Genomic DNA, 229,347 nt, shown 5'->3' with positions numbered 1-229,347 from the left:
GCGGGCCACCTGCGAAGCAATGGCCGGCCCGACGAAACGCTCGATGACGCGGATGGCCTGCAGCAGGTAGGAGGCCGACGCGCCGGCGCAGATCAGCCGCTCGGCCTCGGTGATCACCGAACGCAGTTGCAGATCCACCTGCGGATAGCGGGCGCGGAACGGCTGCTCCAGCCACCAGGTGGTGGTCGCCGCCTTGCCGTCGAGCAGGCCGCTCTGTGCGAGGATGAAGGTGCCGGTGCAGTTGGCGGTCACCCATGCGCCGGCCTGCCACTGGGCCACCAGCCAGGCGCAGGTATCGGCCTGGGCGGCGAGGATCCGCTCGAACGCCTGCCGCCCGCAGTAGTGCAGGCTGGGCACGAAGACGAGGTCGTAGCGCTCACCGGGTTCCAGCCGGCGGATTGCCAGTGACAGCCCGTTGCTGGCCACGACGGGCTGCCCCGTGATCGACACGAACTGCCACTCGAACTGTTCTGCCGCCGCGCCTTGACGGCGCAGCAGGTGAGCGTTGGCGACCTGCAGGATGTCGGCAAAGCCGCCGACGCTGGAGGCGTGGCATTGGTCGAAGGCAAGGATGGCGGCGCGGATCATGGCGTGGCGGATATCGCACAAAAATAGTCAGTTTCGCCACTCTACACATCGGTGCCCGGTTTCTAAACTGAGTCCGTATTCATCACCACCTACCCATCAGAAACGGAGTCCGTTCATGAAAGTGTTCATCGTTCACGCCCACCCCGAGCCGCAGTCCTTCTGCACCGCAATGAAATCGACGGCGGTCGAGGAGTTCCAGCGCCAGGGCCACGAGGTGCAGGTGTCGGACCTGTACGCGATGGGCTTCCAGCCGGTGGCCTCGGCGGCGGACTTCGGCGTGCGCGCGAATCCGGACTACTGCGTCTATGCCCTTGAGCAGCGACACGGAGCGAGTAGTGGCACCCTCAGCGCGGACATCCAGGCTGAGCTCGACAAGCTCTTGTGGTGCGACCTGCTGGTGCTGGTCTTCCCGGTCTTCTGGTTCTCGACGCCAGCGATGCTGAAAGGCTGGATCGACCGGGTCTTCGTGTCGGGCCAGGTCTATGGTGGTAAGCGTGTCTATGATCGCGGCGGGCTGGTCGGCCGTCGTGCCCTCGTCGGCCTCACGCTGGGCGGGCAGGAGCATATGTTCGGGCAGGAAGGCATTCACGGCCCACTGGACGGCATGCTGCGCCACCTGCTTCAGGGCACGCTGGGCTACGCGGGGCTGGATGTGCTGCCGCCTTTCGTCGGCTGGCACATTCCCTATATCAGCGAGGAGGCGCGCAACGGCATCATGGACGACTGGAAGGCTCGCCTCCAGACGATCGAGGGCGACGTGCCGCTGCAGTTTCCGAGCCTCTCCGATTACGACGATCGGCTGCGGCCCCTCGCCACGGCCGCTCAGCGCGCCTCGGCCGGATCGTAGGGCACGACCTTGTCCTGCTCGGCCGGATCGTTGCGGGCGACGATCGCGCGGGCCGGTTCGTCGTTGCTGAGGTTGATGGCCTGATGGGGCACCTCCGGCGGAATGAACAGGAAATCGCCGGCGCTGCTGACCACGCTGTCGCGCAGCCCGGGGCCGTAGCGTGTCTCGACGCGCCCGGCGAGGACGTAGATCGCCGTCTCGTGGCCGTGGTGCAGGTGGGGCGCAGACATGCCGCCCGGCGGAATCACCACCAGATGCATGGACAAGCCGCCACTGCCGGCCGTGGCGCCGGAAATACCGACAAAATAGGGTAGCCGCTGGCTGGTGAGGACTTCACTGTCGGGGCGCACCGCGACGACGGTCGGGGATGGGCTGGGTGATGACATGCCAAGCTCCTTGCGGGGGCACCACGGCGGACGCATGGTGCTGCTGTAAAGCTAGCCAAGCCGGGGGGGAATCGCCAGGCGCTGCGGAAGAATCGTTCGTCGGCCCCGAGTGGGTTATATTGCGACGCGACAAAATCAACCGCCTGGTGCTCCCATGTCTCAAACCCCGCTTTCCTTCCCGCGTCGCATCGCGCTGGCCTGCGGCAGCTTCCTGTCCATACTGACCGATCCCGGTTTTGCCGAACGGATCGTCGGCTTGCGGGACGGCCATGGTCATGCCCCGCAGCCGGCGCCGGTTGCTCCGGTAGAACCGGTTGCGCCCGCCGCGCCGGTGGCCCCTGCGGCCCCCGCCGTGCTGCAACGTGCTCCCCATGAGGCAGCGCAGCAGCTCCTGGGCCTGCTGCAACGGGATGCGCGCCTCATCGACTTCGTGCAGGAGGATATCGCCGCGTATTCCGACGTCGACATCGGCGCCGCCGCGCGGGTCGTGCATGAAGGCTGCCGCAAGGTACTGAACGAACACTTCCGCATCGAGCCAGTGCGCAAGGAGAGCGAGGGCAGCCGCGTCACGCTGGCCGAAGGCTTCGACGCCGCGGCGGTGCGCCTGACCGGCAATGTCGTCGGCAGTGCGCCCTTCACCGGCAGCCTCAGCCACCGGGGCTGGCGGGTCACCGAGAGCCGCCTGCCCAGCCTGGCCGACGGTCACGATACGTCCATCATTGCCCAGGCCGAGGTGGAGCTGTGAGCGCCCGCTACACGATCGGCATCGATCTGGGCACGACCCACTGCGCGCTGTCCTACGTGGACATCGAGGCCAGCGACGGCGAGAAGGCCGTCCAGCAGGTGCTGGCGATTCCGCAGCTCAGCGGCCCCGGCTCCGTGGATGAACGCCCGCTGCTGCCGTCCTTCCTGTATCTGCCCCACGCCGACGAGCTCGCCGACGGCGATCTCCACCTGCCGTGGTCGCGCACCCAGGACTTCGCGGTCGGTGAGTTCGCGCGCAGTCGCGGTGCCGCCACTCCGATCCGTCTGGTGTCGAGTGCGAAGAGCTGGCTGTGCCACGCGGGCGTGGACCGCCGGGCGGCGATCCTGCCGGCCGACGCCTCGGCCGACGTGCCGCGGATCTCGCCGCTCACCGCGTCGATCCGCTACCTGTCCCATCTGCGCGACGCCTGGAGCCTGGCCCACCCGGAGGCGCCCTTCGCCGAGCAGGACGTGACCGTCACGATCCCGGCGTCCTTCGACCCGGCGGCCCGCGAGCTCACCGCCGAGGCAGCCCAGGCGGCCGGCTACGGCCCGATGACGCTCCTCGAGGAACCGCAAGCCGCGCTCTACAGCTGGATTCAGAAGAGTGGCGGGCAATGGCGCAAGGACGTGCGCAAGGGCGATCTGATCCTGGTGGTCGATGTGGGCGGTGGTACCACCGACCTGTCGCTGATCGCGGTGCTGGAACAGGAAGGTAACCTGGCGCTGCACCGGGTGGCGGTTGGCGAGCACATCCTGCTCGGCGGCGACAATATGGACCTGGCGCTGGCCTACGGTGTCGCGCGCAAGCTCGCCGCCCAGGGCTCCCAGCTCGACCCGTGGCAGACGCGGGCGTTGGCCCACGCCTGCCGCGCGGCGAAGGAGACGCTGCTGTCCGATTCCGCGGTGGCAAGCGTGCCCATCGTCGTGCCGAGTCGCGGTTCGAAGCTGATCGGCGGCTCGATCCGCACCGAGCTCACCCGTGACGAACTGACGTCCAGCCTGGTCAACGGTTTCTTCCCGCAGGTCGCGGCCACCGACCGGCCGCAGACGCGGGCGCGTGGCGCACTGACCCAGCTGGGCCTGCCCTATGCGCAGGACGCGGCGATCACGCGCCATCTGGCCGCCTTCCTCGGTCGGCAGCTCGACGCGACGGCGGAACTGGAAGGTTTCGCCGACGTGCCGGCGGCCAACGCGAGCTTCCTGCACCCGACCGCGGTGCTCTTCAATGGCGGCGTGCTCAAGTCCGAGCTCATCGCCGGCCGCGTGCTGGACATTCTCAACGGCTGGCTGGCGGCGGAAGGCGCGGCGCCGGCCCGGCTGCTCGGCGGGGCCGACCTGGATCTGGCCGTGGCGCGCGGCGCCGCCTATTACGGCTATGTTCGGCGCGGGCGTGGCGTGCGTATCCGCGGCGGCACGGCGCGGGCCTATTACGTGGCGGTGGAGTCGGCGATGCCGGCGATCCCCGGCATGGAGCCGCCGGTGCAGGCCCTGTGCCTGGCCCCCTTCGGCATGGAGGAGGGCACCGAGGCGGCGCTGCCGGAGCAGGAGTTCGGTCTGGTCGTCGGCGAGCCGGTGCGCTTCCGCTTCTTCGGCTCGTCCGTGCGCCGCCAGGATCAGGTCGGCAGCACGCTCGACTTCTGGGCGCCGGACGAATTGCAGGAGCTGGAGGAGATCGAGGCCACGCTGCCCGCCGAAGGCCGCGTGCCCGGCGAGGTCGTGCGCGTGAAGCTGCATGCCCGCATCACCGAAACCGGCACGCTGGAGCTCGAGGCGCTGCCGGTCGGCGGCCACGAGCGCTGGAAGGTGCAGTTCGACGTGCGCGGTGAAGGTGGCGCCTGAGCGGGAGGCCGTGAGCCGCTACACCGTCGGCATCGACCTCGGCACCAGCAACACGGTCGTCGCCTACGCGGCGCCGGGCGAGGCCCGCATCGAGTTGCTGGCCATCGAGCAGTTGGTCGGGCGCGGCGAGGTCGCGGCCCGTCCGCTGCTGCCTTCGCTGCGCTATCACCCGGCGCCCGGCGAACTGGATACGGCCTCGCTGAGCCTGCCATGGCAGGCAGCGTCGGAACGGAATGAGGGCCCGCCGGCGATCATCGGCAGTTACGCCCGCGACCTGGGTGCCCAGGTGCCGGGGCGCCTGGTGGCCAGCGCCAAGAGCTGGCTGTCCCATGCCGGCGTCGACCGCAGTGCGCCCATCCTGCCGTGGGGTGCCGGCGATGATGTGCCCCGCGTATCGCCGGTGGCCGCCAGCGCCAGCTATCTCGCCCATGTGCGCGCCGCCTGGGACGCGCGTTTTCCGGATGCGCCGCTGGCGGCCCAGGGCATCGTGCTCACGGTGCCGGCATCCTTCGACGAAGGGGCGCGGGCCTTCACCATGGAGGCCGCGCGGCTGGCCGGCCTGCCGCAACTGCGCCTCGTCGAGGAACCCCAGGCGGCCTTTCACGACTGGCTGTTCCGCCACCGGGAGCAGCTCGCCAGCGAACTCGCCGGGTCGCGCCTGGTGCTGGTCTGCGACGTGGGCGGCGGCACCACCGACCTCACGCTGGTCCAGGTGGAGGCGGGTGAGGGCGGCGTGCCGCGCCTGACCCGCGTCGGGGTCGGCGACCATCTGATGCTCGGCGGCGACAACATGGACATGGCGCTCGCCCATCTTGCCGAGCGCCGCCTGGGAGGCACCGAGCGCCTGTCGGCGGCGCGCTTTGCACAACTGGTGCAGCGCTGTCGGGCAGCCAAGGAGCAGCTGCTGGCGGCCGACGGGCCAGAGCAACTCAGCGTGACCTTGCTCGGCGAGGGCGCCCGGTTGATCGGCGCGGCGCGCTCCGTCGTGCTGACCCGCGCCGAGGTCGAGGCGCTGGTCGTCGATGGCTTCCTGCCCGTCGAGGGCCCCGACCAACAGCCGCAGCGGCGCCGGGCGGCTATCGTCGAGTTCGGCCTGCCGTATCCGGCCGATCCGGCGATCACCCGTCATCTGGCGGCCTTCCTGCAGCGTCATGCGAGTGCGGCCAGAGCGGCCCTGGGGCCTGATGCGCCGTCTGGCGGCGGGCTCGCGGTGCCGGATACCGTACTGCTCAATGGCGGCGTGTTCCGCGCGGATGCGCTGAGCCGGCGGCTGGTGGACGTGCTCACGGCTTGGCGTGGCCGCGCACCGCGCGTGCTGCACAACGATGCCCCCGATGTGGCCGTCGCTCGGGGTGCCGTCGCTTTTGCGCTGGTGCGAGAGGCGCGTACCGGCCTGGGCCCGGCGATCGGCGGCGGCTCGGCACGCAGCTATTTCCTGGTGCTGGAGGAGGACGCGCGGCGGAGCGCGATCTGCGTGCTGCCGCGGGGCACGGAATCTGGCCGCGAAGTGGTATTGCCGGAGCGCCGCTTTACGCTGCAACTGGGCCGGCCGGTGCGTTTCCACCTTGTCTCGACCAGTGGGGACAGTCCCTGGCAGGCCGGCGATCTGGTCGATCCGGACCAGGCGGACTTCATTCATCTGCCGCCCGTCGCCGCGCTGCTGCCGGCGTCTCAGGGCAGTCGCCAGAGCAGCGTGGTCGTGAGCCTGAGCGCCACGATGACCGAGGTCGGCACCCTGGAGATGAACTGCGTCGGCACCGGTGAGGACCGCCCACGCTGGAAGCTGGATTTTGCGTTGCGCGGCGAGGCCGCCGAGGTTCCGTCGCCGGCTGCTCCCGGTCTCGTCGAGGCCATCGCGTTGATCGATGGGGTCTTCGGCAGCCAGGGCAAGGACGCGGACCCAAAAGGCGGGCGCCAGCTGCGGGCCCGTCTCGAACGCTTGCTCGGCCCGCGGGATGAATGGGACACGGCGCTGCTGCGTCCGCTCTTCGACGCCCTTGTCGAGCGCGCCCGGCGTCGGCGCCGTTCTGCGGAGCATGAGCGGATGTGGCTGAACCTGGCCGGTTACTGCCTGCGCCCGGGGCTCGGCGCGGCCCTCGACGAGTGGCGTATCGAGCGGCTGTGGGCGCTGTTTGGCGAGGGTATCCAGTACGTGAACGAGGGCCGCAACTGGAGCGCCTGGTGGACCTTGTGGCGCCGCGTGGCGGGCGGGCTGCCCGAAGCTGCGCAATTGCAGGTGCTGGAAGTGCTGGCCGGCCATCTGGAGCCCGCCGCCGAGGGCCGCGCCCGTGCACCGCTGCAGGCCAGCTATGAGGATATGGTGCGGCTGGCGGCGGTGCTGGAGGGGGTGCCGGTGATGCACCGCATCGAGGTGGGCAAGTGGCTGGTGGAGCGCCTGCCGCGCCCCACAGAAAGGGCGCAGGCGTGCTGGGCGCTCGGCCGCGTCGGCGCGCGGGCGTCGCTATACGGCAGTGCGCACCAGGTAGTGCCCCCCGAGATTGGCGCCGAGTGGCTGGCGGCTATGCTGGCCCTCGACTGGAAGTCCGTGCCGCAGGCCGGTTTTGCGGCCGCGCAGATCGCCCGTCTGACCGGTGACCGCAGCCGCGACCTGCCCGATGCGCTGCGCGAAGAGGTGATCCGCCGCCTCACCGCGATCCGTGCGCCTCAGGGCTGGATCACGATGCTGCGGGAAGTTGTCCAACTCGACGAGGCCGAAAGCCGCCTCAGCTTCGGTGAGGCCTTGCCGGCGGGGCTGCGCTTGATCTAGCTGACGCGTTCCTGAAAGAAGCACCTGCGATGCAGGGCTTCTTTTGTGGATCGATGAAAGATCATGCGTCGTCGGGTGAAAGATCACCTGTCGCCCGACGGCGGACGGTTCAATCCCAGCTCAGCGCACCGCCCGTCTGGTACTCCGTGACACGGGTCTCGAAGAAGTTCTTCTCCTTGCGCAGATTGGCCTGTTCGTCGAGCCATGGGAGCACGCTTTCGGCGCCGGGGAAGGGTTCCGCGAGGCCGACCTGGCGGGCGCGGCGGTTGGCCATGAAGCGGAACTGGGCGGTGTGCAGCTCCGCGTTGTAGCCGAGGATCGGGTCGCGCAGGATGTAGTCGGCGTAGGCGCGCTCGGCGGCCTCGGCCTCGTCCCACAGGGTGCGCAGCGCGGCGGGGTCGAGGGTGAGCTGTTCTTCCTTGAGCAGTTCGCGCACCACGCGGATGCCGAAGGCGCAGTGCAGGACTTCGTCGCGCATGATGTACTGGAGCTGTTCCGCGGCGCCCTTCATGAGGCCACGGCGCTGCAGCGCGAAGATCGGCGAGAAACCGTTGTAGAACCAGCAGCCCTCGAAGATCGCCGCGAAGAAGAAGTAGGACAGCGCGAACTCGTGCAGATTGTCCCGCTCGCGCAGGTCGAAGTCCGGGCGCATCACCCGCTCCAGGCGCCGGTTGGCGAGGGCGATCTTGCCGTGGATGGCCGGCACGACCCGGTAGCGGTTGTAGATCTCCTGCTGGTCGAGGCCGATGGATTCGATGCAGTGCTGGTAGGTCCAGGTGTGCAGGGCCTCCTCGTACACCTGGCGGGCCTGGTAGATCTGCAGCTCGGGGGCGCTCATCTTCTCCATCACCGCCAGGCCGATGTTGCGCATGGCCAGGATGTCGGAGGTGGTGAGGTAGGCCAGCACGTTCTCGAAGACGTGGCGCTCGGCGGACGTGAGCTTGTGGTGGTAGTCGTGCACGTCCTGGGCCATGGAGATTTCCAGCGGCGTCCAGTGGTTGCGGTTGGCCTTGAGGAAGAACTCCCAGGCCCACGGGTACTTGAAGGGCGCGAGCTGGTTGATGTCGGTATGACCGCCGACGATGCGCTTGTCGGCGGCATTCACCGGGGCCAGCGCGGCGGACTGCGGCGCGCCGGCCGGGCGCACGGGGGTGTCCCAGTCGTTGAAGGGGGCGTTCATTGGCAGGCCTCGCATTCCGGGTTGTCGATGGAGCAGAAGCGCGGGGCGTCTTCGCTAGCGGGCGCGGTGTGCTCCCGTTCGCCGGCCTTTTCCATCTGGCTGGCGCCGAGGGTGCGCAGGTAGTAGGTGGTCTTGAGGCCGCGCAGCCAGGCCAGCTTGTAGGTTTCGTCCAGCTTGCGGCCGGACGGGGTGGCGAGGTAGAGGTTGAGGGACTGGGCCTGGTCGATCCACTTCTGGCGGCGGGCCGCCGCTTCGATCAGCCACGCGGGGTCGATCTCGAAGGCGGTGGCGTAGCGGGCCTTGAGTTCGTCCGGCACCCGGTCGATGCGGGCCAGCGAGCCGTCGAAGTACTTGAGGTCGGCGACCATCACTTCGTCCCACAGGTCCAGCGCCTTCAGGTCGCGGACCAGCGCTTCGTTGACCACCGTGAATTCGCCGGACAGGTTGGATTTGACGTAGAGGTTCTGGTAGGCCGGCTCGATGCTGGCCGACACGCCGACGATGTTGGAGATGGTGGCGGTCGGGGCGATGGCGACGCAGTTGGAGTTGCGCATGCCGTGGCGGGCGATGCGCTCGCGCAGCGCGGCCCAGTCCAGGCGGCTGTCCCGGTTCACGTCCAGGTGGCCGGCGCGCGCCTCGGCGAGCAGGTCCAGGCTGTCCAGCGGCAGGATGCCCTTGTCCCACAGGCTGCCGTCGAAGCTGGCGTAGCGGCCGCGCTCGCGGGCCAGCTCGGTGGAGGCCCAGTAGGCCTGGTAGCACACGGCCTCCATGCTGCGGTCGGCAAACTCCACCGCTTCGGCGGAGGCGTAGGGCAGGCCGAGGGCGTACAGGCAGTCGGCAAAGCCCATGATGCCGAGCCCCACCGGACGGTGCTGCAGGTTGGCGCGGCGGGCCTTGGGGGTGGCGTAGAAGTTGATGTCCACCACGTTGTCGAGCATGCGCAGCGCGGTGCGGATGGTCCGGGCCAGCTTGTCGGTGTCGAGCTGGCCGTCCTTGAGGTGGGCGGGCAGGTTGACCGAACCCAGGTTGCAGACGGCGGTTTCGCTGTCGGAAGTGTTGAGGGTGATCTCGGTGCACAGGTTGGAGCTGTGCACGACGCCCACGTGCTGCTGCGGCGAGCGCAGGTTGCAGGCGTCCTTGAAGGTGATCCACGGGTGCCCGGTCTCGAACAGCATGGTGAGCATCTTGCGCCACAGCTGAACGGCCGGCAGGCGCTTGAAGAGGCGCAGCCCGCCGGCGTCGGCGCGGGCCTCGTAGGCGACGTAGGCGGCTTCGAAGTCGGTGCCGTAGCGCTCGTGCAGGTCGGGTACGTCCGACGGGGAGAACAGGGTCCATTCGGCGTTCTCATGCACCCGCTTCATGAACAGGTCGGGAATCCAGTTGGCGGTGTTCATGTCGTGGGTGCGCCGCCGCTCGTCACCGGTGTTCTTGCGCAGGTCGAGGAACTCCTCGATGTCCAGGTGCCAGGTCTCCAGGTAGGCGCACACCGCGCCCTTGCGCTTGCCGCCCTGGTTTACGGCGACGGCGGTGTCGTTGACCACCTTCAGAAAGGGGATCACGCCCTGGCTGTGGCCGTTGGTGCCCTTGATGCGGCTGCCGAGGGCGCGCACTGGGGTCCAGTCGTTGCCGAGGCCGCCGGCGTATTTCTGCAGCAGTGCGTTCTCCTTGACCGCCTGGTAGATGCCTTCCAGGTCGTCCGAGACCGTGGTGAGGTAGCACGAGGACAGCTGGGAATGGCGCGTGCCGCTGTTGAACAGGGTCGGTGTCGAGCACATGAAGTCGAAGCTCGAGATCAGCGCGTAGAACTCGATGGCACGGGCTTCCCGGTCGATCTCGTTGAGGGCGAGGCCCATCGCGACGCGCATGAAGAAGATCTGCGGCAGCTCGATGCGGCGCCCGTCCACGTGCAGGAAGTAGCGGTCGTAGAGGGTCTGCAGGCCGAGGTAGCCGAACTGCAGGTCGCGTTCGGGGCGAAGGGCGGCGGCGAGGCGGGCTAGATCGAAGTCGGCCAGGCGCGGGTCGAGCAGCCCGGCGGCGATCCCGCGGCCGACGAATTCCGGCAGCTGCTCGGCGTACAGCCCGGCCAGCGCATCGAGTTGCACGCCGTGGCCCAGCACTTCCCGCGCCAGGCTGACCAGCAGCAGGCGCGCGGTGGCCTGGTTGTAGCCGGGTTCGCGCTCGATCAGGCCGCGCGCGGCGAGGATCAGCGCCTGGTCCACGTCGGCGAGGGGAACGCCATCGTAGAGGTTGCGGAGGGCGTGGTCGAGGATGGCCTGGGGGCTGACACCATCGCCCAGGCCGGCGCAGGCGGCCCGGCAGTTGGCGAGCAGGCGGGCGGTGTCGAGGGGGATGCGGCGCTCGCCGTCCAGTACGTGGAGGATAGTCGCGGCCGCGCTGTCGACTGGCACGGCGGCCCGTTCCGCTGACCGGCGTTCCCGGTACAGCACGTAGGCGCGGGCCACGTCGTGCTCGCCGGAGCGCATCAGGGCCAGTTCGACCTGGTCCTGGATGTCCTCGATGGAGACCGTGCCGCCGTCGGGCAGGCGGCGGGTGAGGGCGCGCAGTACGGTGTCGGTGAGGCGGCCGACGATCTCGCGGACGCGGGACGAGGCGGCGCTGGCGTTGCCCTCCACGGCGAGGAAGGCCTTGGTCATGGCCACGGCGATCTTGTCGGCGTTGAAGGTGACGACGGCTCCGTTGCGGCGGATGACCTGCAGCGCGGCGACGGCGGTTTCATGGCTGCCGGCGTGGCTCGGCGAGGATTTCAGGATGGCGGTCTGCAAGCGGGTTCTCCGTGTCCGGGGGGGCGGAGAGCCGAGGGAGCAATTGGAGCGCGGCAGCGGGAACCCGGCAGGGCGGCCCGCCGCACGACGGCGGCAAGACTCCTCGTTTCAGGGACACCCCGCCCCAAAAGCGCAAAAGGATTGGGCCATGGCAGGTCTCCTGACTCTCGGGTCCGCGTGTCGTGCCGGCCTTCCCGGAGCGCATCCAGTGGCTGTGGGGGCACGAAACTCGCCGATTACAGTTGCGGGGGCAGTGCCGGCATTGAGACCGTGGTCTCGCACCGGCTTCCCTTTTCATCCCCTGGCGGGGAACCAATGACGGGGCGGAGTTTAGGCGGCGATTGATGGGGATGTCAATCGATGAGGCCGCTATCTAGTTATTTTTACCGCTCCGTAATCAATGGATAGTAGGTTGGCTTGCAGTGCCCCCCTGTGGCGCGGCGCCCCATCCTGGCCAGCTAAGCTGGGAACGCATCACCCGGTACGCGTACCCAGCCTTCCATGAGGATGCGCGCGCTGCGGCTCATGGAGGCGCGGGTGACCACCCAGCCGCTGTCCGTGGCCTGGGCCTCGGCGCCGACGCGCAGCGTGCCGGACGGATGGCCGAAGCGCACGGTGTTGCGCTTGCCACCGCCCGCGGCGAGATTGACCAGGGTGCCGGGGATGGCTGCGGCAGTGCCGATGGCCACCGCCGCCGTGCCCATCATCGCGTGGTGCAGCTTGCCCATCGACAGCGCGCGCACCAGCAGGTCGATGTCCGCGGCGGCGACGGCTTTGCCGCTGGAGGCCACGTAATCGGCCGGCGGGGCAACGAAAGCGATCTTCGGGGTGTGCTGCCGTGTGGCGGCTTCGTCGAGGCTGCGGATCAGCCCCATGCGCAGGGCGCCGTGGGCGCGGATGGCCTCGAAGCGGGCCAGCGCGGCGGCGTCGCCGTTGATGGCGTCCTGCAGTTCGGTGCCCTGGTAGCCCAGATCCGCGGCGTTCACGAAGATTGTCGGGATGCCGGCGTTGATCAGCGTGGCGCGCAGGCGTCCGCCGGCGATGACGGTTTCGGGCAGCTCCAGCTCGTCCACCGAGCGGCCGGTCGGGAAGAGGGCGGCGCTGTCGTTGCCACCCTCGCGGTCACCCTCGTCAGCTGGATCGACGAATTCCAGCGCGACCTCGGCGGCGGGAAAGCTGACGCCATCCAGCTCGAAATCCCCGGTTTCCTGCACTTGCCCATCCCGCAGCGGGACATGGGCGATGATGGTCTTGTCGATGTTGGCCTGCCAGATGCGTACCGTGGCCAGGCCATCAGCCGGCAGGCGGGACGCGTCGACGAGACCGGCGGTGATGGCGAAGGGGCCGACGGCCGCCGACAGGTTGCCGCAGTTGCCGGACCAGTCCACGAAGTCCCCGTCGATGGCGACCTGGCCGAACAGGTAGTCCACGTCGTGATCGGGCCGCGTGCTCTTCGACAGGATCACCACCTTGCTGGTGCTGGAGGTGGCGCCGCCCATGCCGTCGATCTGCTTGCCGTAGGGATCGGGGCTGCCGATCACCCGCTGCAGCAGGCGGTCGCGGGCCGGCCCCGGCGCGCGGCAGGCTTCCGGCAGGTCGTCTACGCGGAAGAACACGCCCTTGCTGGTGCCGCCGCGCATGTAGGTGGCGGGGATGCGGATCTGCGCCGGAAAGGCGGGATGGGTGACGCTGCGGGTCATGTCTGCTTCCTTGCCGGTGCGCGGCGGAGAATCATCAGCGCGGCATTGTAGGCGGGGAAAGGCGCATCCGCGGCCGTGTCGGCGCTTGCATCCATGTACGGATCACTTTATGTTCAAACGACTGTACGAGGACGGAGTATCAGAAGTGGCTGCACCGAAAGCTGGCGAAACCCCCAATGCGGATACCCGCGAACGAATTCTTGATGCGGCCGAGCGCCTTTTCATGGCCAACGGCTACGACGGGACGTCGATGCGCCAGATCACCAGCGGAGCGGCCGTCAACCTGGCGGCGGTCAATTACCACTTCGGCTCCAAAGAATCCTTGATGCAGGAAGTCTTCCGTCGGCGGCTCGACTGGCTGAACGATGAGCGCATGCGCATCCTCGATACGCTGGAACGGGAGTCGGCGGGCAAGCCCCTCAAGCCGTCGCAGATCGTGGATGGCTTTTTCGGGACTTTGCTGCGCCTGGCCGACAACGAGGCCCGCGGCGGCATGACCTTCCTGCGTCTGCTCGGGCGAACCCTCACGGAGCCCACCGAGTTCATCCACACCTTCCTCGCCCGGGAATACCGCACCGTCGTCGAGCGCTACAAGGAGGCGCTGTTCAAGGCGCTGCCGGATGTGCCCAAGTCCGAGATCGTCTGGCGCTTCCACTTCATGCTCGGCGCCACCTCGTTCGCGATTGCCGGCATCGATGCGCTGCGGGTGGTGACCGACTGGCAGATCGAGGATGAAACGGAGATGGACCGCTTCGACCGTCTGCTGCCGCGCCTGATGTCCTTCCTGCTCGGCGGCTTGCGGGCGCCGTTGCCGCAGTTCGAGGGCGCTGCGGACTGACGCGCCGTCCGGCTGGCTCCCCGAGGCTTCGGGCTGCAGGGGCCGGAGCCGGATCTGGAGCGCCGGGACGTGCGCTCCGCCACCTGCATCTGACGATCTGCATCTGACGATCTGCATCTGACGATCTGCATCGCCGGCACGCAAAAAAGACTTGCCGCCGCGATGAAGGCTCCTTAATATAAAACGAACGTTTGAACAGTTCTGATCCAAGAAGCCTTCGGTGTAGCAGGGCTGTTTTTTTGCCTCTCGATTAAAACGAACGTTTGTGCATTTCGGTTTCGATGTTCTTGCTTATTACAAAAGTACAAAAGGAGACGACTTGATGCGAAACATGCTGCAACCCCGCGCTATCCCGCTGCTCATATCGGCGCTGGCCTTTTCCGGTTCGGCAGGCGCCGCCGGCTTCCAGCTCATGGAGCAGAACGGTTCAGGGCTTGGGACGGCCTATGCCGGTCAGGCCGCCGTTGCCGAGGACGCCAGCACGATCTATTTCAATCCGGCCGGGATGACGATGCTGTCGGGCACCCACAGCTTCAGTGCGGTAACGACGGTGATCAACCGCAGCACGCGTTTCACGAACGATGGGACGACGCCCATGCCGGTCATCAATCCGCTGACCGGCGCGCCCACCGGTGCCTTCCATCCGGTCGGTGACTCGGGCGGTAACGGCGGTGGTGCGCACGCGGTACCGGCGATCTATTACGCCTACGCCTTGTCGTCGGACTGGCGGCTCGGTCTTGGAATAGGGCCGACCTTTGCCGACGAGACGGAATACGACAGCACCTTCGTCGGACGCTTCTCCGGCCAGAAGACCCGCATCCGCCACATCAACGTCAATCCGTCCGTCGCCTACCGCGTCAATGAGCGACTGTCGCTTGGCGTCGGCGTCGACTACGTCGTCAGCAAGATCGAATTCACACAAGCCACGCCCTATGTCGGCGCACCGGTCGGGCGCCTCAAGGGCGATGGCCGGGCCTGGGGCTACAACGCCGGCCTGATGTATCAGCTGGACGACGCCACCCGGTTGGGCGTGAGCTACCGCTCTAAGGTAAAGGTCGATCTGGACGGCACGCAGACTGTGCCGGGCCTGATCGATCGGTCGATCACCGCCTCCATCGAGACGCCGGACACCTTGTCCATTGCTCTCCAGCACAAGCTCGACGAGCGCTGGACGCTGCTCGGCGACTACTCCTGGACCGGCTGGAGCAGCCTGCAGACGCTGGCGCCCAAGGTGGCCGCCAACGGTGCGGCTGCCACGGCGCCGCTGCGCTACAACTTCAAGGACACCTGGCGCGTGGGCGTCGGCGCGACCTGGCAGTACAACCAGGACTGGAAACTGCGCGCCGGCACCGCCTACGACAAGAACCCGATTCCCGACGATGCCAGCCGCACGATGACCGTGCCCGACGCGGACCGCATCTGGCTGGCCTTCGGCGCCAAGTGGGCCGTCGCGCCCAATACCAGCCTGGATTTCGGCTACGCCCACCTGTTCCTCAAGGACACCCACACGGCGCGGGTGGTCACGAACACGGCCGAGACGGTGACCCTGCAGACCGTGCGGGGCAAGTTCGAAAACAGCGTCGACCTGCTGTCCGTCCAGCTGAATTACGCCTTCTGATGCATTGCCTGCTGTATTACCTGAATTGCATAATCAATACCCTCAAAGGAGACAAGCCTTGAACAAGCTGATCGTAAGAAAGGCGGCAGTCCTCGGCGCCGGCGTGATGGGCGCGCAGATCGCCGCCCACCTCGCCAATGCCGGTGTGCCTGTCATGCTGTTCGACCTGCCCGCCAAGGGCGGTGACAAGAACGCGGTCGTAAGAAAAGCCCTCGACGGCCTCAAGAAGCTCGACCCGGCGCCGCTGGCGAGCAAGGACACGCTGCGCTTCATCGACGCCGCCAACTACGAAGAGCACCTGCCGCTGCTCGCCGACTGCGACCTGATCATCGAGGCGATTGCCGAGCGCATGGACTGGAAACACGATCTCTACGCGAAGATCAGCCCCTTCCTGGCGCCGGACGCGGTGATCGCGTCGAACACCTCCGGCCTGTCGATGAGCGCGCTGGAGCAGGGCCTGCCGGAGGTGCTGCGCCCGCGCTTCTGCGGTGTGCACTTCTTCAACCCGCCGCGCTACATGCATCTGGTGGAGCTCATCGCCACGCACAGCACCGACGCTGCGCTGCTCGACGCGCTGGAAACCTGGCTCACGTCCCGCCTCGGCAAGGGGGTGATCCGCGCGCTGGATACACCGAACTTCGTGGCCAACCGCATCGGCGTCTTCTCCATCCTGGCGGTGATGCACCATACCCAGGCCTTCGGCCTCGGCTTCGACGAGGTCGATGCGCTGACTGGCCCGAAGATTGGCCGGCCGAAGAGCGCCACCTACCGCACCGCCGACGTGGTCGGTCTGGACACGCTGGCCCACGTCATCAAGACGATGCAGGACACGCTGCCCGACGACCCGTGGCATGCGCACTTCACGACGCCGGCCTGGCTGAAGTTGTTGATCGAGCAGGGCGCCCTTGGGCAGAAGACCCGCTGCGGTATCTTCCGCAAGCAGGGCAAGGAGATCCAGGTGCTCGACCTGGCCGAGCAGGGCTATCGGTCGTCTTCCGGGGAAATTGCCGATGAGGTCGCCGCGATCCTCAAGCTTCGGAATCCGGCCGAGAAGTTCGCCGCACTGCGGGCCTCGCAGTATCCCCATGCGCAATTCCTGTGGGCGATCTTCCGCGACATTTTCCACTACGCCGCCGTGCAACTCGAGAACGTGGCCGATAACGCCCGCGACCTCGACCTGGTCATGCGCTGGGGCTTCGGCTGGGCGCAAGGCCCGTTCGAGACCTGGCAGGCCGCTGGCTGGTCCGCCATTGCCGATGCGGTGGCCGCCGACATCGCGGCCGGCAAGGCGATGAGCGATGTGCCGCTGCCGGCCTGGGCGCTGGAAGCTGGCCGTGCCGGCGTGCATACGCCGGAAGGCTCCTGGTCGGCCCGCCGCAATGCCTACGTGCCGCGTTCAGACCTGCCGGTTTATCGACGCCAACTCTTCCCCGAGCGGGTGCTCGGCGAGAACGCGGCGCCGTCGGAACAGTCCGGCGAGACCCTGTACGAGAACGACGGCGTGCGCCTGTGGCGCTTGCCGGCGGTCGATGCCGGCATCGGCATCGTGTCGATCAAGTCGAAGATGCACACCATCGGCAACGAGGTGCTGGACGGCGTCATCGCCGCGGTCCGCCAGGCGGAAACCACGCTCGACGGCCTCGTCGTCTGGCACGAGGCGCCGTTCGCCGTCGGCGCCAATCTGCAGCAGGTGGCGGAAGCCATCGGCGCCGGCCGCTTCGACGTGCTTGAGGCGACCGTCGAGAAATTCCAGCGTGCCTCGCAGGCGCTGAAGTACGCCCAGGTTCCGGTCGTTGCCGCGGTGCAGGGCATGGCGCTCGGCGGCGGCTGCGAGTTCGTCATGCATGCGGGCAAGCGGGTGCTGGCGCTGGAAAGCTACGTCGGCCTGGTGGAAGCCGGTGTCGGCCTGATCCCGGCCGGTGGTGGCTGCAAGGAATTCGCGGTGCGCGCGGCCGACCTGGCCGCCCAGTCGGCAACGCCGACGGAGGTGTTCAACTTCCTGCAGCCGGTGTTCCAGACGATTGCGATGGCGAAGGTCGCCAAGAGCGCGCAGGAGGCCATCGACTACGGCTTCGCCCGGCCGTCGGACACCGTCCTGTTCAACGCCCACGAGCTGCTGTGGGTCGCCATCCGCGAAGCACGCGCGCTGGCCGATGCCGGCCATGCGCCGCCGCAGTTGGCCCGCGGCATTCCGGTCGCCGGCAAGAACGGCATCGCCACCTTCGAGATGATGCTGGTGAACATGAAGGAAGGCGGGATGATCTCCGCCCACGACTACAAGGTGGCCAAGGCCGCCGCCACCGCCCTGTGCGGCGGCGAGGTGGAAACAGGCAGCCTGGTGGACGAGGAATGGCTGCTCACCGTCGAGCGCCGCCTGTTCGTCGAACTGCTGAAAGATCCCCTCACGCAGGCCCGCATCCAGCACATGCTGGAAACCGGCAAGCCGCTGCGCAACTGATCGGGCCAAGGAGATAAAGACATGAGCAAACAGATTCAAGACGCCTACATCGTCGCCGCGACCCGTCTGCCGGTGGCCAAGCGCAACGGTGCGTTCCGCAATGTCCGCCCGGACGACATGCTGGCGGCGGTCCTCAAATCCGTCGTGGCCCAGGTGCCGGGCATCGACCCGGCGCTGATTGGCGACGTCATCGTCGGCTGCGCGATGCCGGAGGCTGAGCAGGGCATGAACGTCGCGCGCATTGGCCTGCTGCTGGCCGGGTTGCCGACCAGCGTGCCGGGGCTGACGATCAACCGCTTCTGCTCGTCCGGCGTGCAGGCGGTGGCCGATGCGGCCAACCAGATCCGTCTGGGCCTGGCCGACGTGATGATCGCCGCCGGCACCGAGTCGATGAGCGTGATGCCGCAGATGATGGGCAACAAGATGTCGATGAACCCGGCGATCTTCGCCCACGAGGAGAACCTGGGCATCGCCTACGGCATGGGCCTCACTGCCGAAAAGGTCGCCCAGCAATGGAAGATCGGCCGCGATGCCCAGGACCAGTTCGCGCTGGCCTCCAACCAGAAGGCTTGCGCGGCGATCCTGGCTGGCCATTTCAACGCCGAGACGATGGCTTACGGCTTCACCGAGCACGTCCCCGATCTGACGAGCGGGCAGGTTCGCGCCCGTCAGCGCACCGTCGAGGTGGACGAGGGGCCGCGCCAGGATGCTTCGCTGGAGAGGCTTGCCAAACTCAAGCCGGTGTTCAACGTGCGTGGCTCGGTTACCGCTGGCAATTCGTCGCAGATGTCGGATGGCGCCGGGGCGGTGATGCTGGTGTCGGAGAAGATCCTGCGGGAACACAACCTGACGCCACTGGCCCGCTTTGCCGGTTACGCGGTGGCCGGTGTGGCGCCGGACATCATGGGCATCGGCCCGGTGGCGGCGATTCCGAAGGCGCTGGCTCAGGCCGGCATCCGCCAGGATGAGCTGGACTGGATCGAACTGAACGAAGCTTTCGCCGCCCAGTCGCTGGCGGTGATGCAAGAGCTCGGCCTTGATCCGGACAAGGTCAATCCGCTCGGCGGTGCCATCGCCCTTGGCCATCCCCTCGGCGCCACCGGTGCGATCCGCACGGCTACCGTGGTGCACGGCCTGCAGCGTACTGGCGGCCGCTACGGCATGGTGACGATGTGCATCGGCACCGGCATGGGCGCCGCCGGCATCTTCGAGCGCGTGTGACGACGCCTGCCTTGCCCACATTCATGCCCCATCAAAAGAAGAGCAGACCATGAAGCCCGCCTGGCTCGCCAAACTTCCGCCCGCGTGGCGTGCCCGCATGGTGCGCCTGGGCTTCAACCTGCACCCGGCTTTCCGTGGCACGGGCGGACGGGTCGTGCATGTGGGGCGGGACCTGCGCCACATCCGAATAGCGCTGCCCCTGTCGTGGAAGACCCGCAACATCGTCGGTTCGCTGTACGGCGGCTCGCTCTTCGCGATCACCGACGGGGTGCACCCGATGATGCTGATGGCGGCGTTGGGCGAGGGTTACATCGTGTGGGACAAGGCGGCGAGCATCCGCTACCGCAAGCCGGGCTACACGACGCTGTACGCCGACTTCGTGCTGGGTCCGGAAGAGCTGGCCGACATCCGCGCCGCGCTGGCGCAGCAGCCGGAGCTGGAACGGACCTTCCAGGTCGAGCTGAAGGACGCGCACGGCGTCGTGCATACGGTGGTGGAGCGCACCGTCTATATCGCCGAGAAGAATTTCTACCGGAAGAAATCTGCTGGAGGAGAGCAATGAGTCAATTTCATCGTTTTGCCGGGGCTACCTTGCTGGTGGCCCTGCTGGCTTCGCCCGGGCTTCACGCGGCCGAGGTGGCCGGAGTCAGGATCGACGAGCGGGCCCGCGTCGGGAGCAGCGAGCTGGTGCTGAACGGCGCTGGCCTGCGCAGCAAGCTGTTCATCAAACTCTACGTTGCTGCGCTGTACGCGCCGCAGAAGAGCGGCACGGCCGCTGCGCTGATCGACGCCAGCACACCGCGGCGGATGAACCTGCGCCTGTTGCGCGACATCGGCGCCGACACGCTGCACGCGGCGCTGGAGGAGGGGCTGGCCCACAACAACACATCCGCCGAGCTGGAAGCCGTGAAGCCCCAGTCGGAACAGTTCGGTACCCTGATGCGCGGCCTCGGCAAGGTGCACGAAGGCGACAGCGTAGCCCTCGACTTCAGCGGCGACGGCGTGGCGCTGAGCGTCAACGGCGAGCCCCGTGGCAAGGTCGCCGGCGGCGCGTTCGCCAAGGCCCTGCTGAAGGTCTGGCTCGGCGACAAGCCGGCGGATGCCGGGCTCAAGAAAGCGCTGCTCGGCAACTGACCGGCCAGCCGAGGAGACAGACATGGACAGAATCTGGCTGCAAAGCTACCCGGCGGGCATCCCGGCGGACATCGACATCGAACACATCCCGTCGCTGGTCGCGCTGCTCGGGAAGGCTTGCAAGACCTATGCGGACAAGGTCGCCTACATCAGCATGGGCAAGGAGATGACTTATCGCCAGCTCGACGAGGCGTCCCTTGCCTTTGCCGGCTGGCTGCAATCGCGGGGGCTACAGAAAGGCGACCGCGTCGCGCTGATGATGCCGAACCTGCTGCAATACCCGGTAGCCCTGTTCGGCGCCCTGCGGGCCGGCTGCGTGGTGGTCAATTGCAACCCGCTATATACCCCGCGGGAACTGGAACACCAGCTCAAGGACTCCGGTGCTGCGGCCATCGTCATCGTCGAGAACTTTGCCCACACGCTTGAGCAGGTGCTGCCCAGGACGCCAGCGCTGCGCCACGTCATCGTGACGCCGATGGGCGAGATGCTGGGCACGGTGAAGGGGGCGCTGGTCAACCTCGTCGTGCGCCGTATCAAGAAGATGGTGCCCGCCTGGTATATCCCCACGGCAATTGGCTTCAGCGACGCACTCACCGTGGGGCAGCGCCAGCGCTTCAAGCCGGTGCCGCTCGGCCAGCAGGATCTGGCCTTCCTGCAATACACGGGCGGCACGACCGGCGTTTCCAAGGGCGCGATGCTGACCCACGCCAACATCGCGTCGAACGTCACCCAGGCCTACAACTGGATCCGCCCAGCGGTGCGCGAAGGGCAGGAGATCATCGTCACCGCCTTGCCGCTGTACCACGTCTTCGCGCTGACGGCGAACTGTCTGACCTTCCTGATGATCGGCGCAACGAACCTGCTGATCGCCAATCCCCGCGACATTCCGGGTTTCGTGAAGGAATGGGCGAAGTATCCGGTGACGGTGTTCACCGGCGTCAATACGCTGTTCAACGCGCTGCTCAACAACCCGGATTTCGCGAAGCTGGATTTCTCGACGATGCGCGTCACGCTTGGCGGCGGCATGGCGGTGCAGGCGCCGGTGGCCGAGCGCTGGCGCCAGATCACCGGCACGCCGCTGCTGCAGGCCTACGGGCTGACCGAAACCTCGCCGGCGGCAACCATCAATCCCCTCGACATGGACGGCTTCAACGGAGCGATCGGCCTGCCGATCTCGTCCACCGAGATCTCGATCCGCGACGACATCGGGACTGAGGTGCCGCTCAACCAGGTCGGCGAGATCTGCATCCGCGGCCCGCAGGTGATGAAGGGCTACTGGCAGCGCCCGGAGGAGAGCGCCAACGTCTTTCATCCGGACGGTTTCCTGCGCACCGGCGACATGGGCTATGTGGACAAGCAGGGCTTCGTCTTCCTGGTGGACCGCAAGAAGGACATGATCCTGGTGTCCGGCTTCAACGTGTACCCCAACGAGGTCGAGGAGGCGGTGGCGATGCATCCGGGCGTCGGCGATGTTGCGGCAATCGGTGTCGCCGACGAACATTCCGGCGAGGCGGTGAAGATCTTCGTCGTCCGCAAGGATCCGGCACTGACCGAAAAAGCGCTGGTCGAGCATTGCCGCACCGTGCTGACCGGATACAAAGTACCCAAACACGTGGAATTCCGCGACGACCTGCCGCGCACCAACGTCGGCAAGATCCTGCGTCGCGCATTGAAGGAGGCTGCCTGAATGTCGATTCCCGCTTCGTTGAACAAGAACCTCGCGCTGCCGGTGATCTGCGCACCGATGTTCATCGTCTCCAATCCTGACCTGGTCATCGCCCAGTGCCGCAGCGGTGTCATCGGTTCCTTTCCGGCGCTGAATGCGCGCCCGCAGGAGCTGCTCGACGACTGGCTGACGCGTATCAACGCCACGCTGGCGGAGAGCCCGGCGGCTGCGCCCTTCGCGGTGAACCAGATCATCCATCCGTCGAACACGCGGCTGGAGCACGACATGGCCTTGTGCGTGAAGCACGAGGTGCCGCTGATCATCACCAGCCTGTCGGCGCCGACCCTGATCGTGCCGCAGGTCCATGCCTACGGCGGCCTGGTCTTTCATGACGTGATCAGCGTCCGCCATGCGGAAAAGGCGCTGGAAGCTGGTGTGGACGGCTTGATCCTGGTCTGCGCCGGTGCGGGCGGTCACGCCGGCACCCTGAGCCCCTTCGCGCTGGTCGGTGAGATCCGCAAGTTCTACGACGGCCCGATCGCCCTGTCCGGCGCCATCACCAACGGCCAGAGCATCCTGGCCGCGCAGGCGCTGGGGGCCGACTTCGCCTACATCGGCTCGCGCTTCATCGCGACGGAGGAGGCCAACGCCGCCGACGCCTACAAACAGGCGCTGCTCGAGTCTACGGCCCAGGATGTGGTCTACACGCCTTACTTCACCGGCGTGCATGGCAACTATCTCAAGAAGAGCATCCTCGCCGCCGGGCTCAACCCGGAAGATCTGCCGGTTCGGGACAAGAGCGCCATGAGCTTCGGCAAGGACAACGATGCCAAGGCCTGGCGCGACATCTGGGGCGCAGGGCAGGGCGTCGGCACCATCGACGACGTGCTGCCGGCCGCCGACGTCATCGCCCGGATGAAGCACGAATACCTGGCTGCCAAGGCTGACCTGTTGGCCAGATCCTTCTGACCACTATCCCGATTCGCTGAGCCGGCCCTGGAACGGGCGGGCGCCGCGAATCGGGACGCAGCTGATCCCTACGCACTACATGTCTTGTTCCCGACCGCCGCATGGCGGCGCAGGGCTGAACCGATTACGCCTTCAAATTAAAACGAACGATTGACCAAGGAGAACGAAATGAGTGATTACCGCGCCCCGATCAAGGACATGCGCTTCGTCATGGACGAACTGGCCGCCTTCAACGAGATCGCCAGCCTGCCCGGTTGTGAGGAGGCGACGCCGGACCTGGCCGACGCCATTCTCGACGAAGCCGCCAGGTTTGCCGGCGAGGTGCTGGCACCGCTCAACCACGTCGGCGACAGGCAAGGCTGCACGCTCGGCGCCGAGGGCGTGACGACCCCGGCAGGCTGGAAAGCTGCCTATCAGCTGTACCGCGACGCCGGCTGGAATGGCATCACGCTGCCTGCCGAGTTCGGCGGCCAGGGCCTGCCCGACCTGCTCGGCATCGCCGTCAAGGAGATGATCTGCTCGGCGAACATGGCCTTCTCCCTCGGCCCGCTGCTGACCACCGGCGCCGTCGAAGCCTTGCTGACCTGCGCCAGCGATGAACTGAAGACGACCTTTCTGGAGAAAATGGTGTCCGGCGAATGGACCGGCACGATGAACCTCACCGAGCCCCAGGCCGGCTCCGATCTGGCTCTGATCCGCTCGCGGGCCGAACCGCAGGCCGACGGCACGTACCGGGTCTTCGGCCAGAAGATCTTCATCACCTACGGCGACCACGACATGACCGACAACATCGTGCATCTCGTCCTCGCCCGCCTGCCGGACGCGCCGGCCGGGGTGAAGGGCATCTCGATGTTCCTGGTGCCGAAGTTCCTCGTGAATGCCGATGGCGCTCCCGGCGAGCGCAATGACGTCCGTTGCGTATCCATCGAACACAAGCTCGGGATCCATGCCAGCCCGACGTGCGTGATGGCCTTCGGCGATAAGGAAGGCGCCGTCGGCTATCTGCTCGGCGAAGCCAACCGGGGCCTCGAGTACATGTTCATCATGATGAACCAGGCCCGCCTCGGTGTTGGCCTGCAGGGCATCGCCCTCGGCGAACGTGCCTACCAGCAGGCGCTGGCCTACGCCCGTGACCGCAAGCAGGGCCGCGATGCGCTGACCGGCGAGGCGCTGGTGAGCATCGACAAGCACCCGGACATCCGCCGCATGCTGATGCTGATGAAGGCCCGTGTCGAAGCCTGCCGCGCGCTGACTTATTACACCGCCGGGCTGCTCGACATGGCCGACAAGCATCCGGATGGCGAGCAGCGCCGCCAAAGCCTCTACCTGGCCGAGCTGATGATTCCCATCGTCAAGGGCGGCGGCACCGAAATGGGCATCGAGGTGACGTCCCTCGGCGTGCAGATCCACGGCGGCATGGGCTTCATCGAGGAAACCGGCGCCGCCCAGCACTGGCGCGACTCGCGGATCACGACGATCTACGAGGGCACCACCGGCATCCAGGCCAACGACCTGCTGTTCCGCAAGCTGATGCGCGACCAGGGCGCCACGCTCAAGCTCGTCTTCGGCGAGATCCACGCCACCGCCAAGGCGCTGGGTGCCACTGGCCAGCCGGAACTGCAGGCCATCGGCCACAAGCTCGGCAACGCGTTGAAAGCCTGGACGGTCGCCAGCGAATGGCTGGCCGGTAGCGCGAAACACAGCCTCGGCGGCGTGCTGACGGCGGCCGTGCCCTACCTGCACCTGGCCGTCACCGTCAGCGGTGGCTGGATGATGGGCAAGGCGGCGCTCGCCGCTGCCGGCCATCTGGCCCGCGGCGACGGTGACCTGGTTTTCTACCGTAACAAGATCGCCACGGCCCGCTTCTACGCCGACCAGTTGCTGCCCCAGGCGGCTGCGTACGCCGAGACCGTGATGAACGGCGATGCCGCACTTGCGGACGTGGGAGATGAGCTGTTCGCTTAGTCGGCGGATATGGGCAGGCTGTCCGCCATCGCAGACAGCCTGCTTCATCCGAGCGGGACGCGCCGCGTGGCGCTGGATCAGCGGCTGATATCGACGATGACGCGGCCGCGCAGATTGCCGGCGAGGATCGCCGGGGCTTGCTCGATGGCTTCACTCAGGCCGATCTCGTGGGCGATCAGGCCCAGCTTGTCGATGTCCAGGTCGCGGCCGAGACGTTGCCAGGCTTCGAGGCGGCGCTGACGGGGGCACATCACGCTGTCTACGCCGGCCAGGGTCACGCCGCGCAAGATGAAGGGCGCGACGCTGGCTGGCAGATCCATGCCACCGGCCAAGCCGCAGGCTGCGACGGTGCCGCCGTACTTGGTGCTGGCGCATACATTGGCCAGCACGTGGGAGCCGACCACGTCTACCGCGCCGGCCCAGCGCTCCCTGGCGAGGGGCTTGCCGGGCGCGCTGAATTCTTCGCGGGACAGCACTTCGCTGGCGCCGAGCTGGCGTAGGTAAGGCTCTTCCTCCATGCGGCCGGTGACGGCGACGACCCGGTAGCCCAGTTTGGACAGCAGCGCGACCGCGACGCTTCCGACGCCGCCACCCGCACCGGTGACCAGGATATCGCCCTGGTCCGGCGTCACGCCGTGACGCTCCAGGGCCATTACGCACAGCATTGCGGTGTAGCCGGCGGTGCCGATGGCCATCGCCTGGCTCGGCGTGAAGCTGGCCGGCAGCGGAACCAACCAGTCGCCGTTGAGGCGGGCTTTTTCGGCGAGGCCGCCCCAATGCACTTCACCCACGCCCCAGCCGTTCAGTACCACCAGGTCGCCGGCGTGGTAACCCGGATGGCGGCTCTCCTCGACGGTGCCAACCAGGTCGATGCCCGGCACCATCGGAAAGCGTCGCACCACCGGGCCCTTGCCGGTGATCGCCAGCGCGTCCTTGTAGTTGAGCGTGGAGTACTGGACCTGCACCGTTACGTCGCCGTCGGGCAGACCGGCTTCGTCGATGTCGCGCAGCGTGGCGCGGTAACCGGCCTCGTCCTTCTCGATCAGGATTCCCTTGAACATGTTCACCCTCCGTTTAATTAGACTGATCGTCTATTAATAGACAAAAAAACTCACCGGGGCAGCCCGGCGAAGAAAAAATCGGCAAAGACTTCCAGTGCCCGGCTCGATGCTTCCAGCTTGGCACGCAGCACCGCGCCCTCCCAGCCGATCCAGAAGCAGTTGGCCAGGCGCTGGCAATCGGCGTCGGCGGCGATCGCGCCACCGGCCTGCGCTGCTTCCAGGCAAATGGCCACACGGTTTTCCCAGTCGGCAAAGACCGCCGAGAGCTGCAGACGCAGGGCGTCTGGCAGACTGGCGGTTTCCTGGCCCAGATTGCCGACCAGGCAGCCACGGCGGAATTCGAAGCGCGCCATGCCGTCGGCAGCGTCGGTGACGAAATTGCGCAGGCGTTGCAGCGGCGGTTGGCTTTCGTCGAGCAGGAAGCGGTCGAGCTTGCGAACGAAGTAGCCGGCGTAGCGCTCGATCAGCGCACCGCCGAAGGCTTCCTTGCTGGGAAAGAAGTGGTAGAAGGACCCCTTCGGGACGCCCACGCGGGACAGGATCTGGTCGATGCCGGTGGCGGAAAAGCCCCTTTCGGTAAGCACCTCGACGCCGGCGCGCAGCAGCGCCTCGCGGGTTTCGCTGAAGCCGTTGGCGCTTTTCGGCGGACGGCCGCGGCGGCGCGGCGTGGTGGCGGAGGCGGAGGGCTGAAGGTCCATGGAGATAAATTAGACCGATCGTCTCAATAAATCAATCCTCAGCTTGAAAAATGGCTTGCGAACGCCCGCTGGGAAAGGTTCAAAAATTTTTTTGAAATCCTGTCATCCAGCTTACTGACGTTTGCGTTAAGGGAGTACAGGTGAGCGATCACCGGATTTAACAGGAGAAGTCGATGGGCAGTTATTGCAACGAGTCCTACGCAGAGTTTCTGGATTCCCTCAAGGCCGCGGGCGTCGTGATCCGCAACGAAAGCGAAGTTCGCGAGCGTCTGGCAGAGTCCCAGCGCTGGCGTAGTGCCTTCATGACCCTGGCCGCCAATGGTCGTACGATCGGTATCGAGTTTTCGGTGGATAACAACAGTGCACCGACGGCTGTTCAGCGCATCATGGCAGCACATGCTTTCCCGGCCGAAAAGGAAGCTGCGTTCCTCGCCCAGCTCACCGCCGATCGTTAAGTCGTAACGCACCATCTGCACCGCAATCGTCTCGCGGTGCACGGAAAAAGCCTCCTACCCGCGCAGAGCGGGCGGAGGTTTTTTATTGCCTGCAAGTCTTGAGTTTGGACGAAAAAAACGGGGGCGATCTGCTCGCCCCCGTTTGTGGGATTACCGCTTGTACCGGCGTTGTTACTGTGCTCCGGGCTCGGTCACGAAGGCGATCTTGCCGAGGCCCAGGCGGCTGGCCGAGGACAACAGCTGGGCGACGTGATCGTACTCGGCGTGCTTGTCCACCTGCAGATGGAGTTCCGGCTGCGGCTGACGGGCGGCGGCCCCTTCGAGGCGGCTCTGCAGATCGTCGACGGCGACGCTCTCGCCATTCCACGACAGACTGCCGTCGGCCTTGATGGACAGGTTGATCTTGTCCGGCTTCACGTCTTCCTGCTGGCTGCTGGCCTTGGGTAGATCGAGCTTGACCGCGTGGTTGATCACCGGGACGGTGATGATGAAGATGATCAGCAGAACCAGCATCACGTCCACCAGGGGCGTCATGTTGATCTCCGACATCACCTCGCCATCGTCGTCGAACTGGCTGCTGAAGCTCATTGCGCTTCCTTCCGGGTCGGCAGGGGATGGATGCTGGCCGGGTTCTTGCGGACTTTGCCGCCGGTCACCAGGAAGGCGTGGAGGTCATGGGCGAAGTGCTTGAGGCGGGCCAGGATCTCCTTGTTGCCGCGCACCAGGGCGTTGTAGCCCAGCACGGCGGGAATCGCGACGGCCAGGCCACCGGCGGTCATCACAAGGGATTCGCCCACCGGGCCGGCAACCTTGTCGAGGGTGGCCTGACCAGCGGCGCCGATACCCATCAGCGCGTGATAGATGCCCCACACCGTACCGAACAGGCCAATGAACGGAGCCGTGGCACCGACCGAAGCCAGGATGGACAGCCCGCCCTGCATGCGGCCGGTGGAGTCGTCGATGGACTGGCGCATGGTGCTGGTCAGCCAGTCGTTCAGGTTGAGCACGCCGTGCAGTTCGTTCTGGTGCGTGACGTGATGGGCGACGGCTTCGGTGCTGCGGCTGGCCAGATCGTGGAAGGGGTTCTCGGCGGAGTTCGGGGCCAGCGCCGCCATGCCGGCATCCATGCTGGTGGCGTGCCAGAACTGCTTGGCGGCGGTGCTCATGCGGCGCAGGCTGACGAGGCTCCAGGCCTTGACGAGGATCACCGACCAGGAGGCCAGGGACATCAGCGCCAGGATGATGGCGACACCGTGGGAGACACTGTCACCCTGGGCCCAGATATGGCCGAAACTGAAAGTGGATTCGTTCATGGGAATTCCTTCTTAGGACGCGGGGTTGAGTGTGAAATCGATGGGCACCTTGACGGTGCCGGCAACCGTCTGGTCGCCCTGGCGGGCCGGTACGAAGCGCCAGCTGCGCAGGACGGTGTCGCGGGCGCTTTCGTCGAGGCGCGTGAAGCCGCTGCTCTTGAAGATGCTGACGTCGGTCGGGCGTCCGTCGGCGCCGACCTGCACCTTCAGCAGCACCCGTCCTTCTTCGCCCATGCGGCGGGACAGGCGCGGGTATTCAGGCGCGGGATTGGACAGATAGGCGGCGTCGAAGCGCGGCGGAACGATCGCCACCGGCGCCTCCTTGGCTGGGGCCTGGACGGGCGGCGCCGGAGGCGCCGGCTGGGCGGCAGGAGCGGTGGCCTCGACGGCGTTGGTGGCGGTTGCGGCGGAGGTCAGCGTCGGTTTGCTGGGCGCCACGGTCGGCGGGGCAGGGCGCTGCTTGGCAACGGGTTGCTGCTTGCTGACGGCCGGCTGTTGCTGCGGGCGCGGCTGGGGCGGCGTCGGCTTCGGGGTGTCGGGGGACACGAGGCTGACCGTCATGTACGGCTGCGGCGGCGTGATCGGCGGGGGCGAGCTTTCGAACTGGGAGGCGAACAGGCCCAGCAGTGCCAGGTGCAGAACGACCGCGACGCCGGTGCCCACCATGCTGCGACGCACGGGCAGGGGGTTGTCCTGGCGCGAGAGCATCAGGACAGGGGCGGGCAAGGTTTGTTGCGGGTGAGCCGCCAGGGGCATGGCTGCGTTCATGTCAGTCTCCAGTCGGGCTTGCTTCCTGGCTGGCTTGCGACATGCCCTGGGGCAGGTAGCTGGCTGGCTGAGATTTGACGCATCGATGCACTTCAGACGATCGGCGAAATCGCTCGACTCAAAACCCCGAAATGCAAATGCGAACGATTCCTATTATATGGACACCAAATTCCATCGTCAACGCTTTATCCATGCGGTCTTTGCTGTCTTTTCCCGCGCCATCGGGAATTTTTCCCATGGCGCACAGGCGGACCCTTGCGTAACCTGCGCCCAATCATAAAAAGGGAGACAAGCCTCATCATGCAACACGTCCGTCGTCAGCCAGCCCTATCCGCTTCCGTGCTTCGCCATCACCGCCTGCACCCGCTGGCACTCGCCGTCCTGGCCACATTCGCTGCCAGCGCGCAGGCCGACGACGACACCATCGCCCCGACCGTCGTGGTGGTCGGCCAGACGCCGCTCCCCGGGTTGGAGCTCTCGTTGGAGAAGATCGCGGCGCCGGTGCAGACCGCCACCGACAAGGACATCGAGAAGCGGCGCGCCCTCGATGTATCCCAGTTCATGAACCGCCAGCTCAGCGGCGTGCATGTCAATGAGGTGCAGGGCAATCCCTTCCAGGTGGATGTGAACTACCGGGGCTACACTGCGTCGCCGCTGCTCGGAACGCCGCAGGGGCTGTCGGTTTACGTTGATGGTGTGCGCATCAACCAGCCTTTCGGGGATGTGGTCAGCTGGGATCTGATCCCGAAGGCGGCGATTGCCTCGATGAACATGATGCCGGGCTCCAACCCGTTGTTCGGCCTGAATACCCTGGGCGGTGCGCTGGCCATCCAGACCAAGGAAGGGCGCACCCATCCCGGTACGTCGGTGCAGGTGACGGCGGGCTCCTACGGCCGTCGCTCCGTCGAGTTCGAACACGGTGGTTTCAACGACAAGGGGCTGGAGTGGTATGTCACAGCGAACCAGTTCCACGAGAACGGCTGGCGTACCAATTCACCGTCCGACGTGCGCCAGGCCTTCGGCAAGTTCGGCTGGCAGAGCGCCACCAGCGACCTGGACCTGACCGTGTCCTACGCCGATAACCGCCTCACCGGCAACGGCCTGCAGGAGACCCGTTTCCTCGACCAGGACTACAGCAGCGTTTATACCCAGCCGGACATCACCAAGAACCGCTCCCTGTTCTTGAACCTGACCGGCAAGCACAGTCTGGACGACACGACGCTAGTCTCCGGCAATGTGTATTACCGCAAGATCAATACGTCCACTTACAACGGTGACATCAACGAGGGTTCGCTGGATCAATCGATCTACCAGCCCAGCGCATCGGAACGCGCCACGCTGGCGGCCGCCGGCTACTCCGGTTTTCCCACCAGCGGCGCCAACGCCAGCAACACGCCGTTCCCGTCCTGGCGCTGCATCGCCAACGCGCTGGCCAACGAAGAGCCCAACGAGAAGTGCACTGGGCTCATCAACCGGACCCGCAGCGATCAGGAAAACCTTGGCGTCTCGGGCCAGGCTTCCTTCTCATCCGATCTGCTGGGGCGCCGCAATCTGTTCATCGCCGGAGCCGGCTACGATCAGAGCAATGTGAGCTTCCAGCAGGGCGCCCAGTTTGGATACGTGAACCCGGATCGCACGATCACGCCGGTCAATGCCTTTGCCGATGGTACGCAAAACTCCGAGGATGCCTTCGACTCCCGCGTGAGCCTGAACGGCCACACCCGCACGTGGAGCCTGTTCGCCACCGACACCCTGTCCATCAACGACTACTGGCATGCGACGCTTTCCGGCCGCTACAACCGGACGACGGTGAAGAACCGGGACAATCTCAATCCCGGCGGTGGTGCCGACTCGCTGGATGGCAATCACGTCTTCGACCGCTTCAATCCCGCGGTGGGGTTGAGTTTCGCGCCGTCCCGCGCGTGGAACGCCTATGCCGGCTACAGCGAGGGCAGCCGCACGCCCACGGCGATCGAGTTGGGCTGTGCCAACCCGGACAACCCCTGCAAGCTCCCGAATGCGATGGCGGGCGATCCGCCGCTCAAGCAGGTCGTGACCAAGACCTGGGACGTGGGCATGCGCGGCCGGATCGGTTCGGCCAGCCGCTGGAATGTCGGCCTGTTCCGCTCCGACAACCACGATGACATCCTGTTCGTCGCCGACCAGCAGGCGGGTTACGGCTACTTCAAGAATTTTGGCCAGACCCGTCGGCAGGGTGTGGAAGCCGGCGGCAGCACCCGCATCGGGCCGCTCAGCCTGGCCCTCAACTACACTTATCTGGACGCCACCTACCGCACTGCCGAGACCGTCGGCGCCGCCGGCAACAGCACCAACAGCGCCGGCCCGGGCCTTGAAGGCACGGTGGACATCAAGCCGGGCGACCGCATCCCGCTGATTCCGAAGCACATGGTCAAGGCGTCGGCCGATTACGAATTTGGCGAGGCGCTGTCGCTAGGGCTGGACCTGATCGGGGTGTCGGGCTCCTACGCGCGGGGCAACGAGAACAATCAGCACCAGCTGGATGGCGTCTATTACCTGGGCAGCGGCAAGTCCAGCGGCTACACGGTCACCAATCTGACCGCGAACTACAAGGTCAATCGCAAGGTGCAGCTGTTCGGGCAGATCAACAACCTGTTCGACCGGGAATACAGCACTGCGGCCCAACTCGGTGCCACGGGTTTCTCGAGCACTGGCGGTATCGTGGCGCGGCCCTTCCCGGCGGTGGGCGGCGAGTACCCGCTGGTGAGCTCCACCTTCCTGGCTCCCGGTGCACCGCGCACCCTGTGGGTCGGTATCCGCTACAGCCTGTAATCGCCAGCCTCGCGTGCGGCAGATGGGTCGTGAAACGGCTCGTCTGCCGCTTTGCCGTGGCGGAGGGTGTGTCCTTGTATGGCGGCCCAGGGGCTGGCACGCGAAACCACGCTTCCACGAACTCCCCAAAAGCTGGCAGGATTCGGCCGATTCATGCCGCCGTCGGAAGTGCGCTCGTCTGACCGCCGCGGCTGCTGCATTGCAAACCCGGCTGAGTTTTCATCGCATGACCTTCAACGCAATTGCCCCCATCGTCCGGCCCAGCGCGCCGGAAACACCATGAGCGCACGCCTGCGCGTGGTGCTCGCGGACGATCATTCTGTCGTCCGAACCGGCTACCGGCGTCTGCTGGAGCTTGAGACCGACATGGAGGTCGTCGCCGATTTCGGCGATGCGGATTCCGTCTGTCAATGGTTCGCCGACCACTCGGCCGACGTGCTGGTCCTCGATCTGTCGATGCCCGGCCGCGGCGGCCTGGAGACGCTGGCACGGGTCAAGGTACGCCAGCCCGGGCTCAGGGTGCTGATCTTCTCGATGCACGATAGCGCCTCGATGGTCGGCCAGGCCCTGCGTGCTGGCGCGGACGGCTACCTGACCAAGAGCAGCGAGCCGGATGCGCTCATCGAGGCGGTGCGGCGGGTTTCGCGTGGAGAGCAGGCGCTGGCGCCGGAAATCGCCGAGGCGCTGTTGTCGGATGCTCGGCACGCCCCACATCTGGCCCTGTCGCCGCGGGAGTTCGAGATCTTCAGGTTGCTGGCTGCCGGACGTACGGTGGAGGAGATTGCGGTCCGGCTCTTCCTGAGCATCAAGACGGTGGCCAATTACCAGACCGCCATCCGCCAGAAAACCGGGCTGAACACTGCGCTCGACATGTACCGGCACGCCGAGGCCCACAGGCTGCTCGGCGATACGGAATAAAGCGGAAAGAGGGAGGAGAGGCCAGCGGAAGGGCGAGGCCGCCGTCCCGCTGCGACATCAGTGGTGGATGTCTTCCAGGCTGGCGACGGAATCGAACTCGCGCTGGTTGGCTTCGTGGCGGAGCTTTACGAGGTACATGGTTCCCGCCACGAACAGGCCGAAAGCCACGACTACCGTGCTGATCGAGAAGCCGGAGCGGATCAGGAAGGCATACAGCCCGGTCATCACCAGGATGGAGAGGTTCTCGTTGAAGTTCTGCACGGCGATGGAGTGACCCGCGCCCATCAGGATGTGACCGCGATGCTGCAGAAGGGCGTTCATCGGCACCACGAAGAAGCCGGACAGCGCGCCGATCAGGACCATCAGCGCCATGGCCAGGTTCATGTCGGTCACAAAGATCATCACATTGACGATGATGCCCATGATGATGCCGAGCGGGATCACGCGTACCGAGGCCTTCATCGTGATCATCTTGGCCGCCATCACGGCGCCGATCGCCACGCCGACGGCCACGACGCCCTGCAGCATCGATGCCCGTGACAGATCGAGGTGCAGCGCCTGTTCCGCCCACTTGATCACGATGAACTGCAGCGTGGCGCCGGCGCCCCAGAACAGCGTCGTGGTGGCCAGGGAGATCTGCCCCAGCTTGTCGCGCCACAGCAGCTTCAGGCAGTGATTGAAGTCGTGCAGCAGATAGACGGGATTCTTGCGAAGGACCTTGTGGTCCACGCCGGTGTCGGGCACCTTGAGGTTGAACAGCGCGGCGGTCAGGTAGAGCAGGCCGACGATGGTCAACGCCATTTCGGGGACGGTGTCGATGCCGGTGTCCACATAAGGCAGATCAAGGCCCAACAGCGTCTGGGAAATGGCCGGCTTGATCAGCATGCCACCCACCAGGGTGCCAAGAATGATCGCACCGACCGTGAGCCCTTCGATCCAGCCGTTGGCGACCACCAGCAGCCTGTGCGGCAGGTACTCGGTGAGAATCCCGTACTTGGCCGGCGAATAAGCCGCCGCGCCCAGGCCGACGATGGCGTACGCCGCCAGCGGATGCAGGCCGAAGAACATTGACGCGCAGCCGAGTATCTTGATGGTGTTGCTGATCAGCATCACCCGCCACTTGGGCATGGAGTCGGCAAAGGCGCCAACGAAGGCGGCCAGGAGCACGTAGGACAGCGTGAAGAAAAGCTTGAGGAGCGGCTCGTATTCCTGCGGGGCTTGCATCTCCCGAAGTACGTAGATCGAGGCGATCAACAAGGCATTGTCGGCCAGCGCAGAGAAGAACTGCGCCGCCATGATCATGTAGAAACCGAAAGGCATCGCTGGGATACGAGAGCGCGGTGATTTATTTTTTGGACCGCGCTTTATACCACGAAGGTTGTGACCTCTTCTGGCGACTGGATCAATGTTGTGATCCAATAGGGTGTACATAAACCGGATTTATGAGCCATGGCTGATCGTCGACTTCAAGTGTTCCACGCGGTTGCCCGCCACGGATCTTTCACACGCGCTGCAGAAGCGCTGTTCATGACGCAACCGGCCGTCACCTTCCAGATCAAGCAGCTGGAAGAGCAGTTCAATACACGCCTGTTCGACCGCGGGCATGGCCGGGTGCTCCTGACCGCCGCGGGCGAGCTGGTGATGGCCTACGCAGAGCGGATCCTCGGTCTCACCGAGGAGCTGGAGTCACGCGTGTCCGAACTGACCGACGAACTATCGGGGGTGCTCCATCTGGGCACCAGCACGACCATCGCTGGTTACTGGCTGCCTTTTCTGCTTGAAGGCTTCAAGCGGCGCTATCCGCGGGTGATCCCGAGGGTGTCGGTGGGTAATTCCCAGCTCATCGAATCCCGCGTGATGGACCGCAACCTCGACGTGGGCCTCATCGAGATCGTCACCGAGCAATCGACGCTCGATCGGCGCGGTGCCGGGCAGGACGAACTGCAGCTGATCGTCGCGCCGGATCACATGCTGGCGCGGGAACTCAGTGTGCGTGCCGAGCAGATCGCCCCGCATCCGCTGATCCACCGCGAGCCGGGCAATGCAATAAGGGATCTGGTGGACCAGTTCTTCGCATCGGCCGGGATTCCCTATGAGGATCTCAATGTTGCGGCAGAACTCGGCAGCCTTTCGTCAGTCAAGCATCTGGTTGCCCAGGGCTTTGGCGTTGCCATCGCGTCCAAGGCGGCGATCCAGAGCGCAGTGAAGGCCGGGCGGTTGGTTGGCATTCCGCTCGAACCCCGCCTGCACACGCCACTGGAGGTGATCCTGCTGAAGGACAAGTTCCGCTCCCGCCTGGTCAATACCTTTGCCGATTTCGTCACCGAGGAGATCGGCCGCCTCGCATCGTCAAGAAACAACTGAAAAACCACCATGCCCCGTCCGATACGTGCCTCGATCAACCTTGAGGCCTTGCGTCACAACTATCAGCTCGCAAAGAACCGCTCCGGTAACGCCAAGGCGTTTGCTGTCATCAAGGCCAACGCCTACGGGCACGGACTGGCCAACGCGCTTGCCGCCTTCGGCGACATTGCCAATGGGTTCGCCTTGCTGGATATTGAAGAGGCACGCAAGCTGAGGGAGGCGGGGCTGAAGCAGCCGATCGCGCTGCTGGAGGGGTTTTTCGAGCCGGCGGATCTGGCCGACGTGGTGGCGCTTGGGCTGACCCCGGCGATCCACTGCGAGGCCCAGCTCAAGATGCTGGAGCGGGCCAGCCTGGATGCGCCCATCGACGTGCTGCTGAAGATCAATTCCGGCATGAACCGCCTCGGTTTCACCGCCGACAACTTCGCTGCGGCGCTGGCCCGGCTGCAGGCCTTGTCGTGCATCCGCTCCATCACGCCGATGACCCACTTTGCCCGCGCTGATGACGAGGTGGGGATTACCGCCCAACTCGGCGTGTTCCGCGCCCTGACCGGCGGCCTCGACCTGCCGGTCAGCCTGGCCAATTCGGCTGCGCTGCTGCGGTTTCCCGAGGCCGCTGGGCAGATCACCCGCCCGGGCATCATCCTGTATGGCGGTTCGCCGATGCCGGACCTGCAGACCGCCGAGGCCATCGGCCTGCGTCCGGTGATGACGCTGAGCAGCGAGATCATCAGTACGCAGAACATCCAGGCCCGGGACAAGGTCGGCTACGGCGGCACCTTCACGGCGGATGGGCTGATGCGTATCGGCACCGTCGCTTGCGGATACGCTGACGGCTATCCGCGCCATGCTCCGACCGGCACACCGATCCTGGTCGGCGGGCGGCGGACCCGCGTGCTCGGCCGCGTGTCGATGGACATGCTGGCCTGCGACCTGACCCATCTAGAGGAGGCCGGCGTCGGCACGCCGGTCACCCTGTGGGGCGAAGGCCTGGCGGCGGACGAGGTGGCCACGGCCGCCGGAACGATCAGCTACGAGTTGTTCTGTGCATTGGCGCCGCGCGTGCCGGTGCAGGTGAAGGGCCTGGATCGCTGATGGCCAAGGTCAAGACGGTGCACGTGTGCACCGAGTGCGGCGGCAAGTCCCCGCGCTGGCAGGGGCAATGCCCGCATTGCAGTGCGTGGAACACGCTGGTCGAATCCGTCGTCGAGCCGGAGGCGCCGGTCGCCAAGCGCTTCGCCGCGCTGGCCGGGGATTCCGGCCGGCTGCAGACGCTGGCCGACATCCAGCCGAAGGAATCGGCGCGGGTCCCGACCGGCATCGAGGAGTTCGACCGTGTGCTCGGCGGCGGCCTGGTGCCCGGTGGTGTCGTGCTGATCGGCGGCGACCCCGGCATCGGCAAGTCCACCTTGTTGCTGCAGGCTTTGGCCCTGTTGTCGGGCCACCTGCGGGCGCTGTATGTGAGCGGCGAGGAGTCTGCCGAGCAGGTGGCGCTGCGGGCCGCCCGGTTGCAACTCGACGCGCGCGGGCTGCAGCTGCTGCCGGAAATCAATCTCGAACGCATCCTGGGAAGCCTGCGGGACGTCAAGCCCGATGTGGCGGTGATCGACTCGATCCAGACCATCTACTCGGAAACCCTGGGCTCGGCTCCCGGCTCCGTCGCGCAGGTGCGCGAATGCGCGGCCCAGCTGACCCGTTTCGCCAAGCAGGGCGGCGGCACGCTGATCATGGTCGGCCACGTGACCAAGGACGGCACGCTGGCCGGGCCGCGCGTGCTCGAGCACATCGTCGATACCGTGCTGTATTTCGAAGGTGACACCCACTCCAGCTTCCGCCTGGTGCGTGCCTTCAAGAACCGCTTCGGCGCGGTGAATGAGCTGGGCGTATTCGCGATGACCGAGAAGGGGCTGAAAGGGGTGTCCAACCCGTCGGCGATCTTCCTGTCCCAGCACGGGCAGCAGGTGTCGGGCTCCTGCGTGCTGGTCACGCAAGAGGGTACACGGCCGCTGCTGGTGGAGATCCAGGCTCTGGTGGACAGCGCCCACAGCCCCAGCCCGCGGCGCCTGTCTGTCGGTCTGGAGCAGAACCGGCTGGCTATGCTGCTGGCCGTGCTCCATCGTCACGCCGGCGTGGTGTGCTTCGACCAGGATGTGTTCGTCAATGCGGTCGGCGGCGTCAAGATCACCGAGCCTGCGGCGGACCTGGCGGTGCTGCTGGCAATCGTCTCCTCGCTGACCAACCGGCCGCTGCCGGCGCAGCTGGTGGTGTTCGGCGAAGTGGGCCTGGCCGGTGAAATCCGCCCGGCGCCACGGGGTCAGGAGCGCCTGAAGGAGTCGGCCAAGCTCGGCTTCACGATGGCGCTGGTGCCCAAGGCCAACGCGCCGAAGCAGGACATCCCTGGCATGCAGGTGATCGCCGTGGACCGCATCGACGAGGCCCTTGAGCGCCTGAAGGAGCTCGCAGACACCTGACGGCCCGTTTGCAGGCCCCGAAATCTGCTGAAAAGCGCGTAAAACCTTGAGATTCGTGCCACAGGCGGAAAAGAGCAGGGTAAGCTACCGCCCGCGGGTGTGTAGAGCGCTGCAGGCGCGAAGCGTCACCTGTTGCAGCTCCTGTATCCACCCATTTCTTTCACTACAAAAGACGAGCTATGAACAAGACTGAACTGATCGATGCACTGGCTGGCAAGAGTGGTCTCACCAAAGCCGACGCCGGCCGCGCTGTGGACAGCCTCACCGAAATCATCACCGAAACCCTGGCCAAGGGTGAGAGCGTGACCCTCGTCGGTTTCGGCACCTTCGCCGTTGGCGAGCGCGCCGCCCGCGTGGGCCGCAACCCCCAGACCGGCGCGGAGATCCAGATCGCTGCTTCCAAGCAGCCGAAGTTCTCTGCTGGCTCCAAGCTGAAGGACGCGGTCAACAAGTAAGCCGTCCGTCGCGTGCCCGGGCACGCAAGGCAGTACCCAAGTGGCGACTCCGGTGGAGCCGCCACTTTGCGTTTCAGGGGCGTAAAAAAACACCACCCGTGGGTGGTGTTTTTCAATGGACGGATGCGTGATCAGCGGGTCACGATGGGCGAAGCGCCGCTGCGGTTGCGCATGGCAACCTGAGCGCTGCCGGAGAGCAGGTCGACTTCGTCGGCGACGATGCGTGCCGCCTCGTCGAGCAGCAGGTCCTTGACGTCCTTGCGCGCTTTCTCGGCCGCCAGATCGGCCGCCAGACTGCGTTCGCCGGACTGCAGGCCGTCGTCCCGCAGTGCGGCCAGCTTGCCCTTCAGATCGCCTTTTTCGCGCTGCTTGAGGCGGTTCTCCCGAACATCCTTCTCCTTGCGGCGCTCGGCTTCGTTGAGCGAGATCGACTTGCTTTCCCGCTGCCGGCGGACGTCGGCGATATCGTCCAGCAGGCTCTGGAAATCCTTGTCGGCGGCGGTACGTGCCTGATAGCGGGTCTGCAGCGCCGGGATCACGTCCTTCAGGTTGCCCGCCGGCTTGAAGCTGGCGGCGTCGATCTGCACCCAGGGCAGGGCGTTGTCGTAGCTCGACTCACCGTAGTTCTCCGTGTCGGAAGCGGACGGGAAGCGGATGTCTGGCGTCACGCCCTTGAGCTGCGTCGTTCCACCGTTGATGCGGAAGAACTGGGCGACGGTCATCTTCAGCTCACCGAACTTCGGCTTGCTGTTCTTGGCGATCTCGTCGAGGTTGACCAGCGTCTGCACCGTTCCCTTGCCGAAGCTCGGTTCGCCGATGATCGGCGCGCGGCCGTAGTCCTGCAGTGCGGCGGCGAAGATCTCGGAGGCTGACGCCGACGCCCGGTTGATCAGCACGGCCATCGGGCCGTCCCAGGCCGTACCGGCATTCTCGTCGCTCTCGACGCCGATCTTGCCGTCCGTGCGGCGCTGCTGCACGACCGGCCCCTTGTCGATGAACAAGCCGGTGAGCTCCACCGCCTCATGCAGCGAGCCGCCGCCGTTGTTGCGCAGGTCGATCAGCAGGCCGTCCACCTTGTCTTTCTTGAGCTCCTCTATCAGGCGGGTGACGTCGCGGCTGGCGCTGCGGTAGTCCTTGTCGCCCTTGCGGCGGCCTTCGAAGTCCTCATAGAAGGTCGGCAGCGTGATGACGCCGATGCGGCGGGCGTTGGCGCCCTCGCCGGACTTGATCACGCTCTTCTTTGCCGCCTGCTCCTCCAGCTTGATCTTGTCCCGCACCAGCGAAACCAGCTTGTGCTTGCCGTCAGGACCGGCGTCGGCAGGCAGGATGTCCAGCGTGACCTTGGTGTCCTTGGTGCCGCGGATCAGCTTGACCACTTCATCGACCCGCGACCCGACCACATCCGCCGGCGCACTCTCCGCCTGGCCAACACCCACGATGCGGTCGCCGACGGCGAGCTTGCCGGAGCGGGCCGCTGGGCCGCCGGGCACCAGCTCGCGGATCGTGATGTAGTCGTCCCGCTCCTGCAGCACCGCGCCGATCCCCACCAGTGACAGGCGCATGGAGATGTCGAAATCGTCCGATGCGCTGCGCCCCAGGTAATTGGTATGGGGCTCGATGGACATCGCGAAGGCGTTCATGAAGATCTGGAACACGTCGTCGCTCTTGTTCTTCGACGCGCGGGCCAGATAGTTGTCGTAACGCTTGATGAGGGTTTCGCGGATCGACTTGTCGTCCTTGCCGGCCAGCTTGAGGCGCAGCCAGTCGTTCTTGACCCGCTTGCGCCACAGGTCCTGCACCTCGGCTTCGTCCTTTGGCCAGGGCGCCTTGTCGCGCATGTAGGGGTAGCTTTCGTTGACGCTGAAATCGAAGTTCTGGTTAAGCAGCTCGCGAGCCTTCTTCAGGCGCTCGGCGGAGCGTTGTTCGTAGCGCTGGAAGATTGCGAAGGGGATGGCCAGGTTGCCACGCTGGATCGCGTCGTCGAGCAGGTTTCGCGCATCGGAGAAGGAGTCGATGTCAGCTTGGGTGAAATACAGGCGCTCGGGATCCAGGGATTTCAGATAGCGATTGAAGATCTTTTCGGACAGCGCATCGTCGAGGGGCTGCGCCTTGTAGTGATAGCGCCCGAGCAACTGGGCGCTCAGATACGCGGTCTGGGCCTGCTCGGTGGTCGGGACAAGGCGCTGCGCAGCCGGGGCCTCCAGGGCTGTCGCCGGTGCCGAAAGCAGGACTGGCGTGGCGAAGGCGAGGGCCAGCAGGGACCGGATCAGGCGGATTTTCACTGTATTACTCCAGGAATGCGGGTGTTGCGAAAGGGGACAAAGCTACATGCTTCCATAAGCTCCGTCGACAGGAGAAAGCGGAAGATGTTCGTAAAGTTAAGCCAATTTTGGCGAGAATCTGTGTCGCGTGAACTTCTGCGACGCCACGCACTCACTTCGAATGGGTATGCACCGAGGCCCTTAACGATGAAGCCACTCATTTCCCTGGAGGACAGTCCAATGAATCAGGAAAGCTTCTGGAGCAAGCGTTATCAGGACGCCGGCGAAGATTATCTGTTCGGCACCGAACCCAACCGCTTTCTGGCCCGGCGGGCAGAGCGCCTGCAGGATGGCAGCCGTGCGCTGTCGGTTGCCGACGGGGAGGGGCGGAACTCGGTGTGGCTGGCCGAGCAGGGGCTGGACGTGACGGCCATCGAGATCTCCGCTGTCGCTGTTGAAAAGGCCCGCCGCCTGGCCGCGGGCAAAAAGCTGGATGTACGCTTCCTGCAGGCCGACATGCTGGCGCCGGCGTGGTCACCGGCTGAATTCCAGGCGCACTTCGACTGGGTCGTCGGCATCTTCATCCAGTTCGTCGGTCCCGAGTGGCGGGAGCGGCAATTCGAGGTCATGAAACAGATGACCCGGCCCGGCGGGCGGATCCTGCTCCAGGGCTATACACCGAAGCAGCTCGAATACGGTACGGGAGGTCCTTCGGCGGTGGAAAACCTCTACACCGAAGAAGTCCTGCGGGAGGCCTTCAGCGGCTGGGAAATCGAGGAGCTCGTCGAATATGAAGAGGAGATCACCGAAGGCAGCGGGCACAAAGGGCGCTCAGCGCTGATAGGCCTGATCGCTCGCAAGCCTCCCGCAGCAGGCTGAGCAACAACCCAGGATGGGTATTTCACTATGAAGTCGTGAAATACCCTAAGCGAAACGGGTTTAGTATTCAGGTTGATTCATGAACGATAAACGTGGAGCCTGATCGGCCGCTAACGGGTCATACGGCCGCTTTGCCTTGGTGCGACGCGAGCAGGGGTAAGTCATGGATGCTGGCGAGAACGTCGCGACGAACGAGCCCGATTTCCGGCGCCTGTTCCATGCTGCGCCTGGCCTCTATCTGGTGCTCGACCGGACTCTGAAGATCGTCGCGGTCAATGAAGCCTATGCTCGGGCAACGAAGACACGCCGGGACGACATCCTTGGCAGGCATATGTTCGATGTCTTCCCCGACAATCCCGACGACCCCGCAGCCGAAGGGGTGCGCAATCTCAGGGCATCCCTGCAGCGGGTGCTGCAGACTGGTGTTGCGGATGCCATGCCGGTGCAGAAATACGATATCCGGCGCCCGGCGGAGGAGGGGGGCGGGTTTGAGGCGCGCTACTGGAGTCCGCTGAACACTCCGGTAGCGGGTGATGATGGGCTGCTCGCCTACATCATCCATCGGGTCGAGGATGTCACCGAGTTCGTCCTCCTCAAGCAGCAGGGCGTTGAGGGGAGCCGGCTCAATGACAACCTGCGTCAGCAGGCCCTGCGCATGGAGACAGAGATTTTCGCGCGCTCACGTGAGGTGGCCGAAGCCAGTGCGCAGTTGAAGAGCGCAAACGAGGAGCTCGACCGGCTTTATCAGAAGACGCTGGAACTCGACGAACTGAAGACCCAGTTCTTTTCCAACGTCAGCCACGAATTGCGCACACCGCTGACGCTCATTCTTGGGCCGCTGACCAACCTGCTGGAATCTCCCCGCCTCCATGACGACGAGCGGAACAGGCTCGGCGTTGCGCTGCGTAATGCACGCCTGCTGCATCGACAGGTGGACAATCTGCTCGATATCGCGAGGCTCGACGCCGGCCGCATGGTGCTGCGGTATGTGCGCTTCGACCTGGCTGGACTTGTCCGCGTGGTGGCATCTCATTTCGATACGGTGGCGGCCGATCGTCACGTCATCTACCGGGTCGAGACACTTCGGGAACTCGAGGTGGAAGCCGATGTGGAGAAGTGCGAAAGGGTCTTGCTGAACCTGCTGTCGAACGCCTTCAAGTTCACATCGAATGGGGGAACCATCATGGTCAGCCTGACGGTGCAGGACGGTTGGCCGGTGATCGAGGTTGCCGATAGCGGTCCGGGCGTGCCGGAGCCCATGCGCCTGCAGGTCTTTGAACGCTATCGGCAAATTGGAGACAGCTCGGGGCAACATAAAGGCGGCTCCGGTCTCGGCCTTGCGATCTCGAAGGAGTTCGTCCTGCTGCACGGTGGGAGCATAGAGGTGAGCCGCGCGCCCCAGGGTGGAGCCCTGTTCTCGGTGCGGCTTCCGCTGTCTGCACCTTCAGGGGTGATGGTCGTGCCGCAAGGGCCGGATGTCTCGGACCTGGTTGCTGCCTATGTCGACGAGCGTACCCAGGGTGTTCTGTCGGCAGACATTCCGGACGCCGCAGCTACGGCACCCATGATCCTCGTCGTCGAAGACAACCCGGACATGCATGCCTTCATCGTCGGCTCCCTGCGGGAACACTACCGAATTGCCAGCGCCTTCGACGGCAAGGCCGGGCTGGACATGGCCCTGGATCTGCTCCCCGCGCTGATCCTGTCCGACGTGATGATGCCCTGCATGAGCGGTGATCGGATGGTGGAGGCCATCCGGCGCTATCCGCAGTTCGACGACACGCCGATCGTGATGCTGACCGCCAAGGCCGATGACGCGTTGCGCAGCAAATTGCTGCAGCACGGGGTCCAGGATTACATCCACAAGCCGTTCTCCACGAGTGAGCTGCTGGCCCGGGTCGCGGGCCTGATCAGCGAGCGCCAGCGGGTCGGCCTCAGGGTGCGCAGTCTGGAGGAGCGTTTCAGGGCGACTTTCGAACAGGCGGCTGTCGGTATCGCCCACGTGGCACCCGACGGCCAGTGGTTGCGGGTCAATCAGAAGCTCTGCGATATCGTGGCCTACCCGCGGGACGAGTTGTTGCAGTTGAATTTCCAGCGCATCACCCATCCCGATGACCTGGACGGGGACGAGGCGCTGGTACGGCGCGTGCTGGCCGGGGAGATAAACAACTACGATATCGAGAAGCGCTACATCCGCAAGGACGGGCGGCAGGTCTGGGTCCATCTGACCGTCGCGCTGGTTCGCGATACCGCTGGCGAAGCCGAGTACTTCATTGCCGTCATCGAGGATATTGCCGCGCGCAAGGCCACGGAGGCCGCTCTGGTTGAACGGGAAGCAAGGTTGCGCCAGGCGGCAAGCGTGTTCGAAAGCGCCCGCGAAGGGGTGATGATCACCAATGCTGCAGGTGCGCTGGTGGCGGTGAATCGGGCTTTCATCGACATCACGGGTTATGACGAGGCAGAAGTACTCGGCCGGAATCCCAGCCTGCTCCGCTCGGGCCGTCACGGGCCGGAGTTCTTCCAGGCAATGTGGTCGAGCCTTGAGCAGAGCGGGCAGTGGCAGGGCGAACTCTGGAACCGGCGCAAGAACGGCGAGCTTTATCCCTGCTGGATGACAGTGTCGCGGGTCCTCGACGAGCATCGGCAGACCGCCAATTACGTGGCGCTGCTGACCGACATCAGCCAGGTCCGGCGCAGCGAGGAGCAACTCGCGCATCTGGCCCACTACGATCCGCTGACGGAACTGCCCAATCGCCTGCTGCTGCAGTCACGGCTGGAGCATGCGCTGGATCATGCGCGCCGCAACAGCAACCGGGTTGCTGTCCTGTTCATCAACCTCGATCACTTCCAGACCGTCAACGATAGCCTCGGCCACCGGGCGGGCGACCTGCTGCTGCTGGAAACATCCCGACGCCTGCGCACTCGGGTACGCAGCGAAGATACCCTCGGTCGCCTGGGCGGCGACGAGTTCCTGCTGATCCTCGAATCGGTGACGAGCCCCGACACCGCAGCGGAAGCCGCCCAGTTCATCCTGTCCGCGCTGGAGACGCCATTCCGCTTCGGTGGCGAGACGGAGCTGTACATCGCCGCCAGCGTCGGGATCAGCATGTTCCCGGACAACGGTCAGACCGCGAACGAACTGCTGCGGGATGCCGATACGGCGCTGCATCAGGCGAAGGCCCAGGGGCGCAACCGCTTCTGCTTCTATACCGCCGCCATGAACGCCGATGCCATTGCCCGGCTGGAACTGGATGCGGCGTTGCGCAGGGCTGTGGGGCGCAAGGAGTTCAGGCTGTATTACCAGCCCAAGATCGACCTCCAGACCGGGCGGATCACCGGCGCGGAGGCGCTCATTCGCTGGCAGCGGGGCGACCGGGTGGAAGGGCCGGGCAGCTTCATTCCGCTGGCCGAGACGACCGAGCTCATCGTCGCCATCGGAACCTGGGTCATCGATGAAGCCTGCCGGCAACAGCAGGCCTGGGAGGCGCGCTTCGGTGCTTGGGGGCGGGTGGCCGTCAATGTCTCGGCCCGCCAGTTCCGCTCCGGAAAGCTGCCGGACATCGTCGGCGATGCGCTGGCTCTCCGCGGTGTTTCGGCAGGCAGCATTGAACTCGAACTGACCGAGAGCATGCTGATGGACGATCCGCTGCAGACCATAGAGATCCTGCATGCACTGAAAGGGCTCGGCGTCGATCTGTCCCTGGACGACTTCGGGACGGGCTATTCGAGCTTCGGTTACCTGAGTCGCTTCCCTATCGACGCGCTGAAGATCGACCAGTCCTTCGTCCGTGACATCACGACGGACCCCGAGTCGGGCCTGATTGCCGTCTCCATCGTGGACCTGGCCCACCGCATGAAGCTGAAGGTCGTGGCCGAGGGGATTGAAACCGTCGTGCAGCGTGATTACCTCCGGGCCTGCTACTGCGACGAAATGCAGGGCTATCTGTTCTCCAGGCCTTTGCCGGCGGCGGATTTCGAAGCGCTGCTGGCGAACCAGCTTTCGGCGGCACCGTAGTTGCCCGTCCAATGACGCTGCGCATAATGCATCCGGCCTGCACAATAATGAGGCGACACTCCAACACGACAGGGATACCGACCATCATGAGCATGAGCAATCCGCGCCGCCGTTTTCTGCAACTGAGTACCGCCAGCGCCGCCGTCATTCCGCTGGCGCTATTGATTGGCGGCGAAGCCAGGGCGGCCACCAATCAGGCGCTCCGGGCGCAGTACAAATATCAGGACAGTCCGGTAGACGGCAAGAACTGTACGTCGTGTCTGGAGTTCCTCCCCGGCAGTTCCGCCGCGGCGCCGGGCCGCTGCAAGCTCATCCCTGGCGACGATGAGATCTCGCCGAATGGCTACTGCACGCTGTGGAACACGATGTAGGTGATATGGGGCCAGGTGGGTAGATTCTCAGCTGGCTGACTCAGCGGCAGAGCGCCGCGATGAATTCGTCCGCCTGTGGCCAGTCACCGAAACCGGAAGCCGGATTCAGGTGCCCGACCGCACCGATATCGACGAAGCGGCTGCCCCAGTCCCTGGAGAGGGCTTCGACACGGTCGATGCCACCGAGGGGATCGTTGGTGCTCGCCGCGACGATGCTGGGAAAAGGCAGCGGGGTACGTGGTACCGGGAACCAGCCGTTGTCGCGTAGCGCCTCCTGGGTTGGATAGCCGGTCGGGAGGGGCGTGTCGAAATCCGGCGGTGTGGCCAGCAGCGCGCCCTGGATGAGGCGGCGGGGGGATTTCGCCCAGTGGGCGACGATCAGCACGCCGCCGCTGTGGGCCACCAGGATCACCGGGCCGTCGACACTGGTCAGGGTTTCTTCCAGTGCGTCCACTCTGGCCGCGAGGCTCAGCTTGTCTTTTTCCAGTGGCGGTACCGTGCGTACCTTGGGCAGGCGGGCGGCGAGCAGGGTCTGCCAGTGGTCGACTACGTGGTCGCGAAGGCCTGGGACGATGACGATGGTGGGGGTTTGATCGTTCATGACTATGTGCAGGGCTGGGTCAATCGGTTGGAAAGATCAGGCGGCGCCGTTCGGGTGCTTGCCCAGGCGTGCCAGGTCGCCCGCGTAGCTGCGGCGCCCGACGACGAAGGCCAGCGCGGCGAGCAGCGGGATGAAGGGGATCACCTGCAGTGCGAACTGGAGGCCAAAGCGGTCGGCAAGAAAGCCGGTTACGAAGGGGCCGGGCGCCAGGCCGAGCAGGTTGTTGGCCAGCGTCAGCGTCGCAAAGGCGGTGGCATGGATGGCGGTCGGCGTGAGATTGGCCACCATTGCACCGGCCGGACCGGACGTGCCGGCCGCGACGAACATGCCTAGGCCGATGGCGACCAGTTGGGCGGAGCCGACGGGCAGATGGAAGGCTCCGCCGAGCAGCACGCAGGTGCTCACGCTGTAGATGATCGCCATCCACCACTTGCGGGGGGCGACCCGGCGGCTGACGGCGTCCGTCATCATCCCGCAGGCCACCATGCCGACGGCACCGATCAGCACGAAGAGCGCCGAGGTCAGGCCGGCCCGGTCGGGCGGCATGGCGTAGTAGCGGTTGAGATAGCTCGGCATCCACGCCATCACCGACGACATGACGATCAGCTGCAGCCCGCTGCCCACGTAGGCGCAGATCACCGAGCGGGACGAGAACAGGCCGGCCAGCAGCGGCCGCAGACCGCGGGGCGTGCCGCCCGCTTCGCGGCTGGCCGGCCGGACGCTGCCAACCCGTTTGTCGGTGACGGTCAGGAAATACAGCACCACCAGCGCCGCGCCGAACAGGGCCATCGCGCCGAAGGCCCAGCGCCAGCCGAGGCGCGAGGCGATGAAGCCGCCGGTGGCCATGCCCAGCACGGAGCCGAAGGCCCCGCCGGCCATGAAAGCGCCGGTCAGTGTGGAGCGCAGGTGGGGCGGAAAGATGCTGAGGATCAGCGCGATGCCGACGCTGCCATACGCCGCTTCGCCAACCCCGACACAGAAGCGCGCGATGAACATCTCGCCGTAGTTCTCGGCGAGGGCGCAGGCCAGCGTGGCGATGCTCCACAGCGCGGCCATCAAGGTCACGCTACGCACACGCCCCCAGCGGTCGGCGACCACGGAGAGGGGAAAGGTGAGCAGGCCGACCAGCAGCGCGACGATGCTGCTGAGGGAGCCCAGCTGGGTGTCGGACAGGCCCCATTCCGCCTTGAGGAGGGGGAAGACGGCATTGAGGACCTGCCGCGACATGTAATCGGAAAGCAGGAGGCCGAAGGTCAGTGCGAACACGACCCAGGCGTATCGCCGCGAAACGCTCGGCTCGACGGCATCGTCGAAGCTGGCGCTGTCGATGGTATGGATGGCCAAGATTGTCTCCTCTCGCAATCGCCGCCACTACGCCGGGCGCGTGGCGATCGTTCTGATGCTGTCTTGCCGGCGGGGACGCCGGAGCGTCCCCGCGACGGTTGCGTGCCGTGATCAGGCGTGCTGCGTGAAGCCGACCTGGCCGGGCTTGCGGTTCGGTGCGAAGCCGTTGGCGGCGAGGGTCGCATCCGCGCCTTCGTAGAAGGTACCGATGCGGTAGATCTCGCGGGCCTCCTTTGCGTTGGCCACGTCACGGCCGAATTCGTTGGAGATGCGCACCAGTTGCTCGATCTGCTCGACGGTACCCATCTTGCGGTCGCGGCGCTGGGTCCAGATGTTGTCCTCGATGCCGCAACGCACGTGCAGGCCCATGGCGATGGCCATCATGTTGAGCGGCAGCACGTTGAGCATGGAGCTTTCGAGGGTCAGCACCGAGCCGTCCGGGCAGGCGCGCACGAAGTTGGCCAGGTTGTAGATGTTCGGCTGGTCGAAGCCGCCACCGATGGCCACCCAGGTCAGGATCAGCGGCACGTTGCAGACGCCACGCCGCATCATGCGCTCGACGGTCTCCAGCTGGGAGATGTTGGCCAACTGGAAGTGGGTCTGAATGCCCTTGGAGGACAGGCGGCGGATGTGCTCCTCGACCCACTGGGGGCCGGCGGGAATCGTCATCTCGCGGTAGGCGTGGTACATCGCCGGGTCGGCCAGCGTGGTGCCGCGGATGTCGGCCTCGCACATCTGCTCGACCACGTTCATCTGGTTGGTGTTGATGGCGATGGTCACCTGATCCGGCGTCGGAGTCAGCTCGGCGAGCATGTGGCGGGTGTCGTCGGACAGCCACTTGGCGGCTTCGCCTTCGCCTTCCGGCGCGAAGGAGATGGAGCCGCCGACCTGGATGATCATGTCGGGCACACGGGCGCGAATACCGGCGATCAGCTCGTTGAACTTGGACAGGCGCTTGGAGCCCTTGCCGTCCAGTTCGCGCACGTGCAGGTGCAGCACGGTGGCGCCGGCGTTGTAGCAGTCCACGGCTTTCTGGATCTGCTGGTCCATCGTCACCGGGATGTCTTCCGGGAAGTCTTGGGGCATCCACTCGGGCCCGTAGGGGGCGCAGGTGATGACGAGTTTCTGCATGTTCTCGGGGAACAGGGCGCCGTCGAGGAAGTTCATTTGATGTCTCCAGTAAGCGTTATTGGATGAAGGTCGGGGAGGGAGGGAGAGCGGGGCGCCAGCCTTCAGAAGGGCCGGTCGCCGATGATGGCGGCGCGTTCCATCTTGCGATGGCAGGGCGCGTAATCCATGACTGCGTAGTGCTGGGTGGAGCGGTTGTCCCAGATCGCCACGCTGTTGGGTTTCCAGCGCCACCGCACCTGGTATTCCGGGATGTAGGCCTGGCTGATCAGGTACTGCAGCAGGTCGCCGCCGGCCTGGTTGTAGTCCTGCCCGTAGCGCACGCGGGTCTTGTTGTGGAAATTGACGAAGTGGGTGGTGAAGGCATTGACGAACAGCACCTTTTCGCCGGTTTCCGGGTGCGTGCGTACCACCGGGTGCTCGGCATCGGGGTACATGGCCTTCATCTCCAGGCGCTTCTCGAGAGGCATCGCCGCCGCGAAGGAGGCGTTGAAGCTGTGGCTGGCGCGCAGCTCGGCGATCTGTGCCTTGATGTCGTCCGGCAGCTTCTCGTAGGCGAGGACCATGTTGGCCCACATGGTGTCGCCACCGAAGGGCGGGCACTCGACGCAGCGCAGCACGCAGCCCATGGCCGGCGTCTCGCGCCAGGTGCCGTCGCAGTGCCAGGCGTTCTCGTAGCGGTCCATCGGATGGTCCGGTGTCTTGTAGATCTGCACGAGGCCCGGTGCGTCCGGATGGCTGGGGGCCATCGGATGATCTTCCAGCTGACCGAAGCGCGATGCGAAGGCGACGTGTTCCTGGCGCGTGATGTCCTGGTCGCGCAGGAACAGGACCTTGTACTCGAGCAGCAGGGCGTGGATCTCGTCCGCCAGCGCCTTGTCCCGCGCGGCGTCGCCCAGGTTTACGTTGAGCAGTTCGGCGCCGATGCTGGCGGTGAGCGGTTCGAACTTCACCGAGGTATTCAGGACACCGGCCCGCACGATGGCGGGGGCGCCGGGCTTGCCCTGTACGGCCTGATTCATGGTGCTGTCTCCTTTTTTTATGGCTTGTCGTGGTGAATGCGTTGGCGGTGTCAGACGACGAAGATCGACGAGCCGGTGGTCTTGCGCGCTTCCAGATCCCGGTGGGCCTGGACGGCATCCTCGAGGGCGTAGCGCTGGTTGATCTCGATGCGGATGCGGCCGGCGGCCACGTGGCCGAAGATCTCGCCGGCCAGCTCGGCCTTCTCCTGCGGATCGGCGATGTAATCGGCGAGGGCCGGGCGGGTGAGGTAGAGCGAGCCCTTCATCGCCAGCAGTTGCGGGTCGAAGGGCGGAATCGTGCCGGAGGCGGTGCCGACGCAGACCATCAGGCCGCGCCGCTTGAGGGAGTCCAGCGAGGCCATGAAGGTGCTCTTGCCGACGCTGTCGAACACCACGTTCACGCCGACGCCGTCGGTCAGCTCGCGCACCCGTTTTGCCACGTCCTCGTAGCTGTAGTTGATGACGTCGGTGCAGCCATGGGCGCGGGCGACCTCGGCCTTCTCTTCGGTGGACACCGTGCCGATGACGCGCAGGCCGAGCAGGCGCGCCCACTGGGAGACGATCAGGCCGACCCCGCCGGCAGCCGCGTGCAGCAGGATGCTGTCGCCTTCCTTGAAGGCGTGGATACGCCGCATCAGATAGGCCGAGGTCAGGCCGCGCATGGTCATCGCTGCGGCGGTCTGGCAGGAGATGCCGTCCGGCAGCTTGATCAGTGGTGCGGCGGCGATCAGCCGGCGGGTGCTGTAGGCGCCGAGGGTGTTCAGGAAGCCGGTGTAGGTGACGCGGTCGCCGACGGCCACGCTGCTCACGCCGTCGCCGATGGCCTCCACCACACCGGCCGCCTCGACGCCCATGCCGGCCGGCAGCGGCATCGGGTAGGTGCCGTTACGGAAATAAGTATCGGCAAAGTTCAGGCCGACGGCCTCGTGGCGCAGGCGGACTTCGCCCGGTCCGGGTTCGCCGACGTGGACTTCTTCCCAGCGCAGTACTTCCGGGCTGCCGGTCTCATGGAAGCGGATTGCATGGTCCAAGGTGTTCTCCTTTGTCTGTCTTGTTCAGTGTTCCGGGGTTTCTTCGGCTGGGGAATGCGCCAGATTCACGATGCGCGAGAAAAGGCGCTTGTATTCCGCATCCGTGTCGCCGCCAAGGCGCGGGTCGTTGTTGCCGGAGAAGGCCGCGTTGATCTCGCCCCAGTCCTCGTCTTTCAGGAAGCGTTGCGCGGCGGGCAGGATCACGCCCTCCTCACGCCCCATGTGCTCCCACATGAAGCGGGCGTAGTTGCCGACGGCCTGCTCCACGTCATCGAGGGTGGCGGCGCCGTGGGCGTATTCCTCCACCAGATGGGCCAGCGCGTTGAAAAGCTGGTGGTCGCGCACGTGCTGCCGCTCGAGTTCGTCCAGTTCGGCATTGGTGGAGACCGTGCGCTCCCGCAGCTTGCGGAACAGGTAGTCCTGCTCTTTCGGGTGATGCAATCCCTGCGGAAAATCGCGGATGTAGCGGACGATGGCCTGCATGACGGCCTGGTCGGGCTGCGTCCCCTGCCGGCGTGCGCTTTTCAGCAAATGCAGCCAGGCGTGCAGCACGGCGGCCATTGAGCGGTGCTCGTCGCGGATGATGCCGATGGCCTGGACGGCCCGCGAGGGCTCGGCGGTGGCCGACACGAGCACCGGGATCTCAGAGTGGGTGACGACCTTCAGCGTCTGGGAGCCGAGCATCATGCCGAGCTGGCTGCGCCGGCCGTGGGAAGCCATGAAGACCAGGTCGCAATTGGCGCTGCGCGCCGCGGCGAGGATCGCCCGGTAGGGCGTGTCATCCATGGTGCTGAGGGATGCGCAGGGCACGCCGCAAGCCCGGGCCGCCGATTCGGCCTTGGTCAGTAGCTCGCGGGCCCGGCCTTCGTAGGCGTAGCTGTAGTCGGCCGGCGAGGTGAGGCGCACCACTTCGGCGTCGCCGCTAAGGGCGGCGCTGTAGTCGGCCTGGGCGTGGAAGAAGGTGATCCGGGCCCCCAGCGTGCGTGCGAACTCCACCGCCCGGCCGACGGTTTCGATGGAGAGATCCGTGTCATCGAGGGGAACGAGCAGGTGACGGTACATGGCTACGACTCCTAGGTCAGGGTGCCGGAGAGGTCCGTCCCGTGGGCGGGAAGCTCTTCGGCGATTGCATGGGACTCATCCTAGGCGCTTGCCTGTGTCGTCACCCCCCTCGCAAAGGAGGGGGGTGGAGGAGGGAGCGGACTTTGCGGATATATTTGACGCCACGTATTTGATGCCACATTCCGGGACACGTCCCTCCCTACGCGGAGGGGGCCCGCATAACAAGATGTCGCCTCAGCGACACGCGACCCTTGCTGCCACGGCGGACGCGCATCGTCCGCCACTGACCGGGCTTGCTCCATGACCGCTGCCATTGCCGAATCCGGCACCGCCTATTCCGAACTCGTGCTGCGTACGACACCGCCACGCACGCCCCGCAACCTGTTGGTCCGTTCGCGCCTTAGCCTGGACGACGAGCGTTTCCGCGAGCGCCCGGTGATCGTCGTGCAGGCCCCGCCGGGCTTCGGCAAGACTTCCCTGCTGGCTCAATGGCGGCACGAGTGCCTGGCCCGTGGTGCGGCGGTGGCGTGGATTTCGGTGGACGGGCGGGACGATCCGCTGCGCTTCCTGCACAGCCTGGTACTTGCCGTGCGGGTCGGATGTGCGCGGCCGCAGTTCGGCCGCGTGCTGATGGAGGGAGGGCAGGTCTCCCTTGGCGAACTGGACGGCATCACCGCCTGGCTGGCCGAGGTCGCCCAGTCGTCCCTCGATCTGGTGCTTATCATCGACGAGGCGGAGCGCCTGTCGCCGGCGCGGCGTAACGGGCTGAGCTACCTGCTGCACAACGCGCCGGCCAACCTGCGGGTGGTGATCGCGGCACGGGCTGGTTTCGACGCGGAGGTGGAGGACCTGAGCAGCTACGGGCACTGCGAAGTGGTCGGCGTCGAGATGTTGCGTTTCCGGCTGGAGGAAACGCTGTCGCTGGTCGGCAACCGTTTTGGTACCAAGGTGGATGCCGACACCTGTGCGCGCCTGCACGAGGCGACCGAAGGCTGGCCCCTTGGGCTGCAGCTGGCTCTGGCCGCGATGGAGAGGAGTACGGATCCGCGCTCGGCAATCGAGGCGTTGGCTTCCGGCAGCGGCGACCAGCGTCACCGCCTGGTGGATGCCTTGATGTCCCATCTGGCTGCCGCAGACCTGGACTTCCTGACCCGCATCGCGGTGGTGGATCTCCTGCACCCCGACCTGTGCCGGGCCCTGGTGGGAGACGACGCCGAAGAGCGCCTGCAGCGCCTCAGCCGGGATACGCCGATCTTCGTGGTGGGCGACAACAGCGCCTGGTCGCGTCTGCATACCCTGGCGCGTGACGGCCTGCGGGCCCGGCTCGGCGAATTGCCAGTCGACCAGCAGGCCGCTCTGCACCAGCGGGCCATGGGTTGGCTGGCCGGCCACGGCATGATCGAAGAGGCTGCCCGTCACGCGCTGTCAGCCGGGCAGCGTGAAAAAGCCTACGACCTGGCCGAGCAATGCCTCTACGACGCGGTAGTGCAGGGGCACCTCGGGACGGTGCTCGAGTGGCTGGAACTGGTGCCGGACGCGGAGCGTGACAAGCGGCCGCGGCTGCGCCTCGCCGCGGCCTGGGTGCTGGCGGTCAGCGAACGCCACGCGGAGGCCGAGGTGCTGGTCGAGCGCATCCTGTCCCAGCCCGATGTGGATGCGGCCCTGCGTTACGAATGCGCGCTGATCCTGAGCGGTGCCGCCTATTACGCCGATGACCCGGACCAGTGCGCGGCCTTGTTCTCCCCCTGGCGGGACACGCCGCCGGTCCGTGAGCCGCGTCTGTTGCAGATGCATGCCAACCGCCAGTCGGTGCTGGCCATCGTGCAGGGCGACCCGGTCGCCGCGCGCCGCTACCAGCAGGCAGCCCCGCGGGGCGATCACGGCAAGGCGCATGGCTACGCGGTGCGCTGGGGCGAATTTGCCACCGGCCTGAGTTATTTCTGGGAAGGGCAGATGCTGCTCGCCGAAGAAGCCTTGCGACCGACGCTGGCGCGCCTGGATGCCGATCTCGGCCGCCGCCATCCACTGGCCTGCATGGTCGCTTCGCTGCTGGCGTCGGCAGTCTATGAACGTGATCGCCTCGACGAAGCGTCGGCTTTGCTCGCCAACCGGCTCGACGTGCTCGAACGGGGCGGCACGCCGGAGACGGCGTTGTTCGGCTATCGCACCGCGGCCCGGCTGGCCGCCGCACAAGGCGTCGAACATCGCGCGCTGGATCTCCTCGAGGCCTTGTACTCGGTGGGCATGGCACGTCATCTGCCGCGCCTGTGCGTGGCGGCGCTGGCGGAGCAGACCCGCATGCATGCCGGTCGCTTCCGTTCGGAAACCTGCCGCGTGCTGGTCGAGCGCGTCGATCATATCCTCGAAGGGGAGGGGCTGCCCACCGGCGAGCTGTGGTGGCGCGCGGTCCGCCTGCCGCAGCTCCTGACCCACGCCCATGCGGCGATTGCCGAGCAGAACTGGCCGGCAGCCCTGGACGCGCTGACCCGCGCGATGCCGCTGGCCGAAGCCCTCAAGCAGGGCAGGGTACGGATCGAGATCATGGCCTTGCGGGCCTTCGCCCTCGACCGTAACGGCGGCGAAGGTCGCCCGGTGCTGCATGAAGCCCTCAGCCTGGCGCAGACCTACGGCCTGATGCGGACCTTCGCCGATGCCCACCCGGCCATGGCGGACTGGGCCCGGCGCATTGCCGAGGAGGACGATGACGGCGCAGCCGTTGACCGCCCCGTCCCGATTGCCCGCACCGTGAGGCCGGCACCCGATCTCAAGGCCGGCGGCCCGCGGGCGGTACCGAGCATGGTGCTGACGCCGAAGGAGCGGGAGATCCTGGAACTGCTGGCACGCAATCTTTCCAACAAGGAGATTGCCCAGTCCCTGGCGGTGGGCGAAGCCACCGTCAAGTGGCACCTCAAGAACCTCTTCGGCAAGCTCGGTGCCGGCACCCGCCGCCACGTCGTGCGCCGCGCCCAGGTGCTGGGCCTCCTCGAAGGCGTGGAGTAAGCCCCTCCGTCTCACCCCCTCCGTGCCCCCCCGACCCCCAACTTTGTGGGGGGGGTGCGCTTTCTCCAGCTCTGGAAAATGAGCCTCACTGCAGCGGATCGACCCGCTGCGAGATAAGAGGCGCTGCTGGATCAGCAGCATCCACAGGAGGAGGGGCGAGACATGCAATACACAACAGCCAACCGAGAGAAAGCCCGGCGCGCCTGCCCGGCGGCCGTTGGGGCCGCGCTGGCGCTGCTGGCCGGCGGTGCCGAGGCGGTGGAAATCGACACCGGCAACCCGGACGTGCAGCTGCGCTGGGACAACACCGTGCGCTACAACCTGGCCCAGCGCGTCGCCGGCCGGGACAGCAAGATCGGCAACTATTACGCCGCCGACGAAGGCACTTACAGCTTCGACAAAGGTGACCTGGTCACCAAGCGGCTCGATTTGTTGTCCGAGCTGGACATGGTCTGGAAGCGCGACACGGGCTTCCGCATCAGCGCCGCGGCCTGGTACGACCCGGCTTACGGGACGATGGACCATTCCAATCCCGGCAACCCGGCGCTCGCTGCCACGCCCAGCTACATCAACAACCGCTACAGCAGCTATGTGAAGCGCTACTACCGGGGGCCGTCCGGCGAGCTACTGGATGCCTTCGTGTTCGGCGCCTTCGATGCCGGCAACGTGCCGGTCAAGCTGAAGGCCGGCCGGCACACGGTGTTCTGGGGCGAGTCGATGTTCCTCAACGGCGCGCTGCACAGCGTGTCCTACGCCCAGATGCCCCTGGATCTGCAGAAGGGCTTCGCGACGCCCGGCGTTGAGGCCAAGGAGCTGTTCCGCCCGCTCAACCAGATTTCCGGCCAGGCGCAGCTGACCGACACCCTCTCGGTGGCGGGGCAGTACTTCCTGCAATGGGAGGCCTATCGCTATCCGGAAGGCGGCACCTACCTCGGCCCGGTGGACTTCGCCTTCAACGGTCCGGACCGGGTCGTCGCAGGGCAGATTCCCAACAGCGCGGCCTACGGCCCGTACGCCGGTGCGCTGCTCGGCTACACCCGCGGCCATGAAGTCGTGCCCCGCAACAATGGGGAATTCGGCCTGTCGGCCCGCTGGTCGCCGGAGGTCCTGGACGGCACGCTGGGTTTTTACTACCGCCGCTATGCCGACAAGCTGCCCCAGGCCCTGGTCACCCAGCGCAACCTGGTCGCCGGCAAGCCGCTGCTCAATGGCAGCACCTACAACCTGGTGTACGCCGGTGGCATCGACCTGTTCGGCATGAGTTTCGCGAAGAACATCGGCGGCCTGAGCTTTGGCAGTGAAGTGTCCTACCGCCGCAACACCCCGCTGGTCGCCCAGCTGCTCGGCGTATCGCCCACCGGCGTGCCGGATCGCGGCGAGACAAGCGGCCCGCGCGGCGACACCTGGCACGGCCTGGCGAACCTGATGGGCGTGCTGCCAAAGACCAGCCTCTTCGACACCGCCAACTGGGCAGCGGAAATGACCTGGAGCCGCTGGCGCAAGGTCCGCAGCGGGGAAAGCCTGTTCAACGCGGAAGGCTTCGCGCCGTGCGTCGGCAAGGACAAATGGGACGGTTGCGTCACCAAGGACTATGTCGGCGCCGCCGTGGCCTTCACCCCGACCTGGTACCAGGTGCTGCCGGGCATCGATTTGTCCGCACCGGTCTCCTACTCGGTGGGCCTGCACGGCAACGCCGCGACGATGTTCGGCGGCAATGAGGGCAACGGCAACTACAGCATCGGCCTGGGGGCCGACATCCAGCAGAAGTACCGCGTGGACCTGAAATACATCGCTTATTTCGGGCAGTACAAGGACAACGGCACCGCAGTCACGGCCATCAACGGCTTCACCACGCTGTTGCAGGACCGCAACTTCGTCAGCCTGACGTTCAAGACCACATTCTAAGAGGAGACACAGCATGAAAATCCACACCCCCCTGACCGTGGCCGTGCTTGGTGCCCTGGTGGCCGGCACCACCCATGCCGGCGTGAGCGCAGAAGAAGCGAAAAAGCTTGGCACCACGTTGACCGCCGTCGGCGCCGAAAAGGCCGGCAGCGGCGCCATCCCGGACTACACCGGCGGCCTGACCGGCGCCCAGGCGGGTTACAAGGCCGGCAGCGGCCTGCGCCCCGATCCCTTCGCCAATGAAAAGCCCCTCTACTCGGTGGACGCCTCCAGCATGGCCAAGTACGCGGCCAACCTGACCGAAGGCAGCAAGGCGCTGATGAAGAAGTACCCGAGCTACCGCATCGATGTGTACAAGTCCCATCGTACTGCCGCCTTCCCGAAGTTCGTCACCGACAACACCGCAGCCTGTGCGGTGAGCGCCAAGACAAGCGCCGGCGGCCGCTCGATGGAAGGCTGTCATGCCGGCTTCCCGTTCCCGATTCCGAAGAACGGCTTCGAGGCGATGTGGAACCACCTGGTGCGCTTCAACGGCGTCGCCTACGAGGTCAAGTACCGCAACCTGAGCGTCGATGCCGCCGGTCGCCCGGCCCTGTCCACCGAGGGCTCGATCCTGCAGGAGTACCCGTACTGGGACGAGAGCAAGGCGAACTCCGACGTCTATTACAAGCAGCGCATCTCCTACACCGGCCCGGCCCGGCGCGCCGGGGAGGGCATGCTGATCATCGATCCGCTCGACTACACCGACAAAGGGCGTCGCGCCTGGCTGTACCTGCCCGGCCAGCGCCGCGTGAAAGTGGCGCCGGACCTCGCCCACGACACGCCGAACCCCGGCACCTCGGGGGCCACGACCTTCGACGACACCTTCGTCTTCAACGGATCGATGGAGCGTTACGACTTCAAGCTCGTGGGCAAGAAGGAGATGCTGGTCCCGTACAACGCCTACAAGATGGCCTACCACTCCACCCAGGCGGACCTGCTCAAGCCGAACCACCTGAACCCGGATCTGGTGCGCTGGGAAATGCACCGCGTGTGGGTCGTCGAAGCGAGCCTGCGGGACGGCAAGCGCCACGTGTATAGCAAGCGGACCTTCTACCTCGACGAGGACAGCTGGGTTGCCGTCGCCTCCGACGAGTACGACGCCCGCGGCCAGCTGTATCGCGCCGGCTTCGCCTACATCGCCCCGAGCTACGAAGTGCCGGCTCCGTTCGCCGACCTCAACGGCAACTACGACCTGATCGCCGGGAGCTATTCCCTGACCGGCTATTCGGCCGAGAACGGCGGCGTGCGCTACCTCAAGCCGCAGAGCGAGCGCGAGTGGTCGCCCGACGTGCTGGCTGGTGCCGGCGTGCGCTAAGCCCTCTGCAGGGACGGGGCGCGCCACCCGGCGTCCCCGTCCCACCTCAACGCCCGGATCAAGTTTCGTTAGGACGCGCCATGTTCAAGTCCGCTCTTCGCCCCGTAATCACCGCCCTGGCCCTGGCATTGCCCCTGGCGGCGTTCGCCGGCGGCTATTCCGATGTTGCCGCTGTGCCGGCCAAGGCCTCGCCGCTGGCGGCCAAATCCCTGTTGAACGGTCTCGCCCGGGCTGGCGAGCGGATCGTCGCCGTCGGCCAGCGCGGCCACATCGTCCTCTCCGACGACGGTGGCAAGAGCTGGCGCCAGGCCGCCGTGCCGGTCAGCTCGGACCTCGTTGCGGTCTGTTTTCCGAGTGCGAAACAGGGCTGGGCGGTGGGCCACGACGGCGTGGTCCTCCATAGCGCGGACGCTGGCGCGACCTGGACGCTACAGCTGGATGGCCACCGAGCCGGGCAACTGATGCAGGCCCACTACGTCCGCTTGGCCGAAAGAGGTGCCCTCGGCAGCGGAGAGCAGGTTGACCGTCTGCTGGACGACGTCAAGCGCATTGCCGGGCAGGGGGCCGAGAACCCCTTCCTCGACGTGTGGTTCAGCGATGAGCGCAACGGTTTCATCGTCGGTGCCTTCAACCTGATCTTCCGCACCACCGATGGCGGCAAGAGCTGGGAGCCCTGGTTCGACCGTACCGACAACCCGAACCGTCTGCATCTGTATGCGCTGCGCGGCATCGGCAGCGACGTGTATGCGGTGGGCGAGCAGGGCCTGGTGCTCAAGTTCGATGCCCAGGCAAGCCGCTTCCGGGCGCTCGAGACACCGTACAAGGGAACGTATTTCGGTGTCACCGGCAACGACGACAAGGTGCTGGTCTTTGGGCTGCGCGGCAATGCCTACCGCAGCGCGGACGGCGGCCGGAGCTGGGCCAAGGTGGACAGCGGCGTACAGGACGGCCTCACGGGGGCCGCGGCCTTCGGGCCGCGGGGGCTGTTGGTGGTCAGCCAGTCCGGCCAAGTGCTGGTCAGCAAGGACGCCGGCGAGCATTTCTCGCCCCTCAAGCTCATCCAGGCCGCGCCGGCTTCCGCCGTTCTGGCGGTAGGCAGCGACACGGTCGTGATCGCGGGTGCCCGCGGCGTGCGCGCCGAAGCCCTGCGCTAAAAGGAAGGAGAACCCCACCATGGCCGCTTCGAGCCATACTCTGGATCAGGCCCCGGTCGTGCAGTCCCTCGGGGACTTCGACCCACGCTCGGGCAATCCCCTCGAGCGCCTGATCTTCAACAACCGTCTGGCCGTCGTGGTGCTGTGCGGCCTGGCGACGCTGGCGCTGGCCGTCATCGCGTTTTCGAAACTGAGCTTCAACGCCAGCTTCGAGAAGATGATTCCGCAGAGCCATCCCTACATCCAGAACTATCTCGAGAACCGCAAGGAGCTGCGCGGCCTCGGTAACGCGCTGCGGGTGGTCGTCGAAAACCCCAGCGGCGACATCTTCGACGCCAGGTACCAGGAGGCACTCAAGCAGATCAATGACGAGCTGTTCCTGACGCCGGGCGTCGACCGTGCCTGGGTCAAGTCCTTGTGGGCCCCGTCGGTGCGCTGGAACGAGGTGACCGAGGAGGGCTTCCAGGGCGGGCCGGTGATGCCCGAATCCTACGACGGCTCGCCCAAGGCCACCGCGCAGCTGCGTCTGAACATCGCCCGCGCCGGGATCGTTGGCCGCTTCGTCGGCGCCGACTACAAGTCGAGCATGATCTTCGTGCCCTTGCTCGACAAGGACCCGGCGACCGGGCAGGCAATCGACTACCGCGCCCTGTCGCGGACGCTGGAGGACGGCATCCGCGCCAGGTTCGAGAACGCGCCCGGCACACCGGTGCGCATCCACATCATCGGCTTCGCCAAGCTGGTCGGCGATCTCATCGACGGGCTGGCCCAGGTGATGACCTATTTCGCCATCGCCGCGCTGATCGCCATCGTCGTGATCTACGCCTATACCCGTTGCACCCGCAGCACGGCGCTGGTGGTGGCCTGCTCGATGGCGGCGGTCGTCTGGCAGCTGGGCCTGGTGTCGGCCTTCGGCTTCGAGCTTGACCCGTTCTCGGTGCTGGTGCCCTTCCTGATCTTTGCGATCGGGGTTTCCCATGGCGCCCAGAAGATGAACGGCATCATGCAGGACATCGGCCGCGGCACGCACAAGCTGGTGGCGGCGCGCTTCACCTTCCGCCGCCTGTTCCTGGCCGGCATCACCGCGCTGCTGGCCGACGCTGTGGGCTTCGCGGTGCTGGTGGTGATCGACATTCCGGTGATCAAGGACCTGGCCATCACCGCCAGCATCGGCGTGGCGGTGCTGATCTTCACCAATCTGATCCTGCTGCCGGTGCTGCTGTCCTACACCGGCGTCAGCGCCCGTGCCGCCGAGCGCAGCCTGAGCAGCGTCGATGCCGCGGCGGCGCAGCGCGGCGTATGGGGCTGGCTGGGCCACTTCACCGAAAGGCGCTGGGCCTTGCCGACGATCCTCGTCTCCGCCGTGCTGACCGCGGTGGGCTTCGCGGTGAGCCATAACCTGAAGATTGGCGACCTGGAGGCCGGTGCCCCCGAGCTCCGCGCGGACTCCCGCTACAACCGTGACAACGCCTACGTCACGTCCCATTACGCGTTGTCCAGCGATCAGTTCGCGGTGATCGTGAAGACCGCGGCCGAAGGCTGCCTCAAGTACCAGACCCAGGTCGAGGCAGACCGCCTGGCCTGGGAGCTGCGGCAGCTGCCGGGGGTGCAGACCACGGTCTTCCTTGGTGACGCGATCCGCCAGATCACAGCCGGCTCCTACGAAGGCAATCCCAAGTGGCTGACCCTGGCCCGCAACCAGGACGTGCTCAATTACGGTGCCCAGCAGGCCTCGACCAATAACCCGGACCTGTTCAACAACGATTGCTCGGTGATGCCGGTGATCGCCTATCTCACCGACCATCGCGCCGACACCCTCGACCGGATCGCCGCCGCGGCCGACCGCTTTGCCGCCGAACACAGCACGCCTGACCGCCAGTTCCTGCTGGCCGCCGGCAGTGCCGGCATCGAGGCGGCCACCAACAGCGTGGTGCGCGACGCCAACCGCACGATGCTGCTCTACGTGTATGGCGCGGTCAGCGGGCTGTGCCTGATCACCTTCCGCAGCTGGCGCGCGACGGTGGTGGCGATCCTGCCGCTGGCGGTGACCTCCATCCTCTGCGAGGCGCTGATGGTGATGCTGGGCATCGGGGTGAAGGTCGCCACGCTGCCGGTTATCGCCCTTGGGGTGGGCATCGGCGTCGATTACGCCCTCTACCTGCTGAGTATCCAGCTCGCCCAGCAGCGGGCCGGCGCATCGCTGGCAGTGGCTTACCGGCGTGCGCTGCAATTCACCGGCAAGGTCGTCGCGCTGGTCGGCGTCACGCTGGCCGCTGGGGTGGTGACCTGGGCCTGGTCGCCGATCAAGTTCCAGGGCGACATGGGCATCCTGCTGACCTTCATGTTCGTGTGGAACATGGTCGGCGCGCTGGTCCTGATTCCCGCGCTGTCCCACTTCCTGCTGCGCAAGCCGGCCTGAGCCGATCCTCAACACAGTAATCGGAGAATCCGACATGCAAGCACTTTCTTCCCTGCGGATGACGACCTGGCCGGCCTGGGGGCCGGGCCTGCTCACCGCGGCCACCATCGCCATGGCCGCCAGCTTCGTGGCCGAACACCAGGGCGGCCCGCAGCTGCTCTACGCGTTGTTCTTCGGCATGGCCTTCAACTTCGCGGCGGAAGGTCCTAAGGTGAAAGCGGGGATCGACTTCGCATCGCGCAGCGTGTTGCGCTTCGGCGTCGCCCTGCTGGGGGCACGGATCACCCTCGAACAGATCACCGCCCTCGGTTTCGCGCCGGTGGTTCTGGTGGTGTCGGGCGTGGTGGGCACCATCCTGTTCGGCGCCATGCTCGGCCGCCTGCTCAAGCGCCCGGTCGTCGAGGGGCTGCTGACCGGCGGCGCGGTGGCGATCTGCGGCGCGTCCGCCGCCCTGGCCATCGCCGCGGTGCTGCCGCGCAACGATGAGAACCAGCGCTTCACGCTCTTTACCGTCGTCGGTGTGACCACCTTGTCCACGATGGCGATGATCGTCTATCCGAGCGTGGTCAAGATCTGCGGCCTGGATGCCCACGGTGCGGCGATCTTCCTCGGCGGCACCATCCACGACGTGGCCCAGGTGGTGGCCGCGGGCTACCTTATCTCGCCGCAGGTCGGCGACAGCGCGACCTTCGTCAAGCTGCTGCGGGTCGCTACGCTGATGCCGGTCGTAGCCTGCTTCGGGCTGATGTTCCGCGCCCAGGGCGGTGATGCCGGCGCCCGGCCGCCGGTGCTGCCCGGTTTCCTGGTCGGCTTCATGGCGCTGATGGCGCTGAACAGCCTGGGTTGGCTGCCTGCCTCCGTGGCCCACGGGCTGAGCGACCTGTCTCGCTGGTGCCTGGTGGTGGCGATCGCCGCGCTCGGCGTCAAGACGTCCTTTCAACAGCTGGCGCGGCTGGGCTGGCGGCCGGTGTTCATGCTGGTGGCCGAAACCCTGTTCCTGGCCGCGCTGATCCTCGCCGGCGTCACCGTACTGCGCTGAGCCGGCGCCCCAATCGAAAAAACGACAATACCCGAGGAGACCCGACATGTTTGGCCTGATGCAGGACCGTCCATTGCTGATTTCGTCGCTGATCGAACATGCGGCGGCTTTTCACCCCCACGCCGAGATCGTGTCCCGCACGCTCGAGGGGCCGATCCACCGTTGCACCTACGCGGACATCCGCCGCCGCGCGATGCAGGTGGCCAACGCCATGCAGACCTTGGGCGTACAGCCTGGCGACCCGGTCGGCACGCTGGCCTGGAACGGTTACCGGCACATGGAACTGTATTTCGGCGTGTCCGGCACGGGCGCCGTGCTGCACACCATCAACCCGCGCCTGTTCCCGGAGCAGATCGAGTACATCGCCAACCACGCCGAAGACCAGTACATCTTCTTCGACGTGAGCTTCACCGCGCTGATTGAAAAGCTCGCCCCACGCATGAAGAGCGTGAAGGCCTTCATCGCGATGACCGACCGGGCCAACATGCCCACCGCCGACATTCCCGGCCTGATCTGCTACGAAGACCTGATTGGCCGCGAGCCGGCGCAATACCGCTGGCCGGAGTTCGACGAGCGGGAGGCTTCGTCCCTGTGCTACACCTCGGGCACCACCGGCAACCCGAAGGGCGTGCTGTACAGCCATCGCTCGTCGGTGCTGCACGCCTTCCTGGCCTGCAGCGTGGATGGTTTGGGCCTGGCCGCCGCCGAGAGCGCGCTGGTGGTGGTGCCGATGTTCCACGTGAACGCCTGGGGCATGCCCTACGCCGGCGCCATGTGCGGCGCCAAGCTGGTGTTGCCCGGCCCGGCGATGGACGGCAAGAGCCTCTACGAGCTGATCCGCGACGAGGGCGTGACTCTCGCGCTGGGCGTGCCGACGGTCTGGCAGATGCTGTTGCAGCACGCCGAGCGCAACGCCACCGATCCGAAGCGCGAGCTGGTGTTGCGCCGGGTCGTCATCGGCGGCTCGTCGGCGCCGCGCTCCATGTGCGAAGCCTTCGAGACCCTGATGGGTGCCTTCGTGGTGCACGCCTGGGGGATGACCGAGATGTCGCCGATAGGGACCATCTGCAACCTGCTCCCCAAGCACAAACGGGCCAGCCTCGAACAGCGCCTGGACCTGCAGGTGAAGCAGGGGCGGGGCGTGTATGGCGTGGAGCTGAAGCTCACCGACGAGGACGGCAACCGCCTGCCCCACGATGGCACTACGGCCGGCCATCTCAAGGTGCGTGGCCCGTGGATCGCCAATGCCTATTTCCACGACGAGGGTGGCTCGATCCTGGACGACGAGGGCTTCTTCGACACCGGCGACATCGCCACCATCGACCTGGACGGCTACATGCACATCACCGACAGGGCCAAGGACGTGATCAAGTCGGGCGGCGAGTGGATCTCGTCCATCGACCTGGAGAATGCCGCGGTCGGCATGCCCGGCGTGGCCGAAGCGGCGGTGATCGGCATCGCCCATCCCAAGTGGCAGGAGCGGCCGCTGCTGATCATCGTGCGCAAGCCCGATTGCCCGCTGATCAACAAGGACGACGTGCTGCAGTACCTGGAGGGCCAGGTGGCCAAGTGGTGGCTGCCGGACGATGTGGTGTTCATCGAAGAGATGCCCCACACCGCGACCGGCAAGCTGCAGAAGATGGCCCTGCGCCAGATGTTCCGCGACTACCGCTTTCCCGCCTGATCGCCCGAGGAGATCCAAGTTGAACAAGTTGATGGATTGGGACGAGGTCGGCCCTTTATTCCGTGACGGCATGAGCATCATGGTCGGCGGCTTCTTTGCCGTCGGTACCCCCGGCGGCATCGTTTCCCTGCTGGCGAGGCAGGGTATCGGTGAGCTGACCCTGATCGGCAACGACACCGCCTCGCCGACCACAGGCGTGGGGCCGCTGATTTCCAGCGGGCAGGTCAGCAAGGTGATCGTCTCCCACATCGGGACCAACCCCGTCACCGGCCGCAAGATGATGGACGGCGAGATGGAGGTGGAGCTGGTGCCCCAGGGCACCCTGGCCGAGCGCATCCGTTGCGGTGGCTCCGGCCTCGGCGGCGTGCTGACGCCGACCGGTGTTGGCACCGTGGTGGAGGAGGGCAAGACCAAGCTGGCTGTCGGGGGGCGGGAGTATCTCCTCGAACTGCCGCTGCGCGCCGACGTGGCCATTCTCAAGGCAAGCAAGGCCGACCGGGCCGGCAACCTCATCTATGAGCGCGCCGCCCGCAACTTCAATCCGGTGATGGCCTTCGCCGCCGACCTGGTGATTGCCGAAGTGGATGAGCTGGTGGAGACCGGCAGCATCGACCCGGATGACGTGATGACGCCGGCCGCGCTGGTGGACCGGATCGTCGTGAGCCGGAAGGGGGCCTGACATGGATGCAAAGGAACGTATCGCCCGCCGCGTGGCGAAGGAGCTGAAGGAAGGTTATGTGGTGAATCTCGGTATCGGCTTGCCGACGTTGGTGCCGCGCTTCCTGCCGAAGGATGTGCACATCACGCTGCAGTCGGAAAACGGTTTCCTCGGCATGGGCGCCCTGGAAGGCGAGCCGCGTCCGGGCGAAGTGAACGCCGGCGGCCAGCCCTGCGGCCTGGTGCCGGGCGCAGCGGTATTCGACAGCGTGACCTCCTTCGCGCTGATCCGCGGTGGTCACGTGGACGTGACGGTGCTCGGCGGCCTGCAGGTGGACGAGGACGGCAACCTCGCCAACTGGATGGTGCCCGGCAAGATGATCCCCGGTATGGGCGGCGCGATGGACCTGCTGGCCGGCGCAAAGAAGGTCATCGTGGCGATGGAACATTGCACCAAGACCGGCGAACCGCGTCTGCTGGAGCGCTGCGACCTGCCGCTCACCGCCAAGGGGCGCGTGTCCCTGGTGGTGACCGAGTTGGCCGTCTTCGGCATTTCCCACGGGGAATTCGTGCTGCGGGAACTGGCGCCCGGCGTCGATCTGGAGACGGTCCGGCACAAGACCGGCGCGCGCTTCCTGATCTCCGACAGCCTTTGTGAAATGGCCGCGGCGCGCTGAGTCGTCGCGCAACCCCAACTATTTTCAGGAACAGAACATGAATCAATACATTGCCCCGATCCGCGACATGCAGTTCGTGATGCAGGAGCTGGCCGGCCTCGATCAGGTGCTCGCACTGCCGGGCTATGAGGAGGCCGACCGGGATCTGGTGGACGCGATCCTCGAAGAGGCCGGCAAGTTCGCCGGCGAAGTGCTGGCGCCGCTCAACCGCGTCGGCGACACGGAGGGCTGCCGCTGGGAGGCAGGCCAGGTGACGACCGCGCCGGGCTTCAAGGAGGCTTACCGGCAGTTCGTCGAATCGGGCTGGAACGGCGTTGCCTGCGAGCCCGAGTTTGGCGGCCAGGGCCTGCCGCGCCTGCTGTCGAGCGCGGTGCGCGAGATGTGGAAGGCTTCGAACATGGCCTTCTCCCTGTGCCCGATGCTGACCCAGGGCGCCATCGAGGCGCTGGCATTGAACGGCAGCGCGGAGCTGAAAGCCCGTTTTCTGGAGAGGATGGTGTCCGGCGAATGGACCGGCACGATGAACCTGACGGAACCGAACGCGGGGTCGGATCTCGCAGCGGTCCGCACCCGTGCTGAGCCGCAGGCCGACGGCAGCTACCGGATCTTCGGCCAGAAGATCTTCATCACCTACGGCGAGCACGACATGACCGACAACATCGTGCACCTGGTGCTGGCCCGCCTGCCCGACGCGCCACCGGGGGTGAAGGGCATCTCGCTGTTTGTAGTGCCCAAGCTTCTGGTGAATGCGGACGGCAGCCTGGGTGAGCGCAACGACGCCTGGTGTGCCTCCATCGAGCACAAGATGGGCATCCATGGCAGTCCGACGGCGGTGATGATCTTCGGCGAGAACGGCGGTGCGACCGGCTACCTGGTGGGTGAGGCCAACCGCGGCCTCGAATACATGTTCGTGATGATGAACGAGGCCCGCTTCGGCGTCGGGCTGGAAGGGCTGGCCATCGGCGAGCGGGCTTACCAGCAGGCGCTGGCCTACGCCAGTGAGCGGGTGCAGGGCAAGGACATGACGTCCCGCTCGCCAGAGTCGGTGGCGATCATCCGGCATCCGGACGTGCGCCGCATGCTGATGCTGATGAAAGCCAAGATCGAGGCGATGCGGGCGCTGGCCTACGTGGTGGCCGCTTCGCTGGATCACGCCCACCAAGTGTCGGCTGCGGACGAGCGGAACAAGCATCAGGCTTTCGCGGACCTGTTGATCCCGGTGGTCAAGGGCTGGCTCACCGAAACGGCCAATGAGCTGGCCTCGATCGGCGTGCAGGTGCATGGCGGCATGGGTTTCATCGAGGAAACCGGCGCCGCCCAGCATTTCCGTGACGCCCGCATCATCAACATCTACGAGGGCACCACCGGCATCCAGGCGCTGGACCTGATCGGCCGCAAGACCGCGCGTGACTGCGGCGCAGCGGCCAAGGCGCTGGTTGCGGAGATGCTCGCCCTCGACGGCCAGTTGGCCGAGCAGGCTGATGCTGACTTCACGGTGATCCGCCAGGCGCTGGTGGAAGGCGCCGCGGAGATGGACGACTGCGTGGATTACATCGTCGAGAACTTCGCGGCGAACGCTGCCGAGGTGACCGCGGGTTCGGTGCCGTATCTGATGCTGGTCGGCATCGTGGCCGGTGGTTGGCAGATGGCTCGCGCGGCTTTGGCGGCGCGTCGGCGGCTGGATGAAGGCAGCGGCAACGCGGCCTTCTACCGCGCCAAGATCGCGACCGCCCGTTTCTACGCGGAGCACGTGATGACCCAGGTGGCCGGACTGTCGCGTACCGTGCGCGAAGGCGGAAAGTCGGTGCTGATGCTGGGCGACGAGCAGTTCTGATCGCCGAACGCGTTATTGCATTTCCTCCCCTCCCGGTTTGGCTGGGGCGGGGCGGGGCACCGAGGCCAGTTGCGTCACGAGTTCCTGCGTGCGTATTTCGGCGTCCTTTGCCCGCGTGGCTTCACGCGTAACTTGCTGATCAAGCATCTCGATGCGGGCCGCCTGCGCACTGCTCATGGCGGCCTGCTCCTGCAGGCTGAGGTTCATGGTCGCAAGGTCTGCCTTGAGCGCTGAAATATCGCCATCCCGTGCGTTGACTATCGCAGTCAGCTCCCTGGCGTGGGAGGTCTGTGCCGCCGCGCGCTCTTCGGCTTCGTCCGTTTTCTTCCGTTGCGCGACAAGGGCGCTATCCAGCGCCGCTGCGCGTTGCCGCCATTCCTGCACCGCTGCGGCGTGATCCTGGCGCAGCTGGTCGGTCTGTCGCATCAGATGCTCCCGCTCGCCGGCGGCGCGTTCCCGTTCGATACGTAGCTCGTCGATCAGGCGGTTGCGTTCTGCGGCGGCCTGTACGCCGAGTTCCATGACGTGCATCCGGTGTTCGTCACGCAGATTTTCCAGTTGCCGCTGATTCTCAGCGATTGTCGCCACCTGCTGCTCGCGCTGGGCCAGCAGGTCCGCGATCATCGCTTCGCGGGCCAACTCAGCTTCTTTCAGGCTGTCGAGCTCGGTCTGAAGGCGTGCGGTCTCGGCGCGTTCGTTGCGGAGCCGGTCTTGGGCGTCCGCGCTTTCCCGGCGCGCCTGATCCGTGGCCAGCTGAAGTTCTTCGGCCTGCTTGTCGAATCCGGCCTTCAGCGTCTGCTCGGCTTCGGCAGTGCCTTCCGCCGACAGGGCGAGCAGGGCGTCGAAAAGGCTCTTGGCCTTGAGCTGGAGGTTTTCCGGCCAGTTGCCGAAGAACGGGTGACGACTCAACGCCGTGGCTTGGGCTTGATGTTCCCGCCATTCCCGGATGTACGCCGAAACGATGCGCGTGGCGCCCTTGCCCAGTCGCTCGTGGACCTTCAGGTAGGTCGGGTTCTCTCCGGCGGCGGCGAGATCATTGCACACCGCTTCAACCATCTCGTAGCTCACGGCGCTGGCCATCGCTTCATTTCCTTTTGCTTTTGCATGGGGCTGTCGGATCGTCAGCGCCGCATGGGCATGGTTTCATATATTGCGCAATTGCGCAATTTGTACTCCAGCAAAATACAGATAATGTCGAGTTCTGCAATTATCGTTACTATATGCACGTAATCAGCTCCGACGAGCTGCAGGACGTCAGAAGAATCAATAGGCACCCATGATGAGCAAGACCAGACCTCCGCAGGACGGTGAAGCAAGCTTCGATCTCGTGGTGCCAGACGCCGGTCTGCGGGTGGGCGCAAGCTTCCTGGCGCCGAACATCACAAACTCGCTTGGCGTCACCAACGACAGGGACGCCGTGCTGGTGTGGCTCAACACCCGCGCCAAGAACGCCCACACCCGCAAGGCCTACCTCCAGGAGCTTCGTCGTTTTGCCACTTTCCTGGCGTGCCTGCGGGGCGCTTCCCTGGCGCAGGCGACCGTGGCCGATCTGGAAGCTTTCCGCGCGTGGCTGGCAGTGCCGTACCTGCCGGAGCAAGGCTGGCCGGCGGGCTACCTGCCGTTCAGAACCGATGGGGCCGGCAAGCTGATGGGGTTGTCCATCGGCAGCCGCCGGCGGGCCGACATCACGGTTCGCGGCCTGTACCGCTTCCTTCATGAGGGCGGTTACCTGCCCACCAACCCTTTCTTGCAGCTCGGCAAGCTGACTGGAGAGGAAATCTCCATCGACGAGTTGTCGCGCCTTGGCATGTCGCCCCAGCAGTACGCGCGCAAACTGCGTCAGGACGCGATACGGGAAGACAACCTGGCGGCCGACAAGGCCTTCTCCTTCGGACTGTGGCGGTGGTTGCGCGCCTTTCTGGATGCGCCGGAAAACACCTGGAAGATCCCGTCGGCGGACGGCCCGTTTGAGCAGGGGCCCGATACCATCGAGCCGTGGTCACTGGAGCGACAAGCCCGCCTGCGCTGCATCCTGCTGTTCAGTTATGCAGCCGCGAGCCGGCGCGCCGAGCTGGCGGAGGCGACGATGAGCGCGGTCGTCAAGAGCGGCACGCGGTGGGTCTGGAAGGTCGTCGGAAAAGGCCGCACGGCTGCGGAAGGGCCAGATCGGGTGACGCTGGACGAGGATGCCGTCGAGGCTTTGCGGTATTACCGTCTGAAACGCGGTCTCGGCAGCTACCCGGACAGCGCCGAATACGACATCCCGCTGATCGCCAAGCTGAGTCCCAAACGCGTACGCCGGGTCGAACTCAAGACCGGCGAGGGCGTCAGTCCCGGCTACCTGAACTCGGAGCTACGCCGTTTCTTCAATTTCGCAGCGCCTTTTGCCGCTCAGATCGAGCCCCACTGGGAAGTCGATCTGCGCAACGCCGCATCCCATTGGCTGCGCCATACCCGTGGCAGCCATTTCGCGCTGGGGCACGTGTCCTTGGCGAGGACCGCCGAGCAGCTCAGGCACAAGGACCCGCGCACCACCAGCCGCTACTACGTCCATATGAAGGACGAGGAGCGCGGCGAGGCGGTGGATGCGGTGTCCAGGCTGTTGAAGGGTGCCTAGCCTCTCCGGACGGATGGTGCAACCGCCGTTCAGTCCCGGTTCGCGCGGCTGAGGAAGGCTTGATCGAGTTTCATGCTGCCAGCCCCCGTTCGCGGGCCATCGTGATGGCCGTGTCTTCGATCATGTCCTCCTGCCCGCCGACCATGCCGCGGCGGCCCAGTTCGACCAGGATGTCGCGGGCCGGCACGCCGTACTTCTTGGAGGCGCGCTTGGCGAACAGCAGGAAGGAGCCGTACACACCGGCGTAGCCGAGGGTCAGCGCATCCCGGTCGATGCGGATCGGGAAGTCCATGATCGGCACCACCAGGTCTTCGGCGACGTCGGTGATCTTCGCCACGTCCACACCGGTCTCGATGCCCATCAGGCTGCACACCGCGATCAGCACTTCCATCGGCGTGTTGCCGGCCCCGGCGCCCAGGCCGGCGGCGGCCGCGTCGATGCGCGTGGCGCCCACTTCGATGGCGGCGATGCTGTTGGCCACGCCCATCGCCAGGTTGTGGTGGCCGTGGAAGCCCAGTTCGGTCTCCGGCTTCAGCGCTTCACGCACGGCGCTGAGGCGGGCCTTGACGGTGTCGGGCAGCAGGTGGCCGGCCGAGTCGGTCACGTAGATGCAGTTGGCGCCGTAGCTCTCCATCAGCTTGGCCTGCTTGACCAGCCCTTCGGGGCTGTTCATGTGGGCCATCATCAGGAAGCCGACGGTGTCCAGGTCGAGCTTCCTGGCCATCGTGATGTGCTGTTCGGACACATCGGCCTCGGTGCAGTGGGTGGCGACGCGGATCGTCGACACGCCGAGCTCCTTGGCCATCTTCAGGTGATCGACGGTGCCGATGCCCGGCAAGAGCAGCGCCGAGACCTTGGCCTGCTTCATCAGCGGGATGACGGTGGACAGGTACTCCTCGTCGGTGTGGGCCGGAAAGCCGTAGTTCACCGAGCTGCCGCCCAGGCCGTCGCCGTGGGTGACTTCGATCAGCGGCACGCCGGCGGCGTCGAGGCCGGTGGCGATGCTCTTCATCTGCTCCAGGCTCATCAGGTGACGCTTGGGGTGCATGCCGTCCCGCAGGGTCATGTCATGCACAGTGACGGCCCCTCGGCTGCCGGTTACGGCCGCCGATCCCCCGAGGGGATCTCGCCCGCCTTCGGGCGGCCGTGCGGTGGGCTCGTGCGGGATTTTTGTGCCTTTGAGTTCCATGGTGCTTTCCTTAGGCGGTGACGGGTTGGAGGGTCAGGCTGCCCTTGATGATCTCTTCGGCGAACATCTCGGCCGTGCGCGCAGCGGCGGCGGTCATGATGTCGAGGTTGCCGGCGTACTTGGGCAGGTAGTCGCCGAGGCCTTCGACTTCGAGATAGACGGAGACGCGGTTGCCGTCGAAAACCGGGCCGTTCACCAGGCGGTAGCCGGGTACGTACTTCTGGACTTCCTGAATCATCGCAGCGATGGATTCGCGGATCGCGTCCTGCTGCGGTTCGCCTTCGACCAGGCAATGCACGGTGTCGCGCATCATCAGCGGGGGTTCGGCCGGGTTGATGATGATGATGGCCTTGCCCTTCCTGGCGCCGCCGACCTTCTCGACCGCGCCGGCGGTGGTGCGGGTGAATTCGTCGATGTTCTTGCGGGTGCCGGGGCCGGCGCTCTTGGAGGAGACGGTGGCGATGATTTCGCCGTATTCCACCGGCTGCACGCGGGAGATCGCAGCAACCATCGGGATCGTCGCCTGGCCGCCACAGGTGACCATGTTGACGTTCATTTCCCGTTGGCCGACGTGCTGCTTCAGATTGACCGGCGGCACGCAGTAGGGGCCGATAGCGGCCGGGGTCAGGTCGACCATCAGCACGCCGAGCTCGTTGAGCTTGCGGCTGTTCTCGGCATGCACGTAGGCGGAGGTGGCGTCGAAGGCGATCTGCACGCCGTCGGCGAGCACGTGGGGCAGGAGGCCGTCCACGCCGTCGGCGGTGGTCTTGAGGCCCATCTCACGGGCGCGCTTGAGGCCATCCGATTCCGGGTCGATGCCGACCATCCACACCGGCTCCAGCACGGGGCTGCGCTGCAGCTTGGCCAGCAGGTCCGTGCCGATGTTGCCCGGGCCGATCAGGGCGCATTTGATTTTCTTCATGGCGAATCCTTGTGGGGGCTTGGGGTGCAGGACGCGCGGCGGGGCAGGGGAGGGAGACGGGCCGAAGGCCCGGGGGTTGGGAGCCAACCCCGCCGCGCGGCTGCAAGCGGAAAATCAGCGGAAGCGGACCGAGCAGCCGCCCAGCCCGTCGATGTTCAACGTGAAATGGTCGCCGGCACGCACCGGAACCAGCGGCGCCAGCGCGCCGGACAGGATCAGCTCGCCCTTGTGGAACGGGATGCCGAAGCGGCCGAGGGTGTTGGCCAGCCAGGCGACGGCCTCGGCGGGGTGGCCCTGGACTGCGGCGCCGGTGCCGCTGCCGGCGGGCTCGCCGTTGCGCTGCATCTCCATGCGTACCGCCGCGAGGTCGAGGCTGCGCGGATCGGTATGGCGTTGCCCAAGGACGAACACGCCGCAGGAGGCGTTGTCCGCGACGGTGTCCTGGATGCGGATCTTCCAGTCGTGGATGCGGCTGTCGACGATTTCGAAGCACGGTGCCACCCAGGCCGTGGCGGCGAGCACGTCGCCACGGGTGATGCCCGGTCCGTGCAGATCGTCCTTCAGCATGAAGGCGATCTCGCCTTCGGCGCGGGGCTGGATCAGACCGGCGCGGGCGATGTCGATGTCGGCGCCGTCCGGGTAGTGCATCGCATCGGTGAGGAAACCGAAGTCGGGCTGATGCACGTTCAGCATGTCCTGGACCGGTTTGCTGGTGACGCCGATCTTCTTGCCGATCAGCTTTTCGCCGGCTTCCTGCCGCAAGCGCAGCAGGTGGAGGGAGATGCGATAGGCGTCGTCGATGCTGATGTCGGGGTGGCTGTCGGTGAGCGGCGCGATGGTGCGCCTCTCCCGCAGGGCGGTGTGAAGGGTGTCGCCGAGGCTGGCGATCAGGCTGTCGTTCATGGCGGGGCTCCGTCGCTCAACCGGGCCAGACGCTGGATTCGGCGCCGCCATCCACCTCGATGATCTTGCCGGTCACCCACGCGGAGGCGGGAGAAGCGAGATAGAGCGCTGCGGCGGCGATGTCCTCGGGTTGGCCGAGGCACTGGAGCGGCGTGTTGCGGATCATGCCGTCGCGCATGTCGGCGGGCAGCGCGCGGTCCAGCGCCGCGGTGAGGATGGGGCCGGGGGCGATGGCGTTTACACGCACCTGCGGCGCGAAATCCTGGGCCAGCAGGCGCGTCAGCTGGGTCAGCGCGGCCTTGGCGGAACCATAGGCGCTGAAGTGGGGTTGGGCGTAGCGGGCCGCGCCGGAGGTGATGTTCACGATGTTGCCGCCGCCGGCTTCGCGCATGTGAGGCACGCACAGTTGCGTCAGCGCGTAGGCGGAGCTGACGTTGAAACGCAGCACTTCCTCGAAGCGGGCCGCTGACATCTTCAGTGGATCGTTGGGGCCGGCACCGCCGGCGTTGTTGACCAGATGGGTCAGACGGCCAAAGGCCTCGAGGGCGGCGCTGACGGCTGTGCCCCGCTGGTCAGCGTCGTTCACGTCGCAGCTGACCGCTACTGCCCGGCGGCCGAGGGCGCGCACTTCGTCGGCGACGGCCTCCACGTCGGCCAGCGTGCGTGCAGCACAGACGATGTCGGCGCCCGCCTCTGCGTAGGCCAGGGCGATGGCGCGTCCGATGCCGCGGCCGGCGCCAGTGACCAGCGCAACCTGGTTGGTGAGGGAAAAGCGTTCGAGCAGGGGCATGCGAGTTCCTTTATGGGGAAAAGGTGTCTGTCAGTGCAGGATCAAGCCGCGGCGGCCGGTTGGCTCGTCGGCGCCCACAGGTCGGGCAGGCCGGGGTCGGTGTTGGCGATAAGGTGCTTGAGCAGCATCTTCAGGGCCATGATCTCGCCGGCGCCGAGCTTGTCGGCGAGGTCCTCTTCCAGCGCTTTGGCGTGGGCGATGTGGCGCAGGGACGCCTCCCGCCCGTCGGCGGTGAGGACGTAACGGGCCTTGCCTGCGTGGAATTCGCGGGCAATGAAGCGCTGGCCCTCGAGGGCCTTCATTTGTGCCTCGCTGGCCAGCATGCCGGTGTAGCCGATGATGCCGTTGAGCTCCTCGAGGCTCAGGCGGTCCCGCACGGCGAGGGTGGACAGGATGAAGAAGGTCGCCTCGTCGAGGGCCTGGCTGGCCAGCATCTGGCGTACCGAATGCAGCATCTGGTAATGGGCGCGGCCCAGCAGATAGCCCAGCAGGTCTTCCGTATAGCTGCATTCGGGCGGCGGGTTGGCGCCGAGGCGCACTTCCTGGCGCGGCTTGCGCGCGGCGATGGCGTACTGGCCGGACTGGAAGACCAGCGGCGGATGCTCGCAGCGGTCGTAGGCCAGCACCTCACCGACGAAGATCAGGTGATCGCCGCCTTCGTAGCTGAAGGCCGTGCGGCACTGAAAGCGGGCGGTGCAGGCCGGGATCAGTGGCGCGTCGGAGATTCCCTCGTCCAGTACGATGTCGGCGAACTTGTCGGCGCCCTGGGATGCGAAGCGGCCGGACAAGGCTTCCTGGTCGGCGGACAGCACGTGCACGTTCCAGTGCCGGCTGCTTTCGAATACAGGCCGGCTGCGGGCGGATTTCGCCAGGCTCCACAGCACCAGCGGCGGGTTGAGGGAGACGGAGTTGAAGCTGTTGGCGGTGATGCCGATCGCCGTGCCGTCCTCGGCGCGGGCGGTGATGATGGTGACCCCGGTCGTGAAGGTGCCGAGAGCGGCGCGGAAAGCCTGGGGATCAAAGCTCGCTTGGGTCATGGGAAGCCTCACTGGGGCGTTGGTCTGTGGAGCCAGTATCGACACGGCTCCGGCGCGCAACATCGTCCCAACGGACTAACGGCGGATCGATTGAGAAAACGCGGCCGCAGGGCCTCATCCAATCGGACGATGGGCGGCGCTGCGAGGCTTGCTAGTGTGCGCATCCATCCGGGCTTCCCATGTATGCAACGCCATGTTCGAGAAGATCACCATTGCCCAGCGCTTGTGGCTGTGGGCCCTGCTGTCGACTGCGCTGTTCCTGGCCGCCGTGGCCTTCGGCTGGTATGGCCTGTTCGAGGCCCGCGAGACCTTGCGTGTCGTCCATGAGGAGCGGCTGGCGGCGCTGGGCCGTTTCGAAACCATCCAGCAGAAGCTGCAGGCCAACCGGCGCCTGGTGCTGCTGGCTTTCCAGCTCGATCCGGAAGGAGGCTTTGCCCGCGCCCACAGCCGGCCCTTGAGCCATTACCTGGACGAGATCGAACGCAACAACGGGCAGATCGATGCGCTGTGGAAACAGTACGCAACGACGCCTCATCGCGCCGAAGAGGCCCGCCTCGAAAAGGCCTACGTCGAAGCCTACCGGCGCTGGCGCGGCGAACTCGACGAAGTGCTGGCGCCGCTGCGGATGGAGAGCTTCCGCCTCAACAACATGACCGCCTTCGTGCAGGGCGGCGAGCCCGCCGGCGAGGCGGCATCGGCCGCATTGGGCGCGCTCCACGACTACCAGTCGGCCATTACCGCCCAGGACTACAAGGCGGCCGGCGAACGTTACGACTCGACAGTGCTGGCCTACATCACGCTGGCCGTCATCGGCGCGCTGGCCGGTTCGCTGATGGCCTTCGGCACCCTGCGCCGGATGCGCACTGCCTTCGGCGTGGCGTCCGGCGTGGCGCGGGCGATTGCCGACGGTGACCTGGCCCGGCCGGTTCCGGTCCTGGGTAAGGACGAATTCGGCGTGTTGCTCACCGACGTCGGGCAGATGCGCGACAACCTGCATCGCCTGGTGGACGAAATGCGCGGCCAGGTCGAGCAGCTGGGCGTCGAGGCACAGCAGATGGCCGGCACGGCGACCGATGCGTCCGCCCACGCCACGGCGCAGGCCGAGGCAGTGAACAGCATCTCGGTCGCGGCATCCCAGCTGGCCCGCTCCATCGAACAGGTCGAAGCCCATGCCGACGCGTCCCTGCGCATGAGCCGGGAGTCCTTCGGCCGCTCGGAGGAGAGCGAGCGCTACATCCAGCGCATGGCCGAGGAAATGGGCGGCGTCGCCCAGGTGGTGACGCAGACTGCCAGCCATGTGCGCGAACTCGACAACCTGTCCGACCAGATCAGCGGCGTCGTGCGGGTGATCCTCGAAGTGGCCGACCAGACCAATCTGCTGGCCCTCAACGCGGCCATCGAAGCAGCCCGTGCCGGCGAGCAGGGGCGTGGCTTTGCGGTGGTGGCGGACGAAGTGCGCAAGCTGGCCGAGCGCACGTCCTCGTCCACCGCCGAGATCTCGGCGACGATCGCCGACATCCAGCGGCGCACCCGCAGCGTGTGCGCGACGATGGAGTCTGCCGTCGAGCGGGTGCGCAGCGGCGCGGAGCTGGCTGCCCAGGCCGGCGAGTCGGTGGTTGGCATCCGCGCCGGCAGCGGCCAGGTGATTGCCGCGGTGGATGGCATCGGCGATGTGCTCAAGGAGCAGGCCGCCGCCACCCGCGAGATCGTCCGCCGTGTGCAGAGCGTTTCCGACGGCACCACGGCCCTGTCCACCAGCGCCGCGCGGAGCGCAGAATCGGCGGCGGGCCTGGACCGGCTGGCCCGGACGCTGGAGCGCCTCTCCGCCCGTTTCCGCCTGGCTTGAGTTTTTTCCGAGCAATTCCTGACAGCCCGATCGTTCGCGGCCGTTCCACCAACCCTGAGGTGAATCGAAGACCATGAGCACTCCCAACAGTACTCCGGCCCTTGCCAATATCCTGTCCGCCCAGCAGGCAGCCTTTGCGGCCGCCGGCGCCGTCGATGCGGACACGCGCCGGCGCCGCCTGCAGACGGCCATCGACCTGCTGGTGAAGTACCACAAGCCGCTGGCGGCGGCGATGGACGCCGACTTCGGCGGCCGCCATCCGGGCTTCTCCTTGATGAACGATGTGCTCGGTTCGCTGGCGTCCCTCAAGCATGCCCGCGATCACTTCGAGCCGTGGATGGCACCGGACAAGCGGGCACCCTTTGCGCCCTATGACCAACTTGGTGCGGAAGCCTGGGTAATGGTCCAGCCCAAGGGCTCGGTGGGCATCGTCGGCACCTGGAACGCACCGCTGTTTACCCTGTTCGCACCGTTGGCCTATGTGCTCGCGGCGGGCAACCGGGCCATCCTGAAGCCGTCCGAGGTCGTGCCACGCACGGCGGCGCTGGTGGCGGAGGCGGTCACCGACATGTTCGATCCCCTCGAAGTGGGCGTCGTGACCGGCGGCCCGGACGTGGGCGCGGCTTTTGCGGCGCAGCCCTTCGACCACTTGGTATTCACCGGCAGCACGGCGGTCGGCAAGGCCGTGATGCGGGCCGCCGCCGACAACCTGGTACCGGTGACGCTGGAGCTCGGCGGCAAGTCGCCGACGATCATCGGCCGCAGCGCCGACCTGGCGACCGCAGCTTTCCGCATCGCGGCGGGCAAGGGGGCGAACGGCGGCCAGCTGTGCGTCAATCCGGACGTGGTCTACGTGGCACGCGAGCAGCTGGAATCCTTCGTCGCCAGCCTGAAGACGGCCTTCGCCAGCCTGTTTCCGACGGCGGCCGGCAACCCGGACCTGACGGCGGTCGTCAATGAGCGCCACCTGACCCGCATCGACGGCTATGTGGAGCAGGCGGCCGCCGTCGGCGCCCGCGTCGAGACCTGTCCCGATGGGGTGATCTCCGGCGACGGTGAGCGTCGTCGCCCGCTGCGCATCGTCATCGACCCGCCGGCCGACTCGGCGATCATGCGCGAGGAGATCTTCGGGCCGGCGGTCGTCGTGCTCGGCTACGACGACATCGACGCGGTGATTGCCGACATCAACGGGCGCAGCCGTCCGCTGGCCCTGTATTACTTTGGTGAGGATGCGGCCGAACAGCAAAAGGTGTTGACGCACACCCTGTCCGGCGGCGTGAGCATCAACGAGGTGATGTTCCACGCGGCGATGCACGACGCGCCTTTCGGTGGCGTCGGTGCCTCCGGCATGGGGCGCTACCACGGCCGCGAAGGCTTCCTTGAATTCAGCCATCTGCGCACCGTGTTCAAGGCGCCGGCCTACGATCCGCGCCGGGAGTGGGGCATGCTGCCACCCTACGGCGAACATTTCCTGGCGGCGATGGAAGCGCAGGTCACACCGTGAGCGCCTTCGCCATTCCCACCGATGAGCAGCGCGCGCTGCGGGAAACCGCGATGGCCTTCCTGGCGGGGCACGCCAATGCGCGCAGCGGCCGCGACGGCGACGCTGCCTTGTGGCAGACCATGGCCGAACTGGGCTGGCCGGCTGTGCTGGTGCCAGAGGAGTTCGGCGGCCTGGGCCTCGGCATCGCGGAGGCCGTCGTCTTGCTGGAGGAAATGGGGCGCAGCCTGACGCGCTCGCCGTTCTTCGCCACGGTGGCGCTGGCTCAGCCGCTGTTGCTGCATGCGGCCTCCGAAGAGGCCTGCCAGCGCTGGCTGCCGGGGCTGGCGGAAGGTTCGGCGACAGCGACGGTCATCGCGGCCGCCGGCCTGCCGCCGGCGTTTCGCCCCGACGAGCTGGCGATCCGTGCCTGCCGCCGCGGTGACCGCTGGGAGCTGCAGGGCTGTGCGGAGCAGGTTCTTGATGGCGACGGCGCCGACATGGCCTTCATCGTTGCCGCGCTGGAGGACGGCGCCTGCGGGCTGTTCCACGTTTCCGCCGACACGCCGGGCCTGCAGCGCAGCGCGCTGGAAAGCTGGGACTCGACCCGCCCGCAAGGCCGCTGGCGTTTCGACGCGGTGCCGCTGCCGCTGGACGCGCGCATCGACCGGCCGGCTGGTTTCGTGGCCGGTGTTGTCCATGCGCTGCAACTCGCTGCGCTGATGCTGGCGGCGGAGCAGGTCAGCGGCGCGGCCCGTTGCCTGGAGCTGACCGTTGCCTATACCGGCGAACGTCGCCAGTTCGGCCGGGCCATCGCCGGCTTCCAGGCCGTCAAGCACCGTTGCGCGCAGATGATGGTGAAGCTGGAGACGGCCCGCTCGGCGCTGCAAGGTGCGTTGGTGGCGCTGGAACTTGATGAACAGGCCGTGGCAAGCGAGATCGCCGTGGCGCGGGTGCTGGCCACCGAGGCCTACCGCTTCTGCGCGGCCGAGGCCATCCAGCTGCACGGCGGTGTCGGTTTCACCTGGGAATACGATCCCCAACTGCATTTCAAGCGCGCCCAATGGGCTTCCCACTGGTTCGGCGATGCAGACGCATGGCGCGACGCGGTAGCCGACTGTGTGCTGGGTGGCGTGACGGAGAGATATCAATGAACAAGGCGATGCCCGACGAACAGCAATTCCGGGCCGAAGTGGCCGACTGGATGGAGCGCCATCTGTGTGGCTGCTTCGCGCCGCTGCGCCACCGGGGCGGCCCGGGGGACGAGATGGCCTATCCCGAACTGCGCCGCGAGTGGGAAGCTGAGATGGCCGCCGGCGGCTGGATCGGTCTCGGCTGGCCGCAGGCCCACGGCGGCCGCGATCTGCCGCTGGCGCTGCAGGTCGCTTTCCACGAGGAATACGCCCGCGCCGGCGGACCCGGCCGCATGGGGCACATCGGCGAGACGCTGCTGGCACCGACCCTCATCGCTCATGGCACGCCGGAGCAGCAGGCGCGCTTCCTGCCCGGCATCCGCGCCGGGCGGGTGTTCTGGTGCCAGGGTTACTCCGAGCCGGGCGCCGGCTCCGACCTGGCTGCCATTTCCACCCGCTGCTGGCTGGAGGACGGCGAATGGCGGCTGCGCGGCCAGAAGTTGTGGACCTCGCTGGCCCACGAATCCGAGTGGATCTTCGTGCTGGCCCGTAGCACGCCCGGCAGCGTCGGACGGGAAGGGCTGAGCTTCCTGCTGGTGCCCCTCGACCAGCCGGGCGTGGAGATCCGCCCGATCCGTCAGATGACCGGCGAGGCGGAGTTCAACGAAGTCTTCTTCGACGACGCCCGCACGGCCGCCGACTGCATCGTCGGCAAGCCTGGCGACGGCTGGCGCATCGCGATGGCGCTGCTCGGCTTCGAGCGCGGCTTGTCCACGCTGGGCCAGCAGATGCACTTCACTCACGAGTTGCAGTTGCTGGTGGAGGCGGCCCGCAGCTGCGGTGCCGACCGGGACGTGGGTGTGCGCCGGCGTATCGCCGATGCGTGGATCGGCCTGCGGGCACTCCGCGCCAACGCACTGCGCATCTTCGCGCGCGGCGAAAACGCCACCGGACCGGAGGCGCTGGTCTACAAATACGCTTGGTCGAACTGGCACCGGGATCTGGGCCAGCTGGCGATGGACGTGATGGGAATCGCGGGGGATGTGCCGGCCAGCGAAGACCCGTGGCGCCGGCTGCAGCAGGTGTTCTTCTTCTCCCGCGCCGACACGATCTACGCCGGGACCAACGAGATCCAGCTCAACATCATCGCCGAGCGCGGGCTGGGGATGCCCAAGGCCTGAGCGGAGCGGACTTCGGCCTGCTTGGCTTCAAAGCCCACTCGCCGCCAGCCGTGTCGTAAGCGGCTGGCGGCGTTTCCATTTCAGCGCTGGGCGGCCGAGCGTCCGGCCTGACGGCCGAAGAAGGTCGAATCGCCGAGGGACAGGCCTGAGCTGTAGCCCTCGCCCCAGCGCGGCAGGCCACAGGCGGTACGCCCTGCGGCGAACAGGCCGGCGATCGGACGGCCGTCCGCGTCGAGCACCTCGCCACCCGGCAGGGTGTGGAGGCCGCCGAGGGTGAAGGCATGGGCTTCCAGATCCTCGCTGCAATAGCTGAGGGCGGCAAAGGGCGGCACGCTCAGCGGCCGCAGCCACGGCGCGGCCTTGTGGAAGTAGGGGTCCTGGCCTTCGGCGGCGCGCGCGTTGAATTCCTCCACCGTGTGCTGCAGCGCGCCGGCGGGAATGCCCAGCTCCTGCTCGATCTCCGCCCACGTCTCGCCAACCGCGGCGATGTCGACATCGGGCTTGATGACCGGCCGGCCGAAGATTTCGTTGTCCACCAGCAGCCAGGCACGGCCACCCGGCTGGCGCAGCACGTAGTGGCCGACACGGCCGTGGTAAGCGTCCTCGTTGATGAAGCGCTCGCCGCGCTCGTTGACGAAGATCCCCTTCACCAGCGACTCGGGCGGAAAGAAGGGTACCGTCGCAAAGAACTGGTCCATGTGGATCGCCGCGGCGCCGACCGCCATGCCCATGCGGATGCCCGAGCCGTCGTCGTTGCCGCCGCTCACTTCCTTCACGCAGGCCAGCGCGGCCGGGGCGAAGCGGGCCACCATGTCCCGATTGACGATGAAGCCACCGGCCGACAGCACCACGCCCTTCAGGGCACGGACGAAGCGCACTTCACCGTCGATGCGCGCCACCACGCCAGCCACGCCGCCGTCGCGATCCACCACCAGCGTCAGCGCACGGGCGTTGTAGTGGATGTCGGCACCGGCGGCTGCGGCCTGGGCGCACAGGTGCTCCATCAGCACCTTGCCGCCGCCCCAGCCCTTGAACTGCACCGTATGCCCGCGCGGCGCCGGTTTGGCGGTGGCGCTGAAGGGCCAGGCCAGTTCGTTGCCGGACCACAGCAGGGTGTCGTCGGTGGTGGGCTCGATCCATTTGCCGGGCAGGTAGCTGCCCTTGAAGGGCACGCCGAGTTCCTGCAGCCAGCGGAAGTGGGCCTCGGCGCCGTCCGCATAGACGCGCACGCGCTCGCCATCGGCGCCGGGGCCGCCGCTCAGGGTCAGGTAGGCGGCCAGGTCCTCGGTGCTGTCCTCGAAGCCGTTAGCGCGCTGGACGGAGGTGCCGCCGCTGCCGCCCACATACACTTCGCCGCCCGACAGTGCGGCACTGCCGCCGCCGGCCGAGGCGACTTCCAGCACGCACACACGGGCGCCGGCCCGGCGGGCCTCGATGGCTGCACAGCTGCCGGCGGCGCCGAAGCCGACGACGAGCACGTCGGTCTCGATGTCCCAGGCCGGGACGTCCTCGACGCGGCAGGGACGGGAAGGGGTGTAGATGGCGTTCTGCATGGGGCTTGGCTCTCCGTTCTGATGGGTAGGGTTGTCTCCAGCGTGATCGTGGCGGCAGCGCGGGAGGCGCCGCATCGCCCGATTGAACGATGGCACGCCCCCGTCGATGGATGCCCGGTTCGGCCTAGTCCGCCTTGACGATGGCCGGCCGCCGGGCAAGCGGGAACATCCGCTGCGGCCAACCATTTCCGAGGACCCCAGCGTGAGTGCACAAGAACAGAACCAGACCGCCTTCGATGTCATCGTCGTCGGCTCCGGCGCCGGCGCAATGACGTCCGCCGTGATCGCCGCCGACCACGGCCTGTCGGTGCTGGTGGTGGAGAAGAGCGACAAGTTCGGCGGCACGTCCGCCATTTCCGGCGGCGGCATCTGGATTCCCAACAATCCGCACTTCAAGCGCATCGGCGGCAAGGACAGTTACGACAAGGCGCTGCAGTACGTGCGTGCGGCGACAGCCGGCCGGGTGGACGAGAGCCGCCTGCGGGCCTACCTCGATAACGCGCCGAAGATGATCACCCACCTGGAGACCAAGGGCCGCCTGCGCTATGCGGTGGCCGACAAGTATCCCGACTACTACCAGCATCTGCCGGGCGCCTTGCCGGGCGGACGCACGCTGGACCCGGAACTGTTCGACACCAGCCTGCTCGGCGATGAGTTGCGCCATCTGCGCACGCCGTCGCCGTCCACGCTGTTGATGGGGCGCATCGCATGGACGGCCCGCGACGCCCACAAGGCGATGGCCAAGGAGCGCGGCTGGCGCCTGAAAGTGATGGGCCTGATGCTGCGTTACCAGCTGGACCTGCGCTGGCGGCGCAAGACCCGCAACGACCGCCGTGCCGCCCTCGGCAGCGCGCTGGTCTGCGCGCTGCGCCGCACCCTGATGGATCGCCAGGTGCCCCTGTGGCTCAACACCGATTTCCAGGACCTGATTCGCGACGGCGAGCGGGTGACCGGCATCCGCGTCAAGCGGGATGGCCGGGAGCTGCATCTGCAGGCCCGCCGCGGCGTGATCCTCGGCGCCGGCGGCTTCGAGCAGAACCAGGCCCTGCGCGACAAGTACCTGCCCAAGCCGACCCGCACCGGCTGGAGCGCCACGCCGCCCGGCAACAACACCGGCGCGGCGCTGGAAGCCGGGCTGGCGGCCGGTGCGGCCACCGACCTGCTCAACTGGTCCTGGTGGGCGCCGACCATCGCGGTGCCTAAGGAAGAGAAACCCCGCGGCGTTTTCGCCGAGCGGGCCTTCCCGGGCGCCATCGTCGTCAATGGCCTGGGCCGGCGCTTCGTCAACGAGGCCACGCCCTACCTGGAGTTCGTCGACGCCATGTACCGCGACAACGGCGCCAGCGGCGGCAAGTCGATCCCGGCGTGGGTGATCTTCGATGCCCACTTCCGCTTCCACTATGCGATGGGCCCGCTGATGCCGGCCCAGGTGATGCCGGACGGCCGCCTGCGCAAGGAATGGCTCAACACCGTGTACTGGAAGGCTGACACCCTGACCGATCTGGCGCGCCAGATCGGCGTCGATGCGGCCGGCCTGGAATCCACCGTGCGGACCATGAACGACTACGCCCGGACCGGCGTGGACAAGGATTTCGCCCGCGGCGGCAACGTCTTCGACCGCTACTACGGCGACGTGAACGTGAAACCCAACCCGTGCCTGGCGCCGATTGCCAAGGGGCCGTTCTACGCCATGCGGCTGGACGCCGGCGACATCGGCACCAAGGGTGGCCTGCTCACCAACGAGCATGCCCAGGTCGTCCGTCCGGATGGGGCGCCGATCAGCGGGCTGTACGCCATCGGCAACACCTCGGCGTCGGTGATGGGCACCAGCTACCCCGGCGCCGGCGCGACCCTCGGCCCGGCGATGACCTTCGGCTACATCGCGGCCAACCATATTGCGGCGGGCAACTGAACGCGCAACCCATAAGAAAAGACCGAAAAAAGGAGACGCAGCATGGCAGGACGTATGCAGGACAAGGTGGCGCTGGTCACCGGCGGGGCGAGCGGCGTGGGGCAGGCCACCGCGCGGCTGCTGGCCGCCGAGGGCGCCCGCGTGGTGATCACCGACATCAACGAAGCTGCCGGCCGCGTGCTGGCCGACGAGCTGGGGCCCGAGGCGCTGTTCCTGCGCCACGACGCCGCTTCCGAGGCCGACTGGCGCACCGTCGAGGACACCGTGCGGGAACGCATCGGTGGCCTCGACGTGCTGGTGAACAACGCCGGCATCCTCATCAAGGGCAGCATCGAGGAAGCCAGCCTGGACGACTGGCAGCGCCTGATGCGCGTGAATGCGGACAGCGTCTTCCTCGGCTGCAAGGCCGGTGTCGCGCTGATGAAGGCGCGCGGTGGCGGTTCCATCGTCAACATGTCATCAATTGCCGGCATCGCCGGCAAGGACGACTACGCGGCCTACTGTGGCTCAAAAGGTGCCATCGCCGCGCTGACCCGTGCCGTCGCCGCCCATTGCCGGCGCAGCAAGTACCGCATCCGCTGCAACTCGGTGCACCCGGACGGCATCCTGACCCCGATGAGCACCGCCGCGTATCCGCCGGGCATCGACCCGGCACGCCTGACCATCGACGTCGACCCGATGTTCCGGGCCTGCCTGCCGGAAGACGTGGGCAACGCCATCCTGTTCCTCGCGTCCGACGAGTCCCGCGCGGTCAATGGCATCGAGCTGCGCGTGGACAGCGGCCAGTTCGTGATGAGCATCTAAGCCGTCGTCCGCAACTTTCAAATCCATTCCGCCATGCCAGCCTCCATGCCCGACCTGCCGATCCCGGCCATCGCGCCGACCATTCCCGCGCTGCTGTTTTCCGCCGCCCGTCACCACGCGTCCCGTGTCGCCATCGAGGAGAACGGCCAGCGCATTGCCTACGCCGAGCTGCCCGACCGGGCGCTGGCCGTGGCGCGGGCGCTGATCGCCAGTGGCGTCGAACCCGGCGACAAGGTGGCGATCTGGGCGCCGAACTGCAGCGAGTGGGTGCTGGCGGCCCTCGGCGTGCACTGCGCCGGCGCGGTGCTGGTGCCGATCAATACCCGCATGAAGGGCCAGGAGGCCGCCGACATCCTGGCTCGCAGCTACGCGCGGGTGCTGATCTGCATCGGCGAATTCCTCGGCGCCGACTATCCGGCGATGCTGGCACCGCACCGGCCCGCGACGCTGGAGCGGGTCGTGGTGCTAGGTGACGGGCATCCCACCGGGGAAGGCGTGCAGACTTGGGCGGACTTCCTGGCCGGCGGCGCGCAGGTGGCCGGATCGCTCGCCCGCGCCCGTGCGGAGGCGGTGGACACGCGGGACACCGCCGACCTGATGTTCACCTCCGGCACTACCGGCAAGCCGAAGGGCGTCATGCACGCCCACGGGCCGACCTTGCGGGCCTTCGCGGAATACGTGCGGATCATCGGGCTGCGCCCCGGCGACCGCTACCTGATCGTCAATCCCTTCTTCCACACCTTCGGCTACAAGGCCGGCTGGGTGACCTGCCTGATCGCCGGGGCGACCATCCTGCCGCACCCGGTGTTCGACGCGGAAGCGGTGTTCCAGCGCATCGAGGCCGACCGCGTTACGGTGCTGCCCGGCCCGCCGACCCTCTACCTGTCGATGCTGGCCCATCCGCGGCTGGCCGAGGCGGACCTGTCCAGCCTGCGCATCGCCGTCACCGGCGCCGCGACCATTCCGCCGGTGCTCGTCGAGCGCATGCGCAGCGAGCTGGGCTTCGAGGTGGTGACCACCGCCTACGGCCTCACCGAATGCGGCGGGCTGGCGACGATCTGTGACCCGGCCGACGACGCTGCGACCATCGCCGGCACCAGCGGCAAGGCCATCCCCGGCACCGAGCTGCGCATCGTCAACAGCCATAACCAGCCCTTGCCGGCGGGCGAGGCGGGTGAAATCTGCCTGCGCGGTTTCCACGTGATGCAGGGCTACTTCGAGAATCCCGAAGCAACCGCCGAGACCATCGACGCCGACGGCTGGCTGCACACCGGCGACATCGGCACGCTGGACGCACGAGGCTACCTCCGTATCACCGACCGCCTGAAGGACATGTTCATCGTCGGCGGCTTCAACTGCTACCCTGCCGAGATCGAGGCGGCGCTGACGGAACACCCGGCCATCGCCCAGGTGGCGGTGATCGGCGTGCCGGACGAGCGGATGGGGGAGGTGGGCTGCGCCTGCGTCGTGCTGCGCGTTGGCGCTGCGCTGGATGAAGCCGGCCTCATCGCGTGGTCGCGCAATCGTATGGCCAACTACAAGGTGCCGCGCCTGGTGCGCTTCTTCGACGCGCTGCCGGTGAATGCGTCCAACAAGGTCGCCAAGAACGAGCTGCGCAGCCGGGTCGCGGCCTGAGCCGGTTCCCATCCTGCCCCGATCCGATTTCTACGCGAAAGGCCCACGATGGCTGCCGATACGCTTTTCGAGTCGTTCCGGCTCGGTCCGATCACGCTGCGCAACCGCTTCATTCGTGCCGGTGCCAACGAAGGCATGGTCGTCGAAGGGGCGCCGAGCCGGGCTCTGGTCAAGCACCACCAGGATCTCGCTGCCGGTGGCGTCGGCCTGACGACCGTGGCCTACGGCGCGGTCAGCGACGTGGGGCGCACGCTGCCGAACCAGGTCTGGCTGCGTCCCGAGATCCTGCCGGACCTGCGCGCGCTGGCCGACGCTGTGCACCGGGAAGGCGGCGCGATTTCCTACCAGCTGACCCACGGCGGCTCCTTTGTCACGTCGCGCCGCGTGGATGGCCCGACGATGAGCGCCTCCAGCGGCTTCAACAAGGCCGGCTTCCTGCGTGGCAACTTCTGGCATCGGGCGATGAACCGGGCCGACATGGAGCAGGTGGCGCGGGAGTTCGTGGACGCGGCCCTGCTGTGCCGGGATGCCGGTTTCGACGCCGTCGAGCTGCACATGGGCCACGGCTATTTGCTCAACCAGTTCATCTCGCCCCTGTCGAACCGCCGCACCGATGTTTTCGGCGGCCGCGCGTTGAATCGCGTGCGCTTTCCGGCCGCCGTGCTGGCGCGGGTCAAGGATGCGGTTGGCAGCCGCATGGCGGTGCTCGCCAAGATCAACGTGGCCGACGGTGTGCCCGGCGGGGCGACGGTGGAGGACGGCATCGTCACCGCCCAGGCGCTGGAAGCGGCGGGCGCCGACCTGCTGGTGCTGTCGGGCGGGCGCAACGTCGAGTCTGGCTGGTTCATGTTCGGCAGCAACTTTGCAATGGACGAGATGCAGAAGGTGCTCAAGGGCAGCTGGATCACCGGCCTGATGCTCAAGGCCGCTCAGGCCCGCGCGCCGCGGGTGGACTTCCGCGAGATGTACTTCCTCGACTATTCGCGACGGATCCGCGCCGCGGTGAAAGTACCGCTCGGCTACCTGGGCGGCGTCAGCAGCCTGCACAACGCACGCCAGGCCATGGCCGAGGGTTTCGACGCGGTGGCCATGGCGCGCCCGCTGATCCACGATCCGACGCTGGTTGCCAAATGGCGGGACGGCACACAGGACGCGTCGGGCTGCACCCACTGCAATCGCTGCGTGCCCTACATCTACCACCCGGCCGGGACGTGGTGCGTGATGAATCCGGCCAACGACCCGCAGCTGAACCGCGTGCGCGCGTCGATGTAAGGCGGGGCGCATCGGCAAAATGAAAGGGCGGCCTCGCGGTCGCCCTTGTTTTTTGGGGATTCGGGGCCGGTTTCAGCGCCCCTCGAAGCGGGGCGGGCGCTTTTCGATGAAGGCCTGCATGCCTTCCTTCTGATCTTGGGACGCGAAGAGCAGGGCGTTGGCGCGCCGCTCCAGTGCCAGCGCGGTGTCGAGGGACGCGTCCACGCCGGCCAGGATCACTTCCTTGATCTGCTCGGCGGCCAGCGGCGGCATGGCGGCGATGCGCCGGGCCAGCGTGAGGGCCGTGTTGAGCACTTCGGTGTCCGGCACCACGTCGCTGACGAGGCCGGCCACCCACGCCTCGTGGGCGCCGATCGGTTCGCCGGTCAGCGCCATGCGCATCGCCTTGACCTTGCCGACGGCCCGCACCAGGCGCTGGGTGCCGCCGATGCCGGGCATGATGCCGATGCGGATCTCCGGCTGGCAGAAGCGCGCCCCTTCGCCGGCGACGATCAGGTCGGCCAGCATCGCCAGCTCGCAACCACCGCCGTAGGCATAGCCGCAGACTGCGGCGATCACCGGCTTCGGGCAGTGCTGTATCGGCGCCCACACCCGCTCGGTGTGGCGGCGCAGGATATCGATGGCGCCAACGCCGGCCATGCTCTTGATGTCGCCGCCTGCCGCAAAGACCTTGTCGCCGCCGGTCAGCACGATGCAGCGCACGCTGTCGTCGTCGGCCAGTTCGGCAAAGTGACGGGCGAGGAGAGCCTGGAGCTCCAGGCTGAGGGCGTTGGTGGCATCCGGGCGGTTGAGGCGCAGCACGGCGACGCCGTCTTCCGGACGTTCGAGGAGGACCGGTGGTGCAGTGGCAAGGTCTGCGCTGGAAGCGTGGGACATTGGATTTCCTTAGAGGACAGTCGTTGGGTTCATGCTGCCGCGGCAGTCAGGCTGCGCTGCAGGCGGAAACGCGGAATGGCCATCAGCAGGCACAGCACCGTCACGCCGTAGAGGCTGACGATCGCCGCCAGCGCGTAGCGCAGCGCGTCCGCGCCGAGACCCGGCGTCAGCAGGTCGCTGAGGCCGCCGGCGAGGATCGGGCCGAGGCCGACGCCGAGCAGCGTCATCGACATCACGAACAGGGACGTGGCCTGGGCCAGGCGCTGGGGCGGAAAGAGGTGGCTCATGGCGCCGAAGCAGGGCACCGACCACCAGGTCGCCGTGAAGCTGAAGGCCAGATAGAACAGGAACGCCTGCGGCACCGGCAGGCTGCCCACGTGAAAGGCAACGCCCGCCGGCCACAGGTAGAAGGCCACGCCCAGCGGCACGCTGAGGCTGCAGGCGATGGCCGCAACACCGAGCTGCCAGCCCCGGTCGCGCTTGACGAGGCGGTCGGTGACGGCGCCGCAGGTGAGGGTGCCGACAGTGGACATCAGCCCGCCGCCGAGGCCGACCAGCAGGCCCGCCTGCTTCACATCGAGGCCGTGGCTGCGGATCAGGAAGCTGGGGTTCCAGGTGCCCATCGCGTAGCCGGTGACGGCGGCCGCTGTGCCGGCGGCAATCACCCACAGGAAGGACGGCGTGCGCAGCAGTGTGGCGAGGGTGGTGGTCCACGCTTCGCCGTCGTCGGCTTGGCGTCGAGCGGCCGGGCGGGGCGCCCGCACCGTCAGTGCCAGCAGGGCGCCGAGCAGCACGCCCGGTGCGCCGATGGCGATGAAGGCGATGCGCCAGCCGTAGGTCTGGGCGATCCAGCCGCCCAGGCCGAGGCCGATCACCGCGCCGAGGCTGGGGCCCATCATGAACACCGCCAGCGCCGTGGAGCGGCGCCGTTCCGGATACAGCTCCGACACCATCGCCACCGACGGCGCCGTGCCGCCGGCTTCACCCACCGCCACGCCGATGCGGCACAGGAGCAGCAGCGCGAAGCTGGTGGCCAGCCCGCACAGCATGGTGGTGGCGCTCCAGGCGATGCAGGCCAGCGCCACCACCGGCTTGCGCCCGATGCGGTCGGACAGGCGGCCGAGGGGAAAGCCGAACAGCGTGTAGAAGATCGCGAAGGCGACGCCGGACAAGAGCCCGATCTGGGTGTCGGAGATCGCGAACTCGGCCTTGATCGGCTCGACGAGGATCGAGATCACCAGCCGGTCGATGTAGTTGAACACGTAGATGGTGGCGAGCACCGCCAGCGCGTAGTGGGTGCGCCAGGTGACGGGCGGGTGGGTGAGGTCTGGCTTCAAGGCTGCGCTCCGACGGGAAGAGTGCCCATGCTGTGGCGCCCGGCGCCGGCCGGCATCGTCCGTTCAGACCAGCTGCCGGCCTAGTCTCCTCGGACGATGTTGGGGCATGGCCCGGCGGGGAATGATCGGTGCCGTCAGGGCGCTGCGGCTATTCGTCGGGCGCCCCTTCCGACCCCACCACATTCGCTGAAGGAGATCCGCATGAAGTTCGACAACAAGGTGGTATTCGTCACCGGCGCCGCCCAGGGCATGGGCCTCGCCATCGTTCGCCGTTTTGCCGCCGAAGGCGCCTCGGTGGTCGCCGCCGACATCAACGCCGAAGCCGCTGCCCGTGCGGTTGCCGACCTGGGCGAGCGCGGTCTCGCGGTGGCCTGCAACGTGGCCGACAGCGCCTCCGTGGCGGAAGCCTTCCAGGCTGTGGAAAGCCGCTTTGGCCGCGTGGACGTGGTGGTCAACAGTGCAGGCATCGGCTCGATGGACAGCTTTGTGGACACCCCCGACGAAGCCTGGGCGCGTGTCCTCGGCGTCAACCTCACCGGCACCTTCCTGTGCAGCCGAGAGGGTGCCCGCCTGATGCAGAAGTGCGGCGCCAAGGGGGCGATCATCAACGTGTCGAGCACCGCCGCGATGTCCGGCGAAGGCCCGGCCCACTACTGCGCGTCGAAGGCTGCCGTGATGGGCCTGACCCGCAGCGCGGCCCGGGAGCTGGCGCCGAGCGGCATCCGCGTGAACACCATCGTCCCCGGCCCGACCAACACGCCGATGATGGCCGGCATCCCCGACGAATGGACTCAGGCGATGATCCGCGCGATTCCCCTCGGCCGCATGGGCGAGCCGGAGGAGATTGCTGGCGTGGCGGTCTTCCTGGCCGGCGACGACGCCGGCTTCGTCACCGGCCAGAACATTGCCGTCAATGGCGGCATGGCCTTCATCTGAGGCATTGCCACAATGACCGACAACGCACTCCTGGCGCGGCTGGACCGCCTCGAATCCATCGAGGAGATCCGCCAGCTCGCCGGCAAGTATTCCCTGTCCCTCGACATGCGCGACCTGGATGCGCATGTAAACCTGTTTGCGCCGGACATCCGCGTCGGACGTCGCGGCACCGGCCGCGCGGTGCTCAAGGGCTGGGTGGACGAGACCCTGCGCGAGCAGTTCTCCGGCACCTCCCACCACGTGGGCCAGCACATCATCGAGTTCACCGACCCTGACCACGCGGTCGGAGTGGTGTATTCCAAGAACGAGCATGAGACCGGCCCCGAGTGGGTGATCATGCAGATGCTCTACTGGGACGACTACGAACGCATCGACGGGCGCTGGTACTTCCGCCGCCGCCTGCCGTGCTACTGGTACGCGGTGGATCTCAACAAGCCGCCGATTGGCGAGCGCAAGATGCGCTGGCCCGGCCGCGAGGCCTACGACGGCAGCTTCCATGCGCTGTTCCCGTCCTGGCAGGCCTTCTGGGCCCAGCGCCCGGACAAGGACAGCCTGCCGGAAGTGGCGCCGGCCGCGCCGCTGGAAGGCTTCCTCGCCACCCTGCGGCGCGACGCGCCCGATCCGCGCATCCGGGTCCGCTGATGAGCTGGAAGATGATCTACCTCGCCAGGCGCAACCCCGCCCTGGCGGCGGAGGACTTTCCTCAGGCCTGGCGGGAGCACTCGGCCCTCGGCAGCCGGTGCACCAATGTGCGCGACAAGGTGCTGAGCGTTACCCAGTGCTCCCGCATCCTCGACCGGCCGGCTGCGCTGGCCGGCGCGTCGGCGGACTACGACGGTGTGAACCTGCTCGGCCTGCGCGACCGCCAGGCCGCCGACGACATCTGGAACGACGAGGAAACCCTGCGCATCCTGCGGCCGGACGAGCCGCGGGTGTTCTCCACCTATGTGCGCGATTTCACCCTCGTCGCCCACGACTCGCTGCTGCACTGCGGGCCGGTCAGCGGCACCTGCGTCATCGGCTTCCTGCGCCTGCGCAGCGGCGTGAACTGCGGCGACTTCGCCCGCGCCGCCCATGCCAGCACGCCGTCCCTGTGGCGCGCATCGCCGGTGCTGGCCCGCGCCAGCCGGCTGGTCTTCAACAAGGTGCACGGCGTGCCGCCGCCCGGTTATGAATACGCCGCGGTGCTCGAAGCCTGGTTCGCCTCGCCGGACGAGATTGCCGAAGTCTTCGACGGCACGACCCTGTGGCAGGCCCTGCCGGCGCCCATCGCCGCCTGCCTCGACCTGGCCGGGTCGGTATGCATGCTCACCAGGGTTACGCACAAGCGGCCGTGAGTCGGCGCGGCTACCAACGCAGGACCGAATTTCCGAGCACGGCCCCGATGCCGGCTGGAATGAGCGCCCCTAACAGATACCAGAAGCCAATGAACGGTGCGCCCATTTCCGGACAGTGCAGGCAATAAACCACCGCGGCAACGGACCCCGAAAGCAGGCCGGCGGCGAAACCGGCCAGCCGCGGCCGGGTCGGAGCCAGATCCTTCATGGTGTGCAGTACCGCGGCGAACACCGGCACCGAGAGCATGGCGATCAGCAGGGGGCAGGATTTCCAGGTGTCGCCAAAGAAGAGCTTGGCGCGCTCCATCGGCTCCGCGTCGATCAGCGTGAAGGCGGCGATGGCCCAGATGGCCAGCACGGGAAGGCCGAGCGCAACCGGCACCCGGTCGATCACCGCGCCCGGCCGCGACAGGCGGAGCGCGGCAAACAGGCTCGCCGAGGCCAGACTGGCGACGAATCCGACCTTGACCCAGAACATCGGCAGCAGCAAGGCTTGCGCGAGATCGTGTCGCACCTGCAGGACAAGGAGCATCAGCAGGCTGGCGCCGGCAGCGCCCCAGCCGATGGCAAGCGCGTAGCGCTGTGCGGCGGCTGGTGTCTCGACGGCCCCGGCGCCGGTGGCCAGCATGGTGATCAGATCATCCGTTTTCATAATGCACCTCGAATCTTCGCGGCGAGCGCTTTCAAGCCGCGATGGACGCCGATCTTGATCGCCGATTCCGACATCCCGCTCACATCGGCCGCTTCCTTGACGGACAGGCCCTCGAGCTTGGTATGTACGATCGGCAGGCGGAACCGGTCGGGCAGATCCGCCAGCAGCTTGTTCAGATCCCGACGCGCCTCGGTAGCATCGGAATCCGCCGTGCTGAACAGTTCCATTTCCTCATCCAGCGGATCGTTCAACATCTCATGCGCCGCCCGCCGCCGGAGCAGATCGACCAGCTTGTAGCGGGCGATGGCCTGCACCCACGCCGACAAGGGCTGATCCGCCTCATAGGTGTGACGCAGGTTATGGATGGCAAGCAGGGATTCCTGCACCAGATCCTCGACCTCGTCCGGCAAGCGGGTCAGGCGTCGTCGCAGGAAGGCACGCAGATGCGCACTCAATTCCGTCAGGAACACCCGATAGGCGGCATCATCGCCGGCAAGACCTCGCGTCAGCAGATCCCGCAGGCGCTCTTCCCTCGAGCGAAATCCTGCTTCCCTATTCATTCGTTGCACCGGTGCGTTTGGTTACAGCGGCCAGGGGAAATTCTTGCCGATGCCTTGGCAGAAAAAAATTCTGCCTGAGCTTGTAACCATTTGCCACCCGCCAGCGAATTAACTTTCACGCAGCACAACAAGCGGGCACCCGTTGGAAAGGGGCACCATGGTCAGCGATACCGGTCTCATTCATCCGCGCTGGGTTCGCATCACCCATTGGGTCAACGCGGTTGCGGTCATCACACTGGCCACGAGCGGCTGGCGTATTTACGATGCCTCGCCGTTCTTCCCCTTTGCCATTCCCACGCAATTCACCTTGGGGGGCTGGTTGGGCGGCGCCATTCAGTGGCACTTCGCGGCCATGTGGGTGCTGGCCGGCAACGGCGTGATCTACCTGGCGAGCAACCTCATCAGCGGGCGCCTGCGGAGCAAGTTCTTCCCTTGGTCGCCGCGCGCCTTTCTGGCGGATGTGCTGGCGGCACTCAAAGGCAAGCTGTCGCACGACGATCTGAGCCACTACAACATGGTGCAGAGGGCGGCCTATCTTTTCGTGATGTTCGATTGCGTGCTGCTCGTCCTGTCTGGCCTGGTGCTCTGGAAATCCGTGCAGTTTCCGTTGTTGCGCACGCTGCTCGGCGGCTACGAAGCGGCGCGGCGGGAGCATTTCCTGGCCATGGCGGCGCTGGTAGCCTTCGTCGGCGTCCATCTGCTCATGGTGGCCCTGGTTCCCCGTACGCTGCTGGCCATGATCCGCGGCCGCTAGCAGGCTGATGCAGAACCCAGTGAACGATCCGGCCACCCACCTGTCCTAGCCGTATCCTTCAAACCCCAGGCACAGCACCGATGCGCGGCGAAGTCGATCCCCAGTCCTCGATGTTCCACTATTTCTCGGTCGAGTCCCGGATTCCGGCCGATCATCCGCTGCGTCCGGTGAAGAAACTGGCCGACTCGGCACTCTCGGCGATTTCCGCGGAACTCGATGGGCTTTACGCCAAGGGCGGCCGACCGTCGATTCCGCCGGAGCGGTTGCTCAAGGCGCAGTTGCTGATCGCGTTTTACTCGGTGCGCTCGGATCGGCAGTTCTGTGAGCAACTCGATTACAACCTGCTGTTTCGCTGGTTTCTCGATCTGGACCTGGAGTCGGGTGGATTGGATCAATCCAATTTCAGCCGCCTGCGCGAGCGATTGGTGGAAACGGACATCGCCCGTCGTTTCTTTGACGAAGTGGTGCGTCTGGCCCGCAAGGACAAGCTGCTGTCGTCCGATCACTTCACCGTGGATGGCACCTTGATCGACGCTTGGGCATCCTTCAAGAGCTTCAAGCGCAAGGACGACGACGAGCCCCCCAAGCCCGGCGGTGACGGCACCGGCATGGTGGACTTCAAAGGCGAGAAGCGTTCCAACGCCACCCACCGGAGCACGACCGATCCCGACGCGAAGCTCATGAGGAAAGGCAACGGCCAACCGGCCAAGCTCAGTTACGGCGGCCATGCGCTCATGGAGAACCGCAGCGGCCTGTGTATCGATCTGCTCATCACCGATGCGACGATGGCCGAACACAAAGCGGCTCGCCAACTGCTCACCCGCGCCCGGCGCCGCAGGATTCATCCCAAGACGCTGGGGGCCGACAAGGGCTACCACGTGAAGGACTTTGTCCAGCATTTGCGCGAGCACAAGATCAAACCTCATATCGCCCGAATTGAAGGACGCAAGACACCGGGCCTCGATGGACGGACGACCTGCACCGAAGGCTACAAGGTCAGCCAGCGCAAGAGAAAGCGGGTTGAAGAGATCTTCGGGTGGTTGAAGACGGTGGGTGGAATGAGAAAGACCCGTTTCATCGGAGAAGCCCGAACCCAGATCGCCGCCTATTTGTCGGCAGCGGCGTACAACCTGCTGCGGATTGCGAAATTGCAGACGATGGGGAGTGCGGCATGAAGCGGCACTTGGAATCGGGTGAAAACCCATTTCCCTGCCCAGTCTATGGGCATAAAAATGGGATTGAGAATCCAATTTCGGGAATGAAGTCATGAGAGATCAAACAACGGGCTTCAGGCTGGACGTGGAGTCTGAGCTTTTTGCATCGGCCTGCTAGGGAGTGAGAGACATGATCAAGAACGCTTCCCGTCAGCTCATCGTCAATGGTGAGCGCCTGCTCAAGGACGCACTGAAGGACATGGGGCGCCATCTCGAACAACCGACCCGGCGTGCATTCCTGCAACGCGGCCTGAGCCTGGGCGGGCTGTCGCTGCTCAGCGGCTGTTCGATTGTCGATGAGAGCAGCGTCGAAGAGGCGCTGATGAAAGTGTCCCGCTTCAACGACAAGGCCCAGGCTTGGCTGTTCGACCCCCACCGGCTGGCACCGACCTATCCGGATTCGATGATCACCCGGCCTTTTCCCTTCAATGCCTACTACGACGAGGACGAGATCCGGGAAGTTGACGAAGCGGCTTATCGCCTGGAAGTCAGCGGCCTCGTGGCCGACAAGCATGCCTGGACGCTGGCCGAACTGCGGGCCATGCCGCAGGCCGACCAGATCACCCGCCATATCTGCGTCGAAGGCTGGAGCGCCATCGGCAAATGGGGTGGGGTACCGTTTGCCAGCTTCCTGCGCCGGATCGGTGCGGACCTCAGTGCCAAATACGTCGGTTTCAAATGCGTCGATGACTACTATACAAGTATCGACATGCCGACCGCGCTGCACCCGCAAACGCTGCTGACCTTGACCTATGACGGCCAGCCGCTGCCGCCGCGCTACGGTTTTCCGATGAAGCTGCGCATGCCAACCAAGCTCGGCTACAAGAACCCGAAATACATCCAGGCCATTTTCGTCACCAACACCTACCCCGGAGGCTATTGGGAAGATCAGGGGTACAACTGGTTCGGCGGCAGTTGAGCGATCCCGTTCAATTGCCCTGAATACCCGGCACTTCTGCCGTTCATTCACCACCTAAATGGAGTCCGCCATGAAAACGATCATCTCCAGCATTTTCGCCGCATGTTTGATGCTCGCCGGCAGCACCGTTTTTGCCGACGACATGATGAAGAAGGACGCAATGGCCACCGACAGCATGGCCAAGGACGGTATGAAAAAGGAAATGAAGGCCAAGGACCACATGGCCAAGGACCATATGGCGAAGGAGGGCATGAAAAAGGATGCAATGGCCAAGGACGGCATGAAGAAGGACGCCATGAAGAAAGAGGGCATGGCCAAGGACGCAATGGGCAAGGACGAAATGAAGAAGTAGGTTTGGAAGGCGGTGGGGCCGGCTCCTTTTGCCCGTTGTTATTGCAGATGGCTGACCCCACCAACGCGCTGTGCCACGGCTTGCTACACTGTGCAGTTATCGACGCATCGCCCTGTCGGCATCGGTCATGCGCAGCGCATCGACAACCAGCGCGAACGCGGGTGAGGGCTGGCGGCGGCTCGGGTAGTAGAGGTGATGCCCACCGAAGGGTGCGCACCAATCCTCCAGCACCCGTATGAGCCGGCCCGCCTCGATGTGCGGCATCACTTCATCCTCCGGCAGCAGCGAGATGCCCAGCCCGGCCAGCGCCCCGTCCACCTGGGGCTGCGTGGTATTCACGATCAGCTGCCCGTCCACCCGCACATTGACCTTACGGCCCCGGCGCTCGAAGTCCCATACGTAGAGTCCGCCCGAGGTCTGCATACGCTGGTTGATGCACTGGTGTGCCACCAGGTCTTGCGGCTCCCTGGGAATCGGGTTGGCTTCAAAGTAGCCGGGCGATGCCACCACCGCCAGGCGCAGCGGCGGGCCGATGGGCACGGCGATCATGTCCTTGTCGATGGTATTTCCCAGGCGTACGCCGGCATCGAAACGATCCGCGACGATGTCGCGGAAACCGTAGTTCACATCGAACTCCAGCTTGATGTCCGGATACGCGCGCAGCAAGGGCGTGAGCTTGGGCAGCAGGATGCTGTGCAAGGGGAAATCCCCACAGGTGATGCGCACCGTGCCGGCGGGCTTGTCCCGCAATTCCGTCAGCGCATCCAGTTCCACCTCGATCTCGTCGAAGCGATGCCCGATTGCTTTCAACAGGCGCTCGCCGGCCGTCGTCGGTGAAACGCTCCGCGTGGTGCGCGTGAGCAGGCGGATCTGCAGCCGTGCTTCCAGACCGCTGATGGACTGGCTGAGCGCCGATTGCGTTACACCCAGCAATGCAGCAGCGCGCGTGAAGCTGCCCTCGCGGGCCACCGTGACGAAATAAAGGAGATCGTTGAGATTGCGTCTGGCCATGCCGACAGTCTCCCACAAAGACTGATTAGCGAGCCTGATAGACCCTTTAAGAATTCATTAGATAGTCAGGGAGATGCGCCATCTCCAAGATAGAGCGGACTGCAACTCGCACCCCGACACATCATTCATGACCGCTCACGCTTCCACCGTCTCAACGAACGCCCCCGACACCCCGAGTGAAACCCAGGCCGCGTCCTGGAGTGGCGTCCTTGCCATGTCGATCTGCGCCTTCGCGCTGGTGGCTTCGGAATTCATGCCTGTCAGCCTGCTGACGCCGATGGCCGGCGATCTCCATGTCACCGAAGGCATGGCGGGGCAGGGCATCGCCATCTCGGGCGCATTCGCCGTGCTCACGAGCCTGTTCATCTCGGCCCTGGCCGGCAGCATCAACCGCAAGACACTGCTGCTTGGGCTGACGGCTGCGATGGGCGTGTCCGGTGCAGTCATCGCGCTGGCGCCGGACTATTTCACCTACATGCTGGGCCGGGCCCTCATCGGCGTGGTGGTGGGGGGCTTCTGGTCCATGTCGGTGGCGACGGTCATCCGGCTCGTACCCGGTTCCCAGCTACCGCGTGCGCTGGCCATCCTCAACGGCGGCAACGCGCTGGCCACCGTGGTGGCTGCGCCGCTGGGCGCCTATCTGGGCACCGTCATCGGCTGGCGCGGCGCCTTCCTCTGCCTGGTGCCGGTGGCGCTGGTCACGCTGCTATGGCAATGGCTCGCGCTGCCTGCCATGCGGGCGGAGCGGCGCGCGGCTGGCGCCAATCATGTCTTCAAGGTGTTCACGCTGTTCAGGCGGCGTAATGTCGCGCTCGGCATGGCGGCCAGCAGCCTGTTCTTCATGGGGCAATTCGCGCTGTTCACCTACGTGCGGCCATTCCTCGAGACGGTGACCGCCGTGCAGGTGCCCACGCTCTCCTTCATCCTGCTGGTGATCGGTATCGCCGGCCTCGTCGGCACCTTGTTCATTGGCAACGCGTTGCAGCGGGGTTTCTATCAGACGCTGATCGCCATCCCGGTGACGATGGCCGTGATCGCCGTTGCCTTGATCGCCTTCGGCGGGTGGCAGGCGTTCGTCGTCGCGCTGCTGGCGCTGTGGGGGCTGACCGCCACCGCGGCCCCCGTGGGCTGGTGGGCATGGATCGCCAGAACCTTCCCGCATGACGCCGAAGCCGGCGGCGGCCTGTTCGTGGCTGTCGTTCAACTGGCGATTGGCCTGGGCTCCACCGTCGGCGGCGTCCTCTTCGACCGCGGAGGCTACCAGAGCACCTTCGCGGCGAGCGCAGCATTGCTGCTCACCTCCGCCGTACTCACGGCCATGACCTCAATTCATCCGCAGGAAAGGGAAACCCGATGACGGGTTGAAGTCTGTGGCGCTTCAGCCTTGCCGCATCCTTTTCCTCAGGTGTTCAGCCTGATCATGAAGTGCTGCAGCCTGGATTGGGATCAAGTCACCCGCCCAATCCGCGCCCTGCCATTTCAACGGTGCGAATCTCGAAGGGGAGTGACAGCATAGCAACTCCAGTTTCTTGCTACCGGCGTAGAAAACCGAAAGTCATATTCGACCGTGCAAGTACTGATGTTCTTGCTGAGGGGTTTTGCCACTACGGCACTTGTGCCTGCGTATTCACAAGAGACCCAATAGTCGGTTTCTGATTTCGGGAAGATCCACGTTGAGGTAGTGTTCTTGCCCTTCTTTCTTTCATGTGAAGGGGCAAGTAAGGCTTTTTGATCGGGAGGTCCGTACGAGAAGGATACGCCTATGAACGGATGTTCATCCTGTGTCCCATAATCGGACCAGCCTTCATGAGGCTCGCTGTCGACGGTTTGGATCACCATGATTTTTGGAGGGCATGTATTCTTTTCTTCCGGTTCAGCTCGAGAAGAGAAGGGGGTAGATGCCAAGAGTGTTGCGGTGAGGATTGCGGTAGGGCGTAATCTCATGGCTACTCAACGACCGAGAATGCGTCACCGTTGTTGCTTGGCGTTATAAGGTTCCCATTCTTGTCTTTGCCAAGAAATGGAAGTCGTCTTTTCCTGATCGTGCCACTTGCCGACCACTGATCAACAACAATGATCCCCGCAGCATCTTGACCGATATAAAAGGCGGCGTGGTTACCGGTTCCATGGTTTGGATATTTACCGTTCACGAAGGTAGCTATCGCGGTTCCCTTTTTGAGAAATAGATTTCCTTTTACCGTTCCTCCCTCCTTCCATAGCGATGAAGGGGGCGCCTTTGTGTATTGTTTAATCAATGCAACGCACTGTCTTGTCCCAACAGTCGGGAGTTTTTCTAATGATTCAGCGCTTTCGTAGATGTAGGACACAGTGCTTTCCTTGTGTTTTCTGACGTAGAAGGTAACCGGCACCGGAGCGCCAGCGGACGGCTTCCAATCTCTGCCGCAGTTGCGTTCAATCAAGGTTCTGGGCCCGTTGTCGGAGCGCTTGCGGTATCAGCACTACAGCTTACGGATAGAACAAAAATATGTCTATAGAATATTTTTGTGTGTATCCATGATATTGCGCGTTCGACCCTTACGAATACCTGTGCGCAGTGTCCACACGACTGCCTATCCGCACGGCCGTCCGTCGCATCTCGGAATTACTGCCCACAGCTAGACATGCGTACACGCGGGGGAGCGCAAGAGAAATCAAGTGGAGAGCCTTCGCAACCTCCAGGCCGTCACGAACACCCAAAGCGTCAGCACTCCCGAAGCCAGCCGTTCATAAAGGCCTGTGTGGCTCCGTGTCGCCTCGCTTGCCGACATCAGCGCCAGAAATGCCAGGCCAGCGCAGCCGGAAGCAAGGGAATACGCGCTGAGCGGCCGCAAGCTTGCGTTGCGGCGAAAGAGGAGGGCGCCGAGCAAAGCGGCTGCTGCCAGTGCCAGGAACGCAATCGTCGCGGACAGGCTGTGCAGTCTTTGGCTGAGCACATCCGGCGTGGCGCAGCCGGGTTCGCAGGAGAAGATTCCCGCACCGACGCGGCCAATGCCGTCCACCGCGACGAGCATGGCGACAAGCAGAGTGAGGTGGCGACGATCGGTCATGCGGGTCACCGTCGCGTAAAATGCCGCCGCATAGCCGACGATCAGCACGCCGCTGCCAACGAAGCCACCGAAGCGCATCAACATCGCGGTTGAGCTGCCACGTTCGCCGAGTTCGCTGATGTACTGGCTGACATGATCGAAACCGGGACGCAACTCGCCGGCAAGGATGATCACGGCCGCCCACAGCAAGGGCGCCACAAGGCCGCAGAGCAGGCCGGCCCGGATCATCGGTGGTGGCGACGGATGCGTGGCATGGAAGGCTCACCGCGTGCGTTCGAGCCACCTGAGAAGGGTCTCGAAAAGCAGATCGGGATCTACCGGCTTCGTAATGAAGTCGTTCATGCCGGCTTCAAAGCACTGCGCCTTGTCCTCGGCAAAGGCATTGGCCGTCATGGCGAGGATGGGCACCGTCGCGCCGCAAGACGATTGCCGGATCGTCCGCGTTGCTTCCAGACCATCCATTCGCGGCATCTGCACGTCCATCAGGATCAGGCTGTATTCGTTTCCTGTAGCCAATTGCACCGCCTCGACGCCATCCACCGCAATGCTCACTTCTTGCCCGATGTCGTTCAGCAGTTCCAGCATCACCTCACGGTTCACCAGGTCATCCTCAACAAGCAGGATGCGGCAAGCAGGGTGGTACTTCAGCAGCCTTGCTTTGGCGGCACCGGCCTGGGGCGCAGGGGTCGGTTCTTCGGCATGCACTCCCTTTTTGAGTCTTGCGGTGAACCAGAAGGTGCTACCACGGCCAAGCGTACTGACTGCGCCGGCATCGCCACCCATCAATTGGGCAAGTTTGCGGGTGATGGCCAAGCCGAGGCCGGTGCCACCGTATTTGCGGGTGATGGAGTTGTCGGCCTGCTCGAAGCTGGAGAAAAGTCTTGAAAGGGAGGCCTCCGGAATGCCGATACCCGTGTCCTCGACCTCGAAATGCACAAGGACGTCATCGGCAGTCTCTTCCTCCAGCCTCACGCGCAAGATAACCGCACCGCTTTCGGTGAACTTGATCGCATTGCTGGCGTAGTTGAGCAGGGCCTGCTGCAAGCGGGTCGAGTCGCCCAAAAGCCGGTGGGTCGAAGACTCGACTTCGACGGTCAGCGCGATCCTGCTGGTTTGCGCCTCTTCCTGCAGGAGGGAGGCGACGTTCGCGGCGATGGCGCCGATGTCCACCGGGCTTTCTTCGAGGACAAGCTTGCCGGCTTCGATCTTCGACAAGTCGAGCGTCGCATTGATGATCGCCAGAAGATGCTGACCGGCGGAATCGATCTTCGCCAGTCGTTCAACCTGGTCCGGCGGCAATCCGGTGCGCCGCATCACGTGCACCATGCCGGTGATGGCGTTGAGCGGGGTGCGGATCTCGTGGCTCGTGTTGGCCAGAAACGCACTCTTGGCAATGTTTGCCGCTTCGGCGGCTTCCTTGGCGCGGGACAACTCGAGGGTGCGCTCATTGACCACTTCTTCCAGATGGTCCTGGTAGCGCTTCAACTCCGCTTCGTGCTTCTTCATTTCGGTAATGTCATGCACGGTGCCAATCAACTGGGTGCAGATTCCATTGCCGTCAAATACGGGTACCACGGTGACTTCTCCGACTTTCAAGCCGGCGGGGTAGGCGGTCGTTTCTTCCCAATGGACCGTCTTGCGTTCGTGTATTGCCTCCAGGTATTTGCCAACCACCATGGAGTACGATGATTCGGGAATGACCTCATGAACCATTTTCCCGACAATATGCTCCTCGGGCACATTGGTCGTTTCGACAAAACGCTTGTTGACCGAGACAAAGCGAAACTGAAGATCCTTTTCCACGGCAATCACGAAAATCACATCGTGCACATTGTCATAAATGGCAGCCAATTGATTTTCACGTGCGCGCGCCCGGGCTTCTGCCTGCTTGCGCAGGGTGATGTCCTTGCTGATAACGACAAAGAGCTTGCGATCCCCGACGCGCGCCAGGCGAACGCTGACATCCACCGGCAAGGCTACGCCGTCGGCCCGCCGGTTCTCCCATTCGAAATGGGCAACTTCTCCGGCCCGAGCCCTGGCGAATATCTCCGCAGCCATAACGGCACTCGGCTGTCCGTTCGGCTGAAACTCCGGCGACCAGTCTGCCGGCGAAGTGCCGATGATCTGTTCTTTGGCACAGCCGAACAGCTTCAGCGTGGCCGGATTGCACTGAATCGCCAAGCCTTGCTCCGAACAGGCGATGATCGAGTCACCCGCCGCGTCGAAAAGCGCATGGAACAAATGCGGGTCGATGCTTGAAGGATCCGTACAGTCTGTCAAATTGCGGGCTCCAGTGCAGAAACGACTGCCATTGTCCGGGACGTGGACGAATCATCCACTAAATAGAAAAAATGATATGCGCAGCTCGGCGTCTTTCCTGCGCTGGATTATTATAGAGTTCAATCATTTCTCCCGTACTTTTTAGCGAACGAGACATCATGAAAATGAAACTATTGATAGCGTTCGTCGCCACATGCACCTTGTTAAGCGGCTGCATCATCGCAGACCCCTACTATGGAGGCCCTGGCCGAGAGGAGCGCGGTGGCTACGGGCATCCACATGGTGACCGTCGAGATGACGACGGCGGGCGCTACGGAAATGACCACCGGCATGATCATGACGACGGTCGCGACAGAGACCGGGACCGGGACCGGGACTACCGCAGGGACTAAACGCAAACGCACCTTGTGCAACACAATGGACTCAAGCTGCGTGCAAACTTCCGGCGTCAACGCGGTGGATTTCCGCACGTTAAGCCATTGAGGCAACCGGCCTCTTAGACATCGGAGTGGAACGTATGAACAAGATTATCGCTGGTCTCGTTGCGGGTCTGTTTTCTGTTGGTATGGCTTACGCTCAAGCTCCCGCTCAACCGGCTGCAGCCGCCAAGCCGGCCGTAGCCGCACCGGCTCAACCGACCGCAGGCGCCGCTGCAACACCTGCCGCCTCGGGCTGTGAGGCCAAGGCCGTCAGCAAGACTGGCAAACCCCTCACCGGCGCAGCCAAGGCTGCCTTCATCAAGAAGTGCGAGGGTGGCGCTACTGCCAAAGCACCTTCATCCTGTGCGGACAAGGCGGTCGGCAAGAACGGCAAGCCTCTGGCAGGCGCGGCCAAGACCGCATTCATGAAGAAGTGTGAAGCTGACGCAAAGTAATCCCGCAGTAACTGAACAACGAGAAGCCGGCGTTGTGCCGGCTTCTTCGTTTGTGAGCTGCGTCGCCACGGACTTTGCCGGAACACACCATGAAAGAATCGTGGGGTGTGTCGCTCTGGGGGGCTGGATGCTGCTGCTTTCAACCCGAAGCCATCACTTACCATGGAGGTAAGCGGAATCGACCGCGCGTCACTGGCAGGGCTGTGTGCCCGCCGCAAATAGACCTGGCCCGGCCGCACGCCTTGCGCCGCCGGGCCAGTGCTTCCCTACACGCGTTCGCGTTCCCGCCGGTCGTCGGCGCCGGCAAAACTGCGCCCCTCAACCAGCCTCATCAAGTCCCGGGCCTCGTCCGCGATCATTCCGCAGGCCCACAGGTAGTGCTCCTGGTACTCCGCATCCATGCGCCGGAACATCTCGCCGGCGTTGCTGCGCGTCATCGCGAGCATGGCCTGCAGCTGCGCGAGGCGGGCGCTGAGCTGATCGACGAGGGTGAGGGTATCCACGTTGTTCGCCAGCACATAGAGCGGCGCAGCGGGGGCAGGGAAGTTCAAGGGTGTATTCATGCCGTCGCCCTCCGTGTGCTGTATATCGAACGGGAAGAGAGGCAAGCAGGGAAACCAGATGCAATCGGCACGCGCGGACGCGCACGCCTTTGGACTTGAATGGTCATGGTCGAAGATCCTTCGTTGCGGTTTGAATTTCCACCACCCATTTCTCACGATGGGCGGCGGAACCGTGCGGGGGTGAGAATACCGGAACGAAGGCACCGGCCAGCCTTGCGGCTGCCCCGCACGGACCGCCATTGAACAGGCGTGACCATGCAGCCGAAATGAGAAAGCTGCGTTTCCGCGGCCTCATCGGCCTTCGTTCTATACGGGTTCTCACGCCCGGTCACTACTGTTTAAGTGACGGCGGCGAGTATCAGCCCCGCATCAAGGGGGCGTCAAGCGAGGGATTCCGCAATTCGGGCGGGTAGGGGGGCGATCACAGGCAACCGTTGGTGATGAACTTCATCACCGGGTAGACACGGCTCTTCCGCTGATGTGCATGCACTAGTCCGCCCGCGTGCGGTTGGTCACGACAGCGAATTACTTATGTTTAAGCGTTTGTGTTAGACGCATTTTCAATTTCTGCCAACTTATTCCGGACTCTCTTTGCAACTAGCACGACCCGAGCATCCCTCCCGATAAACCATGCAAAAAGAAAGAAAAAAATAATTAGGCCAAGGGCTGTTATGTGGGAAATGGCGGATAGATTTATTAATAGCTGAAAGAGCAAAGCCGCAATGAGAAAACCCATGGCAATTACAAGGCCAATAGAAGTCCAGAGTATCGTATGTGCTCCCCAGCCTAAGTCGACGACAAGGGTTTTGTCCTTAATATTAAGGTATATCGATGAAAGCCGAAGCTCAGACAAAGAGAATCTTCCAGTTTCGTAGGCGCGCGTTAGAGCACTTATAAACTGCGGCGACCCTGTTCTCCCAAACACGTTCCGAATAACCTCTTCGTCTCTAGCCGTCTCGACCAGTCGGTGCAGCGACTCGTTTTTCTCACACTCTTTCGCAAGGAAGGCAAGTTTCTTTAGCTGACGCTTCTGTAGATGTTCGTTATTGAACTCGAACAACGACTTGAGCATCTTCATCACGGTCCCTAGGAATGCTAGAGCAGCAACAGCAACTGCCGACCAAGATCTTAAGATCTCGATAATTTCTGTCATACGCAACTCCATGCGGTGGAGCGTAGCTCAAACCGATTTCCCCCATTACAGTGCTAGCGGTGTCAAGGGGGAGTGTTGGTCGATATGAATAAGACCGTCGCTCGATGTCCGCTTCCGACCCACAGCAGAAGTTAGCTGCTTGGGAAAGCGGACGTTCAATGTTCGCCATAACCGGCAGCAAGAGCGGTGCGACGAAGAAGCGCCACAATTACTACCAGTCAGGACATTGTTATACCCATTGTTTTTTCAAGGGCGAGTTGCCAGATGTTCGTATCCAAGCAGCGATGCGGGATTGAGTTCACTGAACCCCCAACTCGGCAATTTACGGGTTCCTTCCTGATAGCGCTTGAGTAGCGGCTCAAGGTCTTTTGGTGCATCAACGGACAGCAACACTTTAGATTTATTGAAGTAGGTCTTTGAAACAGACCTAGCAAATATTTCAAGTGGACTATTGAAATGACCAAGATAGAGCAGCGTTTCAGGCCACCAGCGCTTGTAATAGTCCTGTGTCTCAATTTCTGCACGCATAAATGCAACAAAGTCCGCCTGTAGTAAATGGCGGAAGTCGATCCCGGTTCCAGAGCACCGCTCCTTCAATAAGTCCGCTCTAAGGGAAAGCCGCCGAAGATCTAGTCGACTGTTCCTGTTCTCCAATGAACGCATGTGCACCCGAAAAACGATGAAGCTGACCATTGTATCTCGGCCATAGTCTGAATTTCCTGGTAGATAATACTGCTGCTGGAGAAGGTAATTTGCTTGCTCTATCCGATCGTGTTTTAGAAGAATCGCCAGTGCATATAAAAATAATTCGTGAACTATGAATTTGTAATTATCAAAATCACATTCGTTCCATTGAGAAACGTTTTGAGGCCTGCTCATGTAGGGAATCATACTTTCAAAAAATCGATGTAGCCTCCGTATAAATTGCTCCTCAGGTGAGTACTGCGCAACCGCAATAAACAGCTGGATTGCTTCATTGCGAAATGGAAGAAATTCCTCAATGTTCTTAATTAAAGCGTCGTCAAACTCGCCGTCTGGGCTTGATATGCGAAATTTCTCGAGATTTTCCGCAAAAGCAGTGCAGTACTCGTCGAAAGCTCCAGCAGCATGTGCCTTATGGTTTTTTATTGCGTCAACGCACCTCTTGAAGATTGCCGTTGTACCCAGTGAGATATGCTCGCCCTCTGACAAAAATGAAGGCTTATGGCCGATTTCTGGTTTGACATAGAGCGGCTTATCGAAAATCCATCGCAGTAGACGCTCGAAATTATCCGTGTACCTATCTGCTTCACTCAGGTCAATATAAATTCGAGATTTATAGTACGTGGGGAGACACGCTTTTCCGCTCGCGTCCTTTTCGCATACAACCGCAACAAACTTCTCTTGGGCTTGGTTCTCATAAACCTCCCTTGAGATAATCTGCGTTTCTGTCCCTACGCCACCTGCTCGCCCATCGGCTTTGGCGGCGTATTTTTCGTCGCAGATGATGGCCACTTTCTTGATTTCTGGATCAGTGACCATCTTCTCCATGAAGGCGACCGCATCGTGCCCCTCTTTGAGATCCCATTTATCTAAAATAACGTCGACACCAGATTCACGCAGTTCCGTTGCGAGATCTATGACCCACTGTTCGTGCTCAGGATTTGACCAACTGTATGAGATGAAGAGTTTGGGGGTAGTCATTTATCAAGGCTCAAGGGATTGGAAAGCGAACGTTCAACGCAGAAGCGCTGAGGGTACCCAAAAGCGCAGCTTTTGGGCTGTCCCTCTCGACTGCCGAGTTATGCCTTCTCACAAGTTTCCGACTTGTTTGCGCTAGGAACAGTAGTAGAGCCCTTGAGCGCGAACGTGCCACTGAGCTTGTTGCATGAATCACACATAGGAACTATCCGCTCCCCGGTTACTGCGGAATTAATGACATGGGCACCAAGCGTCGGGGCGCTTGAGCAATTTTCTACCGAGCAGGTAGTAGGCCATGATTTTTTTGCGAACTTGATCCAGTGGTCTTTCCATGTGCCGCACTTGCATCCTCGATCGGTAGTGCCAGCCTTATTTTTCCAACCAGTTGCAGAAATGCTCATGTCTTTCTCCTATGGTAAGTAATAAGATCTTGAAGGTATAACGTTTAACTTGTGGGCGGTCCCTCTGTTAGCACTCACCCCGTCGTCCGCAACAGCTTTGTGAGTTGGTTGTCACCTGTAGTCTCAATCTGCTCATCGAGTTCCACCTTGACCTCGGATGCTTCGAGTTGTTGGATATACGAGATGTAGCTTTGCTTTGATTCCTCGGCGGTGGTGAGGAAAAACTTATCGTTGCCCGACGCGACGCACATTGCTGCGACCGCGTCATGGATGTTCCGGCCGTTTGCCAATAGGTGGTAGAAGGTGGAAAACGCTACAGCAGTCTCTGGCCACGTTGGTTTCGCGCAGTTTCCGACAATGGCGAGGAAGGGATGTTCAGTGCTGTCCGGAACCATTGCCATGCGCTGCCCAGAATAGCCCTCGCACGTGGACATGCAGATGACCAAATTTCCGTTGAAAGCCCTATTGACGGGTATTAGCAGATCGCGCAATTGATGCCATTCAAGGATTTCGCCGGATGATAATTGAATTCCGTTGGCGTAGCCATGTGCACTGATGTGAAGGATTGGAATGCTGTTGGGCGTGCCTTGCATGGCCTCCGATAAGCCAATGCTGAGGGCTGCCTGAAATGCTTCAAGGTTGATGGCGAGTCTCAGCGTGCAGGAAATCACGTTGAGGTTGACCGCCTGGCGAAGCAAGTCGCCTTCACCCCTGCGATGGTAGAGGTCCACCGAAGAAGGGGATTCGACGATATAAACAAAGAAGCCAGGGCCGTGCCCTTGTTGATTCGCTACGTCATTCATGTGAGTGCTAACTAGGTATATGGAATGCTCGCCCCAAGCATTTCATCCCAATGTGGGTACTCGCTATGAATTTCGTCACTTCTGCATAGGCGGCGTGTGAGCTGATTTACCACAGCGTCGAAACACCTTGTCCGTTCAACACCGTCCTCCATAACACTTGCATCTCACGCTCCTCCGCTGCACGTCTCTTCGCACGAGCCAGCCAAGGCCATCACCACCCGAAACCTCTTCGCACACCGGTGCACGAAGAACTTCACCCCGTGCACGAAGAACTCACACCCGTGCACGCTCAACGTGCACGGGTGAACATTGAGCGTGCACCGCTGTTACCTCTTCGTGCACGCGTGTGAGATCAACTCTCACGCGTGCACGTTGATCTCTCACGCCTGAAAGTTCTTCTCACACGCGCCAATGTTGATCTCACAGCCGTGTACGTTGATCTCACACGCGCTGTATCTCTTGTTCACGCCGCCATACATCAACTTCGCGGCGCTGAAGCACACCCCTAGTCCCATCGGACGATGGTTGCGCCGTCCATCCCTAATAGGCTGCGTCTCGCAGGCTGGGCCGGGGTGGGCTGGGCTTGTGCCGTCCGGGCGCGGCTTGAACTTCCAATTACGCACCGTCCGTCGTCCGGGGCGGGTGGGCTGGTTCAGGAGACAGACAATGGCTTTTCGCTTGCAGGACAAGGTCGCTTTCGTGACGGGGGGTGGTACGGGCATTGGCGCGGCTACCGCGATCCGTTTTGCGCAGGAGGGGGCGACGGTGGTGATCTGTGGCCGCCGCCGCGAGCCGCTGGATGCGGTGGTGGCGTCCATCGTCGCAGCCGGCGGCAAGGCCGAGGCGGTGGTGGCGGACGTGAGCGACGAGGCGGGCTTTACCGCTGCGCTGGCCGATTGCGCGGCGCGCCACGGGCGGTTCGACATCCTGGTGAACAATGCGATGGCCTACACCTGGGGCTCCATCGAGGAGACGTCCACTGCCGATTGGCATGCCAATTTCAGCACCTCGGTGGACGGCACTTTCTGGGGCACCCGCAGCGCGATGAAGCTGATGAAGGGGAAGGGCGGTTCCATCGTCAATCTGTCGTCCATCTGCGGCACGCTGGGTACGCCGTGGATGTCCGGTTATTCGGCGGCCAAGGCGGCGGTGATCAATTTCTCCCGTGCGGCGGCGGCTGAAGGCGCGCCCCACGGCATTCGCGTGAACGTGGTGATTCCAGCGGTGGTCGAGACGCCCGCCACGGCCGGCATGCTGGCCGACGCGGCTTCGCGCAAGAACACCGAAAAGCTGATTCCCATGGGCCGCGTCGGGCAGCCGGACGAGCTGGCCAATGCGATCCTCTTCCTGGCCAGCGATGAGGCGTCCTACATCACCGGTGCGGCCTTGCCGGTGGATGGCGGGCGTTCGTCGGTGCTGGTGACGGTGCTGTAAACGGGGAGCTTGCAGATGGAACGTGCCAGCCTTGCCGCGCTCGCCGTGGCGCCCTTGTTCGAGCCCGTGCAGCTGGGCGAGCTGCGTCTCGCCAACCGCATCGTGATGGCGCCGATGACCCGCAACCGCGCGGATGCGGACGGTGTGCCCGGCGATCTGATGGTCGAGCACTACGCGGCCCGCGCCGCGTCGGGCTTGATCGTTGCCGAAGGCTGCTGGCCGAGCGTGACCGGCCAGGCCTATTGCCGGCAGCCGGGTATCGAGACGGCCGCCCAGGTGGCCGGCTGGCGGCGCGTGACGGATGCCGTGCATGCCCGCGGCGGCCGTATCGTGCTGCAGCTGATGCACGCTGGCCGCATCGGCAGCCGACACATCAAGCCGGCGGGGGTCGAGACGGTGGCCCCGTCGGCCGTGCAGGCGGCCGGCGAGATCTACACCGACAGCGCCGGCATGCAGCCCTTCGACCTGCCGCGCGCGCTGGCGACCGACGAGGTGGCCGCAGTGGTGGAGGAATTCCGCCGCGCCGCGTCGAACGCCATCGAGGCGGGCTTCGACGGTGTGGAGCTGCACTGCACCAGCGGCTACCTGCCGATGCAGTTCATGTGCTCGGGCACCAATACCCGCACGGACCAATATGGCGGCAGCGCCGCCAACCGGGTGCGCTTCGCGGTGGAGTGCCTGCAGGCCATGGCGGCGGCGGTGGGCGCCGGGCGGGTGGGTTTCCGCATCAATCCGGGCAACACCTACAACGACGCCCGCGACGCGGATTCCGCCGCCACCCACGCGGAGCTGCTGCGCCAGGCCAATCCCCTGGGGCTGGCCTACGCTCACGTGATGCGCGCGCCGGCGGACGTGCCGGGTCTGGACGCCTTCGCGCTGGCGCGGGCGAATTTCGACGGGCCGCTGATCCTCAACGACGGTTTCGACGCGCCGTCCGCCGCTGCGGCGCTGGAGGCCGGCGCCGGCGAGGCGGTGTCCTTCGCGCGGCATTTCATCGCCAATCCGGATCTGGTGGCGCGCCTGCGCGACGGGCTGGATCTGGCCCGTTTCGACCGGCGCACGCTGTACACCGCCGGCGCGGCGGGCTACAACGACTATCCGGCCGTGGCCTGACGGCAGCGGAAGGTTTGCGATGCCAATCACGGAGACGCAGGGATGGCGACGATAGACCTTGACGTGGTGGACTACGACCGGCTGGTGGCGGCCCTGTATGCGGCGGCGCTGGACAGCAAGCGCTGGGGGCCGGCGCTGCGCCAGTTCCAGCAGATTTTCGGGGCCAACTATGTGACGCTGATCCTGCGCATGCCGGAGTATTCCGACACGGGGCTGATGATCGCCGTCGGCGAGGCGGAGGGCGTGAACAGCGGGGAGCTGAGTTACATGGCCTACCCGTATGCGTCCACGCCCTTTGTGGACATGCCCGCCGACCGGGTGTTTACGGTGGACGACGTGATGCGCGAGCCGGAGTGGCGCGGAAGTGCCTACTACCGGGACTGGTGCATGAACCATGACGTGTTCCATGTGATGGGTGCCGACATCTCCACGCCGGACGCGGGGCGCCTGCGCTTCCGCATCACCCGGCCGGAGAGCGCGCCGCGTTTCTCGGCGGCAGAAAAGGCGCGTTGCGAGGCCTTGCTGCCGCATCTGCGCCAGGCGCTGCTGATCAACAACAAGCTCGGCCGCCGCGAGCACATCGGCGCGCTCTACGCGCGGGCCATGGGCCGGCTGGCGGTGGGCACGGTGGTGCTCGACGAGAGCGGCCAGATCATTGAGCAGAACCTGGCCGCCCGCGAGGTGCTGGCCCGCGCCGATGGCCTGAAGGTGGTGGGCAACCGCTTGGAGGCGTCCTACCCGAGCATCAACCGGGAGCTGCAGCAGCTGATCCGCAAGGTGCTCACCCACCGGGGCGCGGCCGGCGCGAGCCTTGCCGAGGCGATGTCGGTGTCGCGCCCGTCGGGCCAGCACAGCCTGGGGCTGGTGGTGGAGTCGGTGGTGTCGGCGGAGTGGGCCGAAGGGCGCGGCCAGCCGGCGGCGGTGGTGTACATCCGCGACGCGGCGGGCAAGTCGATGACCAGCGTCACCGCCGCCAAGCAGTTGTTCAACCTCACGCCGTCCGAAACCGCGCTGGCGATGGAGCTGGCCAATGGCTTATCGCTGGAAGAGGCGGCGGAGGCCCTCGACATCCGCCGCAACACGGCCCGCGCCCACCTGCGTTCGATCTTCTCCAAGACCGGGGTGCGCCGGCAGACGGAGCTGGTGCGCATCATGCTCAACAGCGTGGCGGCGCTGAGCGGGCGCTGACGTTTCTTTGCGTTGGGGATGGGATTGCGCGGCACCGGGAAGCCTTCCGGTGCCGCGTTGTCGTTTCAGGCGGCGCTGGCGGCGGGTTCCGCGCTGCGCCAGTCGGCCACGATGCTGTGTTCCAGTGCGAAGGGCTGGGCGTGGATGGTGCGTTTCTGGAAGCGCGGGGCCTCCGCTGCGGTGGCGAGCCACAGCATCACGGCGGCGGGCACCTCGGGCGGCGCGGCGCCGTTGCGCAGGGCCAGCACGCCCTTGTCGCCGATGGTGGCCTTGAGCGCCTCGGTGGTGACGACGCCCGGATTGACGGTGTAGGCCTGGATGCCCTCGTCACCCAGCTCGGTAGCGAGGATGCCGGACAGGCGCGACACGGCGGCCTTGCCGGCGCCGTAGGCATAGCCCCAACCGCCGCGGCCGGCGGCCACCGGCGGATCGCTCTCGCCGGCGCCGGAGGTGACGTTGATGACCACGCCGCCGCCCTGGGCCTGCATGCCGGCGACGATGGCGCGGGTGAGCAGGAAGGGGGCCATCACATAGCCCTGGAAGACGCGCTTGAGGGTGGCGGGCTCCAGCTCCATGAAGGGCAGGTTGAGGTCGCTGCCCTGGTAGATGGCGTTGTTCACCAGCACGTCTACCCGCCCGAAGGCGCGCAGCACCACGTCGGCGGCGGACAGCACCGAGGTGTCGTCGAGCAGGTCCATGCGCACTTCGCGCACCTGGCGGCCGAGGGCGCGGATCTCTGCGGCGACAGATTCGAGGCTGCCGGGCAGGGCACTGCCGTCCGGGCGGCGCAGCGCGTGAGCATGGGCTTCGCCTTCGCGCAGGGTGCGCGCGCTGATGGCCACGTCGTAGCCGGCGCGGGCGAAGGCGAGGGCCGTCTCGCGGCCGATGCCGCGGCTGGCACCGGTGATGAAAGCCACTTTGTTCATGGGGTTCTCCTGAATGGAATGGGCGCTGCCAGTCTAGGGAGGGGGCGCGGTGCGCCCATCGTCCGTACGGACGACGAGGGCCGCGCGGGCTCTCCCTAGACTGCGTTCCAAGATCAAACGCAGGAGAACGATGATGGCGGGTCCCGTAGCGCCGCAGGCGGCATTCGATTACCGGGGCAAGGTGGTGCTGGTGACCGGCGGCACCAAGGGCGTCGGCGCGGGCATTGCCCGCTCCTTCCTGGCGGCTGGCGCCCAGGTGGTGGTGTGCGGGCGCAACGCGCCGGAGAGCCTGCCCACGGTGGGCGACGCAGTGGCGGAGTTCATCCCGGCGGACGTGCGCGCGGCGGAATCCCTCGACGCGCTGTTCGCGGCGATCCGTGAGCGCCACGGCCGCCTCGACGTGCTCATCAACAATGCCGGCGGCGCGCCCTTCGCGCTGGCCGACAAGGCTTCGCCACGTTTCCACGAGGGAATCATCCGCCTCAACCTGATCGCGCCCCTCAACGTGGCCCAGCAGGCCAACGCCCTGATGCAGGACGGGGAGGGCGGCACCATCGTCTTCATCGGCAGCATCAGCGCGCTGCGTGCCTCGCCGGGTACGGCGGCCTACGGCGCGGCCAAGGCGGGCGTGCTGTCCCTGGCCAAGTCGCTGGCGGTGGAATGGGCGCCGAAGGTGCGGGTGGTGGCGATCAGCCCCGGCCTGGTGCACACCGAGCAGTCGCACCTGCACTACGGGGACGACGCCGGCATTGCCGCCGTGGCGGCGACGATTCCGGCCGGTCGCCTGGCCAGCCCGGAAGACATCGGTAACGCCTGCCTCTTCATCGCGTCGCCGCTGGCCAGCTACGCGGGCGGCAGCAACCTGCTGCTCGACGGCGGCGGCGAGCGGCCGGCCTTCCTCGCGGCGACGGCCGCCCATAACTGAATTCGCCGGATGTTGCGTCCTTCGCCCTCGGGCGCGGACGCGCCGGCACACCCTCAACACGAGCAGGAGACGAACTTGGCTGAACAGGAATGGATGTCCGAAGTGCGTGCCAAGGTGGGTCGCGAGTACGGTCGCGTCTACGCCTGGGACGAAGTCAATGCGCCGATGATCCGGCAATGGTGCGAGGTGATGGGGGTCGATAACCCCCTCTACACCGACCCGGCTTTCGCCGCGACCACGGAACACGGCGGCATCGTGGCGCCGCCGGCGATGCTGCAGGCCTGGTGCCTCGAAGGCCTGCACATGAACAACTACCCGCCGGGCTCCACCAGCGAGAACCCCTACGAGGTGCTCAAACTGATGGAGGCTCATGGCTATGGCTCGGTGGTGGCGGTCAATTCCGACCTGAGCTTCGAGCGCTACGTGAAGCCGGGCGAGCGCCTGTACTACACCACCCGCCTCGACGCGGTGGGCGAGGAGAAGACCACCGCGCTGGGCACCGGCTACTTCGTGACCCTGGTGATGAGCTTCTTCTCCGAGAAGCCGGCGGGCGACGAAAAGGTCGGCTCGCTGCTGTTCCGGGTCTTCAAGTTCCGGCCGGCCAACCCGGTCAAGCCGGCGAAGGAGGGCGACGCTGCGCCGGCCGTGCCGAAGTACAAGCGCGCCAAGCCCGGCATCAGCGACGACACCCGTTTCTTCTGGGACGGCTGCAAGGCCGGCAAGCTGCTGATCCAGCGCTGCACCGGCTGCGGCACCCTGCGCCATCCGCCGGGGCCGGTGTGCGTGAAGTGCCATTCCTTCGAGTGGAACAGCGTGGAGGCGGCCGGCACCGGCACGATCCATTCCTTCGTGGTGATGCACTACCCGGAGGTGCCGCCCTTCGACTACCCGAACCCCATCGGCCTCATCGACCTGGACGAGGGCGTGCGTCTGGTGGCCGGCCTGGTTGGCGTGAAGCGCGACGAGATCCGCATCGGCCAGCGGGTGAAGGTGGAGTTCAACAGCTTCGACGACGGGGAGCTGACGCTGCTCCAGTTCCGTCCCGTCGAGCCCTGAGGAGCCGCCATGGACTTTCAACTGAACGAGGACCAGCGCGCCATCGCCGATATGGCCGGCGGACTGTTCGCCGACTTCTGCACCGACGAGCGGATGCGCGCCTTCGACACTGCCGGCCAGCCTTTCATGGCCGACCTGTGGGGCCAGTGCGTGGAGACCGGCCTGCATGGGCTGGCGATTCCCGAAGAAGCCGGCGGACTTGGCCTCGGCATGACCGAGCTGATGCTGGTGCTGGAAGCCCAGGGCCGTGCGCTGGCGCCGGTGCCCCTGTGGCGCCACCAGCTGGCCGCGGCCACGCTGGCGCGCTTTGGCGGCGCGGCGGGTGTCGAAACGGCCCAGGCGGCGGCTTCCAATAGTCTGCTGATCACGCTGGCGCTGGACGGCTTGGCGCCGTCCCGCCCGGTGGGCTTGCGGCTGGCTCGCAGCGGTGACGGTTTCCGCCTCGACGGGGTGGCCAGCGCGGTGCCGCTGGGCGCCGAAGTCTGCCGTGCGCTGCTCTTGGCGCAGGGCGAGGCGGGCGTGTGCCTGGTGAGCGTGGATCTGCGCGCATCGGCCGGCATCGACAAGGTTTTGGGCGTGTTCACCCACGGCGAGCCGGTGGCCGATCTGCGCTTCGACGGCTTTGAAGTCGGGACCGACGCGGTGTTGCCGCCGGCTGCGCTGGCCTGGCTGGAGCCGCGTGCCATCGCCGCGCTGGCGGCGCTGCAGCTGGGCGTCAGCGCCGAGCAGGTGCACCGCACGGTGGGTTACGTGAGCGAGCGGCGCCAGTTCGACCGGGCCATCGGCAGTTTCCAGGCGGTGCAGATGAGCCTTGCCGATGCGCACATCGCCATCGAGGCGCTGCGTTCGGCCCTGTGGCAGCTCGTCTATCGCCTCGACGCTGGCTTGCCGACAGCGCCGGAAGCCCTGGCCACGCGCTACCTCGCCTGCGAGACCGGCCATTCGGTCGGCCACAAGGCGCAGCACGTGCATGGGGGCATCGGCGTCGACCTGACCTACCCGATCCACCGCTACCTGTACTGGAGCCGCGCGCTGGGCCTGGCCCTCGGCGGCCCGGCCGCGACCCTCGAACGCCTTGGCGACTGGCTCGCCGACAACGACACGCTGGGATGGAAATATGACCTCGAAGAAAACCCGACGCTTTGACGAAGTGCGCCCCGGCGAAAGCCTGCCGGACCTGGCGATCCCGATCACCGTGGCGCTGGTGGCCTCCGGCGCCATCGCGACCCGCGACTACTTTCCCGGCCACCACGACCTGCAGGCCGCCCGCGAGCTGGGCTCGCCGCACATCTTCATGAACATCCTGACCACCAGCGGCCTCGCGCAGCGCTATGTGGAAGCGTGGGCCGGCCCGCTGGCCTGCTTCAAGGACCTGAAGATCAAGCTCGGCGCGCCCAACTATCCGGGCGACACGATGACCTTCAGTGGCGAGGTGCTGGCCACCGATCCGGCGCGCCGCACGGTGGACGTGGCGCTGAAGGGCAAGAACTCCATGGGCAACCACGTGACCGGCACGGCCACGCTGGTGCTGCCCTGATCCGCGGGAGCACAGCAGATGAACGATATGTCGATTTCCGGCCGCGCCGCCATCGTTGGCCTGGGCGCCACCGAATTCTCCAAGAACTCCGGCCGCACCGAGCTGCGCCTGGCCATGGAGGCCACGCTGGCGGCCCTCGCCGACGCGGGCATCGAGCCCTCGGAGGTGGATGGCTTCAGCTCCTACACCATGGACAAGGTGCCCGATTACGAGATCGCGCGCCTCCTGGGCAGCAAGAATGTGCGCTTCTTCTCGCAGATTCCCCATGGCGGCGGCGCGGCCTGCGCGCCGGTGGTGCATGCGGCGATGGCGGTGGCCACCGGCCTCGCCAAGACGGTGGTGGTGTGGCGCGCGATGAACGAGCGCTCCTGGTACCGCTTTGGCGCGCCCCATGACTTCGGCGGGGCGCCGGTGTTCGATGCGGTGAACTATGGCTGGTACATGCCCCACGGCTTCCACACGCCGGCGGCGTGGGTGGGCATGTTTGCGCAGCGTTACATGCACACCTACGGCGCCACGTCGGAGGACTTCGGCCGGGTGGCGGTGGCGGTGCGGGACTTCGCGGCGACGAACCCGGCTGCCTTCTTCTACGGCAAGCCGATCACGCTGGAAGAGCACCAGGCCTCGCGCTGGATTGCCGAGCCGCTGCACCTGCTGGACTGCTGCCAGGAATCCGACGGCGCGGTGGCGATGGTGATCACCTCCGCCGAGCGCGCGAAGGATCTGCGCCAGAAGCCGGTGATCGTGAAAGCCGGCTCCCAGGGCATCACCGAGGGCCAGCAGAGCATGACCTCCTTTTACCGCGACGACATCACCGGCCTGCCGGAGATGGGCGTGGTGGCGAAGGAGCTGTACGCCCAGTCCGGCCTCGGCCCGGATGCCTTCCAGACGGCGGTGATCTACGACCACTTCACGCCCTTCGTGCTGCCGCAGCTGGAGGAGTTCGGCTTCTGCAAGCGCGGCGAGGCGAAGGAGTTCATCCGCGCCGGCCAGCACGCCCGCGGCGGCAGGCTGCCGATCAACACCCACGGCGGCCAGCTCGGCGAGGCCTACATCCACGGCATGAACGGCGTGGCGGAGGCCGTACGCCAGGTGCGCGGCACCGCGGTGAACCAGGTGGCGGACGTGGACAACGTGCTGGTGACTGCCGGCACCGGCGTGCCGACCAGCGGCCTGATTCTCGGCACGGCCTGAGGAGGAAGCACGATGTTCGTCGATCTGACCCCCGAACAGCAGGCCCTGCGCCTCAAGGTGCGGGACTATTTCCAGAACCTCATGACGCCGGAACTGCGCGCCAGCCTGCGCGGCAAGGAAGGCGGCGACGAGTACCGCGCCACCATCCGCCGGATGGGGCGTGATGGCTGGCTGGCGGTGGGCTGGCCCAAGGCCCACGGCGGCCAGGGCTATGCGGCCACCGAGCAGCTGATCTTCTTCGAGGAAGCCAACATCGCCGGGGCGCCGCTGCCCTTCGTGACGATCAGCACTGTCGGCCCGGCGTTGATGGAATACGGCACCGAGTTGCAGAAGGCCAAGTTTCTGCCGGGCATCGCCGCCGGCGAGATCATCTTCGCGATCGGTTACTCCGAGCCGGGCGCCGGCAGCGACCTGGCGGCGCTCAAGACGACCGCACGGCCCGAGGGCGATCACTTCGTGGTGAACGGCAACAAGCTGTGGACCTCCGGCGCCGAGGCGGCGGACTTCATCTGGCTGGCCGCCCGTACCGATGCGGACTTGCCGCGCCACAAGGGCGTGTCGATCCTGATCCTCGACACCACGCTGCCGGGCTTCTCCCATACGGTGATTCCGACCTGCAGCAATCCCACCGCCGCCACCTATTACGATAACGTGCGCGTGCCGGCCGACATGCTGGTGGGCGAGCTGAACGGCGGCTGGAAGCTGATCACCGCCCAGCTCAACCACGAGCGCCTGGGCCTGGGTTCATGGTCCGACAAGGTGGCCGGGCTGTTCCGCCGGGTGTACCTGTGGGCGCGCAGCCAGGATGAGGCGGGCGCCCGCGCGGCGGACAAGCCCTGGGTGCGCAGCCTGCTCGCCGAGTGCTACGCACGCCTGGAGGCGATGCGCCTGATCAACTTCCGCATCGCGGCGGACCTGGAGCGCGGCCAGATGGACGTGGCGCTGGCGTCCACGACCAAGGTCTATGGCTCGGAGTCGTCCATCGAGATCCTGCGCAAGCTGTCGGAAGTGGTCGGCAACAGCGGCCTGGTGCGTGCGGGTTCGGCCGCCGCGGCGCTGCTCGGCGAGCTGGAATATGAACTGCGTGCATCGGTGACGCTGACCTTCGGCGGCGGCACCAATGAGATCCAGCGCGGGCTGATTGCCCAGTTCGGTCTCGGCATGCCCCGCGCCCTGTGATGGCGCGGCGGATGAGAGGAGAGAGCGATGAGTGAGATGGACGCGTTCCGCACGGAAACCCGCGCCTGGCTGGATGCCAACTGCCCGCCGTCCATGCGCACCCCGACGCCGGACGGCGGGCTGGTGTGGGGTGGCCGTCAGGTGGATTTCCAGTCGGAAGAGCAGCGCCTGTGGTTCGAGCGCATGCGCGACAAGGGCTGGTTCTGCCCGGACTGGCCGGAAGCCTACGGCGGCGGGGGCCTGAGCCCGGAGCAAAACGCCATTCTGGAGGCCGAGATGCGGCGCATGCGTTGCCGGCCGCCGCAGATCAACCTGGGCATCTGGATGCTCGGGCCGGTGCTGCTGGAGTACGGCAGCGAGGAACAGAAGCAGCGCTTCCTGACGCCGATGGCGCGCGGCGAGATCCGCTGGTGCCAGGGCTTCTCGGAGCCCAACGCCGGCTCGGACCTGGCCAGCCTGAAGACCACCGCCCGCGACGCCGGCGACCATTACGTGATCGACGGCAGCAAGATCTGGACGTCTTACGGCGACAAGTCGGACTGGATGTACGCGCTGGTGCGCACCGATCCGAACGCGCCGAAGCACCTGGGCATCAGCCTGATCGTGCTCGACATGCGTTCGCCGGGCGTCAGCGTGGCGCCGATCGACCTGATCAGCGGCAAGTCGGCCTTCTGCCAGGTGTTCTTCGACGGCGTGAAGGTGCCCAAGGACCAGCTGATCGGCCCCCTCAACGGCGGCTGGACGCTGGCCAAGCGGCTGCTGCAGCACGAGCGCAAGGCGATGTCCAAGTTCGGCGAGATCAGCCTTCCGACGCATTTCCACCTGCTGCCGTTGATCGAGCGCTATGTGCCGGCGTCCACGCGCCCGGCCGACGTGGCCCTGCGCGCCCGCGCCAGCGCGGTGGCGATGGACGAGCACGCCTACACGCTCACCGTGCAGCGCATGGGCGAGGAGGCCCGCGCTGGCCGCGACGTGTCGGGCCTGATGGCGATCATGAAGCTGGTGCACACCGAGCAGGAGCGCGACAAGTTCGAGGTGCTGCTCGATGCCCTCGGCCACCGCGCGCTGGGCTGGGAGGGTGACAAGTCCAGCGATGAGTTCACTGAACAGGAAAAGGCCATCACCAAGGGCTGGCTGGGCAGCTTCGCGCTGACGATTTCCGGCGGCGCCTCCGAAATCCAGCTCAACGTCATCGCCAAGCGGGTGCTCGGATTGCCCGATGGCAAACAGGGAGACAAGCAGTCATGAGTCTGATCCTCAACGAAGAGCAGCGCCTGCTCGCCGACACCGCGCGGGAGTTCCTCTCCGCGCGCAGCCCGGTGACGGCCCAACGCCGCCTGCGCGACGAGCGCGTGGCGGAGGGCTTTGACGCCAAGCTGTGGCAGGACATCGCCGGCCTCGGGTGGACCGGCATTCCGTTTGGCGAGGAGTCCGGCGGCCTGGCTTTCGGCTACCAGGGCCTCGGCCCGGTGTTCGAAGAGATCGGCCGCAACCTGAGCGCGACGCCGCTGCTGTCGTCGGTGGTGCTGGCCGGCTCGGTGCTGGAACAGGCGGGATCGAAGGCCCAGCGCGACGCCTGGTTGCCGGCGCTCATCGCCGGTGACAAGCGCCTGGCGCTGGCGGTGGACGAGCAGGTTCGCCACGACCCGTCGGCCATCGCCTTGACGGCCGTGGCCGACGGCGATGGCCTGCGGCTGGACGGCGAGAAGGTCTTCGTGGTCGATGGCGTGGGTGCGGATGGCTGGCTGGTGGTGGCTCGCGAAGCTGCGGATCTCGGTCTGTTCCTGGTGGAAGCCGGTACGCCGGGTGTCACCGTGATGCCGACGGGCCTGGTGGACTCGCGCAACCATGCGCGCCTGCGTCTGGACAGCGTGCGCCTGCCGGCGTCGGCGCGGATCGGCACGGCGGGCGAAGCGGCGGCGGTGCTCGACGCAGCCCTCGACCGTGGCCGCTTGTGCCTCGCGGCGGAGCTGCTCGGTGCGTCGACAAAGCTGTTCGAGTTGACGGTGGAGTACCTGAAGACCCGCGTGCAGTTCGACGCGCCCATCGGCTCCTTCCAGGCCCTGCAGCATCGGGCGGCCTGGTGCCATGTGCACCTGGAACTGGCGCGCAGCACGGTGATGGCCGGCTTCGCGGCCCTCGACGACGCCAAATGCGGTGCGGAGGAGCGGGCGCGGCTGGCCAGCCTGGCCAAGTGGAAGGCCGGCGAGACGGCGCATCGGGTCAGCAACGAGGCGGTGCAGATGCACGGCGGCATCGGCGTCACCGACGAGCTGGATGTGGGCCTGTACTTGAAGCGCATCCGCGTCGCCCAGGCCTGCCTGGGGGATGGGGACTTCCACAGCCAGCGCTACGCGGCGCTCACCGGCGAGGGCTGAGATGAACGGGCGCGGCGCAGCAGTGACAGCGACAAGGAGCAGACCATGAGCCGGTTCGCAGCCGCGCTGCTGCCGCCCGCGCCGAGCCGGGATGCGCTGCTGGAGCGCCACGGCGAGCGCTACAAGTGGTGGGCGCTGGCGGTGGTGGCTTGCGGCATCGTCGCGGCGGTGTTCTCCACCACCAGCTTCAGCGTGGCGGTGCCGGCGATGGGGGCCTACTTCGGCATGGGCCAGGACCGGGTCCAGTGGGTCATCACCGGCTACATGGCGGCGATGACCGTCGCCATGCTGCCGACGCCGTGGCTGCTCGACCGCTACGGCTTCCGGCAGGTCTTTCTGGGCACGGTGCTGTTCCTGGCGGTGAGCAGCGTGGCGGGCTTTCTGGCCACGGACTTCGCGACGACGGTGACGATCCGCATCGTGCAGGGCGCGGCGGCGGGCATTCAGCAGCCGCTGGCGATGATCGTGGTGATGCGCCTGTTTCCGCCCGGCAGCCAGGGGCGCGCGTCGGGGCTGCTGAGCTTCGGCATCGTGCTGGCGCCGGCGGTGGCGCCGACCCTGGCCGGCATGCTGCTGGACCGCTACGGCTGGCAGGCGATCTTCCTGCTCAACGTGCCGTTCTGCCTGATCGCCGGTGTGCTGGCCCTGCACCTGCTGGCCCGTGCCGACGAAACCCTGCGGCGGCCGTTCGACTGGTACGGGGTGGTGCTGCTGTGCGTGCTGACGCTGGTGCTGATCGAATGGGTGGCCGGGTTGCGCGAGGCGGGCCCGCTGGCTGCCTCGAGTCTTGTCGAAGCCGCCGTGGTAGCCCTGAGCGGCACGCTGTTCGTGCGCCACGCGGCGCGGGCCAGGGCGCCAATCTTCGCGCTGAGCCTGTTCCATGAGCGCTCGTTTGCGATGGGCATCGTGGTGTCCTTCGCCTATGGCGTCGGCGTGTATGCGTCCACCTACCTGATCCCGGTGTTCCTGCAGAACGCGCTGGGCTACCAGGCGACGCCGGCGGGTCTGGCGCTGATGCCGTCCGGCTTTGCGCTGGCGGTGACGATCCCGCTGGCCGGCATCCTCGCCGACCGCCATTCGCCGCGCTGGATCACCGTCGGCGGCCTGCTGCTGTTCGGCCTGTCCTTCCTGTTCTTCGCGATGCGCGGCAAGGCCATCAGCTACGGCGAGCTGCTTTGGGTGACGGTGGCCGGGCGTATCGGCCTGGGGCTGATCATCCCGGCGCTGACGCTGGCCACGCTGCGCCACCTGCAGCCGCGCCAGCTCGGCGAGGCGTCGATGGTCAACAACTACATCCGCCAGCTCGGCGGCGTGCTGGGTATCGCCATCGTCGCCGTGTTCGTCGAATGGCGGCTGGCCGTGCATGGACGCAGCCCGGCGGGCGTGGATGCGGCGTATTCGGAGGCCTTCCTGTTCCTCACCGTGACTTTCCTGGTGGCGACGGTGGCCGCCTTGCGCATGAAGCCGCGCGAGACCTGAGGCTTGCGTCGATAGCCAGCCGGATGGACGGCGGGGCCTTGGCGGGAGATGGAATTCCCGGCAAGGCCCCGCTGGTCGTTTACGCGGTGAGCGTTTATGCGGTGATTCGTCCGCGTGGCGGACAGTCCTTAGAGAGATGTCGTTGAAACGCCAATGGGGCGTGGACGCGCGTCCACGCCCCATTGAATGGCTCAGACCGCGTTGCCGGCCTGGAAGCCCGAGGTGAGGGCGCCTTCGATGTAGCCGATGGCGGCACCGTCGCCGATGGCGGTGACCGGGATGCCGGTCTCTTCCAGCGCGCGGGCCAGCCGGTCGTCCGGGCGGGCGCCAACGGCGAGCACCACCGATTCGGCGGCCAGGCTGTGCTCGGCGCCGTCCGCGTCGGTGTAGCGCAGGGCCTTGCGGTCGATGGTATTCACCTTGGCGTTGGTGAGCAGCTCGGCGCCGTGCTGGCGCAGGCCGTCGAGCACGCGCCAGCGGCGCACGATGGACAGCTCGCGGCCCAGGTTCGGGCCTTCTTCCAGCACCGTCACGCGGCGGCCCCGATCCACCAGGAACTCGGCGAGCTCCAGCCCGACCAGCCCGCCGCCGATGATGGCCACGTTCTTGCCGAGGGGCATCCACAGCCGCGACAGGTTCTGGATGGCGTCGCTGCTGTCGGTGACGCCGGCCAGGCTGCCGGCCTTCATCAGCGCGCGTTGGGCGAAGGACAGCTTGCGCTTGGCGATCTCGTCGGCGCGGTCGTTGGTCATCAGGCGGCGCAGCTCGTCGCCGGACCACACGTGGTCCTGCGCGGCGCCGGGGATATCCGGCGCGTTGCGCTCGGCGCCGGCGGCGACGATCACCGCGTCAGCCTTCAGACTGCGCAGCAGATCAGGCGTAGCAGCGGTGCTGAGGCGGACCTCGATGGGCAGCCGGCGCACCTGTTCGACCAGGTAGTCGAGCAGCACGCCGTTTTCGGCGTAGGCCAGGCCGGCGAAGAACAGCGTGCCGCCGAGGCGTGCGCTGCGTTCGACGAGGGTGACCCGGTGCCCGCGCAGCGCGGCGACGCGTGCGGCCTCCATGCCGGCCGGGCCGCCGCCCACTACCACCACATGGCGGGCTGTGGCAGCGGGTTCGATACGGGTCTCGAACTCATGGCCGGTGAGGGGATTGACCGCGCATTTGACGCGCTGGTTGATGAAGATCTGGCTGACGCAGGCGTAGCAGTAGATGCACGGGCGGATGTCTTGCGGCCGGCCGGCGACCAGCTTGTTGGGCAGCTCGGGGTCGGCCAGCAGCTTGCGCGCCATGGCGACGAAGTCGCACTGGCCGGCGCCGATGGCGGTGTCGGCCACCTCTGGCTCCAGGCGCCCGACGGCGATCACCGGGATGCGCAGTTCGGCCTTGATCTCGGCGGTCCAGTGCAGGAAGCCGGCTTTCTGCTGGACCAGCGGTGCCTCGGTGAAGGCCACGCCGGTGCTGGTGTGGGCGTAGGCCGACACGCTGACCGCGTCCACGCCGACGGCCTCGGCGAGGCGGGCTACGGCCTTGGCGTCTTCCAGCGTGATGCCGCCCGGCGTGCGCATCTCCTCGGCGTCGAGGCGTAGCCACACCGGGAAGTCGGCGCCGACGCGGGCGCGCACTGCGGCGATCACCTCCAGCAGCAGGCGCGCGCGGTTTTCCAGCGGGCCACCGTAGTCGTCATCGCGGCGGTTGTAATAGGGCGACAGGAAGCCGGCGAGGATGTAGCCGTGGCCCGCGTGGAGTTCGACGCCGTCCATGCCGGCGCGCTTGGCCCGTTCGGCGGCGGCAGCGAACCATTCCACCATCTGGGCGATGTCGGCGCGGTCCATCACGCGGATCTTCACGCCGCCGGATTCGCGGCTCTTGCTGGAGCTGATGAAGGCGCCGAGCTCCTCGCGGGTGAGGGCGTTCATCATGTCGGTCTTGAAGGCCGGCGGGATGGACGGCACCCACAGTTCGCGCCCTTCGGCCATGTCGCGCACCGAGGTCTTGCCGGCGTGCTGCAGCTGCATGGCGATCTTGGCGCCGTGGCGGTGCGCCCGCTCGGCGAGGGCGGCCAGGCCGGGAATGAACTTGTCGTCGGAGACGCCGACCTGGAAGGGCTCGGCGGTGCCGGCCGGGTAGGCGATGGCGCAGACGCCCATGATCAGCAGGCCGGCGCCGCCGGCGGCGCGGGCTTCGTAGTAGGCCTGGATGCGCTCGCCGCAGAAGCCGCCGGGCTCGGCGAAGTTGGAGCCCATCGGCGCCATCACGATGCGGTTGCGCAGCGTCAGCCCGCCGATGCGGCCGGGTTGCAGCAGGTTGTCGAAATCAGCCATGGCGGATCAGCCCTTGTTCAGGAAGTCGAGGCAGCTGCGGTTGAACAGCCCGGTGTGCTCCACCTGCACCCAGTGGCCGCAGCGGTTCAGCATGATGATGCGGGCGTTCGGCGCGTGGGCGAGGATCTTCAGCGCGCCGGAGGCCGGGTTGAAGTTGTCGTCGGTGCCCCAGAAGCCGAACACCGAGCAGCGCAATTCGTGCAGGCGCTCGGTCATGTTGGGCACCATCATCGTCGAGAACAGATTAGCTGGCTGGGTCACCGCCACGGCGGCCCGTTCGGCGAGCATGGCTTCGTCCAGCTGGCTGACGTCGTAGAGCTGCAGGCTCATCACATGGCGCATCTCCTCGACGCCCATCGGGCCCGCATTGTAGGTCTCCACCATGCGCAGGATGCCGGGCATGCGGAAATAGGTCTCACGTTCCTCGACGCCACCGGGGGCCATCAGGATCAGCTTTTCCACGCGCTCGGGGTGGGCCAGCGCCGCGCCGAGGGCGATGGCGCCGCCGAGGGAGTTGCCGAGCAACGTGCAGCGGTCGATGCCGAGGGCGTCGAGGAAGCCGCGCAGGCAGGACACGAAGAAGTCCAGGTCGTAGCGGACGTCCGACGGCTTGTCGGAGCGGCCGAAGCCCGGCAGGTCCAGCACCAGGTTGCGGAATCCCGCTTCCGCGAAGGCCGGGTAGTTCCCCTTGAAGTTGCTGTAGCCGCTGGCGCCGGGGCCGCTGCCGTGCAGCCATACGACGACCGGGCCGTGGCCGATGTCCAGGTAGTGCAGGCGCAGGCCGCCGGGGAGCTCGGCGAAGCGGTCGAGGGGAAGCGGAAGGTCTTGGGATGTCATCGGTGTGGGTCTCCTGTGGGCGCCGCCGATGGGCCGGACTGCGGCCCTGGGCGGAGATCTGCGCGGATGCTGCGCCCGCCGCGCGGGGCGGGCATCGTCCGTTCAGACCAGCCGCAGCGACGGGGCCGGACAGGGGGGTGATTAGTCTTTCCGGACGATGTTCGCGGCATGGGGCGCGGGAATGATGGGCACCGATGGAGCGGGCCAAGATACCGCTCCCGCATCAAGACCAACCACACCAAGCTCGACTTGACCGGGGAGACCGTGCATGAACGCTTCCGATGCACACCACAACAGCGCTGACCCGCGGGGAACCCTCGTTTCCCGGGATGTCACGCAGGCCAAGCTCGATCGTCGCGCCGCCGCCGGCGCCCTGATCAAGCCCCGCGACCTGTACACCATCGCCGACCGCCTGGAGGAACAGGCAGACCGCCACGGCGAGCGGCCCTTCATCATCTACGGCGGCCAGCGCTTCAGCTACGCGGAGGTGGACGCCCGCAGCAACCAGGTGGCCCATGCGGCGTACGCCCATGGCCTGCGTGCCGGCGACGTGTGTGCGCTGGCACTGGAGAACCGGCCTGAGTTCTTCTTCAACTGGTTCGGCCTGGTCAAGCTCGGCGTGGTCGTGGCCTTCATCAACACCCAGGTGAGCGGACGGCCGCTGGTGCATGCGCTGGAAAGCACCGGCGCCAGGGCGGCGCTGGTCGGCGACGAGTGCCTGGCCAATTTCGTCGCCACCGAGGGGCTGCCGGACCTGCTGTTGTGGCGCGTGCCGGATGCCGAGAAGCCGTTTGTGGGCGAGGGCGGCGGGATCGCCGACGCGGGCTTTGCGGAATCCGTGGCGGCTGCGCCCCGCGCGCGCTTCGAGCGCAGCCAGCGGGCGGCGACCACGGCCGAGACGCCGACGCTGCTGATCTTCACGTCCGGCACCACCGGCCTGCCGAAGGCGGCGCGCTACAGCCACATGCGCTGGATGTCCTCCGGTGATGTGATGGTGGTGACCATCGAGGCGACGCCTGACGACGTCTTCTACTGCTGCCTGCCGCTCTACCACGGGGCGGCGGCCACTTCGGTGACGTCCACGGCGCTGAAGGCCGGCGCGGCTATCGTGGTGCGCCGCAAGTTCAGTGTGCGGGAGTTCTGGCTCGATGTGCAGCGCAACGGGATCACCGTCTGCCAGTACATCGGAGAGATCTGCCGTTACCTCATCAACCAGCCGCCCAGCGCCGCCGAGCGCGACAACAGCGTGCGCTGCATGATGGGTGCCGGGCTGACGCCGGAGATCTGGCAGCGCTGGGTGGAGCGTTTCGGCCCCGTGCACATCTTCGAGGGCTGGGGCTCCACCGAGGCCAACACCGCGCTGATCAATCTGGACGACCGTCTGGGTTCCTGCGGCCGCGTGCCCTACTGGGAGAAGACCAATTTCCGGCTGGTGCGCTACGACGTGGAGCGCGACGCCCACCCCCGCGACGACCGGGGTTTCTACATGCTGTGCCAACCGGGCGAGGTGGGCGAGGGCATCGGCTTCATCGTGGATCACCCGGACATCGGTGGCGGGCGCTTCGAGGGCTATACGGCCCCGGAGGCCACCGAGAAGAAGATCCTCCGCGACGTGTTCACCAAGGGCGATGCCTACTGGAGTTCCGGCGACCTGCTGCGCTACGACGAGGATGGCTATTTCTACTTCGTGGACCGCATCGGCGACACCTTCCGCTGGAAGAGCGAGAACGTGTCCACCCAGGAGGTGGCCGACGCGCTGTCCGACTATCCCGGCGCGGAGCTGATCAACATCTACGGCGTGCAGGTGCCCGAGCATGAAGGACGGGCCGGGATGGCGGCGATCCTGATGCAGGACGGCCAGGCCTTCGATGCGGACGCCTTCTACGCGCTGACCGAAGAGCGCCTGCCGCGCTACGCCGCGCCGCAGTTCGTGCGCGTGGCGCAGACCGCCGACCTGACCGCGTCCTTCAAGCTGCGCAAGGTGGACCTGCAGCGCCAGGGCTACGACCCGACCGCCTTCGACGATCCGCTCTACGTGCGCGACGAAGGCCAGCGCACCTATCGACCCTATTCGCCCGAAGCCCTGGCGAGCGCCGGCTTTCCTCCCTTCCGCTGATCGGCTTTCGGCGGTGCTCTTCGGAACGCCTCTCCTGGGGGCGTTCCGTTTTTTCATTTAGTCCGTTTGGACGATGTGAGCGCTGAAAGCCTGGCGCAAGGTGTATTCCATCGAGCCCGGAGGAGACCAGCCGGCGAGTGACGCACAGGGATGCGTTGCCGTGACGACTGTCCGGTTCGAACAGGCAGTTCCACATCAGGACAAGCCCTTCGCGGGCTGGAGGAGAAGACTATGATCACCAAACTCTGCGTGTTGAGCCTGATCTGCGGCGCCCTGGGCGCACTCGGCAGCGTGTTCGGCGACCGCGGCAGCGTCGGCGAGGCGCAGGCCGACGCGTGCCCCGGCCCGTCGGGCAATTGCCCGCAGCAGATCGCCATGGCCGGCATGTCGGCCGGCCAGTTCTTTGCGATGCTGGCGCACCGCTGAGGCTGTCGCATCGTCCGGGGCTGCAGGCGGCCCCGGGGCAGGGGACTACTTTTCCGCCTTGCCGTGCATGACCATGATGGTCTGCTGCATCAGCGCACAGAGGGTTTCCTTGCCGTCCTTCACGGCAAAGACTTCGGCCTTGGTGACGATCAGCGTCCTGCCGGGCCGGACGACCTGGCCTCGGGCAACCAGCTTCTCGCCATCCGCCGGTGCGAGCAGGTTCATTTTGTACTCGACCGTCAGCACCGAGGCGCTGGGCGGCACCATGCTCATCGCCGCGTAGCCGGCGGCGGAGTCGGCGATCATGCCGACCACGCCGCCGTGCACGAAGCCGTGCTGCTGCTCGATGCCGCTCCAGTGCGGCACGTGGATCTCCGTCAGGCCATGTTCGACGACGGGCAGGCTCGCTTTCACCAGATGCATGGCGTTCTGCTTGTCGAAGCTGGCGCGCACGCGTTCGGCGAAGTGCGGGTCGGAAATAGGGGGCATTGGCTGTCTCCAGTGATTGTCGGGCTGTGGCGATCCGGTTTTTTCTATCCTGCCGTCACATGCTCCATGCTCATGTTGGTCTGATGGCTGATTTGCTGGTTCGGCCATTAGAATGCAGCAATACGGCGCGTTCAAATGAGTTTTTCGGCGCCCTGCATGAGGAAATGGAATGTCAGTCAGCCTGTCGAGGATTCCGTCGGTCGATCTGCTGCGGGGCTTTGTCGCCGTGGGGCGGCGGATGAGCATCACCCTGGCGGCGGGCGACCTGTTCCTCACCCAGTCGGCGGTCAGCCGCCAGATCCATGCGCTGGAGGCGGCCCTCGGCGTCAAGCTGTTCGAACGGGGCCACCGCTCCATCCGCTTCACGGCGGAAGGCGAGCAACTGTTTCTGGCCGCGGACAGCGCCATGCAGACCCTGCAGGACGCGCTGGGCGTGCTGCAGGACAGCCTGCGCCGCCGTCCGGTGACGATCACCGCCAGCATCGGTTTCGTCAGCCTGTGGCTGCTGCCGCGACTGCGGGAGTTCCAGAGCCTGCACCCCGACGTGGAGGTGCGCCTGTCGGCGAACAACGAGGTGGTGGACCTGCGCCAGGACGGGCTCGACATCGCGATCCGCTATTGCGCTGAATCCGCGATGCCGGCGGGTTCGAGCCGCCTGTTCGGCGAGACGCTTTTTCCGGTGGCCCACTCCAGCCTCGGGCTGGCTCGCCTCGATAGCCCCGCGCTGATCGAAGGCGCCACGCTGCTGGAATTCGAGGGCGATCCGTCGCCCTGGTGGCAGTGGAGCCGCTGGCTGGAATCCCAAGGCTGGGCCGGGGTGAAGCCGAAGGGTGTGCTGCGCTTCAACCTCTACGACCAGGTCATCCACGCCGCCGTCGCCGGCCAGGGCATCGCGCTGGGCCGGGGGCAGCTGATCGCGCCGATGCTGGCCGACGGCCGCTTGGTTGCGCTGGCGACCCCGCTGCCGGGGCCGCAGTCCGACAAGGCCCACTACCTGATCCAGCGGGACGCCGAGCCGAGCAAGCAGGTGCAGGCGCTGATCGACTGGATCCGTGCCGAGGCGCGCCTTACCGACGCGGCTCCAGCCTGATCTGCCGGTAGGGCAGGTCGTCCGTCAGCGCGCCATCGCGCAGCCAGTCCAGCGGGATGCGCCACAGGGAGTCGGTGAAACGGGCGTTGAAGAAGGCGAAGTGCCCGATCGACTCGAGCCCGAGGGCCTGTGGCTCGATGCGCAGGTGGGTGGACGGGCTGCGTTCGTAATAGCGGAGCAGCCGGTGAATGGCCGGCACGGTGCCGAACTCGTCGTCGCTGGTCGATAGCGCCAGCGTGGGCGCGGTGACGCGGGCAAAGGATTCGACCAGTTGCGTGCGCGCTTCGGCCGACAGCGTCTGCGGGCCGGAGCGGTAGATGTCCTCGAAGCGGGCGTGGGGCGCAACCCAGTCGCGCACCACGCCCCGCGGCGTGTCCTCCAGCCAGCCGAGCCGCTTGCCCGGAAAGTAGCCGAACAGGGCGGTCAGGGCCGGCATCAGCACATGCCAGCGCAGGTACATCGCCAGCCGTTTGTGCTCGGCGTAGTCCCGCCAGTAGGCAAACTGCGAGCCCATCGTGAAGACGCGCTCGATCAGGCGGTTCGACGGCGCCATGCCGACCAGGAAACCGCCGACGCTGTGGGCCACGACGTGGACGGGATGTCCCGCGAAGCGCTGGCTGGCGAAGCGGAGCACGCCCTCGAAGTCCTTGCTGCCCCAGTCCAGCCAGCTGGCCTCGAAGCCGCGCATCCTGTCCGGCCGCGAGCCGCCGATGCCGCGGTAATCGTAGGTGATGACGTTGAATCCCCAGCCATGCAGAAAATCCGCAAAGCGGCTGTAGTAGCGGCTATGAACGGAGGTTGCCGGGTTGATGACGACGACCGGCGCGGGACCGTGGCCATCGTTGGGGCTGCGCGCCCAGACGTGGGCCTGGAGAGGGAAGCCATCCACCGCGGGGATGCGCACCTTTTCGGGAGTTATGGGTGTTGCTTGCATGATTGGGGCAGGGGGTATCGGGATGGCCTTGAGCCTACGACCGCCGATGCGTAGGCTCAACCGAGTTTTTGGTCAGCATGCATTCCTCTCCGGAATGCTGGACCGCCGCCCGCCGCGCCGGTCCAGCATCCGTCATTGCCAGCCGAAGCGCCGGCTGTAGAAGCTCTTCATGGCCTGGGTCAGCACCATGTAGCCGGCCAGGATCGCCGCCAGGATGGGGAAGTAGGACCACGGCAGCGCCTGCAGCTTGAAGTAGTGGGCGACCGGCCCCATCGGGATGAGGATGCCGACGGCCATGATCAGGCCGGTGGCGACCATCAGCAGGCCGCCCGGACGGCTCTGCACGAAGGGGATCTTGCGGGTGCGGATCATGTGCACCACCAGGGTCTGGGTCATCAAGCCCTCGACGAACCAGCCGGACTGGAACAGGGTCTGGTGTTCCGGTGTGTTGGCGCCGAAGACGAACCACATGACCAGATAGGTGGTGATGTCGAACACCGAGCTGACCGGCCCGAAGAACAGCATGAAGCGGCCGATGTCGGCCGGGTTCCAGCGCTGGGGATCGCGCACCAGCTCCTCATCCACGTTGTCGAAGGGAATCGCTACCTGCGAGAAGTCGTAGAGGAGGTTCTGCACCAGCAGGTGCATCGGCAGCATCGGCAGGAAGGGGATGAAGGCGCTCGCCACGAGCACCGAGAAGACGTTGCCGAAGTTGGAGCTGGCCGTCATCTTGATGTACTTGAGCATGTTGGCGAAGGTCTTGCGTCCTTCGACGACGCCTTCCTCCAGCACCATCAGGCTCTTTTCGAGCAGGATGATGTCGGCGGCCTCCTTGGCGATGTCCACCGCGGTGTCCACCGAGATGCCGATGTCGGCAGTGCGCAGGGCCGGCGCGTCGTTGATGCCGTCGCCCATGAAGCCGACCACGTGGCCGTTGCCCTTGAGCACGCGGACCACCCGTTCCTTGTGGGCGGGGGTGAGCTTGGCGAAGATGTCGTGGGTTTCCACGGCTTCTGCGAGCTGGGCGTCGTCCATGCGTTCCAGGTCGGAGCCGAGCAGCAGCTGCTGGGTCGGCAGGCCGACCTCGCGGCAGATCTTGGCGGTGACCAGCTCGTTGTCGCCGGTCAGTACCTTGACCTTCACGCCGTGGGCGAACAGGGCGTTGAGGGCCGGCTCGGTGGATTCCTTGGGCGGATCGAGGAAGGCTACGTAGCCGATCAGGGTCAGGCCGGCCTCGTCGGCGACGCCGTAGGACTCCTTGCTGGGCGGCAGCTCCCGCGCGGCGACGGCCACCACGCGCAGGCCGTCCTCGTTGAGGTCGGCGGTCACCTCGCGTACGCGGGCCAGCAGCTCGGGCGTCAGCGCCTCGTCGACCTCGCCATGGCGGACCCGCTCGCACACCGCCAGGATCTCCTCGACGGCGCCCTTGCAGATCAGCAGGTGATGATCTTCATGCTCGGCAACGACCACCGACATGCGGCGGCGCTGGAAGTCGAAAGGGATCTCGTCCACCTTGCGGAAGTTGCTGGCCGGGTTGAGTTCCCGGTGCACCTCGGTGTGCTCCAGCACGGCCACGTCGAGGAGGTTCTTGAGGCCGGTCTGGTAGTAGCTGTTGAGATAGGCCGCTTCCAGCACGTCGTCCGACTCCTCGCCCCACACGTCGGTGTGGCGGGCCAGGAAGATCTTGTCCTGGGTCAGGGTGCCGGTCTTGTCGGTGCACAGCACATCCATCGCGCCGAAGTTCTGGATCGCGTCCAGGCGCTTCACGATGACCTTCTGGCGGGACAGGATCACCGCGCCCTTGGCGAGGGTCGAGGTGACGATCATCGGCAGCATTTCCGGGGTCAGGCCGACGGCGATGGACATGGCGAACAGGAAGGCTTCGGTCCAGTCGCCCTTGGTGAAGCCGTTGATGAACAGCACCAGCGGCGACATCACGAACATGAAGCGGATCAGCAGCCAGGCCACCTTGTTGACGCCGGCCTGGAACTGGGTCGGCGCCCGGTCGGTGGCGGTCACCCGCTGGGCGAGGGCGCCGAAGTAGGTGCGCGCGCCGGTGCCGACGACCACCGCGGTGGCCGAGCCGGACACCACGTTGGTGCCCATGAAAACGATGTTGTCCAGCTCCAGCGGATTGGTCGCCGACAGGTCGCGCAGGCGCGCGAACTTCTCCACCGGCAGGGATTCGCCGGTCATCGCGGCCTGGGCGACGAACAGGTCCTTGGCCGCCAGCACGCGGCAGTCGCCGGGAATCATGTCGCCGGCCGACAGGGCCACCAGGTCGCCGGGCACCAGCTGGGCAATCGGCACTTCCTCCCGGTGGGCCGGATGGACGTGCAGCTGGATGTCGAAGTAGCGGCGGGCGTCTTCGGCCGCATCCTCGCTGAGGTCGCGGCGGATCACCGTGGCGGTGTTGCTGACCATCGCCTTCAGCTTGTCTGCGGCGATGTTCGACTTGCGCTCCTGCCAGAAGCGGATCGCCACCGACAGCACGACCATGGTGCCGATCACCAGGGTGGCCTTCATGTCCTCGGTGACGTAGGAAATGACTGCCAGCAGCGTCAGGAGCAGGTCGAAGGGCGTCTTGTAGCAGTGCCACAGGTGCAGCCACCAGGGCAGCGGTTTTTCCTGCTCGACCTCGTTGAGGCCGACTTGTGCACGGATCAGCTCGGCCTGGGCAGCGCTGAGGCCGTCCGGATGGCTGTCGAGCTGCTTGAGCAGCACGTCGGGCGTGCTGCGGGCCGCCGCCGCCAGGGTCTGGGCGAGGGACGGCGGGACTTCGCGGCTGACCGTGGTACGCGACAGGCTGTCGAGCAGCGCGAGACGACGGAAGTGACGGCCGAAGCCGCGGCTGCGGACGAAGGCCGCAAAGAGTTCCTTGAGAAACGTGAGACGCATGAAAACCTCCCGCTCCGCGCGCCTTCCTTGCGGGCACGCGGAATGGCAACACGCCTGCCGGCGACGGGCATGGCGTGGTACTGACGACTGGGAAGCGGTGGGGAAAGGCCGAGAACCGGCTTTCCGGCGCCACTACCCGCCTTGTTCAGGCAAGGTAGTGGCAGGGCGTGACGCTGCGGTTACCTTGCCGGTTCGTTCAAGCTGATGGACGACGGGCTGCTTGGGCTGTCCACAGGGACACTCCTGAAATGAAGACGAGCGAATCTTGCGCCGATGGATGCGGCGCCGCAACGTGAGGATGTAACGAAATGAAGGCGATTTCCGGCCGGGTGCAATGCCTGATCACCTCTGCCTGGCCTTGGTAGCGCGGAGGTGGTACCCGGCCCGCCTAGTCGATTTGAACGATTGCCGCGCCGGGGCCGTGTGGCATCTTGCGTCCATGGCCGCCGCGTGGCGCGCCCAATCATCGGAGCCGAGAGAACACATGGGACTGAAAGGAAACGCTGCAATCGTGGGCGCGGCCCAGTACAGGCCGGAGAAGTACACGACGGCCCCGCGCATGTTCCACCTGGAGCAGGTGGCCGACCTGGCGGCGCAGGCGCTGGCGGATGCCGGCCTCAAGGCCACGGACATCGACGGGCTGGTGATCAACGGCCCGCAGTTTCACGAGGCATCGGTGTTCGTGCCGGCGATGGCCGCCGAATACCTGGGGTTGAGCGTCAATTTCGCCGAGGTCGTGGACCTGGGCGGCTGTACCTCGGTGGGCATGGTGTGGCGGGCCGCCGCCGCCATCGAGCTGGGCCTGTGCCAGGCGGTGCTGTGTGTGCTGCCGGCGCGCATGGCGCCCTTTGGCCCTGACGAAGATCCGTCGTGGATGGCCCGCGCGATGCGCTTCGGCGGCCACAGCACGGCCTTCGGCGCACCGGAGGCGGAGTTCGACCTGCCTTACGGCCATATGGGCCAGAACACCGGCTACGCGATGATCGCCCAGCGCTACGCGGCCCAGTACGGCTACGACCCGCTGGCGATGGCCAAGATCGCGGTGGACCAGCGCACCAACGCGCTGACCAATCCGGATGCAATGTTCTTCGGCAAGCCGCTGACCGCCGACGAGGTGCTGGCGAGCAAGATGGTTGCCGATCCGCTGCACGTGCTGGAGATCGTCATGCCGGTGGCCGGCGGCGCGGCGGTGATCGTCGCCTCGCCGGAAGTGGCGGCCAGGGCGCGCAACCGCGGCGCCCGCATCACCGGCTTCGGCGAGCATCTGGCCTTCAAGTCGCCGACCTACGCGGCGGACATGACCCGCACGCCCATCGGGCCGGCGGCGGCGCGCGCCTTCGCGATGGCCGGCTTGAAGCCGTCTGACATGGATGCGGCGCAGATCTACGACTGCTACACCATCACCGTGCTGTTGACCCTTGAAGACGCGGGCTTCGCACCGAAGGGCGAGGGCATGCGCTGGGTGCGCGAGCACGACCTGACCTGGCGCGGCAACTTCCCGATGAACACCCACGGCGGCCAGCTCAGCTTTGGTCAGTCCGGCTCGGCCGGCGGGATGTCGCAGGTCATCGAGGCCTTCGCGCAGATTTCCGGCCGTGCCGGCGACCGCCAGCTGAAGCGCTGCGACACGGTCTTCGTGTCCGGCACCGGCGGCGTGATGAGCGAGCAGGGCGCACTGATTCTCCAGGGAGCATGACGAGCATGTCCACCAACAAACCGATGCCCGTGCCGACCGAGATTTCGGCACCTTTCTGGGACGGCCTGAAGGCTGGCCGGCTCAGCCTGCAGCACTGCAACAGCTGTGGTCACTGGATCTTCTTTCCGCGCCGGCACTGCGACAAGTGCTGGTCCCACGACGTGGAATGGCGCGAGGTGACCGGTAGCGGCACGCTGTACACCTACACGCTGACGCGCATCCCGACGCTGCCGGATTTTGCCGACGAGATGCCGCAGAAGATGGCGGTGGTCGAACTGGACGAGGGCGTGCGCATCAACACCACGCTGGTCGGCCTGGACGAAGACGAGATCCGCGTCGGCATGCGCGTCAAGCCGGTGTTCGACAAGGTGAAGTCTGACGGCACGACGCTGCTGCGTTTCACCGGCCTCGACAAGACCGTGGCGCCGCGCAGCTTCGACGAGCCGGAAGCCGCCGCGGTGCCGGACGAAGCGGCCGTGCCGCCGCGCCAGATCCCGGTCGGCGACGAGGCGGCGCTGCAGGCCCTGGTCAGCGATGAATTCACGGCGTGGAGCAACCAGATCGTCGTGGACCAGGCGCTGATCGACGAATTCGCCCGCCTGTCCGGCGACGACTACTGGATCCACACCGACCCCGAGAAGGCCCGCAAGCAGGGGCCCTTCGGCGGCACCATCGCCCACGGGGCGCTGGTCCAGGTGCTGCAGTCGCGGCTGAAGATCCCCCTCGGCTTCGAGGTCACCGGCTTCACCAACATGGTGAACTACGGCTCCGACCGCCTGCGCTTCCCGTCGCCGGTTCCGGCCGGCGCGCGCATCCATGCGCGGGCGCGGGTCAAGCGGATGGAAAAGGTACGCAGCGGCACCCAACTGACGCTGGAGGTGAACATCCACGTGGTTGGCGCCGAGCGTCCGTCGGTGATCAACGACCTCGTGATCCTCTACATGTGATTGTCCCGCCGGGGCGCGTTGCCCCGGTCAGCTTTACCCCTCCTTGTCTCCACTTGGTTAGCCAACCCTCGCGGGTTGGCTTTTTTTCCATTGGGGCGATGGAGCCAGGCTGCTGGAGGTTTGCTGTCAGCAGCGGACTGTCACGCCTGCTGGCCAAGATTGCGCAGCAGGCGGGTATCGGTCTGCAGTGACTGGGGCTCGCCCACCGTGATACGGCTGAAATCCGGATGGCGGGGGTTGAGCAGGTAGTTACGCTCGGCCGGAAGCACCGCGCTGGGAACGCTCAGAACCGCGCTTTGCATGCTCTGCAGCCATGCCTGCCCCAGGGCTTGCAGGACGTCGCGGGCGCCGATGGTGCGCCAGTCGTCCGGCAACTGTGCGACGTCGATGCGGGTTTCGGGCAGATCCGCAGGCAGGTTAGCGGGGATCAACACGTAATGGGCGCGCAGCGGGCCGTCCTGCACCATCAGCTCGAGCAAGGCCAGGGATTGGGATTCGGCGGTGTAGACCACCTCCCAGCCTTTCGGATTCCAGCGCCCGCCGTAGAGCCGGGCGCCTTCGCCGCTGAATGCCGTCTGCGCAAACCGGCCGGTGGTTATGCGCCAGACGGTCCGGGTCAAGCAAACACTCCGTGCTCGATGCGTCCGAGGGTGTCCATGACGCTGTCGGCGCCGATGTCGGTGTCCAGCAGCGACAGCGGGGTGACGCCGCCCAGCGACGCATTGGGGCTCTGGAGCCAGTCCAGCGCGCTGTCGGCATCCTCGAAGACGACCTCGGCGCGCTCGACCACGCGGGCAAAGCGCACAAGCTTCGCCGACTCTTCGGGGGACAGGGCGCCTTCGCGTTTGCGCCTGGCCAGCGTGCGTTCGGGGATGGCCAGGGCACGGGCCAGATCGCTCTGCGTGATGCGCGTGATGCGCACTACCGCGTCCACACAGGCCGACGGCAGGCCCCGGCGCACCAGAGGAATCCAGTCCATGATGACCCGGGGCCGGGCGTGCAGCACGCCTTCGCCGCCGAGCAGCGTGACGGCTGAAACGGGAGAGACATTCAGGCTGGCGGTCGTCATCGGTGGCTCCTGTGGCGTAAGCGCCATTTGGCAGTCATTCTGGTCAAAATTGACCGCAAAGTCCACGCAACCCTGTTTCATCCAGGTCCATCGCCCGCCGCGCCCCTGACAAGTGCTTAGTCTCAACGGACGATGAACGCCGTCCGCGCTGTTCGCACAATGCTCCCGACACATCAGGATTCTTCAAAGGGGAGCAGACATGATCGACATTCGCGGTTTGGGCTATTTCGTTACCGAGACCCCCGACCTCGCCGAGTGGCAGCGCTACGCCGAAGACGTGCTCGGCATGATGACTTCGAGCGCGCCCGGCGGCGGCCTTTACGTAAAGATGGACGAGCGGCCGTTCCGCGTGCTGGTGGTGCAGGGCGAGCAGCGCCGCTACGTCGCTTCCGGCTGGGAGCTGGCGGGCGAGGGCGCCTTCAAGGATGCGCTCGTTACGCTGGAAAAGGCCGGCGTCGGCTACGAGCTGGCCCCGCAGGCCCTGTGCGATCAGCGCGGCATGCAGGCCATCGCGCTCGTCACCGACCCCTCCGGCAACCGCCATGAGCTTGGCTGGGGACATCGTTCCGACTGCCAGCCCTTCGTGTCTCCGCAGGGCGTGCCGCGCTTCCTGACCGGCGAGATGGGCCTTGGCCACACCGTGCTGCCGTCGCCGAACTTCGACGCGTCGGTGGCCTTCTTCCGCGACGTGCTCGGCTTCGGTCTGTCGGACATCTTCAACTTCCGTCCCGACCCCAACGGCCCGGCGATCCGCATCCACTTCATGCACTGCGGCAACGCGCGCCACCACAGCCTGGCCATCGCCGAGTACCCGGTGCCCAGCGGATGCGTGCACGTGATGGTGGAGGTCGATTCGATGACCGAAGTCGGCCGCGCCCACGACCGCATGGTGGCCCACAAGGTGCCCCTGTCGGCAACCCTCGGCCAGCACCTCAACGACCGCATGACCTCCTTCTACATGAAGACGCCGTCGGGCTTCGACCTGGAGTACGGCTACGGCGGCCTGCAGGTGGACTGGGAGCATCACAACATCTTCGAATTCACCCGCGTGAGCCTGTGGGGCCACGACTTCAGCGCTGGCCAGAAGGCCGCCTGATCCGCCGGAGAGAGCCATCCATGAACAAGCAGATGACGGCGGCGGAAGTCGTCGCCCAGCTCCGTGACGGCATGACCGTGGGCTTTGGCGGCTGGGGCCCGCGGCGCAAGCCGATGGCCCTGGTCCGCGAGATCCTGCGCTCGGACCTGAAGGACCTCACCGTGGTCGCCTACGGTGGCCCGGAGGTCGGCATGCTGTGCGCGGCCGGCAAGGTGAAGAAGCTCGTCTTCGGCTTCGCCACCCTCGACGCGATGCCCCTTGAGCCCTGGTATCGCAAGGTGCGGGAGAGCGGGGCGCTGGAGCTGATGGAACTGGATGAGGGCATGTTGCAGTGGGGCCTGCGCGCCGCCGGCATGCGCCTGCCTTTCCTGCCGACCCGCTGCGGGCTGGCTACCGACATCGTCAAGCTCAATCCCGAGCTGCAGACGGTGCGCTCCCCGTACGCCGACGGCGAAGTGCTGCTGGCGATGCCGGCCCTCAAGCTGGACGCGGCGCTGCTGCACGTGAATGTCGCCGACCGCCTCGGCAACACCCTGGTCACCGGCCCCGACCCTTATTTCGACCACCTGTTCGCCCGCGCCGCCGAGCGCTGCTTCGTGTCCGCCGAGCGGATCGAGCCGCGGCTGGAGCTGGACGCCCAGCAGGCGCGCTTCAACACCTTCGAGCGCTACCTGGTGAGCGGCGTGGTGGATGCGCCCTGCGGCGCCCATCCCACGTCCTGCCCGTCCGACTACGGCTGGGACATGACCCACTTCAAGCGCTACGCGGCGAGCGCCGCCGAGGACGGCGGCTGGCAGGCCTACATGGATGAATTCGTGCTGCCTGGCGAAGCCGCCTACCAGGACCGCAACGGCGGCACCGCCCGCATGGGCAGCCTGCCCCTGCCGGTGTTCTGACGAGAGGCTGAGGAAACATGGCAATGAGCGACAAACCCGATTTCACCCTGGCCGAGCTGATGATCGTCGCGGCCTCGGAAGCCTGGCGCGGCAACGGCGAGGTGCTGGCCTCCGGCCTCGGCATCATCCCGCGCCTGGGCGCCAGCCTGGCCAAGCTGACCCACAGCCCCGAGCTGCTGATGACCGACAGCGAGGCTTTCCTCGTCGAGGAGCCGATCCCCGTTGGTCCGCGTGGCGACTACGTGCCGCGCTACGCCGGCTACATGTCCTTCGAGCGGGTCTTCGAGTGCGTGTGGGGCGGCCGCCGCCACGCGATGATCGGCCCGACTCAGATCGACCGCTGGGCGCAGACCAACCTGTCCGTTATTGGCGACTACCGCAAGCCGAAGTCGGCCATCCTCGGCGTGCGCGGCCTGCCGGGCAACAGCATCAACCACATCAACTCCTTCTTCGTGCCCAGCCACAGCCCGCGCGTCTTCGTGGCCGGCGAGGTGGACATGGTGTCCGGCGTCGGCTTCAAGCCCGAGCGCTGGGACGACGGCGTGCGCCGCGACCTGATGGAGGTGCGCATCGTCCTCACCGACCTGTGCGTGATGGACTTCGGGGGCCCCGGCCGTGCGGCCCGCGTGCGCTCGCTGCATCCCGGCGTGAGCTTCGAGGAGGTGCAGGAGAAGACCGGCTTCCCGCTGCTGAAGGCCGAAGACATGGGCGAGACCCCGCATCCCACCGCCGCCCAGCTGGACATCATCCGCCGCCTCGATCCCCACGACCTGCGCGCCGCGCAGCTCAAGGGCAACCCGCCCGGCATCCGTGCCGCCTGACCGACCAGGGAGCCCACCATGACCGCCCCGATCAGCGATCCGCATTTCGTCAGCCGGCCCGACGGTGCGGTGTACGAAACCGACGAACCGGTGACCTACAGCGTGGCCGACGGCATCGCCAGCGTGACGATGAACCGGCCGAGCTTCAACAATGCGCAGAACTCCCAGATGACCTACGCCCTCGACGCCGCCTTCCGCCGCGCGGTGGACGACGACGCGGTGAAGGTGATCGTACTGCGCGGCGAAGGCCGGCATTTCTCCGCCGGGCACGACATCGGCACGCCGGGGCGCGACATCAACAAGCCCTTCGAGCGGAACCAGCTGTGGTGGGACCACACCAACAAGCCCGGCGGCGAGTTCCTGTACGCCCGCGAGCAGGAGGTGTACCTGGGCATGTGCCGGCGCTGGCGTGATCTGCCCAAGCCGACCATCGCCATGGTGCAGGGCGCCTGCGTGGCCGGCGGCCTGATGCTGGCCTGGGTGTGCGACCTGATCGTCGCCAGCGACGACGCCTTCTTCCAGGACCCGGTGGTGCGCATGGGTATTCCCGGCGTCGAGTACTTCGCCCATCCCTACGAGCTGAATCCGCGCATTGCCAAGGAATTTTTGTTTACCGGTGAGCGCATGGGGGCCGAGCGGGCCTGGCAGCTCGGCATGGTGAACCGCGTCGTGGCGCGGGACGCGCTGGAGAGCGCCACCTACGCACTGGCGGCGCGCATCGCCAGCCAGCCGCGCATGGGCCTGGCCCTCACCAAGCAGGCCATCAACCATGTGGAGGATCTGCAGGGCAAGCGCAGCGCGATGGACGCCGCCTTCGCCTGGCACCACTTCGCCCACGCCCACAACGAACTGCTATCCGGCGACCGCCTGGGCGGCTTCGACGGACGCGCGATGGCCGAGGCCAACAAGCGCGCCGCGGCGGGAGAGCAGGCATGAGCCGCGACACCTCCGCGCTGCTGCGCACGCCGCTCACCGAGAGACTCGGCTGCCGCTACCCGATCGTGCAGACCGCGATGGGCTGGGTGGCCGACGCCAACCTGGTCATCGCCACCACCCGCGCCGGCGGCTTCGGCTTCCTGGCCGGTGCGACCATCGCCGCCGAGCGGCTGGAAGGCGAGATCCAGAAGGTGATCGCGGCCACCGGCGGCAGCAACTTCGGCCTCAACTTCCACATGTTCCAGGACAACGCCGCCCAGTGCGTGGACCTGGCCATCCAGTACCGCCTGAAGGCCGTCAGCTACGGCCGCGGGCCAGACAAGAAGACCATCGCCCGCTTCAAGGCCGCCGGCGTGCTGTGCATCCCGACCGTCGGCGCGCTGAAGCATGCGGTGAAGGCCGTCGAGCTGGGCGCCGACATGCTCACCATCCAGGGCGGGGAGGGCGGCGGCCACACCGGCGGCGTGCCCACCACCATCCTGCTGCCCCAGGTGCTCGACGCGGTGAAGGTGCCGGTGATCGCCGCCGGCGGCTACTCCACCGGGCGCGGGCTGGCTGCCGCGCTGGCCGCCGGTGCGGCCGGCATTGCGATGGGCACCCGCTTCATGATGACCACCGATTCGCCCACGCCGCCGGCCACGCTGCAGCGCTACGTGGCGGTGGACGACCCGCAGAAGATCCGCGTGACCCTGGCGGTGGACGGCATGCGCCACCGCATGATCGACAACCCCTTCATCCGCCGCCTGGAAGCCGCCAGCCCCTTCGGCCGCCTGGCCATCGCGCTGAAGAGCGCCTGGCACTGGAAGCGCCAGACCGGCATGAGCGCCGGCCACATGCTCGGCGTGCTGCGCCGGGCCATCAAGGAAGACCCATCCACGGTCTCCCAGACCGTGATGTCGGCCAACCAGCCGGTGCTGCTGCAACGCTCGATGGTCGAGGGCTTCCCCGACGAGGGCATCCTGCCCAGCGGCCAGGTGGCTGCGGCCATCGGCGAGTTGCAGAGCTGCCGGCAGGTCATCGAGGGCATCGCCCGCGAGGCCGAGGCCTGCCTCGCCGCGCTGCTGGCGCGTGTCGATGGCGCCCCGCTGGACGGCGAAGCGGACAAGCCCTTCACGCGCTGGCCGGACGTGGTGTCCGCCGCATCCACCCCCAATCCCCTTCCTCTGGAGACTGCCCCGTGACGCAGGCTTTTCGTACCCTCATCGACGCCGGCATCGCCGAGCTGATCATCGACAAACCGCCGGTCAACGCCCTCGACAGCGAGGAATGGCTGGCCCTGGCCCGTCGCCTGGAAGAACTGGGTGACGACCCGCAGGTGCGCGTCATCGTCGTCCGTGCCGAGGGGCGCGGCTTCTGCGCCGGCGTGGACATCAAGGAGCTGGACGCCCACCCGGAGCGCATCGTGGCGGTGAACGCCGGCAACTACGCCACCTTCAAGGCGGTGCACCGCAACCCGGTGCCGGTCGTCGTCGCGGTGCACGGCTTCGTGCTCGGCGGCGGCATCGGCATCACCGGCGCGGCGGATGTCGTCGTCGCCTCCGAGTGCGCGACCTTCGCGCTGCCCGAGGTGGATCGCGGCGCGATGGGCGGCGGCGCCCACCTGCAGCGCCTGTTCCCGGTGCAGAAGGTGCGCTACCTGTTCTTCACCGGCGAGAAGATCGGCGCCCGCGAGGCGGAGCGCTACGGCTTCATCGAACGCGTCGTGCCAAAGGCGGAGCTGCGCGATGCGGCGCTGGAGATCGCCCGCAAGATCGCCGCCAAGAGCCCGGCGATGATCCGCATCGCCAAGGAAGCCCTGAACGGCATCGAGGACGGCAACCTGGAAGACAAGTACCGCTGGGAGCAGGGCTTCACGCTGCAGGCCTACACCAGCCCCGATTCCGCCGAAACCCGCCGCGCCTTCGTCGAGAAGCGCGACGCCCAGTTCTGAGGACGCCATGGACCTTGCCTACACCCCCAAGCAGAAAGCCTTCCGCGCCGAGGTGCGGGACTGGCTGGCGCGCAACCTGCCGCGCCAGCCGCTGGCCAGCTACGATACCCGCGAGGGCTTCGAGCAGCACCGCGACTGGGAACGCCGCCTTTTCGAGAGCCGCCTGTCGATGGTCATGTGGCCGGAAGAGCTGGGCGGCCGCGGCTGCGACCTCATCGAGTGGCTGATCTTCGAGGAGGAGTACTACGGCGCCGGTGCCCCGATGCGCGTCAACCAGAATGGTCAGCTGCTGCTCGGCCCGACGTTGATGGAGTTCGGCACCGAGGCGCAGAAGCGCCGCTTCCTGCCGCGCATGGCGGCCAGCGACGACATGTGGGCGCAGGGCTGGTCCGAGCCCAACGCCGGCTCCGACATGGCGGCCATCACCAGCCGCGCGATCCTGTCGGACGACGGCAGCCACTACGTGCTCAACGGCCAGAAGACCTGGTCCACCCGCGCCATCTTCGCCGACTGGCTGTTCGGCCTGTTCCGCTCCGAGCCGGGTTCGACGCGCCACCACGGCCTGTCTTATCTGCTGGTGCCCCTGAACGCGCCGGGCGTAACGATCCGCCCGATCCTGGCCCTCAACGGCAAGCAGGCCTTCGCCGAGATCTTCCTCGACGACGTGAAGGTGCCGGTGGACAACCGCATCGGCGACGAAGGGCAGGGCTGGCACGTGGCGATGGCCACCGCCGGCTTCGAGCGCGGCCTGCTGCTGCGCTCCCCGGCCCGTTTCCAGGCCACCGCGCGGAAGCTGGTGGCGCTCTACAAGGCCAACCGGGCCAGCGCCGACCGCGACCCCGGCCTGCGCGAAGCGGTCTGCGAAGCCTGGATGGGCGCCGAAGCCTACGCGCTGTCGGCCTACCACACGGTCGGGCGGCTGGCGAAGGGCGCGCGCATCGGCGCCGAGGCCAGCACCAACAAGATCGTGTGGTCCGAGCTGGACCTGAAGATGCACGAGACCGCGATGCGCATCCTCGGTGCCCGCGGCGAACTCCTGGCCGACGCACCGGACGCCGGCAGCGACGCCGCCGGTTGGCTGGACGGCTTCCTGTTCGCCCAGGCCGGGCCGATCTACGCCGGCACCAACGAGATCCAGCGCAACATCATCGCCGAGCGGATGCTCGGTTTGCCCAAATCCTGAGGCCGGCCATGGACTTCACCTTTACCGACGACCAACTCAGCTTCCGGGAGGCGGTGAGCCGCTTCCTGATGACCGAAGCGGCCCCCGAAATGCTCCGCGAGATCTGGGAGACCGATCCCGGCCGCTCGCCGGCCCTGCGTGGCAAGCTCGCCGCCCAGGGGCTCACCGCCCTGTCGGTGCCCGAGGACTGCGGCGGGCTCGGCATGGACGACGTGGCCTGGGCGCTGATGAGCCAGGAGCTGGGCTACTACGCGATCCCCGACTCCCTTGCCGACAGCGCTTACGTGGCGGCCGGCCTGATCGCCAGCCTGCCGGCGGGCTGTGCCGGGCGCGAGGACTGGCTGGCGCGCATCGCCGACGGCAGCGCCCGCGTGGCGGTGGGGCATGCCGTCAATCCGCTGGTGGCCGATGCCCAGTCCGCCGACCTGCTGCTGCTGCCCCACGGCGACGAGGTGCACCTGGTGCCGCGGGCACTGGTGGATGTGATCGCCAACCCGAGCATCGACCTGTCCCGCCGCCTCAGCCGCGTGATGTGGGAGCCCAGCTCGGCCACCATCGCCGCGAGCGGTGAGGCCGGGCGCCGCCTGTGGGCGGACACCCTCAACCGCGGCGTGCTGGCGGTGGCCGGGCAGCTCCTCGGCCTGGCCCAGCGCATGCTCGACCTGTCGGTGGACTACGCCGCCCAGCGCAAGCAGTTCGGCAAGCCCATCGGCAGCTTCCAGGCCGTCAAGCACCACCTGGCCGACGTGGCCACCCGCATCGAGTTCGCCAAGCCGGTGCTGTATCGGGCCGCCCACGCGCTGGCTCACGGCCGGGCCGACGCGGACGTCCATGCTTCCCACGCCAAGCTGGCCTGCGGCGAAGCCGCCTGGCTGGCGGCGCGCCACGGCATCCAGGTGCACGGCGCCATGGGCTACACCTGGGAGGTGGATCTGCAGATGTTCATGAAGCGGACCTGGGCTCTCGATGCGGCCTGGGGCGACCGCGGTTTCCACAAATCCCGCGTGGCCGACGCCGTCCTCGCCGACGGCGCCGAACTCGGCCCCGGCCACACCTTCAAGGAGTAAGCATGGCCCAGGCCTATATCGTGGACGCCCTGCGCAGCCCCACCGGCAAGCGCAAGGGCGGCCTGTCCCACGTCCACGCCATCGACCTCGGCGCCCATGCGCTGAAGGCGCTGGTGGAACGCAACGCCATCCCCGCCGAGGACTACGACGACGTGATCTTCGGCTGCGTCGACACCATCGGCTCCCAGGCCGGCGACATCGCCCGCACCGCCTGGCTGGCCGCCGGCCTGCCGCTCAACGTGCCCGGCACGACGGTGGACCGCCAGTGCGGATCGAGCCAGCAGGCCATCCACTTCGCCGCCCAGGCGGTGATGAGTGGCACCCAGGACGTGGTGGCGGTCGGCGGCGTGCAGACGATGACGCAGATCCCCATCTCGTCGGCGATGCTGGCCGGCCAGCCGCTGGGCTTTCCCGACCCGTTCTCGGGCAGCAAGGGCTGGCAGGCGCGCTTCGGCGGCCAGCCGGTGAACCAGTTCTACGCCGCCCAGCGCATCGCCGACCACTGGCAGATCAGCCGCACCGACATGGAGGCCTACGCGCTGGAGAGCCATCGCCGGGCGCTGGCGGCCAGCGAGGCCGGCCGCTTCGAGCGGGAGATCGTGCCGCTCGAAGGCGTGCTCCGCGACGAGACGCCGCGCCAGACCACGCTGCAGAAGATGGCCGAGCTGGAGCCGGTGGCGCCGGAGTTCCCGGCCATCACCGCCGCCGTGTCGAGCCAGACCTGCGACGCCTCGGCGGCCCTGCTGGTGGTGTCGGAAGCGGCGCTGAAGCGCTACGGCCTCACGCCGCGGGCGCGCATCCATCACCTCAGCGTGCTCGGTGACGACCCGATCTGGCACCTCACCGCACCGATCCCGGCCACCCAGGCGGCCCTGCGCAAGACCGGCATGAGCCTGTCCGACATCGACTGCGTGGAGATCAACGAAGCTTTCGCCTCGGTGGTGATGGCCTGGCTCAAGGAGACCGGCTACGACCCGGCCCGTACCAACCCCAACGGCGGCGCCATCGCCCTCGGCCATCCGCTGGGCGCCACTGGCGCGCGCCTGATGACCGGGCTGCTGCACGAGCTGGAACGCACGGGCGGCCGCTTCGGGCTGCAGACCATGTGCGAAGGCGGTGGGCAGGCCAACGTTACGATTATTGAACGGTTGTGAGGCGGCGGCGCATCGCCACCTGCACCACCGCGAACCATAGAGAAGAATATTCTGGAGACAGCAATGGGTATTTGTGAGGGACGTACAGTCATCATCACTGGCGCCGGTGGCGGCCTTGGGCGGGCCTACGCTCAGGCCTTCGCGGCCGAGGGAGCCAACGTGGTGGTGAACGACATCCGCCTGGCGGCGGCCGAGGCGGTGGTGGACCAGATCGTCACCGGCGGCGGCAAGGCCATCGCCAGCGCGGACGACATCACCCGCAGCGAGTCGGCGCAGCGCATCGTGGACGCGGCGCTGGCGGCCTTCGGTGAGGTGCATGTGGTGGTGAACAACGCCGGCATCCTGCGCGACCGCATGTTCATCAGCCTCGGCGAAGAGGACTGGGACGAGGTGATGCGGGTGCATCTGAAGGGGCATTTCTGCCTCGCCAACATCCTGGGCCGGCGCTGGCGCGATCAGGCCAAGGCCGGTAACAAGGTCGATGCGCGGATCATCAACACCAGCTCCGGCGCAGGCCTGCAGGGTTCGGTCGGGCAGTCCAACTACTCGGCGGCGAAGGGCGGCATCGCCGCGCTGACCCTGGTGCAGGCGGCGGAGCTGGCCCGTTATGGCGTCACCGCCAACGCGCTGGCGCCGGCGGCCCGCACGGCGATGACCGAGAGCGCGATGCCCGACGTGGTGAAGGCGCCGGAGAGCGGCTTCGACGCCTGGGCGGCGGAGAACGTCGCGCCGCTGGTGGTGTGGCTGGGCAGCCCGCTGTCCGCCCACGTGAGCGGACAGGTCTTCGAGAGCCAGGGCGGGCGCATCTCCGTCTGCGACGGCTGGCGTACCGGCCCGCAGCGGGACAAGGGCGCCCGCTGGCTGCCCGCCGAGATCGGCGCGGTGGTGGACGAGCTGATGGGCCAGGCCGTGCCGGCCCAGAAGGTGTGGGGGAGCTGACATGGAACAGGTACCCGACAAACCGGGCCGGCGCCGCTTCGTGCAGGGCGGCCTGGCCCTCGGTGCCGCGGCGCTGATCGGCCGCGCGCAGGCGGAGGCCAACGTGACGGCTCAGGTGGCAACCAAAGCGCTGCCGCTGCCCGAATACGAGGGCTTCGACGCCCACGACCTGGCGGCCCACATCCGCGACGGCCGGCTGACGCCGCTGGAGGTGGTGGACGCCGCCATCGCCCGCGCCGAGGCGCGCAGCGCGCTCAACGCGGTGGTGCTGCGCCACTACGAGCTGGCCCGCGAAAGTGCCGCCGCCCTCGGCCGAGCGGGGCGTGCCGAGCGGCAGGCGAGGGCGGCCAAGGCGCCGCTGGCCGGCGTCCCCTTCGCGCTGAAGGACCTCAACGTCGCGCTGAAGGACACCATCACCACCAACGGCTGCGCCTTCTTCAAGGACGCGGTCGCCGACCACGATTCCACGCTGGTCCAGCGCTACCAGGCGGCCGGTCTCAACATCTTCGCCAAGCTCGCTTCGCCGGAGTTCGGCCAGACCGGCACCACCGAATCCCGCCTGTGGGGGCAGACCCATAACCCCTGGAACGCCGCCCACAGCGCCGGTGGTTCGTCGGGCGGTTCGGCCGCGGCGGTGGCGGCGGGCATCCTGCCGGCGGCCCACGCCAGCGACGGCGGCGGCTCGATCCGCATCCCGTCGTCCCACTGCGGGGTGTTCGGCCTCAAACCCAGCCGCGGCCGCGTGCCGGCCGGGCCGAAGGCCCTGGAAGGCTGGATGGGGCTGTCGATCAACAACGTGATCACCCGCAGCGTGCGGGACTCGGCGCTGCTGCTGCAGCTCACCCAGGGGCCGGAAGCCGGCTCCCGCGTCGGGCCACCACCGGCCGACCTGATGGCCGCGCTGCGCCAGCCGCCGAAGGGGCTGCGCATCGCGCTGATGGACGTCAATCCCTTCGGGATGGGCGTCCACGCCGACTGCCTGAATGCAGTGAAGAAGGCCGCCCGTCTGTGCACCGACCTCGGCCACAAGGTGGAGGTCGCCGCGCCGCAGCTGCCGATCCAGGAGATGTTCGCCGGCATGGGCGTGGTCACCGCCACCGGCATGCTGACGAGCGTGCAGGCCCGAGAGAAGCTGCTCGGCCGGGCGGTGCGCGAGGATGAGATGGAGCCGATCAACTGGCGCAGCCTGCAGCTCGCCAAGGGCTACAGCGCCGAGCAGGTGTTCCGTGCCCGCGCCGCGTTCGACCAGGCAGGCCGCATCCTCGACGAGTTCTTCGCACGCTACGACCTGATCCTGTCGCCGGTCACCGCCGCGCCGCCGCCGCTGCTCGGCGCGCTGTCCCTCGACCAGCCCTACGAGGATTTCGTGAAGAACGCGATGCTGGCTTCGCCCTTCACCGCGATGTTCAACATGAGCGGCCAGCCGGCCATGTCGGTGCCGCTGCACTGGAACGCCGCCGGCCTGCCGATCGGCGTGCAGTTCGCCGGCCCCTTCGGCGGCGAAGCCCGCCTGCTGGCCCTGGCTGCTCAGCTGGAACAGGCCGCACCGTGGAAACACCGCCGGCCGCCGCTGTAAGCGCCCGACGACGACAAGAACGACTGGAGACCCCATGAGCAAGATCCCCGAATACGTGCCCGGGCACGGCCTGCTGAAGGGCAAGTCCGTGCTGATCACCGCCGCCGCTGGCGCCGGCATCGGCTTTTCCGCCGCCCGCCGCTGCGTGGAGGAGGGCTGCCGCGCGCTGATGATTTCCGACATCCACCCGCGCCGGCTCGAAGAAGCCGTCGCCACGCTGAAGGCCGACAGCGGCCTCACCGAGGTGTATGGCCAGCTGTGCAACGTGACTGTCGAGGAGGAGGTCCGCGCGCTGGTGTCCGCCGCCGAGGAACGCCTGGGCGGCGTGGACGTGTTGATCAACAACGCCGGCCTCGGCGGCCAGAAGCGCGTCACCGAGATGAGCGACGAAGAGTGGAACCGGGTGCTGGACATCACGCTGACCGGCACCTTCCGCATGACCCGCGCGATGCTGCCGTACATGGAAGCGCGCGGCCGCGGCGCCATCGTCAACAACGCCTCGGTGCTCGGCTGGCGCGCCCAGAAGGAGCAGGCCCACTACGCCGCGGCCAAGGCCGGCGTGATGGCGCTGACCCGCTGCGCGGCCCTCGAAGCCGCCGAGCACGGTGTGCGCATCAACGCGGTGTCGCCGTCCATCGCGCTGCACGACTTCCTCAAGAAGGCCTCCAGCGAGGAACTCCTCGCCCAGCTGGCCAGCCGCGAAGCCTTCGGCCGCGCCGCCGAGGTGTGGGAAGTGGCCAACGTGATGGTCTTCCTGGCCAGCGACTACGCGTCCTACATGACCGGCGAAGTGCTGTCGGTCAGCTCCCAGCACGCCTGAGCGGAGCCGTCGATGAGCACCACCACTACCACGACTTTCTCCAGCGCCGACGCGCTGCTGGCCGCCGCCGGCCGTGACTTGGGCACCACCGACTGGCTGGAGATCACCCAGGAGCGGGTGAACCGGTTCGCCGACGCGACCGGCGACCACCAGTGGATCCACGTGGACCCGGAGCGGGCCAAGGACGGGCCGTTCGGCGGCTGCATCGCCCACGGCTACCTGACCCTGTCCCTCGCCAACTTCTTTCTGCCGCAGCTGATCCACATCGACAACATGAAGATGGGCGTCAACGTCGGCGCCGACCGGGTGCGCTTTCCGGCGCCGGTCCGCGTCGGCGCGCGCATCCGTGGGCGCGGCGAGATCCTCAAGGTGGAGGCCGTCGGCGAGGCGGTGCAATCCACCGTCCGCGTCAGCATCGAGATCGAGGGCGAAACGCGCCCCGGCTGCGTGATCGACACCATCAGCCGCTACACCTTCCATTCCGCCGCCGAGGCGATTTCCTGAGAGATGCCCGTCATGACCGAAGCCGTCATCGTTTCCACCGCGCGTACCGCGCTGACCAAATCCTTCCGCGGCGCCTTCAATGACACCGAGGCGCCGGTGCTCGGCGGCCACGTGGTGCGTGCCGTCGTCGAACGGGCCGGCATCGAGCCGGCCGCCGTCGAGGATGTGATCATGGGTGCCGCCGTGCAGCAGGGCACCCAGGGCTACAACATCGGGCGCCTGTGCGCCTACACCGGCGGCCTGCCGCAGAGCGTGGCGGGCATGGCGGTGGACCGCATGTGCGCGTCCGGCCTGATGAGCATCGGCATCGCCGCCAAGAACATCCTGGCCGGCGAGATGAAGATCGCCATCGCCGGCGGCGTCGAGTCCCTGTCGCTGACCCAGACCAAGCACAAGAACAGCTACCGGGCCCAGTCGGAAGCCGCCATCGCGGCGATGCCCAGCGCCTACATCCCGATGATCGAGACCGCCGAGATCGTCTCCCGGCGTTACGGCATCAGCCGTGCGGCGCAGGACGCCTATGCGCTGCAAAGCCAGCAACGCACCGCCGCCGCGCAGGAAGCCGGCCTCTTCGACGACGAGATCGTGCCGCTGGCGGCGCGCCGCCTGCTGCTCGACAAGGAAGGCAAGCCGCTCGGCCACGAGGACGTGGTGGCCCGCAAGGACGAATGCAACCGGCCGTCCACCACGCTGGACGACCTGACCGCGCTGAAGCCGGTGTGGAAGGACGGCAAGTGGGTGCAGCAGGGCGAGTTCGTCACCGCCGGCAATGCCTCGCAGTTCTCCGATGGGGCCGCCGCCGCGTTGCTGATGAGCCGCGCCGAAGCCGAACGCCGCGGGCTGGCGCCGCTGGGCATCTACCGCGGCATCGCGGTGGCCGGCTGCGCGCCGGACGAGATGGGCATCGGCCCGGTCTTCGCCATCCCGAAGCTGCTGGAGCGTTTCGGCCTCAGCGTCGGCGACGTGGGCCTGTGGGAGATCAACGAGGCCTTCGCCTGCCAGGTCATCCACTGCCGCGACACGCTGGGCATCCCCAACGAGCGCCTCAACGTGAATGGCGGCGCGATCTCCATCGGCCACCCCTTCGGCATGTCGGGCGCCCGCATGGTCGGCCACGCGCTGGCCGAAGGCCGCCGCCGCGGCGTGCGCTACGTGGTGGTGTCGATGTGCATCGGCGGTGGCATGGGCGCCGCGGGGTTGTTCGAGGTGGTCTGAGCGCCCGCTAGCCCGATCCGGCCGGGTCGGGCTTCTGTAGCCACTGCAGAAGCTTGGCGTAGAACAGCTCCGGCACCACCGGCTTCGACAGGAAGTCGTTCATGCCGGCGTCGAGACAGTTGGTCCGGTCTTCGCTGAAGGCATTGGCGGTCATCGCCAGGATGGGGACGTCCTGCCATCCGGGGATCCGGCGGATGCGGAGGGTTGCCGCAATACCGTCCATGCGGGGCATCTGCATATCCATCAGGACCAGGTCGTAGGCTTTCATTTCTGCCTTCTCGACAGCCTGCTGTCCGTCGTCTGCGGTCTCCACTATCAGTCCGGTCGTGGCGAGGAGGTCGACGACCACCAGCCGGTTGATCGGCTCGTCCTCCACCAGTAGCACGGTCTTGCCTTTGCAAGTTTCGGCCAGCCGGGCCTCGACCTCGCCGGGGGCCAGCCTAGGCTGGGCGGTATCCGGCTGGGTGCTCTTCTCCAGCCGGGCGGTGAACCAGAAGGTGCTGCCGTCCCCGGGGCTGCTCGTCACGCCGACCTCGCCCCCCATCAACTCCGCCAGGTGTCTGGTGATGGCCAGGCCCAGACCGGTGCCTCCATATTGACGGGTGGTCGAACTGTCGGCCTGTTCGAAGGCGACGAAAAGGCGCGCACAGGCCTCCGGTGCAATGCCCACCCCTGTGTCCTGAACGTCGAAGCGCAGGAGCACCGATTCCGCATCCTCTTCGACCAGGCTGGTACGTATCGTGATGCTGCCGGCCGTCGTGAATTTGAGGGCGTTGTTGGCGTAATTGAGCAGCGCCTGGGTCAGCCGGGTTGGGTCTCCGAGCAGGTATTTGGGGAGGTTCTCGGTGTCCAGCCGGAACCTCAGCCCCTTGGCCTGCACCCGTGGCGCGATGATGGACGCGATATTGCCCAGCAGGGCCTCGATCATGACGTCGGTTCTTTCCAGCGTCAGCTTGCCGGCCTCGATCTTGGACAGGTCGAGAATGTCGTTGATGACACTCAGCAGGTGATCCGCCGCCGCGTTGATCGTCTTCAGGCGGTTGCCCTGTTTTTCGGTGACACCTTCCCGCATCAGCAGATGCCCCATTCCCAGGATGGCGTTGAGCGGGGTCCGGATTTCGTGACTCATGTTGGCCAGGAAGGCACTCTTGGCATGGGTCGCGGCGTTGGCCGAATCCCTTTCCCTCTGGGTGCGGAGACTATGGATGCCGAATGCCAGGTTCCGGGCGACTTCTTCGAGCAGCGCCACTTCCTGTGCGGCAAAAGCGTTGGGGGCGGCGGAATAGAGTGCCAGCGCACCAATGATCTTCTGCTGGCAGACCAGGGGGAGCGCAATCACGGACTGGTAGCCGCGTTTCAGCACGGCCTCACGCCAGGGCGCCAGGGCCGGATTGACCTCGGCATTCTGCACGACCTGCGTCAGCCCCGTCCGGATGGCTAGGCCGGTGGGGCCCTGAAACGGGCTTGCGTCATCCCAGGAAATGTAGAGACCGTCCAGGTAGCCATTTTCATGGCCGGACACGGCGACGGGCCGGACCGACTTGCCTTCGTCCTGTTCCGCGAATCCGACCCAGGCCATCATGTAGCCGCCGGTGGCGACCATCAGCTGGCAGATCGCGTCGAGCAGGGTCGGTTCGTCGGCCGTGTGGGCCAGCAGCAGATTGCAGTCGCTCAGCAGGCGCAGGGAGCGATTGAGGCGCCGCTGCTCCCGCTCCGCCTGCTTGCGTTCGGTAATGTCACGCGAAGAAGCGTAGAGCAGTTCGACCCCGTCGATCAGCAGCGGCTGGGTGCTCACTTCCACATCGACACAGACACCATCCTTGCGCCGGTACTCCATCTCGAAGGCCATGGGCGCCTGGTGAAGGAAGAGCGCGTCGATCCGCCTTTGCGCACCGTCTTCGGCATGGACATCCCATCGCGCGATGCTCATGCCGGGCATTTCCTCGGGGGTGTACCCGAGTAGCCTGCAGAAAGAGTCGCTGGCCTCGAGCACGCAGCCATGGCGGTTCAGGATATGCACGCCGTCGCTGGCGTTCCTCAGCAGCACCTTGGCACGCAGCCCTTCGCGCTGGGACTCGGTGAGCATGCGCTGGGAAAACAGCGTGAAGAAGGTTGTAACGCAGGCAAAGGCGATCAGCGCAGCGAGCATCTGCCATACCTGCTGATGCCAGCCTTGCAGGTAATCGTCGTGGGCCATGCCGACGATCAGATGGAAGGGGCCGGACGACATGCGACGGTAGGTGATCAGGCGTTCGACGCTGTCGGCCGTCTTGTCCGTGTGGTAGGTGACGGGGCTTTTTCCGGAGGCAATCGCCGCCATCAGGGTCTTGTTGTAGATGGGCGCACCGAGCCGTCCGATGGGGGCGTCGAGCACGGGATAGCGGGTGATCAGGTCGAGGCGCGCATCGCGCAGCACGGCAAGCCCGTGGGCACCGTAGTCGATCTTGCTCAACTGCTCGTAGAAATACTGGACCGGAATGGCAATCGCCACCACGCCGGCAAAGCGGCCGCCCGGATGGTTGTAGCGCAATACCACAGGGATCACCGGCATCCCGGCAACCCGCCCGATGACCGGATTGCCGATGAGGACACCCGCGTCCGGCGTCTTGCGGAAGAGGGAGAAGAAATCCCGATCCGCCCAGGAAACCTCCTTCGGCCTGACCTGGTCGCCCAGGATGACATTGCCGGCTTCATCGCTGATGCGGATCTTCGCGCCTGACTCGAGCCGGGCCTCCAGCCGTTTGAGAAAGCGATTGATTTCCTGGGGCTCGAGTTTTCCGTGGACCCGCAAATCGTCTTCCAGCTTGTCCACCACGGTGCTCAGGCTGAGCCGGATGCCGCCGATGCTTACGGCCAGACTCTCGTCGAGGGCTTTGGCGATGTTCTCGTTGATGATTTCGGCGCGCTTGTCGTACTGCTCGCGACTTTGATGGAGGACGCCCGCCGTAACGAGCACGGCGACCGCATTCAGTCCGAGCCAGAAGGCCAGGAGACTCCGTCCGACCCTCGAATTGCCGCTGATCGGAAGTACACGTAACAACCCCGGCAAGGTCATGATTGTGTGCAGGTTCTCCAGCGCGTATGCGACCAACTATACGCCGAAACAAAAGAACGCCGATCAACCGGCGGCAGGCCGGGCCGGCAGCTGCATGTGTCCGCCTTATCTGAGGGGAGGCGGCCGTCCGGCTCCTGGCCACGGCGCGTCTAATCCTAATAGACGATGCCGCCCCTTTCGCGCCTCACGCACCATCGTCATACACCAACACAATAGGCGAGGAAATGCGATGGGCAACAACAATCAACGCTTGTTCGATCTGACCGGCCGGGTCGCCGTGGTGACCGGTTCGGGGCAGGCCCACGAGGTGGGCGCGGCGGTAAGCTACCTCGTTTCCGACGAGGCCTCCTGGATGTGCGGACAGACGCTGCCGCTCAATGGCGGCTCCTTCACCATCTGAGCGGACGAGGGCAGGCTGATGAACTTCGATTTTTCCGACGACCAGAAGCTGCTGCGCGACGAGTTGCGCAAGTTCCTGGTCAATGAGTCCCCGCTGGGCGAGGCCCGCCGCGTGATGGACCAGGGCCTCAGCCACAGCGCGGCGGTCTGGTCAGGGCTGGGCGGCATGGCGGTCAATACGCTGATGCTGCCGGAGCGCTGCGGCGGGCACGGGCTAGGGGCGCTGGAGCTGTGCGTGGTGGCGGAAGAGGCCGGGCGCCAGCTGGCGCCGGTGCCGCTGGCCTCGACGCTGTACCTGGCGGTGCAGGCCCTGCTGCTCGGCGCCGGCGAGGCCCAGCAGCAGCGCTGGCTGCCGCGCGTCGCCGACGGGCAGATTGCCACGCTGGCGGCGCCGCTGGACGGCAGTTCGATGGCGCGCCCGCGCTTCGACGGCACGGCCCTGCACGGCACCGCACCGCTGGTGATGGATGGCGAGGCCGCCCATTTCGCGGTGGTGCTGGCCGACGGCCCCGACGGCCGGCCGCTGCTGTTGGTCGCGGAGCTGGGCGCCAGCGTGGCGCGCAGCCGCCTGGCCACCATCGACCCGAGCCGCGGTTTTGCGGCGCTGGCCTTCGATGCCACGCCGGCCGAGGCGCTGGACGCGGTGGACGACGCAGAGACGCTGCTCGACACGCTGCGCAACCGGGCGGCGATCCTGCTCGCCTTCGAGCAGCTCGGCGGCGCCGACAGCGCGCTGGCGATGGCCGCCAGCTACGCCCGCGAGCGCAAGGCCTTCGGGCGGGCCATCGGCGCCTACCAGGGTATCAAGCACAAGCTGGCCGACATCTACACCCGCAACGAGATGGCCCGCGCCCATTGCTACTACGGCGCCTGGGCCCTGTCCTGCGACGCGCCGGAGCTGGCGCTGGCGGCGGCCGGTGCGCGCATCGCCGCCACCGACGCCTTCGGCTACGCCGCCCAGGAGAACATCCAGACCCACGGCGGCATGGGCTACACGTGGGAGATGGACTGCCACCTCTACTACCGCCGCGCCCGCCAGCTGGCGGTGGCGCTGGGCAGCCGCCACGCCTGGAACGAACGCCTGGTGCGCGAACTGGAAAAGGAGTAATCGCATGGATTTCAAGGACTCTCCCGACGAAGCCGCCTTCCGCGCCGAATGCCGCGCCTGGCTGGAGGCCAACGCCACGCGCAAGACGCGCCCGGACCAGGTCTATGGCCGTGGCCTCAACGCCGAGCAGCTGATGGCCGCCTCGCGGGAATGGCAGGGCCGCAAGGCGGCCGCCGGCTACGGCGCGATCACCTGGCCGGCGGCCTTTGGCGGGCGTGGCGGCACGCCGATGCAGGAAGTCATCTACCGGGAGGAAGAAGGGCAGTTCGAGGTGCCGCCCAACGCCTTCGCGGTGAGCCTCGGCATGGTCATCCCGTCCCTCTTCGTGCATGCCAGCGACGAGGTGCGGGCGCGCTACGTGGGTCCGGCGCTGCATGGCAAGGAGCTGTGGTGCCAGCTGCTGTCCGAGCCGGGCGCCGGCTCCGACCTGGGCATGGTGCGAACCCGCGCCGAGCGCTGCACCGACGGGCGCGACGGCTGGATCCTCAACGGCCAGAAGGTGTGGACCACCTACGCCCAGTTCGCCCAGTTCGGCATGGTGCTGGCACGCACCGACCCGAACGTGCCGAAGTTCGACGGCCTGACCAGCTTCTTCATCAACATGCAGGCAGAAGGCGTCGAGGTGCGGCCGATCCGCCAGGCCAGCGGCGAGGCGGAATTCAACGAGGTGTTCTTCAACGAGGTCTTCGTTCCCGACGCGCAGCGGGTCGGCGCGGTGGGCGCCGGCTGGAAGGTGACCGTGACGGCGCTGATGAACGAGCGCTTGTCCATCGGCGGCGTGATGCCGCCGGGCCTGTGGAAGACCGCCGCCGGCATGATGCGCGAAGCGAGCCTCAACGGCGCCAGCGCGCTGGCCGACGGCCGCATGCGCGAACGCCTGGCCGACCTCTACCTCAACGCCCACGGCCTGTGGCTGCTGCAGGCCCGTGGCCTGACCGCCCTCGGCAAGGGCCGCGAGCCGGGGCCGGAGCTGTCCATCGCCAAGATCGTCGGCGCCCGCACGCTGCAGGACTTCGGCTACCTGGCCATCGACTTGCAGGGCGAACGCGGCGTGCTCGCCGCCGAGGAGCAGGGCGAGGCCTGGCGCCTGGTGGAGCAGCTGTGGTTCGGCGCGGCCGGCATGCGCATTGCCGGCGGCACCGACGAGATCGTCAAGAACAGCGTCGGTGAACGGGTGCTGGGCCTGCCGCCGGAACCGCGCACGGACAAGGGCGTGCCGTTCAGCCAGTTGCCCGTTTGACGCGCCGGCCGGGGCCCGAGTCGGGTTTTTCGGACTCGGTTCTGGATAATCGGATGGTTGCCTTCCAGTAACGGAATGCAATCATCCGTTTTTCGGTGATCGAGCTCGAAGTTTCGGGGTCAGTCGTCGAAACTTCGAGCTTTCGATCCGAAGTTTCGACCTCGACGGTCGAAGTTTCGGACTCCAGGCTCGAAGTTTCGGGTTCAAAGCTCGAAACTTCGAGCTCAGCGTCCGAAACTTCGGGGTGCGGAGCCGAAACTTCGAGCCCGGATCTCGAAAAGTGGAAAGCAAGTATCCGTCTGTGGCGCGGTGCTGACGAAGTGGAGTGCTTCGGCTCTGGCCAGGAGGCGGCGAAGATGGCGCGGCGTCATCCGATTTCAGCCCGTCGAGACGGGAAAAGCGTGATGTCTGGCCGACCACGCAACCAGCAGCGTGGCCAGCAGCAGCGTCAGCAGGGCAGGGGAGAAAGCCCCGACGCCGAGGCGGTCCAGCAGCACGCCACCCACGATGCCGCCACCGGCAATGGCCGTGTTCCAGGCCGTGACCAGCATCGACTGTGCGACATCCGCAGCATTGCCGGCGGTCTTGGCCAGTGCGGTCTTGGCCAGTGCGGTCTGGAACAAGGTCGCGGCACCGCCAAAAGCCAGCCCCCAGGCCCCGACCGCTGCATAGACGGCGATCGCCTCGTGGCCTGCGATGCCCAGCACCAAGGCCGACAGTCCGAACAAGCCGGTGCTCGCGAGGGTCAGTGTGCGCAGGTGCCGGTCGATCAGCATGCCGATGATCCAGATGCCCAGCAGCGACGTGATGCCGAAAACCAGCAGCACCCGATCCGTGCGCTCCACCATGCCGGCCATTGCCAGAAACGGCGCGATGTAGGTGTAGAGGATGTTGTGCGCGAGGACGAAGGCCAGCACCACGAACAACACCGGGCGAATACCCGGCAGGGTGAAGACTTGCCGCAACGACAGGCGTTTGTTTGCAGCCTGCCCCGCGAAGTCCGGCACTTTCAGGTAGATCCAGACCATCAGGGCCAGCGCCAGCAGGCTCATGGCGCCGAAGCACATGCGCCACCCCATCGCGGTGCCGAGGAAGGTGCCGGCCGGCACCCCCAGGGACAGGGCCAGCGGCGTGCCCGCCATGGCAATGGCGATGGCACGGCCCTGCTGGTGTTCGGGCACCATCCGCGCCGCGTAGCCCGCCAGTAGCGCCCACAGCAATCCCGCCGAGACGCCTGCCAGGAAGCGCGCCAGCATGGTCAGCGCGAAGTTGGCGGACAGCGTCGTCACCGTGTTGGCGATGGCGAAGCCGGCCATGGCGGCCAGCAGCAATGGCCGGCGCCGCATCCCCTGGGTGGCGGCCGTCAACGGAATGGCGGCGACCAGGGAGCCAATGGCGTAGAGGGTGACGGTCTGGCCGGCCCATGCTTCGGATACGGCCAGGCCTTGCGCCATCCGGGGCAGCAGGCAGGCCGGCAGCGCTTCGGTCAGGATGGTGATGAAAGCCGCCATGGCAAGGGCCAGCAGCGCTCCGACAGGCATGCGCGCCTGCTCCGCCGGGCTCATCGCCCGGCCTCCGGGGCGCCGTAGACCGCATCGCGCAGATCGGTGACAAAACGCCCCGACATGCCTTCGTACAAGGTGTTGGTGAATGCGACGACGCTGAGTCCCTGCGCCCGATCCACGAACCAGGCATGGCCGTAAGCGCCGCCCCACCGCCAGGTGCCTTCCGACTCGGGGGAAGCGGCCAGGGCCGGGTCGCGCAGGACCGAGAATCCCAACCCGAAGCCGAAGCCCGGTGCATTGGGCAGTTCCCGGCCGCCCGTCTGATCCCGCGCCATCTCGGCGATCAGCTCGTCGGGCAGTAGCGCGCCGCCACCCTGGCGCAAGGCTTCCAGCAGGCGCAGGAAGTCTCCGGCCGTTCCCGCCATGCCCGCACCGCCAGAAGGAAAGGCCTGGGGGTCGAAGATGCGCGCGGGGCTGTAGGGGATGCCGATGGCCCCTTCGAAGGGTGAAACGGTTTCGCCTTCCGCCAGGGGGTGCGGAGGGGCGTCATTCACATAGGCGGTCGCCACGCGTTGCGCGTCCAGCGCGACGAAGCCGGTATCGGCCATGCCCAGCGGAGCGGTCACGAGTTGGCGTACGGCGGCGTCCAGGGGCTCGCCGTGCACCTGTTCGATCACGGCGCTCAGCACGTCGGTTGCCAGCGAGTAGCCCCAGGCCGTGCCCGGCTCGTACAGCAGCGGCACGCTGGCGATGCGGCGCAGGTTCTCTGCCAGGCTGATAGCGGACGCATCCATGCCGTCGGAGACACCGGCCCGCGCATAAGGACCGTCCGCCTCCGCCTCGAAGAAGCGGTAGCCCAGCCCCGCCGTGTGGCTGAGCAGTTGCCGCACGGTGATCCGTGCCGGCCGGCCATCGGCCAGTCGTGGCCGGAACCCGGGCAACCAGCGATCGATAACGTCGTCCAGATCGAGCCGGCCTTGCGCCACCAGCACCAGCGCCGCCGTCGACACGATGGGCTTGCTGACCGATGCCAGGCGGAAGATTGCGTCCGTGGTCATTTTCCGATGGCTTTCGCGGTCGGCCCAGCCGGCAGCCTGGCGGTGGATCAATACGCCGTCGCGGGCCACCAGGACCACGGCACCGACCAGACGCTGTTCGTCCAGCGCCCGCTGAACCGTCGCCTGAACCTGGGGGCACAGATTTGCGGGCGGTGCGCTTGTGCGCAGCGGCAATGCAAGAGTTGTCACGGGTAATTCCTTTCGTCAATGAACATGCCCGTCACGATAGAAAACCGGCGATTGAAGAAAAAGCGGGGTACAGTTCCTTTTTAAGCGGAACAATTTGTCCGCAATGGGGGCGTGGTGGACAGCCTGAACGGCTTCATGGTGTTTGTGCAGGTCGCCGAGACCCGCAGCTTCGTTGCGGCAGGCCGCTTGCTGGGCGTATCGGCCTCCGCCGTCAGCAAGAGCGTGGTGCGGCTGGAAGAAAAGCTCGGTGTGCGCCTGTTCCATCGCAGCACGCGCAGTGTCTCGCTGACGGCCGAAGGCACGCTGTTCCTGGAGCGCAGCCGCCGCATCCTGGCCGAGATCGAGGCGGCAGAACTGGAGCTGTCGCAGGCGACGTCGGCGCCGCGCGGCCGGCTGCGGGTCAGCCTGCCGCTGGTCAGTTCGCTGGTGCTGCCGGTGCTCGGCGAGTTCATGCGCGACTACCCGGCCATCGAGCTGGACCTGGACTTCACCGACCGGCTGGTCGATGTGATCGAGGAAGGTTTCGATGCCGTCGTCAGGACCGGCGACCCGGCGGACTCGCGTCTGTCGGCGCGCCGGCTGGGGGCTTTCCGCTCGTTGGTGGTCGCCTCGCCCGACTACCTGGCGCGGCGGGGCACGCCGCAGGTGCCTGCCGACCTGCTGCAGCACGCCTGCCTGCACTACCGCTTTCCCAACAGCGGCAAGCTGGAAACATGGGCGCTGCGACAGGCGCCCGGCGAGCCCGAGCTGCCATTGCCGACCTCGATGATCTGCAACAACATCGAGACGCGCGTGTGCTTCGCACTCCAGGGATTGGGGATCGCGTACCTGCCGGAATTTTCGATCAGGGAACCGCTGGCGGATGGCCGCTTGCGTGCTGTTCTGACGGAGCACGTGGAGCGCACCGGCGTCTTCCATGTGCTCTGGCCGGCCAGCAAACATCCGTCGCCCAAGGTTCGCGCCCTGGTCGATTTCCTGTGTGCCCGGGTGTTTCCATCTTCCTGAATCGTGCCGCCGCCCCTGGCCGGCGGTGAGGCTGCGGCTCGTCCCGGCGTTCTCCATGTCGACGCCTAACCAGTATTCCATCGCGGGGCGCGCGGCCGCTCATGGCCGTACGGGCCGGGAGGATGGCGACGGCTGCCGAAAGCACCTCGGCGGCCGTCGCCCGGGATGGCTCAGAGCCCCGCGCGGCGCGCGGCTTCCGGCCCGAAGTCGCGCTCGCTGAACTTGCCCTCGTTGAGCTTGTAGGCGCCGGGCTGCTCGTTGATGAGGTTGAAGGCCAGGTAGGTGCCGGCATTCAGGTCATGGTAGAGGCCCACCCCGGCCTGCCAGGTGTTCATCTCGTAGGCGTAGAAGTAGTTGAGCATGGAAGTGCGCCACAGCTCGCCGCGGGTGTCGTAGTTGTCGGCCATCACCATGAACCAGGTGTCCTCGTCCAGGTACATCACGCGCTTGCCGTACAGGTGGCGGAAGCCGGGCTTGAGCTCGGCTTCGAGCACCCACACCCGGTGCAGCTCGTAGCGCATGTGCTCGGGGTTCACGTGGCCGGGGCGGATGATGTCGCTGTATTTCAGCTTGCCGGAGTGGAAGCGATAGGCGTTGTAGGGGATGTACAACTCCTTCTTGCCGACGATCTTCCAGTTGAAGCGCTCCGGTGAGCCGTTGAAGAGGCGCACCTCATCCACGGTGATGGAGCCGCCGGTGCCGGGGAAGGCCATGTCGTAGCCGTAGCCGGGCGATTGCCGGACGCGCCGGGTGCCCGGATCGTAGCGCCAGCTCTGGCGCGGCTCCTTGGCGAAGTTCCAGTACTCGGTACCGGTGTTCACCTCGCCCTTGTCGCGCTCGGGCAGCAGGGTCTCGTTCATGTAGAAGGACGAATGGCCGAGGGTCTTGCCGCGCTTGCCCGGCTCGCTGGGCGGCGCGAAGTTGCGCGACTTGACGCGGCCCCAGTTCACCTTGCCGTCGGCCAGCACGTAGGCGTTGTCGGAGACCAGTTCCTCGGTCCATGCCCGGTAGGGGGCGTTGGCGTTCCACAGCAGCTCGAGGCCGGACTTGGGCAGCGGGAACAGCGGGCCGCCGCCGGTGCCGGCAACGCCTTCGCCGCCTTCGATCAGCTCGGCGTTGGTGGCATTGTCGAGGGCGGTCTTGCAGACGCCGTCGGGGAAGCGGAAATCCCGGTGGGACGGATACACCGGCATGCGGAAGGTGGACGGGTAGCGGGCGAACAGCGCCTTCTGGCCCGGCGACAGGCGGTTGGCGTACTGGGCCAGGTTGGCGGAGGTGATGACGAACAGCGGCTTTTCGTTGGGGTAGGGGTCCACCGGGTGGTGGCCGGTGCCCTTGAAGTCCACACCCGGCGGTACGCCGAGCCATTTGCCGCTGAAGGCGGGAATGCTGCCGTCGGCGTTGGCGGCCTTTTCGGCGCCGACGCAGGTGAGGTCCTTGCCGAGGCGGGCGATCTCGTCGGGGGCCGCCTTGGCCAGCGCGGCGGAGGCCGGCAGCAGGGCCACGGCGGCGCCGAGGACGAAGCCGGTGATCTTCTTGCTCATGGTGTCTTCCTGGTTAGCGGGCATCAGAAGGTGTACTTGGCGTTGAAGGAGAGGTAGTCGCGGTCGGCAAGCTGGCGGCCGTCGCGCAGGCTCGGCGAGCCGATGTAGCCGACGTAGGTGAGGCCCAGCTGCAGGTTGCCGAGGTACTTGAAGTCGGCGCCGAGGGTCAGGCGCCGCTCGTCGCGGCCCATGCCGGAGAAGCTGCTGCCGGCCAGGTTCTGGGTCCAGATCACCTTGGTGCTGAGGTCCCAGCCGCTGAACAGGTTGGGGTAGTCGAAGATGGCGCCGAAGCCGCCGACGGTGGTGCTGCGGGTCTGGCCGTCATAGACGAAGCGGTTGAAGTCGCCGTTCTGGGTGGGCAGGCCGCCGCTGATGGTCAGCGTGTCGGCGCCGGCGATGCGCTGGTGGGCCACTTCGCCCATCAGCGTGGTCTGGTGGGCGATGGCGCTGGGGCCAAGCATATAGACGAAGTTGCCGTTGCCCTGCACGTAGCGGCCGCGGGTCGGGGCACCGTTGTCCAGGTAGACCGGGGCGCCGTCCCGGTAGCTGAGGTCGCCGCCGAGCTGCACGGAGTCGCCGATCTTGGTGCTCAGGCTGAGGCCGGTGAGCTTGATGTCCTCGAAGTAGGCGAGTTGGAAGTAGGGCGCACTGCCCCCCAGGCCGCCGAAGCGCGGCACCGACGAATAACGGGTGCTGCCGGTGAAGTCGAACAGCAGCGCGCCGACGCGGTCGTGGTAGCGGTAGTGGAACAGGCCCAGCTCGGTGGTGTCGCTGAGCTGGTAGCGGGTGCCGAGGCCCCACTGGCCGGAGTCGCGGGCGCTCAGCTCACCGGCGAAATTGGCGGCGGTGAAGCTGTGGTCGGGCAGGCTGGACACCGTGCCGGCCGCCAGCCGGAAGAACTGGGCGCCGGGGCCGAAGTAGTCGCTGCCGAAGTAGTCGCCGACCGGGTTGAGGCGGCTCTTCTCCCACTTGTACTGGTAATAGCCGGTCACCGTGAGGGCGTCGGTCAGGCCGAGGCTGGCGGACAGCTGGCCGACCGGCAGGTAGGCTTCCTTGGCTTCGGTGCCGGGCACGTTGAACTTGGTGGCATCCACCGGCACCTGGCCCTGGCTGATGTTGGGCCAGAACATGCTCTCGCCCCACACCACCGCATGGCGGCCGAGCTTGACCGACAGCGGATGCTCGCCGCCGAGCAGCCAGTTGCCGTACACAAAGGCTTCGAGCAGGCGGGAGTTCTGGCCGCTGAGGCGGCGGGTGTCATGGACGAACTCGTCGGCCGGCCCGGTCTTGTTGACGGTGGCGGGCGAGTCGTTGTCGTTGCTGCCCCGGTAGACGCTGTCGTAGAAGGCGCTGCCGCGCAGCATGCCGCCCAGGTTGTCGTGCTTGAACTTGACCTCTCCGAGCAGGTTTGCCCGGTTGTTGATGAGGCCGTAGCGCTTGAAGTTGCGCGTGCCGTCGTCGTTGTTGAGGTCGGCCAGGTATTCGCTCGCCGGTTTGGCGGTGCGCATCGAGCTGGTGTACGACAGGGTCAGGGACGTATCGACGGTGGTGGCGTCGTCCAGCGTGAAGCTGGGGCCGGCCCAGGCGGGGCCGCAGGCCAGGGCGACCAGCAGGGCGAGCCGGCGCGGTCGCGGACGGAGCGCGCGGACATGGGGCGGACGGATGTCCAGGTGGGGCATGGGTCTTCCTCGAATGGTGGGTCTGTCGGTCTTGTTGTGTTCGCCGTGAAGCACATGGCCGGCCCATGGTGCCGACGGACGCGGCGCGGCCGCATCACCCATACGGGTGATAGGGGTATGGAAAATGGGGGGCTTCGGTGGAGGCCTCAGCCCAGCGGGGCGACGCTGCGCAGGATCAGCCGTACCAGCTCGGTCTGGCGGGTGACGCCGGTCTTGGCGAAGATGCTGCGCAACTGGCTGCGCACGGTGTGGCGGCTGCTGCCGAGGCGGGCGGCGGCCTCTTCCAGTGTGATGCCGTCGGCGAGCAGCAGGGCCAGGCCGGCTTCGGCCGGCGTGAGGTTGAACAGCGCGCGGATCACCGCCGGCGAGGCGCCGACCTGGTGCCCCGGGTCGCTGATGTGCAGCACGGCGACCGGCCGCGCGCCGTAGACAAGGCCGTCCGCCGGGCGCAGCGGGCGGACCAGCACGCCGTAGGGGCTGCGCCCGGAGGGTCGGCTGAGGGTCATCCCGGCGACCAGCCCCGGTTGGCCGGCTTCGCCACGGGCCGCCTGGGCGACGAGTTCGGCCAGGGCCTGGCGTTCCTGTCGCAGCCGGGGGCGCAGTTCGTCGTTGACCAGTTGCAGGCCGTCGTCGCCGGCGAGGATGTCCCGCGCGATGCGGTTGGCGGCCAGCACCTTGCCGCGTCCGTCGAGGAGCAGGGTGCCGACGGCGAGGCGCTCGACGGTGCCGCAGTGGAGCTGGCGTTCGGTCTCCAGCGCCTCGACGGTGGAATGGATGCGCACCGCGCGGCGCAGGTGGGGCAGCAGCAGCGTGCACAGCGCACGCTCGGCTGGGCCGAAGCGGCCGTCGCCCGCGCCGCGGCTGACCCGGAAGCGGCACACGCGGCCGTCCGCCAGCGCCAGGTCGGCGCCGATGAGGTAACGCACGCCGAGAGGCGCCAGGTAGGACTGGTAGACCGCGCTGGCCAGCCAGTCCGGTTCGTCGATGAGCTCCTCGACGGCCATGATGCGGTCGCGGGGCAGGTTTACGAAGGGGTCGAGCGCGTGCAGCGAGCCGGTGTAGCGGGCAGTCAGGTCCGGCTCGGCGCGGCCGGCGAAGAGCGCCGACCAGCCGCCGTCGGACAGGGCTGGCGGCAGCAGCAGCGACACGTAGCTGGCGCCGAGGCGCAGGCGCATGGCGTCAAGCCAGCCCTGCCATGGCTGAGGTTCGAAGGGGCCGTCCTGCAGCAGCGCGAGGAGCGCGTCGAAGTCGGCGAAGGCGATGTCCGCCTGGCGGAACAGCGTGTCCGCGTCGTTGGTTGGGAAAGGGGGCCGAGTCTCGCTGCCAGGGGAAGAAGGACTGACGGAAGCGGCGATGGGGCTGGCGAAGGGCGTCACGGTCCGGGGCGCGAAGTGGCGTTGCGCCTAGGGTTCCATGCCGCGGGATCGGCAGGCATCGTCCGGGCGGACGAGGCGCGGTGCTTTCGAAAGGGCCGTGCTCCGTCCCTGTCGTCGGAAATAAAAAAACGGCCTGCCACCCACCGGGCGACAGGCCGGCCAGAAAGGGGTGAGCGGGATCAGGCCGTCACGGGCTCGCTATACGCCACCGCGCCCTTGGGCACATAGACGCCCTCGCACTGGTCGAGGAACTCCTGCTTCATCGCGCGTGGGTTGTAGAACTGCTTGTACCAGATGCGGGCCTTCATGAAGGGGCCGTCACTGGGAATGAACAGGCCGTTCAGGCACGGGCCCTTGTTGGTCCACACCTCGAAGTCCTGGGCGAAGGCGAGGCGGCTGGATTCCTGGAACTGGCGCGCGGCGACCGTATCGGCAACGGTGACCGTGTCGTTGTCGCCCGGCGACTTGACCAGCAGGGAATGCCAGACCTTGACGCTGCCGTCGTCCACCGGGGTGTGGGTGATCATCAGCACCGATTCGTAGAGGCCGGTCAGCTCGGACAGCAGCAGGCCGGGGCCGTGATAGGTGGTCAGCGTGTGCAGGATCGGGCTGATGCCGTCGGCGCCCACCAGGGTGCGGTGCGGGCCGCATTGGCGCTGGGTGGCGGTGTGGCCAACGAATTCGTTCTCGTACTTCTGCACGGTGGAGCCGTGGATGGGGCTCAGGTGGCCGTAGTCGCAGATGTTGTCGATGACTTCCTGCGGGTGCTGGTTGAGGACGCCCAGGTGGTCGAACTTCCAGCGCACCCAGGACGGGTCGTCCCACTGGGGCAGGCTGGGGTGGGACCATTCCGGCTCACCGCCTTCCGGGTCGTGCCACACCCAGATGGCGCCGAGGCTCTCGACGACGGTCCACGACTTGACGCAGGCCGACGCCGGGATGGGGCCGCTGTGGTACGGGATGTCGTCGCACTTGCCGTTGGCGTCGAAGCGCCAGGCGTGGTACGGGCAGCGGATGCCGTCGCCTTCCACGTTGCTGCCGCCGCCGTCGAGCACCACGTAGGAGGTGTTGTTGGGCGCCGCCAGGTGGGTCTTCATGTGCGGGCAGTAGGCGTCCAGCAGGACCACCTTGCCGCTGGCGCGGCCGCGGTAGAGCGCGAAGTCCATGCCGAAGAAGCGTACCGCCAGCGGCTTGTGGGTGTTCAGTTCTTCCGCGTCGGCGATCATGAACCAGCCGCGGGGGAAGGTGTATTCGCCCAGCCGGTAATCCTTGGATGTGGCCATGTGTCCTCCTTGTATTGGTGTGTGTGGGTGTCCCCAACGATTGTGTGGATTTGCTTCCGGCGCCGCATACCCTGTTCGGACGATGGGCGCCGATGCTCTCCCGCTTTCTTCAACTGGCGGCGGTGGCGAGGGCGCCGAGGCGCGCCTCGTAGGGCCGCACGGCACGCCAGAACAGCAGCAGCGTGGCGAGCATCACCAGCAAGGTGGCGACCAGCGCGTAGCGCAGGCCGGCCGCGCCGAGGCTGGCGGTGAACAGATCGCTGAGGGCGCCGGACAGCAGCGGGCCGAAGCCGGCGCCGAAGAGGGTCAGGAACAGGTTGAGGATGGCCGCGCCCATGGCCCGCTGGTGCGCCGCCATCATGTGGCTGGTGGCGGCGTAGGACAGCGGCGGCCACCAGCTGTTGAAGAAGCCGAAGCCGGCGGCGAACAGCATCGCGTGGGGAACATGCAGGGCGCCGACGGCCCATTGCCCCTCCGCCGGCCACAGCAGGAAGGCGATGCCCATCGGCAGGCTGGCGGCGACGCCGCCGAGGGGCAGCAGGATCTGCCAGCGCACGTGGCGGCGGGTCAGGCGGTCGCAGTACCAGCCGCTGAAGATCGCCCCGGCTGCGGCGCCCAGACCACTGGCGAGGCCGAACAGCAGGCCGGCCTGGGCCAGCGGCAGGCCGTGGCTGCGCACCAGGAAGGTCGGTACCCAGATCCCGTAGCCGTAGCCGGCCACACCAGCCAGCCCACAGCCCAGGCACACGTAGCGGAAGGCCGGGATGGCGAGCAGCGTGCGCACCTGGGCCAGCAGCGAGCCGCTGTCCGGTGTGGGCGCAGCCTTTGCGCCGGTGCCGTCGAAGGCACCGCGGCGGGGCTCGCGGACCAGCAACCACAGCAGGCTGGCGAGCAGCAGGCCCGGCGCGCCGAAGGTCAGGAAGGTGGCGCGCCAGCCGTACTGCTGGGCGATCCAGCCGCCGAAGGCCATGGCCAGGATCAGGCCGACATGGGGCCCGACCATGAACAGGCTGATGGCCAGCGAGCGGCGCTCCTTCGGGTAGAGGTCGGAGACCATCGAGATCGCCGGGGCCATGCCGCCGGCCTCGCCGACGGCGACGCCCATGCGGGCCAGCATCAGCTGCCAGAACTGGCCGACCAGCCCGCAGGCCATCGTGGCGCAGCTCCACAGGCCGCAGCACACGGCCACCAGGTTGCGCCGGTTGGCGCCGCGGTCGGTGTAGCGGCCGAGGGGAACGCCCATCACCGCGTAGAGCACGCCAAAGGCGAGGCCGGTGAGCAGGCCCATTGCGGTGTCGGAGGCGCCGAACTCGCGCTTGATCGGCTCGATCAGCACCGCGATGACGGTGCGGTCGATATAGGAGAAGACATAGACCAGGGCCAGCAGCAACAGGCTCAGGTGGGTGCGCCAGGTGACACTGGGCGGAGTGGCGGCGTTCATGGAGGGTCCTCGGGCGATTGGCGGGCGATTGGCGGGCGCGCTGGCCCATGGCGGGGCATGCTGGGCTCGTGGAGGAGGGCGGGCATCGTCCTTTTGGACGTTTTGCATGAATAGGCATGGCGCCTAGATTCGGGTACCCCAACAAGGAGGGCCTATGGCTGACTTCGCCCGAGATTCCGACACACCGGCGGCTGCAGCCGCCGCCCCGCTGGCTTTTCCCTTCGACCCGCCCACGCCGGACGGCGCGGTGGTGGAACTGGCGCCGGGCATCCTGTGGGCGCGCATGCCCATGCCGATGCAACTGGACCACATCAACGTCTACCTGCTGCGCGACGACGACGGCTGGTACATCGTCGATACCGGCCTCAACACCGAAACCTGCCAGGCCCTGTGGGAGCAGATCGCCGCCACCCGGCTGGACGGGCTGCCGTTCAAGGGCCTGCTGTGCACGCACTTCCACTACGACCACGCCGGGCTGGCCGACTGGCTGATGCGGCGCTTCCGCATTCCGCTATGGATGACCCACGGGGAGTTCTACATGATGCGGGCGCTGGCGGTGCCGCTGCCCGAGCCGGAGCCCGATGGGCTGCGTCATTTCCATGCCCGCGCCGGCATGCCGGCTGAGCGCATCGATGCGATGATCCGCGGCCTGCGTCGGGATCCCTTCCTGCCGCCGCAGCCGGAGAGCTTCCAGCGCCTGCGTGCCGGACAGACCCTGTGCATCGGCGGGCGGAGCTGGCAGGTGGTGGTGGGCGAGGGGCATTCGCCCGAGCATGCCTGCCTGTACTGCGCCGCCGACCGCATCCTGATCGCCGGCGACCAGTTGCTGCCGCGCATCACGTCGAACGTGCTGGTGTCGAGCATCGAGCCGGAGGGCAACCCGCTGCAGCTGTGGCTGGAATCCCTCGACCGGCTCGAGAAGCTGGCGCCGGATACGCTGGTGCTGCCATCCCACGAGAAGGTGTTCACCGGCCTGCCGGCCCGCGTCGTCGGCCTGCGCGATCATCACCACACCCAGTTCGCACTGGTGCTGGCGGCGCTCGCCGATGCCGGCGCGGCGACCGCCTTCGAGGTGATGGGGCAACTCTTCCCGCGCCGTTTGAGCTCGGTGGAGGAGATGATGGCCCTCGGCGAAACCGTCGCCCACCTGTCCTGGCTGCGCTACGACGGCCAGGTGGTGCGGGTGCTCGACGAGGACGGGGTTTACCGTTTCAGCGTGGCTGCCTGAGACTGGCGGCCGCGAGCCACGATAACAACACGACACCAAAACAACGCCCGGCCCGCCCGACGGCGGCCGGCGAGGAGACCACGATGACCCATTCCCTGGACCTGGCCCGACAGTGCCGGGCGCAACTGCTTGCGCCCGGCGGACCGTTCGAGCTCGTCGACTGCGAAGTCGGCGGCTACACGCAGCGTCGCTATCGCAACGCCTTCCCGACCCTGCCGGCGCTCGTCGAAGCGAGCCGCGGCCATGGCGACAAGCCCTTCATCGTCTATAGGGACGAGCACTGGAGCTTCACCCGTTTCTTTGCCGACGTGGATGCCGTCGCCGCACGCCTGCACGGGCTGGGCGTGGCCGAGGGCGAGCGGGTGGCGATCGCCATGCGCAACCGGCCGGAGTGGGCGGTGGCCTTCGCCGCGGCGGCGCTGATCGGTGCGGTGCCGGTGCCGCTCAACAGCTTCGGGCTGGCTGAGGAGCTGCTCGCCGCGCTGGCTGACGTGAGCCCACGCGCGCTGTTCTGCGACCCGGAACGCCACGCACGGCTTGCCGGGGTACTGCCGGCTGGCCTGGAGGTCGTCGTCACCGACGACGGCGCGGCGGGCGCCCACGCCTACCGGGCGCTGGCCGCCCAACCGGCGCCACCGCGGCCCGAGGTGACGGTGACGCCGGACGATGCGGCGCTGATCCTGTTCACCTCCGGCGCAACCAGTCGTGCCAAGGGCGTGTTGTCCACCCAGCGGGCGGTGTGCCAGGCCTTGTTCAACATCGACTTCATCGCGGCGGTGTCGGCGATGAGCTCGCCGGAAGCCGTGCAGGCCATCATGGCCCGCGGCCTGGCGCCGACGACGCTGACGGCGGTGCCGCTGTTCCACGTCAGCGGCCTCCACGCCCAGTTGCTCAACGCGCTGCGCAACGGCCGGCGGCTGGTGTTCACCCACCGCTGGGACCCGGCCGCGGCCCTGGAGCTGATCGCGCGGGAGAAGGTGACCCAGTTCAATGGTGCGCCGTCGATGGTCATGCAGCTGCTGGCCGAACCGGGCTTCAACGATCCAGCGATCACGGCCAGCCTCGGCGGCCTCGGCTTCGGCGGCGCCGGCCTGCCGCAGCGGGCCATCGACGAGGTTTTGCGCAGCCCCCAGGGACAGATGTCGGGCATCGGCTTCGGGCTGACGGAGAGCAACGGCGTCGGCGCGGCGGTGTCCGGCTCGGTGTTCCGCTACCAGCCGAAATCGTCCGGGCTGGTCTCGCCGATCATCGACGTGCGCATCGTCGATCCTGGTGGCACGCCGTTGCCGGAAGGGCAGGTCGGCGAGATCTGGCTGCGCGGCGTGACGGTGATGGAGGGCTACTGGAACGCGCCTGAGGCCACCGCCGCGGCGCTGCAGGACGGCTGGTTCCATACCGGCGACGTGGGCTATGTGAGCGAGGAGGGGCTGCTGTTCGTCGTGGACCGCATCAAGGACGTGATCAACCGCTGCGGCGAGAAGATCGCCGCAGCGGAGGTCGAATCCTGTCTGCTGCAGCTGCCAGCGGTACGCGAGGCGGCAGTCTTTGCAATGCCCGACGAGGAGACCGGCGAGGCGGTTGCCGCCGCGGTGGTGGTGGACGAGGGCAGCCCGCTGCAGGCGGACGATCTGCTTGCCCACGTGGCCGCCCATCTGGCCGCCTACAAGGTGCCGGAGCACATCTTCGTGCGCTCCGTTGCGCTGCCGCGCAATCCGGCCGGCAAGCTCCTCAAGGCAGACCTGAAGCGGGAGTACCTGCCCGCCTGAGCAGCAAACCGGACCTGGGCGGGAGGTCCGGTTTGCTTAGTCCTCTCGGACGATGTTGCGGTGTCGCCTTCGCCGAAGAATGGTCCCGGATGAATAGCGGCAACCCCGGTTGCCTGGCTGGACATCCACACCTCTGACCATTCAGACCAGGAGGCCGCCAGGCCTCCGGAGGAGACACAAAATGAAAAGAACCCCGTCATGGCTGCCCGTGATGAGCACCCTGGCCCTGTCCATCGCCGCGGCGAACGTCAGCGCCAAGGTTCCCGAAACAGAGGCCGCCAAGCTCGGCAAGGAGCTCACCTGCATGGGGGCCGAAGCCGGCGCCAGCAAGGACGGCAGCATTCCGGCCTTTTCCGGCAAATGGCTGGGTACGCCGCCGGGCGTGAAGTACACCCCGCACGTGGGCCAGCATCCGGTGGACCCCTACGCCAGCGAGAAGCCGCTGTTCACGATCACCGCCGCCAACATGGCCCAGTACGCATCGCGCCTCAGCGATGGCCAGAAGGCGATGCTGACCCGCTACCCGGACAGCTTCCGCATTCCGGTCTACCCCGGCCACCGGGATTTCCGCTACCCGGACAAGATCTGCGAACTGGCCAAGAAGAACGCCCGCGAGGCGGAGCTGATCGACAACGGCCTCGGCTTCACCGGCGTGATGGGGCCGGTGCCTTTCCCGATCCCGAAGTCGGCAATGGAAGTGCTGGCCAACCATAACTTCCCGTACCGGGCCTACACCGAGAACAACCTGGGCCGGGACATCGCCGATGTGAACTCCAAGGGCAACATCACCTGGGGTCGCCAGATCAACCGCAACTACAACGTGGTGACCCAGCCCGACAACCTCGGCAAGCCGATGGAAGGCACCATGGCCTACACCATCACCGGCACGCTGCTGCCCGAGCGCGACAAGGGCACGATGACCACCTCCACCGAGCCGGTCAATTTCGCCCGCGCCAAGCGCCTGGCCTGGAACTACGACCCGGGCACCCGCCGCGTCCGCCAGCTGCCCCAGTACGGCTACGACACGCCGATGGCCGGTACCGGCGGCAAGCTCACCATCGACTCCGACCGCCTGATGAACGGCGCGCCGGACCGCTACGAGTGGAAGCTGCTCGGCAAGCGCGAGATGTACATCCCGGCCAACGCCTACAAGATCCACGGCAAGAACGTGAAGTACACGGACCTCCTCAAGCCCGGCCACGAGAACCCGGACTACATGCGCTATGAACTGCGCCGCGTGTGGGTGCTGGAGGGCGATCTGAAGGAAGGCTATCGCCACGTCTTTGGCAAGCGCGTGATGTTCATCGACGAGGACAACTGGCATGCGGTGATGGGCGATTACTACGACACCCGCGGGCAGCTGTGGCAGCACGCCTACATCAACTACTACTACGCCTTCGATCTCAACGCCTGGCACGCCGGCTCGAGCTTCTACCACGACCTCAACTCGGGCAGCTACATGGCCTACAACCTGTTCCAGGAGCGCGACATCGGCCCGATCCTCAACAAGGGCGACCTGAGCCCCGAGCAATTCACGCCGGCCGCGCTGCGTTCGGCCGGCAACTGATTCTTGCGCTGGGGAGACACACAGATGAGAAAACACAACACCCTGCGCCCGGTAGCGCTGGCCCTGATCGGCGTCGGCCTGGCCGCACCGGCCCTGGCGGGCGAAAGCATCGTCTTCGACAACGGTTACAAGCTCGACTGGCGGGTGAATAGCACCTACACCCTGTCCACCCGCCTGCAGGAACAGGACAAGCGCCTCGCCGCCAATGCGGGCGGCAACGACGGCGAGAACAACTTCAACAAGGGGAGCCTGACCGCCAACCGCCTGAGCCTGCTGTTCGATGCCACGGTGTCGAAGGGTGACTCGGGCTTCGTGATGTCGGCGAGCACCTTCTACGACGACGTCTATCACCACAGCAACGACAACGCCGGGCCGATCAACCAGCCCGGCCCGGTGGACGAGTTTGCCCGGCCGACGGTGTTCTACCACGGCGGCTACACCCGCATGCTGGACGCCTACGGCTACACCAGCTTCGACCTGCCAGGTTCGAGCCGCGCCACCGTGCGCCTGGGCCGCCACGTGGTGTCGTGGGGCGAGGCGCTGTTCTTCCCGAGCATCTCCCTGGCCCAGGGGCCGGCGGATGGCACCAAGACCGGCATCGTCGGCACCGAGACCAAGGACCAGCTGCTGCCGGAAGACCAGATTTCCGGCCAGATCGAGGTGACACCGCGCTGGTCGCTGCTCGGCCAGCTGCAGTTCGGCTTCCACCCGACCCTGGCGCCGGCACCGGGCTCGTTCCTCAACACCAGCGACTCGGTTGGGCCGGGCGCCAGCTGCCTGGGGCCGTACACGCGGATCCCAAGCGTCGGCAGCCTGTTCGCCGGCTATTCCGGCTGCAGCTTCGGCAAGCGCGGCGACAACATCAATCCGGGCAATACGCCGCAATGGGGCATCGGTACGCGCTACCGGGTCAGCGACGAAACGGAAGTGGGGCTGTACTACCTGAACTACCACGACCGTACGCCGGTTCCGGTGATCAACGCTTTCACGCCGGGGGTCGGCATCCCGACCGCGCTGCAGAGCGCTTTTGGCGGCATCACGCAGATCGGCAACGGCTCCTACCGGATCCGCTACTTCGACAACATCAGCCTGGTCGGCGCGACCTTCAGCACCATCGTCGGTATCGCCTCCATCGCCGGTGAGCTGTCCTACAAGCATGGGGCGCCGACGCTGGTCAGCACGGTGGTCAATCCGTCGTCCGGAGCGGTGATGCCGACGCCGACCCGGGCCGACATCGTGCAGGCCAACCTGAACGCGATCTTCAACTTCGAGCGCACCATCCTCGCCGACACGACCACGCTGACGACTGAAATCGCCTACGTGGGGGTGTCCAACATCGAGAAGATCAAGGCGCCCGGCGTGGATGGCCTGGGGGCGATGGCGGCCTTCTTCCCGACCTCCGACAAGCCCTTCTTCAACACCAACCACGGCCTGGCGGTGTCCGGCACGCTGGCCCTGAGCTACCCCGGCATCTTCGAGGGCTGGGACCTGTCGGTGCCGATCAGCCTGTCGCGCCAGCTGCAGGGCCGCACGCTGACCGGTGGTGTGGGCGGGGAAGGGGATACCCGTGGCAGCATCGGCGCCAACTTCACCTACAACCGCAACTTCCAGATCGGCCTGACCTACCTGGGCTACTTCGGCAAGGCGGAGACGGTGGACCAGAAGAAGATCAACCTGCTCACCGATCGGGACCAGCTGTCCCTGGTCATGAAGTACTCCTTCTGATCCTGCTGTCGCAGTTCGAGTAAGGCGTGAAGCCCGCCCGACGCAAGCCGGGCGGGCTTCGTGCATTGCGGAGCGCGGCGTCAGGCGCGGGTGGCCCAGTGCTTCTGCAGGACTTCGAAGAGCTCCCTTTCCTCGAAGCGGACATGGTCTGCGAGCATGCGCCCCAGGCTCGTCAGTGCCGCCGGATCCTGGTCGCGCGTCATCAGGTCTTCCATGTCCCGGTGCTCCTTCACGAGCCGTTCGGCCAGCGCGGCTTCGCCGAAATCGACCAACTGCGGAAGCAGATCCCGCTCTTCATCGCCGAAATGGCGCAGCAGCGTAGGCTTTTCCTGGCGCAGGAAGCTCGTGACGGCAGGCAGGCTGTCCGCGGCGGCCGCGGTGGCGAGGCGCTTGGCTAGGCGCAACGCGATATGGTGTTCACGGGACAGCACGATGAGGCGGGGATCGCGCAACATGGTTCGGCTCCAGCGTTAGGGTGAATGACGGGCCCCGGCGCCGGATGATGACGACGCGGCCGCGCAGCTTGCCGACCGTTCTACCTGAAAAGCACGGCGCGCTGCTACTGCGCTTCAATATCGGTCTGTATCATGTGCAGAATTCTGCACTAACAATGGCGAGGCCAGCCCATGCCCATTTCCGCCCGTGACGTCATCCCTTTCTCGCAAGCCCGCGCCAACCTCTCCGAGCTGGCCGATCAGGTCAAGGCGGGCGCCGAGAAGATCATCACCAAGAATGGCGAGAGCTACGTGGCACTGATCGACTCGGATCGGCTTGACTACTATCACCAGCTGGAGCGCGAGCGTATCCATCTGCTGCTCATCGATGAAGCCAGCACGGGGCTGGACGATATTGCGGCGGGGCGCAGCACCGATGCACGTGCGGCGCTGCAAACCATCAGGCAGCGTCGCAAAGGCACGGCCTGATCGTGGAGCGTCGGGAGACTCCGAAGTTCACTGTCCAGCTCACGGCCAATTTCGAGCGCAAGGTCGAAGAGATCGATCGTTTCCTCGTCGAAGCAGGGGTGCCTCAGGCTTTCGATGCGCTGCTCGATGAACTGACCGACATCGTCATTCCCAATCTCGAACGTTTCCCGGCCATGGGGCGCTCGTTCCTGCGTCACCCCATCCGCTCAGTCGAGGCCCGCAACGGCGTCGACAGGCTCGGGGAAAAGCTCGCCCAGCTCGGCGAAGGCGCGGAGATCCGCGAATACATCCTGCAGCATTACCTGGTGCTGTACGTCATTGCTGGAACGGCGATTCATTTGCTATCAATCCGGCACCACAAGCAGCTGTCCTTCGATTTCCAGCACCTCTGGTCAGCTGCTTAGTTCCAGTGTGGCCAGCTCGCCCAACAAGAAGAAAATCATCGCATTCGGATATGTCCCAGGAAACAAACAACCTAGCCGCCTATATTTGGTCACTCGCCGATCTGCTTCGCGGTGACTTCAAGCAAAGTCAGTACGGCCGCATCATCCTGCCCTTCACGCTGCTGCGTCGCCTCGAATGCGTGCTGGAAGCCAGCAAGGAAGCCGTGCTCAAGCAGGTCGACGTTGTCGAGAAGATGAACCTGCCGGAAGAGGGGCAGGAGAAACTGCTGCGGCGCGCCACCAAGGGCTTGTCCTTCTTCAACACCTCGCCGATGGATCTGGGCACCCTCGGCGAAGCCGGCATCAAGGCCAACCTTGAGCGCTACATCCAGTGTTTTTCCAAAGACGCCCGCGAGATTTTCGATCACTTCAAGTTTTCGGAATTCATCGGCCTGCTGGATGACGCCAACCTGCTCTACAAGATCGTGCAGAAAGTCAGGGCCACCGACCTCAGTCCTGCCGCTGTTTCCAATTACGAAATGGGCCTGGTGTTCGAGGAGCTGATCCGCCGCTTTGCCGAAAGCTCGAACGAGACGGCCGGCGAGCACTTTACGCCTCGCGACATCGTACGCCTCACCACCTCGCTGGTGTTCATGGAAGATGACGAGGCGCTGACCAAGCCCGGGATCATCCGGACTATCTACGATCCCACTGCTGGCACCGGCGGCTTCCTGTCCGCTGGCATGGAATACGTGCACGAACTCAACCCGCAGGCCGTGATGCGCGCCTACGGCCAGGAGCTCAACCCCGAGAGCTACGCCATCTGCAAGGCAGACATGCTCATCAAGGGGCAGGAGGTGGGCAACATCAAGCTCGGCAACACCCTCTCCAACGATCACCTTTACGCCGACAAGTTCGACTACATGCTCTCCAACCCGCCCTTCGGCGTGGACTGGAAGAAGATCGAAGGCGACATCACCGACGAACACACCCTCAAAGGCTACGACGGCCGCTTCGGCCCTGGCCTGCCTCGGGTTTCCGATGGCTCGCTGCTGTTCCTGCTGCACCTCATCAGCAAGCTGCGTGACTCGAAGGACGGTGGCTCGCGTATCGGCATCATCCTCAACGGCTCACCGCTGTTCACCGGTGGCGCCGGTTCCGGCGAATCGGAGATCCGCCGCTACATACTGGAGGCCGACCTGCTCGAAGCCATCGTCGCACTGCCCACCGACATGTTCTACAACACCGGCATCGCGACCTATGTGTGGGTGCTGTCCAACAAGAAAGCCAGCGAACGCAAGGGCAAGGTTCAGCTCATCAACGGCGTGAACCTGTGCGGCAAGATGCGTAAATCCCTGGGCAGCAAGCGCAACGTGATGGACGACGGGGACATAGCGACCATCACCCGCTGCTTCGGCCGCTTTGAAGTGGTCGAAGCCCGTGCAGTCGACAAACCCGCCGAGCAGAAGAGCAGTCGTGGCCGCCAGTCCGCCAACCCCAAGGCGGAAGCCCCCAAGACCTTCGCCAGCAAGATTTTCGCGGCACATGAATTCGGCTACCGCCGCATCACCATCGAACGCCCGCTGCGCCTCTCCTGGCAGTTCAGCGATGAACGTATCGCTACGCTGCGATTCCCGTCCGGCGCACTCAACTCCGCCATGCAATGGATCTACGCCGAATACGGCCGGGAGCATTGGCAAGACGGGCCGGACTGTCAGCACTACGGTGACCTGAGCGCCTACACCGACGAAATCCGCGCCCACCTCAAGCGCCACTTTGCCGACCTGAAGGAAAAGCAGGTCAAGGACCTTCTCGACGCCGACACCTGGCTCGCCCAGAAACGCGTCCTGCTCAAGGCCCGGCAACTGCAGCAAGCCATCGGCACGTCCCGGTCCGACGACTTCAACGCCTGGGACGACGTGCTGAAGGCCGCCAGCAAGAAGGCCGGCATCACCCTCGACGCCAAGGAGAAGAAGCAGATCGCCGATGCGGTGAGTTGGAAGAACCCGGCCGCCGAGAAGGTGATCAAGAAGCAGCACAAGGGCAAGGCTGCCCCGCTGTACGGCCTCTTCTCTGTCGGCAAGGAGATCATCGAATACCAGGCCGACAGCGATCTGCGGGATTTCGAGAACATTGCCCTCGACCCGGGCCGCCCGGTGAATGAAGTCAATGAAGCCTACTTCCTCAAGGAAGTGCAGCCGCACGTGCCGGACGCCTGGGTCGACGCCAGCAAGTGCGACGCCAAGGATGGCGAGATCGGCATCGTCGGCTATGAGATCCCCTTCAACCGCCACTTCTACCAATACCAGCCACCGCGCCCGCTGGAGGAGATCGATGCCGATCTGGACGTGGTGAGTGCCGAGATCATGGCCCTGCTGCGCGAGGTGCATTCATGAGCGCCTTGACGCCGAACCCGGACTTTTCCGAAATCACCCAGCTGATCGCCGGCGCCCGCCAGCGCGCCTACCAGGCCGTCAACACCGCGCTGATCGAGCTCTACTGGCAGGTCGGCGCTTACCTCAGCGGCAAGATCAAGGCCGCCGAATGGGGCGAGGGGGTCACCGAGCAACTGGCGCAGCATCTCGCCAGCACGCAGCCAGGGCTGAAAGGCTTCACCCGCCGTAATCTGTTCCGCATGCGGCAGTTTTACGAGGCTTACCCAGAGCCGCAATTAGTGACAGCACTGCTGACACAATTGCCGTGGACCCACAATCTGATCATCCTGAGCCGGAGCAAGCGCCCGGAAGAGCGCGAGTTTTACTTGAAAATGGCCGCACAGGAGAAATGGTCCAGCCGGGAGCTGGAACGACAATACGACGCCGCCCTCTTCGAGCGGGCCATCCTTACTCCGGCAAAAGTGTCACCACTGGTGACACAAATCCACCCCGATGCGGGCAGCGTGTTCAAGGACAGCTACCTCGTCGAGTTTCTCGACCTGCCCGCTGCGCACCTCGAAAGCGACCTGCATCGCGGCCTGCTCGCCCAGCTCAAGCAATTCCTGCTCGAACTCGGCCGGGACTTCTGTTTCGTCGGTAGCGAATACCCGCTGCAAGTCGGCAAGCAGGATTTCGCCCTCGACCTGTTGTTCTTCCACCGCGGCCTCAACTGCCTAGTCGCCATCGAACTGAAGACCACCCGCTTCTCGCCCGAACACCTCGGGCAGCTCAATTTCTACCTCGAAGCCCTCGACCGCGATCACAAAAAGCCCCACGAAAACCCGGCCATCGGCCTGCTGCTCTGCGCTAGCAAGGACGACGAAGTCGTCGAATACGCCTTGAGCCGCTCGCTGTCGCCGGCGCTGGTCGCGCAATACCAGACCCAGTTGCCGGACAAGAAACTGCTGCAGGCGAAATTGCATGAGTTTTATGCGGCGAATGCCGGCGAGGGAGGCAAGGCGTGAGTCGGTACAAGGCTTATCCGGAGTACAGGGATTCTGGGGTGGAGTGGCTTGGCAAAATCCCCTCTAGCTGGGATGCAAAAAGGCTTGGGTGCTTTTTTGAAGAGCGGCGCGAGAAGGTTAGCGACGAGGACTATCCGGCTCTATCCGTCACGATGCAGGGCATCGTTCCTCAGCTTGAAACCGCTGCGAAAACCGATGCTGGCGATAACCGCAAGCTGGTTCTCAAGGACGATTTCGTTATCAATAGCCGTTCTGACCGGAAAGGCTCTTCGGGTGTTTCCTGCTACGACGGTTCGGTTTCGTTAATCAGCATCGTCATGACCCCGAGAGGAATTCATCCTCCTTTTGCTCATCATTTGCTCAGAAGCTATCCATTTCAAGAAGAGTTTTATCGTTACGGAAAAGGCATCGTTGCCGATCTGTGGAGCACGAACGCTTCGGAGATGAAAAATATCCTGATTCCTGATGCTCCATCATCAGAGCAGGAAAAGATTGCTGCCTTCCTCGACCACGAAACCGCGAAAATCGACTCGCTGATCGAGAAGCAGCAGCGGCTGATTGAACTGCTCAAGGAAAAGCGCCAAGCGGTCATCAGCCATGCCGTGACCAAAGGCCTCAACCCCAACGCCCCGATGAAGGATTCCGGGGGGGAATGGCTCGGCGAGGTGCCGGCGCATTGGTTTATCACGCAACCAAGGCATGTTTGTTCTTTCGCAGGAGGAGGCACCCCTTCAAAAGACAAACCAGAGTTCTGGGAAGGTGATATTCCTTGGGTGTCTCCGAAAGACATGAAGGTTGACTTCATTTACTCGGCTCAAGACTGTATTTCACATGCGGCTGTTGAAAACTCCTCCGTTAAGCTGATTGGCCCAGGCGCGTTATTGATTGTTGTTCGGGGAATGATTTTGGATCATTCGGTTCCTGTTGCGATTGCCAAGGTCAATCTCACAATAAATCAGGATATGAAGGCGTTGATTCCCCAAGGCCAACTGAATGGGGAGTATTTGCTTTTTTGCTTGAAAGGTTTGAGGGATAACATCCTTGATTTAGTGGAGAGTTCTGCACATGGCACAAAATGTCTAAGAACAGAGCAGTTTGACAGAATGCCCCTGCCGCTACCTCCTTTTTCGGAGCAACTGGCTATCGTGAATCAGCTGAACAACGAACTACGCATCATTGATGATTTGGTATTGAAGACAGAAGCAATGATTGAGTTAGAAGCCCTAACAAAAAGACCCATTTCCCCCTGTTCACGATGGTCGAATTTCGTTAACCTCGGCCTTGTTTCTTTGAATAGAGGACATGGCCAAAGCACTTCTCGACGACGATCTGTGGGCCTTGATCGGACCGTTGCTACCTCCCGCCAAGCCCCGTCGGAACAAGTATCCGGGGCGCAAGCCGCTCGATGATCGAGCGGTTCTGACCGGCATCCTGTTCGTCCTGCAAAGCGGCATCCCTTGGGAGATGCTGCCCCAGGAAATGGGCTGCGGCTCGGGCATGAGTTGCTGGCGGCGCCTGCGTGCCTGGCAGGAAGCGGGTGTCTGGGACAGGCTGCATGAGGTACTGCTGGCTCGCTTACGCACGGCCGACAGGATCGATTGGTCCCGTTGCATCGTCGATTCTTCCTCCATTCGTGCTGTGGGTGCGGGTCAAAAACAGGACCCAATCCCACCGATCGCGCACGCCCCGGCTCCAAGCACCACCTGATCACCGAAGCGCAGGGCATTCCGTTGGCGGTCATCCTGACCGGCGCCAATCGCAACGACGTAACCCAACTTTTGCCCTTGGTCGAAGCCATTCCACCTATTCGTGGCAAGCGGGGGCGCCCACTCTCCAAGCCCCGCATCATCCAGGCCGACCGTGGCTACGATCACGACAAGTACCGCCGGCCCCTTCACGCTCAAGGCATCAAGACCGAGATCGCCCGGCGCAACACGCCGCACGGCAGCGGCTTGGGCAAAACCCGCTGGGTGGTCGAGCGAACCATCGGCTGGCTCCACAATTACCGACGCCTGCGGGTCCGATTCGAGCGATTGGCCGTCATTCACGAAGCCTTTATCAAGATCGCCTGCAGCCTTATTTGCTGGCGAAAACTGAACTGCGCGGAAAACTCATTTTGTTAGCAGGCTGATGCAGAACCCAGTGAACGATCCGGCCACCCACCTGTCCTAGCCGTATCCTTCAAACCCCAGGCACAGCACCGATGCGCGGCGAAGTCGATCCCCAGTCCTCGATGTTCCACTATTTCTCGGTCGAGTCCCGGATTCCGGCCGATCATCCGCTGCGTCCGGTGAAGAAACTGGCCGACTCGGCACTCTCGGCGATTTCCGCGGAACTCGATGGGCTTTACGCCAAGGGCGGCCGACCGTCGATTCCGCCGGAGCGGTTGCTCAAGGCGCAGTTGCTGATCGCGTTTTACTCGGTGCGCTCGGATCGGCAGTTCTGTGAGCAACTCGATTACAACCTGCTGTTTCGCTGGTTTCTCGATCTGGACCTGGAGTCGGGTGGATTGGATCAATCCAATTTCAGCCGCCTGCGCGAGCGATTGGTGGAAACGGACATCGCCCGTCGTTTCTTTGACGAAGTGGTGCGTCTGGCCCGCAAGGACAAGCTGCTGTCGTCCGATCACTTCACCGTGGATGGCACCTTGATCGACGCTTGGGCATCCTTCAAGAGCTTCAAGCGCAAGGACGACGACGAGCCCCCCAAGCCCGGCGGTGACGGCACCGGCATGGTGGACTTCAAAGGCGAGAAGCGTTCCAACGCCACCCACCGGAGCACGACCGATCCCGACGCGAAGCTCATGAGGAAAGGCAACGGCCAACCGGCCAAGCTCAGTTACGGCGGCCATGCGCTCATGGAGAACCGCAGCGGCCTGTGTATCGATCTGCTCATCACCGATGCGACGATGGCCGAACACAAAGCGGCTCGCCAACTGCTCACCCGCGCCCGGCGCCGCAGGATTCATCCCAAGACGCTGGGGGCCGACAAGGGCTACCACGTGAAGGACTTTGTCCAGCATTTGCGCGAGCACAAGATCAAACCTCATATCGCCCGAATTGAAGGACGCAAGACACCGGGCCTCGATGGACGGACGACCTGCACCGAAGGCTACAAGGTCAGCCAGCGCAAGAGAAAGCGGGTTGAAGAGATCTTCGGGTGGTTGAAGACGGTGGGTGGAATGAGAAAGACCCGTTTCATCGGAGAAGCCCGAACCCAGATCGCCGCCTATTTGTCGGCAGCGGCGTACAACCTGCTGCGGATTGCGAAATTGCAGACGATGGGGAGTGCGGCATGAAGCGGCACTTGGAATCGGGTGAAAACCCATTTCCCTGCCCAGTCTATGGGCATAAAAATGGGATTGAGAATCCAATTTCGGGAATGAAGTCATGAGAGATCAAACAACGGGCTTCAGGCTGGACGTGGAGTCTGAGCTTTTTGCATCGGCCTGTTAGAGCTTCTTAGTCAGAGAACGCCGCACCGCCCTGATTTCCGCCGCCGTCACCGGCAAGATCGACGTCCGCGACTGGCAGCCCGCCGCTGCCTGATTTTCAACCTGTCCACCGCCCCGACCCCAGCCATGAGTGACCAAGCCAGCGAACGCATCTTCCAGGACGACATCCTCCGGCAATTGCAGGCCCACGGCTGGTTGCTCGGCTCTTCGGACCATTACAACCGCGAGCTGGCGCTGTATCCGGAGGATGCACTGGCCTTCGTTCAGGAGACACAGCCGGCGCAGTGGCAGCGTTTCTGCATGAATCATCCGAAGGACAGCGAACAGAAATTTCTCGAACTGGTCGCCGGCCAGTTGGCCAAGGCCGATCCGAATGCGACCAACGCCGACAGCCGCCGCTTCGGTACCCTGGGCGTGTTGCGTCACGAGCTGCGCGACCGCAATGCGCGCCTCTCCTTGTGCCAGTTCAAGCCCGAGCACGATCTCAACCCGGATACCCTGGCCCGCTACGCGAAGAACCGCCTGCGCGTGGTGCCGGAGCTGGTCTATAGCCCGTGGGCGTCGGCGGCGCAGTTGGCGGAGGGGGATAACCGCGGCGGCGGCAAGGCCAAGGCCTGGCGCATCGACCTTGTGCTGTTCGTCAATGGCCTGCCGGTGGCGACGCTGGAACTGAAATCCGAGTTCAAGCAGTCGGTGGATCGGGCAATCCGCCAGTACAAGACGACGCGCCTGCCCGTCGATCCTGTTGCGAAGAAGGCGGAGCCGCTGCTCAACTTCAAGCGCGGTGCGCTGGTGCACTTTGCGGTGAGTCAGTACGAGGTGTACATGGCAACCCGGCTGGAAGGCGAGAACACCTTCTTTCTGCCCTTCAACAAGGGCACGGCCGACGGCGGTGCCGGCAACGACGTGCCGGAGGACGTGAATCGCTACGCCACCGACTACCTGTGGAACGAGGTGCTGCTGCCGGACAACCTGCTCAACATCCTTGCTCGCTACGTGCACCTGCAGATCGAGGACAAGGAAGACTGGGAAGGCCGCAAGTACAAGAAGGAAAGCCTGATCTTCCCGCGCTATCACCAGTGGGACGTGGTGAACAAGCTGCTCGACGCCGCCCGCAACGAGGGGCCGGGGCAGAAATACCTGATCCAGCACAGCGCCGGGTCGGGCAAGTCCAACTCGATTGCCTGGGTGGCGCACCAGCTCTCGTCGCTGTACAAGGCCGACGGCAGCAAGCAGTTCCATTCGGTAATCGTCGTCACCGACCGCACGGTGCTGGACGACCAGTTGCAGGACACGATCTACCAGTTCGAGCACGCCGACGGCGTGGTGGGGCGCATCAACAACAAGGAAGGCGAGGGCTCCAAATCCGAGAAGCTTGCCACTGCGCTGGAGGGCGCGCAGCCGATCATCATCGTCACCATCCAGACCTTTCCTTTCGTGCTGAAGGCCATCGAGAACAGCGTGAGCCTGAAGGAGCGTTGCTACGCGATCATCGCCGACGAGGCGCATTCCTCGCAGAGCGGCTCGACGGCGCGGCAGTTGAAGGAAGTGCTGATGAAGGATGCGGGCGAAGACCCGGAAGTGGAGCTGGACAGCGACGACATCATCGCCGCTACCGTCGCCTCGCGTCCCGGTTCCGGCAACCTGAGCTTCTTCGCCTTTACCGCCACGCCGAAGCCGAAAACGCTGGAGCTGTTCGGTCGTCGGCCCCGTCCGGACGAGGTGGCATCCAGCACCAACAAGCCGGCGGCCTTCCACGTTTACAGCATGCGCCAGGCCATTGAGGAGGGATTCATTCTCGATGTGCTGCGCAACTACACCAACTACAAGGTGGCGTACAAGCTGGCGCTGAAGATCCAGGAGGCGGACCAGGAGGTCGACAGCAAGCGCGCCCGCGTCAAGCTCAACCAGTGGGTGCGGCTGCACGATCACAACATCGCGCAGAAGGTGAAACTGATCGTCGAACACTTCCGGGACAACGTGCTAGGCCTGCTCGGTGGACAGGCCAAGGCAATGGTGGTGACCAGCTCGCGCAAGGAGGCGGTGCGCTACAAGCAGTGCTTCGACGGCTACATTGCGGACAAGGGCTACCAGAAGATCCACGCCATAGTCGCTTTCTCGGGCGAGGTGGCCTTTAACGACAAGGACCCGAACGCCACAGAGCTGATCGGCAGGCAATTCACCGAAGGCAACATGAACGCGAACCTGAAGGGCCGCGACATGCGCAAGGCCTTCGATTCGGACGACTACCAGGTGATGATCGTCGCCAACAAATTCCAGACCGGCTTCGACCAGCCCAAGCTGTGCGCGATGTACGTGGACAAGAAGCTGGCCGGCGTGGAATGCGTGCAGACGCTGTCGCGCCTGAACCGCACCTACCCGAACAAGGCCGAGACCGGCACCTACGTGCTCGATTTCTTCAACGAGCCGGAAGACATCCTCGGTGCGTTCCAGCCCTATTACCAGACGGCGGAACTGGCCGATGTCTCCGACCCCAATCTGATCTTCACCTTGCACGACAAGCTGCGGACGGCGGGTATCTTCACCTGGCAGGAAGTGGAGCAGTTCTGCGCGGCGTTCTACGTGAAGAACAAGAGCAACGCGGCCATCGCCAATATCTGCAAACCGGCGGTGCAACGCTGGCAACAGCGTTACAAATCAGCCGTCGAGGCCTTCAAGGACGCGAAGACGATGTTCGAGCGTACCAAGAAGACCGGCGACACGGTGCTGATCACCAACGCCGAGAATTGCCTGAAGGAGTGCCAGAAGGAAAAGGATGCCCTGGAAATCTTCAAGAAGGACCTGGGCACCTTCGTGCGCTTCTATGAATTCATGTCGCAGATCGTCGATTACGACGACACGGCCCTGGAAAAGCTCAGCCTGTACGCCCGCAACCTGCGGCACATGCTGCGTGAAACCCTGATCGAGGAGGACGAGGTCGACCTCGACAACGTGGTGCTCAGCCACTATCGCGTCGCCAGGATCCGCCAGCAGGATCTGGTGCTCAAGGAGAACACGGGTGAGTACAAGCTGGAGCCGGGTGAGGGCCTGGGTACGGCCAAGCCCCGCGACAGGAAGGAAGAGTTTCTGTCGCAGATCATCACCCGCCTGAACGAGATCTTTGTGGCCGACCAGCTGACGGACAGGGATATGGTGAATTACGCCTACACCATTCGCGACAAGGTCGGTGAAAACGAGATCGTGATGAAGCAGATCGAAAACAACTCCACGGAACAAGCCTTGCTGGGCGACTTTTCCAGGGCTGTTGACGACGCGATCATGGACAGCGGCGCCGCTCATCAGAATCAGATGATGCAGCTATTGGCTGACCCGAAGAAGGCGGTGGGTTTTGCGCGGATCGTGTTTGATTTGTTGATTGCCGGAAAGGCGAATCCGGCCAAGTAAGCGACATGCGGCGCGGACCGGAACAGGCTCCGCGCCGCGTGTCACTTCAGCTTACGGCGCCACCAGCGCCGCCGCCCGCCGCTGGCGCGTCTCACCCACCCCCAGCCACACGGCTAGGGCCGGCAGCAGGAAGATCGCGCCGAGCACGTTCACCAGGAACATGAAGGCCAGCAGGATGCCCATGTCGGCCTGGAACTTGAGTGCCGAGAAGGCCCAGGTGCCGACGCCGATGGACATCGTTACCGCGGTGAATACGGCGGCCGTGCCGCGCTGGCGCATGGCCTCGTAGAAGGCTTCGCGCAGGTCACAGCCGCGGTCGGCCATCTCGTGCTGCAGGCGCTCGTAGATGTAGATGCCGTAGTCCACGCCGACGCCAACGCCCAGTGCGATCACCGGCAGCGTGGCCACCTTGAGGCCGATGCCGAGCACGGCCATCAGCGCGTTGCACATGATGGTCACCAGCACCAGCGGCACGATCACGCACAACACGGCGCGCCAGGAGCGGAAGGTGATCCAGCACAGCAGCGTGATGGCGCCGAAGATCGACACCAGCATCTGCACCTCGGCCTGTTCCACCGCTTCGTTGGTGGCGGCGGCGACGCCGGCATTGCCGCCGGCAAGGCGGAAATGCACGCCCGGCGTGGTCTCGGCATCGATGAAGCGGCGCACTTCCTTCACCACGTGGGCGAGGGTCGGGCCCTGGTGGTCCTTCAGGTACACCAGCAGGTTGATGGTCTTGCAGCCGGGCGAGTTGAGGCCGAATTCCGGGTTGGCGGCGCGGGCGGCGCCGGTGCGCAGGGCCGCCTCGGTGCGCTGCAGGCCGGCCCAGCGCGGGTTGGCCTCGTTGTTGCCGGCGGCGTAGAGCTTGGCCATCCCGGCTACGGTGCTCACCGACTGCACGCCTTCGACGCCGCGCATATGGAAGTCGAAGCGTTCCACGGCGTTCATCACCTTCCAGTCGAGACAGGCTTCGGTGAGGTTCTCGGTATCCACGTACACCGACAGCACGTCCATGCCGATGGAGTAGTCGCGGATGATCTGGGCGTTGTCCCGGTTGTAGCGGGAGTCCGGGCGCAGTTCGGGCACGCCGCTGCCCACGTCGCCGGTCTGCAGGTGGCGGGATTCCCAGGTGGCGCCGGCCAGCAGCACCAGCATCACCGCGAAGGTGGCGAGCGCCGGGCGCGGTAGCGACAGGGCCGACAGCTTCCACCACAGGCCGTGGCGGCCACCCGGCTCGGTGGGCGCGCCGAGGGCCATGCGCTCCAGGCGCAGGTGGCTCAGCACGATGGGCATGAACATCTTGTTGGTCATGATCATGATGCCCACGCCGAGGCAGGCAGTGATGCCCAGCTCCCGCACGATGGGGATGTCGATCAGCATGATCACCAGGAAGCCCAGCGCATTGGCCAGCAGGGCCATGGTGCCGGGGATGGCGAGCTTGCGGAAGGCGCCCTCGGCGGCGTCCATGGCGGTCTGGCCGTCGAGCACGTCCTGCTTCCAGGCGTTGGTCATCTGCACCGCGTGGGACACGCCGATGGAGAAGATCAGGAAGGGCACCAGCACCGACATCGGGTCGATGCCGTAGCCGATCAGCGGCAGCACGCCGAGCAGCCAGATCACCGGCAGCAGGGCCACGGTGATGGCCAGCAGGGTCAGGCGGATCGAGCGGGAGTACAGCCACAGCAGCAGCGTGGTCACCGCGAAGGCGATGGCGAAGAAGGCCACCACGGTGCTCAGGCCGGCCATCACGTCGCCCATTACCTTGGCGAAGCCGACGATCTGGATGTCGATGTTCTTGCCGGCGTGGTGCGCGCGGATGGCTTCGAGCTTTTCGGCGACGCTGGCGTAGTCGAGCTTCTGGCCGGTCTGGGGGTTGATCTCCAGCAGGTCGGCCTGGACCAGCGCCGATTTCAGATCGTTGGCCACCAGGCGGCCGATCTGGCCAGACTTGGCCACGTTGGCGCGCACCTGGGCGAGGCCGGCGGCGTCGGCCTCGAAATGGGAGGGGATTACCACGTCGCCGGTGAAGCCGTCCTCGGTGACTTCGATGTAGCGCACGTTCGGGGTGTACAGGGAGCGCACCTCGCCCCGGTTGATGCCGGGGGTGAAGAAGACCTCGTCGGTCACCTTGTGCAGGGCCTGCATGAACTCCGGGTTGTAGATGTCGCCTTCACCCTTCCAGCGCACGCTGAGCATGATCCGGTTGGCCCCGGAGAAGACGCCCGAGTACTCCAGGAAGGCCTTCATGTAAGGGTGGGACATCGGGATCAGTTTGTTGAAGCCCGGGTCCAGCCGGGTATGCGTGGCCGAGAAGCCGAGGCCGACGGTGATCAGCAGGAAGAGGATGCCGAGCGGCCTGCGCCATGTGATCAGCATTCGGGCCAGGAAGGCCACCAGGGCATCGGTGCGGGTCATGCTTGCGCTCATGAGGAGGCTCCGGAAATCGAGGGCCGGGTGGCGGCGGCCGCATGGGTTGTGGGTCGGTAGCGCTGCAGGCCGCCGTCGCTGCTGATCAGCCAGCTGCCATCGCCGAGGGCCTGCAGGCCGGTGAGGCTGGCACGGCCTTCCTTGCGCACGATGTTGAAGCTGCGTCCGCCGTCGTGGCTGGCGAGGACCATGCCGCCCTGGCCGGCCAGCAGCAGGCTGCCGTCGGCACCGACCGCATGGCTGTAGGTGGAGATCGGGCCGGGCAGGCTGGAGGCCTGCCAGTTGCGTCCGCCGTCCTCGCTGTGGAAGACCTTGCCGCGCATGCCGTAGGCCACCCAGCGGCCGTCGCCGAGATCGGCGGTGCCGTAGATGGAGCCGTTGTAGAAGGGTGGCACCACGCTCCAGCTGCGGCCGCCATCGTCGGAGCGGAGCAGGGTGCCGGCCTCCCCGGCGATCAGCCACTGCTGGCCGTCGGCAGAGCCGGCGATGCTGTTCAGGTGCCAGTCGCTGAGGCCGGGGATCTCATACGGCAGCCAGCTGTGGCCGTCGTCGGTGGAGCGCAGCACGCGGCCGAAGGCGCCGACCGCGAGCCATTCGCCGGACGGCAGGCGGGCTGCGCTCATCAACGGTTCGCCATTCGACTGGGTGAAGGCGCTCTCCTGCCAGCTGCGCCCTCCATCGGTGCTGCGCAGGATCCAGCCCTCGTGGCCGAGGGCCAGGCCGGTGCCGTTGGCGGCGAACACCATGCGGGTGATCACGGCCTGGCGGTCCTGCGGGACGTGGGCCGCCTGCCAGCTGCGGCCCTCGTCGCGGGAGACCAGGATCATGCCCAGCTCACCGGCGGTGACGAGGCCGGCCTGGGTGCGCACGAGGCTGTTGAGCTGCATCTTGTCCACCGGTAGATCGGTCGGGCGGAACGGGGGCGTGCTGCGCGGGGAAAAGGCAAATATGCCGGCGGCCGCGACGACCGCGGTCAATGCCATGCCAACGTGGGTTCGCACGGGTGTCTCCTTTCGGGCTGGGGGCCAGGGGCCTCGGATGACGCGACTCTCTTCGTCGAGTGGCTGAATTATTGGCGCCCCCATTTCCGCGGCATCGTCCAAAAGGCTTAGTGCGGATGGGCGCCGCGCATGCCGGTTCCTGCCCAATTCCTTCCCGTCACGCCCGGCGGCCTTCCGCGGCCGCAGGCGTTAGTCCGTTCAGACGATGAATCGCCACTCCCCGCTGTGGAACGCTTGGCGCCATCGAAGTGTTTGACTGGCCACAGCATTTCCGCTGTCCGCCTTGACCGACGAGGGAAGACCATGAACGCAGTGACGAAGGAGCAGGAGATGGATGTGCATGCAGACGACTACATGAGCCCGGAGGCGGTCGAGTTGATCGCCCGGGCGAAGGCCCTGGCGCCGAGGCTGGCCGAGCGGGCCCGCGACGCCGAGAGCAAGGGCATCGTGCCGGCCGAGTCTGTGCGCGAGATGGCCGAAGCCGGGCTGTTCCGCGTGCTCCAGCCCCGTCGCTGGGGCGGCTACGAGCTGGACCCGCGGGTCTTCTACCGGGTGCAGATGGCGCTGGCCGAAGGCTGCATGTCCACCGCCTGGATCTACGGCGTGATCGGCGTGCACAACTGGCAGCTGCCGCTGTTCCCCGAGCAGGCCCAGAAGGATGTGTGGGGCAAGGACAACGGCACGCTGATCGCCTCCACCTACATGCCGGTCGGCAAGGCCGAGAAGGTCGAGGGCGGCTACCGCTTCTCCGGTCGCTGGGGTTTCTCGAGCGGCGTCGAGCACTGCGAGTGGATCTTCCTCGGCGGTCTGCTGCCGCGCCGGGACGGTGGCGAGGGCTTCGAGCACACCACTTTCCTGCTGCCGAAGTCGGATTTCCGTGTCGAGCACAACTGGGACGTGCTGGGCCTGCGCGCCACCGGCAGCCACGACATCGTCGTCGAAAACGCCTTCGTGCCCGAGCACCGCACCCAGCGCACCAATGACCACAGCGATGCGGGCTGCCCCGGTCGTGACACCAATCCGGGCTGGCTGTACCGCATCCCGTTCACGCAGGTTTTCCAGCGTGCGGTGTCGTCGGCCTGTCTCGGCGCCCTTGAGGGTGCGATCGCCCATTTCCGCGAGCGTGCTGCAGCCCACGTGGGCAAGCACGGCGCCAAGACCGCCGAGGACGTGAATGCCCAGATGGCGGTCTGCGAGGCGATGATGACCGCCGACCAGCTCAAGCTGGTGCTGTTCCGCAACTACGCCCGCATCGTCGATTGCGCCAAGACCGGCGAGCGCATGCCGGTGGAGGAGCGCCTGATGCAGCGCGCCCAGGCCTCCCAGGTGCCCAAGCTGTGCGCGGCGGCAGCCAGCGAGCTGATGCGTGCCTGTGCGGCGTCCGGCACCTACCGCAGCAATCCGGTCGAGCGGGTCTTCCGCGACATCCACCAAGCCCGCGCCCACATCGCCAACAACTCGGACGCCTATGCCCGCGCCCACGGTGCGGTGATGCTCGGCCTGCCGAACATGGACGCCTTCGTCTGAGCGGCAACGACAAGGCAGGATGAGATGAACGCCGCCCGCTACCACCGCCTCACCGTCGCCGAGGTGAGCGACGAAACCGCCGACGCCCGCTCCTTCAGCTTCGACGTACCGCCGGACCTGGCCGAGCAGTTCCGCTACCGGCCGGGGCAGTTCCTCACCCTGCGCCTGCCGGTGGGCGGGCGGCACCTGCCGCGCTGCTACTCCATGTCCAGCACGCCGGGGCTGGACGCGCGCCTGCGGGTCACCGTCAAGCGGGTGGCCGGCGGGCGGGGTTCCAACTGGCTGTGTGACCGGATCAAGCCGGGCGACAGCCTTGAAGTGATGGCGCCGGCCGGGGTGTTTACCCCCAAGATGCTGGATGGTGACTTCCTGCTGTGCGCCGGCGGCAGTGGCATCACGCCGGTCTTCTCGATCCTGCGCGCGGTGCTGGCGAACGGGCAGGGCAGGGTGCGCCTGTTCTACGCCAACCGGGACGAGGTTTCGGTGATCTTCCGCGATGCGCTGAAGGCCCTGGCCACGGCGCATCCGGAGCGCTTGCAGGTGATTCACTGGCTGGATTCCGTGCAGGGCACGCCGTCGGTGGCGCAGCTGGCGGCCTTCGGGCGTGATCTTCCGGATGCCCAGGCCTTCATCTGCGGCCCGGGCCCGTTCATGGACGCGATGGCGACGGCACTCGTCCACGCCGGACTGCCGGAGGAACGCATTCACGTGGAGCGTTTCCTGTCGCTGCCGGACGAGGAGGACGGCGCTGCGCTGGCGGCCGACGTGGAAGCCGGCCCGCCGGCGGTCGAGCGTGCCGAGCTGGAAGTGCTGCTGGACGGCGTGACGCACACCATCGACTGCGGTGCCAGCGAAACCCTGCTCGACGCCGCGCTGCGGGCCGGTCTGCCGGCGCCTCATTCCTGCCGGGCCGGCCTGTGCGCGTCGTGCATGTGCCAGGTGCAGGAGGGCGAAGTGCACCTGCGCCACAACGAGGTGCTCGACGACAAGGATCTGGCCCGCTCATGGACCCTGAGCTGCCAGGCCGTTCCGCTGAGCGGCAAGCTCCGCGTCCGCTTCCCCGGCTGATGCGTCTGGCGCCCGTAGTCCTGTCGGACGATGGCGCGCCATCACGCGCTCCGTAAGCTGGGTTCCGGGGAGAGGCCCGCGCCTGCTCCCGGGCAAACCCAGCAAGGAGAAGCGACGTGAAGATATTGGTCCCCGTCAAACGGGTAGTGGATTACAACGTGAAGGTCCGCGTCCGCGGCGACGGCTCGGGCGTGGAACTGGCCGGCGTGAAGATGGCCATCAACCCCTTCGACGAGATCGCCGTGGAAGAGGCCGTGCGCCTGCGCGAGGCCAATATGGCTACCGAAGTCGTCGCCGTGAGCTGCGGCCCGACCGCCTGCCAGGAAACCCTGCGCACCGCGCTGGCGATGGGCGCCGACCGGGCGATCCTCGTGGAGACTGACGCCGAACTGCAGCCGCTGGCGGTCGCCAAGCTGCTCAAGGCTGTGGCCGACAAGGAGCAGCCGGACCTGGTGATCTGCGGCAAGCAGGCCATCGACGACGACGCCAACCAGACCGGCCAGATCCTCGCCGCGCTGATGGGGCGCGGCCAGGCCACCTTTGCGTCGAAGCTGGTGGTGAGCGGCCGGACACTCGAAGTCACCCGCGAAGTGGACGGCGGCCTGGAGACCCTGGCGCTGGAGCTGCCGGCGGTCGTCACCGCCGATCTGCGCCTCAACGAGCCGCGCTACGCGACGCTCCCCAACATCATGAAAGCCAAGAAGAAGCCGCTGGAGGTGCTGCCTGCCGGCGCGCTGGGCGTGGACGTCGTGCCGCGCCTGCGCCATACCCGCCACGCCGAACCCGAGGCCCGCAAGGCCGGTATCCGCGTGGCCGACGTGGCCGAGCTGGTCTCCCGCCTGAAGAACGAAGCCAAGGTGATCTGAACATGAAGACTCTGGTTATTGCCGAACACGACAGTGCCGCGCTGGCGCCGGCCACCCTCAATATCCTGGCTGCCGCCGCAAGGCTCGGTGGCGAGGTGGATCTGCTGGTTGCCGGGCAGGACTGCCGCGCTGTGGCCGATGGGGCTGCGGCTGTCGCGGGCGTGGCCCGCGTGATCCTCGTCGATGCGCCGGCCTACAAGGATCAGTTGGCCGAGAACCTGGCCGCGCTGGTGGTCGCACAAGTACGTACAAAGTCATACGGCGCGGTGCTTGCGGCGGCATCGGCTTTTGGGAAGAATCTCGCTCCCCGCGTGGCGGCGCTGCTGGATGTGGCGCCGGTGTCCGACGTGGTGTCGATTGCCGCGGTCGGCCGTTATGTACGGCCGATCTACGCCGGCAACGTGCTGGTGTCGGTGGAGTCCGACGAGCCCGTGCAGGTGCTGACCGTGCGGCCGACGTCCTTCGACGCGGTGGCCGCAACGGGCGGTGCCGCAGCGGTGGAAGAAGGCCAGGCCGAGGCCGACCTGGGTCTGTCGCGCCTGGTGGGCCGGGCGCTCAGCAAATCGGAGCGCCCCGAACTGGGTTCTGCTGCTATCGTGGTGTCGGGCGGGCGCGGGCTGGGCAATGGCGACAACTACCAGCAGGTGCTGGCGCCGCTGGCCGACCGGCTCGGCGCGGCGTTGGGGGCTTCGCGGGCGGCGGTGGACGCGGGCTACGTGCCCAACGACTACCAGGTCGGCCAGACCGGCAAGATCGTCGCGCCGGGGCTGTACCTGGCGGTCGGCATCTCCGGCGCCATCCAGCACCTGGCCGGCATGAAGGATTCGAAGGTGATCGTCGCGATCAACAAGGATCCGGATGCGCCGATCTTCCAGGTGGCCGACTACGGTCTGGTCGGCGACCTGTTTGAAGCAGTACCGCAACTGACTGCCAGCCTCGCCAGCTGAGCGTCCCCAGGGCCGGGCTGTACCCAGCCGGCCCCCGCGGGATGCCAGGAAGAAAGAGCGAAGCGGCAGAACAAACATATAAAACAAAAGCATGACCGGAGGAGAGGTGACGTGGCAGAGATTGAACTGGACATGGCGGTGTACGACCGCATCGTGGGGGGACTCTACGATGCGGCCCTCGACAGCCGGCGTTGGGGAACCGCGCTGGAAGCCCTGCGGGAGCTGTTCGCCGCCAATTTCGTGACACTGATCCTCCGGGTGCCCGACGTCACCGATGTGGGCTTGATGATCTCGGTCGGCGAACTGCCGGGCGGTATCGGCGGCAAGGTGGTCTATCACACCTACCAGCACACCACGACGCCCTTCGTGAACCAGCCGGCCGACAAGGTGTTCACCGTCGAAGACCTGATGAGCGAGTCCGAGTGGCGGCAGAGCGCCTATTACCAGCACTGGTGCGAACCCCACGGCGTCTTCCACGTGATGGGGGCCGATATCGCCACGCCGGAGGCCGGCAAGCTGCGCTTCCGACTGACCCGGCCCGAAGGCGCGCCGCCGTTCAACGAGCACGAGCGGCGCCTGTGCCAGACGCTCATCCCGCACCTGCGGCGGGCCCTGCAGGTGCATAACCTGCTCGACCGCAGCGAATCCCTCGGCACCCTGTATTCCAAGGCCATCGGCCGCCTGTCGGTGGCCACGATCGTCCTCGACGAGACCGGCAAGGTGCTCGACCAGAACCTGATCGCCCAGGAAATCCTCGATAGCGGCGATGGCCTCAAGCTGGTCGGCGGCAGGCTGGAGGCCACCTATCCGAGCGACAACCGCGGCCTGCAGCAGCTCATCCGCAGCGCCTTCTCGCGGCAAGGGGGCGAGCGCCTGGTGCCCGCCGAGGCGATCTCGATCTCCCGCCCGTCCGGGCAGGTGAACCTTGGCGTGGTGGTGGAGGCGGTGCCGTCCAGCGAATGGGCGGAAGGCAAGGGCCAGCCGGCGGCCATCGTCTATATCCGCGATGCGGCGGGCAAGTCCCTGGCCAGCACCACGGTGGCCAAGCAGCTCTTCAACCTCACCCCGGCGGAAACCGCGCTGGCGATGGAGCTGGCCAACGGCCTGTCGCTGGAAGAGGCGGCGGAAGCCCTCAACATCCGGCGCAATACCGCCCGCGCCCATCTGCGTTCGATCTTCTCGAAAACCGGTGTGCGCCGGCAGACCGAGCTGGTGCGCATCATGCTCAACAGCGTGGCACCCCTCAGCCACCGCTGATCGCAAGCCCTTCAGCCCGGCCGCACATGGCCTGGGCCTTCTGTCGTTCCGCCATCGATCCCCGCCGCACCCCTTCGGGTGCCGCGGGGTTTTGTCACGCCTGCTGTACGGCGTCCGGCCAGCGTGGACGGCGCCCCGTCCGATCTTAGGGGTTGGCCAGGCGCCGACCCTAGTCCGGGCGGACGATGTTTGTGCAATTCCCTCGTTGGGATACTGAATCGTCGCCGCTCAAGGGCGGATTCTCTGGGGATAACACTCAATGACCGATGTCTTCATCTACGACCACGTGCGCACGCCCCGCGGCAAGGGCAAGCCGGATGGCGCGCTGCACGAGGTCACGCCCGTCAACCTGGCCAGCCAGGTGCTGCAGGCCCTGCGTGCGCGCAGCGGTTTCGACAGTGCGCTGGTGGAGGATGTGATCCTGGGCTGCGTGGTGCCGGTGGGCGAGCAGGGCGGCAACATCGCCCGCATCGCCGCACTGAATGCGGATTTCGCGCAGAGCGTGCCGGGCGTGCAACTCAACCGCTACTGCGGCTCGGGCCTGGAGGCGGTCAATTTCGCGACCGCCAAGGTCGGCGCCGGCCAGATCGACCTGGCCATCGGCGGCGGTGTTGAGAGCATGTCCCGCGTGCCGATGGGGGCCGACGGCGGCGCCTGGGCAACCGACCCGCAGGTGGCCTTCAAGACCTATTTCGTGATGCAGGGCATCAGCGCCGATCTGCTGGCGAGCAAGTACGGCTTCAGCCGCCAGGACTGCGACGCCTACGCGGTGGAGAGCCAGCGCCGCGCCGCCCAGGCGTGGGCGGAAGGGCGCTTCGACCGCTCGGTGGTGGCAGTGAAGGACATTCTCGGTCTGCCGCTGCTGGCGCGCGACGAGATCGTCCGCGGCGATACGACGCTGGAAGCCCTCGGCGCCCTCAAGCCGGCCTTTGCCGAGATGGGCGCCAAGGCCGGCTTTGATGGCATCGCGCTGCAGCGCTACCCGCAGTTCGAGCGCATCGAGCACGTCCATCACGCCGGCAACAGCTCCGGCATCGTTGATGGCGCCGCGGCAGTACTGGTGGGCAACCGGGAAGTCGGCGAGCGCCTGGGCCTCAAGCCCCGCGCCCGCATCCGCGCTGCGGTGACGGTGGGCTCCGAGCCAACCCTGATGCTTGACGGGCCGGCTGCTGCCGCCCGCCTGGCGCTGCGCAAGGCGCGCATGGCAACGGGCGACGTGGGCCTGTGGGAGCTCAACGAGGCTTTCTCCTCGGTGGTGCTGGCCTTCCTGGCCGAGATGGGCGTCGCCCACGAACGGATCAACGTCAATGGTGGGGCCATCGCGATGGGCCATCCCCTCGGCGCCACCGGCGCCATGATCCTCGGCACGCTGCTCGACGAGATGGAGCGGCAGGACGTGGCCACCGGCCTCGTCAGCCTGTGCGAAGCGGCCGGCATGGCCTCGGCGACCCTCATCGAACGCGTGTGAGCACGGAACGGAAATCATGATCGACTACTTCAAGTACACCGTCGACGCGGACGGCATCTGCACGCTGACCATCGACCAGCCCGGCTCCGCCGCCAACGTGATGGACCGCAACTTCATCGCCAGCTTCCGCGCCAATCTGGAAAAGGCCGTGGCCGACGACGCGGTGAAGGGCATCGTCCTGACCTCCGGCAAGAGCTCCTTCGTGGCCGGCGCCGACCTAAAGTCCATGGAAGCCGCGCTGACGACCAAGCAGGACGCGGCGACCCTGTTCGAGCAGTGCTGGGACTTCTCCAGTCTGCTGCGCCGCATGGAGACCTGCGGCAAGCCGGTGGCGGCAGCCATCAACGGCGCGGCCCTCGGCGGCGGCTTCGAGATCTGCCTGGCCTGCCATTACCGGGTGGCATCCGACGCGCGCGGTATCGTCGTCGGCCTGCCGGAAGTCGGCGTGGGTCTTTTGCCGGGCGCCGGCGGCACCCAGCGCTACCTGCGTCTGATCGGCGTGGCCAAGGCCTTGCCTTTGCTGCTGCAGGGCAGCCAGCTGAAGGCCGAAAAGGCCCGCGAGGCCGGGCTGATCCACGCCGTGGTGCCGGCTGCCGAGCTGCTGGCGGAAGCGAAGCGCTGGCTGCGTGAGGCTGCCGACCCCGTCCAGCCCTGGGACAAGAAAGGCTTTCGCATCCCCGGCGGCAACAGCCCGCTGCAGCCCGAACTGGCCCAGCTCTTCATGGGCACCGCGGCCAACCTGCAGGCCGGTACCTTCCACAACCTGCCGGCGCCGCTGGCAATCACGTCCTGCCTGTATGAAGGCATGCAGCTGCCGATGGACAAGGCGCTGCGGGTCGAGTGCAAGTACTTCGTCAAGCTCAACCTGGATCCCGTGGCCGGCAACATGGTGCGCACGGTGTTCATCAACAAGGGCGAGGCGGACAAGCTGGTGCGTCGCCCGGCCGGCGTGCCGACCCGCCGCCATGAGCGGATTGGCGTACTCGGCGCTGGCCTCATGGGCGCCGGGGTGGCCTACGTCGCCGCCCAGGCGGGCATCGACGTGGTGCTGATCGACCGGGATCAGGCCAGCGCCGACAAAGGCAAGGCTTACAGCGAGACGCGCCTGCGGAAGGACCTGGAAAAGGGCCGTGTGAGCGCCGACAAGCTTGAGGCCATCCTCGCACGCATCCACCCGACCACGGACTATGCGGCCTTGCGGGACGTCAGCCTCGTCGTCGAGGCCGTGTTCGAGGATCGCGCCGTGAAGGCCGAGGTGTTCGCCCGCGCGGAGGCGGCGATGCCGGCTGATGCCGTGCTGGCCAGCAACACGTCTGCACTGCCGATCACCGGCCTCGCGGAAACCACACGGCGGTCCAACAAGATGGTGGGCCTGCATTTCTTCTCGCCGGTGGAGCGCATGCCGCTGGTGGAGGTGATCCGCGGCCGCCAGACCGACGACGCGGCCCTCGCCGAAGCGCTGGACTTCGTCGCCCAGCTGCGCAAGACGCCGATCCTGGTAAACGACAGCCGCGGCTTCTTCACCAGCCGCTTCATCGGCGCCTTCATCAACGAGGGTGTGACGATGGTCGCCGAAGGCATCAACCCGGCGCTGATCGAGAACGCCGCGCGCATGGCCGGCTACCCGGTAGGCGCGCTCAGCATCTCCGACGAGATCGGGCTCGACCTCGCGTACAAGGGCGCCCAGCAGCAGGCCAATGACCTCGGGCCGGACTACGTGCCGGGCTCGTCGGTGGACATCATCACGACGCTGGTGGCCGGCCATGAGCGCCACGGTCGCAAGAACGGCAAGGGCTTCTACGACTACGCCGCCGACGGCAGCAAGCGCCTGTGGCCGGGCCTCGCCGACATCTGGCCGAGGATGCCGGAGGCCGAGCAGCCGACGGTGGACGAGGTCCGGACGCGAATGCTGTTCGCCCAGTTTGCCGACGCGGCCCGCTGCATGGCCGATGGCGTGCTCGTCGATCCGGCCGACGGGGATATCGGCGCCTGTTTCGGCGTGGGTTTCCCGATCTACCTGGGTGGGCCCTTTGCGGCGATGGACACCCTCGGTATCGCCCACGTGGTGGCGGAATGCGACCGCCTGGCGGCCACCTATGCCGCCGACCGCTACGCGATTCCACAGCTGTTGCGGGACATGGCGGCAGAAGGGCGGACCTTCTACGGGCCGAACCGCATCGTGCCGCCGGCGGCCCGCTGAGATGGCGATCCCAGAAGCCTTCGCCGGCCGGCTGACGCTACCGCTGATCGGCTCGCCGATGTTCCTCGCCAGCGGCCCCCAGCTGGTGCTGGCCCAGTGCAAGGCCGGCGTGATCGGCACTTTTCCGACGCTCAATGCACGGCCCGCCGAGGCCCTCGACGAATGGCTGACGCGTATCCGCCAGGATCTGGAGGACTGGGACGCCACGCACCCCGAACGACCGTCGGCGCCCTTCGGCGTCAACCTGATCCTGCACCGCTCCAACCCGCGCCAGCAGGAAGACCTGGCCCGTGTGGTGGCGCACCGGGTGCCGCTGGTGATCACCTCGGTGGGGCGTCCGGACGCGGTGGTGCAGGCGGTCCACCGCTACGGCGGGCTGGTCTTCCACGACGTGATCAGCGTGGCCCACGCCAGGAAGGCCGTCGTTTGCGGCGTGGATGGGCTGATCCTGGTCTGTGCCGGCGCCGGCGGGCACGCGGGCGACAGGTCGCCCTTTGCGCTGCTGGCCGAGGTGCGCGAGTTCTGGGATGGGCCCATCGCGCTGGCCGGTGCGCTGTCGGACGGCCGCGCGCTGCGCGCGGCGGAGGTGATGGGGGCCGACCTGGGCTACATGGGCACCCGCTTCATCGCCACCCGCGAATGCGCCGCCGAGGCCGGCCACAAGGCCCTGGTGGTGCGGGATTCGGGCGACGACATCGTCTACACGCCGGTCTTCAGCGGCATCCGCGCCAACTACTTGAAGGCCAGCGTCCGCGGAGCCGGCATCGACCCTGACCAGCTGGAGGGCGTACAGACCGGCGGCAAGGACGACCTCTTCGCCGCTATCGGCAGCCAGCCCAAAGCGTGGAAGGACGTGTGGTCGGCGGGGCAGGGGATAGGGACCATCCACGACATCCCGAGCGTCGCCGAGCTGGTGGCGCGGATGCGCCGGGAGTACGCGGACGCTGCCGCCACGCCGGCCCGCTTTGCCTGAAGTCTTATGGCCCAGGGCAATAACAGACATAACGAACAAGGAGGAGACATGACTCAAGCCAAACCCCTCGCCGGGGTGCGCGTGCTCGACCTGACCCAGTTGCTTCCCGGCCCCATGTGCACGCTGCACCTGGCCGATATGGGCGCCGAGGTCATCAAGATCGAGCCGCCCCGCGGCGGCGACCCGACCCGCGGACTCGACGGCGAGCAGTTCAACGGGATGTTCCTGATGCTCAACCGCAACAAGCGTTCACTGGCCCTCGACCTGCGCTCGGAGGAGGGCGTTGCCGTGCTGCATCGGCTGGCCGAGCGGGCCGACGTGCTGGTGGAGGGCTTCCGCCCCGGCGTCGCTGCGCGCCTGGGCATCGGCTACGCCCGGCTCGCGGAGATCAACCCGCGCCTGGTGTATTGCTCGATCACCGGTTACGGGCAGGACGGCCCGCTGGCTCAGGCCGCCGGACATGACATCAACTACGAGTCCCTTGCCGGCGTGCTGGAGCAGACTGGCGTGGCCGGTGGCCCTCCGGCTCAAGGCAATTTCCCGGTGGCCGACCTGGCCGGCGGCGCGCTGTCTGCGGCAATGGGCATCCTCGCCGCGCTGCTGGGGGCCCGCAGCACAGGGCGTGGCAGCCACGTCGATGTGGCGATGACCGACTGCCTGATGGTGCACAACATCATGAGCACGGTGTCCTGGCAGCGTGCCGGCCAGGCGGTGCCGCGCGGCGCCGATTACCTGTCCGGCGGCATCGCCTGCTACGGCGTGTACGAGACCGCGGACGGCCGCCACCTGGCCGTTGGCGCCATCGAGCCGAAGTTCTGGACTGTCTTCTGCGACGCCATCGAACGGCCCGAGCTGTACGCCCGTGGGCATGTGGGCGGTTCCAAGGGCGCCGAGGCGCGGGAGGAGGTCGCTGCCGTCATCCGCTCGCAGACGCTCGCCCACTGGCAGGCCGTGTTCGCCGATGTGGATGCCTGTGTAACGCCGGTGCTGCGGGTGGATGAGGCGGTTTCTCATCCTCACGCGCAGGCCCGCGGGCTGCTGCGCGAGGACGTCCATCCGCTGGCCGGTAGTCATTCGAGCTACGCCTTTCCGATCCGCATGAGCGGCTACCGCCTCGACGAGGCGCACCCCGCACCGGCCCTCGGGGCCGACAACGCCGCGATCTACGCGGAACTCGGCCTCGCCCCCCAGGCTGCCTGAACGCCGGCCCCGGCAAAGGAGACACGATTGATGCAACGTACTTTCAACCTGGCCGACCTGTTCGAGATCGTCGCCGCACAGGTGCCCGAACGCACCGCCGTCGTCTGCGGCGCCCAGCGCCTCAGCTACGCGGAACTCGACGCGCGGGCCAACCGCCTGGCGGCGCTGCTGCAACAGCGTGGCGTTGGCCCCGGCGATACGGTCGGCCTGCAGCTCTACAACGGCCCTGAATATCTCGAAGGCTTTCTGGCCGCCTGCAAGCTGCGGGCGCTGGCGGTGAACATCAACTACCGCTACGTGGCGGACGAGCTGCATTACCTGTACGCCGACGCACAACTCAAGGCGCTGATCTATTCGGCACCGCTGGCTGCGGTAGTCGAACCGGTGCTGCCGGATTTCCCCGGCATCGCACTGGCGCTGCGCAGCGGCGCCGACTACGAGGCCGCGCTGGCCGCGTCGCCCACTAGCTACGCGCTTCCCCAGCGCAGCGACGAGGACATCATGCTGCTGTACACCGGTGGCACCACCGGCATGCCGAAGGGCGTCATGTGGCCGCACCGGGCGCTGTTCTTCGGTGCCCTAGGTGGTGGTGGCTTCTACCGCCGGGAAGGGCCGGTCAGCCGGCCGGAGGAGCTGGGTGACGTAGCCCGCGACAGCTTCCCGTTGCGCTTCTTCCCGGTTGCCCCGCTGATCCACGGCGCCGCCCAGTGGGCCACGCTGGCTTCGCTGTTCGCCGGACACACCGTGCTGATCCGCGACGAGGTCGAGTTCAGCGCCGACAAGGTGTGGGACCTGGCCGCCCGCGAGCAGGCCAACATCATGTCCATCGTCGGCGACGCGATGGCGATGCCACTGCTCAACGCGCTGAAGGCCCATCCAGGCCGCTGGGATCTGTCCAAGCTGATGAACTTCGGCTCCGGCGGCGGGCTGTTCTCGGCCCACGTGCAGGCCGAACTGCGCGAGCGGCTGGGCGGCGCGGCGGTGAACGACAGCATGGGTTCATCGGAAGGCGGCGTGCTGGGTGGCGGAAGCCGGCCGACGGAAGGGGAAGGCTTCATCCGCTTGGCGCCGCGCCGTGACATCGCGGTGATCGCCGAGGACCGTAGCCGCCTCGTCGGCCCCGGCGAGCACGGCCTGCTGGTGCGCGTCGGCCACGTACCGGTGGGCTATTTCGGCGATCCGGAGAAGTCGGCGCAGACCTTCTTCGCCTTCGAGGGTCGGCGCTATGTGAACACGGGCGACATGGCCCGCGTCGATGCGGACGGCTCCATCGTCGTGCTCGGGCGCGGCTCCCAATGCATAAATACCGGCGGTGAAAAGGTCCATCCGGAGGAGGTGGAGGAGGTGCTGCATCGCTATCCTGGCGTCGAGGATGCGCTGGTCGTGGGCATTCCCGACCCGGTCTGGGGGCAGCGCGTGTCGGCGGCCATCAGCCTGCGGGACGGGGTCGCACCGGACGCAGAAGCGGTACGTGCGTTCTGCCACCAGCATCTGGCGGGCTACAAGGTGCCCAAGTCGCTGATGTTCGTGGACCGCATCGTCCGCTCGCCGGCCGGCAAGGCCGATTACCGTTGGGCGCGCCAGCAGCTGGAGGCCGGGCTCGAAGCCATTTCACGCGCCGTTCAGGAAAATTGATGATCAACCAGAAAGAGGAAACAAGCATGCCAACAACCATCGTTACCGGCTCTGCGTCAGGCATCGGAGCTGCCGTCTGCCGTGCGCTGCAAGCGGCAGGCCAGCGGGTGATCGGGATCGACCGCCAGAACGCCGAGATCATCGCCGACTTGTCCACGCCCGCGGGCCGTCGTGCTGCCATCGACGCCGCGCTGGCCGCCTGTGATGGCGTCCTCGACGGACTGGTCTGTTGTGCCGGCCTTGGCGTCACCGCGCCGTCGAGCAGCCTCATCGTTGCCGTCAATTATTTCGGCATGAGCGAGCTGGTGGATGGCTTTGCCGACGCGCTGGCCAAGGGCGCGCAACCCGTGGCGCTGTTGATCGGCTCCGTGGCCTCCGTGCAGCCGGGCGCCGACAAGGCCCCGATGGTGGAAGCCATGCTCGGCGGCAACGAGGCGGAGGCACTGGCCGCCGCCGATGCCCTCGGCCGGCCGGAGGTGGCCTACGCGTCTTCGAAGTATGCGGTGAGCGTCTTCGCCCGCCGCAAGGCGGTGGAGTGGGGCAAGCGCGGCATTCGCCTCAATGTGGTCGCACCGGGCGCCGTCGAGACGCCGCTGCACAAGGCGTCGCTGGACGACCCGCGCTTCGGCCAGGCGGTGAAGAACTTCGTCGCGCCCATCGGCCGCGCCGGCACGCCCGACGAGATCGCCCACGTGGTGGCTTTCCTGCAGTCGCCACAGGCCAGCTTTGTCCATGGCGCGGTGATCTTCGCCGACGGCGGCATGGACGCGATGGTGCGCTCCGCGCGTTTCTGAGCGCCTGATCCTGCAGTGTCGATGGCCGGCCGATGAGGTCGGCCATTTTTCATTCGGGGCCGGGAGGAGGGCGGACTAGTTCAAGCAAGGGATGGCAGGGGCTGCTGCGACGCCGACAATGCACGCAGATAACCCAAGGCGAGACAACTTGAAGCCGCAGGGGCCGAAACGGAAGAGCGCATACGCGCTGTGTACTGAAGCAGGTGGACGGAGATGACTGGCGAACGCGATTCCATGGAATTCGACGTCCTGATCGTAGGCGGCGGCCCGGCAGGCTTGTCGGCGGCGATCAGGCTCAAGCAACTGGCCGCTGAAAAAGGCCAGGATTTTTCGGTGTGCCTGATCGAGAAGGCCGCCGAGATCGGCGCCCACATCCTGTCCGGCGCGGTCATCGATCCGCGCGCGCTCAACGAACTCTTCCCCGACTGGAAGGCGATGGGCGCGCCGCTCAACACGCCGGTCTCGGAAGACCGGGTGATCTTCCTGTCGGAAAACGGCGGACGCCAGATCCCCAACGGCCTGCTGCCGGAGGCCTTCCACAACGAAGGCAACTACATCGTGCGTCTGGGCAATCTGGCCAAGTGGCTCGGTGAGCAGGCCGAGGCGCTGGGCGTCGAGGTCTATCCGGGCTTTGCCGGCGCCGAGTTGCTGCTCGACGACAACGGTGCCGTCGCTGGCGTGATCACCGGCGACATGGGCGTGCTCAAGGACGGTAGCCAGGGCCCGAACTTCCAGCCCGGCATGGAGCTGCGCGCCAAGTACACCCTCTTCGCCGAAGGCTGCCGCGGCCACCTGGGCAAGCAGCTCGAAGCGAAGTTCTCGCTGCGCGACGGCGTCGACCCGCAGACTTACGGCATCGGCCTCAAGGAGCTGTGGGAGATCCCCGCCGGCCAGCACGTGCCGGGCCTCGTCGTGCATACGGCCGGCTGGCCGATGGATACGGCCACCTACGGCGGCGGCTTCTGCTACCACCTGGAAGGCAACCTGGTGTCGGTCGGCTACGTGGTCGGCCTCAACTACACCAACCCCTATCTGTCGCCTTTCGAGGAGTTCCAGCGCTACAAGACGCACCCGGAGATCCGCCAGTTCCTCGAAGGCGGCAAGCGCCTGGCTTACGGCGCGCGCGCGATTGCTGCCGGCGGCCTGCAGAGCCAACCCAAGCTGGTCTTCCCCGGCGGCGCGCTGATCGGCGACGACGCGGGCTTCCTCAACGCGGCGCGCATCAAGGGCAGCCATGCGGCCATGAAGTCCGGCATGCTGGCCGCCGAGGCTGCCTTCGAGGCCCTTGCCGCCGGCCGCACCCAGGACGAACTGAGCGCCTTCCCGGAGCGCTTCAAGGCCAGCTGGCTGCACGCGGAGCTGCACAAGACCCGCAACTTCAAGCCCTACATGAAGAAGGGCCTGTGGCTCGGCTCCTTCCTGTTCGGCGCCGAGCAGAAGCTCTTTGGCGGCAACGTGCCGTGGACGCTGCACAACCACGCCGACCACACGACGCTGCGTCCGGCCGCCGAGTGCCAGCCGATCGCCTACCCGAAGCCGGATGGCAAACTGACTTTCGACCGCCTCTCGTCGGTGTTCCTGTCCAACACCAACCACGAGGAAGACGAGCCCTGCCACCTGCAGCTGAAGGACGCCTCGGTGCCGATCGCCATCAACCTGGCCAAGTACGACGCTCCCGAGCAGCGTTACTGTCCGGCCGGCGTGTATGAGATCGTGCGCAGCGAAGAAGGCGACAACCCACGCCTGCAGATCAACGCCCAGAACTGCGTCCACTGCAAGACCTGCGATATCAAGGACCCCACCCAGAACATCAACTGGGTCGTTCCTCAAGGCGGCGAGGGGCCGATCTACCAAGGGATGTAGCAGCACGAACCATTTTTCGGGGAATGCCGGTCAAGCAGGGACGGGGGAAATTGCCTCCCTCTCCTCAAAAGACTTCCCGTCTCTGTGGCATTCCCCATTTTTACGTGCCGAGAATGGGCAAGAGTCGCGGAGCAGAAGGTTGCTTGGTCCAGTGCTGCGATGTGGACGGCGGTAACAAGTAGAGCGGTGCCGGTTACGCGAAACCGTATGGATGCAGGCCACATGTATATGCTTGTGCAGCCGATCAATGAGAAAATTAGCCCGCAATAAATACTTCTGAAAATTACTGTTTTCAGAAGTATGAGGTGTGGCCTAGTTCAGAAAACGGTGTCTGCGCGCCTCTGTGCATGCCCTGTTGACATCTGCATGGCCTTTGCTGAAAATATTTCTCCACTTTCCTGCCACCTCTTTTCAAAGGAGACATCAATGCCTGCTGCAGCCAACTTGAAGGAAACAACGCGCTGAGACCGTAGGCATTGTGCTGCCCGGAACTCGCGCAAGGCGAATCCGGGCTGGGAGAAAACGAAACCCCTGGCCGTTGCCGGGGTTTTTGTTTTGGGCTTCCCTTTCCGTCCCGGATTCCATGAAGAGCGGCAAAGCAAAGCCGCTGCAAGAAATTCAGGAATCACCATGGGCATACAAATTGAGTTGAACAAAGGTCGCGTGCCGGTCAAGGTCTGGACGCGCGACATCGAGCCGGAAGCAATCCGGCAACTGCTGAACGTCGCGTCATTGCCGATCGTGCATGGCCATGTGGCTGCCATGCCGGACGTACATGCAGGCATCGGCGCCACCGTCGGTAGCGTTATTCCGACACTGCGCGCCATCATCCCCGCCGCAGTCGGCGTCGACATCGGCTGCGGCATGAACGCCGTGCGTACGTCGCTTACCGCCAATGCACTCCCGGACAACCTGCGCGGTCTGCGGCTGGGCATCGAAAGCGCTGTGCCGGTCGGTTTCAACCAGCACGCGGCCAGCCGCATGCGAGGCAGCGCCCTGCAGCGTGTCGGGCGGACGCTGAACGACCGGCTGGACGTGGTCGTCGGCAAGCATCCGGGACTGATGAAGATGCAGCGCCGCTTCAACGAGACCTGGCTCCGCCAGATCGGCACGCTGGGTGGCGGCAATCACTTCATCGAGTTGTGCCTCGACGAGGCGGACCGGGTGTGGATCATGCTGCACTCGGGCTCGCGCGGCATCGGCAACGTGCTGGGGCGCTATTTCATCGCCGCGGCACAGAAGGACATGCGGCGGCATCAGATTCACCTGCCCGACCAGGACCTCGCCTATTTTTCCGAAGGCTCGGACCTGTTCGACGACTACGTCGAGGCGGTTGAATGGGCACAGGACTATGCGTTCCTGAACCGCAGCCGGATGATGGCGGCGGTCACCGAGGCCCTGAAGCCGCTTTTGCCACCTTTCAGGCTTGAAGACGAAGCGATCAACTGCCACCACAACTACGTGGCGCGGGAGGAACACCTCGGGGAGCGCCTTTTCATCACCCGCAAGGGCGCCATCTCGGCTCAGGCGGGAGAATTGGGAATCATCCCCGGCAGCATGGGCACGAGGTCCTACATCGTCCGTGGGCTGGGCAATGCCGAGTCATTCTGCTCCTGCTCCCATGGGGCGGGACGACGGATGAGTCGCAGCGCAGCCAAGCGCCGGTTCAGCCGCTTCGACCTCGAGGCGCAGACCGCCGGTATCGAGTGCCGCAAGGATGGCGGCGTGGTCGATGAGATTCCGGCCGCGTACAAGGATATCGATCAGGTGATGGACAACCAGCGTGATCTGGTGGAAGTCGTCCATAGCCTGAAACAGATCCTTTGCGTGAAGGGGTAAATGATGGCGGCCAAGAAGACTCTCCTCGTCCTGCCCCAGACCAAGCCGCGCAATCCCTTGCTGGTACCGGGCCTGACGCGCCGCGCTGGCCCGCACGGCAAGACACGCAAAGCCGTTCGCCAACAGATGCGGCAACGTACCCAGCAGGCCATCACGGCCCTGTTGAACGGTGACAAAACGGAATTCGAAATCGACTGACCCCGCCCGCTCCGCCGCGGAGCGGCCCTTTTTCAAGGAGAAAACCATGAAACCACCGATTGCCCGAACTTTTGCGCATGCAAGCACGAACGCTTACCAATTAATGGAAACCCGACTTGGATCACCACACTATCGACGAAATCCTCGCTTGCCTTCGAGGTGAGCGCACCGTCTATCCTTACTACCGGGAGCGCCACAGCATCGGGCTGCTGCACCAGTTGAGCCGTCACGGCCGGCGAAGCGAGCCGCTCAGCGTCGCATCCCTCAAGAAGTCCCCGTACGCGCCGCTCCTGCAGAAGCCGCGGATCAAATCCGCCCTGGCCAAGCTCGGTCACGACCGGATCGACGATCTGTTCCTCGCTGCACACGACCACGACCCGGGCCAGGAGTATTTCGACACCTGGGGAAGTGAACGACGCGCCGGGTGGCAGCGCCGACAGACCTCACGGCCTGGTCTGAATCTCGTCCTGCAACTCAATTTCAGCAACGACCACGATCGCCGCTACCAGCGACTGGGCGGCCGGCATTCACTGTTCAACTACAACGGCCATTCTGTTTCGAGCAGCCGTAATACTTTGGCGTGTGGGCACGCATCGACCTTGATTAGGGTAGCAATTGCGCCCTGATCGAAGAAATCCAGTCCGACTGGATACGCAGTGTTGCCTGGCTGGCGGGGCGGGTGGAAAGAAAACGCCTGTCCAGCTGTCCCGCAACTGGGACCATCCTCTATCAACTCCGAGCCGGTCAGCCGCCCGCGATTGACTTAGTGTCCTGACGGATACGCGTTTTGCTTCTTGAGCTGGCCGATTTCGGCCAGCGCTTCGGCCAGCAGGGTTTCGGCACGCTGGGCGCGTGCGGTTTCAGCAAGGCGTACTTCCTCGACGACACGCGCCCGGGTTTCGGCGGCAGCTACCGCCGACTCCTTGCCATGCGCAGCTTCGGTCGCCACCTTGAGCTGGGCCTGCAGACGGTCAATCCGGCCCTCTGCCGCGGCCAGGGAAGTCTCGATCTGGCGCGTCTTGGACAAGGCTTCGCGAAGCGCTGCCTTGGCCTCTTCGGTCTGTTCCCGCAGTTTGCTTTCGCGCTCTTCCCGGTTGGCAAGTTGCTGACGCATAGCCATAATGTCGCCGAGCTTCTCCTGACGGACCTGATCGATCTGTTTGACCAGCAGTTCGCGCTCGAGGGCGCTGCGATCCTGCTCATCTTTCAAGGATGCGGTGTAGCGATCACGATCGGTCTGCAGCATCTTGGTCAGCCGCTCGGATTCCGCAGCGAACTTCTGCTCGCGGACTTCGGCTGCATCCTCGAGCTGCTTGATCCGGCCATCCTGCACGTCCTTCTGGCGCTGGAATTCCTGCGCCTGCTGCCGCAGTTCCGCAATCGTGGCATCGCGGACGCGCTGCGCGTCGTTCAGGGCTTCGAGTTGTGCGGCGGCCTGCACCGCGGCGGCATCCTGTTGCTCGATCCGTTGCTCTGCGGCCTGCAGGCGTACACGGTACGCGTCCTGCTCCTGCTCCAGCGCCTGGCGCTGGTCGGCAAAGAGTTGTTCCGCATGATTGAGCGCCAGGGACCAGATGCGGGACATGAAGCCGTCCGCGGACGAAACCAGTTCATCCGGCATGCCTGGGACGCTGCGCTTCCGGAAAAAAGTCGCGCCGGTCTCACGACGCCACTGGTCGATATAGCGCTGAACAACCTCGCTGGACCCCTTGTTGCCGAGCTCCGCATAGACCAGGTTGAATGACGGGTTTTCGCCTTGGGCGAGCAATTGAAAGCAGATTTGCTCGACGGCTTCGAAATTGACGCTGCTGCTGCGTGCCATGGACTGTTCCCCTCCGCACAAATACGACTAAATATTGAACAGTCTGAAAGATAACATACGTTTAAATCCGGTTACCGTTATATTTATAACGGTATGACTGTGCAGAATTAATGTTCCAGCTGGTATGCAATCCACTGCGAGTGTTCGCCGCCGTACGCTGTCGTGTCTTTGCTAATGCCTCGCTGCGGAGCAGGATGTGGTTGGCGCCTATATTACCAAGTCATAGAGCGCTTGGCCCGTCTCTTGCCTGCTTGTGGGGTAAATCCTCATCCAGGCATGCCATGAATCAGACCACGCCCGCGCCCTCCTCCCACTCCCGGCACCCCGTCCCCGATGGTGCCGACGGAGCTTCGCCCCATATCTTTCGACTGGAGCCTTATCACTTCACGCGAAATCTCCCTCCGGAGGTTCGCGACAAACTGAAGGATATCTTTGCCAACTGGTCCGACGACGCTTATACGGAAGCGCGCGTTAAGGAAATCATCGAGCAGGCGCCGGACTCCCTCGGCATCCGGATCGTGGCCTATCGCTTCTATTTCTATCGCCGTCGTTCTGGCGATGCAGCGCGATGGGCGCTGGCCTGTCTCGGCTGGTTGTCGACGCGCCTGGAATTGCCCGTGGACTGGCGCCATGTCACGCCGGACATGGCCGATTTCAACGAATGGCATGCGTTTCCGCGCCTGTGGTTGCAGTCTCTGACTGCCTACGCCTACAACCTTGCGCGCCTGCAGCGTATGGATGAATCCCTGATTGCCTTGGCCAAGGTCGAGGAACTGGATCCTAGCGGCCGCCTCGGCGCCGCCAGTCTGCGCGAAGTCTTCATCGCCCCCGATTCAAGCGCAGGCATGGTATTTCCGAAGCCCTTCGAGGCGTGATCGTCCGCAAGGCCCGGGGCCCGGCAGCGCCACAACGCTGAACCGGGCTCCGGGCTGAGGCGGGTACGGAGCGGACCGCCGAGGCTTAGCGGAAATCCTTGTGGTTCAGCTTGTACTTGCTCAGGCGCAATCCGAGTATCCGACGGGTCAAACCCAGCTGGATGGCAGCTTCCGTCGTGTTGCCGTGACTGGCTTTCAGTGCGTCCACGATCATCTCGTACTCGATCGCATTGAGCTTGGCGTCCAGGGAGCCGAGCTCCGAGGATTCGGAAACCACCGGCGTCTGCAGCGACGGCGGCAGGTTGTAGCCATGGATCACGCCATCCTCGGCGAGGATGATCGCCCGCTCGACGACGTTTTCCAGTTCACGTACGTTGCCTGGCCAGTGGTAGCTCAGCAACATGTTGATCGCCGGAGTCGAAATGCGCTGGATGTCGACTCCCATTTCGCGGGAGAACTTGGATACGAAATAGTCGGCCAGGGCGACCACGTCGTTGCCCCGTTCGCGCAGTGGCGGAATGGTGATCGGGAAAACGTTGAGCCGGTAATACAGGTCCTCGCGAAATGTGCCCTTCGTGACCATCTCGACGAGATCCCGGTTGGTGGCTGCCAGAATCCGGATGTCCACGCTGATCGGCACGTTGCCGCCGACCCGCTCGAAGGTCTTTTCCTGCAGGACCCGCAGCAGCTTGGCCTGCATCGGCAAGGAGAGTTCGCCGACTTCGTCCAGGAAGATCGTGCCGCCGTCGGCCTCCTCGAAGCGCCCTTTGCGCTGGTTCGCCGCGCCGGTGAACGAGCCTTTCTCGTGGCCGAACAGTTCGCTCTCGATGACGCTTTCGGGCAGCGCCGCGCAATTGAACTTGATGAAGGGGCCGGATGAGTTCGGGCTGTTGTAATGGATCGCGCTGGCCACCAACTCCTTGCCGACTCCGCTTTCCCCGAGAATCAGGACAGTGGTCTTGGAGCGCGTGATGCGCTCGATCATCCGGTAGACCTCTTCCATCGGCTTGGAATTGCCAATGATGTTGGCCGGCTTGAATTTCTCCTTGAGGGCAGTGCGGAGCCGCTGGTTCTCATCCTCGAGCGCCACTTTCTTGACGTTCTCGAGCAGGTACAGTTCTACAGCCTGGGCCGTGGTGGCGGCCAGGATGGACAGGACTTCCACATCCAGTTTCAACAGCCGGCGGTTGTCGTAGATCCGCTCCGCGCTGATCGTGCCCATGACCTTCCTGCCGCGCAGGATCGGCACGCACAGGAAAGACAGGCGGGTGTCACCAATGTTGCTGCGGCTGCCAGTACGGTTCAGGAAATTCGGTTCGTCGCTGATCTTCGGGACCACGATGGGCTGGCCGGTCTCCACCACCCGTCCGGTGATCCCTTCCCCGAGGCGATAGATCCCCCTCGCCTCCTCTTCCTCCGTCAAGCCGAAGCTCTCGTGGATGAAGATCTTGCCGGAGTCCGTGTCGTAGAGGCTCACCATGCCGCGGATCACCTTCATGTGGCGCTTCATCAACTGCAGCAGGATGTTGAGGATCTGCGAGAGATTGCCCGTTTCGGTGACGATCCGGCTGATCTCGTACAACAGCGGCAACAGGTCGGTACGGCATTCCCCGAGGTTGCATTCACACAGATGGGGCAGCACGTCCCGTTCCGCAAAATCCGGCATGCCGGGCGACTGCTTTGCCGTGCTGCCGGCCGGCTTCACTTCGGCCCCGCGGCCGAATTCTTTGTCGACCACACGATCACTCATTTCCATGCTCCTTCACTATCCGCTCGTGAACAGGACGAAAATGCCATCGCAACATTGGGTGCTTGGGCATTACGGGCCACCGGGTGGAATCAAAATATATACAAGTATATAGCGGTGGCCGTTCATCATTCATAGATAACCATTATCACGGTATGGCTTTCAGTCGATGGGGACAGGCACGATACGGACCGGTTCGTTCAGGGCCGCCATCAGTTCACGCCGAACCCCACCCAGGGTCTGGCCGGCCAGTGTGCAACTAACACAGGCGCCGGACAGGCGGACGCGGACGAACAGGCCGTCCACCGCAATCAGTTCGATGTCGCCGCCGTCCTTCTGCAGGCGAGGGCGAACGCTCTGGATGGTCTCGGCAATCAGTTTCAGGCGCGCTTCGTCGCTGGCAACAGCAGAAGGCTCATCCGTGGAAAATTCAGTATTCATGGCGGCGGTGTCTGGAATGTGGTGCCTTCCGTGGCAGCAAGCCGCGTGCCGGAAGCTGATCCTGGCGCCCTCGGACCGCTGCGCTACGGCCTGAACGCACGTCGTTTTCCCTGCTGCCGGCTGTATCCGATCAGGACAAGGGGCAGGAATGCGTACCGTGACGTACGCGACTGATCTTGCATTGCACGGGAAGGAACGGTCGTCCCCTTCGCGAATGGCTTGCCGGATGGCGTCGAAACGTCCCTTTCCGTTCATCCAGCCCGGAACGTACTTTCTGGAACCGCACCGGCACGCCCCCCGGCCACAGTCCGTTTTCCCGCCTCATCCGGCGTGCTGCAAGGCCTGCGGGCCTGCGGCAACCGCGATTCCGGGTAGGCCACCGCAACGTGGCGCCTGGTCGGCCGCTTCCTTGGCATAGCGCTTGCCATTTCCTCCCCGTACGGCAGCAGCACTGTGCTGGCTGTCGAGCCCAGCGGGAGCTACCCATGACCAGTCTTGTTCTCGGATCCGCCTTCGTCTCGCGCCTGTGTTCGGCGCTGTCCCCACGGCGCGAGCGCCTCTTTCCCTCCCCCTCCCGCGCCGCGGTTGCCGACGGGGCCATTGTGGGGGGACTGTGCCTGGAGCGCGTCACCGTCCAGCGTGGGCAGCGGCAAATCCTCACCGACGTTTCCATGCCGATCCGGGAAGGCGGCGTGACCGCCATCGTTGGCCCCTCCGGCGCCGGCAAGACGACCCTGCTCGGTGTGCTCAACGGCCTCATTCGGCCGGCTTCCGGGCAGGTCATGCTGAACGGCGTGGGCTGCCTGTCGTCGCCGGAAACACTGCAGATCCATAGGCGGCGGACTGCCACGGTGTTCCAGGAACACGCCCTGATCGATCGCCTCAGCGCGCTGGACAACGTATTGCTCGGCCTGGCCGATCGCCGTCATCCCCTCAGCCCCCTGCCCTGGCATGCCGAGCTTCAGGAACAGGCCGCCGCCGCACTAAGGGAAGTCGGCTTGCTGCGCCACGCCCATGCCCGTGTGGCGAATCTCAGCGGCGGCGAGCGCCAGCGAGTCGGCATCGCCCGTGCAATGGTGCGGCAGCCGTGCCTGCTGCTCGGCGACGAACCCTTTTCGGCACTGGATCCCGGGCTTGCAGCATCGCTCGGCAGCCTGCTCAAGGGCTATGCGCAGGCATCGGGCGTCACCGTCGTGCTCGTCCTGCACCATCTGGACATGGTCCGCCGCCTGGCTGATCGCATCGTTGGGCTGAAGGACGGCCGGATCTGCTTCGACGGCCCGGTGACGGACTTCGACCTTGCAGAGCAACAACGCCTCTTTGCAACCACGCCATCTCTTTCCGGAGAACCGACATGATCAAGCTCATTCAAGGGGCACGCCTTCTGTGCACCTTCATCCTCCTGTGCATCGGCATTTCCGCCGGTGCTGCCGATAACGCCGCGCGCCCCGACAAGCTGGTGCTCGGCCTGCTGCCGGGGGAGTCCGCGCCCACGGTGATGCGCCTGAACGAAGCCCTGCGGGCCCATCTTGAAAAGCGCCTGGGCCTGCCCGTGGAGCTGATGGTCGGTGCGAGCTACGCCGCCACCGGCGAAGCCCTGCGTTTCGGGCGCATCGACATCGCCTATCTCGGGCCCGTCACCTACATCCTGCAAAGCCGGCGGGCCAAGCTGGAGCCCTTTGCCCGGCCCTCCCATCCACAGGTGGGCCCGTCCTTCCAGGCCGTGATCATCGTCCCGCAGGACAGCCCCGCGCACACGCTCGCCGACCTCAAGGGCAAGGACGTCGCCTTCGGCGACCCGGCCTCGACCTCGGGAACCTGGGTACCCCGCTACCAGCTGCTTGACGCCGGCCTGGTGGCCGGCCGCGATTACACGCTGCGCGTCCTTGGCGCCCACGATGCGGTCGCGCTGGCGGTGGCCAACAAGCAGCTTGCCGCCGGCGGCCTGTCCCTGCCGATCTATCAGCGCTTGCTGAAGGAAGGGCGTATCGACGCCGGACGCGTGCGCATTCTGGCGGAGTCACCTGCGATCCCCGAATACATGTGGACCTTCCGCGAAGGCCTCTCCCCGGCGCTGAAGGACGAGATCCGCCAGGCCTTCCTCGACATGCGGGATGGCGCGGCCCTGGCGGTGTTCCGCGCCGAGGCTTTCGTACCGGCCGTCGACGGAGATGTGGACAAGGTCCGTGGCTGGATTGAGGCGATCCGGAAAAGCTCCCCCGACGCCGTTCCGTCCGCCCGCTGACATCATGCAAGCCCATCGCCCAATCCCGCTCCGGGATGTCGACCCGGTTATCGACGCGGTGCTGAACTGCGGCTGTCAGCAACGCCGGCACAGGCTGGCCCTTGCCAGCCTGCTGGGTTGCGTTGTCGTGGCACTCACGGCGTTCGGAGGCGCCTTCGACCTACCCCGTTACCGTCACACGCTGCCCACCATCGTTCAGCTGCTGGGGGATGCCTGCCCGCCGGATTTCAGCCGCTGGCCCCACTGGGGACGACCGCTGCTGGACACCCTGAGCATGAGTGTCGCCGGCACCTGCTTCGGGCTGATTGCGGCCATCCCGCTAGGCGCGCTGGCCGCCCGCAACATCGCGCCGGGCTGGCTTGGCGGCCCCGTACGCATCGCACTCAACGCCATTCGCTCCATCCCCGGGTTGGTGTGGGGAATCATGTTCGTCGCCGCGGTGGGCTTCGGCCCGCTGCCCGGCATCCTGGCCCTCGCCAGCCACTCCACGGGCATGCTCGGCAAGTTCTGCGCAGAGATCCTCGAACACGTGGATGCCGCACCGGGCAATGCACTGCGCGCCCAGGGCGTCTCGCCGCTGGGCGTGCTGCGTTTTTCGGTGCTGCCGCAGATCCTGCCACGCCTGGTGGACGTCACCCTGTACCGCTGGGAGCACAACCTTCGCGCCGCCACGACCCTGGGTGTCGTCGGCGCCGGCGGGATCGGGCTGGAGATCGTCACCGCCTTCCATCTCTTCGAATACCGGGAGGCCAGCGCGCTGATCCTGCTGTTGCTCGGCCTGGTTTCGGTGATCAACGTGCTCGGTGGCCGCCTGCGCCGCCATTTCGTCGACGGGCTCGAACAGCCATGAGCACGCCCTTGCGCTGCGGCCTGCTGCCGGGCGAGTCGCCCCCCGTCGTACTGGCGCGCAATGCGCCATTGCAAGCCTATCTCGAGGAACAGCTGGCGATGCCGGTCGAGCTGATCGTCGGCGAAACCTATGCCGCCACCGGTGAGGCACTACGCGCCGGCCGGCTCGACATCGCCTACCTGGGGCCCGTCACTTACATCCTGCAGAGCCGCAAGGCCGAGCTGGAGCCGTTTGCGCGGCCGACGCACGCCGGCAGTAGCGGCCCCACCTTCCAGGCCGTCATCGTCGTCCCCCATGCCAGCCCCGCCACCAGCCTCCACGACCTGCGGGGCAAGGAGATCGCGCTGGGCGACCTGGCGTCCACGTCGGGTAGCTGGGTGCCCCGCCATCTGATGCTGGAAGCTGGGCTGGTCGCGGAGCGGGACTACCGCCGGCGGCACCTCGGCAGCCACGATCAGGTGGCCAGTGCCGTGGCGGAAATGCGTGTTCCGGCCGGTGGCATGAGCAAGGAGGTTTATAAGCGACTGCTCGGCGAGGGGGGCATTGCGCCGGACAGCTTGCGGGTGCTGGCCACATCCCGGCCGATCCCCGAATACATGTGGACCTTCCGCGCCGGGCTCGACCCTTATCTGAAGGAAGACCTGCGCCAGGCCTTCGTCCGTCTGCGCCTGCCCGCACCTTTACGCGCCTATCGTGCCGACGCCTTCATCCCGGCCGTAGATGCGGACGTGGACCGGGTTCGCCAGTGGATGGAGGACATCCTCCAGGCGCGCCTGATCCCCGGCGGCGTGCCGCTGGCCATCGGCGAGCCCGCTCTCGACGTGCGGGCCTCCTCCCCTTTTGTCCGTCCCTTCAGCATCGTTTCACAACCGGAGATCCATCCATGTCCGTAGATTCCGCCCTGTCCTATATCCGCCGCATGCGTTCCGACGCCGACTTCCGCGAGGCAGTGCAAGCCCTGTCCGAGGACGAGCCGGCCTCCTGGGCTTTCCTCAAGGAAAGCGGCTACACCTTCTCGATGGACGAGTTCCGCCTCGCCCAGGACGAGATCTACAAGGAGTACGGCATCACGCCGATGTAGCCACCGTCCCTGCGCCCACGCCGGGCGCAGCAAAGAGAAGGGCCCGCCCCGAGAGGAACGGGCCCTTCTCTTACTGGACTTCGCCGGAAGAGCCAGCGGATGTCAGCGTGGAGGCGTGCCGAACAGGGTCACTTCCAGTTCCAGCACCGCCTTCACTACTTCGCCATGGCGTTCGTCCGAGGTCGAGGCATCGCCCAGGCCGGCACGCTCCATCCATACGCGCGCCTGCTCCAGGGTTTGCCGCGCCTCCCTTTCCGCCTGGGCCAGCAGCGTCATGCTGCCGAACTTGCGGGCACCCTTCAGCCGATTGATCGCATTCTGCAGACCACGGGTCTTCATCGTCGTCTCCTCAGCAGGTTTCGGCGTATTCGGCCGGAGCCTCCACGCCCAGAGCGCGACGCATCCACAAGGGCGGACGCTCCAGCATGCGCTGCACGTATTCGACGACCTCGGTGATGTCCCGGCTGTTCTCCATCTTCACCGGATAGACGCCCATGTTCTTGACCGTCACCGCGTGCAGATCGGACAAGCCCTTGCTGAACAGGATCGCGCAGCCGCGCACCGCCTCGATGCGAGCCGTCATGTGCTCCGTGCTGGCGCCGCCGCTCGGGTCACCCATCGAACAGCCCATGCCGCCACCGGGCCCCTTGCTGCCATTGCCCTTGCCGGCAGCCGCGCCGCGGAACTGAATGCTGTCTACGAATTCGCTGCGCTGCAGGCCGACTTCGTAGATGACGAGCTGGCGTGCGGCGGCGAAGTTGGCGTTGACCTGCAGCAGGTCGTTGGTGGCGATGGCGATCCTGAGCAAACCGTTCTTTTCCATGATGAGCTCCTAGAAGTTGGGGAGGATGTGGGGTTGGGTCAGGTCATCGGCAGGCCGACGACGTTTACTTCGCGTCCGAAGCGGGCCCGGAAGCGTTCCGGCAGATGCACGCCGCCCACCGTGCGGGTGCGCCACAGGGGTAGCCGGTTCAGCGCCAGCCGACCTTCCTTGAGCGCCTCGACGGGGATGATGTGCAGCACGTTGTCGAAGACGAGGTAAAAATCCACCGGGTAGCGCGCCGGGTCGGCAAAGCGCTTGCCGAACTCGATGCACAGCAGCTCCCCGTCGATGCGGACGGCCGGGTTGTCGTTGTCGAAGCGGAAATGCCGGTTCATCGGCAGCGTCTGGTTGAACTGGTAGAGGATGCGGTCCTCGTCGTTGAAACCCTTGATCTCCTCGACGATGTCGGTGAAGTACTGGACCAGCATGGCCTCGACGTAGGCCTGCCCATGGGGCTGGTTGAAGGAGTCGAGGTAGAACAGCACGAAGGATTCGAGCAGCTCCAGCCCCATCGTGGACAGGGTGATGAACTGGGCGCAGCGTCCGTGCACGCAGCGGATGCGCACCAAGCCGTCGTCCAGTTCGATATGGCCGTCCGGCAAGGCCCAGGCCAGGTGGCAGATACGCAGGATGCGATAGACCTCCGCCACGACCTTCTCCAGCGCGCTGTGCCTGGGCAAGGCCTGGTATTTCTTCCAGCTGGGCAGGTCCTCGATGTGCGGATGGGCCGAGGTCAGCAGCCCTTCGAGCAGGGAAAAGGCCATTTCCGTGGCCAGCAGCCCTGGCAGCTGCGGGTGGATGTCGGCCTCCGTCGTACCGAAGGACAGTTTCTTCTTCTTGCTGCAGAACTCCACCTGGCGATACTCGGGCAGGTGGTGGCGGCGGCCGAAACAGGCGGCGAAGTCCTTCGCCAGATCGTCGTGCGAGAGCATCGGGGCTTCTCCGCGGTGGGTTGAGGGCGAAAACGGGGCCGGGCCCCGTTCCGTTCAAGCCGATTCCGCCTGCGCGGAACCGGCATCTGGCATGGTCGTGGCCGGATTACCAGGTGTTCAGGATCCACTCGCGATCCCTGGTGTACTCCATGTGCGCGAACATCGCGTTGGCGATGGACTCCGCCAGCTCCATCGCGCCCTTGTAGCCCACCGTGGGCTTGCGGTAGAGGCCCGCCCGGTCGAAGGTCGGGAAGCCGACCCGGACCATCGGAATGTTGGCGTCGATGGCGATGTAGCGGCCCTTCGAGTGCCCCATGATCAGGTCGAGCTTCACCTCGTCCTTGGCGATCTTCTTCTCCAGGTCCCACAGGTCGGCGTTATGGATGATCTCCATGTCGAAGTGGGCGGAGGCCTTGAGCTCGGCGATGCGCGGGTCCTTCTTGTACTTGCTGCCCTGGTCGTCGCCGATCAGCAGCAGCACCGGCTCCAGCTCCACTTCCATGCAGAACTGGGCGAGGCCCAGCACCAGGTCGGGGTGGCCAAAGATGGCTACCTTCTTGTTGGCGAAGAACATGTGGGCCAGGTCGGCCAGCGCATCGAGGGCGATGCCACGCTCCCGCACCAACGACTCCGGGATATCCTTGCCGGTGATCTCGCTGATCTTGCGCAGCATGTCATCGGTGTTCTTGATGCCGTAGGGCGTGTTCACCAGGTTGTGCGGGACCTCGAAGGCATCCTTCAGGTATTCGCCGGTGGTCGCGCCTTCGTAACGGGCCAGGGACACCGTCGCAACGGCATTGGCGCTTTCCTGGATGTCCTCGACGGTGGTGCGGCCGTGGGTGTCGATGACCTTGTTCGGCATCATCGGCGAATCGAAGTCTTCGGTATCCACCAGCATGTTGGCGTCGACGCCCATCTCCTTCATGTAGTACTTGAGGAGCGTGATGTCGCCCGGATTGACCCAGCCGGGGATCAGGTTGAGCTTGCCGTTCGGCGTGCCCTTGGTCTTGGCGATGGTCTTCACCATAGACTTCAGGCACTCCGCGTAACCGCTCACGTGGCTGCCCTTGAAGCTGGGCGTATGCACTGGCGCCAGGTAGATCTGGCGATCCGGGAACTCGGCCTTGAGGGCCCGGTTGCAGTTGTTGATGGTGCCTTCGATGTCGTCGCCGATCACTTCCGTCGAGCAGGTGGTGATGATCGGGATGACGCGCAGGTTCGGGTAGCGCTTGGCCAGCACCATCACGCCCTCCTCCACCCGCTTGGTGCCGCCGAACACCGCCGACTCCTCGTGCAGGGAGGTGGAGGCGATGTCGAAGTTTTCCTTGAAATGCTGGGCGAACAGCAGGCGCACGAACATCGTGCAGCCCTGGCCGCCATGGACCAGCGGGATGCAGTCCTTGACGCCGATCCCGGCGAACTGGGCGCCGGCCGGCTGGCAGTCGTACATCGGGTTGATGATGCCGCCCCGGTCCTTCGGGACGAGTTTCACTTCGGCCGGCTTCACGGCGGCCGTATCACATGCACTCATGAGAATTCCCCTTGGCTGCGGGCAGGTGCCGAGGCCCCGCCCGGTGGTGCTCAATAAAGGTGGTGATTGAGTTCGCGGTTGGTGGAGCGGGCGATCGTGGTGTCGAGCAGGCGGGCCTTGAGGCTCTCCATCACCTGGGTGATCTCGGCCTCGCCGGCTTCGCGCACCCACGGATAGCGCTCCCGCAGGTCGTCGGCCATGATCCGGCCGTCGGCGTAGTGCAGGCGCTCCATCGGCGTATCGCGCTTGGGCGGTTTGCCGGTGAGCAGGGCCGTGGCCTGATCGACGACGCCGTGGATGTTTTCGGTGCGGTCCCAGGTACGGGAGAAGAACTGCCACAGGCAGCGTTCCTCCGTGTAGCTGAAGACGTCCTCGAGCTTGTCGTCCAGCATCACGCAGCCTCCCGCAGGATGACCGGCGTGCTCTGGGCCTTGTCGCGGATATCGACGGCGGCCAGGTGGCGCAGGGGGTTGTAGACCGCGTTGTAGGTGTCGCGGGCCAGATTTACGAAGCCTTCGAAGCCCATGTAGGGCCCGTTGTGGTAGCCGTGGCCATTCACGTACGGGATGTGCAGCTTCTTGACCAGCTCGCCAACCCGCGGACCCGTGAAGATCACGTCCGGCTTGACCAGGTCGATGATCTCGAAGAATTCCAGCTCGTTGCCATCGTCGATGTAATAGGTGCCTTCGCGGCCGCGGGCGATGACCTTCTCGAAATCCTCCTCATGGCCGAACTTGGACGACATGGCCACCACCTGGATGCCCAGGTCGTCCTCCACCGATTTGGTCCAGTGCCACAGGCGCGGGCCGCCGGTCCAGATCGCCATCTTCTTGCCCTGCAGGCGCTCTTTGTACCAGTCGAGCTTGGGCTTCCACTTGGCCTCCTCCTCGGCGATCAGCGCCTCACCGCGCTCCTCGATGCCGAAGAAGGCGCAGATCTTGCGGATGCCCTCGGCCATGTAGCTGAAGCCCCAGGAGTCTATGTCGAGGCGCGGAATGCCGTAGCGCTTCTTCAGCTCGTTGGCGATGTAGCCGGACGAGCGGGCGCAGTTCACAACGTTGAGCTTGGCCTGGTGCATGCAGCGCAGGTCGTCGTAGGTGCCGTTGCCGGTGAAGTGGGCAACCACCTGGATGCCGAGCTTGTCCCAGTAGGTCTGCAGCAGCTGGGTGTCGCCCTGGATGTTGAAGTCGCCGATGAAGTTCATCGTGTACTCGCTGGTGATCTCCTTCTCCAGCGTCTCGACCTTCTCGTTGATCCAGCCGATGTTGAGCACATGGTGGCCCTTGGACTGGGACACGCCCGAGAAACCCGGACATTCGACGGTGAAGATGTCCACGTCCGGCCGTTCCTTCATGACTTTCTTGGCCACCGCCTTGATGTCGTCGCCGATCAGCGCCGTTGGGCAGGTGGTGTAGACGATCATCCGCTTGATGTCCGGCATCTCGTCGAAGGCCTCGTTCATGCTCTGTTCGAGGCGCTTTTCGCCGCCGAACACGATGTGGCTTTCCTTCATGTCGGTGGACCACACGTACTTCATGTTGAAGTGGCCGTTGTCCGTCGGGTAGCGCTTGGTGTGCCAGGTGTCGTAGGCGCAGCCGAGCGGGCCGTGGATCATCTGGATGGTGTCCTTCAGCACACCGCCGATCACCAGCTTGGCGCCGCAGAAGGCGCAACCGCGCTCGGACAGGGTGCCGGGAATCGTCGCCGCGTTGGCAATCGGCAGGTATTCACGGGTGTCCTCGTCGGGCGCCTTGAGGTAGATGTGTTTCTGGCGCTCGGGAATGTCCTTGTCGCATTCGAGCAGGACCATGGGCATGGCATTTCTCCTTGCAATTGATTCCGGATTGACCGGAGTGGAAACGAAAAGAGCTTTTCGATCGGGAAGGCAGTTTTAATTAGCATTGAGCGTGCCACGCCATTGAAATAAATTGATTTTAATTAAATTTTCATTTAAATCAGAGTATTGGCCTTTCAATTTTCAGAATTAAATTCCGCTCGTCGATCTCCAGGGTATGTTTCTCGTTCGCCTGCGTACCAAGCACAATTCGGTGTTCGCGATTGTGCGCAGGAGGCTCAGACCAAGAATAGAAAAGACCCGTCGCGCCAATTCCGGCGGGACGGGTCGATATGGGCTATCGGATAAATGCTATTGCAGGCTTGATCCACGATGGACGGGAAATGGTCGCGGCCTCTCGAGTCGTCCGGCCTTCACGAGCCAGGGTGGCGGCGTGCCCTGCAGAACTTCCTGGATCCGATCCATGGCCCAGGGCGCAGCCATCGGGCTGCCGTAACCCAGCGGATGAACGCCGAGGCGCATGAGGCGCGCCACATTGGATGTGCCCACGCCGACGGTCAGCAGCAAGTGGCAATCGGCAATGCACTCCGCCCGCCATCGATTCCCATCGTCGGCCGCCTTGGCCGCCGCTGTGCCGCGCACGTCGATCAGCCGGATTTCCATCGCGCTCAGCTGGAAGACAAGGAAGCGCAGACAGGTATTGAAGAAGCCGTCCAGTTGCAGCCCCGAATCGGACGCAATGGCGATGCGGACGGAGCCCGGCATGTCGCCGTCCTCATAACGCTGGATCGGCGGGATCGTGGTGTCGATGATGTTCACGGTCGCCCGGTCTGTCAGGAACGCGAGGGCTTCCCGCAACTGCGGGCGCGGCACCTGCAGCAGCACGCCACCGGGCGCGGCCCTCAATTGCGCCACCGTCAGTGAGCGGAGCTTGCGGTCTGTCAGCGGAAGCCCCAGCAGCGCGATCAGGGCCTGGACCACGTCGGCCACCGCCACGCCGGATAGCACCCTTGCAGCCAGGCCGATACGCAGCGCGAGGTCCGCCGAAAGTCTGGACGTCATGCTGCGGTCCCTACACCGGAGTGATGGCGCCGGACGCGCATTCGGCAAGACAGGCTGGATCGCCATCGCATTCGGTGCAGGTTTCGGGGTTGATGGAATAGATGCCGCTCTTCTTCAGTACCGAGCGGGTTGGACAGACCGGCTTGCAGTCGCCGCACAGGCTGCACGCATCCGGATCGATCATCATGGCCATGGCGAACTCCAGGCGGAGGTCCGGCAGGTGTCGGGGCCGAAAGGCCGCGCACCCGCCGGACCCGGTGAATGAAACGTCGTCGTCAGGCGACGGCCAGTTCGGCGGCGGTCTTGCCGACGATGGACTCGTCCTCCTGCTCCATGATGCCGAACTCCATCAGCAACTCTTCGAGGCCATCCATTTCCAGCGGCGTCGGGATTACCAGCTTGGTGTTGTCGATCACCTTGCGGGCCAGCGCGCGGTACTCGTCGGCCTGCTTCGCGCTCGGGTCGTACTCGATGACGGTCATGCGGCGGATTTCGGCGTGCTGCACAACGTTGTCGCGCGGCACGAAGTGGATCATCTGGGTGCCCAAGCGCTCGGCCAGGGCCATGATCAGCTCGTCTTCGCGGTCGGTCTTGCGGCTGTTGCAGATCAGGCCGCCCAGGCGCACGCTGCCGGAGTTGGCATATTTCACGATGCCCTTGGCGATGTTGTTGGCGGCGTACATGGCCATCATTTCGCCGGAGCAGACGATGTAGATTTCCTGGGCCTTGTTCTCGCGGATGGGCATGGCGAAGCCGCCGCACACCACATCGCCGAGCACGTCGTAGAACACGAAATCCAGGTCCTCGTCGTAGGCGCCTTCTTCTTCCAGGAAGTTGATGGCGGTGATGACGCCACGGCCAGCGCAACCGACGCCGGGTTCCGGGCCGCCGGATTCGACGCACTTCACGTCACCGAAGCCGGTCTGCAGCACGTCTTCGAGTTCCAGGTCCTCGACCGAGCCGGCCTCGGCGGCCAGGTGCATGACCGTCGTCTGGGCCTTGCTGTGCAGGATCAGGCGGGTCGAGTCGGCCTTCGGATCGCAGCCGACGATCAGCACACGCTTGCCGGCCTCGGCAAGCGCCGCGACCAGGTTCTGGGTGGTGGTGGATTTGCCGATACCGCCTTTGCCGTAAATGGCGCATTGACGCAGTTTCTTGCTCATTTCTATTACCCCGTTTGATTGAATGAAGACTGGCGAAAATTGATCAGCAAGGGGCATGCCATTATTATTTTTCTACCGTTTTCCTTTTGTTTTCGCCCCTTTCTGAATTGGAAATTCAATTTCCGCAAATCAAGCCGTTCGTTTGAGTACGAAGCCATCCGGCCCGCGTTCGCCTCTGTGCGAGCGGCGCAAAAAGCATCAAACCCTGAAATGAAAAAGGCCGGATAAATGGACAACCCAAGAGTCCATTTATCCGGCAAGGCTCCGAGCGCTCCCCGGTTGCGGCAGATGGCACGTCCCCGCGGGAAGACCGGTCAGGCTAAATCGTCCATCGAGGTAATCAGTTGATGGATCACGGTGGGATTCAGGGCGGTCGATTCCGCGTCCCAATCCCCTTCCGCAAGAGTGTCGAAACGGTCGGGCGATTTCTCCAGCCTCGCCACGGCGCGGTCCACCCAGGCCAGTCCGCCGTAGTGCAGCGCAAAGCTCACTTCGTTCAGCAAGTCCATGATCTCGTGGCCGTTATCCACGATGATCGGTTGCACGTCGAGGGCCATCAGGCGGCGGATCGACGATGCACCGATGGACGCGGCATAGACCGCCGCACAGCCCTTCAGGAAGTCCAGCTTGGCGATCACCTTGTCTTCCGGTGGTTTGTCCGGCGGAGGCAACACGTCTTCAGGTGCGGGGGCGTAGGGCTGCGACGGCAGAAGGGCCATGCCCTGCAATTCCCGCGGCAGCCCCTTGTCCTTGTTGCTGCCCTTCATTTCCACCTTGATGAACTCTCCGACGCCGATGAGGCTGGCCCGCCCGGGCTCCACGTCGAACAGGACCAGGCGATCGGCCGCACCGAAATGCAGGTCGACCTTTTGCTGGTCCGTTGAGGCAAATGCAATACGTAACATGGGATCTCCTTCAGCCGAGAAGTGTTGATGCGCCGGACACGGCGGCGGGTGCGCTCCTGTCCATTTCCGGGGGGCGCTCCTTTCCGTAGAAGGAGCGATACGGCGCGATTTCCGGGCGGGCCGTGCTGGCGAGATTAGCCAGATCGAATAGCGCCTGGCGGCTCCCGTCGTAGCCAACCCATTTGCGGGCCGCGCCGCCGAAGATGTCGTACAGCGGAAAGCCGGCCCGCAGCAGCGGAACGCGCAGCCTCTCCGCGAGGTCCGCGCCATGGGAGTTGGCGATCAACACCTGGGCTTTGCCCGCCTGGGCCTGCGCCTCCAGGTCTTCCAGATCACCGACGACAACCGCTTCGACCGGCAGGTCCACCAGCCCTTCCGCACGGCTCGAAGCCACCGCGGCGACCACGTGGATGCCGACGCCCGTCAGGAAGTGCGCCAGCATGCCCAGATGGTCGGGATCGGCGGCCACGCCAAGGCGCAAGGCACCGAGCACGAAATGGGTATCGACCATCGCATCGAGCAGTTGCTCGCGCAGCCTGTCGATCCTGTCGGGTACGGAGCGCCCGGAAAGCCCGGCCAGCACCTCGGTGAAGGCATCGCATGGCGCCAGCCCCATCAGCCCGTCGAAGCGGTGATCCGGCACGCCGGTGCGGGCTTTCAGCCGATCCGCAGCGGTGAAGACGGACGGACCGACGGCCAGCGTGGCGATGGATTTGCCCATCGTCGCCACGTCGATGCGCGACACGCCGCCGCGCGACAGGGTAGAGAAGCCCGCCGGGTCGAAATGCCCGTCCAGGCTGCCGCCCAGGTCCGGCAGCATCACCGGCCGCAGGCCGAAAGCCTCGACCCAGGCCCGCACGGCTTCGGCGTCGCCCGGCGTCAGCATCGACGACAGCAGCACGTTCACCTGCCGGGGCCGGTAGCCGGCTACCCGGCCCTCCGGCACCAGGTGCTCGATGACGGCTTCCAGCGCCCGTGCGTAGCCGCTTTCCAGGCTGCCGAGCGTATCCGGTGTGTTGATCGGAATCACGCTGATGTCCATGAATTCCGGACTGCTGCGCTGGAACTCCTTGACCGTCCGTGCGATGTCGGCGCCCTGGGTCTCGGTCAAGCCGGTGGTCATCAGGCCGATGACTTCCGGGTTGTTGAGTTCGGCGACCGTCCGCAGGGCTTCGATCACACTGTTGTCGGCGCCCATCACCGTCACCACCTGGTCCATCGCGGTGGTCTGCAGCGGTACGGGTTCGCGGAAGTGGCGGGTGAAGAACACCTTGCTGAAGGCGGTACAGCCCTGGGCGCCGTGCTGCAGTGGCACCGCCTGGTCCAACCCCAGCATGGCCAGGGTTGCGCCCATCGGCTGGCTGACCTTGAGCGGATTGACGGTCAGCGGCTTGTTCGAGATATGCACCATTGCCATGTCGGCCTCCGTCAGGCGCAAGCCAGGGCCATGGCGCGCCGCTGGCGCCACGCTGGCTTGCGAACGAGCTGCGCCCAGATCGGGTTGTCGATCACGTCGGCGATGTGCTGCGCCAGTTCGACGATGCCGTCGTAGCCGGCATAGCCGAAGTCCCGCTCGTGATTGATGTCGAGGAAAGGGATGCCGGACTTGAGCGCCGGATATAGGTAGCGGCCGCCGGCGAAGAGGATGTCGACACCGTAGTCGCGGCAGGTCTCCATCAGCGCGCCCTGGTCGTTGTTGCCGATCATGCGGGCTTCGGGGCCCATCAGGGCGCGGATGCGGGCGCGGTCCTCCTCGGTGGACTTCTCGGTGCCGGTCGCCACGACGTCCATGCCCAGGTCCTGCAAGGCCGATACGATCGACCAGGATTTGACGCCGCCCGAGAAGATCAGCGCCCGCCGTCCGGCCAGGCGCTCGCGGAACGGCGCCAGGCGCTGGGCCACCCGGCCCTCCTCTCGGCCGATCACGATCTCGGTACGCACACGGAAGTCCGCGTCGCCAACAAGCCCGGCGAGATCCCGCAGGGCCTGGGAGGTGTCCTCGACACCGTAGAAACTGCCTTCGAAGAACGGAGTGCCGTAATCCTGCTGCAGCTTGCGCGCCACGTTGAGCATGGCCTTGGAGCAAACCACCATGTTGGCCTTCGCCCGGTGCATGGTCTGCACTTCATGAAAGCGCGCATCGCCGGACAGCGTGCATAGGATGCGCAGCCCCAGCTCGTCGAACAGGGGCGCGACGCGCCAGAACTCGCCGACGATGTTGTATTCGCCGATCAGATTGATGTCGTGGGTCGACAGGCCGTCCGGGCGCGGCCGGGCCGGTCCGGGCTCGCGGGAGCCGATCACGTGGCGATACAGCGTTTCGCCGGCAATCCGGTTGCCGAGGCTCTTGCTGCCGTAGAAGCCGGCACAGTCCACCGGAACCACCGGGATCTGCCAGCGCTCGGCCGCAACCTTCGCCACCGCGGCTACGTCGTCGCCATGCAGCGCCGGTACGCAGGTGGTGTAGACGAAGACCGCCGCGGGACGGTAGTGGGAAACCGCCTGGCCGATGGCGTGGAACAGCTTCTTCTCGCCGCGCCCCATCACCACGTCGATATCCGAAAGATCGGTGGTCATCCCCAGCCGATAGGTGTCGGGGCCCGACGAGCGTGTTCCGCGCGCATCCCACGAGCTGCCGGCACAGCCGATGGGGCCGTGGACGATGTGGGCCGCATCGGCGATCGGCAGCAGCGCGATCTGGGCGCCATCGAAGGCGCAGCCGCCCTGGGTCGCGCCCGGTTTCGACTTGGCACAGCCAGTCTTGCCCTTGTTGTTGTGCGCGCAGGCGGGCTCATCGAGCAGGGCCTGGATTTCATCTGCGTTCATGGTCGTATCCCTTCAGCCATTCAGAGCCGGTTGGTCGATATCAGTCGTGGTCCTTGAAATCAGGGTCCGCCGCGCGCAGGGCAAGCTGGCGGGCGTGCTCCTTTTCCTGCTCAGTGAGCAAGGAATCCCGAACCCGATTGAAAAAAGGGTTCAAATAGGCGTCCAGCCAATTGAACAGCGCGGAGCGTTCCTTGATGGCATTCTTCCTGAATCGCAAGCAGCGGTAGCACATCGGGGAGCGCGCCGGATGATCCTCGGCACGGATCGCGTAGGCGAAAGCAAATAGCCGGATGCCGGTGGCAAGCACTTCCCGGAAGACGCGAAACCACCAGGCGCGCCGATAACACAATTGCTCGAGGCGAATTGTGCAGATGCGGCACGACGCGGTGCTTTGCGCCTGAAATACGGGTAGTGCATCGGATTGCATTTCAAGCTCCCGGATGGATCGGCTTATTGCGACAAATGCAATTCAGCAAGCTCCGGGCCACCCGAGGGCAATCGGGGGAAATGAACCTGAAATTGAAATGCAGAACGCCGCAAATCCGCGCCAATAGGCGGATTGCGGCGTGAGGCGGAATGACTCCCCAAGGCGCGCAGCAGGAAAGTGCGCTATGAGTCCGGGTACATTCCGGAACGCTTCAAAGGACGGACGCACATCCGCGTGCCGCCCGGAAATACCGCCGGACTATTTCTTTCCGGCCCAGGGCAAACGCTGCTTCTGTGCCTCGTCGTGCCAGCGCTCTTCTTCCTCGTGGATGTATCGCTGCGTCGTGCGGGCGTCCGTATGGCGGGCGTCCTTCTGCACGAAGCGTTCGTTGATGCCGCTGTCGAGCTTGGCGGTGATGCCGGTGTGGCGCCCCCAGTGGGCCGACGCGGCGCGCAGCTTTTCCTTCTTGTGCTCGGCGTCGGGCGGCAGCTGTTCCGCCGCGGCACTGAAGATCTGCTTGAGGATCTGGTTCAGGCGGCGGGCGGTGATCGGGCTGCCATCCTTCACAGACACCAGCAGCGGCGTGCTGTCGTCCCGGCGCGGCACGGCGGTGAGCCCCAGGTGCTTGCGGTAGCGGATCAGCGCCTGCAGCATGTCGTCCGCCACCGGCACCTTGGCCTTCTTGCCGCCCTTCCCCACCACGTGCCACCACCACAGCCCGCGCTCCTCGCGGAAGCTGTTCATGCGGTGGGACTCCAGTTCGCCGGCACGGGGCGCCAGCATGTACAGGATGGCGGCGATGAAGCGCGCCCGTTCGTATTCGTCGCGGCCCCGCTCGGCATCCCGTGGCATCGCCTCGATGGCGGACGTCACCGCATCCCACATCTGTTGGTCGAGAAAGCGCTCGACCTTTTCCATCTCCTCGGTCTGCGCGACGGCCCGCAGCGGGCCAGTGACCTCGCCGGACATCT

The 229,347-nt window shown here is 65.9% G+C and carries 194 protein-coding genes and 1 riboswitch (2 of these 195 running past the window's edge); of the genes, 120 read left to right on the top strand and 74 right to left on the bottom strand.

Going from position 1 to position 229,347, the window contains the following annotated elements:
- Positions 1-588: the 5' portion of a GlxA family transcriptional regulator gene (locus tag AC3QL2_RS24185; protein ID WP_493234884.1), read on the bottom strand. Its footprint begins 405 nt before the window's first position; only the first 588 of its 993 coding nucleotides appear in the window; its start codon is at positions 586-588; the stop codon falls past the left edge of the window.
- A 115-nt stretch (positions 589-703) separates the two neighbouring features.
- Here AC3QL2_RS24185 and AC3QL2_RS24180 point away from each other — a divergent pair, with 115 nt between their 5' ends.
- The gene (locus AC3QL2_RS24180; protein ID WP_493234885.1) at positions 704-1,435 is read left to right on the top strand and encodes an NAD(P)H-dependent oxidoreductase; all 732 of its coding nucleotides are present in this window, start codon (positions 704-706) and stop codon (positions 1,433-1,435) included.
- On the opposite strand, the gene AC3QL2_RS24175 is transcribed toward AC3QL2_RS24180, so the two are convergent.
- On the bottom strand, positions 1,411-1,821 hold the full coding sequence (locus tag AC3QL2_RS24175; RefSeq protein ID WP_493234886.1) for a cupin domain-containing protein: 411 nt from the start codon (positions 1,819-1,821) through the stop codon (positions 1,411-1,413). The two genes, AC3QL2_RS24180 and AC3QL2_RS24175, sit on opposite strands and share 25 nt — an antisense overlap.
- A 154-nt stretch (positions 1,822-1,975) precedes the next feature.
- Here AC3QL2_RS24175 and AC3QL2_RS24170 point away from each other — a divergent pair, with 154 nt between their 5' ends.
- The 3 genes from AC3QL2_RS24170 to AC3QL2_RS24160 are packed head-to-tail and all read left to right on the top strand — an operon-like array spanning position 1,976 to position 7,174.
- Positions 1,976-2,566, top strand: coding sequence for a DUF2760 domain-containing protein (locus AC3QL2_RS24170; protein WP_493234887.1), 591 nt, complete (start codon positions 1,976-1,978; stop codon positions 2,564-2,566).
- Positions 2,563-4,407, top strand: a complete 1,845-nt coding sequence (locus AC3QL2_RS24165) for an Hsp70 family protein (protein ID WP_493234888.1) — start codon at positions 2,563-2,565, stop codon at positions 4,405-4,407. The genes AC3QL2_RS24170 and AC3QL2_RS24165 overlap by 4 nt, the downstream gene beginning before the upstream one ends.
- Positions 4,408-4,417: 10 nt before the next feature.
- Positions 4,418-7,174, top strand: coding sequence for an Hsp70 family protein (locus tag AC3QL2_RS24160; RefSeq protein WP_493234889.1), 2,757 nt, complete (start codon positions 4,418-4,420; stop codon positions 7,172-7,174).
- 109 nt (positions 7,175-7,283) lie between these two features.
- Here the strand turns inward: AC3QL2_RS24160 and AC3QL2_RS24155 are convergent, their stop codons facing one another.
- The 3 genes from AC3QL2_RS24155 to prpF all read right to left on the bottom strand — a co-directional run bounded on the left by AC3QL2_RS24155 (position 7,284) and on the right by prpF (position 12,837).
- Positions 7,284-8,354 carry a ribonucleotide-diphosphate reductase subunit beta gene (locus AC3QL2_RS24155; RefSeq protein WP_493234890.1) on the bottom strand — a complete coding sequence of 357 codons (1,071 nt, stop codon included), beginning with the start codon at positions 8,352-8,354 and terminating at the stop codon, positions 7,284-7,286.
- On the bottom strand, positions 8,351-11,137 hold the full coding sequence (locus tag AC3QL2_RS24150; RefSeq protein ID WP_493234891.1) for a ribonucleoside-diphosphate reductase subunit alpha: 2,787 nt from the start codon (positions 11,135-11,137) through the stop codon (positions 8,351-8,353). The genes AC3QL2_RS24155 and AC3QL2_RS24150 overlap by 4 nt, the downstream gene beginning before the upstream one ends.
- 133 nt (positions 11,138-11,270) lie before the next feature.
- A riboswitch (cobalamin riboswitch) is annotated at positions 11,271-11,470 on the bottom strand.
- A gap of 125 nt (positions 11,471-11,595) precedes the next feature.
- Positions 11,596-12,837: a 2-methylaconitate cis-trans isomerase PrpF gene (prpF, locus tag AC3QL2_RS24145; protein WP_493234892.1), complete on the bottom strand. Its 1,242-nt coding sequence runs from the start codon at positions 12,835-12,837 to the stop codon at positions 11,596-11,598.
- 145 nt (positions 12,838-12,982) lie between these two features.
- Here prpF and AC3QL2_RS24140 point away from each other — a divergent pair, with 145 nt between their 5' ends.
- The 9 genes from AC3QL2_RS24140 (at position 12,983) to AC3QL2_RS24100 (ending at position 24,706) form a co-directional block, all read left to right on the top strand.
- Positions 12,983-13,675, top strand: a complete 693-nt coding sequence (locus AC3QL2_RS24140; protein ID WP_493234894.1) for a TetR/AcrR family transcriptional regulator — start codon at positions 12,983-12,985, stop codon at positions 13,673-13,675.
- A gap of 322 nt (positions 13,676-13,997) precedes the next feature.
- Entirely contained in the window at positions 13,998-15,293 is a 1,296-nt protein-coding gene (locus tag AC3QL2_RS24135; protein ID WP_493234896.1) for an OmpP1/FadL family transporter, read from the top strand.
- 58 nt (positions 15,294-15,351) lie between these two features.
- Positions 15,352-17,751 carry a 3-hydroxyacyl-CoA dehydrogenase/enoyl-CoA hydratase family protein gene (locus AC3QL2_RS24130; protein WP_493234897.1) on the top strand — a complete coding sequence of 800 codons (2,400 nt, stop codon included), beginning with the start codon at positions 15,352-15,354 and terminating at the stop codon, positions 17,749-17,751.
- Between the two features lie 21 nt (positions 17,752-17,772).
- Positions 17,773-18,972, top strand: a complete 1,200-nt coding sequence (locus AC3QL2_RS24125) for an acetyl-CoA C-acyltransferase (RefSeq protein ID WP_493234899.1) — start codon at positions 17,773-17,775, stop codon at positions 18,970-18,972.
- Positions 18,973-19,021: 49 nt separating this feature from the next.
- Entirely contained in the window at positions 19,022-19,534 is a 513-nt protein-coding gene (locus AC3QL2_RS24120; RefSeq protein WP_493234900.1) for a DUF4442 domain-containing protein, read from the top strand.
- A complete protein-coding gene (locus tag AC3QL2_RS24115) occupies positions 19,531-20,106 on the top strand; it encodes a chalcone isomerase family protein (protein ID WP_493234902.1) in 576 nt (191 codons plus the stop codon). Before AC3QL2_RS24120 ends, AC3QL2_RS24115 begins: the two co-directional genes overlap by 4 nt.
- 22 nt (positions 20,107-20,128) lie before the next feature.
- Positions 20,129-21,793, top strand: coding sequence for a long-chain-fatty-acid--CoA ligase (locus AC3QL2_RS24110; protein WP_493234904.1), 1,665 nt, complete (start codon positions 20,129-20,131; stop codon positions 21,791-21,793).
- Positions 21,794-22,741 carry an NAD(P)H-dependent flavin oxidoreductase gene (locus AC3QL2_RS24105; RefSeq protein WP_493234905.1) on the top strand — a complete coding sequence of 316 codons (948 nt, stop codon included), beginning with the start codon at positions 21,794-21,796 and terminating at the stop codon, positions 22,739-22,741.
- A gap of 168 nt (positions 22,742-22,909) precedes the next feature.
- A complete protein-coding gene (locus tag AC3QL2_RS24100; protein WP_493234906.1) occupies positions 22,910-24,706 on the top strand; it encodes an acyl-CoA dehydrogenase in 1,797 nt (598 codons plus the stop codon).
- A gap of 77 nt (positions 24,707-24,783) precedes the next feature.
- Here AC3QL2_RS24100 and acuI read toward each other — a convergent pair whose 3' ends face one another.
- Together acuI and acuR are read right to left on the bottom strand one after the other, a co-directional pair.
- Complete coding sequence (gene acuI, locus AC3QL2_RS24095) at positions 24,784-25,767, bottom strand: acrylyl-CoA reductase (NADPH) (RefSeq protein WP_493234907.1); 984 nt, start codon at positions 25,765-25,767, stop codon at positions 24,784-24,786.
- A 50-nt stretch (positions 25,768-25,817) separates the two neighbouring features.
- Positions 25,818-26,465 (bottom strand): acrylate utilization transcriptional regulator AcuR, encoded by a 648-nt coding sequence (acuR, locus tag AC3QL2_RS24090; RefSeq protein ID WP_493234909.1) that lies wholly within the window; start codon positions 26,463-26,465, stop codon positions 25,818-25,820.
- Positions 26,466-26,638: 173 nt separating this feature from the next.
- On the opposite strand from acuR, the gene AC3QL2_RS24085 reads away from it, so the two are divergent.
- Positions 26,639-26,920: a hypothetical protein gene (locus AC3QL2_RS24085; protein ID WP_481114046.1), complete on the top strand. Its 282-nt coding sequence runs from the start codon at positions 26,639-26,641 to the stop codon at positions 26,918-26,920.
- 171 nt (positions 26,921-27,091) lie between these two features.
- Here AC3QL2_RS24085 and AC3QL2_RS24080 read toward each other — a convergent pair whose 3' ends face one another.
- From AC3QL2_RS24080 to AC3QL2_RS24070, 3 genes are read right to left on the bottom strand one after another with little or no spacing between them, the layout of a single operon-like run.
- Positions 27,092-27,508, bottom strand: a complete 417-nt coding sequence (locus tag AC3QL2_RS24080; RefSeq protein WP_493234910.1) for an ExbD/TolR family protein — start codon at positions 27,506-27,508, stop codon at positions 27,092-27,094.
- Entirely contained in the window at positions 27,505-28,233 is a 729-nt protein-coding gene (locus AC3QL2_RS24075) for a MotA/TolQ/ExbB proton channel family protein (protein ID WP_493234912.1), read from the bottom strand. The genes AC3QL2_RS24080 and AC3QL2_RS24075 overlap by 4 nt, the downstream gene beginning before the upstream one ends.
- A 12-nt stretch (positions 28,234-28,245) precedes the next feature.
- Positions 28,246-29,001, bottom strand: a complete 756-nt coding sequence (locus AC3QL2_RS24070; protein ID WP_493234914.1) for an energy transducer TonB — start codon at positions 28,999-29,001, stop codon at positions 28,246-28,248.
- A 300-nt stretch (positions 29,002-29,301) separates the two neighbouring features.
- Between AC3QL2_RS24070 and AC3QL2_RS24065 the strand changes: the two genes are divergently transcribed.
- Entirely contained in the window at positions 29,302-31,812 is a 2,511-nt protein-coding gene (locus tag AC3QL2_RS24065) for a TonB-dependent receptor (protein WP_493234916.1), read from the top strand.
- 279 nt (positions 31,813-32,091) lie between these two features.
- A complete protein-coding gene (locus tag AC3QL2_RS24060) occupies positions 32,092-32,730 on the top strand; it encodes a response regulator (RefSeq protein WP_493234917.1) in 639 nt (212 codons plus the stop codon).
- Between the two features lie 57 nt (positions 32,731-32,787).
- Here AC3QL2_RS24060 and lplT read toward each other — a convergent pair whose 3' ends face one another.
- Entirely contained in the window at positions 32,788-34,050 is a 1,263-nt protein-coding gene (gene lplT, locus AC3QL2_RS24055) for a lysophospholipid transporter LplT (protein ID WP_493234919.1), read from the bottom strand.
- A 129-nt stretch (positions 34,051-34,179) separates the two neighbouring features.
- On the opposite strand from lplT, the gene AC3QL2_RS24050 reads away from it, so the two are divergent.
- The 4 genes from AC3QL2_RS24050 (at position 34,180) to AC3QL2_RS24035 (ending at position 38,020) form a co-directional block, all read left to right on the top strand.
- Entirely contained in the window at positions 34,180-35,094 is a 915-nt protein-coding gene (locus tag AC3QL2_RS24050; RefSeq protein ID WP_493234920.1) for a LysR family transcriptional regulator, read from the top strand.
- A 9-nt stretch (positions 35,095-35,103) separates the two neighbouring features.
- A complete protein-coding gene (gene alr / locus AC3QL2_RS24045) occupies positions 35,104-36,189 on the top strand; it encodes an alanine racemase (RefSeq protein ID WP_493234922.1) in 1,086 nt (361 codons plus the stop codon).
- Complete coding sequence (gene radA, locus AC3QL2_RS24040; protein WP_493234924.1) at positions 36,189-37,565, top strand: DNA repair protein RadA; 1,377 nt, start codon at positions 36,189-36,191, stop codon at positions 37,563-37,565. The genes alr and radA overlap by 1 nt, the downstream gene beginning before the upstream one ends.
- Positions 37,566-37,744: 179 nt before the next feature.
- Entirely contained in the window at positions 37,745-38,020 is a 276-nt protein-coding gene (locus tag AC3QL2_RS24035) for an HU family DNA-binding protein (protein ID WP_079433745.1), read from the top strand.
- A 131-nt stretch (positions 38,021-38,151) separates the two neighbouring features.
- Here AC3QL2_RS24035 and AC3QL2_RS24030 read toward each other — a convergent pair whose 3' ends face one another.
- A complete protein-coding gene (locus AC3QL2_RS24030) occupies positions 38,152-40,302 on the bottom strand; it encodes a carboxy terminal-processing peptidase (protein WP_493234926.1) in 2,151 nt (716 codons plus the stop codon).
- Positions 40,303-40,521: 219 nt separating this feature from the next.
- On the opposite strand from AC3QL2_RS24030, the gene AC3QL2_RS24025 reads away from it, so the two are divergent.
- From AC3QL2_RS24025 to AC3QL2_RS24015, 3 genes are all read left to right on the top strand, one after another.
- A complete protein-coding gene (locus tag AC3QL2_RS24025; protein WP_493234927.1) occupies positions 40,522-41,160 on the top strand; it encodes an SAM-dependent methyltransferase in 639 nt (212 codons plus the stop codon).
- Between the two features lie 163 nt (positions 41,161-41,323).
- A complete protein-coding gene (locus AC3QL2_RS24020; RefSeq protein ID WP_493234929.1) occupies positions 41,324-45,175 on the top strand; it encodes an EAL domain-containing protein in 3,852 nt (1,283 codons plus the stop codon).
- Between the two features lie 86 nt (positions 45,176-45,261).
- The gene (locus AC3QL2_RS24015; protein ID WP_493234930.1) at positions 45,262-45,546 is read left to right on the top strand and encodes a high-potential iron-sulfur protein; all 285 of its coding nucleotides are present in this window, start codon (positions 45,262-45,264) and stop codon (positions 45,544-45,546) included.
- 40 nt (positions 45,547-45,586) lie between these two features.
- Here the strand turns inward: AC3QL2_RS24015 and AC3QL2_RS24010 are convergent, their stop codons facing one another.
- From AC3QL2_RS24010 to AC3QL2_RS23985, 6 genes are all read right to left on the bottom strand, one after another.
- Entirely contained in the window at positions 45,587-46,147 is a 561-nt protein-coding gene (locus tag AC3QL2_RS24010) for an RBBP9/YdeN family alpha/beta hydrolase (protein WP_493234932.1), read from the bottom strand.
- Between the two features lie 36 nt (positions 46,148-46,183).
- On the bottom strand, positions 46,184-47,491 hold the full coding sequence (locus AC3QL2_RS24005) for an MFS transporter (RefSeq protein WP_493234934.1): 1,308 nt from the start codon (positions 47,489-47,491) through the stop codon (positions 46,184-46,186).
- 111 nt (positions 47,492-47,602) lie between these two features.
- Positions 47,603-48,658 (bottom strand): beta-keto acid cleavage family enzyme, encoded by a 1,056-nt coding sequence (locus tag AC3QL2_RS24000; protein ID WP_493234936.1) that lies wholly within the window; start codon positions 48,656-48,658, stop codon positions 47,603-47,605.
- 65 nt (positions 48,659-48,723) lie between these two features.
- Positions 48,724-49,641 (bottom strand): TauD/TfdA dioxygenase family protein, encoded by a 918-nt coding sequence (locus AC3QL2_RS23995; protein WP_493234938.1) that lies wholly within the window; start codon positions 49,639-49,641, stop codon positions 48,724-48,726.
- A 50-nt stretch (positions 49,642-49,691) separates the two neighbouring features.
- Positions 49,692-50,672, bottom strand: coding sequence for a quinone oxidoreductase family protein (locus AC3QL2_RS23990; protein ID WP_493234940.1), 981 nt, complete (start codon positions 50,670-50,672; stop codon positions 49,692-49,694).
- Between the two features lie 24 nt (positions 50,673-50,696).
- Positions 50,697-51,734, bottom strand: coding sequence for a universal stress protein (locus tag AC3QL2_RS23985; protein WP_493234941.1), 1,038 nt, complete (start codon positions 51,732-51,734; stop codon positions 50,697-50,699).
- A 300-nt stretch (positions 51,735-52,034) separates the two neighbouring features.
- Between AC3QL2_RS23985 and AC3QL2_RS23980 the strand changes: the two genes are divergently transcribed.
- From AC3QL2_RS23980 to AC3QL2_RS23935, 10 genes are all read left to right on the top strand, one after another.
- Positions 52,035-54,734 carry a LuxR C-terminal-related transcriptional regulator gene (locus tag AC3QL2_RS23980; RefSeq protein ID WP_493234943.1) on the top strand — a complete coding sequence of 900 codons (2,700 nt, stop codon included), beginning with the start codon at positions 52,035-52,037 and terminating at the stop codon, positions 54,732-54,734.
- 162 nt (positions 54,735-54,896) lie between these two features.
- Positions 54,897-56,639: a DUF1302 domain-containing protein gene (locus AC3QL2_RS23975; RefSeq protein WP_493234944.1), complete on the top strand. Its 1,743-nt coding sequence runs from the start codon at positions 54,897-54,899 to the stop codon at positions 56,637-56,639.
- A 13-nt stretch (positions 56,640-56,652) separates the two neighbouring features.
- Complete coding sequence (locus tag AC3QL2_RS23970) at positions 56,653-57,996, top strand: DUF1329 domain-containing protein (protein WP_493234946.1); 1,344 nt, start codon at positions 56,653-56,655, stop codon at positions 57,994-57,996.
- 80 nt (positions 57,997-58,076) lie between these two features.
- A complete protein-coding gene (locus AC3QL2_RS23965) occupies positions 58,077-59,150 on the top strand; it encodes a WD40/YVTN/BNR-like repeat-containing protein (protein WP_493234947.1) in 1,074 nt (357 codons plus the stop codon).
- A gap of 19 nt (positions 59,151-59,169) precedes the next feature.
- Complete coding sequence (locus tag AC3QL2_RS23960) at positions 59,170-61,569, top strand: efflux RND transporter permease subunit (protein WP_493234949.1); 2,400 nt, start codon at positions 59,170-59,172, stop codon at positions 61,567-61,569.
- 34 nt (positions 61,570-61,603) lie between these two features.
- Positions 61,604-62,608, top strand: coding sequence for a YeiH family protein (locus AC3QL2_RS23955; protein WP_493234950.1), 1,005 nt, complete (start codon positions 61,604-61,606; stop codon positions 62,606-62,608).
- A gap of 46 nt (positions 62,609-62,654) precedes the next feature.
- On the top strand, positions 62,655-64,292 hold the full coding sequence (locus tag AC3QL2_RS23950; RefSeq protein ID WP_493234951.1) for a 3-(methylthio)propionyl-CoA ligase: 1,638 nt from the start codon (positions 62,655-62,657) through the stop codon (positions 64,290-64,292).
- Between the two features lie 19 nt (positions 64,293-64,311).
- Positions 64,312-64,971 carry an acetate CoA-transferase subunit alpha gene (gene atoD / locus AC3QL2_RS23945; protein ID WP_493234952.1) on the top strand — a complete coding sequence of 220 codons (660 nt, stop codon included), beginning with the start codon at positions 64,312-64,314 and terminating at the stop codon, positions 64,969-64,971.
- A 1-nt stretch (position 64,972) separates the two neighbouring features.
- The gene (locus AC3QL2_RS23940) at positions 64,973-65,626 is read left to right on the top strand and encodes a 3-oxoacid CoA-transferase subunit B (RefSeq protein ID WP_493234954.1); all 654 of its coding nucleotides are present in this window, start codon (positions 64,973-64,975) and stop codon (positions 65,624-65,626) included.
- A 37-nt stretch (positions 65,627-65,663) separates the two neighbouring features.
- Positions 65,664-67,460, top strand: coding sequence for an acyl-CoA dehydrogenase (locus tag AC3QL2_RS23935; RefSeq protein WP_493234955.1), 1,797 nt, complete (start codon positions 65,664-65,666; stop codon positions 67,458-67,460).
- A gap of 12 nt (positions 67,461-67,472) precedes the next feature.
- Here the strand turns inward: AC3QL2_RS23935 and AC3QL2_RS23930 are convergent, their stop codons facing one another.
- The gene (locus tag AC3QL2_RS23930; RefSeq protein WP_493234957.1) at positions 67,473-68,540 is read right to left on the bottom strand and encodes a DNA-binding protein; all 1,068 of its coding nucleotides are present in this window, start codon (positions 68,538-68,540) and stop codon (positions 67,473-67,475) included.
- Between the two features lie 199 nt (positions 68,541-68,739).
- Here AC3QL2_RS23930 and AC3QL2_RS23925 point away from each other — a divergent pair, with 199 nt between their 5' ends.
- A complete protein-coding gene (locus AC3QL2_RS23925; RefSeq protein ID WP_493234959.1) occupies positions 68,740-70,077 on the top strand; it encodes a tyrosine-type recombinase/integrase in 1,338 nt (445 codons plus the stop codon).
- A gap of 70 nt (positions 70,078-70,147) precedes the next feature.
- On the opposite strand, the gene dmpG is transcribed toward AC3QL2_RS23925, so the two are convergent.
- The 5 genes from dmpG to AC3QL2_RS23900 form a co-directional block, all read right to left on the bottom strand.
- Positions 70,148-71,143 carry a 4-hydroxy-2-oxovalerate aldolase gene (dmpG, locus tag AC3QL2_RS23920; RefSeq protein ID WP_493240420.1) on the bottom strand — a complete coding sequence of 332 codons (996 nt, stop codon included), beginning with the start codon at positions 71,141-71,143 and terminating at the stop codon, positions 70,148-70,150.
- A gap of 133 nt (positions 71,144-71,276) precedes the next feature.
- Positions 71,277-72,188 (bottom strand): acetaldehyde dehydrogenase (acetylating), encoded by a 912-nt coding sequence (locus AC3QL2_RS23915; protein ID WP_493234962.1) that lies wholly within the window; start codon positions 72,186-72,188, stop codon positions 71,277-71,279.
- A gap of 114 nt (positions 72,189-72,302) precedes the next feature.
- Positions 72,303-73,091 (bottom strand): fumarylacetoacetate hydrolase family protein, encoded by a 789-nt coding sequence (locus tag AC3QL2_RS23910; protein WP_493234964.1) that lies wholly within the window; start codon positions 73,089-73,091, stop codon positions 72,303-72,305.
- Between the two features lie 16 nt (positions 73,092-73,107).
- Positions 73,108-73,881, bottom strand: coding sequence for a glucose 1-dehydrogenase (locus AC3QL2_RS23905; protein WP_493234965.1), 774 nt, complete (start codon positions 73,879-73,881; stop codon positions 73,108-73,110).
- A 41-nt stretch (positions 73,882-73,922) separates the two neighbouring features.
- On the bottom strand, positions 73,923-74,918 hold the full coding sequence (locus AC3QL2_RS23900; protein ID WP_493234967.1) for a flavin reductase: 996 nt from the start codon (positions 74,916-74,918) through the stop codon (positions 73,923-73,925).
- A 193-nt stretch (positions 74,919-75,111) separates the two neighbouring features.
- On the opposite strand from AC3QL2_RS23900, the gene AC3QL2_RS23895 reads away from it, so the two are divergent.
- The 4 genes from AC3QL2_RS23895 to AC3QL2_RS23880 all read left to right on the top strand — a co-directional run bounded on the left by AC3QL2_RS23895 (position 75,112) and on the right by AC3QL2_RS23880 (position 80,558).
- On the top strand, positions 75,112-76,764 hold the full coding sequence (locus tag AC3QL2_RS23895; protein ID WP_493234969.1) for a methyl-accepting chemotaxis protein: 1,653 nt from the start codon (positions 75,112-75,114) through the stop codon (positions 76,762-76,764).
- Positions 76,765-76,837: 73 nt separating this feature from the next.
- Entirely contained in the window at positions 76,838-78,268 is a 1,431-nt protein-coding gene (locus AC3QL2_RS23890; protein ID WP_493234970.1) for a coniferyl aldehyde dehydrogenase, read from the top strand.
- Positions 78,265-79,398 (top strand): acyl-CoA dehydrogenase family protein, encoded by a 1,134-nt coding sequence (locus AC3QL2_RS23885; RefSeq protein ID WP_493234972.1) that lies wholly within the window; start codon positions 78,265-78,267, stop codon positions 79,396-79,398. The genes AC3QL2_RS23890 and AC3QL2_RS23885 overlap by 4 nt, the downstream gene beginning before the upstream one ends.
- Positions 79,395-80,558: an acyl-CoA dehydrogenase family protein gene (locus tag AC3QL2_RS23880; RefSeq protein WP_493234974.1), complete on the top strand. Its 1,164-nt coding sequence runs from the start codon at positions 79,395-79,397 to the stop codon at positions 80,556-80,558. The genes AC3QL2_RS23885 and AC3QL2_RS23880 overlap by 4 nt, the downstream gene beginning before the upstream one ends.
- Positions 80,559-80,638: 80 nt before the next feature.
- On the opposite strand, the gene AC3QL2_RS23875 is transcribed toward AC3QL2_RS23880, so the two are convergent.
- Complete coding sequence (locus AC3QL2_RS23875; protein WP_493234976.1) at positions 80,639-82,111, bottom strand: FAD-dependent oxidoreductase; 1,473 nt, start codon at positions 82,109-82,111, stop codon at positions 80,639-80,641.
- A 202-nt stretch (positions 82,112-82,313) separates the two neighbouring features.
- Between AC3QL2_RS23875 and AC3QL2_RS23870 the strand changes: the two genes are divergently transcribed.
- From AC3QL2_RS23870 to AC3QL2_RS23855, 4 genes are read left to right on the top strand one after another with little or no spacing between them, the layout of a single operon-like run.
- Positions 82,314-84,023 carry an FAD-binding protein gene (locus tag AC3QL2_RS23870; protein ID WP_493234978.1) on the top strand — a complete coding sequence of 570 codons (1,710 nt, stop codon included), beginning with the start codon at positions 82,314-82,316 and terminating at the stop codon, positions 84,021-84,023.
- 42 nt (positions 84,024-84,065) lie between these two features.
- Positions 84,066-84,827: a glucose 1-dehydrogenase gene (locus AC3QL2_RS23865; RefSeq protein WP_493234979.1), complete on the top strand. Its 762-nt coding sequence runs from the start codon at positions 84,066-84,068 to the stop codon at positions 84,825-84,827.
- Positions 84,828-84,860: 33 nt separating this feature from the next.
- Positions 84,861-86,462, top strand: a complete 1,602-nt coding sequence (locus AC3QL2_RS23860; protein WP_493234980.1) for a FadD3 family acyl-CoA ligase — start codon at positions 84,861-84,863, stop codon at positions 86,460-86,462.
- 48 nt (positions 86,463-86,510) lie between these two features.
- On the top strand, positions 86,511-87,734 hold the full coding sequence (locus AC3QL2_RS23855; protein ID WP_493234982.1) for an NADH:flavin oxidoreductase: 1,224 nt from the start codon (positions 86,511-86,513) through the stop codon (positions 87,732-87,734).
- A 72-nt stretch (positions 87,735-87,806) separates the two neighbouring features.
- On the opposite strand, the gene AC3QL2_RS23850 is transcribed toward AC3QL2_RS23855, so the two are convergent.
- Positions 87,807-88,610, bottom strand: a complete 804-nt coding sequence (locus AC3QL2_RS23850; RefSeq protein ID WP_493234984.1) for an enoyl-CoA hydratase — start codon at positions 88,608-88,610, stop codon at positions 87,807-87,809.
- Between the two features lie 29 nt (positions 88,611-88,639).
- On the bottom strand, positions 88,640-89,947 hold the full coding sequence (locus AC3QL2_RS23845; RefSeq protein WP_493234986.1) for a spinster family MFS transporter: 1,308 nt from the start codon (positions 89,945-89,947) through the stop codon (positions 88,640-88,642).
- A 201-nt stretch (positions 89,948-90,148) separates the two neighbouring features.
- Here AC3QL2_RS23845 and AC3QL2_RS23840 point away from each other — a divergent pair, with 201 nt between their 5' ends.
- The 3 genes from AC3QL2_RS23840 to AC3QL2_RS23830 are packed head-to-tail and all read left to right on the top strand — an operon-like array spanning position 90,149 to position 92,220.
- Positions 90,149-90,883, top strand: coding sequence for an SDR family NAD(P)-dependent oxidoreductase (locus tag AC3QL2_RS23840; protein ID WP_493234988.1), 735 nt, complete (start codon positions 90,149-90,151; stop codon positions 90,881-90,883).
- A 12-nt stretch (positions 90,884-90,895) separates the two neighbouring features.
- Positions 90,896-91,525 carry a nuclear transport factor 2 family protein gene (locus AC3QL2_RS23835; protein WP_493234990.1) on the top strand — a complete coding sequence of 210 codons (630 nt, stop codon included), beginning with the start codon at positions 90,896-90,898 and terminating at the stop codon, positions 91,523-91,525.
- Positions 91,525-92,220: an EthD domain-containing protein gene (locus AC3QL2_RS23830; RefSeq protein WP_493234992.1), complete on the top strand. Its 696-nt coding sequence runs from the start codon at positions 91,525-91,527 to the stop codon at positions 92,218-92,220. Before AC3QL2_RS23835 ends, AC3QL2_RS23830 begins: the two co-directional genes overlap by 1 nt.
- A 10-nt stretch (positions 92,221-92,230) precedes the next feature.
- Here the strand turns inward: AC3QL2_RS23830 and AC3QL2_RS23825 are convergent, their stop codons facing one another.
- Entirely contained in the window at positions 92,231-92,872 is a 642-nt protein-coding gene (locus tag AC3QL2_RS23825; RefSeq protein ID WP_493234993.1) for an NrsF family protein, read from the bottom strand.
- The gene (locus AC3QL2_RS23820) at positions 92,869-93,432 is read right to left on the bottom strand and encodes a sigma-70 family RNA polymerase sigma factor (RefSeq protein ID WP_493234994.1); all 564 of its coding nucleotides are present in this window, start codon (positions 93,430-93,432) and stop codon (positions 92,869-92,871) included. The genes AC3QL2_RS23825 and AC3QL2_RS23820 overlap by 4 nt, the downstream gene beginning before the upstream one ends.
- A gap of 157 nt (positions 93,433-93,589) precedes the next feature.
- On the opposite strand from AC3QL2_RS23820, the gene AC3QL2_RS23815 reads away from it, so the two are divergent.
- The 4 genes from AC3QL2_RS23815 (at position 93,590) to AC3QL2_RS23800 (ending at position 96,671) form a co-directional block, all read left to right on the top strand.
- Positions 93,590-94,186, top strand: coding sequence for a cytochrome b/b6 domain-containing protein (locus AC3QL2_RS23815; RefSeq protein ID WP_493234995.1), 597 nt, complete (start codon positions 93,590-93,592; stop codon positions 94,184-94,186).
- Positions 94,187-94,266: 80 nt separating this feature from the next.
- Positions 94,267-95,361 (top strand): IS5 family transposase, encoded by a 1,095-nt coding sequence (locus tag AC3QL2_RS23810; protein WP_493240271.1) that lies wholly within the window; start codon positions 94,267-94,269, stop codon positions 95,359-95,361.
- 169 nt (positions 95,362-95,530) lie between these two features.
- Complete coding sequence (locus AC3QL2_RS23805) at positions 95,531-96,319, top strand: molybdopterin-binding protein (protein ID WP_493235780.1); 789 nt, start codon at positions 95,531-95,533, stop codon at positions 96,317-96,319.
- Between the two features lie 70 nt (positions 96,320-96,389).
- Positions 96,390-96,671: a pentapeptide MXKDX repeat protein gene (locus AC3QL2_RS23800; RefSeq protein ID WP_493235779.1), complete on the top strand. Its 282-nt coding sequence runs from the start codon at positions 96,390-96,392 to the stop codon at positions 96,669-96,671.
- Between the two features lie 96 nt (positions 96,672-96,767).
- Here the strand turns inward: AC3QL2_RS23800 and AC3QL2_RS23795 are convergent, their stop codons facing one another.
- Positions 96,768-97,682 (bottom strand): LysR family transcriptional regulator, encoded by a 915-nt coding sequence (locus AC3QL2_RS23795; RefSeq protein WP_493235777.1) that lies wholly within the window; start codon positions 97,680-97,682, stop codon positions 96,768-96,770.
- A 214-nt stretch (positions 97,683-97,896) separates the two neighbouring features.
- Here AC3QL2_RS23795 and AC3QL2_RS23790 point away from each other — a divergent pair, with 214 nt between their 5' ends.
- Positions 97,897-99,039 (top strand): MFS transporter, encoded by a 1,143-nt coding sequence (locus tag AC3QL2_RS23790; RefSeq protein WP_493235776.1) that lies wholly within the window; start codon positions 97,897-97,899, stop codon positions 99,037-99,039.
- 122 nt (positions 99,040-99,161) lie between these two features.
- On the opposite strand, the gene AC3QL2_RS23785 is transcribed toward AC3QL2_RS23790, so the two are convergent.
- The 4 genes from AC3QL2_RS23785 to AC3QL2_RS23770 form a co-directional block, all read right to left on the bottom strand.
- Entirely contained in the window at positions 99,162-99,626 is a 465-nt protein-coding gene (locus AC3QL2_RS23785) for an STY0301 family protein (RefSeq protein WP_493235774.1), read from the bottom strand.
- A 2-nt stretch (positions 99,627-99,628) separates the two neighbouring features.
- Positions 99,629-100,009: a BPSL0067 family protein gene (locus tag AC3QL2_RS23780; RefSeq protein ID WP_493235772.1), complete on the bottom strand. Its 381-nt coding sequence runs from the start codon at positions 100,007-100,009 to the stop codon at positions 99,629-99,631.
- 324 nt (positions 100,010-100,333) lie between these two features.
- Positions 100,334-100,957 carry a DUF998 domain-containing protein gene (locus tag AC3QL2_RS23775; protein ID WP_493235771.1) on the bottom strand — a complete coding sequence of 208 codons (624 nt, stop codon included), beginning with the start codon at positions 100,955-100,957 and terminating at the stop codon, positions 100,334-100,336.
- 33 nt (positions 100,958-100,990) lie between these two features.
- Positions 100,991-103,009, bottom strand: a complete 2,019-nt coding sequence (locus AC3QL2_RS23770; protein ID WP_493235770.1) for a PAS domain S-box protein — start codon at positions 103,007-103,009, stop codon at positions 100,991-100,993.
- Positions 103,010-103,243: 234 nt separating this feature from the next.
- Between AC3QL2_RS23770 and AC3QL2_RS23765 the strand changes: the two genes are divergently transcribed.
- Positions 103,244-103,492: a hypothetical protein gene (locus AC3QL2_RS23765; RefSeq protein WP_493235769.1), complete on the top strand. Its 249-nt coding sequence runs from the start codon at positions 103,244-103,246 to the stop codon at positions 103,490-103,492.
- A 34-nt stretch (positions 103,493-103,526) separates the two neighbouring features.
- The gene (locus AC3QL2_RS23760) at positions 103,527-103,883 is read left to right on the top strand and encodes a hypothetical protein (protein WP_493235768.1); all 357 of its coding nucleotides are present in this window, start codon (positions 103,527-103,529) and stop codon (positions 103,881-103,883) included.
- Between the two features lie 266 nt (positions 103,884-104,149).
- On the opposite strand, the gene AC3QL2_RS23755 is transcribed toward AC3QL2_RS23760, so the two are convergent.
- The 4 genes from AC3QL2_RS23755 to AC3QL2_RS23740 form a co-directional block, all read right to left on the bottom strand.
- A complete protein-coding gene (locus AC3QL2_RS23755) occupies positions 104,150-104,446 on the bottom strand; it encodes a hypothetical protein (protein ID WP_493235767.1) in 297 nt (98 codons plus the stop codon).
- 535 nt (positions 104,447-104,981) lie between these two features.
- Positions 104,982-105,599, bottom strand: a complete 618-nt coding sequence (locus tag AC3QL2_RS23750) for a hypothetical protein (RefSeq protein ID WP_493235766.1) — start codon at positions 105,597-105,599, stop codon at positions 104,982-104,984.
- Positions 105,600-105,845: 246 nt separating this feature from the next.
- On the bottom strand, positions 105,846-107,282 hold the full coding sequence (locus tag AC3QL2_RS23745; RefSeq protein ID WP_493235765.1) for an SEFIR domain-containing protein: 1,437 nt from the start codon (positions 107,280-107,282) through the stop codon (positions 105,846-105,848).
- A gap of 472 nt (positions 107,283-107,754) precedes the next feature.
- On the bottom strand, positions 107,755-108,483 hold the full coding sequence (locus AC3QL2_RS23740) for a hypothetical protein (RefSeq protein WP_493235764.1): 729 nt from the start codon (positions 108,481-108,483) through the stop codon (positions 107,755-107,757).
- A 666-nt stretch (positions 108,484-109,149) separates the two neighbouring features.
- Here AC3QL2_RS23740 and AC3QL2_RS23735 point away from each other — a divergent pair.
- The 3 genes from AC3QL2_RS23735 to AC3QL2_RS23725 are packed head-to-tail and all read left to right on the top strand — an operon-like array spanning position 109,150 to position 112,218.
- Positions 109,150-109,917 carry an SDR family NAD(P)-dependent oxidoreductase gene (locus tag AC3QL2_RS23735; protein ID WP_493235762.1) on the top strand — a complete coding sequence of 256 codons (768 nt, stop codon included), beginning with the start codon at positions 109,150-109,152 and terminating at the stop codon, positions 109,915-109,917.
- Between the two features lie 15 nt (positions 109,918-109,932).
- Positions 109,933-111,030, top strand: coding sequence for an alkene reductase (locus AC3QL2_RS23730; RefSeq protein WP_493235761.1), 1,098 nt, complete (start codon positions 109,933-109,935; stop codon positions 111,028-111,030).
- Positions 111,031-111,072: 42 nt separating this feature from the next.
- Positions 111,073-112,218, top strand: coding sequence for a helix-turn-helix transcriptional regulator (locus AC3QL2_RS23725; RefSeq protein WP_493235760.1), 1,146 nt, complete (start codon positions 111,073-111,075; stop codon positions 112,216-112,218).
- Positions 112,219-112,283: 65 nt separating this feature from the next.
- Here the strand turns inward: AC3QL2_RS23725 and AC3QL2_RS23720 are convergent, their stop codons facing one another.
- On the bottom strand, positions 112,284-113,144 hold the full coding sequence (locus AC3QL2_RS23720; RefSeq protein ID WP_493235759.1) for an SDR family NAD(P)-dependent oxidoreductase: 861 nt from the start codon (positions 113,142-113,144) through the stop codon (positions 112,284-112,286).
- A gap of 133 nt (positions 113,145-113,277) precedes the next feature.
- On the opposite strand from AC3QL2_RS23720, the gene AC3QL2_RS23715 reads away from it, so the two are divergent.
- From AC3QL2_RS23715 to AC3QL2_RS23675, 9 genes are all read left to right on the top strand, one after another.
- The gene (locus tag AC3QL2_RS23715; protein WP_493235758.1) at positions 113,278-114,069 is read left to right on the top strand and encodes an SDR family oxidoreductase; all 792 of its coding nucleotides are present in this window, start codon (positions 113,278-113,280) and stop codon (positions 114,067-114,069) included.
- 75 nt (positions 114,070-114,144) lie between these two features.
- Positions 114,145-115,125, top strand: coding sequence for a bifunctional MaoC family dehydratase N-terminal/OB-fold nucleic acid binding domain-containing protein (locus AC3QL2_RS23710; RefSeq protein ID WP_493235757.1), 981 nt, complete (start codon positions 114,145-114,147; stop codon positions 115,123-115,125).
- 9 nt (positions 115,126-115,134) lie between these two features.
- Positions 115,135-116,271 (top strand): acyl-CoA dehydrogenase family protein, encoded by a 1,137-nt coding sequence (locus tag AC3QL2_RS23705; protein ID WP_493235756.1) that lies wholly within the window; start codon positions 115,135-115,137, stop codon positions 116,269-116,271.
- Positions 116,243-116,662, top strand: a complete 420-nt coding sequence (locus tag AC3QL2_RS23700; protein ID WP_374482456.1) for a MaoC family dehydratase — start codon at positions 116,243-116,245, stop codon at positions 116,660-116,662. Before AC3QL2_RS23705 ends, AC3QL2_RS23700 begins: the two co-directional genes overlap by 29 nt.
- Before the next feature lie 18 nt (positions 116,663-116,680).
- Positions 116,681-117,856, top strand: a complete 1,176-nt coding sequence (locus tag AC3QL2_RS23695) for a lipid-transfer protein (RefSeq protein WP_493235755.1) — start codon at positions 116,681-116,683, stop codon at positions 117,854-117,856.
- 12 nt (positions 117,857-117,868) lie between these two features.
- A complete protein-coding gene (locus tag AC3QL2_RS23690) occupies positions 117,869-119,035 on the top strand; it encodes an acyl-CoA dehydrogenase family protein (RefSeq protein ID WP_493235753.1) in 1,167 nt (388 codons plus the stop codon).
- Positions 119,036-119,062: 27 nt separating this feature from the next.
- Entirely contained in the window at positions 119,063-120,283 is a 1,221-nt protein-coding gene (locus AC3QL2_RS23685; protein ID WP_493235751.1) for an acyl-CoA dehydrogenase family protein, read from the top strand.
- A complete protein-coding gene (locus AC3QL2_RS23680; protein ID WP_493235749.1) occupies positions 120,280-121,413 on the top strand; it encodes an acyl-CoA dehydrogenase family protein in 1,134 nt (377 codons plus the stop codon). Before AC3QL2_RS23685 ends, AC3QL2_RS23680 begins: the two co-directional genes overlap by 4 nt.
- 45 nt (positions 121,414-121,458) lie before the next feature.
- Complete coding sequence (locus AC3QL2_RS23675; protein ID WP_493235747.1) at positions 121,459-122,892, top strand: DHA2 family efflux MFS transporter permease subunit; 1,434 nt, start codon at positions 121,459-121,461, stop codon at positions 122,890-122,892.
- Positions 122,893-123,083: 191 nt separating this feature from the next.
- Here the strand turns inward: AC3QL2_RS23675 and AC3QL2_RS23670 are convergent, their stop codons facing one another.
- Positions 123,084-125,216, bottom strand: coding sequence for an oxidoreductase (locus AC3QL2_RS23670; protein WP_493235745.1), 2,133 nt, complete (start codon positions 125,214-125,216; stop codon positions 123,084-123,086).
- Between the two features lie 6 nt (positions 125,217-125,222).
- Entirely contained in the window at positions 125,223-126,053 is an 831-nt protein-coding gene (locus tag AC3QL2_RS23665) for an alpha/beta fold hydrolase (RefSeq protein ID WP_493235743.1), read from the bottom strand.
- A gap of 268 nt (positions 126,054-126,321) precedes the next feature.
- Between AC3QL2_RS23665 and AC3QL2_RS23660 the strand changes: the two genes are divergently transcribed.
- Both AC3QL2_RS23660 and AC3QL2_RS23655 read left to right on the top strand, forming a co-directional pair.
- Positions 126,322-128,169, top strand: coding sequence for a long-chain-acyl-CoA synthetase (locus AC3QL2_RS23660; protein ID WP_493235742.1), 1,848 nt, complete (start codon positions 126,322-126,324; stop codon positions 128,167-128,169).
- 231 nt (positions 128,170-128,400) lie between these two features.
- Complete coding sequence (locus AC3QL2_RS23655; protein WP_493235741.1) at positions 128,401-128,595, top strand: hypothetical protein; 195 nt, start codon at positions 128,401-128,403, stop codon at positions 128,593-128,595.
- 45 nt (positions 128,596-128,640) lie between these two features.
- Here AC3QL2_RS23655 and AC3QL2_RS23650 read toward each other — a convergent pair whose 3' ends face one another.
- Positions 128,641-129,084: a PaaI family thioesterase gene (locus tag AC3QL2_RS23650; RefSeq protein ID WP_493235740.1), complete on the bottom strand. Its 444-nt coding sequence runs from the start codon at positions 129,082-129,084 to the stop codon at positions 128,641-128,643.
- A 169-nt stretch (positions 129,085-129,253) separates the two neighbouring features.
- Between AC3QL2_RS23650 and AC3QL2_RS23645 the strand changes: the two genes are divergently transcribed.
- Positions 129,254-130,174, top strand: coding sequence for a LysR substrate-binding domain-containing protein (locus AC3QL2_RS23645; protein ID WP_493235739.1), 921 nt, complete (start codon positions 129,254-129,256; stop codon positions 130,172-130,174).
- Here AC3QL2_RS23645 and AC3QL2_RS23640 read toward each other — a convergent pair.
- Positions 130,152-131,108: an alpha/beta hydrolase family protein gene (locus tag AC3QL2_RS23640; RefSeq protein WP_493235737.1), complete on the bottom strand. Its 957-nt coding sequence runs from the start codon at positions 131,106-131,108 to the stop codon at positions 130,152-130,154. The genes AC3QL2_RS23645 and AC3QL2_RS23640 overlap by 23 nt on opposite strands.
- 132 nt (positions 131,109-131,240) lie before the next feature.
- Positions 131,241-134,006 (bottom strand): magnesium-translocating P-type ATPase, encoded by a 2,766-nt coding sequence (gene mgtA, locus AC3QL2_RS23635; RefSeq protein ID WP_493235736.1) that lies wholly within the window; start codon positions 134,004-134,006, stop codon positions 131,241-131,243.
- Positions 134,007-134,490: 484 nt separating this feature from the next.
- Here mgtA and AC3QL2_RS23630 point away from each other — a divergent pair, with 484 nt between their 5' ends.
- Both AC3QL2_RS23630 and AC3QL2_RS23625 read left to right on the top strand, forming a co-directional pair.
- Positions 134,491-135,702 (top strand): thiolase family protein, encoded by a 1,212-nt coding sequence (locus tag AC3QL2_RS23630; RefSeq protein ID WP_493235735.1) that lies wholly within the window; start codon positions 134,491-134,493, stop codon positions 135,700-135,702.
- A gap of 5 nt (positions 135,703-135,707) precedes the next feature.
- Entirely contained in the window at positions 135,708-136,649 is a 942-nt protein-coding gene (locus tag AC3QL2_RS23625) for a bifunctional OB-fold nucleic acid binding domain-containing protein/MaoC family dehydratase (protein WP_493235733.1), read from the top strand.
- A 140-nt stretch (positions 136,650-136,789) separates the two neighbouring features.
- On the opposite strand, the gene AC3QL2_RS23620 is transcribed toward AC3QL2_RS23625, so the two are convergent.
- On the bottom strand, positions 136,790-137,269 hold the full coding sequence (locus AC3QL2_RS23620; protein WP_493235731.1) for an RES family NAD+ phosphorylase: 480 nt from the start codon (positions 137,267-137,269) through the stop codon (positions 136,790-136,792).
- Entirely contained in the window at positions 137,266-137,718 is a 453-nt protein-coding gene (locus AC3QL2_RS23615; RefSeq protein ID WP_493235729.1) for an Xre family toxin-antitoxin system antitoxin, read from the bottom strand. Before AC3QL2_RS23615 ends, AC3QL2_RS23620 begins: the two co-directional genes overlap by 4 nt.
- A 199-nt stretch (positions 137,719-137,917) precedes the next feature.
- Between AC3QL2_RS23615 and AC3QL2_RS23610 the strand changes: the two genes are divergently transcribed.
- The 14 genes from AC3QL2_RS23610 (at position 137,918) to AC3QL2_RS23545 (ending at position 151,855) form a co-directional block, all read left to right on the top strand.
- Entirely contained in the window at positions 137,918-138,814 is an 897-nt protein-coding gene (locus AC3QL2_RS23610; protein WP_493235727.1) for a VOC family protein, read from the top strand.
- Positions 138,815-138,834: 20 nt separating this feature from the next.
- Entirely contained in the window at positions 138,835-139,710 is an 876-nt protein-coding gene (locus AC3QL2_RS23605; protein ID WP_493235726.1) for a CoA transferase subunit A, read from the top strand.
- 23 nt (positions 139,711-139,733) lie between these two features.
- Positions 139,734-140,531: a CoA-transferase subunit beta gene (locus AC3QL2_RS23600; protein ID WP_374482508.1), complete on the top strand. Its 798-nt coding sequence runs from the start codon at positions 139,734-139,736 to the stop codon at positions 140,529-140,531.
- A gap of 18 nt (positions 140,532-140,549) precedes the next feature.
- Positions 140,550-141,467 carry an enoyl-CoA hydratase gene (locus tag AC3QL2_RS23595; protein ID WP_493235725.1) on the top strand — a complete coding sequence of 306 codons (918 nt, stop codon included), beginning with the start codon at positions 140,550-140,552 and terminating at the stop codon, positions 141,465-141,467.
- Entirely contained in the window at positions 141,464-142,648 is a 1,185-nt protein-coding gene (locus AC3QL2_RS23590) for an NAD(P)H-dependent flavin oxidoreductase (RefSeq protein ID WP_493235724.1), read from the top strand. Before AC3QL2_RS23595 ends, AC3QL2_RS23590 begins: the two co-directional genes overlap by 4 nt.
- A complete protein-coding gene (locus AC3QL2_RS23585; protein ID WP_493235722.1) occupies positions 142,645-143,397 on the top strand; it encodes an enoyl-CoA hydratase family protein in 753 nt (250 codons plus the stop codon). Before AC3QL2_RS23590 ends, AC3QL2_RS23585 begins: the two co-directional genes overlap by 4 nt.
- A 7-nt stretch (positions 143,398-143,404) precedes the next feature.
- Entirely contained in the window at positions 143,405-144,580 is a 1,176-nt protein-coding gene (locus AC3QL2_RS23580; RefSeq protein ID WP_493235721.1) for an acyl-CoA dehydrogenase family protein, read from the top strand.
- Positions 144,581-144,588: 8 nt separating this feature from the next.
- Positions 144,589-145,647 carry an acyl-CoA dehydrogenase family protein gene (locus AC3QL2_RS23575; protein WP_493235720.1) on the top strand — a complete coding sequence of 353 codons (1,059 nt, stop codon included), beginning with the start codon at positions 144,589-144,591 and terminating at the stop codon, positions 145,645-145,647.
- A gap of 2 nt (positions 145,648-145,649) precedes the next feature.
- The gene (locus AC3QL2_RS23570) at positions 145,650-146,801 is read left to right on the top strand and encodes an acetyl-CoA C-acetyltransferase (protein ID WP_493235719.1); all 1,152 of its coding nucleotides are present in this window, start codon (positions 145,650-145,652) and stop codon (positions 146,799-146,801) included.
- A gap of 63 nt (positions 146,802-146,864) precedes the next feature.
- The gene (locus AC3QL2_RS23565) at positions 146,865-147,740 is read left to right on the top strand and encodes an SDR family oxidoreductase (protein ID WP_493235717.1); all 876 of its coding nucleotides are present in this window, start codon (positions 146,865-146,867) and stop codon (positions 147,738-147,740) included.
- 1 nt (position 147,741) lies between these two features.
- Positions 147,742-149,316 (top strand): amidase, encoded by a 1,575-nt coding sequence (locus AC3QL2_RS23560; protein ID WP_493235716.1) that lies wholly within the window; start codon positions 147,742-147,744, stop codon positions 149,314-149,316.
- Positions 149,317-149,350: 34 nt separating this feature from the next.
- Positions 149,351-150,136, top strand: coding sequence for an SDR family oxidoreductase (locus AC3QL2_RS23555; RefSeq protein ID WP_493235714.1), 786 nt, complete (start codon positions 149,351-149,353; stop codon positions 150,134-150,136).
- A 12-nt stretch (positions 150,137-150,148) separates the two neighbouring features.
- Positions 150,149-150,640: a MaoC family dehydratase gene (locus tag AC3QL2_RS23550; protein WP_493235713.1), complete on the top strand. Its 492-nt coding sequence runs from the start codon at positions 150,149-150,151 to the stop codon at positions 150,638-150,640.
- A gap of 12 nt (positions 150,641-150,652) precedes the next feature.
- Complete coding sequence (locus tag AC3QL2_RS23545; RefSeq protein ID WP_493235711.1) at positions 150,653-151,855, top strand: acetyl-CoA C-acyltransferase; 1,203 nt, start codon at positions 150,653-150,655, stop codon at positions 151,853-151,855.
- A 7-nt stretch (positions 151,856-151,862) separates the two neighbouring features.
- Here the strand turns inward: AC3QL2_RS23545 and AC3QL2_RS23540 are convergent, their stop codons facing one another.
- Entirely contained in the window at positions 151,863-154,946 is a 3,084-nt protein-coding gene (locus tag AC3QL2_RS23540) for a response regulator (protein ID WP_493235710.1), read from the bottom strand.
- A gap of 193 nt (positions 154,947-155,139) precedes the next feature.
- Between AC3QL2_RS23540 and AC3QL2_RS23535 the strand changes: the two genes are divergently transcribed.
- Genes AC3QL2_RS23535 through AC3QL2_RS23525 form a run of 3 tightly spaced genes read left to right on the top strand, consistent with a single transcriptional unit; the run spans position 155,140 to position 157,657 of the window.
- Positions 155,140-155,310, top strand: a complete 171-nt coding sequence (locus AC3QL2_RS23535; RefSeq protein ID WP_493235709.1) for an SDR family oxidoreductase — start codon at positions 155,140-155,142, stop codon at positions 155,308-155,310.
- Positions 155,311-155,328: 18 nt separating this feature from the next.
- Complete coding sequence (locus tag AC3QL2_RS23530; RefSeq protein ID WP_493235708.1) at positions 155,329-156,417, top strand: acyl-CoA dehydrogenase family protein; 1,089 nt, start codon at positions 155,329-155,331, stop codon at positions 156,415-156,417.
- 4 nt (positions 156,418-156,421) lie between these two features.
- Positions 156,422-157,657 carry an acyl-CoA dehydrogenase family protein gene (locus tag AC3QL2_RS23525; protein WP_493235707.1) on the top strand — a complete coding sequence of 412 codons (1,236 nt, stop codon included), beginning with the start codon at positions 156,422-156,424 and terminating at the stop codon, positions 157,655-157,657.
- Positions 157,658-158,034: 377 nt separating this feature from the next.
- Here AC3QL2_RS23525 and AC3QL2_RS23520 read toward each other — a convergent pair whose 3' ends face one another.
- Together AC3QL2_RS23520 and AC3QL2_RS23515 are read right to left on the bottom strand one after the other, a co-directional pair.
- Positions 158,035-159,222: an MFS transporter gene (locus AC3QL2_RS23520; protein WP_493235706.1), complete on the bottom strand. Its 1,188-nt coding sequence runs from the start codon at positions 159,220-159,222 to the stop codon at positions 158,035-158,037.
- Positions 159,219-160,409 (bottom strand): serine hydrolase domain-containing protein, encoded by a 1,191-nt coding sequence (locus AC3QL2_RS23515; protein WP_493235705.1) that lies wholly within the window; start codon positions 160,407-160,409, stop codon positions 159,219-159,221. Before AC3QL2_RS23515 ends, AC3QL2_RS23520 begins: the two co-directional genes overlap by 4 nt.
- Before the next feature lie 111 nt (positions 160,410-160,520).
- Between AC3QL2_RS23515 and AC3QL2_RS23510 the strand changes: the two genes are divergently transcribed.
- Positions 160,521-161,414, top strand: a complete 894-nt coding sequence (locus AC3QL2_RS23510) for a LysR family transcriptional regulator (RefSeq protein WP_493235704.1) — start codon at positions 160,521-160,523, stop codon at positions 161,412-161,414.
- A 170-nt stretch (positions 161,415-161,584) separates the two neighbouring features.
- Here AC3QL2_RS23510 and AC3QL2_RS23505 read toward each other — a convergent pair whose 3' ends face one another.
- From AC3QL2_RS23505 to AC3QL2_RS23485, 5 genes are all read right to left on the bottom strand, one after another.
- On the bottom strand, positions 161,585-162,958 hold the full coding sequence (locus tag AC3QL2_RS23505; protein ID WP_493235703.1) for a DUF1329 domain-containing protein: 1,374 nt from the start codon (positions 162,956-162,958) through the stop codon (positions 161,585-161,587).
- A gap of 23 nt (positions 162,959-162,981) precedes the next feature.
- Positions 162,982-164,637: a DUF1302 domain-containing protein gene (locus tag AC3QL2_RS23500; protein WP_493235702.1), complete on the bottom strand. Its 1,656-nt coding sequence runs from the start codon at positions 164,635-164,637 to the stop codon at positions 162,982-162,984.
- A 146-nt stretch (positions 164,638-164,783) separates the two neighbouring features.
- Positions 164,784-166,013 carry a helix-turn-helix transcriptional regulator gene (locus AC3QL2_RS23495; RefSeq protein WP_493235700.1) on the bottom strand — a complete coding sequence of 410 codons (1,230 nt, stop codon included), beginning with the start codon at positions 166,011-166,013 and terminating at the stop codon, positions 164,784-164,786.
- A 179-nt stretch (positions 166,014-166,192) separates the two neighbouring features.
- Positions 166,193-167,296 carry an aromatic ring-hydroxylating dioxygenase subunit alpha gene (locus tag AC3QL2_RS23490; protein ID WP_493235699.1) on the bottom strand — a complete coding sequence of 368 codons (1,104 nt, stop codon included), beginning with the start codon at positions 167,294-167,296 and terminating at the stop codon, positions 166,193-166,195.
- Between the two features lie 109 nt (positions 167,297-167,405).
- Positions 167,406-168,737 (bottom strand): spinster family MFS transporter, encoded by a 1,332-nt coding sequence (locus AC3QL2_RS23485; protein ID WP_493235698.1) that lies wholly within the window; start codon positions 168,735-168,737, stop codon positions 167,406-167,408.
- A 154-nt stretch (positions 168,738-168,891) separates the two neighbouring features.
- Here AC3QL2_RS23485 and AC3QL2_RS23480 point away from each other — a divergent pair, with 154 nt between their 5' ends.
- The 4 genes from AC3QL2_RS23480 (at position 168,892) to AC3QL2_RS23465 (ending at position 175,023) form a co-directional block, all read left to right on the top strand.
- Entirely contained in the window at positions 168,892-169,965 is a 1,074-nt protein-coding gene (locus tag AC3QL2_RS23480) for an MBL fold metallo-hydrolase (protein WP_493235697.1), read from the top strand.
- Between the two features lie 83 nt (positions 169,966-170,048).
- Complete coding sequence (locus AC3QL2_RS23475) at positions 170,049-171,731, top strand: class I adenylate-forming enzyme family protein (RefSeq protein WP_493235695.1); 1,683 nt, start codon at positions 170,049-170,051, stop codon at positions 171,729-171,731.
- A 181-nt stretch (positions 171,732-171,912) separates the two neighbouring features.
- Positions 171,913-173,298 carry a DUF1329 domain-containing protein gene (locus AC3QL2_RS23470; RefSeq protein ID WP_493235693.1) on the top strand — a complete coding sequence of 462 codons (1,386 nt, stop codon included), beginning with the start codon at positions 171,913-171,915 and terminating at the stop codon, positions 173,296-173,298.
- A 24-nt stretch (positions 173,299-173,322) separates the two neighbouring features.
- Positions 173,323-175,023 (top strand): DUF1302 domain-containing protein, encoded by a 1,701-nt coding sequence (locus tag AC3QL2_RS23465; RefSeq protein WP_493235691.1) that lies wholly within the window; start codon positions 173,323-173,325, stop codon positions 175,021-175,023.
- A gap of 80 nt (positions 175,024-175,103) precedes the next feature.
- Here AC3QL2_RS23465 and AC3QL2_RS23460 read toward each other — a convergent pair whose 3' ends face one another.
- Entirely contained in the window at positions 175,104-175,478 is a 375-nt protein-coding gene (locus tag AC3QL2_RS23460) for a hemerythrin domain-containing protein (protein WP_493235689.1), read from the bottom strand.
- A gap of 171 nt (positions 175,479-175,649) precedes the next feature.
- On the opposite strand from AC3QL2_RS23460, the gene AC3QL2_RS23455 reads away from it, so the two are divergent.
- From AC3QL2_RS23455 to AC3QL2_RS23420, 8 genes are all read left to right on the top strand, one after another.
- Positions 175,650-175,946: a type II toxin-antitoxin system Phd/YefM family antitoxin gene (locus tag AC3QL2_RS23455; protein ID WP_493235688.1), complete on the top strand. Its 297-nt coding sequence runs from the start codon at positions 175,650-175,652 to the stop codon at positions 175,944-175,946.
- Positions 175,947-175,948: 2 nt separating this feature from the next.
- A complete protein-coding gene (locus tag AC3QL2_RS23450) occupies positions 175,949-176,350 on the top strand; it encodes a type II toxin-antitoxin system RelE/ParE family toxin (protein WP_493235686.1) in 402 nt (133 codons plus the stop codon).
- A gap of 50 nt (positions 176,351-176,400) precedes the next feature.
- Complete coding sequence (locus AC3QL2_RS23445; protein WP_493235685.1) at positions 176,401-178,725, top strand: type I restriction-modification system subunit M; 2,325 nt, start codon at positions 176,401-176,403, stop codon at positions 178,723-178,725.
- Entirely contained in the window at positions 178,722-179,729 is a 1,008-nt protein-coding gene (locus tag AC3QL2_RS23440) for a PDDEXK nuclease domain-containing protein (RefSeq protein WP_493235684.1), read from the top strand. The genes AC3QL2_RS23445 and AC3QL2_RS23440 overlap by 4 nt, the downstream gene beginning before the upstream one ends.
- Positions 179,726-181,138, top strand: a complete 1,413-nt coding sequence (locus AC3QL2_RS23435) for a restriction endonuclease subunit S (RefSeq protein ID WP_493240315.1) — start codon at positions 179,726-179,728, stop codon at positions 181,136-181,138. Before AC3QL2_RS23440 ends, AC3QL2_RS23435 begins: the two co-directional genes overlap by 4 nt.
- Positions 181,032-181,852 (top strand): IS5 family transposase gene (locus tag AC3QL2_RS23430; RefSeq protein WP_493240313.1). Its coding sequence is split into 2 segments (ribosomal slippage): positions 181,032-181,380 and positions 181,380-181,852, totalling 822 coding nucleotides; the frame shifts between segments, so codons are not numbered across the junction. The genes AC3QL2_RS23435 and AC3QL2_RS23430 overlap by 107 nt, the downstream gene beginning before the upstream one ends.
- Positions 181,853-181,932: 80 nt before the next feature.
- Complete coding sequence (locus AC3QL2_RS23425; protein WP_493240271.1) at positions 181,933-183,027, top strand: IS5 family transposase; 1,095 nt, start codon at positions 181,933-181,935, stop codon at positions 183,025-183,027.
- A 282-nt stretch (positions 183,028-183,309) separates the two neighbouring features.
- Positions 183,310-186,588, top strand: coding sequence for a type I restriction endonuclease subunit R (locus tag AC3QL2_RS23420; protein ID WP_493236293.1), 3,279 nt, complete (start codon positions 183,310-183,312; stop codon positions 186,586-186,588).
- A gap of 51 nt (positions 186,589-186,639) precedes the next feature.
- Here the strand turns inward: AC3QL2_RS23420 and AC3QL2_RS23415 are convergent, their stop codons facing one another.
- Positions 186,640-189,015, bottom strand: a complete 2,376-nt coding sequence (locus tag AC3QL2_RS23415) for an efflux RND transporter permease subunit (RefSeq protein ID WP_493236292.1) — start codon at positions 189,013-189,015, stop codon at positions 186,640-186,642.
- Complete coding sequence (locus AC3QL2_RS23410; RefSeq protein WP_493236290.1) at positions 189,012-190,016, bottom strand: WD40/YVTN/BNR-like repeat-containing protein; 1,005 nt, start codon at positions 190,014-190,016, stop codon at positions 189,012-189,014. Before AC3QL2_RS23410 ends, AC3QL2_RS23415 begins: the two co-directional genes overlap by 4 nt.
- Positions 190,017-190,319: 303 nt before the next feature.
- On the opposite strand from AC3QL2_RS23410, the gene AC3QL2_RS23405 reads away from it, so the two are divergent.
- The 15 genes from AC3QL2_RS23405 (at position 190,320) to AC3QL2_RS23335 (ending at position 208,477) form a co-directional block, all read left to right on the top strand.
- Positions 190,320-191,543, top strand: a complete 1,224-nt coding sequence (locus tag AC3QL2_RS23405; protein WP_493236288.1) for an acyl-CoA dehydrogenase family protein — start codon at positions 190,320-190,322, stop codon at positions 191,541-191,543.
- Between the two features lie 24 nt (positions 191,544-191,567).
- Positions 191,568-192,611: a 2Fe-2S iron-sulfur cluster-binding protein gene (locus tag AC3QL2_RS23400; protein ID WP_493236287.1), complete on the top strand. Its 1,044-nt coding sequence runs from the start codon at positions 191,568-191,570 to the stop codon at positions 192,609-192,611.
- A 116-nt stretch (positions 192,612-192,727) separates the two neighbouring features.
- Positions 192,728-193,477: an electron transfer flavoprotein subunit beta/FixA family protein gene (locus AC3QL2_RS23395; protein WP_493236286.1), complete on the top strand. Its 750-nt coding sequence runs from the start codon at positions 192,728-192,730 to the stop codon at positions 193,475-193,477.
- A gap of 2 nt (positions 193,478-193,479) precedes the next feature.
- Positions 193,480-194,424, top strand: a complete 945-nt coding sequence (locus AC3QL2_RS23390; RefSeq protein ID WP_493236284.1) for an electron transfer flavoprotein subunit alpha/FixB family protein — start codon at positions 193,480-193,482, stop codon at positions 194,422-194,424.
- A 111-nt stretch (positions 194,425-194,535) separates the two neighbouring features.
- Positions 194,536-195,681 (top strand): helix-turn-helix transcriptional regulator, encoded by a 1,146-nt coding sequence (locus AC3QL2_RS23385; protein ID WP_493236283.1) that lies wholly within the window; start codon positions 194,536-194,538, stop codon positions 195,679-195,681.
- 259 nt (positions 195,682-195,940) lie between these two features.
- A complete protein-coding gene (locus AC3QL2_RS23380; protein WP_493236281.1) occupies positions 195,941-197,149 on the top strand; it encodes an acetyl-CoA C-acetyltransferase in 1,209 nt (402 codons plus the stop codon).
- A 16-nt stretch (positions 197,150-197,165) separates the two neighbouring features.
- Complete coding sequence (locus AC3QL2_RS23375; RefSeq protein WP_493236280.1) at positions 197,166-199,349, top strand: 3-hydroxyacyl-CoA dehydrogenase NAD-binding domain-containing protein; 2,184 nt, start codon at positions 197,166-197,168, stop codon at positions 199,347-199,349.
- 1 nt (position 199,350) lies between these two features.
- The gene (locus tag AC3QL2_RS23370; RefSeq protein WP_493236278.1) at positions 199,351-200,322 is read left to right on the top strand and encodes an NAD(P)H-dependent flavin oxidoreductase; all 972 of its coding nucleotides are present in this window, start codon (positions 199,351-199,353) and stop codon (positions 200,320-200,322) included.
- Between the two features lie 48 nt (positions 200,323-200,370).
- Positions 200,371-201,522, top strand: a complete 1,152-nt coding sequence (locus tag AC3QL2_RS23365) for a CaiB/BaiF CoA transferase family protein (protein ID WP_493236276.1) — start codon at positions 200,371-200,373, stop codon at positions 201,520-201,522.
- Between the two features lie 30 nt (positions 201,523-201,552).
- Entirely contained in the window at positions 201,553-203,157 is a 1,605-nt protein-coding gene (locus AC3QL2_RS23360) for an AMP-binding protein (RefSeq protein ID WP_493236274.1), read from the top strand.
- A gap of 26 nt (positions 203,158-203,183) precedes the next feature.
- The gene (locus AC3QL2_RS23355; protein ID WP_493236273.1) at positions 203,184-203,951 is read left to right on the top strand and encodes an SDR family oxidoreductase; all 768 of its coding nucleotides are present in this window, start codon (positions 203,184-203,186) and stop codon (positions 203,949-203,951) included.
- Between the two features lie 234 nt (positions 203,952-204,185).
- On the top strand, positions 204,186-205,814 hold the full coding sequence (locus AC3QL2_RS23350; protein WP_493240311.1) for an electron transfer flavoprotein-ubiquinone oxidoreductase: 1,629 nt from the start codon (positions 204,186-204,188) through the stop codon (positions 205,812-205,814).
- 630 nt (positions 205,815-206,444) lie between these two features.
- A complete protein-coding gene (locus AC3QL2_RS23345; RefSeq protein ID WP_493232721.1) occupies positions 206,445-207,653 on the top strand; it encodes an RtcB family protein in 1,209 nt (402 codons plus the stop codon).
- Complete coding sequence (locus tag AC3QL2_RS23340) at positions 207,654-207,851, top strand: hypothetical protein (RefSeq protein WP_493232720.1); 198 nt, start codon at positions 207,654-207,656, stop codon at positions 207,849-207,851. It begins immediately after the preceding gene.
- A gap of 116 nt (positions 207,852-207,967) precedes the next feature.
- Positions 207,968-208,477: a hypothetical protein gene (locus AC3QL2_RS23335; RefSeq protein ID WP_493232719.1), complete on the top strand. Its 510-nt coding sequence runs from the start codon at positions 207,968-207,970 to the stop codon at positions 208,475-208,477.
- A gap of 137 nt (positions 208,478-208,614) precedes the next feature.
- Here the strand turns inward: AC3QL2_RS23335 and AC3QL2_RS23330 are convergent, their stop codons facing one another.
- Positions 208,615-209,673, bottom strand: coding sequence for a DNA-binding protein (locus AC3QL2_RS23330; protein ID WP_493232718.1), 1,059 nt, complete (start codon positions 209,671-209,673; stop codon positions 208,615-208,617).
- A 281-nt stretch (positions 209,674-209,954) separates the two neighbouring features.
- Here AC3QL2_RS23330 and AC3QL2_RS23325 point away from each other — a divergent pair, with 281 nt between their 5' ends.
- Positions 209,955-210,548 carry a hypothetical protein gene (locus tag AC3QL2_RS23325; RefSeq protein ID WP_493232717.1) on the top strand — a complete coding sequence of 198 codons (594 nt, stop codon included), beginning with the start codon at positions 209,955-209,957 and terminating at the stop codon, positions 210,546-210,548.
- Between the two features lie 85 nt (positions 210,549-210,633).
- Here AC3QL2_RS23325 and AC3QL2_RS23320 read toward each other — a convergent pair whose 3' ends face one another.
- Positions 210,634-212,298 (bottom strand): sigma 54-interacting transcriptional regulator, encoded by a 1,665-nt coding sequence (locus tag AC3QL2_RS23320; RefSeq protein ID WP_493232716.1) that lies wholly within the window; start codon positions 212,296-212,298, stop codon positions 210,634-210,636.
- A 159-nt stretch (positions 212,299-212,457) separates the two neighbouring features.
- Positions 212,458-212,736, bottom strand: a complete 279-nt coding sequence (locus AC3QL2_RS23315) for a NifU family protein (RefSeq protein WP_493232715.1) — start codon at positions 212,734-212,736, stop codon at positions 212,458-212,460.
- A 485-nt stretch (positions 212,737-213,221) separates the two neighbouring features.
- Between AC3QL2_RS23315 and AC3QL2_RS23310 the strand changes: the two genes are divergently transcribed.
- Genes AC3QL2_RS23310 through AC3QL2_RS23290 form a run of 5 tightly spaced genes read left to right on the top strand, consistent with a single transcriptional unit; the run spans position 213,222 to position 216,912 of the window.
- Positions 213,222-214,094 (top strand): phosphonate ABC transporter ATP-binding protein, encoded by an 873-nt coding sequence (locus AC3QL2_RS23310; RefSeq protein WP_493232714.1) that lies wholly within the window; start codon positions 213,222-213,224, stop codon positions 214,092-214,094.
- Positions 214,091-214,981, top strand: coding sequence for a phosphate/phosphite/phosphonate ABC transporter substrate-binding protein (gene phnD / locus AC3QL2_RS23305; protein ID WP_493232713.1), 891 nt, complete (start codon positions 214,091-214,093; stop codon positions 214,979-214,981). The genes AC3QL2_RS23310 and phnD (AC3QL2_RS23305) overlap by 4 nt, the downstream gene beginning before the upstream one ends.
- Positions 214,982-214,985: 4 nt before the next feature.
- Entirely contained in the window at positions 214,986-215,831 is an 846-nt protein-coding gene (gene phnE / locus AC3QL2_RS23300) for a phosphonate ABC transporter, permease protein PhnE (RefSeq protein WP_493232712.1), read from the top strand.
- Complete coding sequence (phnD, locus tag AC3QL2_RS23295) at positions 215,828-216,724, top strand: phosphate/phosphite/phosphonate ABC transporter substrate-binding protein (protein ID WP_493232711.1); 897 nt, start codon at positions 215,828-215,830, stop codon at positions 216,722-216,724. Before phnE ends, phnD (AC3QL2_RS23295) begins: the two co-directional genes overlap by 4 nt.
- Complete coding sequence (locus tag AC3QL2_RS23290; RefSeq protein ID WP_493232710.1) at positions 216,715-216,912, top strand: Nif11-like leader peptide family natural product precursor; 198 nt, start codon at positions 216,715-216,717, stop codon at positions 216,910-216,912. The genes phnD (AC3QL2_RS23295) and AC3QL2_RS23290 overlap by 10 nt, the downstream gene beginning before the upstream one ends.
- A gap of 102 nt (positions 216,913-217,014) precedes the next feature.
- Here AC3QL2_RS23290 and AC3QL2_RS23285 read toward each other — a convergent pair whose 3' ends face one another.
- The 14 genes from AC3QL2_RS23285 to AC3QL2_RS23220 all read right to left on the bottom strand — a co-directional run.
- The gene (locus tag AC3QL2_RS23285; RefSeq protein ID WP_493232709.1) at positions 217,015-217,251 is read right to left on the bottom strand and encodes a hypothetical protein; all 237 of its coding nucleotides are present in this window, start codon (positions 217,249-217,251) and stop codon (positions 217,015-217,017) included.
- A gap of 10 nt (positions 217,252-217,261) precedes the next feature.
- Positions 217,262-217,735 carry a NifB/NifX family molybdenum-iron cluster-binding protein gene (locus AC3QL2_RS23280; protein ID WP_493232708.1) on the bottom strand — a complete coding sequence of 158 codons (474 nt, stop codon included), beginning with the start codon at positions 217,733-217,735 and terminating at the stop codon, positions 217,262-217,264.
- Positions 217,736-217,773: 38 nt separating this feature from the next.
- A complete protein-coding gene (locus AC3QL2_RS23275; RefSeq protein ID WP_493232706.1) occupies positions 217,774-218,667 on the bottom strand; it encodes a hypothetical protein in 894 nt (297 codons plus the stop codon).
- Positions 218,668-218,773: 106 nt separating this feature from the next.
- Positions 218,774-220,198 carry a V-containing nitrogenase subunit beta gene (vnfK, locus tag AC3QL2_RS23270; protein ID WP_493232704.1) on the bottom strand — a complete coding sequence of 475 codons (1,425 nt, stop codon included), beginning with the start codon at positions 220,196-220,198 and terminating at the stop codon, positions 218,774-218,776.
- Positions 220,199-220,248: 50 nt separating this feature from the next.
- Positions 220,249-220,590 carry a V-containing nitrogenase subunit delta gene (gene vnfG / locus AC3QL2_RS23265; protein ID WP_481122670.1) on the bottom strand — a complete coding sequence of 114 codons (342 nt, stop codon included), beginning with the start codon at positions 220,588-220,590 and terminating at the stop codon, positions 220,249-220,251.
- Positions 220,590-222,014 carry a nitrogenase vanadium-iron protein, alpha chain gene (vnfD, locus tag AC3QL2_RS23260; RefSeq protein WP_493232701.1) on the bottom strand — a complete coding sequence of 475 codons (1,425 nt, stop codon included), beginning with the start codon at positions 222,012-222,014 and terminating at the stop codon, positions 220,590-220,592. Before vnfD ends, vnfG begins: the two co-directional genes overlap by 1 nt.
- A 330-nt stretch (positions 222,015-222,344) precedes the next feature.
- A complete protein-coding gene (locus AC3QL2_RS23255; protein WP_493232700.1) occupies positions 222,345-223,055 on the bottom strand; it encodes a dinitrogenase iron-molybdenum cofactor N-terminal domain-containing protein in 711 nt (236 codons plus the stop codon).
- Between the two features lie 10 nt (positions 223,056-223,065).
- A complete protein-coding gene (locus AC3QL2_RS23250) occupies positions 223,066-223,248 on the bottom strand; it encodes a 4Fe-4S dicluster domain-containing protein (protein WP_481122667.1) in 183 nt (60 codons plus the stop codon).
- Positions 223,249-223,330: 82 nt separating this feature from the next.
- Positions 223,331-224,218: a nitrogenase iron protein gene (gene nifH / locus AC3QL2_RS23245; protein ID WP_493232698.1), complete on the bottom strand. Its 888-nt coding sequence runs from the start codon at positions 224,216-224,218 to the stop codon at positions 223,331-223,333.
- 314 nt (positions 224,219-224,532) lie between these two features.
- Positions 224,533-225,123 carry a NifB/NifX family molybdenum-iron cluster-binding protein gene (locus AC3QL2_RS23240; protein ID WP_493232696.1) on the bottom strand — a complete coding sequence of 197 codons (591 nt, stop codon included), beginning with the start codon at positions 225,121-225,123 and terminating at the stop codon, positions 224,533-224,535.
- A 10-nt stretch (positions 225,124-225,133) separates the two neighbouring features.
- Positions 225,134-226,540, bottom strand: a complete 1,407-nt coding sequence (gene nifN, locus AC3QL2_RS23235) for a nitrogenase iron-molybdenum cofactor biosynthesis protein NifN (protein ID WP_493232694.1) — start codon at positions 226,538-226,540, stop codon at positions 225,134-225,136.
- A gap of 11 nt (positions 226,541-226,551) precedes the next feature.
- Positions 226,552-227,949, bottom strand: coding sequence for a nitrogenase iron-molybdenum cofactor biosynthesis protein NifE (gene nifE, locus AC3QL2_RS23230; protein WP_493232693.1), 1,398 nt, complete (start codon positions 227,947-227,949; stop codon positions 226,552-226,554).
- A 40-nt stretch (positions 227,950-227,989) separates the two neighbouring features.
- A complete protein-coding gene (locus AC3QL2_RS23225) occupies positions 227,990-228,376 on the bottom strand; it encodes a hypothetical protein (protein ID WP_493232692.1) in 387 nt (128 codons plus the stop codon).
- Between the two features lie 258 nt (positions 228,377-228,634).
- Positions 228,635-229,347, bottom strand: the 3' portion of a protein-coding gene (locus AC3QL2_RS23220) for a tyrosine-type recombinase/integrase (RefSeq protein ID WP_493232691.1). It continues 496 nt past the right edge of the window; only the last 713 of its 1,209 coding nucleotides appear in the window; the start codon falls outside the window, past its right edge; it ends in the stop codon at positions 228,635-228,637.

This window comes from Zoogloea sp. GW822-FHT05C07 (assembly GCF_058800215.1).
This window is presented reverse-complemented; position numbering and strand designations above follow the sequence as displayed.

What these genes read in the sequence shown, in the direction of transcription:
- AC3QL2_RS23520 (WP_493235706.1), bottom strand. Translation starts at nt 159,222, where the DNA reads ATGAGCCCGGCGGAGCAGGCGCGCATGCCTGTCGGAGCGCTGCTGGCC.
- lplT (WP_493234919.1), bottom strand. Translation starts at nt 34,050, where the DNA reads ATGCCTTTCGGTTTCTACATGATCATGGCGGCGCAGTTCTTCTCTGCG.
- AC3QL2_RS24125 (WP_493234899.1), top strand. Translation starts at nt 17,773, where the DNA reads ATGAGCAAACAGATTCAAGACGCCTACATCGTCGCCGCGACCCGTCTG.
- AC3QL2_RS23365 (WP_493236276.1), top strand. Translation starts at nt 200,371, where the DNA reads ATGACTCAAGCCAAACCCCTCGCCGGGGTGCGCGTGCTCGACCTGACC.
- AC3QL2_RS23645 (WP_493235739.1), top strand. Translation starts at nt 129,254, where the DNA reads ATGTCAGTCAGCCTGTCGAGGATTCCGTCGGTCGATCTGCTGCGGGGC.
- AC3QL2_RS23880 (WP_493234974.1), top strand. Translation starts at nt 79,395, where the DNA reads ATGAACAAGGCGATGCCCGACGAACAGCAATTCCGGGCCGAAGTGGCC.
- AC3QL2_RS23910 (WP_493234964.1), bottom strand. Translation starts at nt 73,091, where the DNA reads ATGAACGACAGCCTGATCGCCAGCCTCGGCGACACCCTTCACACCGCC.
- AC3QL2_RS23800 (WP_493235779.1), top strand. Translation starts at nt 96,390, where the DNA reads ATGAAAACGATCATCTCCAGCATTTTCGCCGCATGTTTGATGCTCGCC.
- AC3QL2_RS23905 (WP_493234965.1), bottom strand. Translation starts at nt 73,881, where the DNA reads ATGCCCCTGCTCGAACGCTTTTCCCTCACCAACCAGGTTGCGCTGGTC.
- AC3QL2_RS23975 (WP_493234944.1), top strand. Translation starts at nt 54,897, where the DNA reads ATGCAATACACAACAGCCAACCGAGAGAAAGCCCGGCGCGCCTGCCCG.
- AC3QL2_RS23980 (WP_493234943.1), top strand. Translation starts at nt 52,035, where the DNA reads ATGACCGCTGCCATTGCCGAATCCGGCACCGCCTATTCCGAACTCGTG.
- AC3QL2_RS23765 (WP_493235769.1), top strand. Translation starts at nt 103,244, where the DNA reads ATGGAGGCCCTGGCCGAGAGGAGCGCGGTGGCTACGGGCATCCACATG.
- AC3QL2_RS23330 (WP_493232718.1), bottom strand. Translation starts at nt 209,673, where the DNA reads ATGGCACGCAGCAGCAGCGTCAATTTCGAAGCCGTCGAGCAAATCTGC.
- AC3QL2_RS23400 (WP_493236287.1), top strand. Translation starts at nt 191,568, where the DNA reads ATGAACGCCGCCCGCTACCACCGCCTCACCGTCGCCGAGGTGAGCGAC.
- AC3QL2_RS23460 (WP_493235689.1), bottom strand. Translation starts at nt 175,478, where the DNA reads ATGTTGCGCGATCCCCGCCTCATCGTGCTGTCCCGTGAACACCATATC.
- AC3QL2_RS23375 (WP_493236280.1), top strand. Translation starts at nt 197,166, where the DNA reads ATGATCGACTACTTCAAGTACACCGTCGACGCGGACGGCATCTGCACG.
- AC3QL2_RS23630 (WP_493235735.1), top strand. Translation starts at nt 134,491, where the DNA reads ATGGGACTGAAAGGAAACGCTGCAATCGTGGGCGCGGCCCAGTACAGG.
- AC3QL2_RS23795 (WP_493235777.1), bottom strand. Translation starts at nt 97,682, where the DNA reads ATGGCCAGACGCAATCTCAACGATCTCCTTTATTTCGTCACGGTGGCC.
- AC3QL2_RS24105 (WP_493234905.1), top strand. Translation starts at nt 21,794, where the DNA reads ATGTCGATTCCCGCTTCGTTGAACAAGAACCTCGCGCTGCCGGTGATC.
- AC3QL2_RS23565 (WP_493235717.1), top strand. Translation starts at nt 146,865, where the DNA reads ATGGGTATTTGTGAGGGACGTACAGTCATCATCACTGGCGCCGGTGGC.
- AC3QL2_RS23405 (WP_493236288.1), top strand. Translation starts at nt 190,320, where the DNA reads ATGAACGCAGTGACGAAGGAGCAGGAGATGGATGTGCATGCAGACGAC.
- AC3QL2_RS23475 (WP_493235695.1), top strand. Translation starts at nt 170,049, where the DNA reads ATGACCCATTCCCTGGACCTGGCCCGACAGTGCCGGGCGCAACTGCTT.
- AC3QL2_RS23775 (WP_493235771.1), bottom strand. Translation starts at nt 100,957, where the DNA reads ATGATCCGGGCCGGCCTGCTCTGCGGCCTTGTGGCGCCCTTGCTGTGG.
- phnD (WP_493232711.1), top strand. Translation starts at nt 215,828, where the DNA reads ATGAGCACGCCCTTGCGCTGCGGCCTGCTGCCGGGCGAGTCGCCCCCC.
- alr (WP_493234922.1), top strand. Translation starts at nt 35,104, where the DNA reads ATGCCCCGTCCGATACGTGCCTCGATCAACCTTGAGGCCTTGCGTCAC.
- AC3QL2_RS24180 (WP_493234885.1), top strand. Translation starts at nt 704, where the DNA reads ATGAAAGTGTTCATCGTTCACGCCCACCCCGAGCCGCAGTCCTTCTGC.
- AC3QL2_RS24015 (WP_493234930.1), top strand. Translation starts at nt 45,262, where the DNA reads ATGAGCATGAGCAATCCGCGCCGCCGTTTTCTGCAACTGAGTACCGCC.
- AC3QL2_RS23690 (WP_493235753.1), top strand. Translation starts at nt 117,869, where the DNA reads ATGTTCGTCGATCTGACCCCCGAACAGCAGGCCCTGCGCCTCAAGGTG.
- AC3QL2_RS23685 (WP_493235751.1), top strand. Translation starts at nt 119,063, where the DNA reads ATGAGTGAGATGGACGCGTTCCGCACGGAAACCCGCGCCTGGCTGGAT.
- AC3QL2_RS23900 (WP_493234967.1), bottom strand. Translation starts at nt 74,918, where the DNA reads ATGACCCAAGCGAGCTTTGATCCCCAGGCTTTCCGCGCCGCTCTCGGC.
- AC3QL2_RS23325 (WP_493232717.1), top strand. Translation starts at nt 209,955, where the DNA reads ATGAATCAGACCACGCCCGCGCCCTCCTCCCACTCCCGGCACCCCGTC.
- AC3QL2_RS23735 (WP_493235762.1), top strand. Translation starts at nt 109,150, where the DNA reads ATGGCTTTTCGCTTGCAGGACAAGGTCGCTTTCGTGACGGGGGGTGGT.
- AC3QL2_RS23315 (WP_493232715.1), bottom strand. Translation starts at nt 212,736, where the DNA reads ATGAATACTGAATTTTCCACGGATGAGCCTTCTGCTGTTGCCAGCGAC.
- AC3QL2_RS24115 (WP_493234902.1), top strand. Translation starts at nt 19,531, where the DNA reads ATGAGTCAATTTCATCGTTTTGCCGGGGCTACCTTGCTGGTGGCCCTG.
- AC3QL2_RS23790 (WP_493235776.1), top strand. Translation starts at nt 97,897, where the DNA reads ATGTCGATCTGCGCCTTCGCGCTGGTGGCTTCGGAATTCATGCCTGTC.
- AC3QL2_RS23595 (WP_493235725.1), top strand. Translation starts at nt 140,550, where the DNA reads ATGACCGCCCCGATCAGCGATCCGCATTTCGTCAGCCGGCCCGACGGT.
- AC3QL2_RS23555 (WP_493235714.1), top strand. Translation starts at nt 149,351, where the DNA reads ATGAGCAAGATCCCCGAATACGTGCCCGGGCACGGCCTGCTGAAGGGC.
- AC3QL2_RS23820 (WP_493234994.1), bottom strand. Translation starts at nt 93,432, where the DNA reads ATGAATAGGGAAGCAGGATTTCGCTCGAGGGAAGAGCGCCTGCGGGAT.
- AC3QL2_RS23225 (WP_493232692.1), bottom strand. Translation starts at nt 228,376, where the DNA reads ATGCAATCCGATGCACTACCCGTATTTCAGGCGCAAAGCACCGCGTCG.
- AC3QL2_RS23785 (WP_493235774.1), bottom strand. Translation starts at nt 99,626, where the DNA reads ATGAGATTACGCCCTACCGCAATCCTCACCGCAACACTCTTGGCATCT.
- AC3QL2_RS23865 (WP_493234979.1), top strand. Translation starts at nt 84,066, where the DNA reads ATGGCAGGACGTATGCAGGACAAGGTGGCGCTGGTCACCGGCGGGGCG.
- AC3QL2_RS23615 (WP_493235729.1), bottom strand. Translation starts at nt 137,718, where the DNA reads ATGACGACCGCCAGCCTGAATGTCTCTCCCGTTTCAGCCGTCACGCTG.
- AC3QL2_RS23930 (WP_493234957.1), bottom strand. Translation starts at nt 68,540, where the DNA reads ATGGCCAGCGCCGTGAGCTACGAGATGGTTGAAGCGGTGTGCAATGAT.
- AC3QL2_RS23275 (WP_493232706.1), bottom strand. Translation starts at nt 218,667, where the DNA reads ATGCTCTCGCACGACGATCTGGCGAAGGACTTCGCCGCCTGTTTCGGC.
- AC3QL2_RS23805 (WP_493235780.1), top strand. Translation starts at nt 95,531, where the DNA reads ATGATCAAGAACGCTTCCCGTCAGCTCATCGTCAATGGTGAGCGCCTG.
- AC3QL2_RS23500 (WP_493235702.1), bottom strand. Translation starts at nt 164,637, where the DNA reads ATGCCCCACCTGGACATCCGTCCGCCCCATGTCCGCGCGCTCCGTCCG.
- AC3QL2_RS24110 (WP_493234904.1), top strand. Translation starts at nt 20,129, where the DNA reads ATGGACAGAATCTGGCTGCAAAGCTACCCGGCGGGCATCCCGGCGGAC.
- AC3QL2_RS23665 (WP_493235743.1), bottom strand. Translation starts at nt 126,053, where the DNA reads ATGACATCCCAAGACCTTCCGCTTCCCCTCGACCGCTTCGCCGAGCTC.
- AC3QL2_RS23445 (WP_493235685.1), top strand. Translation starts at nt 176,401, where the DNA reads ATGTCCCAGGAAACAAACAACCTAGCCGCCTATATTTGGTCACTCGCC.
- AC3QL2_RS23420 (WP_493236293.1), top strand. Translation starts at nt 183,310, where the DNA reads ATGAGTGACCAAGCCAGCGAACGCATCTTCCAGGACGACATCCTCCGG.
- AC3QL2_RS23725 (WP_493235760.1), top strand. Translation starts at nt 111,073, where the DNA reads ATGGCGACGATAGACCTTGACGTGGTGGACTACGACCGGCTGGTGGCG.
- AC3QL2_RS23840 (WP_493234988.1), top strand. Translation starts at nt 90,149, where the DNA reads ATGAAGTTCGACAACAAGGTGGTATTCGTCACCGGCGCCGCCCAGGGC.
- vnfG (WP_481122670.1), bottom strand. Translation starts at nt 220,590, where the DNA reads ATGCTGGACGACAAGCTCGAGGACGTCTTCAGCTACACGGAGGAACGC.
- AC3QL2_RS23505 (WP_493235703.1), bottom strand. Translation starts at nt 162,958, where the DNA reads ATGAGCAAGAAGATCACCGGCTTCGTCCTCGGCGCCGCCGTGGCCCTG.
- AC3QL2_RS23390 (WP_493236284.1), top strand. Translation starts at nt 193,480, where the DNA reads ATGAAGACTCTGGTTATTGCCGAACACGACAGTGCCGCGCTGGCGCCG.
- AC3QL2_RS23320 (WP_493232716.1), bottom strand. Translation starts at nt 212,298, where the DNA reads ATGAGTGATCGTGTGGTCGACAAAGAATTCGGCCGCGGGGCCGAAGTG.
- AC3QL2_RS23935 (WP_493234955.1), top strand. Translation starts at nt 65,664, where the DNA reads ATGAATCAATACATTGCCCCGATCCGCGACATGCAGTTCGTGATGCAG.
- AC3QL2_RS23355 (WP_493236273.1), top strand. Translation starts at nt 203,184, where the DNA reads ATGCCAACAACCATCGTTACCGGCTCTGCGTCAGGCATCGGAGCTGCC.
- AC3QL2_RS23965 (WP_493234947.1), top strand. Translation starts at nt 58,077, where the DNA reads ATGTTCAAGTCCGCTCTTCGCCCCGTAATCACCGCCCTGGCCCTGGCA.
- AC3QL2_RS24080 (WP_493234910.1), bottom strand. Translation starts at nt 27,508, where the DNA reads ATGAGCTTCAGCAGCCAGTTCGACGACGATGGCGAGGTGATGTCGGAG.
- AC3QL2_RS23380 (WP_493236281.1), top strand. Translation starts at nt 195,941, where the DNA reads ATGACCGATGTCTTCATCTACGACCACGTGCGCACGCCCCGCGGCAAG.
- AC3QL2_RS23955 (WP_493234950.1), top strand. Translation starts at nt 61,604, where the DNA reads ATGCAAGCACTTTCTTCCCTGCGGATGACGACCTGGCCGGCCTGGGGG.
- AC3QL2_RS24085 (WP_481114046.1), top strand. Translation starts at nt 26,639, where the DNA reads ATGGGCAGTTATTGCAACGAGTCCTACGCAGAGTTTCTGGATTCCCTC.
- AC3QL2_RS23860 (WP_493234980.1), top strand. Translation starts at nt 84,861, where the DNA reads ATGCCAGCCTCCATGCCCGACCTGCCGATCCCGGCCATCGCGCCGACC.
- phnE (WP_493232712.1), top strand. Translation starts at nt 214,986, where the DNA reads ATGCAAGCCCATCGCCCAATCCCGCTCCGGGATGTCGACCCGGTTATC.
- AC3QL2_RS23530 (WP_493235708.1), top strand. Translation starts at nt 155,329, where the DNA reads ATGAACTTCGATTTTTCCGACGACCAGAAGCTGCTGCGCGACGAGTTG.
- AC3QL2_RS23680 (WP_493235749.1), top strand. Translation starts at nt 120,280, where the DNA reads ATGAGTCTGATCCTCAACGAAGAGCAGCGCCTGCTCGCCGACACCGCG.
- AC3QL2_RS23720 (WP_493235759.1), bottom strand. Translation starts at nt 113,144, where the DNA reads ATGAACAAAGTGGCTTTCATCACCGGTGCCAGCCGCGGCATCGGCCGC.
- AC3QL2_RS24100 (WP_493234906.1), top strand. Translation starts at nt 22,910, where the DNA reads ATGAGTGATTACCGCGCCCCGATCAAGGACATGCGCTTCGTCATGGAC.
- AC3QL2_RS24175 (WP_493234886.1), bottom strand. Translation starts at nt 1,821, where the DNA reads ATGTCATCACCCAGCCCATCCCCGACCGTCGTCGCGGTGCGCCCCGAC.
- AC3QL2_RS23890 (WP_493234970.1), top strand. Translation starts at nt 76,838, where the DNA reads ATGAGCACTCCCAACAGTACTCCGGCCCTTGCCAATATCCTGTCCGCC.
- AC3QL2_RS23340 (WP_493232720.1), top strand. Translation starts at nt 207,654, where the DNA reads ATGATGGCGGCCAAGAAGACTCTCCTCGTCCTGCCCCAGACCAAGCCG.
- AC3QL2_RS23705 (WP_493235756.1), top strand. Translation starts at nt 115,135, where the DNA reads ATGGACTTTCAACTGAACGAGGACCAGCGCGCCATCGCCGATATGGCC.
- AC3QL2_RS23755 (WP_493235767.1), bottom strand. Translation starts at nt 104,446, where the DNA reads ATGAATACACCCTTGAACTTCCCTGCCCCCGCTGCGCCGCTCTATGTG.
- AC3QL2_RS24170 (WP_493234887.1), top strand. Translation starts at nt 1,976, where the DNA reads ATGTCTCAAACCCCGCTTTCCTTCCCGCGTCGCATCGCGCTGGCCTGC.
- AC3QL2_RS23830 (WP_493234992.1), top strand. Translation starts at nt 91,525, where the DNA reads ATGAGCTGGAAGATGATCTACCTCGCCAGGCGCAACCCCGCCCTGGCG.
- AC3QL2_RS23700 (WP_374482456.1), top strand. Translation starts at nt 116,243, where the DNA reads ATGACCTCGAAGAAAACCCGACGCTTTGACGAAGTGCGCCCCGGCGAA.
- AC3QL2_RS23610 (WP_493235727.1), top strand. Translation starts at nt 137,918, where the DNA reads ATGATCGACATTCGCGGTTTGGGCTATTTCGTTACCGAGACCCCCGAC.
- AC3QL2_RS23525 (WP_493235707.1), top strand. Translation starts at nt 156,422, where the DNA reads ATGGATTTCAAGGACTCTCCCGACGAAGCCGCCTTCCGCGCCGAATGC.
- AC3QL2_RS23480 (WP_493235697.1), top strand. Translation starts at nt 168,892, where the DNA reads ATGGCTGACTTCGCCCGAGATTCCGACACACCGGCGGCTGCAGCCGCC.
- AC3QL2_RS23485 (WP_493235698.1), bottom strand. Translation starts at nt 168,737, where the DNA reads ATGAACGCCGCCACTCCGCCCAGTGTCACCTGGCGCACCCACCTGAGC.
- AC3QL2_RS23350 (WP_493240311.1), top strand. Translation starts at nt 204,186, where the DNA reads ATGGAATTCGACGTCCTGATCGTAGGCGGCGGCCCGGCAGGCTTGTCG.
- AC3QL2_RS23985 (WP_493234941.1), bottom strand. Translation starts at nt 51,734, where the DNA reads ATGTACCGTCACCTGCTCGTTCCCCTCGATGACACGGATCTCTCCATC.
- AC3QL2_RS23490 (WP_493235699.1), bottom strand. Translation starts at nt 167,296, where the DNA reads ATGGCCACATCCAAGGATTACCGGCTGGGCGAATACACCTTCCCCCGC.
- AC3QL2_RS23625 (WP_493235733.1), top strand. Translation starts at nt 135,708, where the DNA reads ATGTCCACCAACAAACCGATGCCCGTGCCGACCGAGATTTCGGCACCT.
- AC3QL2_RS23715 (WP_493235758.1), top strand. Translation starts at nt 113,278, where the DNA reads ATGGCGGGTCCCGTAGCGCCGCAGGCGGCATTCGATTACCGGGGCAAG.
- AC3QL2_RS24065 (WP_493234916.1), top strand. Translation starts at nt 29,302, where the DNA reads ATGCAACACGTCCGTCGTCAGCCAGCCCTATCCGCTTCCGTGCTTCGC.
- AC3QL2_RS23750 (WP_493235766.1), bottom strand. Translation starts at nt 105,599, where the DNA reads ATGACAGAAATTATCGAGATCTTAAGATCTTGGTCGGCAGTTGCTGTT.
- AC3QL2_RS23535 (WP_493235709.1), top strand. Translation starts at nt 155,140, where the DNA reads ATGGGCAACAACAATCAACGCTTGTTCGATCTGACCGGCCGGGTCGCC.
- AC3QL2_RS24075 (WP_493234912.1), bottom strand. Translation starts at nt 28,233, where the DNA reads ATGAACGAATCCACTTTCAGTTTCGGCCATATCTGGGCCCAGGGTGAC.
- AC3QL2_RS24020 (WP_493234929.1), top strand. Translation starts at nt 41,324, where the DNA reads ATGGATGCTGGCGAGAACGTCGCGACGAACGAGCCCGATTTCCGGCGC.
- dmpG (WP_493240420.1), bottom strand. Translation starts at nt 71,143, where the DNA reads ATGACCCTGCGGGACGGCATGCACCCCAAGCGTCACCTGATGAGCCTG.
- AC3QL2_RS23545 (WP_493235711.1), top strand. Translation starts at nt 150,653, where the DNA reads ATGACCGAAGCCGTCATCGTTTCCACCGCGCGTACCGCGCTGACCAAA.
- AC3QL2_RS23560 (WP_493235716.1), top strand. Translation starts at nt 147,742, where the DNA reads ATGGAACAGGTACCCGACAAACCGGGCCGGCGCCGCTTCGTGCAGGGC.
- vnfD (WP_493232701.1), bottom strand. Translation starts at nt 222,014, where the DNA reads ATGCCCATGGTCCTGCTCGAATGCGACAAGGACATTCCCGAGCGCCAG.
- AC3QL2_RS23855 (WP_493234982.1), top strand. Translation starts at nt 86,511, where the DNA reads ATGGCTGCCGATACGCTTTTCGAGTCGTTCCGGCTCGGTCCGATCACG.
- nifH (WP_493232698.1), bottom strand. Translation starts at nt 224,218, where the DNA reads ATGAGCAAGAAACTGCGTCAATGCGCCATTTACGGCAAAGGCGGTATC.
- radA (WP_493234924.1), top strand. Translation starts at nt 36,189, where the DNA reads ATGGCCAAGGTCAAGACGGTGCACGTGTGCACCGAGTGCGGCGGCAAG.
- vnfK (WP_493232704.1), bottom strand. Translation starts at nt 220,198, where the DNA reads ATGAGTGCATGTGATACGGCCGCCGTGAAGCCGGCCGAAGTGAAACTC.
- AC3QL2_RS23285 (WP_493232709.1), bottom strand. Translation starts at nt 217,251, where the DNA reads ATGAAGACCCGTGGTCTGCAGAATGCGATCAATCGGCTGAAGGGTGCC.
- AC3QL2_RS24000 (WP_493234936.1), bottom strand. Translation starts at nt 48,658, where the DNA reads ATGAACTTCCTCGACGGCGCCCTGTTCCCCGAGAACATGCAGAAACTC.
- phnD (WP_493232713.1), top strand. Translation starts at nt 214,091, where the DNA reads ATGATCAAGCTCATTCAAGGGGCACGCCTTCTGTGCACCTTCATCCTC.
- AC3QL2_RS24050 (WP_493234920.1), top strand. Translation starts at nt 34,180, where the DNA reads ATGGCTGATCGTCGACTTCAAGTGTTCCACGCGGTTGCCCGCCACGGA.
- AC3QL2_RS23875 (WP_493234976.1), bottom strand. Translation starts at nt 82,111, where the DNA reads ATGCAGAACGCCATCTACACCCCTTCCCGTCCCTGCCGCGTCGAGGAC.
- AC3QL2_RS23465 (WP_493235691.1), top strand. Translation starts at nt 173,323, where the DNA reads ATGAGAAAACACAACACCCTGCGCCCGGTAGCGCTGGCCCTGATCGGC.
- AC3QL2_RS24060 (WP_493234917.1), top strand. Translation starts at nt 32,092, where the DNA reads ATGAGCGCACGCCTGCGCGTGGTGCTCGCGGACGATCATTCTGTCGTC.
- AC3QL2_RS23995 (WP_493234938.1), bottom strand. Translation starts at nt 49,641, where the DNA reads ATGAATCAGGCCGTACAGGGCAAGCCCGGCGCCCCCGCCATCGTGCGG.
- AC3QL2_RS23600 (WP_374482508.1), top strand. Translation starts at nt 139,734, where the DNA reads ATGAGCGACAAACCCGATTTCACCCTGGCCGAGCTGATGATCGTCGCG.
- AC3QL2_RS23370 (WP_493236278.1), top strand. Translation starts at nt 199,351, where the DNA reads ATGGCGATCCCAGAAGCCTTCGCCGGCCGGCTGACGCTACCGCTGATC.
- AC3QL2_RS23580 (WP_493235721.1), top strand. Translation starts at nt 143,405, where the DNA reads ATGGACCTTGCCTACACCCCCAAGCAGAAAGCCTTCCGCGCCGAGGTG.
- AC3QL2_RS24025 (WP_493234927.1), top strand. Translation starts at nt 40,522, where the DNA reads ATGAATCAGGAAAGCTTCTGGAGCAAGCGTTATCAGGACGCCGGCGAA.
- AC3QL2_RS23345 (WP_493232721.1), top strand. Translation starts at nt 206,445, where the DNA reads ATGGGCATACAAATTGAGTTGAACAAAGGTCGCGTGCCGGTCAAGGTC.
- AC3QL2_RS23605 (WP_493235726.1), top strand. Translation starts at nt 138,835, where the DNA reads ATGAACAAGCAGATGACGGCGGCGGAAGTCGTCGCCCAGCTCCGTGAC.
- AC3QL2_RS23695 (WP_493235755.1), top strand. Translation starts at nt 116,681, where the DNA reads ATGAACGATATGTCGATTTCCGGCCGCGCCGCCATCGTTGGCCTGGGC.
- prpF (WP_493234892.1), bottom strand. Translation starts at nt 12,837, where the DNA reads ATGACCCGCAGCGTCACCCATCCCGCCTTTCCGGCGCAGATCCGCATC.
- AC3QL2_RS23250 (WP_481122667.1), bottom strand. Translation starts at nt 223,248, where the DNA reads ATGGCCATGATGATCGATCCGGATGCGTGCAGCCTGTGCGGCGACTGC.
- AC3QL2_RS23440 (WP_493235684.1), top strand. Translation starts at nt 178,722, where the DNA reads ATGAGCGCCTTGACGCCGAACCCGGACTTTTCCGAAATCACCCAGCTG.
- nifE (WP_493232693.1), bottom strand. Translation starts at nt 227,949, where the DNA reads ATGAACGCAGATGAAATCCAGGCCCTGCTCGATGAGCCCGCCTGCGCG.
- AC3QL2_RS23310 (WP_493232714.1), top strand. Translation starts at nt 213,222, where the DNA reads ATGACCAGTCTTGTTCTCGGATCCGCCTTCGTCTCGCGCCTGTGTTCG.
- AC3QL2_RS23360 (WP_493236274.1), top strand. Translation starts at nt 201,553, where the DNA reads ATGCAACGTACTTTCAACCTGGCCGACCTGTTCGAGATCGTCGCCGCA.
- AC3QL2_RS23810 (WP_493240271.1), top strand. Translation starts at nt 94,267, where the DNA reads ATGCGCGGCGAAGTCGATCCCCAGTCCTCGATGTTCCACTATTTCTCG.
- acuR (WP_493234909.1), bottom strand. Translation starts at nt 26,465, where the DNA reads ATGGACCTTCAGCCCTCCGCCTCCGCCACCACGCCGCGCCGCCGCGGC.
- AC3QL2_RS24010 (WP_493234932.1), bottom strand. Translation starts at nt 46,147, where the DNA reads ATGAACGATCAAACCCCCACCATCGTCATCGTCCCAGGCCTTCGCGAC.
- AC3QL2_RS23255 (WP_493232700.1), bottom strand. Translation starts at nt 223,055, where the DNA reads ATGACGTCCAGACTTTCGGCGGACCTCGCGCTGCGTATCGGCCTGGCT.
- AC3QL2_RS24135 (WP_493234896.1), top strand. Translation starts at nt 13,998, where the DNA reads ATGCGAAACATGCTGCAACCCCGCGCTATCCCGCTGCTCATATCGGCG.
- AC3QL2_RS23950 (WP_493234951.1), top strand. Translation starts at nt 62,655, where the DNA reads ATGTTTGGCCTGATGCAGGACCGTCCATTGCTGATTTCGTCGCTGATC.
- AC3QL2_RS23575 (WP_493235720.1), top strand. Translation starts at nt 144,589, where the DNA reads ATGGACTTCACCTTTACCGACGACCAACTCAGCTTCCGGGAGGCGGTG.
- AC3QL2_RS23970 (WP_493234946.1), top strand. Translation starts at nt 56,653, where the DNA reads ATGAAAATCCACACCCCCCTGACCGTGGCCGTGCTTGGTGCCCTGGTG.
- AC3QL2_RS23240 (WP_493232696.1), bottom strand. Translation starts at nt 225,123, where the DNA reads ATGTTACGTATTGCATTTGCCTCAACGGACCAGCAAAAGGTCGACCTG.
- AC3QL2_RS23835 (WP_493234990.1), top strand. Translation starts at nt 90,896, where the DNA reads ATGACCGACAACGCACTCCTGGCGCGGCTGGACCGCCTCGAATCCATC.
- nifN (WP_493232694.1), bottom strand. Translation starts at nt 226,540, where the DNA reads ATGGCAATGGTGCATATCTCGAACAAGCCGCTGACCGTCAATCCGCTC.
- AC3QL2_RS23815 (WP_493234995.1), top strand. Translation starts at nt 93,590, where the DNA reads ATGGTCAGCGATACCGGTCTCATTCATCCGCGCTGGGTTCGCATCACC.
- acuI (WP_493234907.1), bottom strand. Translation starts at nt 25,767, where the DNA reads ATGTTCAAGGGAATCCTGATCGAGAAGGACGAGGCCGGTTACCGCGCC.
- AC3QL2_RS23655 (WP_493235741.1), top strand. Translation starts at nt 128,401, where the DNA reads ATGATCACCAAACTCTGCGTGTTGAGCCTGATCTGCGGCGCCCTGGGC.
- AC3QL2_RS23895 (WP_493234969.1), top strand. Translation starts at nt 75,112, where the DNA reads ATGTTCGAGAAGATCACCATTGCCCAGCGCTTGTGGCTGTGGGCCCTG.
- AC3QL2_RS23925 (WP_493234959.1), top strand. Translation starts at nt 68,740, where the DNA reads ATGAGCAAGACCAGACCTCCGCAGGACGGTGAAGCAAGCTTCGATCTC.
- AC3QL2_RS23675 (WP_493235747.1), top strand. Translation starts at nt 121,459, where the DNA reads ATGAGCCGGTTCGCAGCCGCGCTGCTGCCGCCCGCGCCGAGCCGGGAT.
- AC3QL2_RS23730 (WP_493235761.1), top strand. Translation starts at nt 109,933, where the DNA reads ATGGAACGTGCCAGCCTTGCCGCGCTCGCCGTGGCGCCCTTGTTCGAG.
- AC3QL2_RS23280 (WP_493232708.1), bottom strand. Translation starts at nt 217,735, where the DNA reads ATGGAAAAGAACGGTTTGCTCAGGATCGCCATCGCCACCAACGACCTG.
- AC3QL2_RS23825 (WP_493234993.1), bottom strand. Translation starts at nt 92,872, where the DNA reads ATGAAAACGGATGATCTGATCACCATGCTGGCCACCGGCGCCGGGGCC.
- AC3QL2_RS24155 (WP_493234890.1), bottom strand. Translation starts at nt 8,354, where the DNA reads ATGAACGCCCCCTTCAACGACTGGGACACCCCCGTGCGCCCGGCCGGC.
- AC3QL2_RS23915 (WP_493234962.1), bottom strand. Translation starts at nt 72,188, where the DNA reads ATGAAGAAAATCAAATGCGCCCTGATCGGCCCGGGCAACATCGGCACG.
- AC3QL2_RS24035 (WP_079433745.1), top strand. Translation starts at nt 37,745, where the DNA reads ATGAACAAGACTGAACTGATCGATGCACTGGCTGGCAAGAGTGGTCTC.
- AC3QL2_RS23740 (WP_493235764.1), bottom strand. Translation starts at nt 108,483, where the DNA reads ATGAATGACGTAGCGAATCAACAAGGGCACGGCCCTGGCTTCTTTGTT.
- AC3QL2_RS23850 (WP_493234984.1), bottom strand. Translation starts at nt 88,610, where the DNA reads ATGTCCCACGCTTCCAGCGCAGACCTTGCCACTGCACCACCGGTCCTC.
- AC3QL2_RS23650 (WP_493235740.1), bottom strand. Translation starts at nt 129,084, where the DNA reads ATGCCCCCTATTTCCGACCCGCACTTCGCCGAACGCGTGCGCGCCAGC.
- AC3QL2_RS23455 (WP_493235688.1), top strand. Translation starts at nt 175,650, where the DNA reads ATGCCCATTTCCGCCCGTGACGTCATCCCTTTCTCGCAAGCCCGCGCC.
- mgtA (WP_493235736.1), bottom strand. Translation starts at nt 134,006, where the DNA reads ATGCGTCTCACGTTTCTCAAGGAACTCTTTGCGGCCTTCGTCCGCAGC.
- AC3QL2_RS23415 (WP_493236292.1), bottom strand. Translation starts at nt 189,015, where the DNA reads ATGAGCGCAAGCATGACCCGCACCGATGCCCTGGTGGCCTTCCTGGCC.
- AC3QL2_RS24120 (WP_493234900.1), top strand. Translation starts at nt 19,022, where the DNA reads ATGAAGCCCGCCTGGCTCGCCAAACTTCCGCCCGCGTGGCGTGCCCGC.
- AC3QL2_RS23640 (WP_493235737.1), bottom strand. Translation starts at nt 131,108, where the DNA reads ATGCAAGCAACACCCATAACTCCCGAAAAGGTGCGCATCCCCGCGGTG.
- AC3QL2_RS23425 (WP_493240271.1), top strand. Translation starts at nt 181,933, where the DNA reads ATGCGCGGCGAAGTCGATCCCCAGTCCTCGATGTTCCACTATTTCTCG.
- AC3QL2_RS23670 (WP_493235745.1), bottom strand. Translation starts at nt 125,216, where the DNA reads ATGGCTGATTTCGACAACCTGCTGCAACCCGGCCGCATCGGCGGGCTG.
- AC3QL2_RS23470 (WP_493235693.1), top strand. Translation starts at nt 171,913, where the DNA reads ATGAAAAGAACCCCGTCATGGCTGCCCGTGATGAGCACCCTGGCCCTG.
- AC3QL2_RS23590 (WP_493235724.1), top strand. Translation starts at nt 141,464, where the DNA reads ATGAGCCGCGACACCTCCGCGCTGCTGCGCACGCCGCTCACCGAGAGA.
- AC3QL2_RS23570 (WP_493235719.1), top strand. Translation starts at nt 145,650, where the DNA reads ATGGCCCAGGCCTATATCGTGGACGCCCTGCGCAGCCCCACCGGCAAG.
- AC3QL2_RS23550 (WP_493235713.1), top strand. Translation starts at nt 150,149, where the DNA reads ATGAGCACCACCACTACCACGACTTTCTCCAGCGCCGACGCGCTGCTG.
- AC3QL2_RS23760 (WP_493235768.1), top strand. Translation starts at nt 103,527, where the DNA reads ATGAACAAGATTATCGCTGGTCTCGTTGCGGGTCTGTTTTCTGTTGGT.
- AC3QL2_RS23745 (WP_493235765.1), bottom strand. Translation starts at nt 107,282, where the DNA reads ATGACTACCCCCAAACTCTTCATCTCATACAGTTGGTCAAATCCTGAG.
- AC3QL2_RS24070 (WP_493234914.1), bottom strand. Translation starts at nt 29,001, where the DNA reads ATGAACGCAGCCATGCCCCTGGCGGCTCACCCGCAACAAACCTTGCCC.
- AC3QL2_RS23940 (WP_493234954.1), top strand. Translation starts at nt 64,973, where the DNA reads ATGGATGCAAAGGAACGTATCGCCCGCCGCGTGGCGAAGGAGCTGAAG.
- AC3QL2_RS23290 (WP_493232710.1), top strand. Translation starts at nt 216,715, where the DNA reads ATGTCCGTAGATTCCGCCCTGTCCTATATCCGCCGCATGCGTTCCGAC.
- AC3QL2_RS23660 (WP_493235742.1), top strand. Translation starts at nt 126,322, where the DNA reads ATGAACGCTTCCGATGCACACCACAACAGCGCTGACCCGCGGGGAACC.
- AC3QL2_RS23960 (WP_493234949.1), top strand. Translation starts at nt 59,170, where the DNA reads ATGGCCGCTTCGAGCCATACTCTGGATCAGGCCCCGGTCGTGCAGTCC.